The organism is Nocardioides cavernae, assembly GCF_013410035.1.
Taxonomy (GTDB): Bacteria; Actinomycetota; Actinomycetes; order Propionibacteriales; family Nocardioidaceae; genus Nocardioides; species Nocardioides cavernae_A.
Map to the genome: position 1 here is coordinate 1,125,152 of NZ_JACCBW010000001.1, position 226,969 is coordinate 1,352,120.

At 73.0% G+C, this 226,969-nt stretch carries 205 protein-coding genes, 6 tRNA genes, 1 other RNA gene and 1 pseudogene (2 of these 213 cut by a window edge); 92 read left to right on the forward strand and 121 right to left on the reverse strand.

Going from position 1 to position 226,969, the window contains the following annotated elements; all coding sequences use genetic code 11:
* Positions 1-235, forward strand: partial view of an ABC transporter permease gene (locus F4692_RS05535; RefSeq protein WP_179618590.1) — the 3' portion only. 593 nt of this gene lie to the left of the window's left edge; the window shows 235 of its 828 coding nt (coding positions 594-828); its start codon lies off the left edge, out of view; the stop codon is at positions 233-235.
* 64 nt (positions 236-299) lie between these two features.
* Here F4692_RS05535 and F4692_RS05540 read toward each other — a convergent pair whose 3' ends face one another.
* Positions 300-938, reverse strand: coding sequence for a DUF6461 domain-containing protein (locus tag F4692_RS05540; RefSeq protein ID WP_179618591.1), 639 nt, complete (start codon positions 936-938; stop codon positions 300-302).
* A 47-nt stretch (positions 939-985) separates the two neighbouring features.
* Here F4692_RS05540 and F4692_RS05545 point away from each other — a divergent pair, with 47 nt between their 5' ends.
* Positions 986-1,528 carry a cysteine hydrolase family protein gene (locus F4692_RS05545; protein WP_179618592.1) on the forward strand — a complete coding sequence of 181 codons (543 nt, stop codon included), beginning with the start codon at positions 986-988 and terminating at the stop codon, positions 1,526-1,528.
* Positions 1,525-2,466 carry a PfkB family carbohydrate kinase gene (locus tag F4692_RS05550; protein ID WP_179618593.1) on the forward strand — a complete coding sequence of 314 codons (942 nt, stop codon included), beginning with the start codon at positions 1,525-1,527 and terminating at the stop codon, positions 2,464-2,466. Before F4692_RS05545 ends, F4692_RS05550 begins: the two co-directional genes overlap by 4 nt.
* Before the next feature lie 3 nt (positions 2,467-2,469).
* Here F4692_RS05550 and F4692_RS05555 read toward each other — a convergent pair whose 3' ends face one another.
* Genes F4692_RS05555 through kdgD form a run of 5 tightly spaced genes read right to left on the reverse strand, consistent with a single transcriptional unit; the run spans position 2,470 to position 8,285 of the window.
* Entirely contained in the window at positions 2,470-3,540 is a 1,071-nt protein-coding gene (locus F4692_RS05555) for a YihY/virulence factor BrkB family protein (protein ID WP_179618594.1), read from the reverse strand.
* Between the two features lie 45 nt (positions 3,541-3,585).
* Positions 3,586-4,515 carry an alpha/beta hydrolase gene (locus F4692_RS05560; protein ID WP_308645167.1) on the reverse strand — a complete coding sequence of 310 codons (930 nt, stop codon included), beginning with the start codon at positions 4,513-4,515 and terminating at the stop codon, positions 3,586-3,588.
* The gene (locus F4692_RS05565; RefSeq protein ID WP_308645168.1) at positions 4,512-5,831 is read right to left on the reverse strand and encodes an enolase C-terminal domain-like protein; all 1,320 of its coding nucleotides are present in this window, start codon (positions 5,829-5,831) and stop codon (positions 4,512-4,514) included. Before F4692_RS05565 ends, F4692_RS05560 begins: the two co-directional genes overlap by 4 nt.
* On the reverse strand, positions 5,828-7,315 hold the full coding sequence (locus tag F4692_RS05570; RefSeq protein ID WP_179618595.1) for an aldehyde dehydrogenase (NADP(+)): 1,488 nt from the start codon (positions 7,313-7,315) through the stop codon (positions 5,828-5,830). The genes F4692_RS05565 and F4692_RS05570 overlap by 4 nt, the downstream gene beginning before the upstream one ends.
* 43 nt (positions 7,316-7,358) lie before the next feature.
* Positions 7,359-8,285, reverse strand: coding sequence for a 5-dehydro-4-deoxyglucarate dehydratase (gene kdgD, locus F4692_RS05575; protein WP_179618596.1), 927 nt, complete (start codon positions 8,283-8,285; stop codon positions 7,359-7,361).
* Positions 8,286-8,480: 195 nt separating this feature from the next.
* Here kdgD and F4692_RS05580 point away from each other — a divergent pair, with 195 nt between their 5' ends.
* From F4692_RS05580 to F4692_RS05610, 8 genes are all read left to right on the forward strand, one after another.
* Positions 8,481-9,143, forward strand: coding sequence for a hypothetical protein (locus F4692_RS05580; protein ID WP_179618597.1), 663 nt, complete (start codon positions 8,481-8,483; stop codon positions 9,141-9,143).
* A 92-nt stretch (positions 9,144-9,235) separates the two neighbouring features.
* Positions 9,236-12,463, forward strand: coding sequence for an ATP-binding protein (locus F4692_RS05585; protein WP_179618598.1), 3,228 nt, complete (start codon positions 9,236-9,238; stop codon positions 12,461-12,463).
* Between the two features lie 53 nt (positions 12,464-12,516).
* A complete protein-coding gene (locus tag F4692_RS05590) occupies positions 12,517-13,113 on the forward strand; it encodes an FAD-binding protein (RefSeq protein ID WP_179618599.1) in 597 nt (198 codons plus the stop codon).
* Positions 13,110-13,829, forward strand: a complete 720-nt coding sequence (locus F4692_RS05595) for a hemerythrin domain-containing protein (RefSeq protein ID WP_179618600.1) — start codon at positions 13,110-13,112, stop codon at positions 13,827-13,829. Before F4692_RS05590 ends, F4692_RS05595 begins: the two co-directional genes overlap by 4 nt.
* Positions 13,830-13,845: 16 nt before the next feature.
* The gene (locus tag F4692_RS05600; RefSeq protein ID WP_179618601.1) at positions 13,846-14,760 is read left to right on the forward strand and encodes a GNAT family N-acetyltransferase; all 915 of its coding nucleotides are present in this window, start codon (positions 13,846-13,848) and stop codon (positions 14,758-14,760) included.
* Between the two features lie 119 nt (positions 14,761-14,879).
* Positions 14,880-15,011: a hypothetical protein gene (locus F4692_RS21010; RefSeq protein ID WP_257029507.1), complete on the forward strand. Its 132-nt coding sequence runs from the start codon at positions 14,880-14,882 to the stop codon at positions 15,009-15,011.
* A 61-nt stretch (positions 15,012-15,072) separates the two neighbouring features.
* Positions 15,073-15,723 carry an NUDIX domain-containing protein gene (locus tag F4692_RS05605; RefSeq protein WP_179618602.1) on the forward strand — a complete coding sequence of 217 codons (651 nt, stop codon included), beginning with the start codon at positions 15,073-15,075 and terminating at the stop codon, positions 15,721-15,723.
* A gap of 18 nt (positions 15,724-15,741) precedes the next feature.
* On the forward strand, positions 15,742-16,581 hold the full coding sequence (locus F4692_RS05610) for a Rossmann-fold NAD(P)-binding domain-containing protein (RefSeq protein WP_179618603.1): 840 nt from the start codon (positions 15,742-15,744) through the stop codon (positions 16,579-16,581).
* 80 nt (positions 16,582-16,661) lie between these two features.
* Here the strand turns inward: F4692_RS05610 and F4692_RS05615 are convergent, their stop codons facing one another.
* Together F4692_RS05615 and F4692_RS05620 are read right to left on the reverse strand one after the other, a co-directional pair.
* Positions 16,662-17,579 carry an SDR family oxidoreductase gene (locus F4692_RS05615; RefSeq protein WP_179618604.1) on the reverse strand — a complete coding sequence of 306 codons (918 nt, stop codon included), beginning with the start codon at positions 17,577-17,579 and terminating at the stop codon, positions 16,662-16,664.
* 37 nt (positions 17,580-17,616) lie between these two features.
* Positions 17,617-18,987 (reverse strand): NAD(P)-binding protein, encoded by a 1,371-nt coding sequence (locus F4692_RS05620; RefSeq protein WP_179618605.1) that lies wholly within the window; start codon positions 18,985-18,987, stop codon positions 17,617-17,619.
* Between the two features lie 61 nt (positions 18,988-19,048).
* On the opposite strand from F4692_RS05620, the gene F4692_RS05625 reads away from it, so the two are divergent.
* The gene (locus tag F4692_RS05625; protein ID WP_179618606.1) at positions 19,049-19,483 is read left to right on the forward strand and encodes a hypothetical protein; all 435 of its coding nucleotides are present in this window, start codon (positions 19,049-19,051) and stop codon (positions 19,481-19,483) included.
* A 24-nt stretch (positions 19,484-19,507) separates the two neighbouring features.
* Positions 19,508-19,972, forward strand: a complete 465-nt coding sequence (locus F4692_RS05630; protein ID WP_218858157.1) for a GNAT family N-acetyltransferase — start codon at positions 19,508-19,510, stop codon at positions 19,970-19,972.
* On the opposite strand, the gene F4692_RS05635 is transcribed toward F4692_RS05630, so the two are convergent.
* Together F4692_RS05635 and F4692_RS05640 are read right to left on the reverse strand one after the other, a co-directional pair.
* Complete coding sequence (locus tag F4692_RS05635) at positions 19,959-21,746, reverse strand: sensor histidine kinase (protein ID WP_179618607.1); 1,788 nt, start codon at positions 21,744-21,746, stop codon at positions 19,959-19,961. The two genes, F4692_RS05630 and F4692_RS05635, sit on opposite strands and share 14 nt — an antisense overlap.
* A gap of 68 nt (positions 21,747-21,814) precedes the next feature.
* Positions 21,815-22,762, reverse strand: a complete 948-nt coding sequence (locus tag F4692_RS05640; RefSeq protein WP_179618608.1) for a LysR family transcriptional regulator — start codon at positions 22,760-22,762, stop codon at positions 21,815-21,817.
* 114 nt (positions 22,763-22,876) lie between these two features.
* Here F4692_RS05640 and F4692_RS05645 point away from each other — a divergent pair, with 114 nt between their 5' ends.
* The 7 genes from F4692_RS05645 to F4692_RS05675 all read left to right on the forward strand — a co-directional run bounded on the left by F4692_RS05645 (position 22,877) and on the right by F4692_RS05675 (position 28,863).
* Positions 22,877-23,878 carry a Bug family tripartite tricarboxylate transporter substrate binding protein gene (locus F4692_RS05645; protein ID WP_179618609.1) on the forward strand — a complete coding sequence of 334 codons (1,002 nt, stop codon included), beginning with the start codon at positions 22,877-22,879 and terminating at the stop codon, positions 23,876-23,878.
* A gap of 70 nt (positions 23,879-23,948) precedes the next feature.
* Positions 23,949-24,494 carry a tripartite tricarboxylate transporter TctB family protein gene (locus F4692_RS05650; protein ID WP_179618610.1) on the forward strand — a complete coding sequence of 182 codons (546 nt, stop codon included), beginning with the start codon at positions 23,949-23,951 and terminating at the stop codon, positions 24,492-24,494.
* Positions 24,495-24,512: 18 nt separating this feature from the next.
* Positions 24,513-26,057: a tripartite tricarboxylate transporter permease gene (locus F4692_RS05655; RefSeq protein WP_179618611.1), complete on the forward strand. Its 1,545-nt coding sequence runs from the start codon at positions 24,513-24,515 to the stop codon at positions 26,055-26,057.
* On the forward strand, positions 26,054-26,461 hold the full coding sequence (locus F4692_RS05660) for a universal stress protein (RefSeq protein ID WP_179618612.1): 408 nt from the start codon (positions 26,054-26,056) through the stop codon (positions 26,459-26,461). Before F4692_RS05655 ends, F4692_RS05660 begins: the two co-directional genes overlap by 4 nt.
* A 7-nt stretch (positions 26,462-26,468) precedes the next feature.
* Positions 26,469-27,734, forward strand: coding sequence for an enolase C-terminal domain-like protein (locus tag F4692_RS05665; RefSeq protein WP_179618613.1), 1,266 nt, complete (start codon positions 26,469-26,471; stop codon positions 27,732-27,734).
* 145 nt (positions 27,735-27,879) lie between these two features.
* A complete protein-coding gene (locus tag F4692_RS05670) occupies positions 27,880-28,521 on the forward strand; it encodes an SRPBCC family protein (RefSeq protein ID WP_179618614.1) in 642 nt (213 codons plus the stop codon).
* A 3-nt stretch (positions 28,522-28,524) separates the two neighbouring features.
* Positions 28,525-28,863, forward strand: a complete 339-nt coding sequence (locus F4692_RS05675; protein WP_179618615.1) for an ArsR/SmtB family transcription factor — start codon at positions 28,525-28,527, stop codon at positions 28,861-28,863.
* 203 nt (positions 28,864-29,066) lie between these two features.
* On the opposite strand, the gene F4692_RS05680 is transcribed toward F4692_RS05675, so the two are convergent.
* The 3 genes from F4692_RS05680 to F4692_RS05690 form a co-directional block, all read right to left on the reverse strand.
* Entirely contained in the window at positions 29,067-29,741 is a 675-nt protein-coding gene (locus F4692_RS05680) for a FadR/GntR family transcriptional regulator (RefSeq protein WP_179618616.1), read from the reverse strand.
* A complete protein-coding gene (locus tag F4692_RS05685; protein ID WP_179618617.1) occupies positions 29,738-30,898 on the reverse strand; it encodes an L-talarate/galactarate dehydratase in 1,161 nt (386 codons plus the stop codon). The genes F4692_RS05680 and F4692_RS05685 overlap by 4 nt, the downstream gene beginning before the upstream one ends.
* 85 nt (positions 30,899-30,983) lie before the next feature.
* The gene (locus tag F4692_RS05690; RefSeq protein ID WP_308645169.1) at positions 30,984-31,925 is read right to left on the reverse strand and encodes a 2-hydroxyacid dehydrogenase; all 942 of its coding nucleotides are present in this window, start codon (positions 31,923-31,925) and stop codon (positions 30,984-30,986) included.
* A gap of 77 nt (positions 31,926-32,002) precedes the next feature.
* On the opposite strand from F4692_RS05690, the gene F4692_RS05695 reads away from it, so the two are divergent.
* The 5 genes from F4692_RS05695 to F4692_RS05715 all read left to right on the forward strand — a co-directional run bounded on the left by F4692_RS05695 (position 32,003) and on the right by F4692_RS05715 (position 37,945).
* Positions 32,003-32,914, forward strand: a complete 912-nt coding sequence (locus tag F4692_RS05695) for an AEC family transporter (protein WP_179618618.1) — start codon at positions 32,003-32,005, stop codon at positions 32,912-32,914.
* 25 nt (positions 32,915-32,939) lie between these two features.
* Positions 32,940-34,373: an FAD-binding oxidoreductase gene (locus F4692_RS05700; protein ID WP_179618619.1), complete on the forward strand. Its 1,434-nt coding sequence runs from the start codon at positions 32,940-32,942 to the stop codon at positions 34,371-34,373.
* A 29-nt stretch (positions 34,374-34,402) separates the two neighbouring features.
* Positions 34,403-35,545 (forward strand): CDP-glycerol glycerophosphotransferase family protein, encoded by a 1,143-nt coding sequence (locus F4692_RS05705; protein ID WP_179618620.1) that lies wholly within the window; start codon positions 34,403-34,405, stop codon positions 35,543-35,545.
* A 20-nt stretch (positions 35,546-35,565) separates the two neighbouring features.
* The gene (locus F4692_RS05710) at positions 35,566-36,003 is read left to right on the forward strand and encodes a DoxX family protein (protein ID WP_179618621.1); all 438 of its coding nucleotides are present in this window, start codon (positions 35,566-35,568) and stop codon (positions 36,001-36,003) included.
* A gap of 64 nt (positions 36,004-36,067) precedes the next feature.
* Positions 36,068-37,945: a reprolysin-like metallopeptidase gene (locus F4692_RS05715; protein WP_179618622.1), complete on the forward strand. Its 1,878-nt coding sequence runs from the start codon at positions 36,068-36,070 to the stop codon at positions 37,943-37,945.
* Positions 37,946-37,979: 34 nt separating this feature from the next.
* Here F4692_RS05715 and F4692_RS05720 read toward each other — a convergent pair whose 3' ends face one another.
* Together F4692_RS05720 and clpB are read right to left on the reverse strand one after the other, a co-directional pair.
* Positions 37,980-38,810: a CPBP family intramembrane glutamic endopeptidase gene (locus tag F4692_RS05720; RefSeq protein WP_308645170.1), complete on the reverse strand. Its 831-nt coding sequence runs from the start codon at positions 38,808-38,810 to the stop codon at positions 37,980-37,982.
* 78 nt (positions 38,811-38,888) lie between these two features.
* Entirely contained in the window at positions 38,889-41,471 is a 2,583-nt protein-coding gene (clpB, locus tag F4692_RS05725; protein ID WP_179618624.1) for an ATP-dependent chaperone ClpB, read from the reverse strand.
* A gap of 211 nt (positions 41,472-41,682) precedes the next feature.
* On the opposite strand from clpB, the gene F4692_RS05730 reads away from it, so the two are divergent.
* From F4692_RS05730 to F4692_RS05750, 5 genes are all read left to right on the forward strand, one after another.
* Positions 41,683-42,360: a Crp/Fnr family transcriptional regulator gene (locus tag F4692_RS05730; RefSeq protein WP_210651214.1), complete on the forward strand. Its 678-nt coding sequence runs from the start codon at positions 41,683-41,685 to the stop codon at positions 42,358-42,360.
* An 81-nt stretch (positions 42,361-42,441) separates the two neighbouring features.
* Positions 42,442-42,933 carry a SigE family RNA polymerase sigma factor gene (locus F4692_RS05735; RefSeq protein WP_179618625.1) on the forward strand — a complete coding sequence of 164 codons (492 nt, stop codon included), beginning with the start codon at positions 42,442-42,444 and terminating at the stop codon, positions 42,931-42,933.
* Entirely contained in the window at positions 42,930-44,051 is a 1,122-nt protein-coding gene (locus F4692_RS05740; RefSeq protein WP_179618626.1) for a hypothetical protein, read from the forward strand. The genes F4692_RS05735 and F4692_RS05740 overlap by 4 nt, the downstream gene beginning before the upstream one ends.
* Before the next feature lie 73 nt (positions 44,052-44,124).
* Entirely contained in the window at positions 44,125-44,622 is a 498-nt protein-coding gene (locus tag F4692_RS05745) for a SigE family RNA polymerase sigma factor (RefSeq protein WP_179618627.1), read from the forward strand.
* The gene (locus tag F4692_RS05750) at positions 44,619-45,881 is read left to right on the forward strand and encodes a WD40 repeat domain-containing protein (RefSeq protein WP_179618628.1); all 1,263 of its coding nucleotides are present in this window, start codon (positions 44,619-44,621) and stop codon (positions 45,879-45,881) included. Before F4692_RS05745 ends, F4692_RS05750 begins: the two co-directional genes overlap by 4 nt.
* Positions 45,882-45,934: 53 nt before the next feature.
* Here the strand turns inward: F4692_RS05750 and F4692_RS05755 are convergent, their stop codons facing one another.
* Genes F4692_RS05755 through F4692_RS05770 form a run of 4 tightly spaced genes read right to left on the reverse strand, consistent with a single transcriptional unit; the run spans position 45,935 to position 48,215 of the window.
* On the reverse strand, positions 45,935-46,735 hold the full coding sequence (locus F4692_RS05755) for an MBL fold metallo-hydrolase (RefSeq protein WP_179618629.1): 801 nt from the start codon (positions 46,733-46,735) through the stop codon (positions 45,935-45,937).
* Positions 46,732-47,592, reverse strand: coding sequence for an NUDIX hydrolase (locus F4692_RS05760; RefSeq protein WP_179618630.1), 861 nt, complete (start codon positions 47,590-47,592; stop codon positions 46,732-46,734). The genes F4692_RS05755 and F4692_RS05760 overlap by 4 nt, the downstream gene beginning before the upstream one ends.
* Before the next feature lie 13 nt (positions 47,593-47,605).
* A complete protein-coding gene (locus tag F4692_RS05765; RefSeq protein ID WP_179618631.1) occupies positions 47,606-48,061 on the reverse strand; it encodes a RidA family protein in 456 nt (151 codons plus the stop codon).
* A 1-nt stretch (position 48,062) separates the two neighbouring features.
* The gene (locus tag F4692_RS05770) at positions 48,063-48,215 is read right to left on the reverse strand and encodes a Sp36 family protein (protein WP_168218378.1); all 153 of its coding nucleotides are present in this window, start codon (positions 48,213-48,215) and stop codon (positions 48,063-48,065) included.
* 82 nt (positions 48,216-48,297) lie between these two features.
* On the opposite strand from F4692_RS05770, the gene F4692_RS05775 reads away from it, so the two are divergent.
* Together F4692_RS05775 and F4692_RS05780 are read left to right on the forward strand one after the other, a co-directional pair.
* Positions 48,298-49,461, forward strand: coding sequence for a sensor histidine kinase (locus tag F4692_RS05775; protein WP_218858158.1), 1,164 nt, complete (start codon positions 48,298-48,300; stop codon positions 49,459-49,461).
* Positions 49,458-50,147 carry a response regulator gene (locus tag F4692_RS05780; RefSeq protein ID WP_308645171.1) on the forward strand — a complete coding sequence of 230 codons (690 nt, stop codon included), beginning with the start codon at positions 49,458-49,460 and terminating at the stop codon, positions 50,145-50,147. The genes F4692_RS05775 and F4692_RS05780 overlap by 4 nt, the downstream gene beginning before the upstream one ends.
* Before the next feature lie 23 nt (positions 50,148-50,170).
* On the opposite strand, the gene F4692_RS05785 is transcribed toward F4692_RS05780, so the two are convergent.
* Entirely contained in the window at positions 50,171-50,875 is a 705-nt protein-coding gene (locus tag F4692_RS05785) for a TetR/AcrR family transcriptional regulator (protein ID WP_179618632.1), read from the reverse strand.
* An 83-nt stretch (positions 50,876-50,958) separates the two neighbouring features.
* Here F4692_RS05785 and F4692_RS05790 point away from each other — a divergent pair, with 83 nt between their 5' ends.
* The 4 genes from F4692_RS05790 (at position 50,959) to F4692_RS20670 (ending at position 55,324) form a co-directional block, all read left to right on the forward strand.
* Complete coding sequence (locus F4692_RS05790) at positions 50,959-51,807, forward strand: NmrA family NAD(P)-binding protein (protein WP_179618633.1); 849 nt, start codon at positions 50,959-50,961, stop codon at positions 51,805-51,807.
* 129 nt (positions 51,808-51,936) lie between these two features.
* Positions 51,937-52,683, forward strand: a complete 747-nt coding sequence (locus F4692_RS05795; protein WP_179618634.1) for an ABC transporter ATP-binding protein — start codon at positions 51,937-51,939, stop codon at positions 52,681-52,683.
* Positions 52,683-55,097 (forward strand): ABC transporter permease, encoded by a 2,415-nt coding sequence (locus F4692_RS05800; protein ID WP_179618635.1) that lies wholly within the window; start codon positions 52,683-52,685, stop codon positions 55,095-55,097. Before F4692_RS05795 ends, F4692_RS05800 begins: the two co-directional genes overlap by 1 nt.
* A gap of 29 nt (positions 55,098-55,126) precedes the next feature.
* Entirely contained in the window at positions 55,127-55,324 is a 198-nt protein-coding gene (locus F4692_RS20670) for a response regulator transcription factor (RefSeq protein WP_218858159.1), read from the forward strand.
* Positions 55,325-55,327: 3 nt separating this feature from the next.
* Here F4692_RS20670 and F4692_RS21015 read toward each other — a convergent pair.
* Positions 55,328-55,795, reverse strand: a pseudogene (locus F4692_RS21015) (GAF domain-containing protein); the annotation flags it as partial.
* Positions 55,796-55,981: 186 nt separating this feature from the next.
* Between F4692_RS21015 and F4692_RS05810 the strand changes: the two are divergent.
* On the forward strand, positions 55,982-56,377 hold the full coding sequence (locus F4692_RS05810; protein ID WP_179618637.1) for a low affinity iron permease family protein: 396 nt from the start codon (positions 55,982-55,984) through the stop codon (positions 56,375-56,377).
* 14 nt (positions 56,378-56,391) lie between these two features.
* Here F4692_RS05810 and F4692_RS05815 read toward each other — a convergent pair whose 3' ends face one another.
* Positions 56,392-57,426, reverse strand: a complete 1,035-nt coding sequence (locus F4692_RS05815; protein ID WP_179618638.1) for an LLM class flavin-dependent oxidoreductase — start codon at positions 57,424-57,426, stop codon at positions 56,392-56,394.
* Between the two features lie 87 nt (positions 57,427-57,513).
* On the opposite strand from F4692_RS05815, the gene F4692_RS05820 reads away from it, so the two are divergent.
* Positions 57,514-58,956, forward strand: a complete 1,443-nt coding sequence (locus F4692_RS05820; RefSeq protein ID WP_179618639.1) for an MFS transporter — start codon at positions 57,514-57,516, stop codon at positions 58,954-58,956.
* A gap of 71 nt (positions 58,957-59,027) precedes the next feature.
* Here the strand turns inward: F4692_RS05820 and F4692_RS05825 are convergent, their stop codons facing one another.
* The 7 genes from F4692_RS05825 to F4692_RS05855 all read right to left on the reverse strand — a co-directional run bounded on the left by F4692_RS05825 (position 59,028) and on the right by F4692_RS05855 (position 66,494).
* Entirely contained in the window at positions 59,028-60,113 is a 1,086-nt protein-coding gene (locus tag F4692_RS05825) for an alkene reductase (protein WP_179618640.1), read from the reverse strand.
* A gap of 114 nt (positions 60,114-60,227) precedes the next feature.
* Positions 60,228-61,277 (reverse strand): aldo/keto reductase, encoded by a 1,050-nt coding sequence (locus tag F4692_RS05830; protein WP_179618641.1) that lies wholly within the window; start codon positions 61,275-61,277, stop codon positions 60,228-60,230.
* Positions 61,274-62,617: an LLM class flavin-dependent oxidoreductase gene (locus F4692_RS05835; protein ID WP_179618642.1), complete on the reverse strand. Its 1,344-nt coding sequence runs from the start codon at positions 62,615-62,617 to the stop codon at positions 61,274-61,276. The genes F4692_RS05830 and F4692_RS05835 overlap by 4 nt, the downstream gene beginning before the upstream one ends.
* The gene (locus F4692_RS05840; protein WP_179618643.1) at positions 62,614-63,432 is read right to left on the reverse strand and encodes an ABC transporter ATP-binding protein; all 819 of its coding nucleotides are present in this window, start codon (positions 63,430-63,432) and stop codon (positions 62,614-62,616) included. The genes F4692_RS05835 and F4692_RS05840 overlap by 4 nt, the downstream gene beginning before the upstream one ends.
* Positions 63,408-64,262: an ABC transporter permease gene (locus F4692_RS05845; RefSeq protein WP_179618644.1), complete on the reverse strand. Its 855-nt coding sequence runs from the start codon at positions 64,260-64,262 to the stop codon at positions 63,408-63,410. The genes F4692_RS05840 and F4692_RS05845 overlap by 25 nt, the downstream gene beginning before the upstream one ends.
* On the reverse strand, positions 64,259-65,329 hold the full coding sequence (locus F4692_RS05850; RefSeq protein WP_179618645.1) for an ABC transporter substrate-binding protein: 1,071 nt from the start codon (positions 65,327-65,329) through the stop codon (positions 64,259-64,261). The genes F4692_RS05845 and F4692_RS05850 overlap by 4 nt, the downstream gene beginning before the upstream one ends.
* Positions 65,330-65,435: 106 nt before the next feature.
* Positions 65,436-66,494, reverse strand: coding sequence for an LLM class flavin-dependent oxidoreductase (locus F4692_RS05855; RefSeq protein WP_179618646.1), 1,059 nt, complete (start codon positions 66,492-66,494; stop codon positions 65,436-65,438).
* Between the two features lie 202 nt (positions 66,495-66,696).
* Between F4692_RS05855 and F4692_RS05860 the strand changes: the two genes are divergently transcribed.
* Positions 66,697-67,098, forward strand: coding sequence for a VOC family protein (locus F4692_RS05860; protein WP_179618647.1), 402 nt, complete (start codon positions 66,697-66,699; stop codon positions 67,096-67,098).
* Positions 67,099-67,215: 117 nt separating this feature from the next.
* Positions 67,216-67,800: a collagen-like triple helix repeat-containing protein gene (locus F4692_RS05865; protein ID WP_179618648.1), complete on the forward strand. Its 585-nt coding sequence runs from the start codon at positions 67,216-67,218 to the stop codon at positions 67,798-67,800.
* A gap of 31 nt (positions 67,801-67,831) precedes the next feature.
* On the opposite strand, the gene F4692_RS05870 is transcribed toward F4692_RS05865, so the two are convergent.
* Positions 67,832-68,509 (reverse strand): 50S ribosomal protein L11 methyltransferase, encoded by a 678-nt coding sequence (locus F4692_RS05870; protein WP_179618649.1) that lies wholly within the window; start codon positions 68,507-68,509, stop codon positions 67,832-67,834.
* Between the two features lie 80 nt (positions 68,510-68,589).
* On the opposite strand from F4692_RS05870, the gene F4692_RS05875 reads away from it, so the two are divergent.
* Complete coding sequence (locus tag F4692_RS05875; protein WP_179618650.1) at positions 68,590-69,075, forward strand: Lrp/AsnC family transcriptional regulator; 486 nt, start codon at positions 68,590-68,592, stop codon at positions 69,073-69,075.
* Here the strand turns inward: F4692_RS05875 and F4692_RS05880 are convergent.
* Positions 69,018-70,220 carry a trans-sulfuration enzyme family protein gene (locus F4692_RS05880; protein WP_179618651.1) on the reverse strand — a complete coding sequence of 401 codons (1,203 nt, stop codon included), beginning with the start codon at positions 70,218-70,220 and terminating at the stop codon, positions 69,018-69,020. The genes F4692_RS05875 and F4692_RS05880 overlap by 58 nt on opposite strands.
* Positions 70,221-70,382: 162 nt before the next feature.
* Positions 70,383-71,345 carry an AraC family transcriptional regulator gene (locus F4692_RS05885; RefSeq protein ID WP_179618652.1) on the reverse strand — a complete coding sequence of 321 codons (963 nt, stop codon included), beginning with the start codon at positions 71,343-71,345 and terminating at the stop codon, positions 70,383-70,385.
* Between the two features lie 254 nt (positions 71,346-71,599).
* Between F4692_RS05885 and F4692_RS20675 the strand changes: the two genes are divergently transcribed.
* From F4692_RS20675 to F4692_RS05900, 3 genes are all read left to right on the forward strand, one after another.
* Positions 71,600-72,148 carry a collagen-like triple helix repeat-containing protein gene (locus F4692_RS20675; protein WP_218858160.1) on the forward strand — a complete coding sequence of 183 codons (549 nt, stop codon included), beginning with the start codon at positions 71,600-71,602 and terminating at the stop codon, positions 72,146-72,148.
* 162 nt (positions 72,149-72,310) lie between these two features.
* Positions 72,311-73,069, forward strand: coding sequence for a VanZ family protein (locus F4692_RS05895; RefSeq protein ID WP_218858161.1), 759 nt, complete (start codon positions 72,311-72,313; stop codon positions 73,067-73,069).
* A gap of 498 nt (positions 73,070-73,567) precedes the next feature.
* Positions 73,568-74,824 carry a sulfatase family protein gene (locus tag F4692_RS05900; RefSeq protein WP_179618653.1) on the forward strand — a complete coding sequence of 419 codons (1,257 nt, stop codon included), beginning with the start codon at positions 73,568-73,570 and terminating at the stop codon, positions 74,822-74,824.
* A gap of 36 nt (positions 74,825-74,860) precedes the next feature.
* Here F4692_RS05900 and F4692_RS05905 read toward each other — a convergent pair whose 3' ends face one another.
* The 4 genes from F4692_RS05905 to F4692_RS05920 form a co-directional block, all read right to left on the reverse strand.
* Positions 74,861-75,265 (reverse strand): hypothetical protein, encoded by a 405-nt coding sequence (locus F4692_RS05905; protein ID WP_179618654.1) that lies wholly within the window; start codon positions 75,263-75,265, stop codon positions 74,861-74,863.
* Positions 75,266-75,312: 47 nt separating this feature from the next.
* The gene (locus F4692_RS05910; RefSeq protein WP_179618655.1) at positions 75,313-75,981 is read right to left on the reverse strand and encodes a 3-oxoacid CoA-transferase subunit B; all 669 of its coding nucleotides are present in this window, start codon (positions 75,979-75,981) and stop codon (positions 75,313-75,315) included.
* 1 nt (position 75,982) lies between these two features.
* Positions 75,983-76,810: a CoA transferase subunit A gene (locus F4692_RS05915; protein WP_179618656.1), complete on the reverse strand. Its 828-nt coding sequence runs from the start codon at positions 76,808-76,810 to the stop codon at positions 75,983-75,985.
* 85 nt (positions 76,811-76,895) lie between these two features.
* Positions 76,896-83,774, reverse strand: a complete 6,879-nt coding sequence (locus F4692_RS05920) for an OmpL47-type beta-barrel domain-containing protein (protein ID WP_179618657.1) — start codon at positions 83,772-83,774, stop codon at positions 76,896-76,898.
* Between the two features lie 253 nt (positions 83,775-84,027).
* Between F4692_RS05920 and bagA the strand changes: the two genes are divergently transcribed.
* Together bagA and bagB are read left to right on the forward strand one after the other, a co-directional pair.
* Positions 84,028-85,089, forward strand: coding sequence for an ATPase BagA (gene bagA, locus F4692_RS05925; protein ID WP_374757290.1), 1,062 nt, complete (start codon positions 84,028-84,030; stop codon positions 85,087-85,089).
* Entirely contained in the window at positions 85,086-86,225 is a 1,140-nt protein-coding gene (gene bagB, locus F4692_RS05930) for an ArsA family ATPase (RefSeq protein ID WP_179618659.1), read from the forward strand. The genes bagA and bagB overlap by 4 nt, the downstream gene beginning before the upstream one ends.
* 15 nt (positions 86,226-86,240) lie before the next feature.
* Here the strand turns inward: bagB and F4692_RS05935 are convergent, their stop codons facing one another.
* Positions 86,241-86,528, reverse strand: a complete 288-nt coding sequence (locus F4692_RS05935) for a WhiB family transcriptional regulator (RefSeq protein ID WP_179618660.1) — start codon at positions 86,526-86,528, stop codon at positions 86,241-86,243.
* Positions 86,529-86,722: 194 nt separating this feature from the next.
* On the opposite strand from F4692_RS05935, the gene F4692_RS05940 reads away from it, so the two are divergent.
* Positions 86,723-89,056, forward strand: coding sequence for a penicillin-binding protein (locus F4692_RS05940; RefSeq protein WP_179618661.1), 2,334 nt, complete (start codon positions 86,723-86,725; stop codon positions 89,054-89,056).
* A gap of 5 nt (positions 89,057-89,061) precedes the next feature.
* Here F4692_RS05940 and F4692_RS05945 read toward each other — a convergent pair whose 3' ends face one another.
* Positions 89,062-89,520, reverse strand: coding sequence for a GatB/YqeY domain-containing protein (locus F4692_RS05945; protein WP_179618662.1), 459 nt, complete (start codon positions 89,518-89,520; stop codon positions 89,062-89,064).
* A 26-nt stretch (positions 89,521-89,546) separates the two neighbouring features.
* Here F4692_RS05945 and F4692_RS05950 point away from each other — a divergent pair, with 26 nt between their 5' ends.
* The 4 genes from F4692_RS05950 to F4692_RS05965 all read left to right on the forward strand — a co-directional run bounded on the left by F4692_RS05950 (position 89,547) and on the right by F4692_RS05965 (position 91,909).
* Positions 89,547-90,467: a metallophosphoesterase gene (locus F4692_RS05950; RefSeq protein WP_308645172.1), complete on the forward strand. Its 921-nt coding sequence runs from the start codon at positions 89,547-89,549 to the stop codon at positions 90,465-90,467.
* A gap of 11 nt (positions 90,468-90,478) precedes the next feature.
* Positions 90,479-91,108 (forward strand): dihydrofolate reductase family protein, encoded by a 630-nt coding sequence (locus tag F4692_RS05955; protein ID WP_179618663.1) that lies wholly within the window; start codon positions 90,479-90,481, stop codon positions 91,106-91,108.
* Between the two features lie 88 nt (positions 91,109-91,196).
* Positions 91,197-91,270: transfer RNA gene (locus F4692_RS05960), tRNA-Pro, on the forward strand.
* Positions 91,271-91,336: 66 nt separating this feature from the next.
* Positions 91,337-91,909, forward strand: a complete 573-nt coding sequence (locus F4692_RS05965) for a hypothetical protein (RefSeq protein WP_179618664.1) — start codon at positions 91,337-91,339, stop codon at positions 91,907-91,909.
* Positions 91,910-92,034: 125 nt separating this feature from the next.
* Here F4692_RS05965 and F4692_RS05970 read toward each other — a convergent pair whose 3' ends face one another.
* The 7 genes from F4692_RS05970 to ffs all read right to left on the reverse strand — a co-directional run bounded on the left by F4692_RS05970 (position 92,035) and on the right by ffs (position 98,453).
* The gene (locus F4692_RS05970) at positions 92,035-93,081 is read right to left on the reverse strand and encodes an aspartate-semialdehyde dehydrogenase (protein WP_179618665.1); all 1,047 of its coding nucleotides are present in this window, start codon (positions 93,079-93,081) and stop codon (positions 92,035-92,037) included.
* The gene (locus tag F4692_RS05975; RefSeq protein ID WP_179618666.1) at positions 93,078-94,361 is read right to left on the reverse strand and encodes an aspartate kinase; all 1,284 of its coding nucleotides are present in this window, start codon (positions 94,359-94,361) and stop codon (positions 93,078-93,080) included. The genes F4692_RS05970 and F4692_RS05975 overlap by 4 nt, the downstream gene beginning before the upstream one ends.
* An 89-nt stretch (positions 94,362-94,450) precedes the next feature.
* Positions 94,451-95,041, reverse strand: coding sequence for a DUF5063 domain-containing protein (locus F4692_RS05980; RefSeq protein WP_179618667.1), 591 nt, complete (start codon positions 95,039-95,041; stop codon positions 94,451-94,453).
* Positions 95,038-95,634, reverse strand: a complete 597-nt coding sequence (gene recR / locus F4692_RS05985) for a recombination mediator RecR (RefSeq protein ID WP_179618668.1) — start codon at positions 95,632-95,634, stop codon at positions 95,038-95,040. Before recR ends, F4692_RS05980 begins: the two co-directional genes overlap by 4 nt.
* A gap of 9 nt (positions 95,635-95,643) precedes the next feature.
* Positions 95,644-96,033 carry a YbaB/EbfC family nucleoid-associated protein gene (locus tag F4692_RS05990; protein ID WP_179618669.1) on the reverse strand — a complete coding sequence of 130 codons (390 nt, stop codon included), beginning with the start codon at positions 96,031-96,033 and terminating at the stop codon, positions 95,644-95,646.
* A 19-nt stretch (positions 96,034-96,052) separates the two neighbouring features.
* Positions 96,053-98,284 carry a DNA polymerase III subunit gamma and tau gene (locus tag F4692_RS05995; protein WP_179618670.1) on the reverse strand — a complete coding sequence of 744 codons (2,232 nt, stop codon included), beginning with the start codon at positions 98,282-98,284 and terminating at the stop codon, positions 96,053-96,055.
* A gap of 78 nt (positions 98,285-98,362) precedes the next feature.
* Positions 98,363-98,453, reverse strand: an RNA gene (gene ffs, locus F4692_RS06000) — signal recognition particle sRNA small type.
* A gap of 117 nt (positions 98,454-98,570) precedes the next feature.
* On the opposite strand from ffs, the gene F4692_RS06005 reads away from it, so the two are divergent.
* Positions 98,571-98,656, forward strand: a tRNA-Ser gene (locus F4692_RS06005).
* A gap of 71 nt (positions 98,657-98,727) precedes the next feature.
* Here the strand turns inward: F4692_RS06005 and F4692_RS06010 are convergent.
* From F4692_RS06010 to F4692_RS06055, 10 genes are all read right to left on the reverse strand, one after another.
* A complete protein-coding gene (locus F4692_RS06010; protein WP_179618671.1) occupies positions 98,728-100,029 on the reverse strand; it encodes a UDP-N-acetyl glucosamine 2-epimerase in 1,302 nt (433 codons plus the stop codon).
* A gap of 23 nt (positions 100,030-100,052) precedes the next feature.
* The gene (locus F4692_RS06015) at positions 100,053-101,120 is read right to left on the reverse strand and encodes a sugar phosphate nucleotidyltransferase (RefSeq protein WP_179618672.1); all 1,068 of its coding nucleotides are present in this window, start codon (positions 101,118-101,120) and stop codon (positions 100,053-100,055) included.
* Between the two features lie 12 nt (positions 101,121-101,132).
* Positions 101,133-102,386 (reverse strand): S8 family serine peptidase, encoded by a 1,254-nt coding sequence (locus F4692_RS06020; RefSeq protein WP_179618673.1) that lies wholly within the window; start codon positions 102,384-102,386, stop codon positions 101,133-101,135.
* The gene (locus F4692_RS06025; RefSeq protein WP_179618674.1) at positions 102,386-103,804 is read right to left on the reverse strand and encodes a type VII secretion protein EccB; all 1,419 of its coding nucleotides are present in this window, start codon (positions 103,802-103,804) and stop codon (positions 102,386-102,388) included. The genes F4692_RS06020 and F4692_RS06025 overlap by 1 nt, the downstream gene beginning before the upstream one ends.
* 4 nt (positions 103,805-103,808) lie before the next feature.
* Positions 103,809-105,191 carry a type VII secretion integral membrane protein EccD gene (gene eccD / locus F4692_RS06030; protein WP_179618675.1) on the reverse strand — a complete coding sequence of 461 codons (1,383 nt, stop codon included), beginning with the start codon at positions 105,189-105,191 and terminating at the stop codon, positions 103,809-103,811.
* Between the two features lie 108 nt (positions 105,192-105,299).
* A complete protein-coding gene (locus F4692_RS06035; protein WP_179618676.1) occupies positions 105,300-106,667 on the reverse strand; it encodes a hypothetical protein in 1,368 nt (455 codons plus the stop codon).
* A gap of 3 nt (positions 106,668-106,670) precedes the next feature.
* Positions 106,671-107,051 (reverse strand): hypothetical protein, encoded by a 381-nt coding sequence (locus F4692_RS06040; protein ID WP_179618677.1) that lies wholly within the window; start codon positions 107,049-107,051, stop codon positions 106,671-106,673.
* Positions 107,052-107,252: 201 nt separating this feature from the next.
* A complete protein-coding gene (locus F4692_RS06045) occupies positions 107,253-107,543 on the reverse strand; it encodes a WXG100 family type VII secretion target (protein ID WP_179618678.1) in 291 nt (96 codons plus the stop codon).
* Positions 107,544-107,579: 36 nt separating this feature from the next.
* On the reverse strand, positions 107,580-107,891 hold the full coding sequence (locus F4692_RS06050) for a WXG100 family type VII secretion target (protein WP_179618679.1): 312 nt from the start codon (positions 107,889-107,891) through the stop codon (positions 107,580-107,582).
* A gap of 144 nt (positions 107,892-108,035) precedes the next feature.
* Positions 108,036-109,403 (reverse strand): hypothetical protein, encoded by a 1,368-nt coding sequence (locus F4692_RS06055; protein WP_179618680.1) that lies wholly within the window; start codon positions 109,401-109,403, stop codon positions 108,036-108,038.
* A 127-nt stretch (positions 109,404-109,530) separates the two neighbouring features.
* On the opposite strand from F4692_RS06055, the gene eccCa reads away from it, so the two are divergent.
* Positions 109,531-113,532 carry a type VII secretion protein EccCa gene (gene eccCa, locus F4692_RS06060; RefSeq protein WP_308645173.1) on the forward strand — a complete coding sequence of 1,334 codons (4,002 nt, stop codon included), beginning with the start codon at positions 109,531-109,533 and terminating at the stop codon, positions 113,530-113,532.
* Between the two features lie 143 nt (positions 113,533-113,675).
* On the opposite strand, the gene F4692_RS06065 is transcribed toward eccCa, so the two are convergent.
* Entirely contained in the window at positions 113,676-115,265 is a 1,590-nt protein-coding gene (locus F4692_RS06065; protein ID WP_179618681.1) for a helicase HerA-like domain-containing protein, read from the reverse strand.
* Between the two features lie 69 nt (positions 115,266-115,334).
* On the opposite strand from F4692_RS06065, the gene F4692_RS06070 reads away from it, so the two are divergent.
* Together F4692_RS06070 and F4692_RS06075 are read left to right on the forward strand one after the other, a co-directional pair.
* Positions 115,335-115,634, forward strand: a complete 300-nt coding sequence (locus F4692_RS06070; RefSeq protein WP_179618682.1) for a type II toxin-antitoxin system VapB family antitoxin — start codon at positions 115,335-115,337, stop codon at positions 115,632-115,634.
* Positions 115,631-116,134, forward strand: a complete 504-nt coding sequence (locus tag F4692_RS06075) for a LytR C-terminal domain-containing protein (RefSeq protein ID WP_179618683.1) — start codon at positions 115,631-115,633, stop codon at positions 116,132-116,134. Before F4692_RS06070 ends, F4692_RS06075 begins: the two co-directional genes overlap by 4 nt.
* Before the next feature lie 28 nt (positions 116,135-116,162).
* Here the strand turns inward: F4692_RS06075 and F4692_RS06080 are convergent, their stop codons facing one another.
* A complete protein-coding gene (locus F4692_RS06080) occupies positions 116,163-117,680 on the reverse strand; it encodes a potassium/proton antiporter (RefSeq protein WP_179618684.1) in 1,518 nt (505 codons plus the stop codon).
* Between the two features lie 179 nt (positions 117,681-117,859).
* Here F4692_RS06080 and F4692_RS06085 point away from each other — a divergent pair, with 179 nt between their 5' ends.
* Genes F4692_RS06085 through F4692_RS06095 form a run of 3 tightly spaced genes read left to right on the forward strand, consistent with a single transcriptional unit; the run spans position 117,860 to position 120,550 of the window.
* Positions 117,860-118,282, forward strand: coding sequence for a hypothetical protein (locus tag F4692_RS06085; protein WP_179618685.1), 423 nt, complete (start codon positions 117,860-117,862; stop codon positions 118,280-118,282).
* A gap of 4 nt (positions 118,283-118,286) precedes the next feature.
* Positions 118,287-119,225: a hypothetical protein gene (locus tag F4692_RS06090; protein WP_179618686.1), complete on the forward strand. Its 939-nt coding sequence runs from the start codon at positions 118,287-118,289 to the stop codon at positions 119,223-119,225.
* Positions 119,225-120,550 (forward strand): hypothetical protein, encoded by a 1,326-nt coding sequence (locus F4692_RS06095; protein ID WP_179618687.1) that lies wholly within the window; start codon positions 119,225-119,227, stop codon positions 120,548-120,550. The genes F4692_RS06090 and F4692_RS06095 overlap by 1 nt, the downstream gene beginning before the upstream one ends.
* Here F4692_RS06095 and F4692_RS06100 read toward each other — a convergent pair.
* The 3 genes from F4692_RS06100 to F4692_RS06110 form a co-directional block, all read right to left on the reverse strand.
* Entirely contained in the window at positions 120,547-121,914 is a 1,368-nt protein-coding gene (locus F4692_RS06100; RefSeq protein ID WP_179618688.1) for a vWA domain-containing protein, read from the reverse strand. The two genes, F4692_RS06095 and F4692_RS06100, sit on opposite strands and share 4 nt — an antisense overlap.
* Positions 121,911-122,795, reverse strand: a complete 885-nt coding sequence (locus F4692_RS06105; RefSeq protein WP_179618689.1) for an AAA family ATPase — start codon at positions 122,793-122,795, stop codon at positions 121,911-121,913. Before F4692_RS06105 ends, F4692_RS06100 begins: the two co-directional genes overlap by 4 nt.
* Positions 122,796-122,896: 101 nt before the next feature.
* Positions 122,897-122,981: transfer RNA gene (locus F4692_RS06110), tRNA-Ser, on the reverse strand.
* Positions 122,982-123,082: 101 nt separating this feature from the next.
* On the opposite strand from F4692_RS06110, the gene F4692_RS06115 reads away from it, so the two are divergent.
* The 3 genes from F4692_RS06115 to F4692_RS06125 all read left to right on the forward strand — a co-directional run bounded on the left by F4692_RS06115 (position 123,083) and on the right by F4692_RS06125 (position 123,995).
* Entirely contained in the window at positions 123,083-123,544 is a 462-nt protein-coding gene (locus tag F4692_RS06115) for a hypothetical protein (protein ID WP_179618690.1), read from the forward strand.
* Positions 123,545-123,607: 63 nt separating this feature from the next.
* Positions 123,608-123,701, forward strand: a tRNA-Ser gene (locus tag F4692_RS06120).
* Between the two features lie 147 nt (positions 123,702-123,848).
* The gene (locus tag F4692_RS06125) at positions 123,849-123,995 is read left to right on the forward strand and encodes a hypothetical protein (RefSeq protein ID WP_179618691.1); all 147 of its coding nucleotides are present in this window, start codon (positions 123,849-123,851) and stop codon (positions 123,993-123,995) included.
* A 173-nt stretch (positions 123,996-124,168) separates the two neighbouring features.
* Here the strand turns inward: F4692_RS06125 and F4692_RS06130 are convergent, their stop codons facing one another.
* From F4692_RS06130 to F4692_RS06140, 3 genes are all read right to left on the reverse strand, one after another.
* Complete coding sequence (locus F4692_RS06130) at positions 124,169-125,176, reverse strand: TrmB family transcriptional regulator (protein ID WP_179618692.1); 1,008 nt, start codon at positions 125,174-125,176, stop codon at positions 124,169-124,171.
* 148 nt (positions 125,177-125,324) lie between these two features.
* Positions 125,325-127,184 (reverse strand): phosphoenolpyruvate carboxykinase (GTP), encoded by a 1,860-nt coding sequence (locus tag F4692_RS06135; protein WP_179618693.1) that lies wholly within the window; start codon positions 127,182-127,184, stop codon positions 125,325-125,327.
* A 179-nt stretch (positions 127,185-127,363) separates the two neighbouring features.
* A complete protein-coding gene (locus F4692_RS06140) occupies positions 127,364-129,202 on the reverse strand; it encodes a phosphoenolpyruvate carboxykinase (GTP) (RefSeq protein ID WP_179618694.1) in 1,839 nt (612 codons plus the stop codon).
* 153 nt (positions 129,203-129,355) lie between these two features.
* Here F4692_RS06140 and F4692_RS06145 point away from each other — a divergent pair.
* Positions 129,356-129,428 (forward strand) — tRNA-Arg (locus F4692_RS06145).
* A gap of 61 nt (positions 129,429-129,489) precedes the next feature.
* On the opposite strand, the gene F4692_RS06150 is transcribed toward F4692_RS06145, so the two are convergent.
* From F4692_RS06150 to F4692_RS06235, 18 genes are all read right to left on the reverse strand, one after another.
* On the reverse strand, positions 129,490-130,323 hold the full coding sequence (locus F4692_RS06150; RefSeq protein WP_179618695.1) for an NmrA family NAD(P)-binding protein: 834 nt from the start codon (positions 130,321-130,323) through the stop codon (positions 129,490-129,492).
* Between the two features lie 48 nt (positions 130,324-130,371).
* Complete coding sequence (locus tag F4692_RS06155) at positions 130,372-132,033, reverse strand: PucR family transcriptional regulator (protein ID WP_179618696.1); 1,662 nt, start codon at positions 132,031-132,033, stop codon at positions 130,372-130,374.
* 85 nt (positions 132,034-132,118) lie between these two features.
* Positions 132,119-133,225, reverse strand: a complete 1,107-nt coding sequence (gene menC / locus F4692_RS06160; RefSeq protein ID WP_179618697.1) for an o-succinylbenzoate synthase — start codon at positions 133,223-133,225, stop codon at positions 132,119-132,121.
* Positions 133,222-134,094, reverse strand: a complete 873-nt coding sequence (locus F4692_RS06165; protein WP_179618698.1) for a GNAT family N-acetyltransferase — start codon at positions 134,092-134,094, stop codon at positions 133,222-133,224. Before F4692_RS06165 ends, menC begins: the two co-directional genes overlap by 4 nt.
* Positions 134,095-134,126: 32 nt before the next feature.
* Positions 134,127-135,296 (reverse strand): M20 family metallopeptidase, encoded by a 1,170-nt coding sequence (locus tag F4692_RS06170; RefSeq protein ID WP_308645174.1) that lies wholly within the window; start codon positions 135,294-135,296, stop codon positions 134,127-134,129.
* Complete coding sequence (locus tag F4692_RS06175; RefSeq protein ID WP_179618699.1) at positions 135,293-138,634, reverse strand: serine hydrolase; 3,342 nt, start codon at positions 138,632-138,634, stop codon at positions 135,293-135,295. The genes F4692_RS06170 and F4692_RS06175 overlap by 4 nt, the downstream gene beginning before the upstream one ends.
* A complete protein-coding gene (locus tag F4692_RS06180) occupies positions 138,631-139,377 on the reverse strand; it encodes an ABC transporter ATP-binding protein (RefSeq protein WP_179618700.1) in 747 nt (248 codons plus the stop codon). The genes F4692_RS06175 and F4692_RS06180 overlap by 4 nt, the downstream gene beginning before the upstream one ends.
* Complete coding sequence (locus F4692_RS06185) at positions 139,374-141,329, reverse strand: dipeptide/oligopeptide/nickel ABC transporter permease/ATP-binding protein (RefSeq protein WP_179618701.1); 1,956 nt, start codon at positions 141,327-141,329, stop codon at positions 139,374-139,376. Before F4692_RS06185 ends, F4692_RS06180 begins: the two co-directional genes overlap by 4 nt.
* Before the next feature lie 3 nt (positions 141,330-141,332).
* Positions 141,333-142,346 (reverse strand): ABC transporter permease, encoded by a 1,014-nt coding sequence (locus tag F4692_RS21745; protein ID WP_308645175.1) that lies wholly within the window; start codon positions 142,344-142,346, stop codon positions 141,333-141,335.
* Positions 142,347-142,350: 4 nt separating this feature from the next.
* A complete protein-coding gene (locus F4692_RS06195; protein WP_179618702.1) occupies positions 142,351-143,970 on the reverse strand; it encodes an ABC transporter substrate-binding protein in 1,620 nt (539 codons plus the stop codon).
* A 45-nt stretch (positions 143,971-144,015) separates the two neighbouring features.
* Positions 144,016-145,404, reverse strand: a complete 1,389-nt coding sequence (locus F4692_RS06200) for a serine hydrolase domain-containing protein (RefSeq protein WP_179618703.1) — start codon at positions 145,402-145,404, stop codon at positions 144,016-144,018.
* A 108-nt stretch (positions 145,405-145,512) separates the two neighbouring features.
* Positions 145,513-146,373, reverse strand: a complete 861-nt coding sequence (locus F4692_RS06205; RefSeq protein WP_179618704.1) for an ABC transporter permease — start codon at positions 146,371-146,373, stop codon at positions 145,513-145,515.
* Positions 146,370-147,125 (reverse strand): ABC transporter ATP-binding protein, encoded by a 756-nt coding sequence (locus F4692_RS06210; protein ID WP_179618705.1) that lies wholly within the window; start codon positions 147,123-147,125, stop codon positions 146,370-146,372. The genes F4692_RS06205 and F4692_RS06210 overlap by 4 nt, the downstream gene beginning before the upstream one ends.
* Entirely contained in the window at positions 147,122-147,964 is an 843-nt protein-coding gene (locus F4692_RS06215) for an alpha/beta hydrolase (RefSeq protein ID WP_179618706.1), read from the reverse strand. The genes F4692_RS06210 and F4692_RS06215 overlap by 4 nt, the downstream gene beginning before the upstream one ends.
* An 88-nt stretch (positions 147,965-148,052) precedes the next feature.
* Entirely contained in the window at positions 148,053-148,727 is a 675-nt protein-coding gene (locus F4692_RS06220; protein WP_179618707.1) for a response regulator, read from the reverse strand.
* On the reverse strand, positions 148,724-149,941 hold the full coding sequence (locus F4692_RS06225) for a sensor histidine kinase (protein ID WP_179618708.1): 1,218 nt from the start codon (positions 149,939-149,941) through the stop codon (positions 148,724-148,726). The genes F4692_RS06220 and F4692_RS06225 overlap by 4 nt, the downstream gene beginning before the upstream one ends.
* Before the next feature lie 56 nt (positions 149,942-149,997).
* Positions 149,998-150,729: an alpha/beta fold hydrolase gene (locus F4692_RS06230; protein ID WP_179618709.1), complete on the reverse strand. Its 732-nt coding sequence runs from the start codon at positions 150,727-150,729 to the stop codon at positions 149,998-150,000.
* Positions 150,730-150,824: 95 nt separating this feature from the next.
* Entirely contained in the window at positions 150,825-151,178 is a 354-nt protein-coding gene (locus F4692_RS06235) for a nuclear transport factor 2 family protein (RefSeq protein WP_179618710.1), read from the reverse strand.
* A gap of 156 nt (positions 151,179-151,334) precedes the next feature.
* On the opposite strand from F4692_RS06235, the gene F4692_RS06240 reads away from it, so the two are divergent.
* Entirely contained in the window at positions 151,335-153,167 is a 1,833-nt protein-coding gene (locus F4692_RS06240; RefSeq protein ID WP_218858164.1) for a helix-turn-helix domain-containing protein, read from the forward strand.
* On the opposite strand, the gene F4692_RS06245 is transcribed toward F4692_RS06240, so the two are convergent.
* Positions 153,140-153,973 (reverse strand): MerR family transcriptional regulator, encoded by an 834-nt coding sequence (locus tag F4692_RS06245; RefSeq protein WP_179618712.1) that lies wholly within the window; start codon positions 153,971-153,973, stop codon positions 153,140-153,142. The genes F4692_RS06240 and F4692_RS06245 overlap by 28 nt on opposite strands.
* An 89-nt stretch (positions 153,974-154,062) precedes the next feature.
* Here F4692_RS06245 and F4692_RS06250 point away from each other — a divergent pair, with 89 nt between their 5' ends.
* Both F4692_RS06250 and F4692_RS06255 read left to right on the forward strand, forming a co-directional pair.
* A complete protein-coding gene (locus F4692_RS06250; RefSeq protein WP_179618713.1) occupies positions 154,063-154,716 on the forward strand; it encodes a GntR family transcriptional regulator in 654 nt (217 codons plus the stop codon).
* 41 nt (positions 154,717-154,757) lie between these two features.
* Positions 154,758-155,720, forward strand: coding sequence for a formylglycine-generating enzyme family protein (locus tag F4692_RS06255; protein ID WP_179618714.1), 963 nt, complete (start codon positions 154,758-154,760; stop codon positions 155,718-155,720).
* A 25-nt stretch (positions 155,721-155,745) separates the two neighbouring features.
* Here F4692_RS06255 and F4692_RS06260 read toward each other — a convergent pair whose 3' ends face one another.
* On the reverse strand, positions 155,746-156,090 hold the full coding sequence (locus F4692_RS06260; RefSeq protein ID WP_218858165.1) for a winged helix-turn-helix transcriptional regulator: 345 nt from the start codon (positions 156,088-156,090) through the stop codon (positions 155,746-155,748).
* A 64-nt stretch (positions 156,091-156,154) separates the two neighbouring features.
* Between F4692_RS06260 and F4692_RS06265 the strand changes: the two genes are divergently transcribed.
* On the forward strand, positions 156,155-158,416 hold the full coding sequence (locus F4692_RS06265) for an LLM class flavin-dependent oxidoreductase (protein WP_179618715.1): 2,262 nt from the start codon (positions 156,155-156,157) through the stop codon (positions 158,414-158,416).
* Between the two features lie 76 nt (positions 158,417-158,492).
* Here the strand turns inward: F4692_RS06265 and F4692_RS06270 are convergent, their stop codons facing one another.
* A complete protein-coding gene (locus tag F4692_RS06270; RefSeq protein WP_179618716.1) occupies positions 158,493-159,542 on the reverse strand; it encodes an NAD(P)-dependent alcohol dehydrogenase in 1,050 nt (349 codons plus the stop codon).
* 51 nt (positions 159,543-159,593) lie between these two features.
* Here F4692_RS06270 and F4692_RS06275 point away from each other — a divergent pair, with 51 nt between their 5' ends.
* On the forward strand, positions 159,594-160,181 hold the full coding sequence (locus F4692_RS06275; RefSeq protein WP_179618717.1) for a TetR/AcrR family transcriptional regulator: 588 nt from the start codon (positions 159,594-159,596) through the stop codon (positions 160,179-160,181).
* On the opposite strand, the gene speB is transcribed toward F4692_RS06275, so the two are convergent.
* Positions 160,167-161,177 carry an agmatinase gene (gene speB, locus F4692_RS06280; RefSeq protein ID WP_179618718.1) on the reverse strand — a complete coding sequence of 337 codons (1,011 nt, stop codon included), beginning with the start codon at positions 161,175-161,177 and terminating at the stop codon, positions 160,167-160,169. The two genes, F4692_RS06275 and speB, sit on opposite strands and share 15 nt — an antisense overlap.
* Before the next feature lie 110 nt (positions 161,178-161,287).
* On the opposite strand from speB, the gene F4692_RS06285 reads away from it, so the two are divergent.
* Positions 161,288-162,595, forward strand: coding sequence for an aspartate aminotransferase family protein (locus tag F4692_RS06285; protein ID WP_179618719.1), 1,308 nt, complete (start codon positions 161,288-161,290; stop codon positions 162,593-162,595).
* Between the two features lie 3 nt (positions 162,596-162,598).
* On the opposite strand, the gene F4692_RS06290 is transcribed toward F4692_RS06285, so the two are convergent.
* From F4692_RS06290 to F4692_RS06310, 5 genes are all read right to left on the reverse strand, one after another.
* A complete protein-coding gene (locus tag F4692_RS06290) occupies positions 162,599-163,732 on the reverse strand; it encodes an SGNH/GDSL hydrolase family protein (RefSeq protein ID WP_179618720.1) in 1,134 nt (377 codons plus the stop codon).
* On the reverse strand, positions 163,729-164,307 hold the full coding sequence (locus tag F4692_RS06295; RefSeq protein WP_179618721.1) for a TetR/AcrR family transcriptional regulator: 579 nt from the start codon (positions 164,305-164,307) through the stop codon (positions 163,729-163,731). Before F4692_RS06295 ends, F4692_RS06290 begins: the two co-directional genes overlap by 4 nt.
* A 63-nt stretch (positions 164,308-164,370) precedes the next feature.
* Positions 164,371-165,192, reverse strand: a complete 822-nt coding sequence (locus tag F4692_RS06300) for an alpha/beta fold hydrolase (protein ID WP_179618722.1) — start codon at positions 165,190-165,192, stop codon at positions 164,371-164,373.
* A 123-nt stretch (positions 165,193-165,315) separates the two neighbouring features.
* Entirely contained in the window at positions 165,316-166,797 is a 1,482-nt protein-coding gene (locus tag F4692_RS06305) for an MFS transporter (RefSeq protein ID WP_179618723.1), read from the reverse strand.
* Positions 166,794-167,354: a TetR/AcrR family transcriptional regulator gene (locus F4692_RS06310; RefSeq protein WP_179618724.1), complete on the reverse strand. Its 561-nt coding sequence runs from the start codon at positions 167,352-167,354 to the stop codon at positions 166,794-166,796. Before F4692_RS06310 ends, F4692_RS06305 begins: the two co-directional genes overlap by 4 nt.
* A 94-nt stretch (positions 167,355-167,448) precedes the next feature.
* Between F4692_RS06310 and F4692_RS06315 the strand changes: the two genes are divergently transcribed.
* Positions 167,449-167,886 carry an SRPBCC family protein gene (locus F4692_RS06315; protein WP_179618725.1) on the forward strand — a complete coding sequence of 146 codons (438 nt, stop codon included), beginning with the start codon at positions 167,449-167,451 and terminating at the stop codon, positions 167,884-167,886.
* Here the strand turns inward: F4692_RS06315 and F4692_RS06320 are convergent.
* Complete coding sequence (locus F4692_RS06320; protein ID WP_179618726.1) at positions 167,883-168,344, reverse strand: DUF6328 family protein; 462 nt, start codon at positions 168,342-168,344, stop codon at positions 167,883-167,885. The genes F4692_RS06315 and F4692_RS06320 overlap by 4 nt on opposite strands.
* Positions 168,345-168,429: 85 nt before the next feature.
* Here F4692_RS06320 and F4692_RS06325 point away from each other — a divergent pair, with 85 nt between their 5' ends.
* Positions 168,430-168,705, forward strand: coding sequence for a DUF7218 family protein (locus F4692_RS06325; protein WP_179618727.1), 276 nt, complete (start codon positions 168,430-168,432; stop codon positions 168,703-168,705).
* Here F4692_RS06325 and F4692_RS06330 read toward each other — a convergent pair.
* Positions 168,680-169,588, reverse strand: coding sequence for a DICT sensory domain-containing protein (locus F4692_RS06330; protein WP_179618728.1), 909 nt, complete (start codon positions 169,586-169,588; stop codon positions 168,680-168,682). The two genes, F4692_RS06325 and F4692_RS06330, sit on opposite strands and share 26 nt — an antisense overlap.
* A gap of 108 nt (positions 169,589-169,696) precedes the next feature.
* Here F4692_RS06330 and F4692_RS06335 point away from each other — a divergent pair, with 108 nt between their 5' ends.
* Both F4692_RS06335 and F4692_RS06340 read left to right on the forward strand, forming a co-directional pair.
* Entirely contained in the window at positions 169,697-169,876 is a 180-nt protein-coding gene (locus tag F4692_RS06335) for a hypothetical protein (RefSeq protein ID WP_179618729.1), read from the forward strand.
* Between the two features lie 83 nt (positions 169,877-169,959).
* Entirely contained in the window at positions 169,960-170,133 is a 174-nt protein-coding gene (locus tag F4692_RS06340) for a CsbD family protein (protein WP_179618730.1), read from the forward strand.
* Here F4692_RS06340 and F4692_RS06345 read toward each other — a convergent pair whose 3' ends face one another.
* Positions 170,134-171,312 (reverse strand): hypothetical protein, encoded by a 1,179-nt coding sequence (locus tag F4692_RS06345; protein WP_179618731.1) that lies wholly within the window; start codon positions 171,310-171,312, stop codon positions 170,134-170,136.
* A 47-nt stretch (positions 171,313-171,359) separates the two neighbouring features.
* Between F4692_RS06345 and F4692_RS21025 the strand changes: the two genes are divergently transcribed.
* The 7 genes from F4692_RS21025 to csrA all read left to right on the forward strand — a co-directional run bounded on the left by F4692_RS21025 (position 171,360) and on the right by csrA (position 181,164).
* On the forward strand, positions 171,360-171,494 hold the full coding sequence (locus F4692_RS21025) for a hypothetical protein (protein WP_257029518.1): 135 nt from the start codon (positions 171,360-171,362) through the stop codon (positions 171,492-171,494).
* A gap of 65 nt (positions 171,495-171,559) precedes the next feature.
* Positions 171,560-174,916, forward strand: a complete 3,357-nt coding sequence (gene recC, locus F4692_RS06350) for an exodeoxyribonuclease V subunit gamma (protein WP_179618732.1) — start codon at positions 171,560-171,562, stop codon at positions 174,914-174,916.
* A complete protein-coding gene (locus tag F4692_RS06355) occupies positions 174,916-178,263 on the forward strand; it encodes a UvrD-helicase domain-containing protein (RefSeq protein WP_179618733.1) in 3,348 nt (1,115 codons plus the stop codon). Before recC ends, F4692_RS06355 begins: the two co-directional genes overlap by 1 nt.
* Positions 178,260-180,038 carry an exodeoxyribonuclease V subunit alpha gene (recD, locus tag F4692_RS06360; RefSeq protein ID WP_179618734.1) on the forward strand — a complete coding sequence of 593 codons (1,779 nt, stop codon included), beginning with the start codon at positions 178,260-178,262 and terminating at the stop codon, positions 180,036-180,038. The genes F4692_RS06355 and recD overlap by 4 nt, the downstream gene beginning before the upstream one ends.
* 9 nt (positions 180,039-180,047) lie before the next feature.
* Positions 180,048-180,656 carry an ACT domain-containing protein gene (locus tag F4692_RS06365; protein ID WP_179618735.1) on the forward strand — a complete coding sequence of 203 codons (609 nt, stop codon included), beginning with the start codon at positions 180,048-180,050 and terminating at the stop codon, positions 180,654-180,656.
* A gap of 49 nt (positions 180,657-180,705) precedes the next feature.
* Positions 180,706-180,978: a hypothetical protein gene (locus F4692_RS06370; RefSeq protein ID WP_179618736.1), complete on the forward strand. Its 273-nt coding sequence runs from the start codon at positions 180,706-180,708 to the stop codon at positions 180,976-180,978.
* Between the two features lie 9 nt (positions 180,979-180,987).
* Positions 180,988-181,164 carry a carbon storage regulator CsrA gene (gene csrA, locus F4692_RS06375; RefSeq protein WP_179618737.1) on the forward strand — a complete coding sequence of 59 codons (177 nt, stop codon included), beginning with the start codon at positions 180,988-180,990 and terminating at the stop codon, positions 181,162-181,164.
* 27 nt (positions 181,165-181,191) lie between these two features.
* Here csrA and F4692_RS06380 read toward each other — a convergent pair whose 3' ends face one another.
* Positions 181,192-181,632 (reverse strand): nitroreductase family deazaflavin-dependent oxidoreductase, encoded by a 441-nt coding sequence (locus tag F4692_RS06380; protein WP_179618738.1) that lies wholly within the window; start codon positions 181,630-181,632, stop codon positions 181,192-181,194.
* Positions 181,633-181,693: 61 nt separating this feature from the next.
* Between F4692_RS06380 and F4692_RS06385 the strand changes: the two genes are divergently transcribed.
* Positions 181,694-182,638 (forward strand): 1,4-dihydroxy-2-naphthoyl-CoA synthase, encoded by a 945-nt coding sequence (locus F4692_RS06385; protein ID WP_179618739.1) that lies wholly within the window; start codon positions 181,694-181,696, stop codon positions 182,636-182,638.
* Between the two features lie 21 nt (positions 182,639-182,659).
* Here the strand turns inward: F4692_RS06385 and F4692_RS06390 are convergent, their stop codons facing one another.
* The 3 genes from F4692_RS06390 to F4692_RS06400 are packed head-to-tail and all read right to left on the reverse strand — an operon-like array spanning position 182,660 to position 185,702.
* The gene (locus tag F4692_RS06390) at positions 182,660-183,700 is read right to left on the reverse strand and encodes a glutathione synthetase (protein ID WP_179618740.1); all 1,041 of its coding nucleotides are present in this window, start codon (positions 183,698-183,700) and stop codon (positions 182,660-182,662) included.
* Positions 183,697-184,902 (reverse strand): peptidase MATCAP family protein, encoded by a 1,206-nt coding sequence (locus tag F4692_RS06395; RefSeq protein WP_179618741.1) that lies wholly within the window; start codon positions 184,900-184,902, stop codon positions 183,697-183,699. The genes F4692_RS06390 and F4692_RS06395 overlap by 4 nt, the downstream gene beginning before the upstream one ends.
* Entirely contained in the window at positions 184,899-185,702 is an 804-nt protein-coding gene (locus F4692_RS06400; protein WP_218858167.1) for an N-formylglutamate amidohydrolase, read from the reverse strand. The genes F4692_RS06395 and F4692_RS06400 overlap by 4 nt, the downstream gene beginning before the upstream one ends.
* 90 nt (positions 185,703-185,792) lie before the next feature.
* On the opposite strand from F4692_RS06400, the gene F4692_RS06405 reads away from it, so the two are divergent.
* Positions 185,793-186,470 carry an NAD-dependent deacylase gene (locus F4692_RS06405; protein WP_179618742.1) on the forward strand — a complete coding sequence of 226 codons (678 nt, stop codon included), beginning with the start codon at positions 185,793-185,795 and terminating at the stop codon, positions 186,468-186,470.
* A gap of 7 nt (positions 186,471-186,477) precedes the next feature.
* Here the strand turns inward: F4692_RS06405 and F4692_RS06410 are convergent, their stop codons facing one another.
* The 3 genes from F4692_RS06410 to F4692_RS21545 form a co-directional block, all read right to left on the reverse strand.
* Positions 186,478-188,325: a sensor histidine kinase gene (locus tag F4692_RS06410; protein WP_179618743.1), complete on the reverse strand. Its 1,848-nt coding sequence runs from the start codon at positions 188,323-188,325 to the stop codon at positions 186,478-186,480.
* Between the two features lie 127 nt (positions 188,326-188,452).
* Entirely contained in the window at positions 188,453-189,334 is an 882-nt protein-coding gene (locus tag F4692_RS06415) for a M15 family metallopeptidase (RefSeq protein ID WP_308645176.1), read from the reverse strand.
* A gap of 4 nt (positions 189,335-189,338) precedes the next feature.
* Entirely contained in the window at positions 189,339-191,114 is a 1,776-nt protein-coding gene (locus F4692_RS21545) for a sensor histidine kinase (RefSeq protein WP_179618744.1), read from the reverse strand.
* A gap of 117 nt (positions 191,115-191,231) precedes the next feature.
* Between F4692_RS21545 and F4692_RS06425 the strand changes: the two genes are divergently transcribed.
* Genes F4692_RS06425 through F4692_RS06435 form a run of 3 tightly spaced genes read left to right on the forward strand, consistent with a single transcriptional unit; the run spans position 191,232 to position 193,728 of the window.
* Complete coding sequence (locus F4692_RS06425) at positions 191,232-192,377, forward strand: acyl-CoA dehydrogenase family protein (protein WP_179618745.1); 1,146 nt, start codon at positions 191,232-191,234, stop codon at positions 192,375-192,377.
* Complete coding sequence (gene thpR, locus F4692_RS06430) at positions 192,374-192,937, forward strand: RNA 2',3'-cyclic phosphodiesterase (protein ID WP_179618746.1); 564 nt, start codon at positions 192,374-192,376, stop codon at positions 192,935-192,937. Before F4692_RS06425 ends, thpR begins: the two co-directional genes overlap by 4 nt.
* Before the next feature lie 53 nt (positions 192,938-192,990).
* On the forward strand, positions 192,991-193,728 hold the full coding sequence (locus F4692_RS06435; protein ID WP_308645177.1) for a VIT1/CCC1 transporter family protein: 738 nt from the start codon (positions 192,991-192,993) through the stop codon (positions 193,726-193,728).
* 10 nt (positions 193,729-193,738) lie between these two features.
* Here F4692_RS06435 and pntB read toward each other — a convergent pair whose 3' ends face one another.
* The 3 genes from pntB to F4692_RS06450 all read right to left on the reverse strand — a co-directional run bounded on the left by pntB (position 193,739) and on the right by F4692_RS06450 (position 200,626).
* Positions 193,739-195,154, reverse strand: a complete 1,416-nt coding sequence (gene pntB, locus F4692_RS06440) for a Re/Si-specific NAD(P)(+) transhydrogenase subunit beta (protein WP_179618747.1) — start codon at positions 195,152-195,154, stop codon at positions 193,739-193,741.
* A 17-nt stretch (positions 195,155-195,171) separates the two neighbouring features.
* Positions 195,172-196,716, reverse strand: coding sequence for a Re/Si-specific NAD(P)(+) transhydrogenase subunit alpha (locus F4692_RS06445; RefSeq protein ID WP_179618748.1), 1,545 nt, complete (start codon positions 196,714-196,716; stop codon positions 195,172-195,174).
* A 205-nt stretch (positions 196,717-196,921) separates the two neighbouring features.
* Positions 196,922-200,626 (reverse strand): glycosyl hydrolase, encoded by a 3,705-nt coding sequence (locus F4692_RS06450; protein ID WP_179618749.1) that lies wholly within the window; start codon positions 200,624-200,626, stop codon positions 196,922-196,924.
* 222 nt (positions 200,627-200,848) lie between these two features.
* Between F4692_RS06450 and F4692_RS06455 the strand changes: the two genes are divergently transcribed.
* Positions 200,849-201,931, forward strand: a complete 1,083-nt coding sequence (locus tag F4692_RS06455; protein WP_179618750.1) for a LysR family transcriptional regulator — start codon at positions 200,849-200,851, stop codon at positions 201,929-201,931.
* A 2-nt stretch (positions 201,932-201,933) separates the two neighbouring features.
* On the opposite strand, the gene F4692_RS06460 is transcribed toward F4692_RS06455, so the two are convergent.
* The 12 genes from F4692_RS06460 to F4692_RS06515 all read right to left on the reverse strand — a co-directional run bounded on the left by F4692_RS06460 (position 201,934) and on the right by F4692_RS06515 (position 215,012).
* On the reverse strand, positions 201,934-202,536 hold the full coding sequence (locus tag F4692_RS06460) for a LutC/YkgG family protein (protein WP_179618751.1): 603 nt from the start codon (positions 202,534-202,536) through the stop codon (positions 201,934-201,936).
* The gene (locus F4692_RS06465; RefSeq protein ID WP_308645178.1) at positions 202,533-204,032 is read right to left on the reverse strand and encodes a lactate utilization protein B; all 1,500 of its coding nucleotides are present in this window, start codon (positions 204,030-204,032) and stop codon (positions 202,533-202,535) included. The genes F4692_RS06460 and F4692_RS06465 overlap by 4 nt, the downstream gene beginning before the upstream one ends.
* On the reverse strand, positions 204,029-204,853 hold the full coding sequence (locus F4692_RS06470; RefSeq protein WP_257029696.1) for a (Fe-S)-binding protein: 825 nt from the start codon (positions 204,851-204,853) through the stop codon (positions 204,029-204,031). Before F4692_RS06470 ends, F4692_RS06465 begins: the two co-directional genes overlap by 4 nt.
* 6 nt (positions 204,854-204,859) lie before the next feature.
* Positions 204,860-205,060, reverse strand: coding sequence for a helix-turn-helix domain-containing protein (locus tag F4692_RS06475; RefSeq protein ID WP_218858169.1), 201 nt, complete (start codon positions 205,058-205,060; stop codon positions 204,860-204,862).
* A 15-nt stretch (positions 205,061-205,075) separates the two neighbouring features.
* Positions 205,076-206,494 carry a rhamnulokinase gene (locus F4692_RS06480; RefSeq protein WP_308645179.1) on the reverse strand — a complete coding sequence of 473 codons (1,419 nt, stop codon included), beginning with the start codon at positions 206,492-206,494 and terminating at the stop codon, positions 205,076-205,078.
* Entirely contained in the window at positions 206,494-208,536 is a 2,043-nt protein-coding gene (locus tag F4692_RS06485) for a bifunctional aldolase/short-chain dehydrogenase (RefSeq protein ID WP_179618754.1), read from the reverse strand. Before F4692_RS06485 ends, F4692_RS06480 begins: the two co-directional genes overlap by 1 nt.
* Positions 208,537-208,602: 66 nt before the next feature.
* Entirely contained in the window at positions 208,603-209,790 is a 1,188-nt protein-coding gene (rhaI, locus tag F4692_RS06490) for an L-rhamnose isomerase (protein ID WP_179618755.1), read from the reverse strand.
* Entirely contained in the window at positions 209,790-210,173 is a 384-nt protein-coding gene (locus F4692_RS06495; protein WP_179618756.1) for an L-rhamnose mutarotase, read from the reverse strand. The genes rhaI and F4692_RS06495 overlap by 1 nt, the downstream gene beginning before the upstream one ends.
* A 109-nt stretch (positions 210,174-210,282) precedes the next feature.
* Positions 210,283-211,329 (reverse strand): rhamnose ABC transporter substrate-binding protein, encoded by a 1,047-nt coding sequence (gene rhaS, locus F4692_RS06500; protein WP_179618757.1) that lies wholly within the window; start codon positions 211,327-211,329, stop codon positions 210,283-210,285.
* Positions 211,330-211,351: 22 nt separating this feature from the next.
* The gene (locus F4692_RS06505; protein WP_179618758.1) at positions 211,352-212,422 is read right to left on the reverse strand and encodes an ABC transporter permease; all 1,071 of its coding nucleotides are present in this window, start codon (positions 212,420-212,422) and stop codon (positions 211,352-211,354) included.
* Positions 212,419-213,498, reverse strand: a complete 1,080-nt coding sequence (locus tag F4692_RS06510) for an ABC transporter permease (protein WP_179618759.1) — start codon at positions 213,496-213,498, stop codon at positions 212,419-212,421. The genes F4692_RS06505 and F4692_RS06510 overlap by 4 nt, the downstream gene beginning before the upstream one ends.
* Complete coding sequence (locus F4692_RS06515) at positions 213,495-215,012, reverse strand: sugar ABC transporter ATP-binding protein (protein ID WP_179618760.1); 1,518 nt, start codon at positions 215,010-215,012, stop codon at positions 213,495-213,497. Before F4692_RS06515 ends, F4692_RS06510 begins: the two co-directional genes overlap by 4 nt.
* A gap of 159 nt (positions 215,013-215,171) precedes the next feature.
* Here F4692_RS06515 and F4692_RS06520 point away from each other — a divergent pair, with 159 nt between their 5' ends.
* Positions 215,172-216,212, forward strand: a complete 1,041-nt coding sequence (locus F4692_RS06520) for a LacI family DNA-binding transcriptional regulator (RefSeq protein ID WP_179618761.1) — start codon at positions 215,172-215,174, stop codon at positions 216,210-216,212.
* A gap of 27 nt (positions 216,213-216,239) precedes the next feature.
* Here the strand turns inward: F4692_RS06520 and upp are convergent, their stop codons facing one another.
* On the reverse strand, positions 216,240-216,881 hold the full coding sequence (gene upp, locus F4692_RS06525) for a uracil phosphoribosyltransferase (protein WP_179618762.1): 642 nt from the start codon (positions 216,879-216,881) through the stop codon (positions 216,240-216,242).
* 114 nt (positions 216,882-216,995) lie between these two features.
* Here upp and F4692_RS06530 point away from each other — a divergent pair, with 114 nt between their 5' ends.
* Genes F4692_RS06530 through F4692_RS06540 form a run of 3 tightly spaced genes read left to right on the forward strand, consistent with a single transcriptional unit; the run spans position 216,996 to position 218,451 of the window.
* Positions 216,996-217,481 (forward strand): tRNA adenosine deaminase-associated protein, encoded by a 486-nt coding sequence (locus tag F4692_RS06530; protein ID WP_179618763.1) that lies wholly within the window; start codon positions 216,996-216,998, stop codon positions 217,479-217,481.
* Between the two features lie 18 nt (positions 217,482-217,499).
* Positions 217,500-217,973, forward strand: coding sequence for a tRNA adenosine(34) deaminase TadA (tadA, locus tag F4692_RS06535; RefSeq protein ID WP_179618764.1), 474 nt, complete (start codon positions 217,500-217,502; stop codon positions 217,971-217,973).
* A gap of 13 nt (positions 217,974-217,986) precedes the next feature.
* Complete coding sequence (locus F4692_RS06540; protein WP_179618765.1) at positions 217,987-218,451, forward strand: GNAT family N-acetyltransferase; 465 nt, start codon at positions 217,987-217,989, stop codon at positions 218,449-218,451.
* Positions 218,452-218,532: 81 nt separating this feature from the next.
* On the opposite strand, the gene F4692_RS06545 is transcribed toward F4692_RS06540, so the two are convergent.
* Genes F4692_RS06545 through F4692_RS06555 form a run of 3 tightly spaced genes read right to left on the reverse strand, consistent with a single transcriptional unit; the run spans position 218,533 to position 223,267 of the window.
* Positions 218,533-219,930: a wax ester/triacylglycerol synthase domain-containing protein gene (locus tag F4692_RS06545; RefSeq protein ID WP_179618766.1), complete on the reverse strand. Its 1,398-nt coding sequence runs from the start codon at positions 219,928-219,930 to the stop codon at positions 218,533-218,535.
* Positions 219,927-221,360, reverse strand: coding sequence for an HAD-IB family hydrolase (locus tag F4692_RS06550; protein WP_179618767.1), 1,434 nt, complete (start codon positions 221,358-221,360; stop codon positions 219,927-219,929). Before F4692_RS06550 ends, F4692_RS06545 begins: the two co-directional genes overlap by 4 nt.
* On the reverse strand, positions 221,357-223,267 hold the full coding sequence (locus tag F4692_RS06555; RefSeq protein WP_179618768.1) for a lysophospholipid acyltransferase: 1,911 nt from the start codon (positions 223,265-223,267) through the stop codon (positions 221,357-221,359). The genes F4692_RS06550 and F4692_RS06555 overlap by 4 nt, the downstream gene beginning before the upstream one ends.
* Positions 223,268-223,427: 160 nt before the next feature.
* Between F4692_RS06555 and F4692_RS06560 the strand changes: the two genes are divergently transcribed.
* Positions 223,428-223,517 (forward strand) — tRNA-Ser (locus F4692_RS06560).
* Between the two features lie 49 nt (positions 223,518-223,566).
* Here the strand turns inward: F4692_RS06560 and F4692_RS06565 are convergent.
* Together F4692_RS06565 and F4692_RS06570 are read right to left on the reverse strand one after the other, a co-directional pair.
* The gene (locus F4692_RS06565) at positions 223,567-224,310 is read right to left on the reverse strand and encodes a lipoate--protein ligase family protein (protein ID WP_179618769.1); all 744 of its coding nucleotides are present in this window, start codon (positions 224,308-224,310) and stop codon (positions 223,567-223,569) included.
* Between the two features lie 2 nt (positions 224,311-224,312).
* Positions 224,313-224,783, reverse strand: coding sequence for an aminoacyl-tRNA deacylase (locus F4692_RS06570; RefSeq protein ID WP_179618770.1), 471 nt, complete (start codon positions 224,781-224,783; stop codon positions 224,313-224,315).
* A 49-nt stretch (positions 224,784-224,832) separates the two neighbouring features.
* Between F4692_RS06570 and F4692_RS06575 the strand changes: the two genes are divergently transcribed.
* The gene (locus F4692_RS06575; protein ID WP_218858170.1) at positions 224,833-225,492 is read left to right on the forward strand and encodes a TetR/AcrR family transcriptional regulator; all 660 of its coding nucleotides are present in this window, start codon (positions 224,833-224,835) and stop codon (positions 225,490-225,492) included.
* 32 nt (positions 225,493-225,524) lie between these two features.
* On the forward strand, positions 225,525-226,969 hold the 5' portion of the coding sequence (locus F4692_RS06580; protein WP_179618771.1) for an MMPL family transporter. 1,054 nt of this gene lie beyond the right edge of the window; only the first 1,445 of its 2,499 coding nucleotides appear in the window; it begins with the start codon at positions 225,525-225,527; the stop codon falls past the right edge of the window.

Below are 226,969 nucleotides of genomic sequence, written 5' to 3' on the forward strand. Positions count from 1 at the left end.
CGGCTACTTCGTCTACTCGTTCGTGCTGCCCGTCGCGCTGGGCACCCTGGCCGCGTTCCAGGAGTGGTTCCGTGACCTCCAGCCGTGGGTCGACGTGCAGTTCGCGATCACCCGCCTGTTCGACAACTCGATGACCGCCGAGTACTGGCAGCAGCTCGCGGTCACGACGCTCGTGTGGCTCTGGATCCCGCTGGCCGTCGGCCTGCGCGCGATCCTCCGCGCCGAGGTGAAGTAGGTCCCCCTGCTTCCTCGGGCGAGTCGGCGGCCACCGGTCGGGGGACCGGTGGTCGCCGACGTCGTCACGACCCGTCGGTCTCGCGACGCGCGCTGAGCTCGGTGGCGTACGCCAGCGTGCGGACCGGCAGCTCCTCGACCGTGCGGTCGTCCCAGTCGCGGAGCAGGTCGTCGGCACCGAGGTGGATCCCGGTGACGAGCTCGGCCATCGCCAGCCCCACCGCGAACGCGAGGGCGGCGCTGTCGTCGTCGTCCTCGTCGCTGTCGAGGTCCACCCGGGCCAGGTCGAGGAGCGGGCGCAGCTCGTCGGGCACCCGGGACAGGTCGTCGGCGTCGAGGAAGGTGTACTCGGGATCGTCGAAGAGGAGCACGCCGTCGCGGGCGCACCCGAACCTGTCCCAGGCCTGGATGTCGGAGCCGACGACCGCCGCGCTGCGTCCGCCCTCCGACAGCCGCGTCAGCGCCTCGACGGTCGGCCCGGCGAAGCCGCTGTGCTCCATCGCCAGCACCCCGCCGTCCACCTCGACGAACACGTAGGCCGAGCGCTCGTCGTCCTGCACCACCTCCCCGTCGGCCAGGCCGGCGTCGGCGGCGACCACGCTCCTCACGTCGGCCACCGTGGCGCCGGACACGACCAGGACGGTGAGTGACTCGGTGTCGACGTCCTCGGTGACCTGCGTGTAGTGCTCCACCCGTTCGCTCATGGACGGACCCTACGCACCCGGCCCGGGGTCTCTGACAGGCTGGCGGCATGCGCACCGACGCCTGGCTGGTCGTGATCGACCCGCAGCGGATCTTCGCCTCGCCGGACAGCGAGTGGGGCTCGCCGATGTTCCCCGGGATCGTCGATCCCGTACGCCGCCTCGCCGCCGCGGCGGGCGAGCGCACCGTGGTCACCCGCTGGGTGCCCGCAGCCGACCCGCGGGGCAGCTGGGCGGCGTACATGCGGGCCTGGCCCTTCGCCGACGTGCCGGAGGGTGACCGGCTCCTCGAGCTGGTGCCGGAGGCGGAGGGGCTCGCGAGCGCGGTGGTGTCCCTGCCGACCTTCGGCAAGTGGGGGGACGCCCTGGAGGCCGTCACGGGTCCCACGCCACACCTCGTGCTGGCGGGCGTCTCGACCGACTGCTGCGTGGTGTCGACCGCCCTCGCCGCGGCCGACGCCGGCGCGACCATCACGGTCGTCACCGACGCGTGCGCCGGCTCGACGGTCGAGAACCACGACGCGGCGATGCGGGTGATGTCGCTCTACCCGCCCCAGATCACGCTCGCGACCACCGCGGAGGTCCTCGGGTGAGCCGCGTCATCCACACCGGCCAGGCACTGGTCGACGTCGTCGTCGAGGTGCCCGACCTCCCGGTCCGCGGCCAGAACGTGATGGCCGCGTCCGCGACCGACTACGCCGGCGGCGCGGTCACCGTCCTCGTCGCGGCCGCCCGCTTCGGCGCGGAGTGCGTGCAGGCCGGGGCGATCGGGACCGGCCCCCACGGCGACATCGTCCGCCGCGCGCTGGAGACCGAGGGCATCGCGGCCTCCGCCCCACCCGTCGAGGGCCTCGACACCGGCATCTGCGTGGTGATGGTCGAGCCCAGCGCCGAGCGGACCTTCGTGACGACCCTCGGCGCCGAGCGCCGGATCTCCGTCGACTCCCTGGCGACCTCCGAACCGCGGGCGGGCGACCTGGTCTGCGTCACCGGCTTCTCGCTCGCCCTCGACAGCACCCGCGACCCGCTGCTCGCGTGGCTCCCGGCGCTTGACCCGGACGTGGTGGTCGTGCTGGACCCCGGTGCGGCGTTCGCTGACCTGCCCGAGGGCGTACGCGCCGCGATGCTCGAGGTCACCGACGTCTGGTCGAGCAACGCGGAGGAGGCCGAGGGCCTGCTGCGCGCCGTCGGTCAGGAGCCGCCGTCCGACCTCGCCGCGCTGACCATCGCGATCGCCCCGCTGCTGCGCGGCGACGCCGTCGCGATCGTCCGCGACGGACCGCAGGGGTGCGCCGTGCATGTCGACGGCGCGACGACGTACGTCCCCGGTTTCCCGCAGACACCGGTCGACACCAACGGTGCGGGTGACACCCACACCGGCGCGCTGCTGGCGGAGGTCGCCGCCGGTACGCCCTGGGTGGAGGGCTGCCGGCGGGCCAACGCCGCGGCCGCCATCAAGGTCACCCGCCGGGGACCGGAGTCGGCGCCGACGGCCGCCGAGGTCGACGACTTCCTGGCCCGCCTCGGCTGAACGTCAGGAGCGCCCGCGCGAGCGACGCAGCCGACGACCGCGCTCGACGTCCTCCTGCTCCTTCTCGGCAGCCTTGTCGGACTTCCGGGTGTCGCGCGGCGGCAGCTGGAGCTCCTCCTCGGCCGCGATCCCGGCCTGCAGCTGGCGGCCGCGCTCCACCTCGGCGTCGAGCTCGGCGCCGAAGAGGAGGGCGAGGTTGGTGATCCACAGCCACAGCAGGAACGCGATGACGCCGGCCAGCGACCCGTAGGTCTTGTCGTAGCTGGAGAAGTTCGCGACGTAGAACCCGAAGGCCGCGGACGCGACGACCCACACCACGATGGCGACGAGCGCGCCGATGCTGATCCAGCGGAACTTCGGCTGCTTCACGTTGGGGGTGAAGTAGTAGAGCAGGGCGACCATCAGCACCACGACGGCCAGCAGGACCGGCCACTTCGCGATGCTCCACACGGTGACCGCGGCGGACTCGAGGCCGATCGCGCGACCGACCGCCTCGGCGGCGGGCCCGGTCAGCACGAGCCCGACCGCGACGACGGCGGCCAGCAGCACCAGGACGAGGGTGATGAGCAGCATGACCGGGCGCAGCTTCCAGAACGGCCGGCCCTCGTCGATCTCGTAGATGCGGTTCATGCCGCGGCCGAAGGCGTTGACGTAGCCGGACGCCGACCACAGGGCCGTCGCGAGACCGATGACCAGCGCCAGCCCGGCACCCTGGCTGGACGCGAGGTCCGTCAGGGTCGGCTCGAGGGTGTCCGCCGCCGAGGTCGCGCCGACCTGTCGCAGGATGTCGAGCAGCGTGGTCACGGTCTGCTGCGGCTCGCTGACGAGCCCGACCAGCGACAGCAGCGCGATCGCGGCGGGGAACATCGCGAGGACGCCGTAGTAGGTCAGGGCGGCCGCGAGGTCGGTGCACTGGTCGTCGGAGAACTCCCGCACCGTCTTGCGGAGCGAGTACTTCCAGGTCGGCTTCGCGAGGTCGTCGGGCGAGTCGGGCTTGTGCCCGGCGTCAGGAGCAGGCGCGGTGCGCTCGCGCTCGGAGCTGTCGGACCTCGCGTCCTCGTCGTGGTGCGTCATGGAGTGCCAGTGCCCGCCCGCACCGCCGTCATGCGCGAGTCGCGTTCAGCGCACCGTTTGGAGCAGTTCGGCGAAGCGACGGTTGACGTCCGAGGTCGCGGCCGCGGCGGCCGGTGAGACGTGGCCCTGGTCCAGGAACCCGTGGATCATCCCGTCGTACCGGACCGCGTCGACGCGCACGCCCGCAGCGGCGAGACCGGCGGCGTACGCCTCCCCCTCGTCGCGCAGGAGGTCGCACTCGGCGGTCGCGACGACCGCGGGCGGCAGTCCGGCGAGGTCCCCGTGGAGCGGGGAGTGCCACGGGTCGTCGGGATCCGGGTCGGAGCCCGAGAAGTAGAGCGTGTTGATGTGGTCGGTCATCGCCCGCGACAGCAGGAAGCCGCTGGCGAACTCGTCCTTCGACGGGTGGTGGCCGAGCAGGTCCGTCGCCGGGTAGACGAGCAGCTGCGCCGCCACCGGCACGTCGCCCCGGAGCTCCTGCGTCGCGACGGCGGCCAGGTTGCCTCCCGCCGAGTCGCCGGCGACGGCGAGCACGTCCGCGCCGCCGTAGGTGTCGAGTCGGCCGGCGACCCAGCGGACCGCCGCGACCGCGTCCCGGGTCGCGGCCGGCCAGGGGTGCTCCGGCGCGAGGCGGTAGTCGATGCTGACGAGGACGGCGCCGGTGTCGCGCACCAGGCGGCGCACGACCTGGTCGTGGGTGTCCAGGTCGCCGCGGAACCACCCCCCGCCGTGGAAGTAGACGACAGTCGGCACAGGGCCGTCGGCATCGTGGGGCCGGTAGACCCGGGCCGGCAGGTCGTCGACGTGCTCGTCGGTCACCTCGCCGACGCGGACGACGTCCTCGGGCCGCACGCTGTCGACGCGGAGCGCCCGCATGCCGGCGCGCGCCTCGGCGATCGTCATCTCGGGGACGGGCCGGCCGCGCTGGGCCTCCACCACGGCGATGAACGCCGCGAGGTCGGGGTCGAGGCTCACCGCACGAGGCAGGGGCGCTTGGGGTCGAACGCCCAGTCCTCGACGAGGTACTGCATGGCGACGGCGTCGTCGCGCGCACCCAGGCCGTGCTCGAGGTAGAGCTCGTGCGCCTCGTCGAGCCGGGCGCGGTCGAGGGACACGCCGAGGCCGGGTGTCGTCGGCACCTCGATCGCGCCGTCGACGATCTCGAGCGGTGCGGTGGTCAGGCCCTGGCCGTCCTGCCAGATCCAGTGGGTGTCCAGCGCGGTGATCTCGCCCGGGGCGGCGGCACCGACCTGGGTGAACATGGCGAGGGAGACGTCGAAGTGGTTGTTGGAGTGCGAGCCCCACGTCAGCCCGAAGTCGTGGCACAGCTGGGCGACCCGGACCGAGCCCGCCATCGTCCAGAAGTGCGGGTCGGCGAGCGGGATGTCGACGGCGTTGGTCCGCACGGCGTCGGCCATCTGGCGCCAGTCGGTGGCCACCATGTTGGTCGCCGTGCGCAGGCCGGTGCGGCGCTTGAACTGGGCCATCACCTCGCGCCCGGAGTAGCCGCCCTCGGCGCCGCACGGGTCCTCGGCGTACGCCAGGACGTCGTCCTTGCCCCGCAGCAGCCGCACGGCGTCCTCGAGCAGCCAGCCGCCGTTGGGGTCGAGGGTGATCCGCGCGTCGGGGAAGCGCTCGTGCAGGGCGGTGACCGCGGCGACCTCCTCCTCGCCGGGCAGCACGCCGCCCTTGAGCTTGAAGTCGGCGAAGCCGTAGCGGGCCTGCGCGGCCTCGGCGAGGCGTACGACCGCCTCGGGGGTCATCGCCTCCTCGCGACGCACCCGCTCCCAGTCGTCCACGCCGCCCGGCTCGCGCAGGTAGGGCAGGTCCGTGCGGTCGGGGTCCCCGACGTAGAAGAGGTAGCCCAGCATCGGCACGCGGTCGCGCTGCTGGCCGTCGCCGAGGAGCTCGGCCACCGGCACGCCGAGGGCCTGGCCCGACAGGTCCAGCAGCGCCGACTCGAGCGCGGTGACCGCGTGGATGGTGGTGCGGAGGTCGAAGGTCTGCAGGCCGCGCCCGCCGGCGTCCCGGTCGGCGTACGCCGTCGCGACCCGCCGCAGCAGCGTGCGGAACGCCGCGACCGGCTGGCCGACGAGGATCTCGGCGGCGTCGGCGACGGTCCGTCGGATGGCCTCGCCGCCCGGCACCTCGCCCAGGCCCTCGCGGCCCTCGGAGTCGGTGACGATGGCGATGTTGCGGGTGAAGAAGGGCCCGTGCGCGCCGCTCAGGTTGAGCAGCATCGAGTCGTGCCCGGCGACCGGGACGACGTCGACCTTCGCGATGGTGCTCACTGCTCGAGCTCTCCGTCGACGCGGCGGCGCAGGCCCCACGGGTTGGCGTCGCTCACGGCCTCCGGCAGGAGCGCGGCAGGCACGTCCTGGTAGGCGACCGGGCGCTGGAACCGCTCGATGGCGAGGCTGCCGACGCTGGTCGTGCGGGAGTCGGACGTCGCCGGGAACGGGCCGCCGTGGACCATCGCGTGCCCGACCTCGACGCCGGTCGGCCAGCCGTTGAAGAGCACGCGGCCGGCCTTCGTCTCGAGGACCGGCAGCAGCGCGGCGGCGGCGTCGGTGTCGGCGTCGGTCGCGTGGACGGTGGCGGTCAGCTGCCCCTCGAGGCCCTCGAGCCGCGGGAGCAGGTCGGCGACGTCGTCGTAGCGGACCACGACGCCGGAGGCGCCGAAGACCTCGTCGGTGACCGGGTGCTCGAGCACCGAGGTCTCGACGACCTGGGGTGCCGGGGCGAGGTCGCCCGCGGCGCTGCCCTCCGCGACGACCCGGACCCCGCTGGCGTCGCGCAGCGCGGCCGTGCCGGTGCGGTAGGCCTCGGCGATGCCGGGGGTGAGCATCGTCTGGCCGGTCGCCCCGGTGACGGCCTCACCGGCGGCGCGCAGGAACGCGTCGCCCTCCTCGCCGGCTGGGAGGAAGAGCAGGCCGGGGTTGGTGCAGAACTGGCCCGAGCCGAGCGTGAGGCTGCCGACGTACGCCTGGGCGAAGGCCGCGGTGTCGTGGGCGGCGAGCGCACCGGGGAGCACCACGACGGGGTTGATCGACGACATCTCGGCGTAGACGGGGATCGGGACCTCGCGCTCGGCGGCGGCGCGGACGAGGGCGAGGCCCCCACTGCGGGACCCGGTGAAGCCGACGGCGGTGATGCGCGGGTCGGCGACGAGCTCCTGGCCGGTCTCGATCCCCCCGAGGACGAAGGAGAAGGTGCCGGCGGGCAGGCCGGACCGCTCGACCGCGCGGGTGATGGCGCGGGCGACGAGCGTGCCGGTGACCGGGTGGGCCGGGTGGCCCTTCACGACGACGGGGCAGCCGGCGGCGAGCGCCGAGGCGGTGTCGCCGCCCGCGGTCGAGAACGCGAGCGGGAAGTTGCTGGCGCCGAAGACGGCCACCGGGCCGAGCGGCACCATCCGCTGGCGGATGTCGGGACGCGGCAGGGGCGTACGGTCCGGCAGCGCCGGGTCGATCCGGACGCCGAGGTGGTCGCCCCGGGCCACGACGCCGGCGAACATCCGCAGCTGGCCGGTCGTGCGGCCGACCTCCCCGGTGATGCGCGCCTCGGGGAGCCCGCTCTCGCGGACGGCCTCGACGATGATCGCGTCCTTGTCGGCCTCGATCTCGGCGGCGACGGCCTCGAGGAAGGCGCTGCGCTGCTCGGGGCTGGTGGCGCGGTAGGCGGCGAACGCCTCGGCGGCGGCCGCGGTGGCGGCGGCGACGTCGGGCTGCTCGGAGTCGGTGCCTGCGATGATGCTGGTCGCCTGGTCGGTCACGGGGTTCCTCTCGTTGCGGTGCGGCGCGTGGCGGGGCGGGTGCTCAGGCGTTCGAGCCTGCCACCTTGTCCACGAGCGCCTGGAGCTCGTCGCGCTCGTGGTCGAGCAGGTCGGACAGCGGCGGGCGCACCGGACCCGCGGGGCGACCGACCGCGGCGAGGCCGGCCTTGACGATCGACACCGAGTAGCCGGACTCGCGGTCGCGGATCTTGGTGTAGGGGATGACGAAGTCGGTGAGCATCGCGTAGACCGCGTCGCGGTCCTGGCGGCGTACGGCGGCGTAGAAGTCGAGCGCGAACTGCGGGACGAAGTTGAAGATCGCCGAGCTGTAGGTGGTCACGCCGAGCTGCAGCAGCGGCAGCGCGAAGACCTCGGCGGTCGGCAGGCCGCCGACGTAGAAGAGCCGGTCACCGAGCTGGGCGTAGGTGCGGGTCATCTGCTCGATGCCGCCGACGCCGTCCTTGAAGCCGACGAGGTTGGCGTTGCGCTGGCAGGCCTGCTCCAGCGCGTCGGCGCCGATGACGGCGTTGGCGCGGGAGTAGAAGATGACGCCGAGGCTGGTGGCCTCGCACACGGCACTGATGTGCTCCACGAGACCGCGCTGGCCGGCCTCGGTCAGGTAGGGCGGCATGAGCAGGATGCCGTCGGCGCCGGCCTCCTCCGCGGCTCGGACCTGGGCCACGGCGTTGACGGTCGAGCCCGTGGCAGGCGCGAGGACGGGTACCTTGCCGGCAGCGCCCGCGATCGCCGCGCGCACCACGCGGTCGGTCTCCTCGGCGTTGAGCGAGAAGCCCTCCCCCGTGCCGCCGGCGGCGAAGAGGCCGGCGACGGGGTAGCCGCTGAGCCACTCGAGGTGCTCGCGGTAGGCCGGCTCGTCGAACTGCAGGTCCGCGTCGAAGTGGGTCACCGGGAACGACAGCAGGCCGCTGCCCAGGGTCTTCACGAGCTCGGTGGGGCTGTACGTCGTCACGGGTCTTCCTTCGGTCCGAGGCGGTGCCAGTCATGGCTGAGAGGCGGGGCGGTGTGGCGGTGCTCACCAACCTAGGAAGCACGAGCGATGCCTGTCCAAGCCCGCTTTTGGATGGGGTGATGCACCGGGAGCATCGACGGTCGACGGGAAGTCGCCTGCAACCGCCTCGCAAGCGGGGCGGCGCACGGTGGCGGCATGACCACCACCACGCTCTACCGTCTCAGCGCCGTCGCGCTCGTCCTGTCCTTCGTCGTCAGCCTCGCCGGAGGGGTGCTGCACCCCGTCGTCGACGGCCAGTCGCACTCCATCGAGGCCTTCCTGGCGCCCCGCTCGCCGTGGGCGCAGTACCTCATCTATGCCGGGGCGCTCCTGCTCATGCTCGGGCTGCCGGGCGGCTACCTCTTCTTCCGCGAGTCCGTCGGCAGGCTCGGCTTCGTCGGGTTCGCCACCTACATGCTCGGCAACGCACTCAGCGCCATGTCCCACCTCGTCGTGGAGGCGTTCGTCGGCCCGATGCTCGCCGCCGACCCGGCGGCGCGCCACCTCGTCCCCGACAGCGGCGAGATCTTCGATGCCGGATCGTTCGTCGCCCTCCAGGCCGGCGGCGGGATCGTCTTCCTCCTCGGCATGCTGCTCATCGGCATCTCCCTGGTCCGGGCGCACGATGTCCCGACCTGGGTCGGGGTCGTGCTCGTGGCCGGGGCGCTCGCGCTGTTCGTGCCCTTCCCCGAGCGGCCGGGCCTGACCGGGCTGCTCGTCGAGCTGCCGCGCGGCGTCGCGGTCGCCGCACTCGGCGTGCTCGTGCTGCGACGCGTCGGCCGCACGACCAGCGCCGAGCGGGAGCTGGTCCACGCCTGAGCCGTCGGCCGGGCGACCGGCTGCAAGTGCCCTGCAAGTGGGGCGGTCGACGATGGACCTCGTCAACCGCCCCTCCTCCCTAGGATCAGCCCATGCTCGAGGTCCGCGCCTTCGGGAGCGTCCGCGCCACCCTCGACGGCACACCCGTCGACCTGGGCGGCCCGCGCCAGCGTGCGGTGCTGGGCATGCTGGTCGCGACCGGCGGCCGCACGGTCTCCACCGACCGCTTCCTCGAGGAGCTCTGGAGCGGCGAGCCGCCGCCCAGCGCGACGGGCGCGCTCCAGGCGTACGTCTCCCGCCTGCGCTCGGCGCTGGAGCCGGCACGCGAGAGGCGACGCCCCGCCAGCGTCCTCGTCAGCAACCCGCCGGGGTACGCCCTGGCCCGCCCGGTCGAGCAGGTCGACACCTGGCGCTTCTCCGACCTCGTGCGCCGCGCCGCAGGGCTCGACGACCAGCTGGCCGTCGACCTGCTCGACGAGGCCCTCGGGCTGTGGACCGACGACCCCTTCGCCGAGTACCTCGACCAGGAATGGGCAGCGACCGAGGCCACGCGACTGCGCGAGCAGCGCGCCGAGGCCGTCGAGCTGCGCGCCACCGCCCTGCTCCGCCTCGGCCGCGGCGGGCAGGTGATCCCCGCCCTCGAGGAGCACGTCCGCGCCCACCCGCTGCGTGAGCAGCCGGTGGCCCTGCTGGCCCGCGCCTACTACCAGTCGGGACGCCAGGCCGAGGCGCTGGCCGTGCTCGCCTCGCTGCGGGAGCGGCTCGTCGACGAGCTCGGCGTGGACCCCGGGCCCGAGCTGCGGCAGCTCGAGTCCGACGTGCTCCGCCAGGCCGACCACCTCGCCGCTCCGGTCCGGCCCGAGCCGAGCCCCGCCACGCACCGGCCGCCCGCACCAACGGCACCGCGCTCGTCCTCCGAGGGGCCTCTCCTCATCGGTCGCGAGGACGAGCTCGCCCGCCTCGCGACCGCCGCGGAGCAGGTCCGGCACCGGGCCGGCGTGGTGTGGGTCGAGGGTGACGCCGGGTTCGGCAAATCCGCGGTCGTGTCCCGCTTCGCCGACCAGTCCGTCGGGTCCTGGTCGGCCGTCCGCGGCCACTGCTCGGAGGTCGCCGGTGCGCCGACCGGGCACGCCTGGCTGGAGGTCCTCGACGGCCTCGACGTCCCGCGCCCGGGCCGCAGCGACGCGTTCGCGCTCGCCGACGCGGTGCGGCTCGCGCTGCAGGAGCGTGGGGCGCGCACGCTTCTCCTCCTCGAGGACGTCCACCGCGCCGACGACGAGACGCTCCAGGTGCTGTGGCACCTGCTCGAGGCCACCGAGGCGCCCGTCCTCGTCGTCGCCACCTTCCGCAGCCACGAGGTGGGCCGCGACCTCGCCGCCGCGCTCGCACTGACCACGGAGCGCACCCACGACCGCATCGTCCTCGGCGGCCTCGACCCCCGCGCCGCCCGCGAGGTCCTCGCGCACCACGTCGACGCGGCCCTCCCCGACGCGGTGTGGCGCCGGCTCGTCGAGCGGTCGGCCGGCAACCCGCTCTTCCTGCGTCAGCTCGCGCAGCTCGTCGGCTCCGAGGGGATCGCCTCGGTCGACACCGTCCCGGTCGCCATCCGCGACCTCCTGCTGCGCCGCATCGAACGTCTCCCGCAGGCGAGCGTCGACGCGCTGTCCCGCGCGTCGGTGCTCGGGCGCGACATCGACTTCGACCTCGTCCTGGCGTTCGAGCAGGAGTGGGGAGACGCGGACGAGGACGCGCTCGCCAACCACCTCGACGCCGGGCTCGTCGCCGGCCTGCTCGACAGCCCCCGGCCCGCCGAGCTGCGGTTCACCCACGCGCTGATCCGTGACACGTTCTACGGCCGCCTCCCACCGCTGCGCCGCACGCGGCTGCACCGCGCCGCGCTCGCGGCGTACCGCAAGGAGCGGCCCGACCGGACCGAGGAGATCGCCCACCACGCCGCGGAGAGCCTCGACCGGCGCACGGCGGCCGAGGCGGTGCCCCTGCTGCTGGCCGCGGCGGAGCGCAACGGGTACGCCGGCGCCGTGCCCCACCTCCGCACGGCCCTGCGTGCCCTCGAGCTCGCGGGCGCCGATCCCCGCGACTCCTTCGGCGTGCGGCTCGAGCTCGTACGGGCGCTGGCCCGCGACGGCAACAGCACGGCCGCGGTCGCCGAGCGTCGCCTCGCCGTCGAGGAGGCCACGGCGCACGGCACGGTCCTCGACGTCGCTCGCGCCTGGCAGTGGCAGTCGCCGATGATGTGGACCCGACGCGCGAGCGACCGCGCGGACGGGTCGACGATCGCCGAGCTGCGCGGGCTCCTGACCGAGGTCGGCGACCGCGACCCGGCGCTGAGGATCGAGCTCCTCAACGCCCTCGTCATCGAGGCCGACCCGTGGAACATCGACGTCGTCGTGGACGCGGCCGCGGAGGCCACCGCCCTGGCCGCCGAGCTGGGCGACCCCGAGCTGGAGTGCCGGGCGCTCAACGCCGCGTACTTCGGCGTGCTCGCCGCCGACCACCCCGACCTCCTCGGCCGCATCGGGTCCCGGCTGCTGGAGGTGGCCGGCGCCGCCGACCTGCACGGCTACGCCGCCGTCGCCCACATGCACCTGCACTCGGCCGCGATCGCGGAGGCCGACCTCGGCACCGCGGGCGCCCACATCGAGGCGGCCGTGCGGGCCGGCACGAGCGGCCAGCTGCCCGAGCTGCTGCTGCTCTCGTCGATCTTCGAGGCGACGACCCTGCTGCTCCAGTCGGACCTGGACGGCGCCCGCGAGGGCTTCGAGCGGATCTGCGAGGTCATCACCGCCTCGGGAGACCCCAACGGCTTCTACATCTGGCTGTGGTCGAGGTTCGCCATCGACTTCGCCGGCGGGGACACTTCCGCGCTGCACGAGCACGCCGTGCGGATGACCGAGATGATGCCGTGGCACTCGCGCGACCTCGTGGTGGTCACCCTGCTCGACGCCGGCGACCGCGACGGCGCCCGTGCGGCGTGGTCACCGACACCGATGCAGCACGACGCGACGTGGTTGTTCGACGTCGCGGTGCGCGCCCACATCGTGCACGAGCTCGACGACGTCGAGCAGGCCCGCGTGGTCTACGACGCGATGCTGCCCTGGTCGGGCCAGCTCACCCGGTCGCTCAACGGGGCGCTGTCGATGGGGCCCGTCGACCACTACCTGGGGTTGCTGGCCCTCACGCTCGGCGACCGGGCGCTGGCCGACCACCACCTCGAGCGGGCCCAGCGCCTGACCGGACCGGGGCAGGCGACCACGTGGGACCGGACCTGGGTGCGTACGCCCTCCCACCTGCGTTCGTGAGGCTGCAAGTCAGCCGCCAGTGAGCGGCAAGTGACCGGGGCGACCGTGGCGGCATGACCCACCGAGCTCCCCCCGTCCCGCCGCTCGCGGTCGACGCCCTGCGCCGCACCGTGGCGGGCTCGACCGCCTACCCCGCCGACCCCGCGTACGGGCCGCTCCTCGTCGACCACGCCCGGACGTGCACCTGCGCGCCCGCGGTGGTCGTGGTCCCCTCCACGGAGGCCGCGGTCGGCGCGGCGGTGGACGTGGCGCGCGCCCACGGCCTGGTCGTCTGCGGACCGGCGCCCCACGCGGAACCGTCGATGCTGGTGCTCACGCACGCGCTCGACCGCGTCGAGGTCGACGCGCACGCCCGCGTCGCCACGGCCGGGCCCGGTGCGACGTGGGCCGCCGTCACCGCCGCCGCCGCCCTCTCCGGGCTCGTCGCCGTGCCCTCGTCCGACCCGACCGCCACGGTCGCCGAGGCGGTCGCCGCCGGCACCGCCGAGCCGCACGGTGCCCGCGTCGTCCGCGCGGACGGCTACGCGCACCTCGTCACGTCGCCGGCGTCGGCGCCCGACGACATCGGGGCGTGGGTCGTCACCGCCCTCCTGCTCCCGCTCCACCCGTCAGCCCGTCCCGCCCACCTCACCGAGAGGACCACCTCATGACCGACACGCTCGTCCCCCAGCCCCTGCTCCTGCCCGGCCAGGCCGCCGCGCCTCCCGGCCCGTGCGACATGACGGGGATGTACGTCATGCACCACGCGTTCCGCCGCGACCTGGCCCGCTTCGCCACGGCCGTGCGCCGCACGCCGCTCGACGAGCACGGCACGTGGCGCGCCCTGGCGGACCGGTGGGCACGCTTCGCCCACGAGCTCCACGAGCACCACACCAAGGAGGACGTCGGCATCTGGCCGCTCCTGCTCGAGCGCGTCGACGACGCCGACCGGTCCGTGCTCGTGGCGATGGAGGCCGAGCACGGCCTCGTCGACCCGCTGCTCGAGCGCGTCGGCGCCGGCCTGGCGCGCCTCGCGCAGGCACCCCGGGCGGACGTCACCGAGGGGGAGCGCACCGACCTCGCCGACACCGTCGCCGAGCTGCGCACCGCCCTCGACCAGCACCTGTCGCACGAGGAGCAGGACGCGATCCGCATCATCCAGGCCCACGTCACCGCGGAGGAGTGGGCCGACCTGGAGGCACGGGTCCTGCGCGGCAACCCCACCCCGCGGCAGATGCTCTTCATGCTCCCGTGGGCGACCGACGACCTCCCGCAGGAAGCGGTCGACCGGCTCCTCGGCGGCGCCCCCGCCCCGGTGCGGTGGTTCCACGCGCTCGGCCGCCGGTCGTACGCGCTCCTCGACCGTCGCGCCTTCGCCCACGCCTGAACGAGACACTGTCGACATGGAGCTCCACCTGCCTGCGGGCCTCACCCACCGTCCGCTCACCCTCGCCGACGCACCCGTCGTGCTCGGCCTCATCGCCGCCGAGGAGGTCCACGACCTCGGCGAGTCCTCCATGACGCTCGAGGACGTCGAGGCCGACTGGGCGCGCCCCAGCTATGACATCGCCTCCAGCACCGTGGGCGTGCTGGAGGGCGACCGGCTCATCGCGTACGCCGACCTCAGCACCCCGACCGTCGCCTACACCGCCGTGCTCCCCGAGGAGCAGGGCCGGGGCATCGGGACGGCGCTCGCCGCCTGGCTCCAGGCGCGGGCACGCTCGGCCGGCGCCGACCGCGTCGGCACCCAGGTCCCCCAGGACAGCGCGGCCGACCGGCTCATGCGCGACCTCGGCTACGAGCTGGTGTGGACCGCGTGGGACCTCGAGCTGCCGCCCGAGACGGAGATCGCCGCACGACCGCTTCCGGCCGGGTTCGCGCTCGCCGACGCCGGCCCGGACGACTTCGCGGACGCGTGGACGCTCCTCGAGGACGCCTTCCTCGAGTGGGCCGACCGCGACCGCCAGTCGTTCGACGACTTCGGCGCCCGCGTGTGGGAACGCCCGGGCTACGAGCCGTGGAACCTGCGCCTGGTCCGCGACGCCCGCGGCGAGCTGGTCGGGGCCACCCACGTGCACCTGTCCGGGTCCGGCGACGGGTCCGTGTCGGCGTACGTCGCCAAGGTCGCGGTGCGTCTCGACCACCGCGGTCGCGGGCTTGCGCCCGCCATGCTCGTCGACGCCTTCGGCGCCGCGCGTGCGCACGGCGCCACCCGGTCCTACCTCTCCACCGACACGCGCGCCGGCGCCCGCGGGCTCTACGAGCGGGTGGGCATGGTCGTCACCTCGACCTGGGTCAACCGCAGCAAGCGTCTCTGACGAGGGGGGCGAGGGGGACGAGGGGGACGGGGCTGGTGGGACAGCGGACTGCAAGGCAGCCGCAAGGCCCTCGGGGGAGGGTCGTCCCACCAGCCACCAGCCCGAGAGGAAGGGACCTCATGTCCAGCACCGCACCGGCCACCAGCCACCACCGCCCGTTCGACGCCCACCGCGCCGCAGCCCGACGGACCCGGCTGCGTGACGAGATCCGGCTCGAGGTCGCGCTGAGGCGGCTCGACCCGCCACGATGAGCACCTGGGTCGACCACCGATGAACCACCGCCGATGAACCACCAGCGATGAAGGAGCAGCCATGACCCGAGGCGTCGACGAACCGGACGGCCGCGGGCGCACCGGGCTCGACCGGGTGGGCCTCGACCTCGACCGCAACCCGGACGTCGTCGTGCGGGAGGTCGAGCTGCTGAGCTCCGACTGGTACGTGCTGCGCGCGACGACGTACGACATCCGCATCGCCGACGGCTCGTGGCGCACGGAGCGGCGCGAGACCTACGACCGTGGTGACGGCGCCACGATGCTGCTCTACGACACCGAGCGCCGCACGGTCCTGCTGACCCGGCAGTTCCGCTACCCCGCCTACGTCAACGACCACCCCGACGGGATGCTGCTCGAGACGCCGGCCGGGCTGATCGAGCAGGAGGACGGCGAGAGCGCGATGCGTCGCGAGACCCTCGAGGAGACCGGGGTCGACGTCGGCGAGGTCGCGCACCTCTTCACGATCTTCATGAGCCCCGGCTCGGTGACCGAGAAGCTGTGGTTCTTCGCTGCGCCCTACTCGCGCTCCGACCTGTCCGGGACCCACCACGGCGTCGCCGACGAGGGCGAGCACATCGAGACCGTCGAGCTCGGCATCGACGAGGCGGTCGCCGGCATCGGGTCGACGATCGTCGACGCGAAGACCGTGATGCTCCTGCAGTGGGCCGTCCTGACCGGGCCGTTCTCCTGACCTCGCTACGTTCTCCGCGTGAACCCTGACGTCCTCCTCGTCGGCGCCGGTGACCTCGGTGCCGCCGTCGGCCTGCGACTCGCCGACCTCGGCCACGGCGTCCTCGCCCTGCGTCGCAACGCGGACCTCGTGCCGGCCCCGTTGATCGGGCGGTCGGTCGACCTCTCGGCCGGGGCGCCGGACCTCGCCGACGTAAGCCCGCGCCTCGTGGTCGTCGCCCTCACCGCGCGGCCGCGGACCGAGGATGCCTACCGCGCGACCTACGTCGACGGGATGTCACGCGCCCTCGACGCCCTCGTCGAGGCGCCGGAGCGGGCGGTCCTGGTCTCGTCCACGGCCGTGCAACCCAGCAGCGAGCGACCCGACGTGGAGGACGAGACGACGCCGGCCTCACCGGGCGACGGACCGGGGCGGATGCTCGTGGCCGCCGAGGAGGCCTTCCACGCCCGCGTCCCCCACGGCACCGTGCTGCGCCTCTCCGGGCTGTACGGCGGCAGCAGCACGCGGCTGCTCGACAAGGTCCGCGAGGGCCGCGTCGACGACCCCCACCGCTGGACCAACCGGATCCACCGCACCGACGCCGCCGCTGCGGTCGTGCACCTGCTCACCATGGCCGGGCAGCCGGAGCACCTCTACCTCGGCACCGACGACGAGCCCGCGCAGATGGGCGACGTCGCGGCCCACCTCGCGTCACTGCTCGGCGCTCCCGCTCCCCCTGCGGCCGACCCCGCCCAGGGATTCGGCAAGCGGCTCTCGAACGCCCGGCTCCGCTCGACCGGCTGGGAGCCGACGCTGCCGACCTACCGCGAGGGCTACGCCGACGCCTCCGGGCCCACCGGCCATGTGACGCCCGGTTGATCCTTGTACCACCCCTGATGTGCGGGGGTGGGTACAAGCAGGAACCCGGCGTTACATGGCGCGTGACGCCCGGAGCGGCCTCACATGGTCACGGGGTTGCCGCCCGTGACGGCGATGACCTCACCGGTGACGTAGCTCGACTCGGGCGAGGCGAGGAAGACGAAGGCGGTGGCGACCTCGGCGGGCTGGCCGGCGCGCCCCAGGGGCGTCTGCTTGCCGAACGACGCCACCTTGTCCTCCGGCATCGTCGCGGGGATGAGGGGCGTCCAGATCGGGCCGGGCGCGACCGCGTTGACCCGGATGCCGTGCTCGGCGACCGACTGGGCGAGGCCGCGGGTGAAGTTCACGATCGCGGCCTTGGTCGTGGCGTAGTCGAGCAGCTCCGGCGACGGCGACGACGACTGCACGGAGGAGGTGTTGATGATCGTCGAGCCCGCCTTCATGTGCGGCAGGGCCATCCGGCACAGCCAGAACATCGCGTAGACGTTGGTCCGCATCACCCTGTCGAGCTGCTCGGTCGTGATGTCGGCGAGGCCGCCGGGCTGCGCCATCTGGTAGGCGGCGTTGTTGACCAGGACGTCGATGCGGCCGAGCTCCCGGACGGCCGTGTCCACCAGCGCCTGGCAGGCCGACTCCTCGACGAGGTCGGTCGGGACGAGCACGGCGCGGCGGCCGGCGTCCTCGACCAGGCGCGCGGTCTCGCGGGCGTCGTCGTCCTCGCCGTCGAGGTAGGCGATCACCACGTCGGCACCCTCGCGGGCGAAGGCCAGCGCGACCGCGCGGCCGATGCCGGAGTCACCGCCGGTGATCAGGGCCACCTGGTCGAGCAGCCGGTCGTGCCCGACGTAGGTGTCCTCGCCGTGGTCCGGCTTCTCGCCCATGCTCGCGGTGACCGAGTCCTCGTGCCCGGGCGCGGGCAGCTGCTCGCCCTCGGTGTCGGGCTGGTCGTGGACCTCGGTCGGGTCCTGGCGGGTCTGGTCGGCGTGTCCGTCGCTCATGGGGGCCCGGTACCCGCGCGGTGCGCGCCGATGCGGCTCAGCCGCGGGCGAGGCGTACGAGCTCGGCCGCGCGCGCCGTGCCCGGCCCCGCGTGCTCGGCGATCCGCTCCAGGACCCGGTCGAGCGCGGGCGAGCCGGCGCCGGGCGGGATCCGCGCCGGGTTGAGCGCCACGCCGTCCGCCCACGCCTTGACGTCGGGCTCGGCGGAGAAGGCGGCTGCGTTGCGGGTGCCGATGACGTTCATCTCCACCCAGTCGGCCGGGGTGTCGCCATAGTGGTTGGGCGGGCACAGCCGGTTCTTCTCCGCGTCGTCGGTGCGGGTGGCCTCGACGTAGCCGGTGAGCGCCGCACCGAAGCAGGGGAAGCCGGTGCGGACGGTCTGCAGCGTGATCTGGTCGGCCCCCCACTGCGGCACCATCGGCGGCGTCCGGAGCCCGTGAGCGGCGCAGTGCACGACGACCGCGTCGTCGGCGACCCGGACGTCGGTGCCGTCGGCGAAGCGCAGCCGACCACGTTCGACCGCCCGCAGGTGGCCGCGGCGCACGACGTGCTCGACCGTGCGCAGCAGGTCGAGCTCCCACTCGCCCAGGATCGGCACCCGCGCCATCGTCGGGACGACCGAGCGGTCGAACCGCAGCAGCACCCCGGCCTCCTCGACCCGCAGCAGCAGGTCGTCGACGGAGTCCGCGGCGACGGCGTTCTCCCAGAGGTCGGCGGACGCGCCGAGGAAGAGTGCCGGGTCGGGCTGGACGACCGCGCGGTTGAACATCCACGGCTCGCGCGGGCGCACCCAGCAGACGCGGTCGGGGGCGGTGCCGGTCGTGAGCAGCCGGACGATCGCGTCGGTGGCGGTCTTGCCGGAGCCGACGACGACGAACGGCCCGTCGGGGTCGAGGCCCACGACGTCGTTGACCGGCACGACCCGGACGTCGTCGCCGACCGCGAACGGCGGCGGGACCTCGGCGGGGATCGCCGGCGACAGGTAGCGGGCGTCGACGACCCGGCAGTGCGCTGGAAGCTCGAGCCGGCGACCGTCCGGCCCGGTGACGGCGCGGTCGGCGTACGCGGTGGACGTCATGACCTGCACCCGGCCGGTGCCTTCGAGGCGCGCGCGGACGTCGTCGTAGTAGGCGAGCACCTCCGCCCGCGAGGCCCGGTTGCACAGCCCCGCCTCCGGCCCGTCGCCCTGCACCGCGTCGCTCATCGGCGTCGACGCGACGCCGTAGAACGGCGAGGGCTGGTGCAGCCGGACGAAGGAGTACGCCCCGCGCCAGTGCCCGCCGACCCCGTCGCGGCGGTCGACCACCAGGACGCGGGCGTCCGCGTGGTCCACGAGCGCGTCGGTGAAGGCGAGGCCCATCGCGCCCGCGCCGACGACCAGGTAGTCCGCATCGACCTTCTTCGCCATGCGCCCACCATCCCGCAATCGGGTGATGGCGGGAACGTCCGGGCCGTCCCACACTGGGGGCATGGCCGTGATGGGCACCGAGACGCAGCCGGCGACGCAGGCGCCCGCGCGCCGGCGCCCGTGGCTCGCGCTCCTCGTCGCCGCACTCGGCACGGCGCCGTACGCCGTCGGCCTCCTGCTGCCCTACTACGCCAACGGCCTGCAGGACCGGCCCGCCGGCACGAGCCTCTACCTGTACGACCTCGCCGGGCTCTGGCCCTACGACACGGTCCTCGGCGGCGTCATCACCTTCGGCATGCTCGTCGGCATGCCGCTCGCGCCGTTCGTCTCCGCCGGCGTCGCGATGTGGTCGGGCTTCTCCCTGTGGGACGCGCGGCGGACGCTCCCGGGGACGGGAGTGGCGACGTACGTCCTCGCAGTGCTCCTCGCGATCGGCTCGATCGCGTGGCTCGCGACGCCGCTCGCGACCGAGCTGGTCGCGTGGTTCCTCGACTGACCCGGGCTGCGCCAGACTGACCGCGTGCAGATCGTCCGCGCCGACTTCGCCGACCCCCGGCTGTCCGCCTTCCTCCAGGCGCACCTCGACGACATGGAGCCCACGGCGCCGCCGGAGAGCCGCCACGCGCTCGACCTGGCCGCGCTGCAGGGGGAGGACGTACGACTGTGGGTGGCGTCCGACGACCACGGGATCGTCGGCACCGCGGCGCTGGCGCGCCTCGAGGAGCAGCACGAGGAGCTCAAGAGCATGCGCACCGAGCCGCGGGTGCGTGGAAGGGGCGTGGCGACGCGCGTGCTCGCACACGTCCTGGCCGACGCGCGCGCACGCGGCGTGCGTCGGGTCTCGCTGGAGACCGGCAGCATGGAGTTCTTCGCACCCGCGCGAGCGTTCTACGCCGCCGCGGGGTTCGCGCCGTGCCCGCCGTTCGGGTCCTACGTCGAGGACCCGAACAGCACCTTCATGACCCTGGCGCTCAGGCCCGGCTGACGCCGTCGTCCCGGTGCGCCGGCAGCGTCACGATCACCGACGTGCCGCGGTCGCGTACCGAGTCGAGCTCGATCGTCCCGGAGTGCCGGTTGACGATCCGCGCGACGATCGCGAGCCCGAGGCCGGTGCCGGGGCGCACCAGGGCGGCCGGGTTGGTGGAGCGGAAGAACTCGCGGAACAGCTGCGCCTGGTCGAGCGCCGAGATGCCGATGCCGGTGTCGTCGATGCGGGTGACCACCTCGTCGCCGCGCGGCTCGACGCGGATGGTGACCTGCCCGCCGGGATCGGTGTACTTGATCGCGTTGGACGTGAGGTTGGTCAGCATGCGGTGCAGCTCGTCGGGCTGGCCCGCGACCACGACCGGCTCGCTGGGCAGCTCCGTGCGGCACTCGACGCCGCCGGCGGTGGCAGCCGCGTGGCACTCGTCGTGGACGTCGTGCACGACCCGGCGCAGGTCGACGGGCACCGGCTCGAACTCCCGCCGCGGGTCGGACATCTGCGCCATCGTGAGCATGTCCTCGATCACCGCCCGCATCCGGGTGGCGCCGCGCGTCGCGGCGGCGACGGAGCGCCTGCTCTCCTCGTCGAGCCGGTCCACGTCGAGCAGCTCGAGGTTGGCGCTCATCGAGAACAGCGGGTTGCGCAGCTCGTGGCCGAGCGTGTTGACCACCTCGACGCGATAGCTGTCGAGCTTGCGCAGCCGGTCGACGACCGCCCGCTCCCGCTCGAGCTGGCGGGCGTTGGCCACGGCGCGGCCGAGATCGCGCCCGATGTCGCGCGCCGCGTCCCGCTCCACGTCCGTCCACTCGCGGCTGTCTGAGACCCGCGTGAGCACCAGGAAGCCGAGGCACTCGGTGCCCACCCCCATCGGCACGAACAGCACCGACCCGATCCCGATCCTGTCGAGGAAGGCGAGCAGCCGGTCGGCGTCCTGCGGCGGCAGGCCGGGCTGCTCGGCATGGGCCCGCGAGAACGGCGCGACGTACTGGTCGTCCCAGTAGCGCCTCGCCAGCCGGACCACGGTGTCGTCGATCTCGGAGAACGGCGGGTCGACGTCGCTGCCCCGGGCGTACGAGGTGGTCGTGTGGCCCGCGCCGCCCTCGCCGAACGCCGTCAGCCACATCCCGACCGCGTCGAAGCACTCGACGAGGGTCTGGCGGCACGCCGCCAGGACGAGGTCGAGCGTCGGCTCGCCGAGGGCCCGGCGCACGATCTCGCGCGCCTCGGTGGCCATCCGGACCTTCTCGTTGAGCTCCTCGCGCTCGAGCGCGACGAGCACGAGCGTCCGCGCGACCTCGGCGTAGCGGGTGAGCACCTCGAGCTTCTCGGGCGAGGGCAGCCGCCCGTCGCGCGGCGCGTCCACGCCCAGGATGCCGCGGAACTCGCCGGCGTCGTCGTAGATCGGCGCGAAGAGGGAGTCGAGCGGGTGCCACGCGTCGTCGCCCTCGAGCGGGGTCAGGTCGGGGATGTGGCTGTAGCCGAGCATCCGCTCGTCGATGCGCTCGTGCGGCACGAACCGCCACGCGCCCCACTCGTCGGCGTTCGCGATCTCGTCCAGCAGCACCTCGGTGGGCACGAGCGTGCCGACGAAGTCCGTGCTGACGCCGGCGGCGGCGATGATCTCGCACACCCCGTCGCGACGCAGGGTGACGGCGGACTGCTCGAAGCCGGCGAGCGTCGCGACCCCCTCGACCAGCACCTGCAGGTGCTGCCGGGTCTGCTCGTCGGCGAACGGCGTCACGTCGTCGCCGGAGACCTCCTGCCGGTCCTGCATCGCACCCCCTGCCGTGGGCGACCAGCCTCACATGCCGACGGCGTCAAGAGAACCGTGACGGGCCGGCTTTACCGAGCGGGCTCGGCGGTAGACGCGCCACGGGGGGCGTCCCCGGCGGCGGTCACGACGTCCAGCACCCGGCGTACGACGGGGGTGACGGCCTCGCGCGACCAGATCGCGTGCAGCTCCACGGGTCGGTCGGGGTCGGCGTCCACGCGCGTGTCACCGCCGTGGTGGGCGAGCTCCTTGAGGACCACGCCGTCCACCTTGAGCGAGGCGGCCGAGGCCGGGGCCAGCGAGACACCGCGCTCGGCCGAGACCAGCAGCATCGCGGTGAGGACCTGGTGGACCCGCTGGTCGATGCGCGGGTGGGCGTTGGCGAAGAAGCGCACCGAGAGCTCGTGGAAGTAGCGCGACTGGTCGGGGTTGTAGCCGATGACGGTCTCGCCCTCGAAGTCGTCGGAGGTGAGCGGGCGGTCGACGCCCGCGAGCGGGTGGGTCGCCGGCACGACGGCCATGAAGGGCTCGCGCAGCACCACGCGCGAGCGCAGCAGCGAGGTGTCGAACGGTGGCCGCGCGAGGCCGATGTCGAGCTCGCCGCGGCGGATGCCGTCCACCTGCGCGTTGGTGACGCGTTCGGACAGCACGACCTCGACGTCGGGCAGCTCGGCGGTGAGCCGGCGCAGCAGCGGGCCGAGGATCGAGATCGCCGAGACGGCCGTGAACCCCAGCCGTACGACGCCTGCCGCCCCCGCGTCGACGCGACGGGCGAGGTCACCGGCGCCCTCGACGAGGTTGAGCAGCCGGTGGGCCTCCTCGAGGAAGGCGACGCCCGCACCGGTCAGCTCGACGCGGCGGTTGTCGCGCTCGAGGAGTCGCGCACCGACGGACTTCTCCAGCTTCTGGATCTGCCGCGAGAGCGGCGGCTGCGTCATCTGCAGCCGTTCGGCGGCCCGCCCGAAGTGCAGCTCCTCGGCCACCGCGACGAAGGAACGGACCTGGTCGAGGGTGATCACGACGCCGAGGCTACGATGCACCAGATGGATCAGTCCATGCCCAATTGGGCTTGGACCGGCATCGTCGTCAAATCCTAGTGTCGGTGGTCACACCCCGAACAAGGAGCCACCACCATGCGCAAGCAGACCTTCAGCCTGGCGGCCGTCGCCGCGGGCGCGGCCCTCGCCCTGACCGCCTGCGGCGGCGTCCAGACGACCGCGGGCGGCGGCAGCGACAGCGGTGACTACCCCACCGGCGCGGTCAACATGCCGGTCGGCGCGTCCGCCGGTGGCTCCTCCGACCTGATCAGCCGGCAGATCTCGCGCGGCCTGTCCGACGAGCTCGGCGGCTCCTTCCCGGTGATCAACCGCGAGGGCGCCAACGGCGCGCTCGCCGCGGCCGAGGTCGCCAAGGCGCCGGCCGACGGCTCGACGATCTCGGTGCAGAACGCCTCGCTCTTCGCGATCACGCCCCTCGCCGTCCCGGAGGACCAGGTCACGAGCATCGACGACTTCGACGTCGTGCAGGGCGTCTCGCGCGACGACTACGTCCTCGTGGCCAGCAAGGGCTCCGGGTTCGACTCGATCGACTCCTTCGCCGACGCGGACGGCAAGGTCACCTACGGCACCACCGGCGTCGGGACCGGCGCCCAGCTCGCCTGCGCGCTGACCTTCAACGTCAACAAGACCCCGGCCGAGGCGATCCCCTTCGACGGTGGCGCACCGGCGCTCACGGCCCTCCTCGGTGACCAGGTCGACACCGCCTGCCTCCAGGTCGGTGAGGCGATCGAGAACATCCGGTCCGGGAAGATCGTCCCCATCGTCGTGTTCGGTCCCGAGCGCGTCGAGTTCCTCCCCGACGTCCCGACCGCCCAGGAGTCCGGCCTTGACGTCGAGGTCGCGCAGTACCGGTTCATGACCGTCCCCAAGGGCACCCCCCAGGACGTGCAGGACGCGATCGCCGGCGCCATGCAGGCGACCTTCGAGACCTCGGAGTACCAGGACTTCAACGAGCAGAACAACCTCACCCCGATGGAGATCTCGGGCGACGAGGTCGTCGCGCAGCTCGAGGAGGACAAGCAGCGCTACGCCGACCTCGTCGAGGAGTACGGCATCGACCTCGGCGACGCCAGCTGATCGCTGCACCACCCATCCCTCACCGCCACCCCTCACCGCCACCCCTCACCGCACCGAGACGGGACGCACCATGAGCGAGACGACGCCGCGGCAGCAGGACGCGCCGGAGCACGACATCCTCGCCGAGATCCAGGCCGAGGTGGCCCAGGACCTCGCCGACGAGCGACCGCCCTCGGGCGGGCCGGCGTACCAGCTCGCGTCCTCGCTCGTCGTGCTCGGCATCGGCGTCGCCGCGGCGTTCCTCGCGTACGGCTACGGGCTCGGGTCGCTGCGGCGGCCCGGCCCGGGCCTGTGGCCCTTCGTCGTCGCGATCCTCATCGTCGTGCTCGGCGCCGTCCTGCTCGTCGTCGGTCGCCACCTCGACGACACGGAGAAGTTCACCCGGGCCTCGCTCCTCGTCCTCGTCGGCGCGGCGACCTTCGTCGCGCTCGGCTACCTGCTCCCCCTCATCGGCTTCGAGATCCCGGCCGTGCTGCTGGGCATCGTCTGGCTGCGCTTCCTCGGCGGCGAGTCCTGGCGCAGCACGATCGTCATCTCGGTCCTCACCACGGCGGCGTTCTACGGACTGTTCCTCTACGCCCTCTCCGTCCCGCTGCCCCACCTGATCGCCTTCTGAGCGCGAGAGGACACCCCCATGGACTTCAGCGCCTTCCTCGACGGCTTCGGCGTCGTCACCCAGCCCGGCAACCTGGTCTACTGCCTGATCGGCGTCGTCGTCGGCATGCTGATCGGCGTCCTGCCCGGCCTCGGCCCGGCCGCGACGATGGCGATCCTGCTGCCCATCGTCTACAGCGCCCACGACCCGGTCGCCGCGATCATCATGCTCGCCGGCATCTACTACGGCGCGCAGTACGGCGGCACGATCACCTCGGTGCTGCTGCGGATCCCCGGCGAGGCGAGCTCGGTGGTCACCGTCTTCGACGGCTTCGCCCTCGCCAAGCAGGGCAAGGCCGGCACCGCCCTGGGCATCGCCGCCATCGGCTCGTTCATCGGCGCCACCATCTCGATCATCGGCCTGACGCTCCTCGGCCCGCTCGTCGCGGAGTTCGCGCTCGACTTCGGCCCGCCGGAGTACGCCGCGCTCGCACTGCTGGGCGTGCTCCTCGTCGCGACGATCGGCAACGGCAACACCGTCAAGGCGCTCGCGGCGGCGGCGATCGGCCTGCTCCTGGCGACCGTCGGCAGCGACAGCTTCACCAGTGCCGACCGCTTCACCTTCGGCAGCCTCAACCTCGAGGACGGCATCGACTTCGTCGTCGTCGCGATGGGCCTCTTCGGTGTCGGCGAGATCCTCTACAACCTCGAGGAGCGCCACGGCAAGCCGCACGTGCCCGCGGCGATCGCCAACATCTGGCCCTCGCGCAAGGAGCTCAAGGAGGCCGGTCCCGCCATCGGTCGCGGCTCGGTCATCGGCTTCGTCCTGGGCGTGCTGCCGGGCGGTGGCGCCGTGATGGCGTCGCTGGCCGCGTACGCCGCGGAGAAGCGCGTCGCCAAGGACCCGAGCCGCTTCGGCCGCGGCGCCATCGAGGGCGTCGCCTCCCCCGAGTCGGCCAACAACGCGGCCGCCACCTCGTCCTTCATCCCGCTGCTGACCATCGGCATCCCCGCCAACGCCTCCATGGCGATGCTCTACGCCGCGCTCCTCGTCGTCGGCGTGACGCCCGGCCCGCAGCTCATCGACGAGCGCCCCGACCTGTTCTGGGGCGTCGTGAACTCGATGTACATCGGCAACCTGATCCTGCTGCTGCTGAGCATCCCGCTGGTCGGCATCTTCGTCCGGATCCTGCGGGTGCGGCCCGCGATCCTCGCGCCGATCACCGCCCTCATCACCATCCTGGGCGTCTACACCATCCGGAACTCGGTCTTCGACATCTTCCTCATGATCGTCTTCGGCGTGATCGGCTACCTGATGAAGAAGACCGGCTTCGAGCCCGGCCCGATGGTGCTGGCGTTCGTGCTCGGGTCGCTGATCGAGTCCAGCTTCCGCCGCTCGATGCTGATCTTCGACGGCGACGCGACCGGCTTCGTCACCCGGCCGATCTCCGGCACGATCCTCGCCTTCGTCGTCCTGGTGATCGCCTTCCCGCTGATCAAGCGGGCGTTCCGCCGCCGCTCCACCCCTGCCACCGCCGAGGCCGCCGCCTCGGAGGACGCCCCCCGAGAGGACTCCCTGCGATGACCACCCCCTCGACGATCGTGATCGGCTACGTGCCCTCCCCCGTCGGTGAGGCCGCGCTGGAGGCCGGCCTGGCCGAGGCCGCGGTGCGCGGCGACGAGGTCGTGATCCTCAACAGCCCCCGGCGCCGCTCCACCGTCGACGGCGAGCTCATCGACGCCGCCGCCGCGGACGACCTCGTCGCCCGCGCCGCGGCGCTCGGGGTGACCGCCCGCGTCGACCACTCCGACCACGGCGACGACATCGTCGAGGCCTTCACGAAGGTCGCGGCCGCCGCGTCGGCGCGCCTCGTCGTGATCGGCATGCGACGCCGCTCGCCCGTCGGCAAGCTCGTCACCGGGAGCGACGCGCAGCGGCTGCTGCTCGACCTCGACGTGCCGATCCTCGCCGTCAAGCCCGCGAAGTGACGCGCGGGTGAGCGCCAGCCTGGTCTCGCGGGTCGTCGTCACACCGGTCGCGTTCGAGGACCCGCCGCTGCTCAACGTGGTCGGCGTGCACCAGCCGTACGCCCTGCGCGCGATCGTCGAGCTGCACACCGACTCCGGCCTGCTGGGCCTGGGCGAGACGTATGCCGACGAGACCCACCTCGGCCGGCTCGAGGCGGTCGCCGCCGCCCTCCCCGGCCACGACCCCTACGACCTGCACGGCCTGCGCCGCCTGGTGACCGACGTGCTCGGGCGCGAGACGGGCGGGGGCGGCGCGTCGTTCGGCGGCATGCTCGACGTCGACTCCGCGGTGGACACCGTCTACTCCCCGTTCGAGGTCGCGTGCCTCGACCTGCAGGGGCGCGAGGCGGGCGTACCGGTCAGCGACCTGCTCGGCGGTGCCGTGCGCGAGCGCGTGCCGTTCAGCGGCTACCTCTTCTACAAGTGGGCGGGCCACCCCGGCTTCGCCGACGACGCATGGGGCGAGGCGCTGGCTCCCGAGCAGCTCGTCGCGCAGGCCCACCGGATGGTCGACGGCTGGGGCTTCGGCTCGCTCAAGCTCAAGGGCGGCGTCCTGCCGCCCGACGAGGAGTGCGACGCCATCGAGGCGCTGCGCGACGCGTTCCCCGACCTGCCGCTGCGCCTCGACCCCAACGGCGCGTGGACCGTGGACACCTCACTCGCGGTCGCCGACCGGCTGAGGGGCGTCGTGGAGTACCTCGAGGACCCCACCCCCGGCATCGCCGGGATGGCGCAGGTCTCGGCCGGCACGGACGTCCCGCTCGCGACCAACATGTGCGTCATCGCGATGGAGCACCTCCCGCCGGCCATCGCCCAGGACGCCGTCCAGGTCGTCTTGTCGGACCACCACCTGTGGGGCGGGCTGCGGAAGTCCGCGCTGCTCGGCCAGATCACCGAGGTGTGGGGCCTCGGGCTGTCGATGCACAGCAACTCCCACCTCGGCGTCTCGCTCGCCGCGATGGTCCACCTCGCCGCAGCGACGCCGAAACTGACGTACGCCTGCGACACCCACTACCCCTGGAAGACCCAGGACGTCGTGGCCGACGGCGTGCTCGGGTTCTCCGACGGCGCGGTCGCCGTGCCGACGGGCCCGGGCCTGGGCGTCGACCTCGACCGCGACCGGCTCGGCGAGCTCCACGAGCTCTACCTGTCGTGCGGCGTACGCCGGCGCGAGGACACCGTCTACATGCGCTCGATCCAGCCGGACTTCGAGGTCAACACCTCGCGCTGGTGACGCCCCTGCAGGTGGTCGAGTAGCCCGCGAGCCAACCCGAGCAAGGTGGTCGAGTAGCCCGCGAGCCCCGGCGAGCGGGCGTATCGAGACCCCTTCCGCTCTATCGCCCTTGACTTATATAAGCGTCGGCTGACACAGTCGGGCCATGTTCGACGTAGTCAAGCATCTGGGCGCGGTCACCCGCGCCGTCGAGGACAGCACCCACGAGGGCACGCCCGTCAAGGTCGTCGTCGCCTCCCGCACCTACCCCACCGACGCCGCCGACCTCTGGTCCGCCGTCACCGACCCCGAGCGGATCCCCCGCTGGTTCGCCCCCGTGTCGGGCGACCTGCGGCTCGGCGGCCGCTACCAGGTCGAGGGCAACGCCGGGGGCGAGGTCACCGCGTGCGAGGAGCCGCGGCACTTCGCGATCACGTGGGAGCTCGGCGGCCAGACGTCCTGGGTCGACGTCCACCTCGAGGAGGTCGAGGTCGGCACGACGCTGGTGCTGCGGCACGCGGCCGACGTCTCCGGCAACGACCACTGGCCGACGTACGGCCCGGGCGCGGTCGGCGTCGGCTGGGAGCTCGGCCTGATGGGCCTGGCCGAGCACCTCGCGACGGGGGGCACCATCGCGCACGAGGAGGTCGAGGCCTGGGGCGCCTCCGCGGACGGCCGTTCCTACCTGTCCGGCTCCGCGACCGGCTGGGGCGAGGCCGACGCGGCCGTCTCGGACGATCCCGAGGCCTCGCGGTCGGCCGCGGCGCGAACCGCCGCGTTCTACACCGGCGCCGAGCCCCCGGCCTGAGCGGTGCACGCCTTCGACGTCCTCGGCGACCCCGTACGCCGCCGCATCCTCGAGCTCCTCGCCGGCGGCGAGGCGAGCGCGGGCGACGTGACGGCGACGGTGCGCGAGGAGTTCGGCATCAGCCAGCCGGCGGTCAGCCAGCACCTGCGGGTGCTGCGCGACAACGGGTTCGCCCACGTACGCGCCGAGGGCACGCGCCGGCTCTACTCCGTCGACGTGACCGGCCTGCGTGCGGCGGACGCGTGGGTGGACCAGTTCCGTGCCTTCTGGGAGCCGCGGCTCGACGCCCTCGCGACGGAGGTCGCCCGCGGGAAGCGGGCCCGCCGGTCGGGCGGTGCGTGAGCCACGTTCCGCGGCCCGAAGAGATGTCTCACTCACCGCTCCCCGGCCCACCCCAGCCCCAGCGGTGCGTGAGACACCTTCCCCAGCCCGAAAACGTGGCTCACTCACCGCTCCCGGACCAACCCCAGCCCCAGCGGTGCGTGAGACACCTTCCGCACCCCGAAAACGTGGCTCACTCACCGCTCGAGCGGCCCGACCACCGGCTACCGGGCCACGCGCCGCCGGGTGTTCCCCAGGTGCAGCCGCATCGCGGCGCGGGCGGTCTCGACGTCGCCGGCCAGCACCGCGGCGGCGACGTTGTCGTGCTCGCGCTGCACGCGCTCGACGTGGGTCGCGTCGGTCATGGAGTACGCCTCGGCGAGGCGGGTGCGCGGCAGCATGATCATCATCGGGCCGAGCGAGCCGAGCAGGTCGACGTAGAACCGGTTGCCGGTGGCCCGCGCGATCGCGAGGTGGAAGGCGAAGTCGGCCTCGACGGCCCCTTCGTGGCCGGCGCGCAGGAAGCCCGCGAGCGCCTCCTCGATCGCGGCGACATCGCCGGGCGCGTGGTGCTGCGCGGCGAGGGCGGCCGCCTCGCTCTCGACGCCGAGACGGAAGTCGAGCATCGCCATCACGTCGGCCTGCGTGCGGATCGCGGACGACTCCACGCTGAAGCTCGACGACTCCGGCACCGCGAGCACGAAGGACCCGCGGCCCTGCTGGGTCTCGACGAGGCCCTCGGCCCGGAGCCGGGTCACCGCCTCGCGCACCACCGTGCGGGAGACGGCGTACTCGTCGATGAGCTCGGCCTCGGACGGCAGCTTGGCTCCCGGTGCGAGGTCGCCGGCCAGGATCTTGTCCTTGAGGCCGGCGACCACGCGCGCGGAGAGCGTCTTCATGCCGAGAAGGTAGCCGTCTCCACGGTGAGCTCCCGCATGCGCTCGGTGAGCGTGAACCCGAGGCCCGGGCGCTGCGGCACGAAGATCCTGCCGTCGCGGATCTCGATGCGCTCCTCGAAGAGCGGGTTCAGCCACTCGAAGTGCTCCACCCACGGCTCGGTGGGGTACGTCGCGGCGAGGTGGAGGTGGATCTCCATCGCGTAGTGCGGCGCCAGGTCGAGGCGGTGGTGGGCGGCGAGGGTCGCGAACTTCAGGAACGGCGTGATGCCGCCGATGCGCGGGGCGTCGGGCTGCACGATGCCGCGGTAGCCCGCGTCGACGAGGCCCATGTGCTCCGCGACCGAGGTCAGCATCTCGCCGGTGGCGATGGGGGTGTCGAAGGTCTGCGAGAGGTCGGCGTGGCCGACGTGGTCCCACGCGTCGAGCGGCTCCTCGATCCAGACCAGGTCGAACTGCTCGAGCTCGCGGCACATGCGGCGGGCGCGGGCGCGGTCCCACTGTTGGTTGGCGTCCACCATGAACGGGCCGTCGCCGAGGTGCTCGCGCAGCGCGGCGACGCGGCGCAGGTCCTCGCGCCAGTCGGGCTGGCCGACCTTGATCTTGATGCCGCCGATGCCGGACTCGAGGGACGCGGTCGCCTTCTCCCTGATCTCCTCGACCGAGGCCTGGAGGAAGCCGCCCGAGGTGTTGTAGACGCGGCAGGAGTCGCGGTGCGCGCCGAGGAGCTTGGCGAGCGGGAGGCCGGCGCGGCGGGCCTTGAGGTCGTAGAGCGCGACGTCGAGCGCGGCGACCGCCTGGGTGGCGACGCCCGACCGGCCGACCGACGCACCGGCCCACATGAGCGACTCGTAGATCTTGGCGATGTCGCTCGGGTCCTGCCCGATCGCGACGTCCATGACCTCCTTGAGGTGGGCGTACTGCGCCTTGCCGCCCGCGCGCTTGCTGTAGCTGAACCCCATCCCCTCGAAGCCCTGCTCGGTGGTGAGCTCGACGAAGAGCATCACCGTCTCGGAGAGCGGCTTCTGCCGGCCGGTCAGCACCTTGGCGTCGCTGACGGCGTACGGCAGCGGCAGCACGACGTGCGACAGCGAGATCGTGCGGATCGCGTCGCCCGTGCCGGGCACGGTCGCGGCGGGTGGGGTCAGGGTCTCGGTCATCGGGGGTTCCTCGGGTCGTCGCGAACTTGTATGATGAGTGTGCAACTCATTACATAAGTTCGTCAACCCCGAGAGGAGCGCCGTGTCAGCCGACCGGGGTCACCAGCTCACCGCGCTCGAGGAACGCGTCGACGTTGTCCAGGACGAGGCGGCCCATCGCCTCGCGGGTCTGGACGGTGGCGCTGCCCACGTGGGGCAGGAGCACCACGTCGTCGCGCCCGAGCAGGGCCTCCGGCACGTGCGGCTCGTCGGCGAAGACGTCGAGCCCGGCACCGGCGATCCGACCCTCCTCGAGGGCCGCGACGAGCGCGTCCTCGTCGACGACCGAGCCGCGGGCGACGTTGACGAGGTGGCCGTCGGGGCCGAGCGCGTCGAGGACCGCCGCGTCGACGAGACCCTCCGTGCCGGCGCCCCCCGGGGTCAGCACGACGAGCACGTCGCTCGCCGCGGCCAGCTCGACCGGCGAGCCGTGGTAGGTCCAGACGACGTCCTTCGGGCTGCGCGAGTGGTAGTGGACCTCGGCCCCGAACGCCTCGAGCCGCTGGGCCGCCGCCGTCCCGATCCGGCCCAGGCCGAGCACGCCGACGACCGCACCGCGTACGTCGCGGGTCAGGGGCGGCTTCTCCCCGCGGGCCCACGCGCCGCTGCGCACGAACCGGTCGGCGGCGCTGATGCCGCGCAGCACGTCGACCACGAGGAAGGCGGCCAGGTCGGCGACGGCGTCGGTGAGCACGTCGGGCGTGTTGGACACGACGATCCCGCGCCGGGACGCCTCCTGCACGTCGACGTTGTCGTAGCCCACGCCGAAGTTCACGATCGCCCCCAGGTCGGGCAGCGCGTCCATCTCGGCCGCGCCCGCCGGGGCACCGCCGCCCACGACGGCCACCTCGACCCCCGCAGCCCGGTCGGGGCCGCCGAGGTCGGCGAGCTCCGGTGCGGCGTACCGCTCCGTGAGCCACTCGCGCACGAAGGGCATCAGCCCCCCGAGCTGGACGACGCGGACCGGGTGCGGGGTGTCGGCAGTCACCACGCCATCCTTGCGGGGCGCCGGTCGCCGCGTCCAAGACGACCTCGCTATCGCACGATGCCCGCGAAGGGGGCTGCATGGGCCTGCTGATCGGCTTCACGACGATCATCGCCGTCATCGCGGCCGGCGTCGCCCTCGCGCACGCCGGAGTGCTGGACGCGCGGTCCCAGCGCACCCTCGGCGAGATCGCCTTCTTCGTCGCGTCGCCCGCCCTGATGGTCATCACGATCAGTCGCGTCCACCTCGAGACGGCCACCAAGAACCTCGTCGCGAGCTCGATCTCCCTCGCGGTCTGCTTCCTGCTGTACGCCGTGCTCGCGCGGCTGCGCTGGAGGCTGACGACCGGCCCGCTGCTGATCGGCGCCCTCACCTCGTCCTACGTCAACGCGGGCAATCTCGGCCTCGCCGTCGCGGCCTACGTCGTCGGCGACATCACCGTCGTCGTCCCCGCGCTGCTGGTGCAGATGATGGTCGTCCAGCCCGCCGCCCTGGTGGTGCTCGACCGGGTCACCGGCCGTGGCGAGGGGGTCGGCAAGGCGGTGCGCCGCCTGACCACCAACCCGCTCACGATCGCGGCCGTCATCGGGGTGGTCCTCGCCCTCACCGGCTGGCGGCTCCCCGAGGTGGTCGAGGCGCCGCTGGAGCTGATGGCTGGGGCGGCGATCCCGATGATGCTGATGTCCTACGGCGCGGCCCTCCGACTGAGCCCGGCGCTCGGGAAGGCCGGGCACAACGGCGAGGTGCTGCTCGCGACGGTCCTCAAGCTCGCCGTGATGCCGGTCGTCGCCTGGGCCGTGGGCACGGCGCTCGGCCTCGACGGCACGGTCCTGCTCGGCGTCGTGGTGACGGCCGCGCTGCCGACCGCGCAGAACATCTTCCTGCACGCCACCCGCTACCGCGTCGGTGAGGACGTGGCGCGCGAGACCATCCTGATCACGACGCTCGCCTCGCTGCCGGTGGTGCTCCTCATCGCCGTCGTGCTGGGCTGAGCACCCCGTCCGCCGGAGGAACCCGATGACCGACTCGACCGACCACCTGCTCGACCCCCTCCTCGACCGACTGCGTGCCGCCGTCGGCGACGCCCACGTCCTCACCGACCCCGCCGACGTCGCCGCCTTCGTCGTCGACTGGACCGGCGTCCACGAGGGGCAGGCCCTCGCCGTGGTCCGGCCGGGCTCCACGGCCGAGGTCGCCGACGTGGTGGCGGCCTGCCACGCGACGCGTACGCCCGTGGTGCCGCAGGGCGGCAACACCGGCCTCGTCGGCGGCGGGGTCCCCGACGCCTCCGGCACCCAGGTCGTGCTGTCCCTCGGCCGGATGCGCCGGGTCCGCGACGTCGACCCCGTGGCGGGCACCATCACCGTCGACGCCGGGGTCGTGCTCGCCGACGTCCAGGCCGCGGCCGCCCACGCGGGCCGGCTCTTCCCGATGTCCCTCGGCTCCGAGGGCAGCTGCACGATCGGCGGCAACCTCGCGACGAACGCCGGGGGCACCGCCGTCCTGCGCTACGGGATGACCCGCGAGCTCGCGCTCGGGCTCGAGGTCGTGCTCCCCGACGGTCGCGTGTGGGACGGGCTGCGCGGCCTCCGCAAGGACAACACGGGCTACGACCTCACCCAGCTCTTCGTCGGCTCGGAGGGGACGCTCGGCGTGATCACCGGCGCCGTCCTCCGGCTCTTCCCGGAGACCCCGCGGCACGCCACGGCGTGGGTCGCCGTCCCCTCCGTCGCCGCCGCAGTCGCACTCCTCGGCATCGCCCAGCAGCACGCCGGTGCGCACCTCGCGACCTTCGAGATCGCCAACCGTCAGGCGCTCGACCTCGTCCTCGCGCACCTCCCCGGCGCCAGCGACCCGCTCGTCGCGCCCAGCGACTGGTACGTCCTGGTCGAGCTCGCGGGCGCCGCCACCGATCGCGGGCTCGACGACGCCCTCGAGGCGATCCTCGGCGAGGCCGTCGAGGCCGACCTCGCCTCCGACGCCGCGGTCGCCGGCAGCCCGGCGCAGCGCGACGCGCTCTGGGCACTGCGCGAGGGCATCTCCGAGGCGCAGAAGGTCGAGGGGGCGACGCTCAAGCACGACGTCACGCTGCCGATCGCGTCGCTTGCCGCGTGGGCGGAGGCGATGGGCCCGGTCCTCGAGTGCGTGCTGCCCGGCGTACGGCCGGTGACCTACGGTCACGTCGGCGACGGCAACCTCCACTACAACGTCAGTGCCCCGGTCGGCGGCGACGACGACCTCCGCGCGGCGGCCCCCGCCCTGTCCGCCGCGATCTACGACTCCGTCGCCGCCGCCGACGGGTCCATCAGCGCCGAGCACGGCCTCGGCCGGACCAAGGCCGCGGCGGGCGCGGCGTACAAGTCCGACGTGGAGGTCGACCTCATGCGCGCGCTCAAGCGGGCCCTCGACCCGCACGGGCTGATGAACCCGGGTGTGCTGCTTCCCGAGTGAGGAGCGCCCCGCGTCCGTAGGATCCGTCCGTGAACGACACCCACGTCATCGCCCACTTCGGCGAGGACCCGTCCCGTGCCTACCAGCTGGCGCAGTGGCTCGACGTGCTCGCGGTGCTCGACGCGACCCGGCCGGTCACGATCGTGCTGCGCGACCCCGACGTCGCCGCGCTGCTGGCCGGACGTACGGTCCTGCCGGTGGTGGTCGCCGAGACCTACCCCGAGCTGATGGCCACCTATGCCGACCTGGACGCCAAGGTCGTCCTCTACGTCAACAACTCGCCGACCAACTTCGCCTCGCTCGTCGACGGCCGGATGCTGCACGTCCACGTCAACCACGGCGAGAGCGACAAGCAGAGCATGGCCAGCAACAACGCCAAGGCGTACGACCGCGTGCTCGTGGCCGGCGAGGCCGCGGTGCGTCGCCACACCGACGCGCTGATGGAGCTCGACACCGCCAGGCTCGTCCGCGTCGGGCGACCGCAGCTCGACCTGCCCCGCGAGCCGGTGCTCGCGCCGTCGCAGCGCCGCACGATCCTCTACGCGCCGACGTGGGAGGGCGACGCCGACTACAACGACTACACCTCGCTCGACGTCCTCGGTGTCGAGGTCGTCACGGCCGCGCTCGCCGTCCCCGACACCCGCGTGGTCTACAAGCCGCACCCCAAGGTGGTCACGAGCCTCACCCCGGCGGTGGCCGAGGCCCACCTCGCCGTGCTCGACCTGCTGGATCGCGCGGCGGCGGCCGACCCGTCCGCCGGGCACACCGCCGTCCTGGCCGGCGACATCCTCGCGGTGATGCCCGACTGCGACCTGATGGTCTGCGACGTGTCGTCGGTGGGGCTCGACTGGCTCTACCTGCGCACCGATCGCCCCCTCGTGCTGACCGACCGGCACGACGACCCGACCCGGTTCGCCGCCGAGGTGCCGGTCAGCCGGGGCGCCGACGTGGTGACGACGGCGACCGCCGCCGGTCTCGCCGACCTCCTGGCCGCCCGGCTCGAGCAGGACGAGCACCTGCTGGCGCGCCACCAGCTGCGCCGGTTCTACTTCGACGACCTCGCCGTCGGCGAGAGCACCGTCCGCTTCGTGCGCACGATCTCCGACCTCTGCGACCGGCGCGACCTGCTGCAGGGGCTCGGCCCCGACGAGGCCCTGCCCGCCCCGTCGTGATCCGCGCCTAGGCTGGGCAGATGAAGGCACAGACCCTCGGACGCGTCCTGCTCGGCGGATTCATGGTCACCGCGGGCGTCCTGCACCTCACCACGCAGCGCGAGGAGTTCCAGGCGCAGGTGCCGGGCTGGTTCCCGCTCGACGAGGACCTCACCGTCGTCGGCTCCGGCGTCGTCGAGATCGCGCTGGGCGGCGCGTTCATCGCCCTGCCGAAGCACCGGCGTACGGTCGGCGCGCTCCTCGCTGCCTTCTTCGTGGCGATCTTCCCCGGCAACATCGCGCAGTACGTCGAGGGCACCGACGCGTTCGGCCTCGACACCGACCGGGCGCGCCTCGTGCGGCTGTTCTTCCAGCCGGTGCTCGTGCTGTGGGCGCTCTGGGCGGGCGGCCTGCTCGGGCGCCGGCGCTCGACCGCCGAGGAGGAGCAGGCCCACGAGGAGGTCGAGACGGGCGAGTAGGCCCCAGGGGGTTTGAGGTCCGCCCCCCCGGGGCACGAGAGGTCCGACACCAAGGGGGACCTCCATGACCATGCCCGACCGCAGGCGCCGCGCCCTGCTCACCAGCGTCGCCGGCCTCTGCGCCATCGCGCTCGCCGCCACCGCGGCACCCGTCACCACCGCCACCGCGTCGTCCGGCGACAAGGTCCGGACCGTCGACCTGCTCAGCGCACCCACCTCGGCGCGCACCACGGCCGTCGACGGCGAACGCTCGCGCGGCGTGCAGGTCGACGTCACGGCCCTCGACGACCTGCGGACGGGAGACCGCGTCGGCCTCGACCTGTTCGAGGGCGCGTCGGTCACGGCGATCGTCGAGGACCGCACCCGCACGGCCGAGGCGACCACCTGGAGCGGTGGGCTGCTCGGTGAGGACGGCACCTTCACCGCCGCCGAGGTCGACGGCACCGTGCACCTCAACGTCGCGTCCGTGGAGCACGGCACCTTCGAGGTGGCGAGCACGCCGGGCGGTGCGTACGCCGTCACCGAGGCCGGTGCCATGCCGCCCACCGGACCGGACGCCGTCGACCCGGCCACCCACGACCTCGCCGAGGCCGCGCACGACCACGACCACGAGGCGAAGGACGTCCACAGGCGCGCACCGTCGGCGTACGCCCGCGACCTCGGACCGGCACGCCTGCGTGACGCGCCGGGCGTCATCGACGTCGCGATCGTCTACCCGGCCGCGCTGGCCACGCAGATGACCCCGGCCGCCCGCCAGGCCCAGTTCGAGCTCGGCATCGCCCAGACCAACGAGGCCTTCCGCAACTCCGGCATCCCGACGCAGGTCCGCCTGGTCGGCACCCGGCAGAGCGCCTCGACGCAGTCGACCAACCTCTCCACCAACCTCCGCGGCCTCGCGACGCCGGGCGACGGGCTCTTCGACGAGGCGCAGGCGCTGCGCGAGGAGACCCACGCCGACCTGGTGAGCCTCTGGATGGCCGGCAGCGTGCCCGCCGGCGCCTCGTGCGGCCAGGGCTACCTGAGCGGCATCAACCCCGCCAACGACGCCGAGTGGGCCGGCTGGACGGTCGTCTACGCCGCCAGCTGCGCGACGGAGTTCCGGGTCTTCACCCACGAGCTCGGCCACAACTTCAGCGCCGACCACAACGTCGGCGCCAGCTCGCCGCCGCTCGCCGAGAGCAAGCCCTACGCCCGCGGCTACGTCGACGTCCCGGCCAAGACCATCACCGTGATGTCCTACTACGAGCAGTGCGTGAGCGCGCAGGTCAACTGCACCCGCATCGGCTACTTCTCCAGCCCCAACGTCGTCGCCGCCGGCCGGGTCCAGGGCACGGCCGCGACCAACAACGTGCAGGCCATCACCGAGCAGATCGCGTCGATCGCGTCCTACCGCCAGTCGCAGATCTACCCCGGCTCGGTGGCCATCGGCGGCAACGCGCGCTTCAAGGCGTCGGCCACCGCGGCCAGCACGGAGTGGGCGCCGGCCGTCACGCTCGGCTACCAGTGGTTCGTCGACGGCGTCCCGGTGCCGGGCGCCACGGCCAGCACCTTCAAGGCGTCGCGCCGCGACATCGGCAAGACCCTCACGCTGCGCGTGACCGGCTCCGCGCCCTACTACGCGCCCGTCTCGGTCGACACGGCCGGCGTCGTGATCGGCAAGGCGGCCTTCCGGACGAAGCGGCCCAAGCTGCGCGGCGTCGCCCGGGCCGGTCGGGTGCTGTCCGTCTCGGTCAAGGGCTGGAAGCCCGCTCCGAAGAAGAAGTCCGTGAAGGTCCGCTACCAGTGGCTGAAGAACGGCAAGAAGATCAAGGGCGCCAAGAAGGCGACCTACCGCGTCCGCGCCAAGGACCGCGGCAAGAAGATCTCGGTCCGCGTGACCGTGAAGGCCAAGGACTACGCGAAGGCCTCGCGCACGTCGAAGAAGGTCAAGATCCGGCGCTGAGCGCACCGGTCGGGTACGCCGCCCGGGCGTACGCCTAGAGGGTCGGCAGCCAGTCGACCCTCCCGGCGAGGGCGGCGTACCCGACGAACGCGCCGACGTCGAGCAGCGTGTGCGCGACGACGAACGGCATCACGCGGCCCCAGCGGCGGAAGAGCCAGCCGAAGAGCAGGCCCATCGCGAGGTTGCCGACGAACCCGCCGAGGCCCTGGTAGAGGTGGTAGCTGCCGCGCAGCAGCGCCGCCAGGCCGATGGCCGCAGTGTCGCCGAAGCCGATCTGCCGCAGCCGCACCTGCACGAAGCCGAGCACGACGAACTCCTCGAGCACGGCGTTCTGCGCCGCGGCCAGGACCAGCACCGGGACCTGCCACCACTCCCCCGGGAGCGACTGCGCGACGACCGTGAGGTTGGTGCCGAGGGCGAAGGTCGCGAGGTAGAACACGACACCCACCGAGCCGACGCCCGCCGCCAGCAGCGCGCCGCGGCCCCAGTCGCCGAGGGTGCTCCAGCCGCCGTCGCGCGCCCAGACGTCGCGGAGCCGGCTGCCGGAGCGGACGAGGAGGTAGCCCGCGAGCGCGACCGGCACGAGCGCGAAGACGATCCGCAGCAGCTGGTAGGTCAGGTCGAGCCAGGGCCGGTCGGGGGCGAGGCTGTTGTTGAGGTTGGCCGCCTGCGAGGACAGCGGACCCGGCGCGGTGAGCGCCGAGACGATGCTGACGACCGAGTAGACCGCGCTGCGCCCGAGCGAGACGAACAGGACGAGCGCGACCTCGGTCCACAGCAGGGCCTTGGCCAGGTCCGGCACGCCACCCGGGACCGGGGTGTCACGCAACCGCCACCACGGACGTACGTCGGTCTGCGTGCTCACGGGACACAGCATCCCCCAGCCGGCTGAAGGACGGCTGAGGGATGGCTGAGTCGCGCTGGAGACGACCGGCGCGGCCCGTCAGCGCAGGACCAGGCCGTCCTCGCCCACGTCGACCGTGACCCCACCGCCGTCGGTGACCTGCCCGCCGATCAGCATCCGCGCGAGCGGGTCGCCGATGGCCGACTGGATCAGCCGGCGCAGCGGCCGGGCGCCGTACGCCGGGTCGTAACCGGTCTCGGCGAGCCACGCGCGCGCCGCGTCGGTCACCGTGATGGTGATCCGCCGGACCGCGAGACGCTGCTCGAGCAGCGCGAGCTGCAGGTCGACGATGTGGGCCAGGTCGTCCTTGGACAGCGCGTCGAACATGACGATCTCGTCGAGCCGGTTGAGGAACTCGGGCTTGAAGTGCGAGCGCACCACGCCCATCACCGACTCCCGCTTGACCGTCGGCTCGATCAGCGGGTCGACCAGGAAGTTCGAGCCGAGGTTGGAGGTCAGGATGAGCAGCGTGTTGCGGAAGTCGACCGTGCGGCCCTGGCCGTCGGTCAGCCGCCCGTCGTCCAGCACCTGCAGGAGGATGTCGAAGACCTCGGGGTGAGCCTTCTCGACCTCGTCGAGCAGCACGACGCTGTACGGCCGGCGCCGCACCGCCTCGGTCAGCTGGCCGCCCTCGTCGTAGCCGACGTAGCCGGGCGGGGCGCCCACGAGCCGCGAGACCGAGTGCTTCTCGCCGTACTCGCTCATGTCGATGCGGACGATCGCCCGCTCGTCGTCGAAGAGGAAGTCCGCCAGGGATTTGGCGAGCTCGGTCTTGCCCGTGCCGGTCGGGCCGAGGAAGAGGAACGATCCCGTCGGGCGGTTCGGGTCCGAGATGCCGGCCCGCGAGCGGCGTACGGCGTCGCTGACCGCGGTCACCGCCTCGGCCTGACCGATGAGCCGCTCGCCGATGACCGACTCCATCTCCAGGAGCTTGGCGGTCTCGCCCTGCAGCATCTTGCCGGTGGGGATGCCGGTCCACGCCTCGACGACGTCGGCGATCTGCTCGGCGCCGACCTCCTCGCCGACCAGCGGCTCGATGTCGGCCAGCTCGGCCCTCTCGACCTCGGCGATCTGCTGCTCGAGCTCGGGGATGCGGCCGTACTGGATCTCCGAGGCGCCCGCGAGGTCGCCGTCACGCAGCTTCTTCTCGGCCTCGATCTTGAGCGCGTCGAGCTGGCGGCGCAGCTCGCCCTCTCCCTGGAGCTGGTCCTTCTCGCGCTCCCAGCGCGTCTCGAGCCCGCGCAGCTCCTCCTCGCGGTCGGCGAGGTCCTTGCGCAGCGCGTCGAGCCGCTCCACCGAGGCGGGGTCGCTCTCCTTCTCCAGCGCGAACTGCTCCATCTTGAGCCGGTCGACCTGGCGGCGCAGCACGTCGATCTCCTCGGGCGAGGACTCGTGCTCCATCCGCAGGCGCGACGCGGCCTCGTCGATGAGGTCGATGGCCTTGTCGGGCAGCTGCCGTCCGGTGATGTAGCGGTCGGACAGCGTGGCCGCGGCCACGAGCGCGGCGTCGGTGATGCGTACGCCGTGGTGCGCCTCGTACTTCTCCTGGATGCCGCGCAGGATCTGGATGGTGTCCTCGACGCTGGGCTCGCCGACGAAGACCTGCTGGAAGCGGCGCTCCAGCGCGGGGTCCTTCTCGATGCGCTCGCGGTACTCGTCGAGGGTGGTCGCGCCGATCATGTGCAGCTCGCCGCGGGCCAGCATCGGCTTGAGCATGTTGCCGGCGTCCATCGCGGAGTCGCCGCCGGCGCCCGCGCCGACGACCGTGTGCAGCTCGTCGATGAAGGTGATGACCTGCCCGCCGGCGTCCTTGATCTCCTCGAGGACGGCCTTGAGCCGCTCCTCGAACTCGCCGCGGTACTTCGCGCCCGCGACCATCGCCGCGAGGTCGAGGCTCAGCACCCGGCGGCCCTTGAGCGAGTCGGGGACGTCACCGGCGACGACGCGCTGCGCGAGGCCCTCGACGACGGCGGTCTTGCCGACGCCGGGCTCCCCGATGAGCACGGGGTTGTTCTTGGTGCGCCGCGAGAGCACCTGGATGACGCGGCGGATCTCGGCGTCGCGCCCGATGACCGGGTCGAGCCGGCCGTCCTCGGCCGCCTTGGTGAGGTCGACGGAGAACTTGTCGAGCGACTCGTACGACGCCTCCGCGCTCTCGCTCGTCACCCGGCGGTTGCCACGCACGGCGGTGATGGCCTCACGCAGGCCGTCGGCGGACAGGCCGGCGGCGGTGAGCACCTTCTGCGCCGGCGACTCGACGGTCGCGATGGCGACGAGCAGGTGGTCGGTGGCGACGAAGTCGTCCTTCATCGACCCGGCGAGGTCGAGCGCCTGCGCCAGGACGCGCGTCAGCGACGCCGACGCGCTCGGCTGCTGGACGGTCGAGCCGGTCGCACGGGGCAGCTGCTGCTGCACCCCCTCCGCCTGCGCGAGCAGCGTGGCCGGGTCGACGCCGGCCTTCTGCACCAGGCTGCGGCTCGTGCCGTCCTCCTGCTTGAGCAGGGCGACGAGCAGGTGGACGGGCTCGGTGTTGCTGTTGCCGCCCGTGGTGGCGGCGAGCTGGGCGGCCTCGATCACCTCGCGGCTGCGAGTCGTGAACTTCTCGGCACCGAACTGGCTCAACTCATCTCCTCCGTGACTCGGGTGCGACCCACTCTGGTCGGTACTGGGTCCAACGCGCCAGAAGTTGAGTCGATTCCCCTCAACTCCGCAGAATTTCCGGCGGCCGTCGCCACGCGACCACGGGCGATCCCCGATGTGAGGCGGACCACGGCTAGGATCGTGACGATCCCGGACCCCACCTCGTCGGGACGCACTCACTTGGAGGACTCACGTGGACAACGACGTGCTTCGGCAGGCACCGCTGTTCAGCTCGCTCGACGACGAGGCGGCCACCGCCCTCGGCGGGTCGATGGCCGAGACGACGCTGCGGCGCGGCGACGTCCTGTTCCACGAGGGCGACTCCGGCGACAAGCTCTACATCGTCACCGAGGGCAAGGTGAAGCTCGGCCGCTCGTCCTCCGACGGCCGCGAGAACCTCCTCGCGATCATGGGCCCCGGCCAGATGTTCGGCGAGCTCTCCCTCTTCGACCCGGGTCCGCGCTCGGCGACCGTGACCGCCGTGACCGACGCGTCCTTCGCCTCGCTCTCCCACGACGACCTGCTGCGCTGGCTCGAGGGTCGCCCGCAGGTGGCGCGCGGCCTGCTCTCCCAGCTCGCCTCGCGGCTGCGCAAGTCCAACGACGTCGTGGCCGACCTGGTCTTCTCCGACGTGCCCGGTCGCGTCGCCAAGGCCCTCCTCGACCTGGCCGACCGCTTCGGCCGTACCGCCGACGACGGCGTCCACGTCCACCACGACCTCACCCAGGAGGAGCTCGCCCAGCTGGTCGGCGCCTCCCGCGAGACGGTCAACAAGGCGCTTGCCGACTTCGCCTCGCGCGGCTGGCTCCGCCTCGAGCCGCGCTCCGTCGTGATCATGGACCTCGAGCGCCTCTCCCGCCGCGCCCGCTGACCAACCTCGCCGAGATAGTCCTGCCCGGCTGACCCCCGCCGCGACGCACCCATGCGTCATGAGAGGTGAAGGGGGTTCGCGATGACCGATCGATCCGGGTTCGACCAGTTCGTCCGAGCGCGTGGCCCTGCCCTCGCGCGGACGGCCTACCTGCTGACAGGTGACCACCACCTCGCCGAGGACCTCGTGCAGGCCGCACTCGCCAAGGCCGCCCAGCACTGGGAGCGCATCGAGACCTCGCCCGAGGCGTACGTCCGTCGCACGATGTACCACCAGAACATCTCGTGGTGGCGGCGACGGCGGTTCACCGAGACCGCGCTCGGGTCGTACGACGAGCCGGTCGCCGCTGCCGACCCGAGCCTCCGGCTGACCCTCGAGCAGGCCCTGCGCCGACTCACCCCGCGCCAGCGGACCGTGCTCGTGCTGCGCTACTTCGAGGACCTCACCGAGGTCCAGACGGCCGCCGAGCTGGGCATCTCCAGCGGCGCGGTCAAGTCCATGGGACGCCAGGCACTGCGCCGGCTGCGCGACCTGGCCCCGGAGCTCGCCGACCTGGTGGGAGCAGACGCATGAGCACGAAGCTGCGCGAGGAGCTCGACGCCCTCGCCGACACCCAGACCTTCTCCCCCGACCCCGCCGCCTGGGACCGCGGGCGGCGGGCGCGACGCAACGCACGGGTCGTACGCGCCGCAGCCGCCGTCGCCGTCGTGGCGCTCGTCGTCGGGGTCGGGGCGCTCGCGGTGCGGCCCGACCGCGAGGCCCCGCAGCCCGCCGGGGTGCCGGGCGGAGCGATCCCGAGCCGGATACCCGAGCCCTCGGGCGAGGTGCTCACCGACCTCGCTGTCGGCCGCGCCTCGGTGGCGTACGTCGACGAGGCGGCGCAGCCCGTCCTGGTGGACGCCGCGACCGGCGACGCCCACCGCGTGGAGCTCCCCGACTTCCCGGACGCGGACGCCTTCGAGGTGTTCGCCGACCACCTCACCGGCTCCTGGCTCGCGCTGTCCCCGGACGGGACCCGGGTGGCGTACCCGACCGCGTCCGTCTACGAGGCGAGGGGCAGGGGCTACGTCGAGACGCCGTGGTTCCGCACGGTCGACCTCGTCACCGGGGCGAGCGAGCTCGTCGAACCACCCCAGTGCGGCTCCACCCCCTGGGCGATGACGTGGACGACGGACGGACGGATCGCGATCGACGTGATGGGCCGGCCGAGCTTCGAGGAGCCGGACCCGCCCGTCGTCAGCTGCGCGGTCGACCCGTCGGGCCGGAGCGCACGCCCCCGACCCCTCGTCGGCGTGACGGCGCCGGGTGGCGACATCAGCGCGACCTTCGCCGGGGCCGACCTGCGCTACACCGACCTCGCGGACGGCGGGCCGCCGGTCGACACCGCGGTGGACGCCGTGCCGTTCGTGACGTCCTCGGGCGCCGATGCGCAGCGCGACCTGCCGAGCGAGACCTATCCCGACGGCGCCAGCGTCCGACCGATCGGTTGGGCGGACGACAGCCTGCTCGTAGCGCAGGTCGGCGACGACCTCGTCCTGCTCACCTCTCCCGACCGCCCGGAGTCGGAGTGGGTCTGGCACACGCTCGTCGAGCACGTGCCCGACAGCCTCGGCACGAGCGTCGCGGTCGACCTGGTCCCCGACCTCGACGGCGATCCGGAGCAGGAGCTCACGCACGACTTCGGGGACTGACGCGAACTCCTCCTACTCTCGTGCCACCCGGCGCCCGCCCCGCGTGCGTCGTACGTCGTGAAGGGGGTGGGGCGTGATCACGGATGACGAGGCGGGCTTCGCCGAGTTCGTGGCAGGGCGGCAGGCCGCGCTGTCGCGCACGGCGTACCTGCTGACCGGCGACCACCACCTCGCCCAGGACCTGGTGCAGGCCGCGCTGCTCCAGGCGGCGCGGCACTGGCGACGGATCCACACCTCGCCCGAGGCGTACGTGCGACGGGCGATGTACCACCAGAACATCTCCTGGTGGCGCCGGCGCCGCTTCGCCGAGACGCCGCTCGAGACGTACGACGGCGCGACGGCCACGAGCGACCACGACCTGCGGCTGACCCTCGACCAGGCGCTCGCCCGGCTGACCGCGAAGCAGCGGACCGTACTGGTGCTGCGCTTCTACGAGGACCTCACCGAGGTCGACACCGCCCGCGCCCTCGGACTGTCCACCAGCACCGTGAAGTCCACGACCCGCCAGGCGCTCGCCCGGCTGCGCACGCTCGCGCCGGAGCTCGCCGAGCTGATCGGAGCAGACGCATGACCGACCTCAGGACCTCCCTCCGTCGTGTCGCGGACGCCGTCGAGCCCCTGCCCGTCGCCGACGACCTCTGGCACCGTGCCCAGGCGGCCCGGCGCCGCGGGCAGGTGCTGGCGGCTGCCGCCGTGCTGGCGATCATCGCCTCCGTCACGTGGAGCGCCGTGCTGCTCGGCACCGACGACCGGGAGGCGCGTACGGCCTCGCAGGAGGTGCCGGGCGGGGCGATCCCGAGCCGCATCGAGGATCCGGGAGACCTCCCCGCGACCGACGACCTCGCCGTCGGCCGGGCGTCGGTCGCGTTCGTCAACCGCGACGGCGATCCGGTGGTCCTCACCGCGACCGATGGTGTGCCGCATCGGCTCGCGCTGCCGGACTGGGACCGGTCGCGCCGCGCCCTGGCGCTGACACCCGACGGCACGGCCCTGGCCTACCAGCGGACACGAGGAGAGGACACGGTCCTCGTCAGGGTGGATCTGGGATCCGGACGCGAGCGCGTCCTGTTCTCCCAGCCGGGCGACTCCCTCACCTACGACTCACTCGCGTGGTCGTCGGACGGCACGCGTCTGTCGTGGTCGGCGTCGACGTTCGGTGACGTCCCTGCCGTGGGCGTCGTCGAACCCCTGCTCTCACGCTCACGCATCGTCGCGCTGCCCTACACCCCGACGAACGCGGTGGTCGCGCCGGACGGCACCTTGGCGATCTCTGCCGCCAACGGGGCTCTGCGCCTCGACTCCCGCCAGGGCGGATCGACGCGGATCGAGACCCAGCGGTCGGCCGTCGTTGCGGGTTTCTCCCCCGACGGTCGGTACGTCGCGCTGGCCACCGGGCCCGCGTCGGCCTCGTACACCCTCGACGTGCGCCGGCGCGTCGTGGTCGAGCACCCCTTCCCGGAGGGGACCCTGGGAGAGTCCGTGGTGCGACCGGTCGGGTGGCTGGACGACCGGCTCCAGCTGCTCGTGGTGCAGGCCCTCGACGGATCGGGAGCGGAGCTGGTGGTGACCACACCCGAGGTCGACGACACCAGCACATGGCGGCGCTCCGTCGGCTCGGTCGGCGGCCCGGGGGTCGCCAACTCGCTCAGCGTCGCCGTTGACCTCGTCCCCGACCTCGACGGGACCTCGTCGCAGCAGCTCACCCACGACTTCGGCGAGCCGGTTGCGGTTGGGCAACGCGACATCTCCTGGATGATCGGCCTCGGCGTGGCGGCCGCGATCGCCCTCGGGATGGCGCTGAGGTGGCTCTGGCGCCGGCTGCTGGGGTAGTCCGCATCGAAATTCATCCCCCACACCCGATCCGGCATGACGATTGATGCGGACTACCGGGGATCGGCCCCGGCCAGGTACGCCAGCTGGGCACGCACGGACAGCTCGGCGGCACCCCAGAGCACGGGGTCGACGTCGGCGTAGACGACCTCGACGACGGCGCGGGCCGGGTCGTCGGAGGGTGGCAGCGTCGCCAGCGCGGTGCGTACCTGCTCGAGGCGCTGCTCTCGGTGCGCGAGGTAGAGCTCGAGCGCCCCCAGCGCGTCGTCGATGACCGGGCCGTGGCCCGGCCAGACGGTGGTGATGCCCTGCTCGCCGCAGAGCGCGTGCAGGCGCTGGAGGGAGGAGAGGTACGCCCCGAGCTGGCCGTCCGGGTGCGCGACGACGGTCGTGCCGCGACCGAGGACGGTGTCCCCGGTGAGCACGGCGCGGTCCTGCGGGACGACGAAGGAGAGCGAGTCGGAGGTGTGCCCCGGCGTCGCGACGACGTGCACCTCGAGGCGGCCGACGCTGACGACGTCGCCCTCGCCGAGGCCCTCGGAGCCGAGCCGGTAGGCCGGGTCGAGGGCGCGCACGCCGCAGCCGTGACGCTCGGCGTACTCCCGCGCGGCCTCGCTGTGGTCGGCGTGGTGGTGGGTCAGCAGCACCGCGGCGACGTCGCCCGCCACGTCGTCGATCGCATCGAGGTGGGCTGCCATCGAGGGGCCCGGGTCGACGACGACGGACCGCGACGAGTCGGGGTCTCGCAGCACCCAGGTGTTGGTGCCGTCGAGCGTCATGATGTCGGCGTTGGGCGCGAGCACGCAGGTGGCGGTGGCGCCGAAGGTGCCGCCGGACCAGGGCGCGTGCGTCATCGGTCCGCCATCAGGGCGGCGTACGCCGGTGGGGTGGAGAGGATGAAGTCGTCACCGTCCTCGACGACCTCGGGCATGAACATCTCGACGGTCCGGCCCTCGGCCGCGGCGAGGACCGCCGACGGGTCGGGGTGCTGGCCGACCTCGAGGCACGTGAGCCACGTCGGTGGCAGCATCAGGATCTCCTGCCGCTCGACCTGCTCGACCGCGTCCAGCGCGCCGACCCAGGTCACGGTGGACGACTCGGTCGAGACGTCGCGGGTGACCTGGCCGTCGGGCAGCCGGGCGACGAAGAACCACGTGCGGTAGCGGCGCGGCTCGAAGACCGGGGTGAGCCAGCCCGACCACGCGCCGAGCAGGTCGGTGCGAAGCACGAGCGAGCGCTTCTCGAGGAAGGCGGTCAGCGAGATCTCGCGCGACTCGAGGGCGACCCGGTCGGCCTCCCAGTCGTCGCCCGTGGTGTCCGCGACGACCTCGGACGCGCTGGCGCCGGCGAGCAGCACCGAGGACTCCTCGAAGGTCTCGCGGACTGCCGCGCAGACGAGCGCCCGCGCCTTCGGCTCGTCGACGCCGAGCCGCGTGGCCCACTCGGCGGGCGACGGACCGGACCAGAGTCCGCGGTCGACGAGCTCGTCGTCGAAGTCTCGCGGGTCGACGCCGCCGCCGGGGAAGACGCACATCCCGCCGGCGAAGGCCATCGACGTCTGCCGGCGCAGCAGGTAGACCTCGGGACCGGCGGCGCCGGGGCGCAGCAGGACCACGGTGGCGGCGTCGCGCGGCTCGGCGGGCGTCGCGTCGCCGGTGGCGTACGCCCGGGCCTGGGCGACGAGGGCGTCCGGAAGCGGCAGCCGCTCCATCGGGTCAGCCCCCTCAGACCTCGACGATGATCTCGACCTCGACCGGGACGTCGAGCGGGAGGACGCTCACGCCCACGGCGGAGCGGGCGTGCTTGCCGGCGTCGCCGAAGACCTCGCCGAGCAACTCGGAGGCGCCGTTGGCGACCTTGGGCTGGCCGGTGAAGTCGGGCGCGGAGGCGACGAAGACGACGACCTTGACCACGCGCTTCACGTCGTCGAGGGAGCCGATCTCGGCCTTAACCGCGGCGAGCGCGTTGAGGGCGCACTGGCGCGCGCACGCGTAGCCCTGCTCCTCGGTGACCTCGGCGCCGAGCTTGCCGACCGCGATCATCTCGCCGTTGCTCGCGGGGAGCTGGCCGGCGGTGAAGACGAGGTTCCCGGTGCGGGCGGTCGGCTGGTAGGCCGCGACCGGCGGGACGACGTCGGGGACGGTGATGCCCAGCTCGGCGAGGCGCGCCTCCGCACCCATGTCAGGCCTTCGGCTTCTTGAGGAAGGCCACCAGGCCACCCTGGGCGTTGGTGTGGATCGCCACCAGCTCCCAGCCGTCCTGACCGAAGTTGTTGAGCATCAGCGCTTCGTTGTGGAGCGGAATCGGCGCCACCTGGTATTCCCACTGGGTCATGGGTCGCACCCTACTCGGGCACGACGGGCGTCCTCCTGCGGGCGGACGTGCGGGCCGGCGGTCCCCGTCTATCGTCCGCACCATGGCCAACCCGACCGACCAGCAGCCGTGGCGCCTCGGCCCGCGCGCGCGGCGATGGCTGGACCGTGCGCTCGTCGGGTTCGTGCTCCTCGTCGGCGGGATGGGCCACTTCCTCGCGGGGCAGCTCCCGGCGATGGTCTTCACGGCCGCGGAGGCGTTGCCGCTGCTGTGGCGCCGGAGCCGCCCGTGGCCCGCCTTCCTCGCGGTCGCCCTCGCGTCCGCGCTCCAGGCCGCGGCGTACGACCAGCCGACGGTCGGCCAGCTCGCCTTCCCGGTCGCCGTCTACTCGGTCGCGCGGTGGTCGCCGCGCTGGCAGGGCATCGCTGCGCTGCTCGTCGGGTACGCCGGCGCGCTGGTGGCCGCCGCGCGCTGGATGTACGGCCTCGGCGCGGGGGAGGTGACCGCCGCGAACCTGGTCCCCTACACCGTCACCATCGGCGCGATCGTCACCGCCGCGTGGGCACTGGGGTTCGCCGCGCAGTCGCGGGAGAAGTACGTCGCCTCGCTGGTCGCGCGTGCCGAGCAGGCCGAGCGGATGGCCGAGCGCGAGGTGGAGCTCGCCGCGCGCGACGAGCGCTCGCGGATCGCCCGCGAGATGCACGACGTCGTCGCCCACGGCCTGTCGGTGATCGTGGTACAGGCCGACGGCGCGCGGTACGCCGCGGCCAAGGACCCGGACGTCGCCGTCGGCACGCTCGAGACGATCTCGTCCACCGGGCGCGCGGCGCTGACCGAGATGCGGCGCCTCCTCGGGCTGCTCCGCGACGGCGACACCGGGGTGGCCCCGCAACCCGGGCTGGCGGACGTACGCCACCTCGTCGACGAGGCGCGCGCCGCCGGCACCCGGGTCGAGGCGGACCTGCCGGAGCCGGCCCCGGACGTGCCGGGCGGCGTCGGGCTGGCGGCGTACCGGATCGTGCAGGAGTCGCTCACCAACGTCCGCAAGCACGCCGGACCCGAGGCGCGCGTCAGCGTCCGGGTGCGGGTAGGCCGGGAGGTCGAGGTGGAGGTGCGCGACGACGGGCGGGGCGCGGCCGCCCACTCCGACGGACGCGGCCTCGGCCTGGCCGGCATGCGCGAGCGCGCCGCCGTGCACGGCGGGGCGCTGGACGCCGGGCCCGTGACGGGCGGCGGGTTCGCGGTGTCTGCGAGGCTGCCGCTGTGAGCGCAGACCTCCCCGAGACGACGGCCGGGCCGATCCGGGTCTTCCTCGTCGACGACCAGCAGATGGTGCGCGCCGGCTTCCGGATGCTCGTCGAGAGCCAGGACGACATGGTCGTCGTGGGCGAGGCGGGCGACGGCGGGGAAGCGCTGGAGAAGCTCGGCGTCACCACGGCCGACGTGGTGCTGATGGACGTGCGCATGCCGCGCCTCGACGGCGTCGAGACGACCCGGCGGCTGCTCGCGACCGCCGACGCGCCGCGGGTCATCGTGCTGACGACCTTCGACCTCGACGAGTACGCCTTCGCCGCGATCCGCGCCGGCGCCTCGGCGTTCCTGCTCAAGGACGCCGCCCCGCCCGACCTGCTCGGCGCCATCCGGGCCGTACGCGCCGGCGACGCGGTCGTCGCGCCCAGCACCACGCGCCGACTGCTCGACCACTTCGCCGCACTGCCCGACCCGGCCGCGCCCGCCACCTCCGACGACCGGATCGCGCTCCTGACCGAGCGGGAGGTCGAGGTGCTGACCCTGATCGCGCGCGGCCTCACCAACACCGAGATCGCGGCCGAGCTGGTCGTGGCCGAGACCACCGTGAAGACCCACGTCGGGCGGATCCTCGCCAAGACCGGGTCGCGGGACCGGGTCCAGCTGGTGGTGCTCGGCTACGAGGCGGGGCTGGTCCGGGCCTGAGGTGGTGCGGGGGGGTGCACAGCTCACCCCGCGGCGACCCGGTCGAGCCACTCCGCCAGCAGCCGGCGCTCGGCGGCGCTGAGCACCTCGAGGTCGGGCGCGACCGCGCGCAGGGCGACCGCGGCGGAGACGGGGCCGGCGGGCACACCGCCCGGGTCGTCGACGAGGATCGCCGCCAGGACAGCCTCCATCATCGCCTCTGCGAGGTCGGGGTCGCGCGTCTGCTCGGGCGTCGCGAGCAGGACGTGGATCGCACCGGTGCCGGCGGCCTGGATGAGGTCGACGGCGTGCGGCTCGGGCACCCGCAGCAGCCCGGCCACGGCCAGCCGGTGGACGCGCGATGCCAGGACCTCCCGCCCCGCGCGCGCGGCCGGCGACCCGGCCGCGCGGTCGGGATCGCTGAGGAGCCGGTGCACCGCGGGGTTGGCCAGCCCGAACTCGACCTGCCGCCGCCAGCTCGACCGCAGGTCCTCGAGCGGGTCGACGTCGGCGGCTTCGGCAGCCGCCATCGCGCGGGACTTCCCGACGACGAACGACGTCATCACGTGCTCGGCCACGGCCTCCAGGAGGCCGTCCTTGTCGCCGAAGAGGCGGTAGATCGTCGGGGCCTGCACCCCGGCCCGCTCGGCCACCCGGCGTGTGGTCATCGCCGCCGGGCCACCGTCGCGGAGGAGGTGGACCGCCGCCTCCAGGATGGCCTGGCGGGTGTCTGTCCGGGGTGGCGTCACGGACCAAGGATAACGAGATCTTGATATCGCCGAGAACACCTCGCTACGGTGGCGTTATCGCTGATAACAGAAAGGACATATCAATGATCATCGTCACCGGCGCCACCGGCGCCCTCAACGGCGCGACCGTCGACCACCTCCTCGAGCACGTCGCGCCTGCGGACGTCGCCGTCGTCACGCGCGACGTCGCGAAGGCCGAGCGGTTCTCCCGACGCGGCGTGGAGGTCCGCCAGGGCGACTACGCCGACCCAGGCGGGCTCCCCGAGGCGTACGCCGGAGCCGACCAGCTGCTGCTCGTCTCCTCCAACGACCCCGCGGGCGACCACGTCGCCCTGCACCGCAACGCCATCGAGGCTGCGGTGACCGCGGGAGTCGGCCGGATCCTCTACACCAGCCACCAGGGCGCGGCGCCCGACAACCCGTTCCACCCCGGCACCACCCACTACGCGACCGAGCAGCTGCTGGCAGGCTCCGGCGTCGCGTGGACCTCGTTGCGCAACGGGTTCTACGCCCACAGCCTGCAGTGGATGGCCGGCCCATGGCGCAAGACCGGCGTGATCACGGTTCCCGGGGACGGACCCGTCTCGTGGACCGCCCGGGAGGACGCCGCAGAGGCCGTCGCCGTGATCCTGCTGTCGGACGGGGCACACGACGGTCCCACCACCCTGACCGCACCGACCGCCCCCACCTTTGCGGAGCTGGCCGTGACGGCTTCCGAGATCGCAGGACGGACGATCACGTGCGAGGTCGTGGACGAGGAGTCCTGGCGGCAGGCGCAGGCCGCGGCGGGCGCCCCGGAGGGGATGACCGCATTCCTCCTCGGCTTCTACCGGGCGGCCCGCGAGGGCTTCTTCGCCGGCACCGACCCCCTCCTCGGCGACCTGCTCGGTCGCGAGCCCCGCACGGCCCGGGACGCGCTCGCCGCCACCTGAGCAGGTCGGAGCGAGGCGTCAGGTCCTCCTGTGGTCGTACGCCCGCGCCCGGCGTACGCCCGCCGACCGACGCGCGGTCCGTGCCGCGGGCCGACGATCGGGGGTCCGCCGACGACGAACGTTGTCCCCATGACGACGACCTCCCTCCAGGCCCGCACCGCGGCGAGTGCCCGCGGCCTCACCCGCACCTACGGCAGCGGCGACAACACCGTCCACGCCCTCCGTGGCGTCGACCTCGACCTGCCGGCCGGTCGCTTCACCGCGATCATGGGCCCGAGCGGCTCGGGCAAGTCGACCCTCATGCACTGCCTGGCCGGCCTCGACGCCGCGACCGAGGGCAGCGTGAGCGTGGCGGGGCGCGACCTCGCCGGCCTCGACGACACCGCGCTGACGCTCTTCCGCCGCGAGCACATCGGCTTCGTGTTCCAGGCCTTCAACCTGCTGCCGATGCTGACCGCCGGGCAGAACATCCTCCTCCCGCTCGAGCTCGCCGGCCGCGAGGTCGACCGCGAGCGCTACGAGCAGGTGGTCGGCGTGCTCGGTCTCGCCGACCGGCTCGGCCACCTGCCCAGCCAGCTCTCCGGTGGCCAGCAGCAGCGCGTCGCGATCGCCCGCGCGCTGGTCACGCGACCCGACATCGTCTTCGCCGACGAGCCCACCGGCAACCTCGACAGCGAGGCCAGCGCCGAGGTCCTCGGACACCTGCGCCGCTCGGTGCGCGAGCTCGGCATGACGGTCGTGATGGTCACCCACGAGCTCGACGCGGCGGCGTACGCGGACGACGTCGTCGTGATCCACGACGGCGCCGTGACCGCCCACCTCGCCGACCCGTCGCAGGACGCGCTCGTCGCCGCCCTGCGGGGACGGAGGGCCTGATGCGCACCGTGCTCCTGGCCTCGATGAGGCACCACACGCGCAGGTACGTCGCCGCGTCCTTGGCGGTCGTGATCGGCGTCGCGTTCGTGGTGGTGACCGGCGTGCTCACCGGCGCGACCCGGTCCGGCCTCACGGCAGACGCCGGCGCCCCCGTCGCGGGGGTCGACCACGTCGTGACCATGCCCGGCGACCGGGAGGTGACCCGGCTGATGGAGGCCGCCGCCGAGGGCGGCTTCCCGGCGATGGCGGTCGGCTACGCGATGGAACCGGTCTTCCGCGACGGCATCCAGCTCACGCAGTCCGCCGACGTCTCGGAGGTGTCGCTCGACCCGGCCCTGCAGTGGCAGACGTTGGAGGACGGGCGCTACCCAGCCTCGGCCGACGAGGCGCTGGCCGACCTCAACCGCGCCAAGAGCAGCGGCGTCTCGATCGGCGACGTCGTCCGCATCGGCAGCGGCGACGACGCCGCCGACGTCGAGGTCGTCGGCCTGGTCGACAGCCCCTCCGTGGGAGGGGCGTCGCTCTACGTCCCGTGGCAGACGCTGCAGCGCTTCGACGGGACCCTCTGGGTCAGCGCCGTCGCGTGGGGCGGCAGCACGGCTGCGGCCGGGGAGCTCGCACCCGGCGCGAGCGTCGAGACGTCGGCGGACTGGATCGCGGCCCAGCAGGCCGAGATCTCCCGCGGCGTCGACATCATCGCGATCCTGGCGCTGCTCTTCGTTGCCATCGCCCTCTTCGTCGGCGCCCTCGTCATCGCCAACACCTTCGCCATCCTGTTCGCGCAGCGGATGCGCGACTTCGCCCTGCTGCGCTGCGTCGGCGTCACGAAGCGCCAGCTGCGGCGCGCGGTCCGTCTCGAGGCGCTGGCCCTCGGCCTGGTCGCCTCCACGCTGGGGCTGCTCGTCGGCGGTGCGCTCGGCGTCGCCCTCGTCGGCCTCGTCGGGGTGTGGTTCGACGACATGGGCGGCGCGTCGCTCAGCCCGCTGTGGGCCGGTGCCGCGTTCGCGGTCGGCGTGCTCGTCACCGTCGGCGCCGCGTGGCTGCCGACCCGCGCGGCCACGAGGGTCGCGCCCCTGGCTGCCCTGCGCCCCGACACGGGGGTGGACGTACGCACCGCCGCGGGCCGCTGGCGACTCGTGCTGGCGCTCGCCACGCTCGTCGGCGGGTCCGCCCTGCTCGCGGTGTCCGTCGCGACGACCACCGTCCCGGTGATGCTGGCCGGCGGAGCGCTGGCCTTCGTCGGCGTGCTCCTGCTCGGCCCGGTGCTCGTGCCTGCCCTCGTCCGCCTGGTCGGCGGCCTCGCCGGCCGCGGTCCGGTGCGCCGGCTCGCCACGGGCAACGCCGTGCGCAACCCCCGGCGTACCGCCACGACCGCGGCGTCGCTGCTCGTCGGCGTCACCCTCACCACGGCGGTGCTGACCGGGCTGGCGTCCTCGCGGACGGCGATCGACCGCGACATGGACGAGTCGTACCCGCTCGACGCGACCGTCACCGCGATCGACGCTCCCCTCCCCGCGGACCTCGCGGAGCGGGTCGCGGCCGTCGACGGGGTCGACGACGCCGTCGCCCTCGACGGCACCCTGGCCTCCGTCCGGGAGCAGTCCGTGCCGCTGGTGGCGCTGGGCTCGCAGCCCGGCGTGGTCCGGGGCGACAGGAGGCTGACCACGCCGGACGGAGTGGTCCGGCTGTCGTACGACCTCGTCGAGGCGCTCCCGCGTGCGGTGGCGGAGCGTGTCTGGGCGGACCGCGAGCTCACGGTCGTGACGGGTGGGCGCGAGCGCACGCTCCGGGTGCGTACGGGCAGCGGCTGGGGTCAGGCGGGCATCGTGTCGCCCGCGACGCTGGCCGCCCTCGACCCGGCGCCGCAGCCGCTCGCGGTGTGGGTGCGCGCCGCCGAGGGCACCGACGCCGAGGACCTGTCGGGCGACCTCGCCGCTCTGGCCGGAGCGGCCGGGGCGGACCTCGGCGGCGGGTACGGCAACCGCAGCTGGGTCTACCTCCAGGTCGACATCATGACCGGCGCCGTGGTCGGCCTGCTCGCCATCGCGATCGTCATCGCGCTCGTCGGGATCGCCAACACGCTCGGCCTGTCGGTGCTCGAGCGCGGCCGGGAGAACGCCCTGCTGCGCGCGATGGGCCTGACCCGCACGCAGCTGCGCCGCTCGATGGCGGCCGAGGGCCTGCTGCTGTCGACGGTCGCGACGCTGCTGGGCACGGCGATCGGGATCGTGTTCGCCTGGGTGGGCGTGCAGGTGATGGTGGGAGCGGTGGTCGACGACGTCGGGATCACCGTCCCGGTGTGGCAGGTCGCGGCGGTCGCGGTGACCGCGTCGCTCGCGGGGCTCGCGGCCTGCGTCGTGCCGGCCCGGAAGGCCGCGCGGGTCACCCCGGCCGCGGGGCTGGCGCTCGACTAGGGGCGCTGGGGACCGGCACTGGGAACGGGATGTGGCCGCTTCAGTGGGGAAATGGTCGGGCGGTCCGGTCGGCGGGGCGCAGCAACGGCCAGATCGCCCAGCAGCTCTTCCTGTCACCCAAGACGATCCGCAACAACATCACGAGCATCCTGGCCAAGCTCCAGGCCACCGACCGGGCCGACGTGATCATCCGCGCGCGGGACGCCGGGCTGGAACGCGACGGCTGAGGAGGCGTGCGCCGCCAGCACGAGGGCGTCGGCGACGTGGCGCACGTCGAAGGCGCCCGGGGTGAAGGAGTAGAGGTGCAGTGCGCCGAGGACGACCCCGTCCACCTGCAACCGCAGACCCAGGCAGGCTCGGACGTCGAGGACGGCGGCGGCGTCCCCGGTCCACGGCGTCCGGACCTCGCGCGAGACGTCCGCGACGTTCACGACGTCACCGCTGGTGCGCAGGGTGTCCGGCGCAGGGCCGACGGCCAGCCAGCCCTGGAGCTCGTCGATCAGCGGGACGGTGCGGTGGCACGCCGCGTACGACTGGCGCCCGTCCTCGTCGCTCACGCGGATCGCGGCGACGTCGCACGGCCCGACCACCTGGGTGGCCCACTGGACCAGGTGCCGCAGCGTGCGCTGCCGGTCCGCGTCGACCACGACGCGATGCTCGACCGTGGCCATCTCGCTCGTGACGTCGTTGCTGACCATGGTTCCCCCCGGACGTGCCTGCGCCTCTGCACGCCGAGTCGCGCACTGTCTCCGGCGTCGAGGACCTGATCGCCGCCGGTACTGGTCTTCGCAGCGACCAACGTGGCGGATGGGGCCAGGTCACGGCGGTCTGGACCAGCACGTGTCGCGGGCGATCGGGAGGGCCGTACGTCTAGATTCCCGATCATGGACCGCAGCGAGGCCGCCGAGAGCCGCGAGAAGAAGGACGGGCTCGACCCGTTCGAGAAGTTCGTCGAGCTCGCCACCCGGGCGATCAGCCGCCCGCCGTTCTTCGCTGTGGTCATGGCGGTCGTCGTGCTGTGGGCGGCGAGCTTCCCGCTCTGGAAGACGACGACCAAGTGGGAGCTGGCGATCCACACCTTCGGCGCGGTGCTGTCGCTGCTGCTCCTGGTGCTGCTGGAGAACGCCGGGCGCCGCAACAACGAGGCGATGCACGAGAAGCTCAACGTGATGGCCGAGGCGCTCGCGTCGCTGATGGAGTCACGCGCCGCCGACGACCCGAAGCTCATGGAGGCCGTCGACGACCTCCGCGAGGCCGTCGGGCTCGAGGAGCGCCACTAGCCGTACGGCCGGGCTCAGCCCGCGAGCAGCCGCAGCGTGGTCTCGCGGTGCGGTGAGGTGCGTACGTCCGTCCCGGACGCCGCGCCCGCCACGGGGTGCACCATCACCTCGTCGACGTCGTGCTCGGCGGCGAGCTTGTCGAGCTGCTCGCGCGCCTGGTCGGCGGAGCCCACGATCCAGCGACCGAGCATGGCGTTGCCGAAGGCCTTCTGCTCCGGCGTCATCTCGACCGCCTCGGCGTCCTCGACGAGCCGCTGCGGGTGCAACGGCGCACCGGTGCGCAGCGCGATCATCTGCTGCACGTTGGGCAGCGCCTGGCGACGTGCCTCCTCCTCGGTCTCCGCGACGACGGCGTTGACGGTGAGGAAGGTCCGCGGCTCGGGGTACTCCGGCGACGGCCGGTACGACGAGCGGTAGAGGTCCAGCGCGACGCCGGTCCCCTCGCCCGAGAAGTGGTGGGCGAAGACGTAGGGCAGGCCCTTCTCGGCCGCGAGCCGCGCGGAGTAGTCCGACGACCCGAGCAGCCACATGTCCGCGATCGAGCGGGCCGCCGGCGTGGCCCGCAGCGGCTGGCGGCGCGGGCCCACCTGGAGCTCGACGCCCTCGGTGGTCATCAGCGTGCGGATGTCCTCGACGTAGTCGGGGAACTTCGTCACGGCCTCGTCGGCCGACTCGGCGCTGCCGCCGCGCAGGACGTACCGGGTGAGCGGGTCGGTGCCGGGCGCGCGCCCGATGCCGAGGTCGATCCGTCCGGGGAAGGCGGCCTCGAGGAGGGCGAACTGCTCGGCCACGACCAGCGGCGCGTGGTTGGGCAGCATCACGCCGCCCGAGCCGACCTTGATCCGCTCGGTCGCGGCGGCGAGCATCGCGATCAGGACCGGCGGGTTGGTGGCTGCGACGGCCGGCATGTTGTGGTGCTCGGCGACCCAGTAGCGGCGGTAGCCGAGCCCGTCGGCCACCTGCGCGAGGCTGCGGGACGCAGCGATCGCGTCGCCGGTGGTCTGGTCGCTGCGGACGGGCACGAGGTCGAGCACGGAGAGGGCGGTCACTATCGGCTCAGCGTCGTCGGCGCCCCGTCTATTCCGATCGGGGCTCGGATTGACCTCAGGTGCACCTGAGGTCCTACCGTCGTGCCAGTGAGCACCAGCACCACCCCCAGCACGCCGGCGAGCGACCCGCGCGAGCGCATCCTCTCCCCGGCCTACGCCGCGACAACCGTCGGTCTGTTCTCGCTCATCGCCTTCGCCGCGTTCGAGGCGATGGCGGTGACCACCGTGATGCCGACGGTCGCGCGCAGCCTCGACGGGTTCGACTACTACGCGCTGTCCTTCGCCGCACCGTTCGCCAGCGGCGTGGTCGGCATGGTGGCGGCGGGCATGTGGTCCGACCGGCGCGGCCCGCTCGTGCCGCTGCTGGGCTCGATGGTCACCTTCTCCGTGGGACTGGCGATCTGCGGCACCGCGGTGACGATGGAGGTCCTCGTCGTCGGCCGGGTGGTGCAGGGCCTCGGCAGCGGGGCGCTGGTCGTCGCCGCCTACGTGCTCGTCGGGCTCGTCTACCCCCCGCGCCTCCAGGGCTCGATCTTCGCCGCGTTCGCCGCCGCGTGGGTGCTGCCCGCGCTCTTCGGGCCGGGCCTCGCGGCCCTCGTCGCCTCGACCCTCGGCTGGCGGTGGGTCTTCCTCGGCATCGTCGTGCTCGTCGCCGTGGCCGCCGTGCTGGTGACCCCGACCGCCCGCCGCCAACCCGCGCCCGAGAGCCCGACGGCGACCCCGCGCTCGCGTCTCGCCTGGGCGGTCCTGGCCGCGGCCGCGGTGCTCGCCCTCGAGCTCCTCGGCTCCGGGACGGGACTCACCCTGGCCGCCGCAGCGCTCGCGTTCGTGCTGGTCGTCGTGGGCGTGCGGCCGCTGCTGCCGGCCGGCACGCTGACCGGTCGCCCGGGGCTGCCGTCGGTGATCGCGACCCGCGGCCTGCTGGCGGCCTCGTTCTTCTGCGCGGAGGCCTACATCGTCTACGTCCTGCAGGAGCGGTGGGACCTCACGCCCGGCCAGGCCGGCATCGCCCTGACCTGCGTCGGCGTGGTCTGGGCGACGTCCAGCCAGGCGTCGTCCCGCCTCGGCGAGCGCGTCGCGCACGGCACCGCGTTCCGGTTCGGCACCAGCGTCGTCCTGGTCGGGGTCGCTGCGATCGCGCTGCTGGTGTGGCTGCGCTCGCGCGGCGCCGACGTGCCCGCCCTCGCGCCGATCGTGGCCTACGTCTTCGCCAGCATCGGCATGGGGTTCGCCTACCCCCGCACCGGGGTGTCCATGCTGGCCTCGGCGACCGACGAGGACCGAGGCTTCAACTCCGCGGCCCTCACCGTCGCGGACTCGCTCGGCGCGGCGCTCGCCCTGTCGGTCAGCGGGATCGTGTACGCCGCGGCCGCGCGCGGCGGCCTGGACCCGTTCCCCGTGGTCTACGCCCTCGCCGTCGCGATCGGCGTCCTCGGGGTGGTGGCCGGCGCCCGGGCCGGGACGTCAACCGGGGTATCTAGGGACGACATGGGAGCTGAGACGCCCCTCGGACAACCAGATCGTCCCTAGATACCCCGCCACACGCCGCCACGCGCCGCCACACGCCACCACGCGCCGCCATCAGAGCCGCGGCGGAGTGCTCAGGTCCGGTCGAGCGTCGGGTAGTCGGTGTAGCCCTCCGCGCCGCCGCCGTAGAACGTGTCGGGGTTCGGCTCGTTGAGCTCGGCACCGGTGCGCCAGCGCTCGGCGAGGTCGGGGTTGGCGAGGAACGGACGCCCCACGACGACGGCGTCGGCCAGACCGGTCTCGAGCAGCTGCTCGACCGTCGCGAGCGTCGTGACCTCACCGAAGCCGTCGTTGAGCAGCACCACGCCGTCGAAGCGCCCGCGCAGGTCGCGCACCAGGGACTCGAGCGGCTCCAGAGGGCTGGCCAGCAGGCTCAGGTAGGCCAGGTCGAGCGGCGCGACGGCGTCGACGACGGCGCGGTACGTCTCGGTCAGGTCGCTGGTGATCTTCTCGCCGATGCCGGCGACCTGGTGGCCCGGGCTGAGCCGCAGGCCGACCCGCTCGGCGCCGATCGCCTCGGTGACCGCGGTGACGACCTCGACGACGAAGCGTGCCCGGTTCTCCGGGGAGCCGCCGTAGACGTCGTCGCGCAGGTTGACCGTCGGGTCCAGGAACTGGTGCAGGAGGTAGCCGTTGGCTGCGTGCACCTCGACCCCGTCGAGCCCGGCGGCGATCGCGTTGCGGGCGGCGGTGACGAAGTCGGCCACCAGTCCGACCACCTCGTCGGTCTCCACGGCGCGCGGCACGTCGTGGGGCTTGGTGCCGTCGGCGGTCACCATCTCGCCGGGCGCCTGCACGGCGCTCGGGGCGACGGTCTCGGCACCGTCCTTGTTGTCAGCGTGGGCGATCCGCCCGGCGTGCATGAGCTGCGCGACGATCACGCCGTCGCGGGCGTGGACCGCCTCGGCGACCGTGCGCCAGCCGGCGACCTGCTCGTCGGTGTAGAGACCGGGGACGTCGAGGTAGCCCTGACCGACCTGGCTCGGGGCGGTCCCCTCGGTGATGATCAGCCCGGCGCCGGCGCGCTGGGCGTAGTACTCGGCGTTGAGGGCGGTCGGGGTGTGGCCCGCACCCGCGCGGTTGCGGGTCAGCGGCGCCATCACGAAGCGCTGCGGCAGCTTCCAGGGACCGACGGCGAGGGGCTCGAATGCACGGCTCATGGGGATCGGGGGCTCCATCTGGTTGAGGTCTGTACGACCGACCTCAGCCTCCGGAGCCCCCGCGATGTTCCCCGGCGAGACCCACCTCACACGCGGCCCCGCCCCTTCAGGCGTTCACCGCCGCCGGAACGACGCCTCCACGAGGGCGGGCGGGGCGTACCCCTTGTCCGCCTCGTTGAGGGTGGTGCCGGGCGGCACGATCTCGTCGATCCGGTCGAGCACGTCGGCCGGGAGGACGACCTTCTCCACGCCGAGCTGAGACTCGAGCTGCTCCAGGGTGCGCGGTCCGATGATCGCCGACGACACCGCCGGGTGGGCGAGCACGAAGCCGAGCGCGAGGTGGATCAGCGACAGGCCCGCCTCGTCGGCGAGCTCCTGGAGGGCGTGCACCGCCTCGAGCTTGACCTTGTTCTCCGGGCTGCTCGGGTCGTGCCGCGCGGGCTGGCGCTCCAAGCGGCTCGAGGTGACGGCCGGGTCCTCGCCGCGGCGGTAGCGGCCCGAGAGCCACCCCCCGGCGAGCGGGCTCCACGGCAGCACGCCGAGGCCGTACTTCTGCGCGGTCGGCAGGATGTCGCGCTCCACCTCGCGGGCGAGGATCGAGTACGGCGGCTGTTCGGTGACCGGGCGCTCGCGCTGGCGCTTCTCGGCGACCCACTGGGCCTCGACGACCTGCGATGGCAGGAAGGTCGAGGTGCCGATGTAGCGGACCTTGCCCTGGCGGACCAGGTCGGTCAGCGCGCCCAGGGTCTCGTCGATGTCGACCTCGGGCCGCGGCCGGTGGACCTGGTAGAGGTCGATGTGGTCGGTCTGCAGCCGGCGCAGCGAGTCCTCGACCTCACGGATGATCCAGCGGCGCGAGTTGCCGGCCCGGTTGGGGTCCTCGTCGTGCATGTTGCCGTGGAACTTCGTGGCGAGGATGACGTCGTCGCGGCTGCCGCTGCGGGCCTGCAGTGCCTTGCCGACGATCTCCTCGGACTCGCCGCGGGCATAGACGTCGGCGGTGTCGATGACGTTGATGCCGGCGTCGAGCGCGCGGTGGATGATGGCGATCGACGCGTCGTGGTCGGGGTTGCCCCACGCGCCGAACATCATCGCGCCGAGGGTCAGCGGGCTGACCTGGACGCCGGTGCGACCCAGCGGTCGGTAGTGCTCGAACGAGGTCATGCGGATTCCTTTGCGTGCGTCGGGGCGTACTGGCTGGCGGGGCGCTCGAGGCCGAGGTGGTCGCGCAGCGTGCGTCCTGTGTACTCCGTGCGGAACAGCCCGCGCCGGCGCAGGATCGGCACGACCTCCTCGATGAAGACCTCGATGCCGCCCGGCAGCCACGGCGGCATCACGTTGAAGCCGTCGGCGGCGCCGTGCTCGGCCCACTCCTCGATGGTGTCGGCGACCTGGTCCGGCGTGCCGGTGACGACGCGGTGCCCGCGGGCCCCGGCGAGGCGGTGGCACAGCTGGCGCAGCGTCGGGTCCTCGCGCTCGACGATGTCGAGCACGAGCTGGAAGCGGCTGCCCTCGCTGCGCTCCTCGTCGGTGTCGATGATCTCGCGCGGGAACGGACCGTCGAGGTCGTACGACGACAGGTCGACGCCGGTGAGCCGGTTGAGCTGGGCGAGGGAGTACTCCGGCTGGGTGAGCTCGTTGAAGCGGTCGTGCAGCTCCTCGGCCTCCTTCGCCGTCGAGGCGATGAACGGGCTGATGCCCGGGAGGACCTTGAGGCCGCGCGGGTCGCGACCCTGGGCCTGCGCCCGTTGCTTGATGTCGGCGTAGAACTCCTGCGCCGACCCGAGCGTCTGGTGCGCGGTGAAGATCGCCTCGGCCCAGCGGGCGGCGAACGCCCGGCCGTCCTCCGACGACCCGGCCTGCACGTAGACCGGCCGGCCCTGGGGCGAGCGCGGGGCGTTGAGCGGCCCGCGGACCTTGAAGAAGCGCCCGGAGTGGTCGACGCGGTGGATCTTGTCGACGTCGGCGAAGACCCCGGACTCCCGGTCGGCGACGACGGCGTCGTCCTCCCAGCTGTCCCAGAGCTTGGTGATGACCTCGACGTACTCCTCGGCGCGGGCGTACCGGTCGCGGTGCAGCGGGTGCGCGTCGAGGCCGAAGTTGAGCGCGGCGTTCGCCGCTCCGGTCGTCACGATGTTCCACCCCGCACGCCCCTTGCTGAGGTGGTCGAGGGAGGAGAGCTGGCGGGCGAGGTTGTACGGCTCGGTGTAGGTCGTCGACGCCGTGCCGATCACGCCGATCCGCTCGGTCGCCGCGACGATCGCCGTCATCACGGTGATCGGCTCGAGGCGGAAGCGCGCGGCGTACTGGATGTTCTCCGCCAGCGACGGCCCGTCGGCGAAGAACACAGCGTCGAACTTCGCGGCCTCGGCCCGCTGGGCGAGCTCCTGGTAGTAGGTGATGTCGAGGATCCGGTCGGTCTCGCTGTCAGGGTGCCGCCAGGCGGCCTCGTGGTGGCCGTCGGGGTAGATGAACAGGTTGAGGTGAAGCTGTTTGCCCGTCATGAGGCCGCCCGCTCGTCGAGGTGGGCGTGGTCGGTGGCGGAGTGCCGGCCCGGTACGGCGTCGTGGTCGTCCTCGACGCCCAGCTCGGACAGCAGCTCGGCGCGCAGCCGGGCGAAGGCCGGGTCGGCCTGCGAGCGACGGGTGCCGAGGTCGATTCGGGCGTCGTGGCGCACGACGCCGTCGTCGAGCACGATCACCCGGTCGGCCAGGACGATCGCCTCGTCGACGTCGTGGGTGACGAGCAGGACGGCCGGCTGGTGCACCTCGCAGAGCTTGCGCAGCAGCGTGTGCATCCGGATCCGGGTGAGGGCGTCGAGCGCGCCGAACGGCTCGTCGGCCAGCAGCAGCTGCGGGTCGCGTACGAGCGAGCGGGCCAGCGACGCGCGCTGCTGCTCACCCCCGGAGAGCTCGTGCGGCCAGGCCTTCTCTCGGCCGGCGAGGCCGACCTCGGCCAGGGTCTCCGACCCCCGGAGCGCGGCGTCGGAGGACCGGAGGCCGAGGGTGACGTTGTCGAGGAGCCGCTTCCACGGCAGCAGCCGGGAGTCCTGGAAGACCACCGACACCCGCTCGGGGACCTCGATCCGGCCGGTGCCGTCGACCCCGCGATCGAGGCCGGCGAGGGCGCGGAGCAGGGTGCTCTTGCCGGAGCCGCTGCGGCCCAGCAGGGCCACGAACTCGCCGGGCGCGATCTCGAGGTCGAGGCCGTTGAGCACGCCGCCCGCCTTGTTGAAGCTGCGGTGCAGGTCCTTGACGCGGACCGCGGCCCGCGGCTGGTGGGACGTCTGCGTGGTCAGCTGGCCAGGGTGCGTCGCCATGACAGGGCCTTCCTCTCGATGAAGCGGACGATCGCGTCGGCGGTGACGCCGAGCAGGGCGTAGACGACCAGGCCGACGACGATGATGTCGGTCTGGCCGTAGTTGGACGCGAGCGTGATCATGTGGCCGATCCCGCTCGTGGCGTTGATGACCTCGACGACGACCAGCGCGAGCAGGGACGAGGTCACCGCGAAGCGCATGCCGAGGAGGAAGCCGGGCATCGCGCCGGGCAGCACCACGTGGCGGACGAACTCGCCGCGGGTGACGCCGAGCGTCTCGGCGAGCTCGGCGTACCTGCCCTCGATCGAGCGCAGGCCGTTGTGGGTGTGGATGTAGACGGGCACGAAGACCGCCAGCGCGATGGTGATGACCTTCATCGGCTCGCCGATGCCGAGCCACAGGATCAGCAGCGGGATCAGGGCGAGCGTCGGGATCGAGCGCTTGACCTGGATCGGCCCGTCGATGAGCGCCTCACCGAGCCTGGAGAGCCCCGAGACGAGCGCCAGGACGGTGCCGACGGCGACACCGAGCCCGAGGCCGAGCGCCGCACGGATGCCCGAGGTCAGGAGGCTCTCCTGCAGGCGCCCGTTCTCGACGAGCGTGCCGGCCGTCTCGACGACGGTCCACGGCTCGGTGAGCGTGCGCGGGTCGAGGAGCCCGGTGGCCGAGCCCACGACCCACGCAGCCAGGAGCGCGGCGATGCCGATGAGCCCGCCGAAGCGGATCGGGGCGCCCGGTCCGAGCCGGCGGCGCGTGGGGCGTACGTCCTCCACCGCGTCTGCGGTGAACGAGCGCGTGGGCGCGGTGGTGCTGCTGGTCATGGTCGTCATGAGCCCTCCACCGCGGCCGCGATGGCCTTCTCGAAGCGGCGGTCGTAGAGCGTCTCGACGTCGAGCGGCTCCTGGTCCTGCTCCTTGACGAGGGTGTCGACCGTGATCTGGTGACGGGCGATGAAGTCGTCCCAGCTGGTCGGCACGGTGAACTGGCCGAGCGCGTCGACGACGTACTGCGCGTCCTCGGGCGAGAGGCCCTCGTGGTCGACGTAGTAGGCCCGCGCGAACTCGTCGGGGTGCTCGGAGATCCACTGCTGGGCCTGGGCCCAGGCGGCGACGTACTCCTTGATGGCCGCCGCCTTGTCGGCGTCCTCGAGGACGGTGGTCGGCGCGTAGAGCGTCCACGCGTCGTCGCGCACGCCGGGCGCGATGGTGCTGGCGCCGTCCTGCTCGTACTTCGCGAGGTAGGTCTTGACCAGCGTCTGGCCGAGCGGCGCGACGTCGACCTGCTTGCTCGCGAGGGCGACCGAGAAGGCGTCGTCGACGCTCTGCATCTCGACGAACTCGACGTCGTCCTGCGTCAGTCCGGCCTCGCGGAGCACGTTGAGCACCAGCGCGCCCTGGGCCTGGCCCGGGCTGTAGGCGATCTTCTTGCCCTTCAGGTCCTCGATCGACTGCACGTCGACGCCCGGCGCGATGCCGAGCTCGTAGGTCGGGTGCTCGTCGGGGTCGACGGTCTCGCGTGCGGCCACGATGCGGACGTCGGTGCCGGTCCAGTGCGCGAAGAGCGGCGGGATGTCGGCGACCGAGCCGATGTCGATCGCGTCGGCCCGGAAGGCCTCCAGCGTCTTGGGGCCGCCGGTGACGTTGGCCCACTCGACGTCGATGTCGAGGTCGTCGATGAGGCCGGAGGTCTCCAGTGCGACCTGGGTGGCGGGGTCGCCGACGCGCAGGACGGTGCCGTCGGCGGGCTTGTCGGGGAGCGCGGCGCTCAGCTCGAGCTTCGGCCCGGCCTCGCTGCCCCCGCAGGCGGACAGGCCGGCGACCAGGACGCCGACGGTGGTCAGCAGGGTGGCGCGCGCGAGCGGGCGACGGATCAGGCGGTCGAGCCCTCGTCGTGGCATGGGGGAGTCTCCGTTCTCGGGGTGAGGTTCCAAAGTACTGTAATCGAGTCGACTTTATTGAGTATGTGGTGCTGCGAGTTCCCTCCCCCCCGCCCGCACGTCCCTGTCAGCCGCGGAGCAGCGGCAGGAGCGAGTCGCCAACGCGGACGATCTCCTGCTCGTAGGGGGTGTCGCTGAGCACGAAGTGCGTCACCCCGAGGTCGGCGTACCTGCGCAGCGCCTTGGCCACGTCGCCCGGGGACCCGACGAGCCAGGTCGTGCCCGCCCCGCCGCCCCCGACTCGGCCGGGAGCGGTGTAGAGGCAGTCGTCGAGGACGTCGCCCTGCTCGGCGAGGTCGAGCAGGCGCTGCTGGCCGACCGCGACGCGCCGCCCGGGATCCGCGGTCCACTCGTGCTGGCCCTGGGCCATCGCCGCGACCTTGGCCTCGGCGTCGGCCCACGCCTCCTCGGTGGTCTCGCGCACGAGGGTGGTGATGCGCAGGCCGTACTCCAGCGGCGGGAGGTCGCGGTCGAGCTCGGCGCTGAGCCGGCGCAGGTGGTCGATGCGTGCGGCGACGCCGTCGAGCGGCTCGCCCCAGAAGAGCTGGACATCGGCCTCGGCCGCCGCGGTGCGCTGCGCGGCCTCGGACGCGCCGCCGAAGTAGAGCGTCGGGTGCGGGCGGCCCTCGCGGGCGACGGGCTTGTGCTCGAGCGTGGCGCCCTGCGCCGCGTAGTGCTCGCCCTCGAACGTGATGTCGTCCTCGGTCCAGTAGCGGCGGACGAGCCGCATGAACTCGCGCGTACGGGCGTAGCGCTGCGCCTGGTCACCCTCGTCGTCGCCGTACTGCGGCTGGTGGTCGGGGCCGCTCACGATGTTGACCTTCACCCGGCCCCCGGAGAGCTGGTCGAGCGTGGCCGCGGACGAGGCGAAGTGGGCCGGCGTCCAGTAGCCGGGCCGGATCGCGATGAGCGGGTTGAACGTCGTCGTCGCGGCGGCCAGCGCGGTCGAGACCGTGAACGTGTCCGGGCGCTTCCAGCCCGTGCCGATGAGGGCGCCGCCCCAGCCGTGGCCCTCGGTCAGCCGGGCGAGGTGGACCAGGCGCTCCAGGCTGTTGTGGCCTGCGACGGTGTCGTCGAGGCGGTGGCCCGGCGTCACCTGGTTGGGGATGTACCAGAGGAACTCCATCTCGCTTCTTTCTACTTATTGTCGAGTGGGTTACTACAGATAGCACGCCTCCGGGGTCCAGCCCCGCAAGCCGGGCCGCATGGCGGACAGCCCCACCCAAGGTGGTCGAGTAGCCGCGAGCGCCAGCGAGCGGCGTATCGAGACCCACAATCCGACCCCACAGCGGTCACCACCTGACCTGAATGCCCCCTACCGTCAGACCATGGACATGAAGCTCGAGCTGGTGATGGTGCCCGTGACAGATGTCGACCGGGCCAAGGAGTTCTACGAGAAGGTCGGCTTCGTCGCCGACCACGACCAGACCGTGAGCGACGATGTGCGCTTCGTGCAGCTGACCCCTCCGGGCTCGGCGTGCTCGATCGCCATCGGTCGCGGCCTCACCCGCATGGAGCCGGGCTCACTCGACAACATGCAGATGGTCATCGCCGACGCCGACGCGACCCACGCCGACCTCGTCGCGCGCGGCATCGAGGTGAGCGACGTCGATGAGCTGGCCTGGGGCCGCTTCGTCTTCTTCGCCGACCCCGACGGCAACGGCTGGGCGCTTCAGCAGCTGCCCGACTGGTCGCAGGGCGCGGGTGGCGAGGGGTACGACGCGGGCTAGGCATCGCAGCCGGGCCGATGTGGCGCGTCGCGCCGGAATGACCGAGTTGGGCGATGGCGTACGGGCGCCCGTGGCGGTTGGGTCGACCTACCGACCCCTCGACCACCGGAGCCCACGATGCGCCTCTCTCGGAAGACCACGACCTCCACGACGTCCGTCGTCACCGCCGCACTCCTCCTGGCGCTCGTCGCCGCCGCGACCGTGGCCGTCGGCTCCGCCACCGGCGCAGGGCGTACGCCCTCCTCCCTCACCGCGTGCGCGGCGAAGGACGGCGGGTCACTGCGCCTCGTCGCGAAGAAGAAGGCGTGCCGCCCCGACGAGCGGCCGGTGACGTGGGGCAAGCGCGGCCCCCGGGGCGCGCCCGGGACGAACGGGGTCGACGGGACCAACGGCGCCGTCGGCCCCCAGGGACCGGCTGGGGCGCCGGGGATGTCCGGCTACCAGGTCGTGGAGGAGCTCACCCCGGTGAACGGCTTCCTGTTCGGCACCTTCTACGCCACGTGTCCCGCGGGGAAGCGGGTCGTCGGTGGCGGCGCCACGGCTGTCACCGAGGAGGGAATCGAGCAGGCGACCGACACCTTCACGGTCCTGTCCCAGTCCCCCACGGCGGACGGGCGGCGGTACTACGCAGGGGTCTACAACACCGGGACCGTCGTCAAACGCTTCGTGGTCCGCGCGATCTGCGTGTCCGCGACGACCTGACGGCGGCACGGACGGCCGGCCCGTCCGCTGGTCACCCCGCCTCGCGGGCCTGGAAGTCCCAAACCGCGACGTGGCCCAACGCACCGGTGAGCGTCACCCAGGAGGCGTGCATCGGCAGCTCCTCGCGTCGGACCAGGCGGGGTTCGCTCCAGCGCTCGGAGTCTCGCCGCGCGGTGCCGACGGACAGCACGTCGGCGGCGGTGGTGCGGACCACGCGGGTGCGTGCGTGCTCCATCACCAGGCGCAGGGTGGCGAGTCCGTCCTCGCCGCCGCCCTCGTGGAGGTGGCGTTGGTCGGGTTCGACCGCCTGGAGGATCCGGGTCGGCCGCTGCGGCGGGTTGACCGCGAGCAGATCTGCGGGGACCTCGCCGAGCGAGGTGAAGTCGAGCACCTGCGTCGCGAGCCGCCGGGAGCCTTCCCGCCCCATCACGGATGCGACGTTGTCGGCGGTCGCCCGGGCGGCAGCCGGGTCGTTGTCGATGGCGATGACCTGCTCGGCCCCGGCGGCGAGTGCCGCGATCGTGATGAGGCCGGCCCCGCTCCCGGCATCGATGACGGTGAGGCCCTCGACGTCGACCATGGTCGCGGCCAGGAGCGCGGAGAACCGCGAGGGGCTGTGCACGCCGTCGAGCGCCGTGAGCTGCTGGCCGAGGGCGTACCACTCGCGCCACTCCGTGCGGGAGATCGGGACGTGGTCGGTCGACGTCATGCGTGGTCCTTCGGGTCGGCGGGGTCGTGGCTTGTGGGATCGGGTGTGACGGGCCCGGCGCGCGGGCGTACGTTCGGTGCATGTCGCCCGCGATCGAGCTCGATGCCGTGGATCGCGAGATCCTCCGTCTCCTGCAGCTCGACGCCAGGACGCAGAACAAGGATCTCGCGGAGCGCGTCGGCCTGGCTCCGTCCACCTGCCTGGCGCGGGTGCGGCGGCTCTCCCGCGCCGGCGTCATCACCGGGTTCACCGCGGTGGTCGACCCGGACGCCGTCGGCCGGGCGGTCGAGGCGCTGCTGTCCGTGCAGATGCGGCACGCGCGGTCGCTGGTGGACCCGTTCGTGGAAGCGGTACGCGACCTGCCCGAGACCCGCGCGGTGTTCCACGTGACGGGTCGCGCCGACTTCGTCGTGCACGTCGCGTGCGGCACCGTCGGCGACCTGCAGCGGCTCGTGCTCGACGAGTTCACGGCGCGTGCGGAGGTCGGTCACGTGGAGACGCACCTGGTCTACTCGCGATGGGACGGCGGGCCGCTCCCGCCGTTCCCTGCCGAGACGGGCGACTGAGGGTCGAGGGCGCGCACGAGGTCGTCCCAGAGGTCCTCGACGTCCTCCAGCCCCACCGAGACCCGGAGCAGCCGGTCGCTGATGCCGGCCGACGCACGGGCGTCGTCGTCCATGATGTGGTGGCTCAGCGTCACCGGGCTCTGGATGAGCGTGTCGACGCTGCCCAGGCTCACCGCGGGGGTGATCACCCGCACCCGCGACAGCACCGCGTGCGGGTCGCCGTCCACCTCGAACGAGACCAGGGCACCTCCCGTCCGCATCTGGTCCGCGGGGCGCTGGGCCGCGCGGCCCGGGTAGAGCACGCGGGTCACCGCGGGGTGCGACGCCAGGCGGTCGGCGAGCTCGGCCGCCGTGGTCGACGCGGCGCGCATCCGCAGCGGGAGGGTGGCGAGACCGCGGAGCAGCAGGTAGCCCGACAGCGGGTGCAGGACGCCCCCGGTGACGAAACGGATGTTGCGCAGGCTGCGGGCGACGTGCTCGTCGCACGCCACCACCCCGCCCAGGACGTCGCCGTGGCCGCCGAGGAACTTGGTGGCGCTGTGCAGCACGATGCTGGCACCGTGCCGGCGCGGCTGCTGCAGCGCCGGAGTCGCGAACGTGTTGTCGACCAGCAGGGGCACCGTGCCGCACTGGGCGGCGACGGCCGCGATGTCACGCTCGTCGAGGGTGGGGTTGGCAGGCGACTCGAGGACCACCAGCCCGGTGTCGGGTCGTAGCGCCGCGTCGATCCGCGACGGGTCCGCCCACGTCGTGCTCGTGCCGAGCAGCCCTGAGCCGAGCAGGTGGTCCGTCGTGCCGTAGAGCGGGCGTACGGCCACGACGTGCGGCCTGCCCGCGGCCGCGACCGCGAGCAGGCACGCCGACAGCGCAGCCATGCCGCTGGAGAAGGCGACGGCGGCCTCGCTCAGCTCGAGGTCCGCCAGGGCCCGCTCGAACCGTTCGACGGTCGGGTTGCCCAGGCGCGCGTAGACCGGGAGCCCGGCATCGCGCTCCCCCGTGCTCATCAGGTCGAGGCGGTCTGCCTCGCCCCGGGTGTCCCGGGACGGGTAGGTCGTCGAGAGGTCCAGCGGTACGGCGTGCAGGCCGAGGTCGGCGAGGTCCTCGCGGCCTGCGCGCACGGCTCGGGTGTCGAATGCGGCGGTCATGGGGTCAGGCTGCCGCCGACGGCGCCTTCACGGGGAAGTCACCGAACAAGAAGGCTGAGTTCGCGTGCCTCGCCGAACAGTGTTCGGTCGCGCTCCGCCAGACGCCAGCTCCGGCGCAGCCGCTTCGGTCGCCGTCGCGGACTCCCGCACGCCGGACCGGCGTCAGCGGGCCAGGGTCGTCGACGGGAGCTCCTGATACCTCGCTCGGTAGGTCTGCGCGAACCGTCCGAGGTGGAAGAAGCCCCAGCGGACCGCGACGTCGGTGACCGAGGTCTGCGTGGCGTCCGCCGCGACGAGGTCGCGCCGCGCCCGCTCCATGCGGGTGCGCCGCAGGCGCTCCAGCGGACTCATGCCGAGCTCGCGCTGGAACGCCTCCTGGAGGGTCCGCGGTGCGACGCCTGCGCGTCGCGCGAGCTCGACGACCGTCCACTCGTGCTCGGGCTGCCCCTCGATGAGGTCGACGACCGTGCGTACGACGGGTGGGCACGGGCGCGTCGGCTGCTCCACCTCGCGGGCCGAGTTGGGCTGCATCGCCAGCAGCCCGGAGATGAGGGTCTGCTCGAAGTGCACCGCCGCGAGAGCCGAGCCGAACAGGGCGCCGCCCGACTCCACGTCGTCGACCGCGAGGTGCACCAGGCGCAGCCACGAGCGTACGGACGGGGTCTGCAGGTCCATCGCCGGCTCGAACACGACGGGCGCGGAGTCGCCGTCGGCCCTGGCCATGTCCTCGACGCTCCCGCGGCGGAAGTAGATGAGCAGCTGCGCGCAACCCTCGCCCCAGACCATGTCGACCGGCTCGGTGGGTGATCCGACGGACGCACGGTTGCGGGTGGAGTGCACGACCTGGCTGCCCACCCGGACGCGAGCCGTGCCGGCGACCGGGACCTTGACGAGGTAGAAGTCGTCGAACGTCCCCGGGGTGATGCGCATGCCGCTGCCGTACGTGAGGTAGTTGAGCGTGACGGACGAGCCGATCGGTGCCGCGTTGTGGACCATGTCGAGACGGGCGTCGCGTCCCGTCGGCTCGAGCAGGTGGGGGCAGAAGTGCTCCGCCACCTCGTGGCGGGCCTCGTCCATGTCCGTCGTCGCCATCCTGCGGTGCGCGCTGAGCAAGGGCCGAGCCATCGCCATGACCTCCCTCGCGCTCCCGGACAACGGGTCACGCGATCATGGCACGTCCTGCAGCGTGTCGACACGGGATTTGCCCGCCGGGAAACTCGCCGCGTCCGGCGGATGATCCCCGCGCCTCGTGGACAGCGGGGAACCGTCGTTCGCTCCTACCGTCTCGCCGTGCGACGGCAACGACGTCGCGCACCGGACGTCCGGCACGTGCCGGGCTCGCCGGCCCTCGACCGCAGACACCTGAGAAGGAACACCACGTGAACACCCACCTGACCCGCACCCTGCCCGCCGCGGCCGTCCTCGCCGCCGTCGTCGCGGTATCGGCCTCCACCGGTGCCGTTGCCGGCGCCCTGATCACCGGCGCCGACATCAAGAACGGCACCGTGACCTCGGCCGACATCAAGAACAAGACCATCACCGCCAAGGACGTCAAGGACGGGGCCCTCAACTCGGCGCACCTGAGCCCGGCCACGCTCGCCGGCCTCCAGGGCGGTTCGGGACCGGCCGGGCCGACGGGTCCCGCCGGTCAGACCGGCCCGAAGGGCGACCCCGGCCCTGCGGGTGTCAGCGGCCTGCAGCACGTCGTGGCCACCAAGGCCATCAACGCGGGCACCGGCGGCAACGTCCAGGTCGCCTGCCCGGCCGGGAAGAAGATCCTGGGCGTCTCCGGCGACTGGACCACGAGCGTCCAGCCGGCGGCCGCCAGCATCAGCGCCACCCTGCTCACGGGTTCGGCGTACGGCTTCAACGACACCGACTCGACCATGACCCTCCGCGCGACGGCCACCTGCGCCACGGTGGACTGAGCCGGATCGACCGCACGCGAGCGGGGGCGGAGACACGCCCCCGCTCCCGCTCGCGAGGTGCCTCGGTACCTCCGGTCGATGACCCGGCACCTCAGGAGGATGAGCAACCGCCCGGCTCCGCGACACACTCCTCCTGGTCGACACGACGTCGGCCGTCGGCAGATGGGAGCGAAGCACGTGTTCGGTGAGGTCCCGGTGCTTCCGGTAGTGGTGCCGCTCGGCGGGGCGGTCCTCGTCGTCGCCCTGTGGCACCTGCACCGCCAACGGATGTTGTCGGCGTCCCGAGCCGCGGTGGCGCTCGCCCTGGGCGTGTACGCCGCGGGCATCGTCGCGAACACCGTCTTCCCGATCTACCTCGACAAGCCCTCCAGCCCGACGCGCTGGACGCAGTTCCTCAACCTCATGCCCGGGGGCGGGTACGAGCTCGCGGACGCCGCGATGAACGTCTGCGTCTTCGTGCCCCTCGGGGTGCTTCTCTCTCTGGCCGCGCCGCGGTGGCCCTGGTGGCGAGTGCTGGCCGCAGCGGCGGCAGTCAGTCTCTTCATCGAGCTGACGCAGTACGTCACCGCGAACCTCCTCGCCGGGGGGCACATCGCCGACGTCAACGACCTGGCCTCCAACGTCGTCGGGGCCGGCGCCGGGCTCCTGCTGCTTGCTGCGTTGTCGCGGGTTCCGATCGGCGCGCGCCTGCTCGCTCGGTTCAGGTGGTGCGAGCCGCAGCGGACCCACCAGTCCACCCGGTCTGGATCCCCCGCCTTGCCTTGGGTCAGTCCCGAGGCCCTCGGTTCCTCACAGGGTCGCGGTCGTACGGAATCCACGGACTGCCAATCGTGCGCTTGGTCCCGCGACTGTCGACCGAGGCATGAACGTCGACGTAGAAGCCTTCCTTGTCGGCAACGTCGTGCACGCGGACGAACTTGACGTCACCGAAGGCCATGAGGCCAGGCGCCGAATCCGCCGTTGCGTGCCGGTCAGCCAGTTGCTCCCCGAACTCGGCCTTTGCATAGCCGTCAGGCGCGGAGACGTCATGGACGTACGCCGACGTCGAACGGCAGGTCAATGCGATCCACCGATCATCGCCGGTACCAGGGCCCCACGCATGATGGAACTCGAAGTCGATCGAGCCTGACTCGAGGGAAGCGCGATACTGGAGCCAGGCGATGAACGCCGCCGAACCAGCTACGACGACCGAGCAGATGGCAATGACGGATGCCACCCAGTCCGAAATCTCCATACTCCAGCGTCTCCGGGTCCTTGAGTGTCGACCAGATTGCGCGATGCTACCCACAGCCATTTCCCCGGCTTGTACGCAAGTGGGGGCCGGCCGACGGGCAGCGGACTGGGCGCCGCCCAAGTTCAACAGCACGCCCCCACCCCAACGCAGGCCACGCCAGCGACCCGCACCCGTAGTCTCACCCCATGCCCGACAACGTCCTGTGGATCATCACGGACGACCAGCCGCGCTCGACGCTGCGGTCGATGGACCAGACCTGGCGCAGGCTGGCGCAGAAGGGTGTCCGGTTCCGGCAGGGCTACAGCGCGATGCCGCTGTGCGGGCCGGCGCGGGCGTCGATGCTGACGAGCCTCTACCCGCACAACCACGGGTGCGACACGAACATGACGCACCAGCCGTTCGTGGCGCAGGGACGCGACCGGGACACCGTTGCGACCCGGCTCCAGGCGGCGGGCTACGACACCGGCTACTTCGGCAAGTACATGAACGGCCTCGCCCAGGACCCGGCGTACGTCGCCCCGGGCTGGGACCGCTGGGTCGCGCTGCTCGACGGGATGATCGACGACCCGCGCGTCAGCGTGGACGGCACGATCCGCAAGGTCGAGGGGCAGCGCGAGTTCGACCGGTTCGCCGCGCGCCGGCTCCGGCGGTTCATCCGCCGCCACCAGGACGCGCCGTGGTTCGCCATCTACTCCCCCACCGCGCCGCACGGGCCGTACACCCCGAGCCCACAGCACGCCGACGACTTCGACGGCGTCGAGTGGGACCCGCCGGCGCTCAACGAGGCCCACATGGGCGACAAGCCGAGCTGGCTGCGTGACCTCCCGCCGCAGGACCGCCGCCGGATGCAGAGGATCTACGAGGGCAAGCTCGAGGAGCTGCAGGACGTCGACGACCAGGTCGCCAAGGTCCTCGACACGCTGCGCGACACCGGCCAGCTCAGGCGCACGTGGATCTTCTTCGTCTCCGACAACGGCTACCTGCTCGGCGAGCACCGCCTGTTCCACAAGTCGCAGCCCTACGAGGAGTCGGCCGGCATCCCCTTCCTCGTCCGCGGCCCCGGCGTCGAGCCGCTCGTCAGCGGCGCGCTGGTCTCCCAGGTCGACCTGATGCCCACCACACTCGACGTCGCCGGGCTCGACCCGGACGCCGGCCGCGACCTCGACGGCCGCTCGATGCTCGGCCCGCTGCGCTCCGGCGACTGGTCCGCGTGGCGGCGCCGGCTCGCCGTGGAGAACACCAACCTCGACTGGGTGCTGGTCCGCGAGGGATCGCGCGTCTACATCGAGCACCAGGACTCCGACGAGTGGGAGCTCTACGACCTCGCGCAGGACCCCCACCAGCTCACCAGCCTGCAGGACGCCGACGTGACCGAGTGGTCGCGCAGGGCCCGCGAGCTCTTCGGCGCGCGGGGCATCGCGATGCGCGCCCTCGAGCAGTGACGGCGAGACAACCGGCGGGACGAGCCCCGCGTCCGGTCAGCGGTCGAGCTGCTCCAGCATCTCGTTGAAGTGACGGCGCAGCCGGTCCTCGTGGTCCCACGCGACCTGCTCCAGGCGGCCCACCTCGGCCTGGGCCGCGGCGCGCTGGCGCTCGGCCTCGGCGCGTACGCCCTCCGCCTCGGCACGCGCACCCTCGACCATGCTCGTGGCCTCGCGCTGGGCCGTGCGCAGCAGCGTCTCGGCCTCCTGCCGCGCCGACGCGACGATCTCCGCGGCCTCCGCGCGGGCGTCGTCGCGCCACCGGTCGGTCTCGCGGGCGGTCATCTCGAGCAGCCGCGCCGCCGACGGCACGCGCGGCTCGGGCACCACGATGCCCGGGGCGTCGTCTCGGAGGTCGTTCCCTGCAGCGCGGACGTCCGCGTCGTGTTCCTGGCTCAGCACGTCAGGCAGCGTACGCAGTCGAGGCCGTCGGCGTCGATGGGCAGGCCTCAGACGAGCTCGGGCTGGGTCTTCTCGCGGACCTCGTCCTCGGTCACTCCCGGGGCGAGCTCGACGAGCCTGAGCGCGCGGTCGCCGAGGGTGCCGGACGGGGCGACCTCGCCGGTCGAGGGGTCGATCACGTCGATGACCGCGAGGTCGGTGATGATCCGCTGCACCACGCGCTTGCCGGTGTAGGGCAGGTCGCACTCGTCGAGGATCTTGAGCGACCCGTCCTTGGCGACGTGCTCCATCAGCACGATGACCCGCTTGGCGCCGTGGACGAGGTCCATCGCGCCGCCCATGCCCTTGACCATCTTGCCGGGGATCATCCAGTTGGCGATGTCGCCGACCGCGGAGACCTGCATCGCGCCGAGGATCGCGGCGTCGATCTTGCCGCCGCGGATCATCCCGAAGGACTGCGCGGAGTCGAAGAACGACGCACCGCGGCGCAGCGTCACCGTCTCCTTGCCCGCGTTGATGAGGTCGGGGTCCTCGTCGCCCTCGAACGGGTACGCCCCCACGCCGAGGATGCCGTTCTCGCTCTGCAGCACCAGCTCGACGTCGTCGCCGACGTAGTTGGGCACCAGCGTCGGCAGCCCGATGCCGAGGTTCACGTAGGACCCGTCGACCAGCTCCGAGGCGGCCCGTGCGGCCATCTCCTCACGACTCCATGCCATGTCAGCCTCCCAGCCCGTGCGTCGCCGCGTCGTCCACCAGCGCCTCGTCCGGCGCTCCCGGTCGCGGTCGCGTGGTCGTCTTCTCGATCCGCTTGTCGGCGGCCTGCTCCGGGGTGAGCGCGACGACACGCTGGACGTACACCCCCGGCGTGTGGATGTCGTTGGGGTCGAGCTCGCCGGGCTCGACCAGCTCCTCGACCTCCGCGATCGTCACCCGCCCGCACATCGCGGCGAGCGGGTTGAAGTTGCGCGCGGACTGGCGGTAGACGAGGTTGCCGTGCCGGTCGCCCTTCCAGGCCCGGACCAGCCCGAAGTCGGCGACGATGGCCTCCTCGAGGACGTACTCCTTCTCACCCTCCGCCGTGGCGAAGACCTTGGTCTCCTTGGGCGGGGACGACACGATCACGTTGCCCTCGGTGTCGTACTTCCACGGCAGCCCGCCCTCGGCGACCTGCGTGCCGACACCGGTCGCGGTGTAGAAGCCCGGGATGCCCGAGCCGCCGGCGCGCATCCGCTCGGCGAGCGTGCCCTGCGGGGTGAGCTCGACCTCGAGCTCGCCGGAGAGGTACTGCCGGGCGAACTCCTTGTTCTCCCCGACGTAGGACGAGATCATCCGCCGGATCCGCTTGGCGAAGAGGAGCTTGCCCAGCCCCCACTCGTCCACGCCGCAGTTGTTCGACACCGCTTCGAGGTCGCTCGTGCCGGCGTCCAGCAGAGCGTCGATGAGCACCGACGGGATGCCCGACAGGCCGAAGCCGCCGACCGCGAGGGTCGCGCCGTCCGGGATGTCGGCGACCGCGTCGGCCGCAGAGGAGACCACCTTGTCCATGCCCGCACTGTAGCGACGTGGACGACGGCACAGACGACGGCCGGGCCCGGGGAGTGGTCCCCGGGCCCGGCCGCCAGAAAGAGGGTCAGCGCTTGGCCAGCCGCTCCTTCACCTGGGCGAGGAGTGCCGCACGCAGCTCCCCGTCCAGCTTCTTGCGGACGAGCTTGCGCAGCGCCTTGAGGTGCTTGCGCGCCTCACGCACGTCGCCCTTGCGCTCCGCCTTGGCGGCGTCCTTCTCGAGCTGGAGCAGCTTGTTGGCCAGCTTCGGCCCGACCTCGCCGCTCTCGGCCAGCGCACCGACCACCTTCTTGAGCGACTTCCCGGTCGCCTGGACGGTGAAGACCACCGTCTCGGAGGCCGAGTTGCCCGCCGCGTCCGTCGCGGTGACGGTCAGCACGTGGCGGCCGGTGGACAGCATCCACATCCCCCACTCGCCGGCCTCGACGACCTCGCCGTCGAGGGTGGCCCGCACGGTGCGGACTCCGGACGTGGCGTCCGTCGCCGCCCACGCCACCGTCGCCGACTTGTGGCTCGGGTAGGTGCGGGCACGGATGCCGGAGATGCTCAGCGCCGGGTCACCGGTGTCGAGCGCGACCTCCTTGGCCTGCGCCGTCTCCACGTTGCCGGCCCGGTCGACCGAGCGCACCTCGAGGGCGTTGCGGCCCTGCGTGGTGAGGGTGAAGGGAGCGGTGTACGTCGTCCACATGCCGTTGCCGGTGCGGTACTCCGTGCGGGCCACTCCCGAGCCCTGGTCGGTCGCGGTGAGCGTGACCTTCGGTGCCGTGGTGAACCAGCCGGCGGTGCCGTCGGGCGACGCCGGGTCGGTCTTCACGGTGGTCACCGGGGCCGTGGTGTCGGCGGGCGGGCCGTCGACCGTGAGGTCGATCGACTGCTCCTCCTCCACGTTGCCCGCGACGTCGGTCGAGCGGAACCGCACGACGTGGTCACCGGCACCGGTCACGACGACCGGGGCGGTGTACGCCGTCCAGGACCCGCCGTCGACGCGGTACTCCGTCGAGGCGACACCCGACGTGGCGTCGGTCGCGTCGAGCACGACCTTCACGCCGTCGCCGGCCTTCTCCTGGGTGGCGCCCGTCGCCGGGGTCACGGTGTCGACCTTGACCTCCGACTCCTGGGAGTCCTCCACGTTGCCGGCCTCGTCGGTCGAGCGGTAGGCCACGGTGTGCTCCCCGTCGGGGACCGCCACCGCGCCGGTGTACGCCGTCCAGGCACCGCCGTTGATGCGGTACTCGGTCGTCGCGACGCCCGAGCCGTCGCCGTCCTCGGCGGCGAGGGTGAAGCTCGGACCGGTGACGTACCAGCCCTCCTCGCCGTCCGCCGTGCCCGGCACCCACGTGATGGCGGTGGTGGGCGCGTCCTCGTCGCTGGCCTCGACGACGACCTGGACGGACTTGGTCGCCTCCTCGTTGCCGGCGAGGTCGGTGGAACGGAACTCGACGGTGTGGGTGCCGGGCTCGCTGATGGTGAACGGGGCCGTGTACGGCGTCCAGTCACCCTCGTCGATCCGGTACTCGGTGGAGTCGAGGCCCGAGCCGCCCGTCTCGTCGGTCGCGGTCAGCGTGACCTGCACGCCGCCCTCGACCGCGACCTGGCTGGCCGTGGTGACCGGCGCGGTCTCGTCGACCGGCGGCTCCTCCCCGGTGTCGAGTCGGAAGTAGTCGAACTCGACCGTGGTCGGCTCCTCCTGCTCCGGACCGATCGCCATCAGGCCCAGGGAGTTGAGCGGGCCGTCGTAGGTGATGCCGTCACCGATGGGCGTCCACGAGGCACCGGCGGTGGACTTGACCGCCGCCGTGTACTTCGTGCCGACCTTGGTCACCTGCACCCACCAGTAGCCGCTCTCCGAGGTGTCGGCGATGTTGACCTGGTCGCCACCGCTGACCCCGTTGCCGCCCTTCTCCGCGGCCAGCTCGGCCCGCAGGTCGAGCGCGGAGCCCGGGGTGTTGAAGGCGACGATGTCGGCCTTGGCGTAGTTGTTGTCGTCGCCGTACATCAGCAGGCCGGCCAGCTGGTAGCGGTGCTTGAGCGGAGCCTTGAACTTCGTCTCGGCCACCCAGTCACCGTCCGGTGCGTCCTGCAGGATGAAGTTGCGCGGCGTGATCGGGTTGTTGCCGTTGATGTCGCCCGGCTCCGTCTCGATCTTGAGGTGCCCACCGGCCACCGACGCCGTGCGCGAGTTGTAGCGCACCGACTCCGCCCAACGGCAGCCGTTCAGCGAGGTGCCGTCGAACTCGTCCCCGGGCTCGAAGGTGCCCGCGGTCCCGTCCGGCGTGACGGTGAACGAGTCGACCGTCGCGGACACCGGGGTGGTGCCCAGGTCGCCCGCCGCCATCAGGCCGATGCGGGTGCCCGCACCCGTCTTGAGCGCGGTCGAGCCGGTGACGTTGGTCCACGCCGTGCCGTTGGTCGAGTACGCCGCGGTGAGCGTCCCGTTGGTGTTGGTCAGGCGCAGGTGGATCGTCGTCGGGAAGTCGGCCGCCAACCGGGGCGCGCCCGGCGTGCTGCGGTTGCCGCCCGTCTCCGACTGGAACTCGACGAGCCTGCCGCCGTCCTGGTGCCGCACGAACGCGAGCTTGTTGTACTCGTCGTCGCTCTTGTGGACGACCAGGCCGGCCCACTGCCAGTGCGAGGTGTGCGCCAGCGTCAGCTTGGTGGTCGCCACCCAGTTCCCCGCGGGGAGGTCCTGGCCGGCGAAGCTCACCGGGCCGGGGCTGGCCTCGTTGATGTCACCACCGGTGACCGGCAGGTTGAGCGACCCACCGGACTGCGTGATGGGACGGGCCGGGTCGTGACGCAGCGCCCACTTCGGCAGCAGAGCCGGAGAGGTGAAGTCGTCGCTCAGCGGACCACCCACACAGCTCAGCGGCTCGCTCGGCGTCCCCGGCTCCGGCTCCACGACCTCCGGGTCGCCGACCGAGAACTGCGAGAAGTCGGCCGTACGGACCGCGGACTCGTGGGCCATGATGAACATGCCGACGTCCTGCGTGTCGGCGATGCCGGACAGCGTCACCGCTGCACCGATCTGGGTCCACGACGTGCCGTTGTTGGACCAGTACGCCGACACCTGCTCGCCGCGGCGGCTCAGCTTGAGCCACTTGGGCGTGGTGCTGGTGCCGCCGGCCACCGACGCGTTGAGCTGGCCGTTGCCGTCGGGGTCGGTCAGGAACTCCATCCCCGACGCGCGGCGCCACGCGAGCATGGCGTAGCCGGCCGAGGAGCCGGGCTGCGTCATGTCGTTGCGGATGATGAGGCCGGCCTTGCCCGAGTTGTTCTGCAGGGTGCTGGCGTCGACCCGCACGATGGCGTCGTACTCCTCGTCACCGGCAGCCGGCTGGAAGAGGGTCGAGTACTGGTCGGTGCCCTGCCACGCGTTCGCGCCCGCACCGGAGATCCGGAACGCACCGGCGCCGAGCCGCTCGAACTCGCCACTCGCGTTGCTGAACGGGACCAGGTCGCCGAAGAGCTCGCCCACCTGCACCTGCACGAGGCGCGACGTGGTCGTCTTGCCCTCGTCGTCGGTCGCCTTCGCGGTGATCTCGTAGAGGCCCTCCTCCTCGGGAGCGGTCCACGTGGTGCTGAACGGCGCGCTCGTGTCCTCGCCGATCTTGGTCTCGCCCTGGAAGAACTCGACCTTGGCCACGGTGCCGTCGAGGTCGGACGCCTCGGCGGTCACCTCGACCTCGTCACCCGCGTCGACCCTGGTGCCGTCGACCGGCGCCGTGATCGCGACCAGGGGCTTCGCCTCCGGCGAGATGCCCTGGCCCATGGCCTCGAAGAAGTTGAGCTTGATGTCGCTCGAGCCGGTGAAGACGAGGTAGAGGTCGAACGACTCGGACCCGAGCTCGCTCACGTCCACCGCGACGTCACGGAACTGCTGGCCCGTGGCCGGGACGGTGGCGGTGCCGAGGACGTCGCCCGTCGGGCTGCCGTCACGCAGCTCGATGGTGCCGCCGGCGGCCGCTGCCTGGACGCGCAGGTTGAAGGTCTCGATCTGGTGGAAGCTCACCGGCTCGAAGTTGACCCACGCGCCGTCCTTGCCGACGACGACCTGGCCGCCGCCCGCGGCGTCCCGGCCGGGGGCGAGGGTGGCGGTCGACGACTTGCCGTCGAACCACTCCGCCTGGCGCAGCTTGGGGAAGATGACCGCGGTGTCGGAGCCGAGCAGCTTGTTGGCCCCGCCCTCACCACCGGTGTCGGTGTAGCGGGCGTCGATGGCGTAGAAGATGTTCTCGTCGGCCGCGTGCCCGCCGATGCTCGTCACCTCGCTGCCCGTGAGGCCCTTCTGGGCGACGAGCGGGTGGGCGTGGTCGTCGTGACCGAGCGCCGGCTGCACCTCGACACCCTGCGGGTCGATCGTGGTGTCCTCCGGGTCGGTGACCTTGACCTGCCAGCTGATCTCGTCGCCGAAGTCGAAGAACGCACCGTCGGGGGGCGTCTCGATCTCGACGATCGGGCGGGTGTTGCCGACCGTGATCGGCGTCGTGGTCGTGCCGGTCTTGCCGGCCGGGTCCGTCACCGTGAGGCGGGCGTCGTACTCCCCGTTCTCGGTGTAGGTGTGGGTGGCCGTGACGCCGGTGGCGTCGACCTCGCCGTCGCCGTCGAAGTCCCACTCGTAGGTGATGTCCTCACCCTCGGGGTCGCTCGAGCGGCTGGCGTCGAAGCTGACCTCCAGCGGCGCCTGACCGGAGTCCGGGGTCGCGTCGATGCGGGCCACCGGCGAGCGCGAGCCACTGATGTAGTCGATGCGGTAGAGCCCGGACGTCGGGTTGTCGCGCCCGTAGCCGCCACCCCAGTCCAGGACGTACATCGAGCCGTCGGGACCGAACTTGGAGTCGATCGGCGCGAGGAACGGGACGTTGGGCAGGAACGGGTTGACCTTCTCCACCTGGGAGCCCTGCGCGGTGGCGGGGTCCTTGAGCTGGATGTTGTACATCTTGTTGCGCGCCCAGTCGTAGAAGAACGGCTTGCCGTCGAACGACTCGGGGAACTTGGTGTCGGACTCGAGCGCCTCGTCGTAGCGGTAGATCGGGCCGCCCATCGGGGCCAGGCCGCCGCCGGCGGGGATCGCGCCGGTGGAGCTGCGCTGGTAGCCGTAGTACATGTCGGCGGCACGGGCCGGCGGCAGGTTCTTCAGGCCGGTGTTGCGCACCGAGTCGTTGACCGGGTTGGCGCAGTCGAAGTACGCCCCCACGACCGGCGGGTTGAGCGGCGTGGTGCTGCCGTAGTCGACGTCGCGGAACGGCTCACCGTTGGGGTTCTGGCCCTGGTGGTTGCCGCCCATGCACATCGGCCAGCCGTAGTTGCCGGGGCTCTTGATGAGGTTCCATTCCGCGATGCCGGCCGGTCCGCGGTTGGCGGGGTTGTCCGAGCCGTTGTCGGGCGAGTAGTCGGCCATGCTCAGCCAGCCGGTCTCGCTGTCGATGGAGAAGCGGAACGGGTTGCGGAAGCCCATCGCGTAGATCTCGGGCAGCGTCTTGCCGTCGGCGTCGTCGGCCTCGTCGAAGAGGTTGCCGTCGGGGATCGTGTAGGTCGAGCCGACTCCGGGCTGGTTGCCGGGCTCGTCGACCGGGACGATCCGCAGGATCTTGCCGCGCAGGTCGTTGGTGTTGGCCGAGGTCTCGCGGGCGTCGTGGAAGGTGCCGGCGCGCTCGGAGAGCGGCGCGTAGCCACCGGAGGGCTCGGAGTGCGGGTTGACGTCGTCGCCGACACCGATGAACAGGTTGCCGTCGTCGTCGATGTCGAGCGCGCCACCGGTGTGGCCGGGCTCGTCGGGCAGTCGGCGGGCCGGGATCCGGATGATGACCTTCTCCGTGGCCGGGTCGACCGAGCCGTTCTCGAAGGTGAACCGGGACACGGTCGACCAGAAGTTCGCCGGGTCGGAGTCGTTGGGCGACGCTGCCGAGCGGTAGAGGTAGAGGTGGCCGTTGGTCGTGAAGTCGGGGTCGAGCGCGACGCCGAGGAGGCCGTCCTCGCCACCGGAGTACACGGGCAGCGTCAAGACGGTGGTGACCGCCTGGGACTCCGGGTCGTACATCCGCAGCTGGCCGCGGACGAGCTCGGTGTAGAAGACCTTGCCGTCGTCGGCCACGTCGATGGCGTACGGGGCGGAGGTGTTCTGGTCGAGCGGGATGCGCTCGTAGCTGTCCCACACGGTGCCGCCGCAGTCGCCCTCCTCGAGACCGGCGACGTACTTCACGCCGCCGACGATCATCTCCATGAACTCGGGCTCGTCGTAGTTCTTCGGGAAGTGGCCGAGGGCGGTGCTCCAGAAGCGACCGCCGTCGTAGGGCTTGCACCAGGTGATCGGGTGGTCGTAGCCCTGGGCGTTGCCGCCCGGGTTGTAGGTCGACTCGTCCATCGTCTGGAGGACGTGGGCCTCACCGCGGACGTTGCGGTTGAAGTTGTACCACTCGTCGTTGCGCATCCACCGGCTCACCTTGTCGGTGCCGGCGAAGTGGTCGGTGGAGGGGTGCGTGACGTCCTCGTTGCGCACGACGGCCGGGATGTCGGCCGCGGAGTGACCGGGCATGAGCGCGCCGATCATGTTGTCCCACCACGGGTAGTTCCCGCGCATGTCGGTCGCGTTGTGGATCGCCGCGATGCCGCCGCCGGCCTGCATCCAGCGCTCCATCGCGCCCTTCTCGGCAGCGGTCCACGGGTCGCCGTTGATCTGGAAGGCGATCATCGCGTCGTACTGCGCGAGGTTCTCGTCGGTGAAGACCGAGGAGTCGGAGGAGACCGTGACGGCCAGCCCCTCGGCCTCGAGCGCCGCCTTGATCTTCGGCGTGCCGTAGGCGATCGCCTCGTCGTGCCACGGCCCGGCGGGGGCCTCGTTGTAGAGCAGGACGTGCCCGTGGCCCTCGTGGGCCTGGGCGGGCATCGCGGTGGCGACGCCGAGGAGCACGCTGCCGACGAGCGCGAACACGGCTGTCAGCGCGGTCACGGCAGTGGACCGGCGAGCACGTCGCCGGGTCGAGCGGGGGGGTTGGGACATCCCAGGGCCTCCAAGGTGCGGACGGGTGGCTGTCGACCGATGGGCAACGGGCATGTGACCTGCGTCACCGACGGTCTGGAACGGACGCTCGCAGACTTTTGTGTGTGGGTCAAGCAAAAGTTGGATGGAGGCATCAAGAAGATGCCTAAGTAGCATTAGAAGGCCGGATCGGGGCCCTCGGCGGGCTGGCTATCCTCGGCTCGTGACCGCCTCCGCCGACCGGACCGCCGACCGGACCGCCGATCGGGCCTCCGACCGGGCCTCCGACTGGTCGCGGGTGCGTCTGCACGTCGTGACCGGCAAGGGCGGCACCGGGAAGTCGACCGTCGCGGCCGCCCTCGCGCTGGCCCTCGCGTCGTCGGGGCGCAACGTCCTGCTGTGCGAGGTCGAGGGACGCCAGGGCATCGCGCGGATGTTCGACGTCGACCCGCTGCCCTACGAGGAGCGGCGGATCACCAAGGGCGCCCCCGACGAGCAGGGCCGCGCGGGCCAGGTGCACGCGCTGCACATCGACCCCGAGTCGGCGCTGCTCGAGTACCTCGACATGTACTACCGGCTCGGTCGCGCCGGGAAGGCCCTCGACCGCTTCGGGGTCATCGACTTCGCCACCACCATCGCCCCCGGCGTGCGTGACGTGCTGCTCACCGGGAAGGTCTACGAGGCCGTGCAGCGCCCGCGCGGGGGGCGGAAGAAGCACCAGGTGACCTACGACGCCGTGGTGCTGGACGCGCCGCCCACGGGGCGGATCGGCCAGTTCCTCGGGGTCAACTCCGAGCTGGCCGGTCTCGCGCGGGTCGGGCCGGTCAAGTCGCAGGCCGACAACATCATGGACCTGCTGCGATCCCCCCGCACGGCCGTGCACCTCGTGACGCTGCTGGAGGAGATGCCCGTGCAGGAGACCAGCGACGCGGTCGCCGAGCTGCGCGACGCCGGGCTCCCCGTGGGCGGCATCGTGGTCAACCTCGTCCGCCCGCAGGCCCTGGGCGCCGGCGCGCTCGCCCAGGTGCGCGAGGGCACCGTCGACCCGACGGCGATCACCTCCGACCTCGCCCGGGCCAAGGTCGACGTGGACGCCGACCTCGTCGCGTCACTGGTCGCCGAGGGGCGGGACCACGCCGTACGCCGTCGCCTCGAGGACGAGCAGCGCACGCTGGTCGCGGCCGAGGGCGTGCCCACCTACGAGCTGCCCCGGCTCGCCAGCGGGATCGACCGCGGCGCGCTGGTCGAGCTCGCCCAGCTCCTGCGTCGCCAGGGGATGGCATGACGACCCCCGTGCCCGTGCTGGACGTCGACGCGCTGCTCGACGACCGGACCACCGAGATCATCGTGTGCTGCGGATCCGGGGGCGTCGGCAAGACGACCACGTCGGCGGCCCTCGCGCTCCGGGCCGCGGAGCGCGGCCGCAAGGTCGTCGTGCTGACGATCGACCCGGCCCGGCGGCTCGCCCAGTCGATGGGCATCGAGCAGCTCGACAACACCCCGCGTCCGGTGGTGGACGCCGACACCGCCGCCGGCGGGTCGCTCGACGCGATGATGCTCGACATGAAGCGCACCTTCGACGAGGTGGTCGAGAGCCAGGCCAGCCCGGAGAAGGCGAAGCAGATCCTGGAGAACCCGTTCTACGTCGCCCTGTCGAGCTCGTTCGCCGGCACGCAGGAGTACATGGCGATGGAGAAGCTCGGCCAGCTGCACCGCGAGGCCGTCGCCCGGGGCACCTACGACCTCATCGTCGTCGACACGCCTCCGTCACGCTCGGCGCTCGACTTCCTCGACGCCCCCGAGCGGCTGGCGGGGTTCCTCGACGGTCGCCTGATCCGGCTGCTGCTGGCCCCGGCGCGCGGACCCGCGCGCCTGATGTCCGTCGGGCTGTCGGTCGTCACCAACGCGCTGACCAAGGTGCTGGGCGGGCAGATGCTGCGCGAGGTGCAGACCTTCGTGGCGGCGCTCGACACGTTGTTCGGGAGCTTCCGCCAGCGGGCGGAGCAGACGTTCGCGCTGCTGCAGACCGACGGGACCGCGTTCGTCGTGGTGGCGGCGCCCGAGCCCGACGCGTTGCGGGAGGCGGCGTACTTCGTGGACCGCCTCACCGACGACGACATGCCGTTGGCCGGGCTCGTCGTCAACCGTGCGAGCCCGTCGGCGCGTACGGCCCTGTCGGCCGAGGAGGCGATCACCGCCGCCGACCGGCTCCACGCCGCGGACTCGTCGTCCCTGACCGCCGGCCTGCTCCAGCTGCACGCGGACCGCGTACGCCTCATCGAGCGCGAGCAGCACCTGCGCGAGCGGTTCGCGGCCGCGCACCCGCGGGTGCCGACCGCGGTCGTGCCCGCGATGGCGGGCGACGTCCACGACCTCGAGGGCCTGCGGGCGGTCGGCGAGGCACTCGCCGACCAGGGGTGAGTCAGACCCCGTCGGTCAGACGGAGACGGAGGGGGTCTCGACCTTGGTGCGGGCGGTCTCCAGGATGGAGCGCCACGACGAGCCCGGGCGGCGGCGGAGCAGCGCACGGCGCTCACGCTCGGTCATGCCGCCCCAGACACCCCACTCGATCTGGTTGTCCAGCGCCTCGGCCAGGCACTCGGTGCGCACCGGGCAGCCGGAGCAGACCTGCTTGGCCTTGTTCTGCTCGGCGCCTCGCACGAAGAGAGCGTCCGGAGTGTCGCCCTTGCACGCGGCGCGCGATGCCCAGTCCTCGACCCACATAGTGAATACCCCACGGTTTCCGTGAGCCGGTTGGCCGCCCCCATAGCGGCCATTCCCGACTCTTGGAGAAAAGTAAACGAATCCCGGCGGCCCCCGTCAGGACCGGTTGGCCCAAATCGAGTAGTCCGATGTGACTATCTGCCTGCGCGCCTGGAATTCAAGGTGCTATGTGGATCCCACGTACCCTAGGGGCCATGTCTCCCCGCTCGAAGCGCCCCCAGGGACGCCCCGACGCCGGCCGGATCGCCTCCCACCTCGCGGTGATGGCGGCGGTCGCGGTCGTCATGGGTGTCCTCGTCGCCTGCCTCGCGATCCCGTTCGCGGGCCTGGTGGGCGTGGCGGCCAAGGACGTCAGCAAGGGGATGGTCAACCTCCCCGAGTCGCTCGAGGCCAAGGACCTGTCGCAGAAGACGCGGATCTACGACGTCAACGGCAACCTGATCGCGTCGCTCTACGACCAGAACCGCATCAACGTCCCGCTCGGCTCCATCTCGCGCCCGATGGTGAAGGCGATCGTCGCCATCGAGGACTACCGCTTCTACGACCACGGTGCGCTCGACATCCGCGGCACCATCCGCGCGTTCGTGACCAACCAGGCCAACGGCGGGGCGGTCCAGGGCGGGTCGTCGATCACCCAGCAGATGGTCAAGCAGACGCTGCTCTACCAGGCGGAGACCGAGGAGGAGCGGGCGGCGGCGACCGAGGAGACCTACGCCCGCAAGATCCGCGAGCTGCGCTACGCGGTCGCCTTCGAGAAGAACCACACCAAGGACTGGATCCTCGAGCGCTACCTCAACATCGCCTACTTCGGCGACGGCGCCTTCGGGGTGCAGTCGGCCGCGCGCCACTTCTTCTCCAAGAACGCCAAGGACCTCAACATGCTCGAGGCGGCGACGCTGGCGGGCCTGGTGAAGAACCCCGTCGGCTACGACCCGATCGACAACCCCGAGCGCGCCGAGGCCCGTCGCAACGTCGTGCTCGAGCGGATGGCCCAGCTCGGCATCCTCACCGAGAAGAAGGCCGAGCGCCTCAAGGGCCGGCCGATCGAGGAGACGCTCAAGATCGAGACCTCGCCCAACGGCTGCCAGCAGTCGCGTGCGCCGTTCTTCTGCGACTACGTCGTCAACTGGCTGCTCAAGGACCCGGTCCTCGGCGACACCCCCAAGGAGCGCCGCCGCACGCTCAACAACGGCGGCCTGACGATCAACACCACGATCGACCTCGGCATGCAGAAGGCCGCCGACGACGCGGTCGCCGACGGCGTCAACCAGACCGACCAGGCCATCGGCGGCATGGCGATGGTCGAGCCCGGCACCGGCGACGTCCGGGCGCTGGCCCAGTCGCGCCCGATGGGCAAGAACAAGAAGGCCGGCGAGACCTACCTCAACTACACGGTCCCCAAGAAGTACGGCGACGCCAACGGTTTCCAGGCCGGCTCGACGTTCAAGCTGTTCGTCCTGGCCTCCGCCATCAACCAGGGCATCCCGCTGAGCACGAGCATCAACTCGCCCCAGCAGATCCACCTCGACGACGACGAGTTCGAGACGTGCGACGGCCCCTACGCCGGCGACGGCATGGGCTGGGACGTCGCCAACTCCACGGGCGCCGGCACGTTCAACCTCTACACCGGCACCCAGGACTCGGTGAACACCTTCTTCGCCCAGCTCGAGACGCAGACCGGCATGTGCGAGCCGCTCGAGCTCGCCAAGGCCATGGGGGTCAACGTCCCGCCCGCGCAGCAGGTGCCGTCGTGGATCCTCGGCGTCTCCGACAGCAACCCGCTCGAGATGGCCCAGGCCTACGCCACGTTCGCCGCGCGCGGCCTGCACTGCGACCCCCGCCCGGTGACGCAGGTCCTCGACTCGTCGGGCCAGCCGCTCAAGGACTTCAGCTCCCAGTGCGAGCAGGTCATGCCCGGCGCGACCGCCGACGCGGTCAACGACATCCTCCGGGGCGTGATGGAGGGCGGCTTCGGCGCGCCCCTCGCCATCGACAAGCCCTCGGCGGGCAAGACCGGCACGACCAACAGCAACATGGCCGTCTGGTTCGTCGGCTACACCCCCGAGCTCGCCACCGCGTCGATGGTCGCGGGTGCCAACGAGTTCGGCGAGTGGGTCACCCTCAACGGCCAGACCGTCGGCGGCAGCTACATCAGCAGCGCCTTCGGCTCGACCGTCGCCGGGCCCATCTGGGGCCAGGCCATGGCGGCGGTGTCGCCGATGCTCGACGACACGGACTTCCAGGCTCCGCCCGGTGACGAGATCGCCGGCGTCCTGACCACGGTCCCCGACGTCACCAGCCAGACCGTCGAGGCCGCTGTCCAGCAGATCGAGGCCGCGGGCTTCGTCGCGGCGGACGGCGGGCAGGTCGACAGCGAGGTCGCTGCCGGCAGCGTCGCGTACACCTCGCCCGAGGCCGGGACCCAGCTCAGCAGCGGCGACACCGTCACCTACTACTCGTCCACCGGCACCGTGCCCAAGTCGGGCAACGGCGGCAAGGGCAAGGGGCGCGGGAAGGGCCGCGGCTAGGCCCGTCAGCCCAGCTGCTTGCGCACCTCGGCCGCGACGGCGCCCCCGTCGGCGCGGCCCTTGACCTGCGGCGTCACGACGCCCATCACCTTGCCCATGGCGCGCATGCCCTCCCCGGCCGCGCCCGTCTGGGCGATCGCGGCGGTGACGAGGTCGGCGATCTCCGACGCGCTGAGCTGGGCGGGGAGGTACTCGGCGATGACCTCGCCCTCGGCGGCCTCCTTGGCCGCCATCTCGGCGCGACCGCCCTCCTCGAAGGCGACGGCGGCCTCGCGGCGACGCTTGGCCTCGGTCGACAGCACGCCGATGATGTCGTCGTCGGAGAGCTCGCGGGCCTCCTTGCCGGCGACCTCCGCGTTGGTGATCGCGGTCAGCACCATCCGCAGCGTGGAGGAGCGCAGGTCGTCACGCGCCTTGATGGAGGTGGTCAGGTCGGCGCGGAGACGGTCCTTCAGAGCACTCATGGGGCCCATTGTGGCAGCCTTGCCGGGTGGCCCTCCTCCCCATTCTCCGGCGTACGCTTGCGCTCGGCACCGTCACCGGCGCCGGCCTGGCGTCGTACGCCGCGTGGGAGGCCCGCCAGTACACGCTGCGCCGCCTCACGGTCCCCCTGCTCCCGCCGGGCCACGCCCCGCTGCGGGTGCTGCACCTGAGCGACATCCACATGGCGCCCGACCAGCGGGCCAAGCAGGACTGGCTGCGCGGCCTCGCCGACCTGGGGCCGGACCTGGTCGTCAACACCGGTGACAACCTGTCGCACATGCACGCGGTGCCGGTCGTGACCGACGCCCTCGGCGGGCTCCTCGACGTGCCGGGCGCCTACGTGATGGGGTCCAACGACTACTACTCCCCCGGCATGCGCAACCCGTTCGCCTACCTCTTCCCCGACTCGGGCAAGCGCAACACCCACGTCCCCCAGCTGCCCTGGCCCGAGCTCAAGGACCGCTTCGACGACGCCGGCTGGCTCGACCTCACCAACGGCTTCGGGGCGCTGGAGGTCAAGGGCACGCGGATCGCCTTCGCCGGCGTCGACGACCCGCACCTGAAGTACGACGACCTCGAGCGGGTCGCGGGCCCCGCTGACGCGACGGCCGACCTGCGCCTGGCCGTCACCCACGCGCCGTACCTCCGGGTGCTCGACCAGTTCGCCGCCGACGGCTACGACGCGATCATCGCCGGGCACACCCACGGCGGGCAGGTGTGCCTGCCGGGCGGCCGGGCGCTCACCACCAACTGCGACCTCGAGCCCGCCCGCGCGCGCGGCCTGCACCGCCACCCGGCGGACTCCGAGCCTGGTGACGACGGCTCGGCCTGGCTGCACGTCTCCGCCGGGCTCGGCACCAACCCCTACGTCCGCCTCCGCGTGGCCTGCCGGCCGGAGGCGACCCTGCTGACGCTCGTACCCCGCTGAAGGAGCTCGCCGTGCCGCTCGTCCGGGTCACCAACTTCTCGATCTCGCTGGACGGCTTCGGCGCGGGCGAGCCGCAGTCCTTCGAGTCGCCCTTCGGGCACGCGGGCCACCGGCTCCACGAGTGGATGTTCGCCACGTGGGCGGACGGCGCGCCGACCGGCATCGACGCGGTGTGGGCGTCGCGGTGGGACACCGGCGTCGGTGCCGAGATCATGGGCGCCCACAAGTTCGGTCCGCCGGGCTGGCAGGACGACCCGGACTGGCGCGGGTGGTGGGGCGAGGACCCGCCCTTCCACACCCCGACCTTCGTCCTGACGCACCGCACGCGCGAGCCGCTCGAGATGGAGGGCGGCACGACCTTCCACTTCCTCAGCACCGGCCCGGAGGAGGCGCTGGCGATCGCGCAGGAGGCGGCGGGTGACCTCGACGTGCGCATCGGCGGCGGCGCGAGCACGGTGCGTGCCTTCGTCTCCGCCGGCCTCGTCGACCACCTGCACCTGGTCGTGGTGCCGATCGTGCTGGGCCACGGTACCCGCCTCTGGGACGGCCTGGAGGGGCTCGAGGAGACGTACGCCATCGAGTCCGTCGCCTCGCCGAGCGGCGTCGTCCACCTCAGCCTCGACCGCCGGCCGGGCGGCTGAGTCCACGGGCCCGGGGCGATTTCGGGAGGCCCCTGCCGCTCCGGTATGCTCGCCCGCGTTGCCCGGACGTGCTTTCCGGTCCGGGCGGCGGGCTGTGGCGCAGCTTGGTAGCGCGCCTCGTTCGGGACGAGGAGGCCGCAGGTTCAAATCCTGTCAGCCCGACAGATGACGAAGGGCCGGGCCACGAGAGTGGTCCGGCCCTTCGTCGTCGTGTGGCACGCTGCCGTCATGGCAGACACGCCGGAGGACAGGCCCTCCCTGGAGATGCCGTCGTTCTCGCTGCGTCGGCGCCGGTCCTCGGGCGCGGCACCTGAGGTCGAGGAACAGGCGCCCGAACCCGCGCCGGAGCCGGTGGCTGACGCGCCGCTCGACGTCGAGGAGCGGGGCACGGTCGGCGGGCTGCCCGCGGCGGTGCTGACGGGCGTACTGGTCGGTGGCCTCGCCCTCGCACTCGCGTGGTTGGCCGGGGTCGCCTGCGAGTCCGTACGCGGCACGTCGTCGTGCGGCGGGGCGGCCGGGCTGCCGATCCTGCTGGCCACCCTCGCCGTGATGGCGTACGCCGGCGCGGTGCTGCTGGGCCTCCTCGGGGTCCGTGAGGCCGGCTCGACGAGCCTGCTCGCCGTCGGCGTGCTGGCCGTGCTCGTGATGGTGTTCCTGCTGGGCTCGCTGGACGAGACGTGGGCGCTCGTCGCCGTCCCGGCCGCCTCGGCGCTCGCGTACGCCGGCGCCTGGTGGCTCACCGCCACCGTGACCGCCGAGGATGCCCCGTCTCCGGGCCCGGCGTCGCGCGACGTGCGCTGAGCGCGGGGGTTGTCAGGCTCTCGCTGACGTTGTCAGGCGTTGCACAGGCCGACAACATCAGCGATCCCCGGGCAGCCGGGGATCGCTGACGAACAGAAGCGCCGGGGATCAGCGGGCGCCGGGGATCAGCGGGCGGCGGCGATCAGCTCGGCGATCTGCACCGTGTTGAGCGCGGCGCCCTTGCGCAGGTTGTCGTTGCTGATGAAGAGCGCGAGCCCGCGGTCGCCCGGTACGCCCTCGTCCGTGCGGAGGCGACCGACGTAGGACGGGTCCTTGCCGGCGGCCTTCAGCGGCGTCGGGACCTCGTCGAGCTCGACGCCCGGGGCCGACGCGAGGATCTCCCGGGCCCGCGCGGGGGTCAGCGCCCGCTCGAACTCGGCGTTGACCGCGAGCGAGTGGCCGGTGAAGACCGGGACGCGCACGCAGATGCCGGACACGAGGAGGTCGGGCAGGCCGAGGATCTTGCGCGACTCGTTGCGGAGCTTCTGCTCCTCGTCGGTCTCGCCCCGGCCGTCGTCGACGACCGAGCCGGCCATCGGGAGCACGTTGTAGGCGATCGGCTCGACGTACGTCACCGGGTCGGGGAAGGTGATCGCGCTGCCGTCGTACGCCAGCTCGCGGGCCTTGTCGCCCGCCTCGGCCACGCCGTGGGCGAGCTCGTCCACGCCGGCGACGCCCGAGCCGGAGACGGCCTGGTAGGTCGAGACCACCAGGCGGGTCAGTCCGGCCTCCTCGTGGAGCGGCCTGAGCACCGGCATCGCGGCCATGGTCGTGCAGTTGGGGTTGGCGATGATGCCGCGGCCCGCCTCGATGACGCTGGCCATCGCGTCCGGGTTGACCTCGGAGACGACGAGCGGGATGTCGGGGTCCTTGCGGAACGCCGAGGAGTTGTCGACCACGATGACGCCGGCGTCGACGAACTTTTGCGCGAGCGCGCGCGAGGTCGTGGCACCGGCCGAGAAGAGCGCGACGTCGAGCCCGGTCGGGTCGGCGGTCGCGGCGTCCTCGACGGTGATCTCGCGGTCGCCGAACGGCAGCACCGTGCCGGCGGAGCGCGAGGAGGCGAAGAACCGGACCTGGTCGGCGGGGAACTCGCGCTCGAGCAGGATCTGGCGCATCGCGACGCCCACCTGCCCGGTGGCGCCGACGATGCCGATGTTGACCTTCGTCATCGGCCGGTCCCTCCGTAGACCACGGCCTCGACCTCGTCGGCGTCGAGGTCGAACGCGGTGTGGGTGGCGCGTACGGCGTCGTCGACGGCGTTCTCGTCCACGATCACCGAGATGCGGATCTCGGAGGTGGAGATCATGCCGATGTTCACCCCGGCGGACGCGAGCGCGCCGAAGAACTTCGAGGTGATGCCCGGGTGCGAGCGCATGCCGGCGCCGATCAGGGAGACCTTGCCGATCTTGTCGTCGTAGAGCAGCTTGTCGTAGCCGACCTCCGCCTGGATCCGCGCGAGCGCGGTCATGGCGTTCTGGCCGTCGGTGCGCGGGAGCGTGAACGAGATGTCGGTGAGGCTCGTCGCCGCGGCGGAGATGTTCTGCACGATCATGTCGAGGTTGATCTGGGCGTCGGCCAGCGCCTCGAAGATGCGGGCCGCCTCACCCACCTTGTCGGGCACGCCGACGACGGTGATCTTGGCCTCGCTGCGGTCGTGGGCGACGCCGGCGATGATGGGCTGTTCCATGGTCTCTTCCTCGGGTGCGCGGGAGCCGGGGTCGCTGACGACCCAGGTCCCCTCGAGCTGGCTGAACGACGAGCGGACGTGGATCGGGATGCCGTAGCGGCGGCCGTACTCCACGCAGCGCAGGTGCAGGATCTTGGCCCCGCACGCCGCGAGCTCGAGCATCTCCTCGTAGGAGACCTGGTCGAGCTTGCGGGCGCTGGGGACGATGCGCGGGTCGGCGGTGAAGACGCCGTCGACGTCGGTGTAGATCTCGCAGACGTCGGCCTCGAGGGCCGCCGCGAGGGCGACCGCGGTCGTGTCGGTGCCGCCGCGGCCCAGGGTGGTGATCTCCTTGGTGTCGGCGGAGACGCCCTGGAAGCCGGCGACGATGACGATGTGGCCCTCGCCGATCGCCTGCGTGATGCGCCCCGGCGTGACGTCGATGATCTTGGCCTTGCCGTGCACCGAGTCGGTGATGACGCCGGCCTGCGAGCCGGTGAAGGACCGGGCGGTGAAGCCCAGGTCGCTGATCGCCATGGCGACCAGTGCCATCGAGATGCGCTCGCCGGCGGTCAGCAGCATGTCCATCTCGCGCGCCGGCGGCAGCGGCGAGACACCGTTGGCCAGGTCGAGGAGGTCGTCGGTCGTGTCCCCCATGGCGGAGACGGCGACGACGACGTCGTGACCGGCCTTCTTGATGTCCACGATGCGCCGGGCGACGCGCTTGATGGCGTCGGCGTCGGCGAGCGAGGAGCCGCCGTACTTCTGCACGACAATGCCCACGGTTGGTCCTCGGGTCGGGGTGCGGCCGGATGCGGCCGCGTCAGTCTGGCGGGCCCGCTGGCGCCGTTGCCGGGGGGCCGCAGACGATTCTACGGCTGCGCCGCAGGAGCACTCCCGAGCATCTCATCCGCGACCTCGAGCACCTCGGCGTCGGCGTCGAAGTCGGTGTCGAAGCGGTCGTGGGCGACGACGGTGATCAGCGCGTTGAGGGCCGCGCCGGCGAGGTTGCCCCAGTTGTTGACGTAGGAGAACTGCCACCACCACAGCGCCTCGTCGACGTTGCCGCCGCGGAAGTGGCGCAGGCCGTTCTCGAGGTCGATCGCGATCGAGGCGAGGTCGTCGGACAGGCGGCTCTCGACGACCTCAGGGATGTAGGGGTCGAAGACGAACGTGTAGTCGTCGACGCCGCCGAGCATCTCGGCGAGGCGCAGCCGGAGGTCGTCGATGTCGGCCTCGGGACCGACGTCGGGCTGGAACTCCTCGCGCGGCGTGAAGTCGTTCTGGGCGCCGAGGCGCGCGCCGGCGAGCAGCACCTGGCTGATCTCGAGCAGCAGCAGCGACACCGCCTCCGCGCCGTTGCCCTCGCGAGCTATTGCGCGCAGCGCGAGCAGGAAGCTCTCCACGCTGTCGGCGATCTGCTCGCCGAACCCCGGGAGCCCGGACTGGTCGACGTCGGTCATTCTGCTGATCTCCTTCCGGCGAATGCTCGGCCGAGCGTGACCTCGTCGGCGTACTCGAGGTCACCGCCCACCGGCAGTCCACTCGCCAAGCGGGTGACGCGCAACCCCATCGGGAGGAGCAGTCGCGTGAGATAGGTCGCGGTGGCCTCGCCCTCGAGGTTGGGATCGGTCGCGAGGATCACCTCGGTGACGGTCCCGTCGGCGAGGCGCGGCATCAGCTCCTTGACGTGGAGCTGGTCGGGCCCGATGCCGTCGATCGGCGAGATCGCCCCGCCGAGGACGTGGTAGCGACCGCGGAACTCGCGGGTGCGCTCGATCGCGACGACGTCCTTGTACTCCTCGACGACGCACAACACCGACGGGTCGCGCCGCTCGTCGCGGCAGATCCGGCACTTCTCGTCCTCGCTGACGTTGAAGCAGACCGAGCAGAACTTCACCTTGGCCTTGACCTCGATGAGGACGTCGGCGAGCCGGCGCACGTCGGTGGGCTCGGCCTGGAGCAGGTGGAACGCGATGCGCTGGGCGCTCTTGGGACCGACGCCGGGCAACCTGCCGAGCTCGTCGATGAGGTCCTGGACGACACCTTCGTACAACGAAGCCCCTCAGCCCAGGCTGGGCGGCGGGAAGCCGAGCCCGCCACCGCCACCGGCGCCGCCACCGAGGCCGTCGGTCAGCGGGCCGAGCGAGTCGCCGGCGAGCGCCTCGGACTTGGCCCGGGCGTCGCGGTAGGCGGCGACGATCAGGTCGGAGAGGTCGGACAGGTCGTCGGGGTCGGTGCCGTCGAACTCACCGGCACGGATCGTGACGGCGACGAGCTCGCCCACGCCGTTGGCGGTGACGCTCACGGCGCCGCCGGCGACGGTGCCGTCGACGGTCTGCTCCGCGAGCGCGGCCTGGGCCTCCTCGAGCTGCTGCTGCATCTGCTGCGCCTGCTGGAGGAGGGCGTTCATGTCGAAGCCGCCACCGAGGGCGTCGAACGGGTTCTGGGTCATCGCTGGTCCTTGGTCGTCGTCAGTCGTTCTTGATCTCTTCGATCAGCTTGGCGCCGAGCGTCTGGCTGAGCAGGGACTCGGTGTCGATCGCGGCCGAGTCGGCGTCGGGGTCGTCGGGGTCGGCGTCGTCGTCGGGCGAGCGCACGGGCGCGGCCGGCTCGGTGGGACCGCCGGCGCGGGCGGCCTCGAGCGCCTCCCGGGCGGGTGCCGCCGAGACCGGGGCCGGGACCGGGGCCGACGCCGGGGCCGGAGCAGCCGGCGTCGAGGCCTCCGGGGCGGGCGGGGCGTCGCCGGTGACCCAGGCGGGCGGGCCGTCGGGGGCGTCCTGCCCGCCGGCAGGCACGACCGGCGCGGGCGCGGCGTGGGACTCGGTGGCCGGCTGACGGACCACGGGCGCCTCCGCGGCGGCACCGGACGGGTCGACGATCGACTCGATGCGCCAGTCCATCCCGACGATGTCGATCGCGGCCTGCCGCAGGATCTCGTCGCAGCCGCCGTTGACGAAGGAGTCGCGCGCCCCGGCGTTGGCGAAGCCCACCGTCAGCCGCACGCCGTCGACGTCGACGACGTGGGCGTGCTGGGACAGGACCATCCAGGCGAGCCGGCGACGGTTCTTGGTCTGCTCGAGGATGTCGGGCCACAGGCGGCGGACGTCGACCAGGCTCAGCCCACCCCGCGGCCCGGCGGGCTGCTCGGCTACCGGGGTGTCGGGACCGGCGGCGGCGGGGGGCTCCGGGGCGGGCTCCGCGACGACCGGCGGCGGCTGGTGCTGCTGCTGGTGCTGCTGCGGGGTCTGGGGCTGGGACTGCTGGGGTGACTGCGGCGACTGGTGGGTCGGCATCGGCGGGGGCGGCGGGGGGCCGTCGTCGCGGGCCGGGGCCGACGTGGGCACGGGCGGCGGCGGGCCGGGCTCGTCGGCGCGGGGGGGAGCCGCCTGCGGCGCGTGCTGGGCCACGGGCGCGGGGGTCTGGACGGGGGTCTGGACGGGGGCCGACTCGGGGGCCTGCGCCGGGGCCGGCGCAGGGGTCTGCGCCGGCGGCGCAGCCGCGGCGCGCGCCTGGGCGGCGGCGGTCGGCGCGCCGGTGAGGTCCAGGCGGCGCTCCAGCCGCTCGAGGCGGGCCATCACGCCGTCGGAGGTGTGGTCGGCGCCGGGCAGCAGCACCCGGGCGCACAGCAGCTCGAGCAGCAGCCGGGGGGCGGTGGCACCGCGCATCTCGGTGAGCCCGGCGGCCACGATGTCGGCCGCCCGGCTGAGCTCGATCGCACCGAACCGGGCGGCCTGGGCGACGAGCCGCTCGCCGGCGTCCTCGGAGACGTCGATCAGGCCGGTGGCCGGGGCGTCGGGCACCGCGGTGACGATCACGAGGTCGCGCAGCCGGCGCAGGAGGTCCTCGGTGAAGCGGCGCGGGTCCTGCCCGGTCTCCACGACCTTGTCGACCACCGAGAAGACGGCGGCGCCGTCGCGGGTGGCGAACGCCTCGACCACCTCGTCGAGGAGCGTGTCGGGCGTGAAGCCGAGGAGGTCGGTCGCGAGCTTGTGGGTGACGCCGCCGGGGCCGGCTCCGCCGAGGAGCTGGTCGAGGACGGACAGGGTGTCGCGCGCGGACCCGGCGCCCGCGCGGACGACGAGCGGCAGGGCGGCGGACTCGATCGCCACGCCCTCCTCGCCGGCGAGCTGGGAGAGGTAGTCGCTGAGCAGCCGCGGCGGGATCAGCCGGAACGGGTAGTGGTGGGTGCGCGAGCGGATGGTCGGCAGCACCTTGTCGGGCTCGGTCGTGGCGAAGATGAACCGCAGGTGGGGCGGCGGCTCCTCGACCAGCTTGAGCAGGGCGTTGAAGCCCTGCGTGGTGACCATGTGGGCCTCGTCGATGATGTAGACCTTGTAGCGGTCGCGCACCGGGGCGAAGAAGGCCTTCTCGCGGAGGTCGCGCGCGTCGTCGACGCCACCGTGCGACGCGGCGTCGATCTCGATGACGTCGATCGATCCGGGCCCGCCGCGGGCGAGGTCGCGGCAGCTGTCGCACTCCCCGCACGGGTCGGAGATCGGGGCCTGCGCGCAGTTGAGGGCGCGGGCGAGGATGCGCGCCGAGGTCGTCTTGCCGCACCCGCGCGGCCCGGAGAACAGGTAGGCGTGGTTGACCCGGTTGGCGGCGAGGGCGGCGCGGAGCGGCTCGGTCACGTGGTCCTGCCCGATGACCTCCTGGAAGGTCTCGGGCCGGTAGCGGCGATAGAGCGCGAGCGGTGACTCCACGTCGTGAACCCTAACCGGGCCCACCCACAGCGACCACCGCGGGAGACCGGCCGTCCGACCCGCCGGGCCCGGACATGAAGAGGCCCCCCACGCACCCGTCAGAGCTCACTTACCCTTGCTGCCTTCCGGCCCTGGGGGAATTGGGCGAGGTGACGCCGCGTGGGGGGTTGCCGGGGAGTCTAGGGGAGCCGGTGACGGCCGCCCAAACCCGGGGACGCGCCCGCAGCGCAGGCGTGAGCCGTACGCGATTTCACCGGCTGCCGAGCCGACCGGTACTCTCCTCCGCGGAGGTATCGCCTAGTGGCCTATGGCGCTCGCTTGGAAAGCGGGTTGGGTTAACAGCCCTCGGGGGTTCGAATCCCCCTACCTCCGCCGACACGAGGGCCCCGCACCTGCTGGTGCGGGGCCCTCGTCGTACGTGGTGGGCCCAGGCGTACGCCCGGTCAGCGCAGTTGCGCCTTGAGGCCGTAGCGCCACTCCTCGGAGATCAGCAGGCTGCCCTCGTCGAGCCGCCGCTCGACGGCGTCGACCAGCATCGCCGACGCCCGCTCGGGGTAGACGCGGTCCCAGTCGAGCTCGGCGCGGTGCTCGAAGACGTTGTGGATGACGCTCACCATCAGCGCCTTGTCGACGGGCGGGGCGAGGAAGTTGCTGCCGGCCAGGAACGTCTCGGAGCGGTCGGAGCCGAAGCGCAGCGTCACGCACGGCACCCGCAGCACGTTGGCCTCCTCGACGATGCTGCCGGAGTCGGTGACGATGACCGCGCACATCGACATCGCCGCGACGACGTCGAGGTAGCTGTCCCAGACCGGCGTCGAGATCAGCGCGTCGCCGTACCTCTCCTCGAGGTCGTGCAGCCACTCGCGACGGCCGAAGTTGTCGATGGCCGCCTCGGTGCCGAGGAGCCGGATGAACAGGACGTGGTGGCCCTGCTCGAGGAGCTCCTCCATCGCGTCCATCAGCAGGTTGAACCGGTCGCGGTTGGTGGTGTTCTCGCGGCGGTGCACGCAGAAGCGCAGGAACGAGCCGTCGCCCATCTGCGGGTACTTCTGGAGCACCTGGTTCTTGTCGCTGCCCGCGACGGCCTGCTCGAGCGCGTCGACCACGGAGTTGCCCACGACGTCGATCGCGGCGGGCGCGAAGCCCTCGTCGACGAGGAACTCGCGGTTGAGCTCGACGGGGGCGGCGTGCAGGTCGGTGCCGGCGTCGGCCACGCGGGTGTTGAACTGCTCGGGCGAGGGCTCGCGGCTGCCCTTGGACCAGCTGGCGCGGTCGATCGACTGCTCGCGGAAGGACGCCCAGTCGAGGTCGGCGCCCTGCTCGATCCAGCCCTTGAGCACCTCGGGCTTCGGCGACAGCGTCCGCAGGCCGGCCTCGACGTGGACCAGCGCCTGGCGCTCGCCGAAGGTGGCGAGCGCACCCGCCATCGCCGTGGTGGTGTCGCCGTGGACGTAGGTGATCGGGAAGCCGCCGCGCTCGGAGAAGCCCCGGAGGTAGAGGGCGAGCTTGGCGGTGATGCCGGAGACCAGGTCGTTGACGCCGCCGCGCACCTCGAGGTTGATGTCCTCGCGCACGCCGAACTCGTCGAGCATCGACTGGGAGAGGTTGTGGTCGTAGTGCTGTCCGGTGTGGCACAGCACGACGTCGTGGCCACGGTCGCGCAGCTCGTGGTAGATCGGCGCCTGCTTGATGATGTCGGGCTTGGTGCCGACGACGACGATGTGCTGGCTGTTCTCGTGGGACATGGGTTCCTTGTCTAGAACGGGGTCTACAGCAGGTCCTCGCGGGTGCTGGCCGCGAGGAGCGAGCGGAGTCGCTCGAGGGTGGGCGTGTCGAGGGCCTTCTGGCGGTCGAGGACGTAGACGGCGTCCTCGTGGGTCACGACGATGAGCCCGCGCGCGCCCAGCGTGACGACCGGGCGGCCGTCCATGCTCGCCACGAGCGTGTCCTCGGCGTCGAGCTGCAGGGCCGGGCCGATGGAGGTGACGCGCTGGTCGTGGAGCACGCGCTCGAGGCGTACCCACGTGCCGACGTCGGTCCAGCCGAGCTGGCGCGGGACGACGAGGCACTCCATGCCGGCCCACATGAGGGGGTAGATCTCGTGGCCGCCGATCGCGGCGCCGCGGTAGCCCGACTGCGAGGCGCCACCCTTGGCGAAGCGCTCGATCGAGTCGAAGATCAGCGGCAGCGCGGACCGGTAGGCGTCGCACGCCTGCCTCACGCGTACGCCGTAGCAGGCGGTGTTCCAGTAGAGGCTGCCCGACTCCTCGAGCTCCTCGACGAGCGACTCGTCGGGCTTCTCGTGGAAGGAGTCGATGACCTCGACGGCACCGTCGCCGCCCTTGGTGTGGATGTAGCCCAGGCTCGGGTCGTAGCGGGTCGGCTCGGCACCGAGGACGACCATCGACTCCGGCGTCCGCTCCAGCTGGGCGAGCATGTCGCGCGAGGCGTCGTTGAACGCCTCCTCCTCGTTGATGAGGTGGTCGGAGGGGGCGATGAGCGCGGGGGCGTTGCCGTAGAGGTGGGACAGCGTCGCGATGCTGAGCGCGAACGCGGTCGCCGGGCCCGCGGGGTCCTCCTCGAGGATCAGGTTCTCCGCCGGCACCGGACCGAGGTTGGCCCGGGCGGCGTCGGCGAAGCGGGCCCGCGTCGAGACGTGGATCCGTGACGGGTCGACGATCTCGCTGAGCCGCTCGATCGTGCCGGTGAGCAGGGGGCGGTCGCGCACGACCGGCTGGAACTGCTTCGGGGCGCGGTCCCGACTGATCGGCCACAGCCGCGACCCCTGGCCACCGGCCAGGATGACGGCGACGGGCTCGTCCGAGGTGTCAGTCATGACGCGATTCCATCACGTCCGTGGTGGGCGCGGGCGGCGGACCAGAGGACGCAGCATGACGGCGAGGGCGAGCAGCGAGCCCGCGACCAGCCCGGACCAGAGCAGCATCGCGCGGGGCGTGGTGAAGAGGTCGACCTGGCGAGGGGCCGGCGGGGCCTGCGCGTCGAGGCGCGTCTCCGGGACCGTGGCGTCCAGCCTGCCCTGCCGACCCGGCTTGATCTGGCGGGTCAGCGCGTCGTACGCCTGGACCACGCCGGCGCCGTTCCACGGGTTGCGGACGGCGTCGTCGTCCTCGCGCACGCCCATCCCCTCCGTGGTCGCCTGCAGGCGCGCGACGAGCTGCTCGGGGGTCTCGCGGGGGAACTGCTCGCGCAGCAGGGCGATGATCCCGCTGACCTCGGCGGCGGCCCACGAGGTGGCGACCTGGTCGATCTCGCACACCTGGCCGGTCGCGTTGGCGGAGATCGCGCCCAGCGTCGGCGCGGCCACGTCGGTCTGCTTGTTGGGCACCACGTAGGTGCTCGGGTTCTCGTCGCCCGGCGGGGTGGCGCTCACGCCGAGCACGCCCGGGTAGTCGGCGGGGAAGACGTCGGCGTCGTTGTCCGGGGTGCCGCCGGGGCCGACGTCGGAGCCGCCGTCGGTCTCGGCGTTGCCGGCGGCCGCGACCACCACGACCCCGTCGAGCGCGACCAGCCGGGCGACCGCCGCCTCGAGGGCCGGGTCGGGCTCCGTCACCGCGAGCGAGATGTTGACGACGTCGAAGCGCTGCTGCGGCTGCAGCGCGATGACCTGCTCGATCCCGGCGACGATGCCGGCGGACGAGAGCTTGCGCTCGCCCTGGGAGGGGTCGGCGTCCTCCGCGTCGAACACCTTGACGTCGAAGACCTCCGCGTCCGGCGCGACGCCGCGCGGACCGGCGATCAGGCTGGCCACGATCGTGCCGTGCCCGGACAGGAAGGTCTGGGTGACGCCGTCGATCGCGACCCCGCCCACGCGTCGCAGGCCGTCGACCGGCACGACGCCGCTGTCGATGACGGCGATCTTCGTGCCCTTGCCGGTGGCGAGCTCCTGGGCCTGCTCGACGTGCATCCGGTCGAAGGCGATGTTGTCCTCGGTGTGGGTGTCGGCGAGCTGCTCGGACCCCGGGACCTCGCTGGTCAGGCACGGCGCCGCGTGGTCGGCGACGGCCGGCCCGGCCCACACCGGGACCACGGCCGCGGCCAGGACGCCGGCCGCTACCGACGTGCGCAGTCGTGCGGGAGCCATCAGCCCGCGTCCGCCGTCGCGTCCTCGGGCGGCGGCGCGTCCTCCGGCAGGCGGCGCGCCGCGTTGGTGGACAGCGGCACCCCGGGCTCGAAGAACTCCATCCACGCGCTCGGCACGAGCGGCGGGTCGACGTCGGCGTAGCCGATGTAGTCGGGCACCTCGGGACCGATCAGCGCGTACGCCTCGCCCTTGGTGTCCACCACGTAGGGCATCCCCGCGTCGGCCGCCTGGCCGGACCCGACGAGGACGTACGCCCCGGCGCTGGGCGCGACGTCCACCTCGTGGCGACCGGAGCGGACCTCCGCGGGGTCGGCCGCACCGGTGGGGTTCGTGGCCAGGCTGAAGGTCGTGTCGGACTTCGCCTCGGGGTGCAGGACCCCGCACATCGCGCCGTTGGTGATCGCCTCGGGAACCGTGTTGGGCCACTCGGCCGGCGTCTTGGGGTCGCCGAAGGAGGCGGACAGGTCGCCGGGGATCTCCTGCTGCTGGGCGCCGACGACGCCGTAGACCATCGCGTCGAAGTCGCTGAGCCGCTCGGGCTTCTCGTCGCCGAGGAGGTAGTAGTCGCCGGTGCTGGCCAGGAGCAGGTCGCCGACCTTGAACTGCGTGAGGTCGGTGCCGGTGTCGCCGTAGGAGATCGCGGCGCCGGGGTCGTCCACCCCGAACGACTCGCGCGCGAGCGCGTCGCCCGGCGGGAACAGGTTGAGCCACTCCTCGTCGACCTCGGTGGGGGTCGCGCCGAAGCCGAGCCGGTTGCCGAGCGTCGAGGCCTGGGTCTCGTCGGTCGGCATCGGGAAGCGGTACGCGCTGCCCTGCTGGCTGCCGACCGGGGGCGCGGTGGCGATCAGCCACTGCTTGCCGTCGCTCTGGACGAGGAAGCCCGACAGGGTGAGGTCCTCGACCGTCGGGGTCTCCTGGACCGCGAGCTTGATGCCGACGCCTGCCCCCGTGCACGCGGTCCAGCCGTCGTCGACGAGCTCGTCGGACGTCGGGAGTCCGGCCGGGGCGGCGTCGATGCCGAGGTCCTCGCCGAGCTGCACGGTGCGGATGTACTTCTCGCGCACGGTGTAGGGCGTGAGGTCGGCCTGGCCGATCAGCAGCTGGGCGGAGACGTAGTTGGGGACGCGCTGGAGCAGCGGGTCGTCACCGCCGCGGAGGACGACGTACTGCTCGCCGGTGTCCTTGGAGATGACGAAGCTGCCCTCGTCGAGCCACTGGGCGGGCGGGCGGCCGAGCAGGAAGCCCGCGATCGCGGCACCCGCGAGGAGCAGCACGGACAGCGCCACGCCGCCGATGAGCACGCGGCCGGGTCGCACCGGCTCGACCTCGCGGCCGCCCGGGGCGCCGGAGACGAACGCGGTGACGAGGCGACGCCGGCTGAACGCGTGGGCCTCGACGAGGTCCTTCTTGGTCGCCATCGCCTCAGCCCGCCACGGCGGAGACGAAGCCGGCGGCCAGGACCATCAGCGGCAGCAGGGCCAGGAGCGTCATCGTCTCGACGACGTCGCCCATCCGGCCGCGCCGCACGGAGGCCGACGCCGGCACCAGGGTCAGGGACAGCAGCACGGCACCGATGCCCGCGAGGCCGATCGCGGCGCCCGCGCGCCAGCCGTCGTGGATGAGCAGCATGGAGACCGCGACCGAGACCAGGCCGAGGATGCCGGAGGCGAGGCCTGCGAGGACCTCGGCGCCGGTGCGGTACTGGCGGGTGCGGAACATGACGGCGAGGCAGCAGACCGCGGCGAGGACCGTGCCGTAGACGCCGCGGCCGACGGCGAAGGGCGCGAACAGGACGACGAGCGTGCCGACGGTGGCCGAGACGGCGAGCAAGATCTCGTGGCCGACCCGGGCGTCGCCGGCCACCTCGTCGGGGTCGATCTCGTCGGGGTCGGCGGTGATGTCGTGGAGCGAGTAGAGCTGGTCGACCTTGGTGCCGGTGACCCCGAGCGCGAGCCACGGGAAGATGCTGCCGGCCAGCACGACGAGGGTCAGCAGGACCGTGAAGACGGCGCTGGGCTCGAAGGACGACACCCGGATGACCACCGAGCTGGCGAGGAGGACGGCGCCGACCACGATGGCCGGGATGACCAGGGGCCGGCCGTCCTGCAGCCCGACCACGGCGACGAGGCCGGACGCGAGCACGCCGAGGCCGGCGAACAGCAGCGGGTCGACGAAGAAGGCGTCGTCGAGCGGCCACCCCCAGCCGGGCAGGTCGCCCGGGGCGAGCAGCAGGCCGGCGACCCCGGCGTAGAGCGCGGCGAGCAGGGAGACGGCGACCCCGGCCTCGGGCTCGCCCTGGGCGCGCGCGAGGACGACGCCACCGACCACGAGCAGCGCCGCGATCACCGCGGCGGCGACGCCGCCCAGCAGGCTCTCGCCCTGGAGCAGCAGGGCCAGGGCCCCGAGGCCGAGCAGGATGCTCCCGGCGCCGAGGGCCGTACGGCGCCCGGCCGCGGGCTCCCACGGCTTGAGCTCGTTCTCCACGACGTCGGCCATCGCCTCGACGACGTCGTCGTAGACGCGCGGCGCCTTGTCGTCCACACCGGCGGTCACGGTCAGCAGGCCGCCGTCCTCGATGCCCTGCATCGTCAGACCGGCGTTGTTGGCCAGGATCCGGCCCTCCTGCGTCACCAGGCGGTAGCCGCCGTAGACGGTGGAGGCGTCGAGGAGGCCGACGGAGCGCGCGAGCTCCGGCACGAGCTCGGCGACCGGGATCGAGCCCGGCAGCACCAGATCGACACGACGGGACCCCGAGGCGATGGTCACCCGGACCAGGCCTGAGGCGACCGAGGACCCCTGACTCATTGGTGTTTCCCCCTGGTTGTGCTGCACCTGCACCCCGCCCGAGGGGCCGGAGCGCTGAACGGGGAGCAGCCTAGGCGAAATCCCGTGACGGGGAGGCGAGTGGTGTCGTCAACGCAGCACGTCGGGCGCGGTGCCCTCGTCGTCGAGCCAGTGGTCGTCGGTGCCGAGCAGCCCGTCACGCTCGACCGGTCCGCCGTCCTTGCGTCGCCCGCCGCGTCCACCGCGGCCTCCCGCACCGCCCGCGCCGCGCTCGGACTTCGCCTGACGGGCCGCCTGCTGGCTGCCCTTGCCGCCGACGAGCCCGCGGCCACCGCTGCGTCCGCCGCCACGGCTCCCGCCGCGACCGCTGCTGCTGCCCGCGGCACCCTTCGCGGTGCCCTTCGCGGACTGTGCCCCGCCCCGGGCCGCGCCGGCACCGCCGGCGCGCGCGCCGGCCCCGGCACCACCGGCACCCGCGGCGCCGCGCATCGCGGCACCGGCGGCCGTGCCCGCGGCGGCACCGGCCGCGCCGCCCAGTGACGGCATCGCCATCGGTGCGCCGAGACCGCCTGCCGCTGACCCGGGCGAGAACGCCGCCGGCGCGGCTCCGCCGGGTGCGTAGGTCACGCCGCTCTGCGCGGATCCCGCCACGGTCGTCGTCGGGTGCGAGGGCGCGGACGGCTGACCGGGGTGCGACCCGCCGCCGGGCTGCGGGTGACCGGGGCCGGGCTCGGGGGCGGGCGGTACGCCCGGAGACAGGCCGGGGCCGGGACCGCCGGGCGGCAGGCCGGGACCGGGTCCAGGCCCGGGCTTCGGGCCCGGGGGCGGCTTCTCGTCGACCGGCGGCCAGGGCGGCAGCGGGGGCCACCCGGCCACCGGCGGCTGGGGCTCGGGTCCGGGCCAGTCGGGCGGCGGGTAGACCGGAGGGGGCTCCGTGGTCGGCCGCTCCTCGCGCGGGATGCCGTGCGCGCTGCGGATCTTGTCCTCGGCGGTGCCGAAGATGCGGTTGAGCGACTCCCAGGCGTCCCGCGCCTCGTCCTCGCGCTGCTGCACCTCGGCGGCGTACGCCACGCTCTGCCGTCGGTGGAGCGTCGCGAGGCGCCAGTACTCCGTCTGGTCCTCCTGCGCCGGGTCCGCGACGGGCGGCCGTCCCGGCGGGGTGGGGTCGCCGGCCCGGTCCCAGCTGCGCACGAGCGCCTTGACCTGGCCGAGGGCGCCACCCGCCGCGTCGAGGGCCTGCGCGGTCTTGCCGAGCATGAGCCGCTGGTCGGCCACGTAGTCGCGCATCTCGCGGAAGGCGCCGATGGCGGCGTCGCGGGTCTGGTCGCCGAGCTGGTCGCGGTCGCGGAGGCCGCGGATGGCCCGGGCGAGGCGGTCGTCGACGGTGTTGAGGTCGCGGATGGACGTACGCCACCCGGTCGCCATCTCGTTGAGCACGTCGGCGTCGCCGACGGTCAGCAGGGCGCGACGGACCTGGGTCTCGTAGTAGCCGGGCACGTCTCAGTCCTCGTCGAGCGCGAGCTGCGCGAGGCGGCGGAAGTGGTCGCGGTGCAGCTCGTCGGTGCCTTCGAGGTCACCGAGGCTGTCGTCGAGGGCGCGGGCGAAGCGGCGCACCTTGCGGGCCTGGGCCTGCCGGTCCTCGACGGTGCGCTGGTGCGCGACCTCGTAGACCGACCGCAGGCTCTGCCCGGCGTGGAAGGCCCCGAAGTTGCCGGCGCGCGTCTCGGCGCCGGCCAGCGTGTCGATGTCGGCGTGGCTGCGGACCTGGACGACGTCCTCGGTGCCGAACCGGTCGTAGGAGGGGCTCATGTGCGAGGCGGCGAGCCGCAGCGAGGCGGAGATGCCCCTGATCAGATCCGCATCGACCCTGATGTCACCCACGTGTTCCCCCGAACGCACGCCTGCCGCCGACCCCCGGCGCCCTCCCATTGTCGTCGCGCGACGGCGCTCGCGGGCCGAGTTGGCGAAAGTGCCTCGCATTCAGCGCGCGCGGTCCGGACATGGGTCGAGGCCGGCCGCCCCGGGAGGGACGACCGGCCTCGGAAGCCTGGTCAGGCTGTGGTGCTGCTGGCGGGTGCTCGCTCAGAAGCGGTTGGCACCGCGGGCGTCGGCGGCCTTGTACTCGGCGTTGGACGCGTCCACGCCCTGGCTCGCCTGCTGCAGCAGGAGGGTCATCTCCTGCATGGCCTGGTCCCACTTGGCCTTGGCCTGGTCGTACGCCATCTTGGCGTTACCGTTCCAGTCCGACTTGAGGGGGTTGAGCTCGTTCTCGAGCTGGTCGAGGCGGGCCTCGATGTCCTTGGCGGCCTTCATCACGTCGGCGGCACCGGCGTCGAGGGAGCCGTGCTGGACCTTGATTCCGTCGAAAGTCATGTCGATCTCCTAGATCTGAAGAGTCAGGTGTCGGCGTCAGCCGAGACGGCCCTGGAGGTTGGCGTGGTTGGCGGACTGCGACTCGTCGGTGGAGACGTTGTCGCGCTCGGTCTCCTTCATCGACGCGGAGAGCTGGTCCAGGGCCTTGAGGATGGTCTCCTGCTTCTGGTCCCACGCGATCATCAGGTTGTTGAACGCGGTCGCGCCCTGGCCGCCCCAGCCACCCATCATCGTCTGGATGTTGCCGGACAGCACGCCGCACTTGTTCTTCACGTCACCGCGGGCCTGGTCGACGAAGTCGGCGCCCTTGGAGAGGGCCTTCTCTGTCTGGCCGTACATCTCGCTCATGAAAGATCCTTCTCCCTCGGGCGGTCTGACCGACCGAGTTCTCTGTTGGTTGGTGATCCACTGGACTTGGTGATCCGGTGCCCGGGGAGACGTCCCGACCCCCCGCGCTGACGTGTCTCTACCCGACGAAATCGGGGCTAAACATCAGGAGGTCATTTCCCACAGGCGTCGGAAGACACCGGCCGCCACGACCGCCGCGGCGAAGGCGAAGCTGCCGCACAGCGACTCCGCGACCTCGGCCCGCCGCGACCACCAGACCGACCTCCAGCCGCGGCCGGTGGCGACGGCCGCGGCGAGCGCGATCACGCCGAGGGCCACGACGACGTAGAAGAACGTGTCGACGTGCCCGGCGCCGGGCCCGGCGACGAGGTGGGCCGCCAGGGCCACCAGCGCGGCGAGGCCGGCGAGGCGCAGCAGCGCCCTGGCCGCGGCGTGCCGGTAGGAGCGGGCGGCGAGCAGCAGCGAGCAGCCGGCGAAGAACACGAGGCAGCGCGCGCCGATGCGGTCGAGGTCGATGGTCGCGGTGTGCAGCAGCAGCGGGCTCGCGACCACCACCGTGACGAGGATGGCGACGGAGGCGCCCGTGACGATGCGCGAGGCGCTGCGCACCAGCCGCTCCATCGCGTCGGCCGCGACGACGATGCGCCCGCGGCGGCCCTTGCGCTGGCTGTCGCGCGCCGACCAGGCGGTGACGGCGAGCCGGTCGAGGTCGAGCAGCGCCTCGTCGGGCACGTCGATCGCCAGCGAGGGCGCGAAGCGCGCCGCCATCATCGCGAGGAAGACCAGCAGGGTCCACGCGACCCGGGCGTCCCAGCCCAGCATCGCGGGGATCGCGCAGCAGGCGAAGACCGTGAGCCCGCTGACGATCCACACGGTCGCGACCTCGTCGCCCTCCGGCGCGAGCGCACGCCCGATGCCGGCGACCACGGCGGCGGAGATCGCCGCCGCGGCGAGGATGGCGGGCAGGAGGTGCGGGCCCGGCTCGTAGATCGCGGCGAACGCGGCTGAGGCCGCGAACGCTGGGGCCGCGGCGGCACGCTGGCGGGCGTGCCGGCCCAGCGGCAGCACGCCGACGAGGGCGCACGCGAGCAGCAGGCCGACGGTGACGGTGCGGATCGTGTCCTCGCCCGCGCGTCCGGCGTACCACCCGGCGAGGGCTGCGGCGAGCGCGGCGACGGTGGCGATCACCGAGGCGAGCTCGGGGCTCTCGGGGGCGTTCTTCGCGGCCTCGAGGAGGGTGACCTTGCGCGGGCGGTGCACGCCGCTGGTGGCGACCAGCACGTCGCCGGGCTGCACGCCGGCGTCGCGGAGCGGCACCGCGGCGTTGAGCCGCTCGCCGAGCGCGGTCTGCAGGAGCGGGATGCCGGCGACGTCCGCCTGCTTGGCGTACTCCCGTGCGACGTCGACCGACGTCGCCCCGGCGGGCACGACGAGGTCGAGCACCCCGGCCTGGCCGTGGATGCTCAGCACGATGGTCGCGTCGGCAGAGCCGGGCATCGCGACGTCGGACACGACAGATCCCCCTTCACGTCGCCGCTTGAACGTGCACCCTTGGGCTGGAGAGTAGTCGCACGTGCAGCCCCCGCGGCAGCACACCTATCATCATCGCGACTTCATCAGGTGAGGCAACGGGGGACGCGTGAGCACGACACTGCGAGGCGGACAGAGGCTCGACGAGCCGGAGATGCCCGGCGGGCAGATCGTCCTGCAGCCGCCGCCGGAGCTGCAGGAGGGCGAGGGCGCCGGCGGCGTCCTGATGAACGCCATCCCGATGCTCGGCAGCCTGGGCTCGATCGTGCTGGTCGCGACGATGGGCGGCGCCAACAAGAGCCGCAGCTTCCTCGCCGCGGGCATGTTCCTCTTCGCGACCCTCGGGTTCATCATCGTGCAGATCGACCGGCAGCGTAAGCAGCGCGCGCAGCAGGTCACCGGCTCGCGGACGGAGTACCTCCGCTACCTCAGCAACATCCGCAAGGTCGCCCGCGAGGCGGCCGACCAGCAGCGCCGGGCGCTGAACTGGCACCACCCCGAGCCGTCGGCCCTCCCCTCCCTCGCCGAGGACCGCACCCGCCTGTGGGAGCACACCGGCACCGACGACAACTTCCTGCACGTGCGGTACGGCCTGTGCTCGCAGCCGCTGTCCCTCGAGCTCGTGCCGCCGGAGAGCGCGCCCGTCGACCAGGTCGACCCGGCCGCCGCGTCGGCGCTGCACCGGCTCCTCGTCGTGCACCGCCTCCAGCCCAACCTGCCGGCCTCGATCGACCTGCGCGCCTTCGACCGCATCGAGCTGTGCGGGGACGCCGAGGAGGTCCGCTCGACCGCCCGCGCGATGATCTGCTCCGCGACGGCGTTCCAGAACCCCGACCAGCTCATCGTCGCGGTCCTCAGCTCCGAGCAGAACCTCATGCACTGGGACTGGGTGAAGTGGCTCCCCCACGCCCAGAGCACGCGCGAGGTCGACGCCGTCGGCCCGATGCGCCTCGTCTCGACGTCGCTCGACGACCTCGGCAACCTGCTGCCGCCCGACCTGAGTGACCGCCCCCGCTTCGGCGCCGACGAGCGGGCCGCGACGCCGCACATCCTCCTCGTCATCGACGGCGGCCACCTGCCGCCGGGCAACCACATCGTCCCGCCGGACGGCCTGCACGGCGTCACCCTGCTCGACCTGCCGAGCCGGTGGGACGAGCTCGAGGACTCCACCCGCCTGCGCCTGGAGTTCGCCGACGCGCCCGACGAGCTCGGCAAGCACCCGGTCAGCGCGCTGCGGCTGCGCGGCGAGCCCGTCAAGGCACTGGCCGACCAGTGCGACATCGCGACCGCGGAGGCGTTCGCCCGCCGCATCGCGCCGCTGAAGACCGCGAGCGCCGAGTCCTCGTCGGCCGGCGGCGCCGTCGACATCACGTCGACCACGCCGGACCACATGGACCTGCTCGGCCTCGGCGACATCTTCGCCTACAACCCGGCGACCGCCTGGCGTCCGCGGCCCGCCCGCGACCGGCTGCGCGTGCCCATCGGCATCGGCGACTCCGGTGGGCTGATCCACCTCGACATCAAGGAGTCCGCCCAGCAGGGCATGGGCCCGCACGGCCTGGTGATCGGCGCGACCGGCTCCGGCAAGTCGGAGTTCCTCCGGACCCTCGTCCTCGGCCTGGTGATGACCCACTCGTCCGAGCAGCTCAACCTGGTCCTCGTCGACTTCAAGGGTGGTGCGACGTTCGCCGGCATGGCCGACATGCCGCACGTGTCCGCCGTCATCACCAACCTCGCCAACGAGCTCACCCTCGTCGACCGCATGCAGGACGCCCTGTCCGGCGAGATGACGCGCCGCCAGGAGCTCCTGCGCGACGCGGGCAACTACGCCTCGGTGCGCGACTACGAGAAGGCCCGCGCCAACGGCGAGCCGCTCGAGCCGATGCCCTCGCTGTTCATCGTCGTCGACGAGTTTTCCGAGATGCTGTCGGCGAAGCCCGAGTTCATCGACCTCTTCGTCGCCATCGGCCGCCTCGGGCGCTCGCTCGGCCTGCACCTGCTGCTCGCCTCGCAGCGGCTCGAGGAGGGGCGCCTGCGCGGGCTGGAGTCCCACCTGTCCTACCGCGTCGGCCTGCGCACCTTCTCGGCCGGTGAGTCGCGCGCGGTGCTGGGCGTCCCGGACGCCTACGAGCTGCCCGCCGTGCCCGGCCTCGGCTACCTCAAGCCCGACCAGTCCACGCTGCTGCGCTTCAAGGCGGCGTACGTCTCCGGCCCCCCGTCGAGCCGTACCCGCGTCACCCGCGACGAGGGCGGCGGCATCCGCGGCATCCTGCCGTTCACGATCTCCGAGGTGCAGGCGCTCGAGCCGATCGCCGACGACGTGCAGGAGGTCGCGACCCCGCAGCCGCAGCAGCAGGGCGAGCAGCCGTCGCTGCTCGACATCGCCGTGCAGCGGATGATCGGCAAGGGCCCCGAGGCGCACCAGGTGTGGCTGCCGCCGCTCGACGTGCCGGACACCCTCGACGAGCTGATGCCCGACCTCGTCGAGAGCCCCGACCTCGGCCTCACCTCGCCGCAGTGGCGCAACGTGCCCGGCCTGGTCATCCCGCTCGGCACGGTCGACCGCCCGCGCGAGCAGCGCCGCGACACGATGACGCTCAACCTCACCGGCGCCGCCGGCCACGTCGCCGTCGTCGGCGGTCCGCGCTCGGGCAAGAGCACGCTCCTGCGCAGCATCGTCACGAGCATGGCGCTCGTGACGACCCCGATGGAGTCGCAGTTCTTCGTGCTCGACTTCGGTGGCGGCACGTTCGCGCCGCTGACCCGGCTGCCGCACGTCTCCGGCGTCGCCACGCGCTCCGAGCCCGACGTCGTACGCCGCGTGATGGCGGAGGTCGAGGGCATCGTCGACCGCCGCGAGGCCTACTTCCGCGAGAACGGCATCGACTCGATCGAGACCTACCGCTCGCGCCGCACGCAGGGCCGCGCGGACGACGGCTGGGGCGACGTCTTCCTCGTCATCGACGGGTGGAGCACCCTGCGCGCCGAGTTCGACGACCTCGAGATGGAGATCCAGCAGCTGGCCGCCCGCGGCCTGACGTTCGGCCTCCACATCGTCACCGCGTCGACCCGGTGGGCCGACTACCGCGCCGCGATGCGCGACGTGTTCGGCTCCAAGCTCGAGCTGCGCCTCGGCGACCCGCTCGACTCCGAGGTGGACCGCAAGGTCGCCGCGCTGGTGCCGGTCGGTCGTCCCGGTCGCGGCCTCGTCCCGTCCAAGCTGCACTTCCTCGGCGCGCTGCCCCGCATCGACGGCGACGGCAACCCCGACACCCTCGGTGACGGCGTCGACGACCTCATCGACCGGATGGCCGCGGCGTGGAAGGGCCCCCAGGGCCCCAAGCTGCGACTGCTGCCGGAGATGGTCACGCTCGAGGCGATCCGCGAGGACGCCGTGCGTCGCAGGATGCCGGAGAAGCACGTCCTGCTCGGCATCAACGAGAAGGAGCTCGCGCCGGTCGGCCTCGACGTCGACGCCGAGCCGCACATGCTGATCTTCGGCGACGGGCAGTCGGGCAAGAGCGCCCTGCTGCGGGCGTACGTCCACGAGATCATGCGGACCCGCACGCCGAAGGAGGCCCAGATCGTCCTGGTCGACTACCGGCGCTCGATGCTGGGCGAGGTGCCGGACGAGTACCTCCTCAACTACCTCACCTCGGCCACCCAGGCGACGCCGACGCTGAAGGACATCGCGAGCTACCTCGAGGGCCGCATCCCGGGCCCCGACGTGACGCCCGACCAGCTGCGCAGCCGGTCGTGGTGGACGGGTGCGGAGGTGTTCGTCGTGGTGGACGATTACGACCTCGTGGCCACGGCCCAGTCGTCGCCGGTGTCGTCGCTCCAACCGCTGATGGCGCAGGCACGCGACGTGGGGCTGCACGTCGTCGTGGCGCGGCGTACGGGTGGTGCCTCGCGCGCGCTCTACGAGCCCGTCATCCAGTCGCTGCGTGACCTCGCGATGCCCGGCGTCATGCTGTCGGGCCCGCGCGACGAGGGCGTCCTGATCGGCAACCTGCGCCCGCAGCCCGCGCCCGAGGGCCGCGCCCGCGTCGTCACCCGCGACGGCGGTACGCAGACCACGCAGCTGGCGTGGCTCGAGCCGACGATGTGATCCGCCGCTCGGGTGGTGCGTGAGGCAGGTTCTGCGACCTCGGAACGTGCCTCACGCACCGCTCGGGCGTACGGGCGGTGCGTGGGCCACATTCCCGGGTTCCCTGCTTCCGCCGGACATCCGGTGACTCCAGGGGCACGACGTCAGCGGCGGCCGCTCTTGAACATCCCCCGCGCGATCTCGCGGGCCGCGGTGCGCATGAAGTCCTTGAAGGCGGTGGACTTCACGACGGTCTCCATCATCGAGTCCTGCTCCTTCTCGGCCCTCTGCCGCGACTTCTCGGTGACGCGCTCGTTCTTCTGCTCGCGCGCCATCTCCTTGACGCGCGCGTCCTCCGCGGCCTTGCGGGCGCCCTCCTCGAGCTTCTTGGCGAGGAGCTCGCGGGCGGACTCGCGGTCGATCGCCTCGGCGTACTTCGCGGTGAGCGGGGACGCCTTCACGGCCGCCTCCATGTCGGCCGTCGGGGCGGCGTCCATCAGCGACTCGGGTGCCCGCAGGCGGGTCCAGGCAACGGGGGTGGGCGCGCCGCGCTCGTTCATCACGGTGACGATCGCCTCGCCGATGCCGAGCGAGGTGATGACCGCCCCGAGGTCGTCGTAGGCGCTGTTGGGGTAGGTGTTCACGGTCGCCTTGAGCGCCTTGGCGTCGTTGGGCGTGTGGGCGCGCAGCTGGTGCTGCACCCGCGAGCCGAGCTGCGCGAGGACCTCGTCGGGGACGTCGGTCGGCGACTGGGTCACGAAGAAGACACCGACGCCCTTGGACCGGATCAGGCGCACGGTCTGCGCGATCTGGTCGAGGAACGCATCGGACGCGTCGTTGAAGAGCAGGTGCGCCTCGTCGAAGAAGAAGACCAGCTTGGGCTTGTCGAGGTCGCCCTCCTCCGGCAGGTCGTGGAAGAGGTCGGCGAGCAGCCACATGAGGAAGGTCGAGAAGAGGGCCGGCCGGTCCTGGAGGTTGGGCAGCTCCAGCAGGCTCACCACGCCGCGCCCGTCCTCGGTGAGGCGGAGGAACTCCTTGGTCTCGAACTCGGGCTCGCCGAAGAAGACGTCGGCGCCCTGCGCCTCGAAGGCGACGAGCTCGCGCAGGATGACGCCGGCGGTCTGGGGCGAGAGCCCTCCGATGGTCTTGAGCTCGGCCTTCCCGGCCGCGTCGCCGGTGAGGTACTGCAGGACCGCGCGCAGGTCCGACAGGTCGAGCAGCGGCAGGCCGTTCTTGTCGCAGTAGTAGAAGACGAGGCCGAGCGAGGACTCCTGGGTCTCGTTGAGCCCGAGCACCTTCGCGAGGAGGGTGGGCCCGAACGCGCTCATCGTGACGCGAACGGGTACGCCGACGCCCTCGCCGCCGATCGCGTAGAACTCCGTCGGGAAGCCGGTCGCCGTCCACTGCTGGCCGACGCTCGCCGTACGGGCGGTGAGCTTGTCGCTGGGCTCGCCGGGGACGCTGATGCCGGACAGGTCGCCCTTGATGTCGGCCGCGAAGACCGGCACGCCGTTGGCGCTGAGCTGCTCGGCCAGCAGCTGGAGGGTCTTGGTCTTGCCGGTGCCCGTGGCGCCGGCGACGAGGCCGTGGCGGTTGAGCATGCCGAGCGGGATCCGGATCCGGACGTCGCCCAGGTTGTCCGCGTCGAGCATCAGCCCGCCGAGCTCGAGGGCAGGCCCCTCGAAGGCGTAGCCCGGGGCGACGGCCTGCGAGATCGGGTCGGTCGGGGCGGTCGTGGCGGGAGGCTCGCTCATGCCCGCGAGCCTAGTCACGGCGGGAGACGAGGACGAGGGGTCACGGATGGCGTCGTTATGATCACCGGCGTGATCTTCAAGCGGGTGGGCCTCGGCCGGCCCTACCCCGACCACGGGCTGACGTCCCGCGCCTGGGCCGACCTGCCCCCGCGGCAGGTACGCCTCGACGAGCTGGTGACCACGAAGGACACGCTGCAGCTCGACACCCTCCTCGACGAGGACTCGACCTTCTACGGCGACCTGTTCGCCCACGTCGTGCAGTGGCGCGGCGACCTCTACCTCGAGGACGGCCTCCACCGCGCGCTCCGGGCCGCGCTGCAGCAGCGCAGCGTGCTGCACGCCCGCGTGCACCAGGCGGACCAGACGTGACCGCCGGCCTGAGGACGGCCCTCACCCTCGGTGGCCTGGTGGCCATCGTGCTCGTCGCGACGCTCTGGGGCTGGGCGGCCTTCACCGAGCCGTTCCCGGAGGAGGAGGCGGTCCCGATCTGCGAGGACACCGCCGTCACCGCCGGCACGGAGGTGCGACGCGACCAGGTCGTGGTGAGCGTCTTCAACGGCAGTGGGCGCAGCGGCCTCGCCGGCGCCACGGACGCCCAGCTCGAGGAGCGTGGCTTCGTCTCCGGCGGCATCGGCGACTCCCCCCAGCCCGCGGCGTCGACGCAGATCTGGTCCGACGACCCGACGAACCCGGCCGTGCAGCTGGTCCAGCAGCAGTTCAAGGGCGCCCAGGTCGTCCCGGGCGACGCGCTCGGGCCGGGTGTCGTGGTCGTGGTCGGCGAGAAGTTCCAGGCACTCCGCAAGAAGCAGGTCGAGTCGGTGGTCGCCGAGGCCGACGCCACGTTCTGCAAGGCGACCGGGGCGGAGTAACGCTTCCGATCGGGCCGGTCCGAGCCCGTCAGTCGCGCTCGCGCGTGCCGGGCTCGCCGAGCCACTGCGCGAGCCGGCCGTTCTCCGAGACCTGCCGCAGCCGGTCCTCGGTGGGCTCGCGCAGCTTTCGGGGGGTGACCACGAGCAGGTCGTCGCCGTGGCGCAGGACGGTGCGACGCTCGGGCACGAGCGCGTCGCCCGCACGGATGACGAGGGACACCGAGGCGCCCCGGGGCAGCCGCAGCTCGCCCACCTCGACGCCGTGCATCTTCGACGTCGGCGCGATCGTGACCTGCAGGAGGTCGGCCGCGACCCGGTCGAGCGGCGCCGCCTCGACGTCGAGGCCTCGCGGCTGCGACCGGCTGGCGACCCCCAGCGTGCGCGCTACCCACGGCAGGGTCGGGCCGGTGAGCAGCGTGTAGACGACGACCATGACGAAGACGATGTCGAAGACGTCGTCGGCGCCCGCGACGCCCTCGGCCAGGGGGATCGTCGCGAGCACGATGGGGACCGCGCCGCGCAGGCCGGCCCACGAGATGAAGGCGAGGTCGCGCGAGGCCATCGGCTGGACCACGCTGCTGACGAACACCGAGAGCGGCCGGGCGAGGACCGTCAGGACGAGGCCGGTGACCAGCGCCTGCACCACCGTCTGCAGGTCGATGCGCGACGGCGAGAGCAGCAGGCCCAGCATGACGAAGAGCCCGATCTGGGCGAGCCAGGCGACCCCCTCGGCGAACGACCGGGTCGCGACGCGGTGCGGGAGCTCGCTGTTGCCGAGGATCAGCGCCGCGACGTAGATCGCCGCGAACGGCGAGGCGTGCACGGCCGCCGCGACGCCGTACGCGGTGAACGCCAGGCACAGGACCGCGAGGGGGTAGAGGCCCGAGGACGGCAGCGCCGCGCGCCGCATGACCCAGGCGCCCGCGAGGCCGCAGGCCGCGCCGACCAGCGCCCCGGCGAGCAGCTCGAAGACGATGACGCCGGCGGTCTCCAGGACGCTCGAGCCGGCCAGCGCACCGGTGGAGATGATGCCGACGAGGACGACGGTCGGGGCGTCGTTGAGCCCGGACTCGGCCTCGAGCGCCCCGGTGAGCCGCCTGGGCAGCGGCAGCGCGCGCAGCACCGAGAACACCGCCGCGGCGTCGGTGGGCGAGCAGATCGCGCCCAGCAGGATCGCCAGCTCCCACGGCAGGCCCAGGAGGTAGTGGGTGCCGACGGCCACCACCGCCACCGACACCGCCACGCCCACGGTGGCGAGCGAGAGCCCGAGCCGGATGCTGGAGCGCATCTGACGCCACTCGGTGGTCAGGCCACCCTCGGCCAGGATGATCGCCAGCGCGCCGAAGCCGAGCGCGTGGGCGAGCTCCGCGTCGTCGAACGGGATCCCGAACGGCCCGCCCTCGCCCAGCAGCACGCCGATGAAGAGGTAGATCAGCAGCGAGGGGAGGCCCGCGCGCGCCGAGACGCGGACCGCGAGGATCGCGGCCAACGTCACCACCGCACCGACCAGCACGAACGCGTCGAGCTGGTGGGCGTCGAAGGTCATGCCACCTCGTGTCTGGGTGTCTGGTCGGTGGGTCAGCGGTGTGCCACGATCCTATCGGTGCGGGAGGGAGCCGGACCGGCGTCGTCCCACGCCCACGAGCCGGGGAGCACGAGAGCGTCGCAGGACGTTTGGGAGTGGTCCTGGCGGGGTAGGCGACTCCGGACGAAAGGGTGTGATCGATGTACGGCGACACCGCCGCGGGCCGCAAGCGCGTCGCCCAGTTGCGCGAGCAGAGCGGGGACATCCGTGCCCTCGCCGCCCGGCTGGTGTCGCAGTCCGAGGCGGTCCCGTGGCACGGCAAGGCCGCCGACGCGATGCGCGAGCGGATCAAGGAGCGCGCCGGCCACCTGCGCGCCGCCGCCGCCCACCACGAGACCGCGGCCGACTCGCTCGCCCGGCACCTCGCCGAGGTCGACACCCTCAAGGAGGCGATCGACGTCCGCGCGCACAAGGCCACGACCCTGGTCGAGGACGCCCGCACCCGCGCCAGCGAGGCCGGCGAGGGCGCGACGCCCGACGAGACCGACGCGGCGCTCCTGGCCTTCGACCCCCCTCCAGCCGGTCACAAGGACTGGCTGACCGTCACGCTCCCGGGACTCTGACATGGTGACGATCGACCTGACCACGCCGCCCCCGCAGCCGACGAGCTTCCTCGACGGCATGGCCCGCCGGCTCGCCCTCACCCTCCCCGAGCTCCGCCTCGTGGCCGACCTCGCGGGGGGTGCACCGCTCCCCTTCGACGTGCAGGAGAGCGGCCCCGAGGGGTCCGGGTCGCTGTCCGGCCGGCTCGGCCAGAGCCGCGGCTCGGTCGAGGACTCGGCCTACACCGACGCCATCGGCACCCTGCACGAGCCCGCCGACACGCTCCGGCGCCGCGGCCTCGTCACCGACGACGGCGCCGACCCCGGCCTGGTGGGGGCCGTCGGCCTCCTCGCCACCCCCCGGCTGGCCCTCGACATCGACGTCGCCGCCGGCTCCACGCAGGTCAAGGCCTGGCACCGCCAGGCCGGCGGCGCCGTGGCCAGCCTGTCGACCTGCGACGGCATCGTCTTCGAGCTCGCGTGGTTCCCGGTCGAGCAGTGGACCACCGAGCTCGCTCGTGTGACGTCCCCGCCCGAGGACCTCCCCCTCGGGGGGTCGCACGTGCCCGCCCACCTGGACGTGCCGTACGCCCTCGCCGACTCGGTGGGCGAGGCGCTGCGCGCCGGTCGTTCAGACCTCGTGCCCGTGCTCGTCGGCCAGTCCGACGGAGCGGTGCTCGCCGACGGCGAGGCCCTCGGCGACGCGGAGGCGGCGGCGGCCGTCTCGGCCGTCCACAGCGAGAGCCGGGGCAGGCTGCGCATCCTGGCCGCAGAGGTGTCCGAACGCGCCACGACGTCGGTCGGCGTCGTGTCGTGGGTCCTGCTCCGGGACGGGTGGCACTCCCTGACCCCGCGCCACGACGACGGCGCCCGGGTCGCGGTCCACCTCGTCGACCCCGACGACCTCGCCACCGAGCTCGCTCCCGTGCTGGCGCAGGTCACGTTCCACGAGGCGGTGGCCTGATGGGCGACCTCGAGATCCCCCGCAGCGCCGCCGCGACCCCCGAGGAGTCCTCGGCCGCGGTCGCCGCCGACAAGTACGACCAGATGCTCGCGCTGGCCGACCTCTTCGACTCCTCCGGCAACGAGATGCGCACCCGCGCACGCCTCGGCACCGAGATCCTGGGCGACGACGACGTCGTCGACTCGGGCGAGCTGTCGAAGGCCACGTGGGGCCAGGCGGAGGAGGACATCCGCGCCGCCACCACGGGCAAGCACGGGCTGCTGACGCGGTCGGTCGAGCTCGACGCCGACGCCCTCGTCGTGCGCGCGACCGTGCTGACCTACCGCTGGATCGACGAGCTCCAGCAGGCGGCCTACAAGACGCTCGGCTCCATCGCGGGCCGCGCCATCGGCTACCTCGCGCCCGAGGTCGCCCTCGGCGGCGCCATCGTCAGCGCCGGCCTCATCGAGACCGACACGCTCGACCGCGACGGCGTCACCGCCTACCTCAGCGAGCTCGCCGAGAACAACCCCGACCTCATGGACCACCTGTCCGGCGGCGGCGGCCTGCTCGACGGGCTGCACATGCGCTCGCTGCTCACCGCGGGCGTGCTCGCCTCCGACCAGGGCGCCCACGCCGCCCGCGGCGGGCTGCGCGCGATCGGCGTCGAGCCGTTCCCCACCGACGCGGTCTCGGCCTTCCGTGACTCCGCGGGCTCCTTCGTCGAGGTCGACGAGCCCGAGGCCGAGGCCGGTACGTCCAGCGCCGCCGCCCCGCGCTCCCTCGAGGAGCTGATGGCCAACCTCGTCGCCGAGGACCAGCGGATCAGCGTCCAGCGCGTGGGCGCCGGCCGCTACATCGCCTACCTCCCCGGCAACCTGGGCGGCGAGGGCGGCCGCCTGCGCCTCGTCGGCGCGGACCCGACCACCTCGGCGAGCCAGGTCGTGCGGGCGATCGAGAAGGCCGTCACCGACGACGACGCGCGCGTCATGCTGGTCGGCTCCGCGTCCGGCGGCGCGATCGCCGCCGAGATCGCGGCGACCGCGACGTCCGACCGCTTCGTCGTCGACCAGGTCGTCACGGCGGGCGCCCCGTCGGCGCTCGTGCCGCGGATCCCCGAGGCCACCCGCATGCTGTCGCTCGAGGACCGCTCCGACCCGGTCGCGCTGCTCGGCTCGTTGATCAACGCCGCGACCGCCAACCGGCTCACGGTCGTCTTCGACGGCAGCAACGCCGACGGCGCCGACTTCTACGTCGCCGGGGCCCGGGCGGCGGACACCGCCGAGCACCCCGAGCTGCGTGCGGAGATCAGCCGCATGCAGGACCTCGGCTACCTCGCCGGCTAGACGATCCCGTGCACGAACTCGCCGAGCTGGGCGAGGTTGCGGCACTCGACCATCGGCACCACCTCGCCGTAGCGGTCGGCGGCGCTGTCGCCGGTCCCCCAGTGGCGCGCGTGCTCGGGGTTGAGCCACCACGCGTGGCGCGCGCGCCCGGCCAGGTCGGCCAGCACGGGTAGGGCGAGGTCGCTGTAGTTCGAGCGGCCGTCGCCCAGCACCAGCAGGGACGACCGGGGACCGACGACGTCGCCGTGCTCCTCGGCGAACCGGGTGAGCGCCCTGCCGTAGTTGGTGCGACCCCACAGGGCGGCGTGCGAGATGCTCGCGGCGAGCTGCTCCATCACGTCGACGACGTCGGCGCCGGGCCGGAACGTGTCGGTGACCTCGACGACGTCGTCGACGAAGGTGAAGGCCCGCACGCCGCTGAACGCCTCGCGCAGCGCGTAGACCAGCAGGAGCGTGAACTGCGCGAAGCTCGCGACCGACCCGCTCACGTCGCACAGCACGACGAGGTCCGTGCGGTGGGGGCGCCTCGGGCGGTGGTGGGTGGTCAGCGGCACGCCGCCGGTGGCCATCGACGCGCGGACGGTCCGGCGTACGTCGAGCGGTCCCCGGCGCCGGGCGTGCTGCTCCTTGGTGAGCCGAGCCGCGAGCCGGCGGGCCAGGGGATAGACCTCGCGCCGCATCTCGTCCAGGTCGCTGCGGCGTGCGGCCGTGAAGTCGAGCCGGTCGATGGTCGGTCGCACGGTCACGCCGACGACGTGCTCGGGTCCCTTCTCCTCCGCGATCCGGCGCCGGGCGTCGCCCTCGACCAGCCGGGCGAAGACGCCGACCCGCCGCCCGGCGAGGCGCTGCGCCTCCTCGGCGTCGACGCCCGCGGCGAGCAGCCCCTGGACGAGCCGCTCGACGAGCTCGGAGGGCGAGACCCGCTGCAGGGAGGTGTACGCCGACCAGCTCGACAGCCCCGGCCCGCGACCGGGCATCGCGCCGAACCGGGCCACCGCCTCCACCGCGAGGTCCTGCAGCGCCTGCTGGTCGCCCGACGCGAGGGCCTCGGCCAGCGCCTCGCGGAACCGCTCGAGCTCCGGACCGGTGTCCGGCGGCCCCTCGGCACCCGGGGCCAGGCCGTCGCCGGCGACGCCGCTGCCGATCAGGCGCGGGTAGTAGATGTCGAAGATCGCGTCGAAGGTCACCCGCTGGGGCTGGCGCTTGACGAGCGTCGCTGCGTACGCCGCGCGTACGGTCTCGCGGTCGTGCCAGCGCACCTTCTCGAGCGCGCCGATGGCGTCGAGGCCCTCGGCGAGCGACACCGACAGACCCGCGGCACGCAGCGCCTCCACGAAGCCGATGTGGGTGTCGAGGAGGCTCATCGTGCCGCCAGCTTGAGCTCCTTGATCGCCCGCTGCTGGTCCGAGGCGTGCTTGAGCACGACACCCAGCGTGCGCGCGACGGTCGCCTCGTCGAGGTCACCCACCTGCAGCGCGACGAGCGTGCGCGCCCAGTCGACCGACTCGGCGATCGACGGCGCCTTCTTGAGCTCGAGCTCGCGCAGCCGGACGACCGCGTCGACGAGCTGGGCGGCGACGGCGTCCTCGAGCCCGGGGACCTGGCTGGTGACGATGGCGCGCTCGCGCTCGGCGTCGGGGTAGTCGAGGGGCAGGAACAGGCAGCGCCGCTTGACCGCCTCGGACAGCTCGCGCGACGCGTTGGAGGTGAGCACGACGAAGGGACGGCGCGTGGCGGTCACCGTGCCCAGCTCGGGGATCGTGACCTGGAAGTCGCTCAGCACCTCGAGCAGCAGGCCCTCGACCTCGATGTCGGTCTTGTCCACCTCGTCGATCAGCAGCACAGTCGGCTCGTCGCGCCGGATCGCGGTCAGCAGCGGACGGGTGAGGAGGAACTCCTCGGTGAAGATGTCGTCGTGGGTCTCGCTCCACGCCGTGTCGCTCTCCCGAGAGTTGGCCTGCGAGGCCTGGATCCGGAGCAGCTGCTTCTTGTAGTTCCACTCGTAGAGCGCGCGGGCCTCGTCGAGGCCCTCGTAGCACTGCAGCCGGACCAGGCCCGCGCCCGTCGCCCGGGCCACCGCCTTGGCGAGCTCGGTCTTGCCGACGCCCGCCGGGCCCTCGACCAGCAGCGGCTTCCCGAGCGCGCCGGCGAGGTACGCCGTGAGCGCCGTCGCGTCGTCGGTGAGGTAGCCGGCGGACTGGAGGCGGGCCGTCGCGTCGGCGGCGGAGTCGAACCAGGTCGTCACGCCCGCGAGCCTACGAGGCGTGGTGGCGCAGCGCTCGCTGCGCTCGCGCTCTCGGGTTCCAGGACGCCTCTGCTGAGGCCATCGCTGCGCGATGGCCTCAGCAGAGGGGGCGGGATTCGAACCCGCGGTAGGTCTCCCTACGACCGCTTTCAAGGCGGTTCCGATCGGCCGCTCCGGCACCCCTCCTCGTGCCACGCCGGGGCGCCGCACACTGCCGGACTCTACCCAACCGCTCCCCGTCCCACCCTCGCCCCACCGGTGCGCCCGCGGCGTGGGAAAATCGGGTGGTGACGACCAAGACCGCCACCGTCTACCGCCTCGCCCCCGCCGTCGCGGCGCGCCTGCTGGGTGCCGTGCTGTGCCTGGTCGCCGTGCTCATCCTGCTCAGCACGGTCCTCATCGCCGCCGTCGACCTGCACACCGCCTTCCTGCTCGTCCCTGCGGTGCTCACCCTGCTGCTGCTCGTCGGCGCGTGGTGGACGTGGCGGACCAGGGGGTGGGTCGCGCGGCTCACGCCGGAGGGCTACCGCGTGCAGTGGGTCCGCGGCGTCGGCGCGGCCTCCGGCCGCTGGAAGGACGTCGAGGACGCCGTCACGACGACCGTCGCCGACGCCCCCGTCGTCGTGCTCCGCCTGCGCGACGGGCGTACGACCACCATCCCGGTGGAACTGCTCGCGGTCGACCGGGAGCAGTTCGTCCGCGACGTGCAGCAGCGGCTCCAGGAGGGACACGGCCTCCGCAAGTTGTGACCTGATTCGGCGCAGGCGCGCCCGGCCTTGTAACCTTCTGTGCGCCCGGCACTGGTCGGGCATGGAGGCGTCGCCTAGTCCGGTCTATGGCGCCCGCCTGCTAAGCGGGTTTGGGGCTAAAACCCCATCGAGGGTTCAAATCCCTCCGCCTCCGCCAGTGGTCGACCCCCTCCTCCGGGAGGGGGTCGGTCCGTGGTTCCCGCATACATTTGCAGGATCCTGCAATGCACAGACCTGCAGTGACGCGGGCAGGACGCGGCTGCGGGGAGTGGGTGACAATGGAATGTGTCATCCCCTGTGACACGTGACCAACGAGGTGAAAAGCATGACCACAGTACGCCGCATCGCCGCCGCCGTCCTGGTGGCTGTCCTGGGTGTCGGTGTTGTCGGCATCGGCGCTGCGCCGGCCAATGCGATCGACACCAGCTGGGGCAAGATCAAGGCTCGCTGAGTCCACTGACCGTGCCATGATGGGCACGTAACAAGGAGCTGGGACACGGACCCCTCAACCCCCCACGAGTTCTGGTCCGGATGGCCTCCCCCACAGGCCCGTCCCGGCACGCGAGGGCAGCATCTCGACCGAGGTGCTGCCCTCGCCCCTCGTCCGGGGTCGTACGCCCGGGCTCAGGTGGCGAGCTCGTCGTCCTCGCGCCCCGAGATGCCCCGCTTGCCCATCTCGTAGCCGAGCTGGAAGCGCGTCTCGACCTCGAACTCGTTCTTGAGGTCCGCGACGTAGGCGGCGTAGGTGCGCGGGCTGACGCCGAGGCGCTTGGCGCCCGCCGGGTCCGCGCGGCCCTCGAGCAGCATCCGGATCGTCATGGCACGCTGCTCGGTCGCGATGTCGCGCATCAGCGACGTCTCGCTGCTGGTGAACGGCCGGGCCCGCTCCCAGTGGCGCTCGAACATGTCGACGAGGTAGCTCACCATCGAGCGGTCGTTGATCACCATCGCGGTGTCGGTGCCCTCGTGACCGGGGATCAGCGCGATCCGCCGGTCGACCACGATGAGGCGGTTGAAGAACTCGTCGAGCGTGCGCACCTCGGCGCCGGCGGCCGTCACCGCGGCGACGTACTTGCGGGTGTCCGCGCCGCGGCGTGCGGCGTGCTGGTAGAGCGTACGCATCTTGACGCCCCGCTTGAGGGCGGCGATGTCGCGGGTGCCGACGCCGGCGTCGAGCTGCTTGACGCCCCGCCGGTACTGCGGCTGGGCGGTCAGCAGCTCCTCCTCGGCGTCGCTGACGAGCGAGGCGAGGAAGGTGCCGATCGTCGCGACGCCCCGGATCTCGGCGAAGGGCCCCCCGACCGCGTTGGGTGAGCGCCGCCAGGCGTGCGAGAGCGTGCTGAAGGCGGTCGCCCAGTGGGCGGACTCGGCGATCAGCTCCGCACCCTGCTGGCCGAGCGGGGCCACGACCTGCGCCTGGACGGCAGCCGGGTCGACGGCACGCCAGCTCTGGCCATCCTCGCTCCTGGTGACCAGCCCGACGTCCACCAGCAGCTCGAACGCGTGGTGCAGCTCGCCGCGCTTGGCGATGCGCTTGTCGGTGGTGCTGACGCCGCCCGTGGTGACGATCTCCTCGTAGAGCGGGGTCGACTGCTCCTCGAAGACGACACGCTCCTGGGGCCCCAAGGGCATGGATCACCTCCCGCTCGAACCGACATCCCCGTGGGGAGGAGGATGCCACACGCACCCCGACGCGATCGGTGGTGCGACCACCCGTGACGCCGCCGGCCCGCCCCTCCTGGCGCGGAGGGGCGGGCCGGCGTACGACGTGCGTGACGGCTCAGGCGTCGAGGCGCGCCTTGAGCGTGTCGAGCTCGCTCCAGAGCACGGCCGGGAGGTCGTCGCCGAACTTCTCGAACCACTCCTGGATCTGCGGCAGCTCGGCCTTCCACTCCTCCGCGTCGACGGCGAGGGCCTTGGCGAGCTGCTCCTCGGTCACGTCGAGGCCGTCGATGTCGAGCGAGCCCGGAGCCGGCACGTGGCCGATCGGCGTCTCGACCGCGGCCGCCTGACCGTCGATGCGCTCGATGACCCACTTGAGGACGCGGCTGTTCTCGCCGAAGCCGGGCCAGAGGAAGCCGCCGTCGTCGTCGCGACGGAACCAGTTGACGTAGAAGATCCTCGGCAGCTTGGCGGCGTCGTTGTCCTTGCCGATGCCGATCCAGTGACCGAAGTAGTCGCCGGCGTTGTAGCCGATGAACGGCAGCATCGCCATCGGGTCACGCCGGACCACGCCGACCGCGCCGACGGCGGCCGCGGTGGTCTCGGAGGAGAGCGTCGCGCCCATGAAGGTCCCGTGGTTCCAGTCGCGGGCCTCGGTCACGAGCGGGATGGTGGTCTTGCGACGACCGCCGAAGAGGATCGCATCGATCGGCACGCCCCGCGGGTCGTCGTACTCGTCGGCGAGGATCGAGCACTGCTTGATCGGCGTGCAGTAGCGGCTGTTGGCGTGGCTCGACAGCTCGCCCGTCTCCTCGGCGATCTCGGGCGTCCAGCGCTCGCCCTTCCAGCTGGTCGCCTCGGCCGGGGGGTTCTCCAGGCCCTCCCACCAGACGTTGCCGTCGGGGGTCAGCGCGACGTTGGTGAAGACCGAGTTGCCCTTGCGGATGGTCTCCATGGCGTGCGGGTTGGTGTGCTCGTTGGTGCCGGGCGCGACGCCGAAGAAGCCGAACTCCGGGTTGACCGCCCAGAGGCGGCCGTCCTCGCCGATGCGCATCCAGGCGATGTCGTCGCCGATCGCCTCGACCTTCCAGCCGGGGATCGTCGGCTTGAGCATCGCGAGGTTGGTCTTGCCGCACGCGGACGGGAAGGCCGCGGCGACGTACTTGGTGACGCCCTGCGGGGAGGTGAGCTTGAGGATGAGCATGTGCTCGGCGAGCCAGCCCTCGTCGCGCGCCATGACGGAGGCGATGCGCAGGGCGTAGCACTTCTTGCCGAGCAGCGCGTTGCCGCCGTAGCCCGACCCGAAGCTCCAGATCATCCGCTCCTCGGGGAACTGGACGATGTACTTGGTGTCGTTGCACGGCCAGGCGACGTCGGCCTGCCCGGGCTCGAGCGGCATGCCGACCGAGTGGAGCGCCGGCACCCACTTCGGGTCCTGGCCCTGGTCCTCGAGCTCCTCGATGCGGCGCAGCACGTCGGTGCCCATCCGCGCCATGACGCGCATGGAGACGGTGACGTAGGCCGAGTCGGTGACCTCGATGCCGAACATCGGGTGATCGGCGTCGAGGTGACCCATGACGAACGGGATGACGTACATCGTGCGGCCCTTCATGCAGCCGGCGTAGAGCCCGCGCATGAGGTCCTTCATCTCGCCGGGGTCCATCCAGTTGTTGGTGGGCCCGGCGTCGCGCTCGTCGACGGAGCAGATGTAGGTGCGGTCCTCGACGCGCGCCACGTCGGTCGGGTCGGAGGCCGCGTGGAACGAGTTGGGCATCACGTCCGGGTTCAGGCGCGTGAACGTGCCCGTCGCCTCGAGGGACGCGGTGAGCTGCTCCCACTCCTCGTCGGAGCCGGTGCACCAGTGGACGGCGTCGGGCTGGGTGAGCTCGGCGACCTCGGTGACCCAGTCCAGGATGCCCTGGTGGGTGGTCGGAGCTGCATCGAGCGGGGGCGTCTGCGGGTCGATCGTTGCGGTCATGACCGTTTCCTTCAGCGTGCGGAGCGTCTGGTTCGCGCGGCCTCGTTGTCGGCGACTTGCGGGGACGCTAGCCCGTGCCGGAGGCGCCACATATTGGATCGATCACACATGTGTGACCCGCGTCTCGCTACCGCTCCGCAGGCGTACTTCGGGCAATTTTCGCCGAAAGTACGCCCCTCTCACCCCTCGGCTTCGAGGTCCGCTGCGACCCGCCGGTGGGCCTCCCAGATCTCCTCGGGCATGCGGTCGAACTGCGACAGGTGCTCCTCACGGAAGCCCATCTCCTGCCGCCAGCGCTCCGTGTCGATGGTGAGGATGCGCTCGAGGTCCTCCGGGGCGATGTCGACGCCCTCGAGGTCGAGCTCCTCCTCGGTCGGGATGATGCCGACGGCGGTCCTGCGTCCCTCGACCTCGCCGGCCTTGAGCCGGAGCAGCCACAGCAGGGGGCGGAGGTTGTCGCGGTAGCCGGGCCAGAGGAAGTGGCCGTCGTCGGGGTCGCGCTGGAACCAGTTGACGTGGGCGAAGATCGGCTGCTCCGTCGCCGCACCGACGACGTCGAGGTAGTGGCGGGCGTAGTCGCCCTCTCCGTACGCCATGAACGGCCGGTTGGACATGGGGTCGTAGCGGAGCTGGCCGTCGACCCCCTCGGCGGCGAAGGTGGCCTCGGCACCCAGGGTGAGGCCGTCGTACACGCCCTCGGCGAGGTCGGTGATGGCGCGGATCAGCGGCTCGCGGTCGCGGGTGCGGCCGCCGAAGATGATCGCGTCGATCGGCACGCCGGCGGGCTCGTCGTAGTCGGGCGCGATGTTGGGGACGTTGTCGAGGGTGGTCGTGAAGCGGCTGTTGGGGTGCGCCCAGGCGGCGGAGTCGTCGGACTTGCGGTCGGCGAGCGGCGAGCCCGTCCAGTCGAGCCAGCCGTGCACGTCCGCCGGCGGCTTCGGGGTCTTGCCCTCCCACCAGGTCTCGCCGGTGCCGGGGTTGTAGGCGACGTTGGTGAAGATCGCCCGGGTGCCCTCGTCGATGGAGGCGAGCGCGTTGGGGTTGGTGGTCTCGTTGGTGTCCTTGGCGACGCCGAAGACGCCGTACTCCGGGTTCATCCCCATCAGCCGGCCGGTGTCCTCGTCGACCCACAGCCACGCGATGTCGTCGCCGTAGAACGACACGTGGTAGCGGTCGCCGAGCGCGTCGGGCGCGGCCATCATCGCCAGGTTGGTCTTGCCGGAGGCGCTCGGGAAGCCGCCGCAGACGTGCCACGTCTGGCCGGTCTGCTTGTCGTGGATGCCGATGAGCATGTACTGCTCGGCGAGGAACTTCCTGCTCGCCCACCCGTCGTACGCCCCCTGCCGCAAGCCGTGCGCGATCTTGCCGAGCAGCGCGTTGCCGCCGTAGGAGGAGCCGTAGTGCAGGATCGTGCGCTCGTCGGCGACGGTGACGAACCAGCGCTGGTCGTCGGCGGTGCCCTGGCCGAGGTGCTCGAGGTCGCCCGTGACGTGGACGGCGCGGACGAAGGAGTCCGGGTCCTCGAGGTCGTTGACGTGCTGCACGCCGACGCGCGCCATCCGGATCATGTGCAGCACGACGGTGCGGGTGTCGGTGAGCTCGACGCCCGCCGCCCACGGCGCGAGCGCGTTGCCGGCGGGCGCCATCAGGTAGGGGATGACGTACATCGTCTTGCCCTCGGACGCCCCGCGCATCCGCTCGTGCAGCAGCGGCTTCATCTCCGAGGACGGGCGCCAGTTGTTGTAGACGCCGCGGTCCTTCTCGTCGCTCGTCGCAACGACCGTGCGCTCCTCGGAGCGCGCGGTGTCCTTGTGGTAGCTGCGCGAGTAGTAGCGCCCCTCCCCCGCCATCTGCAGCTCGCCCGCCGCGACCGCCTCCTCCAGCAGGCGCGCGTCGTCGGCCGCGCCGACGACCTCGACCCGGGCGGCGCCGGTGAGCTCGGCGTACTGCTTCACGAAGTCGCGGACCCGCGGGTTCGTCACCCCGGCCTCGTCCAGGACTGCCTCGAGATCTGCCATGGCACTGCCTCCTTCTGCGGCGGGTGCGGACCGCCGCGGGTGCGGTGCTCAGCACCCTAGGGCACCCGTCACACGCCGCGATCCGCCAATCCGGGTGATCCTGATTTCGCCGGAGCGGAGGCAGTCGGCTATTGTCGTCCAGTCCACGGACGAGCGCCTGTAGCTCAACGGATAGAGCATCTGACTACGGATCAGAAGGTTTGGGGTTCGAATCCCTACAGGCGCGCAGATCGAAGAACCCCACCGGGTCACCGGTGGGGTTCTTCGCGTTGTCGGCCGGGAGGTCCCTACCCCCGCAGCACGTCCGCGTGGTCCGCGACGAACTGCGCGAGTGACCGTGCGGGGGCGCCGGTGACCTGCTGGACGGTGTCGGTCACCTCGGCGAACTCGCCGCGGCGCACTCTCGCGTAGGTGTCCTCGGTGATCTCTCGGTCGAAGCCGTCGATGCCGGTGAGCGCGACGTCGACGTCGACGTCGTCGTGGCGGACCGGACGACCCAGGCCGGCCGAGAGCACGGCCGCCGTCTCCGCCAGGGTCAGCGACTCCGGGCCGGAGACCACGTGCGTCAGGCCCTCGTGCGCTGGGTCGAGCAGGGCGGCGACGGCGACGGCTGCGATGTCGCGCGCGTCGATCCAGGCGAGGCGCGCGTCGCCGCTCGGGAACGGCAGCCGCCCCTGCGCGAGGTCGTCGAGGAAGAAGCGCGGGTCGGTGAGGACCTGCATGAACCACCCGGGCCGGACGATCGTCCAGGGCCGTCCACTGTCGTGGACCGCCGCCTCGACCCGCGGCGCCCAGTCGTCGGGGCCGTAGCCGCCCTGCGCCGTCTCCGAGAGGAGCACCACGCGGGTGTCCGGGTGCGAGAGCTCCACGAACCGGGCGACGACGTCGGGGGCGTCGGCGCGGTCCGGACGCACGACGAACACCGCGTCGACGCCGTCCAGGGACGGCGCCCAGGTCTCCTCCTTGTCCCAGCTGAAGCGCACCGGCGTGACGCCCGGGACGCGCACGCCGCCCGGGTCGCTCGACCCGCCGCGCACGTCCGCCCCGGCGGCGGCCAGCTGTCGTACGGCCGGCGCACCCGTCTTCGCCCGAGCCCCGGTCACCAGCACCGTCGCAGTCATGTCACGCACAACCCGGCCCCGCGGACCGGAATTCCACGGCACGGTCGTTCAGCGAGGAACGGGCGACGACACCAGCACCCGCAGCTGCAGCATGAGCGCGAAGCGCTGGTCGGCGTCGTCCAGGTCGACCTCGCCGACCTCGGCGGCGCGCCGCAGGCGGTAGCGGAACGTGTTGGGGTGGACGTAGAGCGACTCGGCCGCGGCGACGACGTCGCCGAAGTGGTCGAGCCACGCGCGCAGGGTGTCGGTCAGCGCGGAGCGGTGCCGGGCGTCGTACGCCACGAGCCGGGCCAGCGGGCCGGTGGGCTCGTCGCCTCGCGCGGACGCGAGGTCCTGCAGCTCCAGCACGAGCGCCTCGCCCTGGAGGTCCTCGAGCCGGCCGATCCGTCGCTCCCCGCCGCCGCGGCGCAGCACCCGGAGCGCGCGGTCGACGCTGGTGCGGCTGCGGGCGATGCCGGAGAAGTCGGCGGCGACCGTCCCGACCGCCGCCACCGGACGCATCCGCTCCCCGATCCGGTCGATGAAGTCGCGCACCACCCGCACGGCCTGCTCCTCGGCGTGACCGGCCTCCCCCGGGGCGGCGAGCAGCCCGTAGGTCACGTCGCCGAGCGACGCCGCCGCCGAGCGCGGGTGCACCGCGGCGAGGTGCAGCGCGAAGGCGGCGCCGAGCCGTTCGCGCTCGTGGGTGAGCGAGGCGTCGTCGATGTCGGGGCCGACGGCGTGCACCTCGTCGAGCGTCATCCCGACCACCAGCAGCGGCTGGCCGGCCAGGCCCAGGCGCTCGAGGGCGTCGGGCGCACCGGACCCGCCCGTCAGGGCCGAGGCGAGCAGGTCCGCGCGTACGCCACGGCGTACGTCGGCGCCTGCGCGCACGCGCAGCAGGTGCAGCGCGACGAGCTTGGCCGAGTCGGTGAGCGCGCCGAGGCGCTCCGGGCTCAGCGGCTCGGGCACCACCGCCCAGATCGAGCCGAGCACCTCGTCGCCGGCGCGCACGGACACCGCGACCCGGGGCAGGGTCATCGTGCCGTCGACGCCCGGCAGCGGGTCGACGACGACCGGCCGGTCCGAGCGGTGGAGGTCGCTGAACACCCCGCGGTCCTGCAGCACCTTCATGTAGTGGCCGGGCACCTGGCGCCCGAGGATCGTCTCGACGCGCGGCGGGTCGGCCTCGTCCTGCCGGCCGGAGAAGGCGAGCACGCGCGAGCTGCGGTCCTCGATGGTGATCGGCGCGTCGAGCAGCGCCGACAGCGCGTTGGCCACGGCGAAGAGGTCGCCGGACGGCAGCCCGCCGAGCGAGTCGGGCTCGCCGGTGCCCGGCGAGCCGTCCCCCGCGACGAGCAGGGAGCGGAGCATCTCGCTCAGCTGGGCCCAGGACGCGCCGCGGCTCAGGCCGAGCAGGGCCACGCCGGCCTCGTCCGCAGCCGCGCGCACCTCGGGCGTGAGGGGTACGGGCGCCCGCAGCACGAGCGCCGAGGCACCCCCGGGACCGAGCACACCGAGCAGGCGCACGACCTCGGCGGCCGAGTCGACCCCGACACCGAGCACGAGCGCGCGGGGCGGCAGGGACGGCGGGTCGAGCGGGTCGTGGATCACGACCCCGCCGATGGTCGGTGCCAGCGCGGCGTCGCCGTGGGCGAGGTCGAGGAAGGTGGTGCCGAGGTCGTCGAGCAGCCGCGCGAGGGTCGCGCCCACTGCTGCCCGCTCGGTCATGGCTTCCACCGTAGGCAGCGCGCTCCGCGCCCGCCAGTGCCGCCGCACCGATTCGGGACCGCGATTGGTGCGCGCGGACAACTTCTCAGACGGCGAGCCACTCCGTGGCGGTCGTGACCTCCTCGAGCCGGTCGGGCAGGGGCGCGACCCCGAGGCCGGCACCGGTCGGGACGGTGAGGTGCCCGTCGTCCAGCACGAACGGCTCGGTGATGTCCTGCGCGTAGTAGCGCCCCGAGCCCGAGGTGTCCCCCGGGAGCGTGAAGCCGGGGAGGGCGGCGAGGGCGACGTTGGCCGCCCGGCCGAGGCCGGTCTCGAGCATCCCGCCGCACCACACGGGGACGCCGGCGGCGACGCAGACGTCGTGGATGCGCCGGGCCTCGAGGTAGCCGCCGACGCGTCCCGGCTTGACGTTGACGATGCTGCAGGCGCCGAGCCGGATGGCGGCCGCGGCGTCGCGCGCCGAGGTGATCGACTCGTCCAGGCAGACCGGCGTCGTGATCCGGCGCGCGAGGTCGGCGTGCCCGAGCACGTCCTCCTCCTCCAGCGGCTGCTCGATGAGCAGCAGGTCGAAGGCGTCGAGGCGGGCGAGGTGGGGGGCGTCGGCGAGGGTGTAGGCCGTGTTGGCGTCGACCTGCAGCAGCACCTCGTCGCCGAAGCGCTCGCGGACCGCGCGCACCGGCTCGACGTCCCAGCCGGGCTCGATCTTGAGCTTGATCCGCACGTAACCCTCGGCGAGGTAGCCGTCGACCGCGTCGAGGAGGGCGGGCACCGAGTCCATGATGCCGACCGAGACGCCGCACGGGACGCGCTCGCGCACGGCACCGAGCTCGCGGCCGAACGACCGGCCCTCGCCGCGCAGCTCGGCGTCGAGCACCGCCGTCTCGAGGGCGGCCTTGGCCATGCGGTGCCCCTTCACCGGCGCGAGGCGCTGCGCGACGTCGGGAGCCGAGCACGGTCCGTCCGCGACCAGCCGCGGCACCAGGTAGCGGCGCAGGACGTCGGCGGCGGCGTCGACGTACTCCGAGCTGTAGAGGGGCGCGGTCATCGCGACGCACTCACCCCAGCCCTCGGCGTCGTCGGACACGACCCGCACCAGCAGCACGTCGCGGGCGGTCTCGGTGCCGAACGAGGTCCGGAACGGCGCCACCAGGGGCATGGCGATGCGTCGCAGCTCGACGCCGGTGATCTTCACTGCTCTCTCCTCACGACGTACCAACCGGACCGGTCGAAGCCCTCGATGCGTCCCGCGCCGTCGGCGAGGAGCGTGGTGAGCCCCTCGCGCACCGCGGAGCGCCACTGGCGGGCGGCATCCGGGTCGGTGGCGCGCAGCGCCGCGACGTCCGGCGGGACGGCGACGAGCGAGACGCCCCCGTCGAGACGCCCCGGCGCGGGACGCCCCGCGTCGTCGCGACCCACGGCGACGACGGCCCCGCCCGCGAGGAGGTCGGCCGCGACGGCACCGACCCCGCCGCCGGCGCAGGCCAGCGCCACCGCCGGCTCGGTCAACCGCCAGCGCACCAGCAGCCGGTCGGACTCGTCGGCACCGTTGATGCCGTCGTCCATGGGGCCATAGAAGTTGGGGAGGTACTCCGTGGCGCGGGCGCCGAGCTTGACCAGGTTGAACCAGGCGTTGCGCGCGACGAGCGGGTCGAAGGTCCACACGACCTCGTGCACGCCGCGCGCGATGGCCCACGCGCGCTGGTGCAGCTTGAGCGCGAACCCCACGTTGCGCCCGGCGGCGCCGGGGGCCACACCGGCGATGTGGCTGTGCAGGCTGTCCTCCTCGGGCGCGTGGAAGAAGCCGACGCAGGCGCCCACGAGACGCCCGTCGGCGTACGCACCCCCGACGTAGTTGCCCGCCTTGGTCAGCGCGCGCAGGAGCTCGACGGTGAGCGGCGGGCTGCCGGAGCGCTTCCAGATGTCGCCGAACAGCGCCACGGCCTGCGCAAGGTCGGGCAGCTCGTCGAGCGTGCGCACCACCACCCCGGCAGCGCGGGCCGCGGCGTCGGCGCCCTGCACGGCGGCGTCGAGCTCGCTGGCGACGGCGGTCGGGGTGCTCATGGGTCCCATGCTCGTGGCCTTCCGGGGCAGCGTCATGGTCGTCCTCCACCAGCCCGGCCGGCCGGGTTGGTCGGGGCCACCAGAGGGGCGAGGGGCTCGGCGAGCAGGTCGGCCACCAACGCCCGCAGGAGCGCCGTGCGGCCGGGCAGCTCGGCGACGAGGACGTGCTCGTCCTCGGCGTGCGCACCGCCGCCGACGGCGCCGAGGCCGTCCAGGGTGGGGGTTCCGACGCCGGCGGTGAAGTTGCCGTCGGACGCCCCGCCCACGCTGGCGCTCGTGGGCGCGGGCAGGCCGAGTCGGGCTGCGACGGCCGCGGCGCGCTCGAACAGCTCCGCCGACGCCGTCTCCTCGAGCGGCGGGCGGTTGGGGCCGCCGCGGACGGTGAGCCCGGCTTCCGGCAGCACCGGGGCCAGCGCGCGTACGGCCGCGTCGACGCGCTCCTGCTCCGCCGCCGTCCGGGCGCGTACGTCGACCGCGATGGTGGCGGCGGCGGGGACGGTGTTGGTGGTGGTGCCGGCGCTGGCCCGGGTCGGCGTGACGGTGGTCCCGGCCGTGGCGTCGCCCAGCCCGGTCAGCGCGAGCACGACGTGGGCGAGCTCGACGGCGGCGTTGGTGCCCCGCTCCGGCTCGAGCCCGGCGTGTGCGGCGCGGCCGGAGACGTCGACGTCGTAGAGCGAGACCCCCTTGCGCCCGGTCTTGAGCGCGCCGCCGTCGGCCGACGCCTCCAGCACCAGGACCGCCTCGGCACGGGCGCCCTCCTCCTCGACCAGCGCGCGCGAGCTCGGCGAGCCGAGCTCCTCGTCGCCGGTGACGAGCACCGTCACGCCCTCGGTCCCGGCCGCGGCCTGGAAGGCCATGGCGAGGCCGGCGAGCATGTCGAAGCAGCCGGGGCCGCGCAGCACGCCGTCCTCGACGGCGAAGGGTCGCCTGGCCAGGGTGCCGATCGGCCAGACCGTGTCGTGGTGGCCCAGCAGCAGCACGCGCGACGGGCCGTCGCCCAGCCGCCACCGCAGGTGGGTGCGTCCCTCGAGCACGATCCGCTCGGGGGCCACGCCCAGCCACCGCTCGCCGACGGACGCGACGACGTCCGCGGACCGCGCGACCGCGGCCAGGTCGGCCGACGGCGACTCGCACTCCACCAGGGTGCGTACGTCCTCCAGCAGGGCGTCGAGGTCGACGGCGGGCGCGGTGGCCGGGGTCACGAGCGCACCCGGGGGGTGGCGCGCGCCCCCATGTGGAGGTACGGCTCACCGGTGGCGAGCTCGTAGAAGGTGACCGGCACCCAGGTCTCGGTGCCCTCGGGGCGTACGGCGAACAGGCCGGGCCCGACGGGCACGAGCGCGTGCTCCTCGACGGGGTCCGGCTCGAGCTCGGCCAAGGGCCCCGTGAGCGTGGTGCGCAGGAGCGGTCCGTGCTCGCCCTGCTCGACGTCCATCTGCACCGACGTGCGCTCGTAGCGACCGAGGAAGGGCGTCACGTCGACCTCGACCGGCTCGGCCGGCGGGGCGAAGCGCTCGGGCATCGCGACCCCCGCGAGCTCGGCGAAGACCTCGCGGTAGAGGTCCTCGTAGAGGTCGCGGGTGTGGCCGCCGTTGGTGAGCAGCACGACCGCGAGCCCGCCGTCCCCGTCCGGGTCGGGCAGCATCCGCAGGAACGCGGCCTGGCCCAGGGTGTTGCCGTCGTGGCCGACGAGGCGCCGGCCGTCCCACGTGAACCGGATCCAGCCCAGGCCCCACGAGTCGCCGAGGATGTAGGGGTCCGGCAGCTCGGCCTCGTGCGCGGCCATCGCGGCGACGGACCGCTCGGCCAGGACACGGGTGCCGTCGGCGGCGCGGCCTCCGGCCAGGTGCATCCGGGCGAAGGCCAGCACGTCGGCGGCCGAGCAGGTGACGAGCCCGGCCGGTCCGACCGAGCGCGGCAGCTGCCACGCGGGCGCGGGGACGGTCTCGCCGTCGCGCTCGTCGTGTCCCATGGCGACGGCGTGGAGCAGCGCGTCCTCGGGCAGGGTCACGGCGCGCTCGAGGCCGAGGGGCGCCGAGAGCCGCTGCCGCACCGCCTCGTCCCACGTCAGCCCGGTCACCACCTCGATGACCCGGCCGAGGAGAGAGAAGCCGGAGTTGCAGTAGGACCACGTGACCCCGAGCGGGTGGTTCTGACCTGCCTCGCCGAGCTGCTCGACGTAGCGCTCGAGGCAGTCGTCGCCGCGGCCGGTGTCGGTGAAGACGTCCCCGTCGATCCCGCTCGTGTGGGTGAGCAGGTGCCTGACGGTCACGCCCTTGGTGACCTCGGGGTCGGCCAGCCGCAGGTCCGGGAGCACCTCCACCACGGGGGTGTCGAGCTCCAGCAGGCCCTCGTCCACGAGCGACAGGACGACCGAGGCGGTCCACACCTTGGTGATCGAGCCGATCTGGAAGACCGCGTCGGGCGTGACCGGCGCCTGCGTCCCGACGTGCAGCACGCCGTGGGTGGCGACGACGACGTCGTCCCGACCGCCGCGCGTGCGGAGGATGCCGAGCTGCGCGCCCGGGACGCCGTGGCGCTCGGCCAGCACCGCGAGCCGCTGCTCCCAGTGGGCGAGGTCCGGCCGCGGTCGTCCGTCATCCGTGGTGTGCGTGACCAGCCAGTCGAGCGTGCGCCGGTTGACGTCGAGCCGGTGGGACGGCCGGCCGCGCAGGACGAAGACGTGCGAGGCGTCGGGATAGAGCACCAGCTGCGTGGGCACGTCGAGCTCGCACAGCGCGGTGTGCCACTGCTGCGCCTGGCCGAGCGGGCAGGTGCGGTCCTCGATGCCGTGGTAGACGAGCGTCGGGGTGCGGACGTCGTGCACCCGGGTGATCGGCGACATCGCGTCGTAGAGGTCGCGCTCCTCCCACGGGGCGCCGCCGAGCTCGTACGCGCTCAGGCACAGGTCGTCGCTGGTGCCGTACATGCTGGCCAGGTCGCTGACCGTGCCGCCGGCGACGGCCGCGGCGAAGCGGTCGTCGTGACCGGTGAGCCAGCAGGCCATGAAACCGCCGTAGCTGTAGCCGCCGACGGCGAGCCGCTCGGGGTCGGCCAGGCCCTCGGCCACGAGCACGTCGATCGGCTCGAGGAAGTCGGCGGCGTCGGCGACCCCCCACGCGGCGTGGACGCCGTCGTAGAACTGCTCGCCGTAGCCGTCGCTGCCCCGCGGGTTGACCAGCAGGACCGCCCAGCCGCGCTCGACGAGCTCCTGGTGGTAGAGGTGGATCTCGTCGGCGGCGGCGTTCCACGCGTTGTGCGGCCCGCCGTGCACGTCGAGCAGCAGCGGCTTGGGACCGGGCTCGTCGTCGTGGATGAGCCAGGCCTCGACCTCGGTGCCGTCGGAGATCGTGAAGGTACGCGCGCGCCGCGGGTGGTGGACCACGTCGGCGAGGGCGGCGCCGTGGTCGGTCAGCACCTGCTCGCGACCGTCGGCGAGGTCGACCAGCACGACCTCGCCGTACGACGTCGGGGTGGTGAGCACGATCGCCGCACGACCGCCCGACGCGGACAGGCCGGACACCACCCGGCCCTCGCCGGCGACGACGGGCCGGTGGTCCGTGCCGTCCGCGGAGCCGGACCACAGGTGGGTGCACCCGCGGTCGCGCAGGCAGAACCAGACCCGGCCCTCGAGCTCCACCGGGAGCCCGCCGGGGTAGGCGGTCGCGCCGGGCATCACGTTGCGGTCGAGCGGTCCGGCCAGGTCGATGACGTCGGACCCGTCGAGGGGCACCCGCACCAGCCGGGCGTGGCCGACCGGGTCGCCGGGGTGCCCGGCCACGAGCAGCGCGTCGCCGTCGGCGGACCACGTCACGGCCAGCGCGACCCCGTGCCCGAAGCCGACGGTGCGGAGGTCGGACGCGACACCGTCGACCGGCAGGACGTGGACGGGGGTGCGGAAGCGCGCGTCGGAGCCGCGCGTGAAGGCGAGGGTGCTGCCGTCGGGCGACCACGCCGGCGACCCGACGCCGTGGGGCCCGCTGGTGAGCTGGCGCAGGCCCGCGCCGTCGGCGCCGACGACGAAGAGCTGGGTGCGCACGCGGCCGTGGAGGCCGGTGCCGTCGGACTGGTAGCCCGTGCCCTCGGAGACCATCGGCGCGCCGGCGGGGCTGCCGTCACCGGTCCGGTCCGGGTCGACCGGGGCGGTGAAGGCGATCCGGGTGCCGTCCGGGCTCCAGCACGGCGAGGCGACGCCGGCGGGCACGCCGGGCAGCACCTCGACCTCGCCGCCGTCGGCCGCGAGCACCGCCAGCCGCCCGTCGCGCACGAAGGCGACCCGGGTCGCGTCGGGCGCCCACACCGGCGAGCCGTCCGCCGGCCCGTGGGTCAGCCGCCGCGGCGTGCCGCCGTCTGTCGCGACCCACCACAGCTCGTCGACGTTGCGGTCACCCGCGACGTCGAGGGTCCGCAGCGTGTACGCGACCCGGGAGCCGTCGGGCGAGAGGGCCGGCTCGGAGGGCACCGCGAGGTCGCCCAGGTCGTCGATGCGCAGCCGGCGGACGGCGTCGGTGCCGGAGGGGGTGTCGGGGATGTGGCTCATGCGGGCTTCCTTCCGGGGGCGGCCGCGAGCAGCTCGCGCGTGTAGTCGTGCCCGGGCGCACCGAGCACCTGGGCGGTGGGTCCCTCCTCGACGATCCGGCCGCCCTGCATCACGGCGACCCGTGACGCGACGTAGCGGACCACGGCGAGGTTGTGGGAGATGAAGAGCATCGAGAGGCCGAGCTCGGCCTGGAGCTCGCGGACCAGGTTGAGCACCGCACCCTGGATCGAGACGTCGAGCGCGGAGGTGATCTCGTCGGCGATGACCACGTCCGGTCGGCCGGCGAGCGCCCGGGCCAGCGCGACCCGCTGGCGCTGACCCCCGGACAGGCGGGCCGGGAGGTCCCGGGCGCGGTGCGGCTCGAGGTGGACCAGCTCCAGCAGCCGGGCGACCTCCTCGCGCCGCGCCCGCCTGCCGCGTACGCCGTCGACGTCGCGGGGTAGCGCCTCGGCGATGCTGTCGCCGATCGTCATCCGCGGGTCGAGCGAGGAGTAGGGGTCCTGGAAGACCATCTGCAGCGGCCGTCGCGCGCCGCGGTGCGGCACCGGGCTGCCGCCGAGGGTGATGGAGCCGGACTCGGGGTGGGCCAGGCCGACGGCGGCGCGGGCGAGGGTCGACTTGCCCGACCCCGACTCGCCCACGAGCCCCACGACGGTGCCGGCGGGCACGGTGAGGCTCACCCGGTCGACGGCCGTGGTGCGGCCGAAGCGGACGGTGACGTCCTCGAAGCGCAGCTCGCTCACGGTGCCTCCACGAGCTCGTCGGCGGGGCGTACCACGGGGTCGGGCAGCGGCTCACCGGCGTGCCAGCACGCCACCCGGCTGCCGTCGGCGGCCTGCTCCAGCGGCGGGTCCTCGGCGCGGCAGCGGGCGGTCGCGAGCGGGCAGCGCGCGGCGTACGCACAGCCCGCGGGCACCTCGGCCGGGTCGACGGGGCGGCCGGGGATCGTCGCGAGCGGACGGTCGAGGTCGGTGTCCATGTGGGGCACGGCGGCGACGAGCGCCCGCGTGTAGGGGTGCTGCGCCCGCGTGGCGAGGCCTGAGGCGGGCAGGTCCTCGACGATCCGCCCGGCGTACATCACGAGCACCCGGTCGCAGACCTCCGCGACGACCGTGACGTCGTGGCTGATGAGCAGCAGGGCGACGTCGTCGGCCGCGCGGACGTCGGCGAGGAGCTCGAGCACCTGCTTCTGGACGGTCACGTCGAGCGCCGTGGTGGGCTCGTCGGCGACGACCAGCGCGGGCGTGCCCATGAGACCCATGCCGATCATCGCGCGCTGACGCATCCCGCCGGAGAACTCGTGGGGGTACTGCCGGACGCGGCGCCCGGCGTCGGGGATGCGCACCGCGTCGAGGCGGTCGACCGCCCGGGCGAGGGCGTCGGCCCGGCCGAGCCCCTGGTGCTCGGTGGCCACCTCGGCGAGCTGCCGGCCGATGCGCCGGGTGGGGTTGAAGGAGGTCATCGGGTCCTGGAAGACCATGGCCAGGCTGGTGCCGAGCATCCGACGCTGCGCGGGCGAGTCCGCCGCGGCGAGGTCGTGGCCGAGGAAGCGGAGCCGCCGGGCGCGCACCGACCCGTCCTCGCCGACGAGCCGGGAGACGGCGAGCGCGGTCAGGGACTTGCCCGACCCGGACTCGCCCACCACCCCGACCGCCTCGCCGCGCCGGACGTCGAAGCTGACCTCACGCACCGGGCGCACCGTCCCGCCGGCCGTCACGAAGGCGACCTCGAGGTCGCGGACCTCGAGCACGACGTCGGCGGCGGCCTCGTCGTCGCCCCCCTCCGACGCCGACGCGACGTCCGCGGCGACCGCCGTCGACTCGCGACGCACGCGCGGCTGGGGCGTCCCGACCAGCACCGGCACGCCGAAGCCCTTGGCCACCGACTCGCCGAACAGGTTGAACGCGAGCCCCGCGAGCAGCACGGCGACACCGGGGGCGAGCGCCGCGGCGGGGTTGACGTACAGCGCCCCGATGCCGTCGTAGAGCAGGCGACCCCAGTCGTACGCCGGCGACTGCACGCCAAGGCCGAGGAACGACAGGCCGGCGAAGGCGAGGAGGGCGCTGCCGGCACCGATGGTCGCGTTGACGACCAGCGGCTCGGCGATGTTGGGCAGCACGTGCCGCAGCAGGATCCGCACGCGGCCGACCCCCGCGACCCGGGCGGCGGAGACGTAGTCGCGACCGGCGACCTGCGCGACGAGCGTCTGCGTGAGCCGGGCGAAGACCGGGGCGCCCGCGAGGCCGACCGCGAGGACGGCACCCGTCGCGCCGACGCCGAAGACGACGGCGAAGAACAGGGCGAGCAGGAGGCCCGGGAACGCCACCGCGACGTTGACCCCGGCGGCCACCAGGCGACCGGCCCGGCCGCCGAGCAGGTAGGGGGCCGCGCCGAGGAGGATGCCGGCCGAGACGGCGACGACGATCGCGCAGACGGCCAGCACCATGGAGAGCCGCGTCGCGACGAGCGTGCGCGCCAGGATGTCCCGCCCGAGGTTGTCGGTGCCGGCCCAGTGCTCGGGCGACGGGCCCGCCAGCACGTCGCCGGTGTCGACGGCGTCCGCGCTGGTGCCCCACAGGACCGGACCGAGCACGGCGAGGGCGGCGACGGCCACGAGCAGCACCGCGGCGGTCAGCCCGACCGGGGTGAGCAGCACCGCCCGCCAGCGACGGGCGCGGGTGTCGTCACGAGCCATGCGTCAGCCCTCCCGGATCATCGAGCGGGGGTCGAGCAGGGCCAGCGCCACGTCGACGGCCGTGTTCACCAGGAGCACGCCGAGGCCGTAGACCAGGACGATCGCCTGCACGACGGGGTAGTCCTTGCTGAGGATCGAGCTCACGATGGTGCTGCCGAGCCCGGGCCAGGCGAAGACGTTCTCGACCAGGACGGTGCCGGCCACCATCGAGCCCAGCAGCAGCCCGCCGAGCGTCAGCGCCGACGTCAGCGCGTTGGGGAGCGCGTGGCGCAGGTGGATGCGGCGGGCGCGCAGCCGCTTGGCGCGCGCGGTGCGAATGTAGTCGGCCTCAAGCACGCTCACCATCTCGACGCGGACGATCCGGGCGAGGATCGCGGCGGGCCCGACCGCCAGCGACAGCACGGGCAGGACGTACGCCTCGGGCGAGGCGTTGCCCGCGACCGGCAGCCAGCCGAGCTCGACGCCGAAGACGTAGACCAGCGCGACGCCGATGAGGAAGTCCGGGATCGTGGCGACCACGATGCTGCTGGTCGTGAACACCAGCTCGGTGCGACGGCCGTGGCCGCGCCGGGTGAGCACGCCGAGCAGGGTGCCGAGCGGCACCGCCACCGCGACGGAGGCCAGGAAGGCGAGCACGGCCAGCGCGAGCGTCGCGGGCAGGCGCTGCCCGACCACGTCGACCACCGGCAGCTGCGAGAGCAGCGACGTCCCGAGGTCCCCGGTGACCAGGCCCTGGAGGTAGTGCAGGTACTGCACGGGCAGCGGGTCGTCGAGCCCGAGCGCGGCGCGTCGTGCCTCGACGAGCGCGGCGGGCGCCGTGGGGCCGAGCGCGCCGCGGACCGGGTCGCCGGGGATGAGGTGGATCATCGCGAAGGACGCGGTGACCAGCACCCACACCGACACCAGCAGGCGGACCGCGCGCCGGGCGGTGAAGCGCACCCACGGCTGCTCCCACCAGCTCGGCGGGGCCGCGCTCGCCGCCGCGTCGGCGAGCACCCGGGTCGGTGTCGTGGTCACCGGTCTACTCGGCCAGCATCCGGATCGAGAGCGGCTGCAGCTGGCCCGGCACCGCGAACTCGGCGCCGGCGCCGAACGTACGCGCCTGCGTCTCGGCGAAGGGCACGATGTCGGCGTTCGCGATCAGGCTCGACTCCGCCGCGAGCCAGGTGTCGCAGCCCTCGGTGCCGTTCAGCTGCGACGCCTCCTCCACCGCGGCGACGTAGTCGTCGTTCTCGATCGCGGAGAAGTTGGTGCCGTCGGGTGCCGCCGGCCCGGAGAGGAACGGCACGAGCTGGTCGGGGCTGCTGACGTTGAGCGAGACCCAGGCGACGTCCCAGTCGCCCGCGCCGAAGATGGTGCCGGTCAGGGTCGTCTCGTTCTGCGCCTTGGCGGTGGCGTCGACGCCGATCTCCTTCCACTGCTGCACGGCCAGCTCGGCACCGGCGTCGCCGCTGCTGCCGAGGTTGTTCTGGTAGAGGAAGGTGATGGCGAGCGGCTGCCCGTCCTTGGTGCGTACGCCGTCGCTGCCCTCGGTCCAGCCCGCCTCGTCGAGCAGCGCGGCGGCCGCCTCGGGGTCGTGCTCGGGCAGCGAGCCCGAGACCGAGTCGCCCGGGCAGGCGACGGGCTCGTTGGCCGCGAGCACCGACGGCATCGCGCCCTCTCCCGAGGTGACCACGCCCTGCAGCTCGGCGAGGTCGAGCGCCTGGGTCAGCGCCATGCGCACGTCGGGGTCGCTCGTCGCGCGGCCGTCGGCGTGGTTGTACCACTGCTCGCCGGCGATGGCCGGGGAGTCGGCGCTGAACAGGCCGGACGTGTCCAGCCGCTGCGCGTCGGGGCCGCTGACCGTGGCCGCGTTGAGGCCGCGGGAGAGCAGCAGGTTGGCCGCGGTGGACTCGTTCTCTACGACCTGCACCACGACGGTGGCCGGCAGGCCCTCCTCCGCGGTGGTCGCGCCGTCGGGTCCCCACGTGTAGCCCTCGCGCAGCGTGTAGGTGTAGTGGTCGCCCGGCGCCGCCTCGGTCAGCTCGTACGGCCCCGTGCCGGCCGTGGCCTGGCGCAGCGAGGACCGGTCGTCGTTGCCGGCGGGGCACACGATCGGCAGGTTCGCGAGGCCGTTGAGCACGAACGGCGCCGGTGACTCGAGCTCGAGGGTGACGGTGCCGGCCCCGTCGTCGCCGCTCGCCTTCGCGCCCACCGGGATGAAGGTGCCGAGGAAGGGACTCTGGTTCTCCGGGTCGGTGACGAAGTTCAGGCTGTCGGCGACGGCGCTCGCCGTCAGCTCGGTGCCGTCGGCGCAGGTGATCCCCTCGCCGAGGGTCAGCGTCACCGTGGTGCCCTGCACGTCCCACTCCGTCGCCAGCTGCGACCCGATCTCGCCGGTCTCGCCGTCCACGCTCACGAGCGGGTCGTAGGCGAACTGGGTGACGGTGAACAGCGAGGTGCCCGCTCCCATCAGGGGGTCGAGGTTCCCGGGGTCGGACGACATGCCGAGGGTGAACGTCGCGCCGTCGACGTAGCCCGCGTCGCCGCCTGCCCCTCCGCCGCCCGAGCCACCCCCGCTGCCCCCGCAGGCGCTGAGGAGGACGGCGAGGGACACGGCCGCCGGCGCGGCGAGCAGGTAGGGGCGGGGGGTCTGCTTCATGGCGGTCTCGTTCCTCGGGAGGATCAACGGGGGCGGGCGAGCGGGTCAGGCGCCGGCGCGGCGCACCGCGCGGCCGAGGTGCAGGTAGAGGGCGCGGCCCTCGCCGTCGTCGCCGACGAAGGCGTGGGGCATGAACATGCCGCGGTCGGCCTCGAGCGGGATGAGCATGTCGTCGCGGTAGGCCACGAGCTCGGTGCGCTCGTGCTGCCCGCCCATCTCGATGAGCAGGCCCTTGGGCACCTGCTCGATCCAGACCCGGCCGTCGTCGTCCTGGCTGACCGTCAGGTCGTAGAGCTCGGTGGAGTACGTCCCGAGGAAGCGGGCGGCGTCCACCGGTCCCGGCTCGGACGGCGGGTGGGGCAGCTCGGGCAGGGCCATGTCCGCGAGCTCGCGCAGCACGTGGCCCACGACCTCGTGGTAGAGCGCGAAGACGTCGCCGCCGTTGGTGAGCAGCGCGACCGCGGTGCCGGTCGCGGGCACCATGCGCAGGAAGGCGCCCTGGCCGATGGTGTTGCCGTCGTGGCCGACGATCTCGCCGTCGGGGGTGTCGAAGCGCTCGAAGCCGAGCCCCCACGACGTGCCCATCAGCCCGAGCTCCGGCAGGTCGACCTGCCGTGCCTGCATGCGGGCGGGCGTGCCGGACGCGAGGACCTGGGTGCCGTCGGCGCTGCGCCCGTCCGAGAGGTGCATCCGGGCGAACTCGACGAGGTCGCGAGCCCGCATCGACAGCAGCGTGCCGGCCGGTGTGTTGGAGCGGGCCATCGACCAGAAGGGGGCCGGCTGGAGCCCCTCCTCGGGCGAGGCCTCCACGTGCCCCATCGCCACGCGGTGCATGATCGCCTCGTAGACGTCCACTGCCGTGTGCGTCAGGCCGAGCGGCTCGACGAGGTGCTCGCGCAGGGCCTGGTCGTACGTCGTGCCGCGGACGACCTCGACGAGGCGACCGAGCAGGCAGTAGCCGGCGTTGTTGTAGGAGAACTGCTCGCCGGGCGGGAACAGCTGCGGCACGTCGGCCAGCGTGGCGACGTACTTCTCGATGCAGTCGTCGCCGACACCGGTGTCGGTGAAGATGTCGCCCTCGAAGCCGGCGGTGTGGTTGAGGAGCTGCCGCACGGTGATCCGCGCCGCGGCGTCCTCGTCGGCGACGACGAAGTCGGGCACGTAGGTGCGCACCGGCTCCTCGAGGTCGACGAGCCCCTCGTCGACGAGCTGCATGACCAGGCTGCTCGTCCAGAGCTTGGTGATCGAGCCGATCTGGTAGATCGAGTCGGCGGTCGAGGTGACGCCGGTCCCGAGGTGCAGCACGCCCGCGGCGCCGTCGACCACCTCGCCCTCGTGCAGGACGGCCCACGCGGCGGAGGGCACGCCGTACGTCTCCAGGAGCTCCGGCAACCGGGACTCGATCCACTCACCGACGTGCTGCAGATCACTCATGCGGCCACGCTAGGAAGGCAGCCACCCCTCCGGGTTCGTCGATCCCGACAAGGTGGCGCGACGGTCTTGGTCGATCGCACGAGGACGAGCGGGCCGCGCGTGGCCGGCTCAGCGGACGGAGCGGCGGAACCGGAGCAGCGCGAGGGCGACGCAGAGCGAGGTGAGCAGGATCGGCAACCCCGCGGCCAGGGCCGAAGCGTGTTCGACGACCCACGAGGTGGGGGTCGCCGTGGGGTTGCCGAACAGCTCTCTCGTCGAGGTCACCGTGATGGACAGTGGGTTCCACGCCGCGATGCCGGAGAGCCACGCCGGCATCAGCGCCGTGGGGACGACCGTGTCCGCCACGAGTGCCAGCGGGAAGACCAGCGCGAAGTACTTCATGGCCGCCTCCGGTCCGCTGACGAGGAGTCCGAGGAGGATGCCCACCGACGAGAACATCAGGCGCAGCAGCAGGAGCAGCCCGACCGCGCCGGCCACGGCACCGGCGCCGCCGTGCCACTGCCAGCCGACGAGCGATCCGAGCCCCATCAGGAGGCCGAGCTCGACGACCGCGGTGAGCACGTCGGCGAGCACCCGTCCGGCCAGGACCGCGACGGGCGCCATCGGCAGGGTCTGCATGCGGTCCAGCACGCCACCGCGGACGTCGGAGGCCACCGCGATCGTGGTGGTGCCGATGCCGAACGCCATCGTCAGCGCGAAGAGTCCCGGCAGGAGGAACTCGCGGTAGTCCGCGCTGGGCACGCCCATCGCGATGCCGAGCGCGTCGCCGAAGACGAACCCGAACATGACGACCGCCATGACGGGGACCAGGAGGGTGCCGAGCAGCTCGTCGGGACGGCGTACGAGTCGCAGCAGGTGGCGTCGCGCGACGACCCAGGTGTCGGCCACCACCCACCGGGCGCGCTCGAGCGGCCGGTCGCGGTGCGGCTGGGGGGTGGTGGTCGTCGCCGTGGTGATCGCCGTGGTCATCGCAGCGCTCCTGTCAGGGTGGGTCGACCGGTGAGGTCGAGGAAGACGTCGTCGAGGTGGGTGGCGCCGGCCCGGTCCTTGAGCTCCGCGGGCGAGCCCGCGGCGGCCACGCGGCCGCCGTCCACGACCGTGATGCGGTCGCAGAGGCGGTCGGCCTCCTCGAGGTACTGCGTGGTGAGCAGCACGGTCGTGCCGGCGCGGGCGAGGTCGCGCACCGCGTCCCAGACGGCGATCCGGCTGCGCGGGTCGAGCCCGGTGGTCGGCTCGTCGAGGAACAGCACGTGCGGGCTGCGGACCATGCTGACGGCCAGGTCGAGGCGACGGCGCATCCCACCGGAGTAATGCCCCACCGAGCGGTCCGCCGCGGCCGTGAGCCCGAACAGCTCGAGCAGCTCGCTGGCGCGCTGCCGCGCGGCCCGGGCGCGCAGGTGGTGCAGGCGGGCGTACATGTCGAGGTTCTGCCGCCCGGTGAGGACGTCGTCGACCGCGGCGTACTGACCCACGACGCCGATGCGCGCACGTACGCCGGCCCGGTCCGTGGTGACGTCGCGGCCCGCCACCGTCGCGCGTCCGCCGTCGGGGCGGAGCAGGGTGGTGAGGATCCGCACCGTCGTGGTCTTGCCGGCGCCGTTGGGGCCGAGCAGCCCGTGGACGGTGCCGGCCGGTACGGCCAGGTCGAGGCCGTCGAGGACCGGGCCGCGGCCGCGGTAGTGCTTGCGGAGGCCCTCGGCGAGGATCGCGTGGCCGGTCATGCCGCCACCTCCGTCGCCACCAGCGCGCGGCGGGTGCGGAGGTCGGTGGCGACGGGCGCGCCACCGGCGGGGGTCACGGCGTCATACCGGCCGACGGCGATGCGGGCGACGTTGAGCAGGGACTCGCTGCCGGGCTCGTAGTAGGCGCAGTGTCCGGTGACGTCGCCGGTCCCGATGCGGGTGGCGCCGATCTCGGGGTGCAGCGGCGAGCGACCGAGGCCGACGGAGCCGAGCCGGACGCGCGGGAAGAAGCGGATCCAGTCCGACCCGGACTGCGCCGCCCACAGCCGGACACCGTCGCCCAGCTCCTCGCGGCGCCACACGCCCATCCCGGGGCTGCCGAGGGCGACGCAGTCGTCGGCGCGCGCGTCGGCCAGCGCCAGCCCGCAGACCGTGCTGCCGTAGGAGTGCCCGACCAGCTTGAGGTGGGCCGAGCGCGGGAGGTGGTGAGTCAGCCGCGCCAGGTCGCCGGCGCCGGCGCGGGCCGGGGCGATCCACGCCGCGGCCCCGAGGCCCTCGGGGGCGTGGTAGCCCACCCAGACGACGACCGCGCACCGCGCACCCGGGGCGAGCGCCTGCATGGTGCGCAGCAGCAGCTCGCCACGGCCGCGGGGCGCGACCGGCCCCTCGTCGGCGAAGTAGGTGCCGAGGTGGTGGCCGTTGCCGGGCACCAGCACGGCGACGTGGTCGGCGAGGGCGACGTCCCCGAGCGCCTCGACCACCCGGCGCCCGCCGGGCGGGTCGACGGCGAGCAGCTGGTGGGGACCGGACCGCTGCAGGTCGTACGCGAGCGGGTGCGTGTGCGTGTGCGTGTGCGGGAGGACGGTGGATCGGCTCATGGCGGTGACGCTAGGAACGAGCCGTCGTGCACCGCGTCACTCCCGGGAGCCAGATCCGGCCCCCTACCGGGGTAGGGGGTCGGGGCCCTCACTCACCCGGGCTCACCAGCCCGGACTCGTATGCGAACACCACCGCCTGCGCCCGGTCGCGCAGGTCGAGCTTGGTGAAGAGCCGGCTGACGTGGGTCTTGACGGTCTGCTCAGCGACGAACAGTTGCTCGGCGATCTCGGCGTTGGAGCTGCCGCGCGCGACCAGGGTCAGCACCTCGGTCTCCCGCTCGGTGAGGCCGTTGAGGCGCAGACCGGCGCGCCCGCCCCCGCCGGGTCGCTGGCGGGCGAAGTCGGCGATCAGCCGACGCGTCACCGTGGGCGCGAGCAGCGCCTCGCCGGCGGCGACGACGCGCACCCCGGCGATGAGGTCGGCCGGCGGCGAGTCCTTGAGCAGGAACCCGCTCGCCCCGGCCCGCAGCGCCTCGTAGACGTAGTCGTCGATGTCGAAGGTGGTGAGCATCAGCACCCGCGGCCGGTGCTCGACGCCGGGAGGTGGCGAGAGGAGCTGCCGGGTCGCCTCGAGGCCGTCCATCTCGGGCATCCGGACGTCCATGAGGACCACGTCGGGCCTCGTGCGGCGGCTGAGGCGTACGCCCTCCGCCCCGTCCGGCGCCTCGCCGACCACCTCGATGTCGTCCTGCGCGGCCAGGAGCGCGGCGAACCCGGCCCGCACCATGGACTGGTCGTCGACGACGAGCACGCGGATGCTCACGGCGCCTCGCCCTCGTCCGGGCGCACGGGCAGGGACGCGGCGACGCGGAAGCCGCCGTCGGGCCGTGGGCCGACGTCGAGGGTGCCTCCCACGAGGCGGACCCGCTCGCGCATGCCGACGAGACCGTGGCCGGTGCCCGTCGTCTCGATCGGGGCCTCGTCGCCTCGCGGCGACGGCCCGTTGCCGACGACCACCCGGACCGCGTCGTCCTCGCGGGTCACGGTGACCTCGGCGCTCGCGCCGGGCGCGTGGCGCACGACGTTGGCGAGCGCCTCCTGCACGATGCGGTAGGCCGACAGGCCGACGGACGCCGGCAGGTCCGCCTGCTCGAGGGACAGCGAGACCGGTACGCCGGCGCGGGTGGTCGCCTCGACGAGCCGGCCGACATCGGCGAGGCCCGGCTGCGGCACCAGCTCGCCCGAGGTCTCCTCGCTGCGCAGGACCCCGAGCAGGCGCCGCATCTCCCCGAGGGAGGAGCGCGCGGTCGCGGCGATCGACTCGAACTCCTCGCGGGCCTCCGGGGTGACCCCGTCGAGGCGGTAGGCCGCGGTGTCGGCCTGGACGGTGATCACGGACATGTGGTGGGCGACCACGTCGTGGAGCTCGCGTGCGATGCGGGCGCGCTCCTCCAGGAGGGTGCGACGGCTGCGCTCGGCCGCGCTGATGGACTCCTGCTCGGTCAGCAGCCGCTGGGTCACCGACCGCTCGCGCACCGCGGCCCCGAGCACCAGCGCGGCGCCGCCGAGGACGGTGAGCAGGACCGAGCTGTTGCCGGCCTGCTCGGGGAGGAGGGAGGCGAGCCCGAGCTCCGCGACGGCGGTGGTCGCCCACACGGTGAGCAGCGTGCGTCGCGGCTCGCGGAGGCCCAGGGCCAGGCAGATGCCGACGTAGCCGACGATGACGGTCGCGGGGAACGGCCAGGTCCTGGTCCCGACGTCCTGGGTGAGGAGGACCAGCGCGCCGAGCACGTCGGCGCCGAGGATGACCACCCACGCCGGGAGCGGACGTACGGGCGCCAGCAGCAGCGGCACGGTCTGTGCGAGCGCGAGGGCGCCCACGCTCGCGCTGCTCAGGCCGTAGTCGCCGAGCACGCTGATGCTGGTCGGCAGCAGGACGACGAACAGCACTGCCGCCACCAGCCACGGGATGCGGCGCGCCCAGTCCCGCGTGAGCACGCGCGCCAGTGCCCGTACCCGGCCGGCGCGCGCTCCCATGGCGTCCTGCCTAGGGGCGGCGGGGAGCGCGGTCGCCCACCCGCCGCCCGCGGTCCTCAGCGTTCGGCGGAGGCCTTCTCGGCGGCGGTGGTGATGACGTCGGCCACGGTCCCGGCCTGGGTGAGGTAGACGGCGTGGCTGCCCTCGACGGTGGTGACCGCAGCCCCGGCCCGCTCGGCCATGTGCTGGAGCATGGCCTGGTCGAACGCCTTGTCCTCGGTGCCGTAGACGGCCCAGCTCGGCCGGCTGCGCCAGGCGGCCTCGGTGACCGGCTGGGCGAAGACGGCCATGTTGACGGGGACCTGGGTGTCGCGCATGAAGGCGGCCTCGCTGTCGGCGACGTCCGCTGCAAAGCCCCTCTGGAACGCGTCGCGATCGAGGTAGCCGAAGCCGTCCTCGCCGATGTCGATGACGAAGTCCGGCGTGGCGGCGAAGCCCTCGTACTGCTCCCCGGACGTCTGGCCGCTGTCGGGGATCAGGGCGGCGACGTAGACCAGCCCGGCGACGCGGTCGTGGGTGCCGGCCTCGGTGATGACGGTGCCGCCCCACGAGTGCCCGACCAGGATCGCCGGGCCGTCCTGCTGGTCCAGGACGCGGCGGGTCGCGGCGACGTCGTCGTCGAACGAGGTGAGCGGGTTCTGGACCACGCTGACGCGGTAGCCGCGGGCGGTGAGGACGTCGTACACCCCCCGCCAGCCGGAGCCGTCGGCGAACGCACCGTGGACGAGCACGACGTTGCGGATGGCGGTGTCGGTGGGGCTGGCGCCGGTGGTGTCGGTGGTGGTCATCTGATCTCCTCGGGTAGTCGGTATGCGATATATTGGCGAGGCCGTCCACGCTGCGCGATGTGCACCCTGCACACACTTCGGCGGGCGGCTCGCCCTCAGCGGATCCGCACCGCCGCGATCAGGTCGCCCGCAAGGTCGAACGTGTAGTCGAGGTCGGCCACGCCGCCGGGGAAGTCGCCCTCGAGGTGGAGGACGGCGACCCAGTGGCCGGCGTCGGTGCGGCGCGCCGCGACGAGCTCGGTGGTGTAGGTGAACTCGGTGCCTGCGCCGCGCAGGAAGCCGCGCACCTGCTCGGCGCCGGCGAAGGTCTCGTCCTGGTCGACGACCAGGGGCTCGGCGACGAGCAGGCGCATGGCGGCGTCCACCTCGCGGGCGATGTGTGCGGCCACGAACGCGCGGATCGTGGCGGGGAGCTGGGACGGGTCGAGGTCGTTCTCCTGGGTGGTCATGCCACGAGCGTGCGGCCTGCCGCCGACGGAGGGTCAAGGACGGATGTCTCCCGCGGGGGGAGGGTCCGGACCCCAGACGGGGGCATGACGCGGGCGTGGACGCGGGCGTGGACGCGGGCATGGACGCGGGCCCCGGGGTCACGGGAGGCTGGACCGGTGACCGGGACCACCTCCGAGCGCCGGCTCGACCTCGAGCGCGAGGTGCTGCGCGGCGTCGCCGACGCGGTCGGGTCCGATCCGGACCTGCGGGTGGTCTGCTCGCGGGTCGCCGAGGCGGTGCGGTGCGGGCGGACGACCAGGGACGTCTACGTCTACCTCTACGAGGACGCCAGCGACGACCTGCTCCTGGTCGGCGCGACCGAGAGCCCGGCCGCGCGCGAGGTGGGGACGCTGCGCGTGCCGTACGGCGACGGCGTGACCGGGTGGGTGGCGGCCTCGCGGGAGAGCTACGTGGTGGCCGGGGAGCCGTCCAGCGACCCCCACTTCCTGCCCTACCCGGGCATCGGGGAGGAGCGCTACGGCGCCATCTTCTCCGTCCCGGTCGTCTCGTCGGCGGACGAGCTGGTCGGGTGCATCACCGTGTGGGCGACCCCCGGGGACGGGTTCGCGGCGCACGAGGTCCCGCTGGTGGAGCACGTGGCGTCGCTGGTCGCCACCTGCCTCGAGCGCGAGCGGCTGCGCGAGCAGGTCCGTGTCCTCGGCCGGACCGAGGAGGGGCTGCGCGAGCTCGGCGAGCTGGTCGCCTCACGCGCGCCGGTCGGCAGGGTCGTCGACCGGGCGGCCGCCCTCGCGCTGGCCGGTCTCGGCGCCGATCTGGTGGTGGCGCTCGTCGCCGACCCGTCGGGCGCGGACCGGATGGTGGTGGCCCTCGCGTCCGGCAGCGACCCGGAGCGACGCGCACCGGCAGCGGCCGTACGACGTGGGCTGCTCGAGGTCGACCACGACCTGCGCCGGGCGCGCATCACCTGGCAGGTCGCCGCCGAACGCGTCACCCGCGCGCTCGAGGGCCGCTCCCAGCCGCTGGCGACGGCCGCCGTGCGGAGCGGGCCGGACGAGCTGGGCCGGATCGAGGCCCACGTCCTCGGACCGGGACGGCGTCCGACGGCCCCCGCCGGGCTGCTGCCAGCCATCGCGGGCCAGGTCGGCGTCGCGACCCGGCTCGGCATCGCGCTGGAGGAGCTCGCCGACCGCAACGGGCTGACCTGGTTCCTCCGGGCCGTCACCTCCGGCCGGCTCGCCGGGGACGACCTGAGGCGACGGGCGGAGGCCCTCGGTCTCGACCGGGCCGCCGCCCACGTCTTCGTGGTGGCCTGCACCTCCGGTCGCACCGCCTCGTCGGCCCAGCTGGACACCGTGCTGCAGCGAGCGTCTCTGCCGGCCGGCACGCTCACCGGGGCGACGCCCCACCAGGCGGTCGCCGTCGTGCCGTGGCCGTCGGCGAGCACGTCGGTGGACGCGCTCCGCCGGCCGCTGCTGCGCGCGTGCGACCACGTGCGGTCGGCCGGCGCCGCACTGACCGTGGGGGTCTCCCGGCCGGCGCCGTCGGTGGACGGCTTCGCCGACGCGCTCGCCGAGGCACGCGAGGCGATGAGCGTCGCCAGCTCGCTCCCCGAACCTGCCGGGGTCTTCACCCTCGACGACGTCGGCCACCACCTGCTGCTGAGCCGTGTGTCCGGGGTGGCGGGCGTGCGCGACCGGTACGCCGTGGCGGTCGAGAGCATCGCGGAGTACGACCGCGTCCGCGGCACCGAGCTGCTGGGCACCGTCGCGACCTACCTCCACCTCCGGAGCCGGAGCGCCGCGGCGCGAGACCTGGTGGTCCACCGCAACACGCTCGCGCAGCGGCTGACGCGCGCGTCGCAGCTCAGCGGATTCGACGTCAGCGCCCCCGACGCGTGGTTCCCCCTCCAGCTCGCGCTCCAGGTCCACCTCGCCCGCAGCGGGGTGCCCGGCGGCGGGTCTCAGGACGTGCGGCCGCTGGACGACTGACCCGCGACGGGGGCGACCGAGAACACCGGCCACCCGATCTCGGTGCGCCACGCCGCCGCGTCGTCGGTGTCGCGCGGGCCGACGAGGTAGGTCTCGCGCACCGGCCCGGCCACCTGCAGGGCGTTGGCGACGACCCACGAGCCGACCTCGCCGTAGGTCACCTCGATGTCGTCGTGGTCGCCGACGTGGGTGGCCACGGCGAGCTCGACCGCGGGCAGCTCCACCGGGTGCACCCGGCCGGTGCGCGGCGCGTCGTCGACGGGACGGTGCACCAGCACGTGCCCGCGCCCGACCTCGAACAGCGCGTTGTCGTACACGCCGCCGGGCGGCCCGGGCAGCGCCGGCAGGGCGGCGTCGAGCTCGGCCATCGCCCCGGCGTACCAGCTCAGCACGTCGTCGGTCCCCAGGTCGGCCTCGACCGCGGCAACCCTCGTCGCCGGGACCGACCGCACCTCGACGGCGACCGGCGCGGGCTCGGGGGCCAGCAGCCGGCGCAGCGACCGCACGGCCGCCCGCGTGCGGTCCAGCTCGGCCTCGAGGTGGTGCAGGTGCTGGGCGACCAGGTCCCCGCGGGACCCGGGGTCCGGCGCGTCCAGGATGCGCCGCACCGCGGCGAGCGGCACGTCGAGCTCGCGCAGGCGGTGGATGACCTGCGCGGTGGGGATCTGGTCCCCCGCGTAGTAGCGGTAGCCCGTGGCCGGGTCGACCGTCGCGGGCACCAGCAGCCCGGCCTCGTGGTAGCGGCGCAGGGTGCGGACGCTGAGGTGGGTCATCCGGGAGAACTCGCCGATGCTGAGGGGCTGCACCCCCGGGAGTCTGCACCCTCCCCCGGGGAGAGGGTCCACATCCGGGGACGCCTTTGACGGGGCCGGGCGCCCGATGTGCAATACGTTGCATGCCGATCCCGCCGTCCCCGCCCGCCGTCGCTCGCCAGCTGCTGCGCGACGGCGTCTACGGCCAGCTGCGCGACGCGATCATCGACGGGACCTTCGAGCCGGGCGAGCAGCTGCGCGACGCGGACCTCGCCACCTGGCTCGGCGTGAGCCGTACGCCCGTGCGCGAGGCGCTGCTCCGCCTCGCGCAGACGGGCCTCGTGGTCGCCCGGCCCGGACGGTCGACCACCGTCAGCGCCATCAGCGCGACCGCGGTGCGCGAGGCGCGCGACGTCGTGGCGGCGATGCACGAGCTCGCCGTCCGCGACGCGGTCCCGCGGCTCACCGCCGACGACGTCGCCCGCATGCGAGCGGCCAACGAGCGGTTCGAGCAGGCCGTCGAGGCGGGTGACGTCGAGGCCGCGCTGCGCGCCGACGACGAGCTCCACGACGTGCCGGTCGAGGTCAGCGGCAACCGCGCGCTGGCCACCGTGCTCGACCAGTTCGTCCCGGTGCTGCGCCGGGCCGAACGGCTCCGCTTCGCCTCCGCGAGCGCACGCGAGTCGGTCGCACGGCACCAGGAGCTGATCCGGCTGTGCGCCGACGGCGACGCGGAGGCGGCGTCCTCGGTCGTCTTCACGACCTTCCGCGCCCTCGCCGCCGTCGACGACGACTGACCGGCGACGCCCCGACCCGCCGGGTGGGTAACGTCGACCCCGTGCCGTCCTCCTGCTGCGCGCCCAGCGCGTCGCGCGCCGACGCCCCCGCCTCCCCCGCCCGCCCGCGCGGGGAGCGCAGCACCCGCGGCCAGGTCCGCGTGCCGGCGGGGGACTTCTGGATGGGCGACAGCCACGGCGACGGCTACGCCACGGACGGCGAGACGCCGGTGCACCGGGTGCGGCTGTCGTCCTACGCCATCGACGCCACGGCGGTCACCAACGCGGAGTTCGCCACCTTCGTCGAGGCGACCGGGCACGTCACCGAGGCCGAGCGCGACGGTGTCTCGGCCGTCTTCCACCTCGCCGTGCGCGCCGCCCCGGCCGACGTGCTCCAGCGGGCGGCGGGGACGCCGTGGTGGCTCGCCGTCCGCGGCGCCGACTGGCGGCACCCGGGCGGCCCGCGGTCGGACGTCGGCGACCTCGCCGACCACCCCGTCGTGCACGTGTCGTGGCGCGACGCGCAGGCGTACGCGAGCTGGGCGGGCAAGCGGCTGCCGACCGAGGCGGAGTGGGAGCACGCCGCGCGTGGCGGCCTCGACCGGGCCCGCTACCCCTGGGGCGACGAGCTGCTCGACGGCTCTGCGTGGCGGTGCAACATCTGGCAGGGCGACTTCCCGCGCCGCAACACCCTGGACGACGGCCACCTGACGACGGCGCCGGCCACGGCGTTCGAGCCCAACGCGTACGGCCTGCACAACACGGTCGGCAACGTGTGGGAGTGGTGTCAGGACGCGTTCCGCCCGACGGAGTACGCCGAGCGCGCCCGCCCGGACGCGGTCGTCGACCCCCGCGCGGCCGAGCCGCCGGGCACCGACGAGGCGCTCGTCGAGCGGGTGATGCGCGGGGGGTCGTACCTGTGCCACGACAGCTACTGCAACCGCTACCGGGTCGCCGCCCGGTCCTCCAACACGGCCGAGTCCTCGTCGGGCAACATCGGCTTCCGCTGCGCCAACGACGGGTGAGCGCGGGCCGGTCGGGCCGGTCGGGTCAGCTCCCCCACCGCAGCTGCCAGGCCATGAGCGGCTGCATCGCCGCCAGCAGGTCGCGCCCCCGCTCGGAGAGCCGGTAGCGCACCTGCACCGGTGTCGTCGGGACGACCTCGCGCTCGACGAGGCCGTGCGCATCGAGCTCGCGGAGCCGGGCGGTCAGCATCCGGGCGGACAGGCCGTCCACCGCGGCCTCGACCTCGCCGAACCGGGTCGCCCCGCGTCCGAGCGCGAGCATGATCGCGCCGGTCCAGCGCCTGCCGACGAACTCCAGGATCGGCGTCGCCTCCCGGCACGACGCGTCGTCGATGAGGTGGCGGGGGGAGCGCGTCCGGGTCGTGGTCACTTACTCATCGTAACCCGCTTACCCTGACTTGTCCGGCCCGTCCGGTGCGGCGGATCCTTGACGCATGCCCGACTACGGCCACCCCCTGCGCTTCGGATCGTTCCTCACGCCCACGGCCGCCTCACCGCAGCGTCCCGTCGACCTGACCCTCCTCAGCGAGGACCTGGGCTACGACCTCGCGACCTTCCAGGACCACCCCTACCAGCCGGCCTTCCTCGACACCTGGACCCTGATGTCCTGGGCCGCCGCACGCACCGAGCGGATCCACCTGTCGGGCAACGTCCTCAACCTGCCGCTGCGGCAGCCCGCCGTGCTGGCGAAGTCCGTGGCCAGCCTCGACCTGCTCTCCGGCGGCCGTGTCGCGCTCGGGCTGGGTGCCGGCGGCTTCTGGGACGCGATCGAGGCCTACGGCGGCACCCGGCTGACGCCCGGGCAGGCCGTGGACGCGCTGGGTGAGGCCATCGAGGTCATCCGCGGGATCTGGGACGCCGAGGACCGCTCGGTGCTCGCGGTGTCGGGCCGGCACCACCGGGTCGGCGGCGCGAAGCGAGGACCGGCGCCGTCGCGCCCCGTGCCGATCTGGCTGGGGGCGCTCAAGCCGCGGATGCTCCGCCTCGTCGGGCGCGCGGCCGACGGCTGGCTGCCCTCGCTCCCCTACCTCGAGCCCGGCGACCTCCAGCGCGGCATGCAGACCATCGACGAGGCGGCCCGCGCGGCCGGCCGCGACCCGGCGGAGGTCACCCGCCTGCTCAACGTCGGCGCCGAGGCCGGCGCGGACGACCTGGTCCGCCTCGCGCTCGAGGACGGCGTGAGCACCTTCATCGTGATGGGCGACGACGAGGGCGGCCTGCGCCGCTTCGCCGGTCTCTTCGACGAGGTGCGCGAGCGGGTCGCCGAGGCGCGCGACGCCGGTGGCACGGCGGAGCGCCGGACGGTGCGCAGCCCGTCGGCCCTGGCCAGGCGGCGTCCCGGGATCGCGTACGACGACCTCCCGCCGGCGCTGGCCGAGCGGGCCGTCGAGCCCGGCGACAGGGCGTACGCCCGCTACCGCTCGGGCTACCTGCGCGGGGGCGCACCGGGGCTCGTGCTCCGCCCCCGCGACGTCGCGGAGGTGCAGGAGGCGGTGGCCGTGGCGCGCGAGCACCGCGAGCTCCCGCTCGGGATCCTCAGCGCGGGCCACGGCATCTCGGGTCGGTCCCTCAACCGCGGCGGGCTGGTGATCGACGTCGGCGCCCTCGACACCGTCGAGGTGCTCGACCCGGACGCCGGCACCGTGCGGATCGGCCCGGGGGCGACCTGGGCCGAGGTCGCGCGCGTGCTCGCGCCGCACGGCCTGGCGATCAGCAGCGGCGACTACGGCGGGGTCGGCGTCGGCGGGCTGGCGACCGCGGGAGGCGTGGGCTGGTTCGCCCGCGAGCACGGGCTGACGATCGACCACCTCACCGCGGTCGAGCTGGTGACCGCCGACGGTCGCGCCGTCCGGGCCAGCGCCGAGGACGAGCCCGACCTGTTCTGGGCGGTCCGCGGCGCCGGGCCCAACTTCGGCATCGCCACCTCCTTCGACTTCACCGCCGCGCGGGTGGGCACGATCGCCTTCGCCCAGCTCGCCTTCGACGCCAGCGACACGGCGACCTTCCTCGAGCGGTGGGGACGGGCGATCGAGGACGCCGACCGCAGCGTCACCGGGCAGGTGATCCTCGGCCAGCGGCGCGGTACCCAGCGGGTCGCGCAGGCGATGCTCGTCGTCGACCACGACGACCCGGAGACGGTGGTGTCCCGGCTGCAGCCGATCGCCGAGGTCGCACCCCTGCTCGACCAGAACGTCGCGCTCGCGACCTACGACCAGGTGATGTCGCTCTTCAGCAGCGACGTGCCGCAGCAGGGCCAGGGCGAGCCGCACACCCACTCGGGCCTGGCCGACCACCTCTCCCCGGACCTGTCGCGCGAGGTCGCCGACCTGCTCGACGCCGGCACGTCCTACTTCTTCTCGATCCGTGCCGTGGGCGGTGCGGTCGCCGACGTGCCGAGCGAGGCGACGGCGTACGCCGGGCGCAGCGCGGGCTTCTCCCTCTCGGCCTTCGGCGCGAGCAGCGGGTTCGACGACGCGTGGGAGCGCCTGGTGCCGCACCTGTCGGGCAGCTACCTCAGCTTCGAGACCGGCACCGGCCCGGTGTGGCTCGAGCGGGCCTTCCCGCCCGCGCACCTCGAGCGGCTGCGCCGGCTCAAGCGGGAGTGGGACCCCACCGGGCTCTTCCGGGACAACTTCTTCATCGACCCGGTCGACGACGCGGCCGCGCCGATCGAGGCCCCGATGCCGGAGGCGTAGACGCGCGGACGGAGGTCCGGTCGCACGACGGGCCCCGGCGGGCGCGCGCCCGCATCGACGAGCAACGTCCGTCCGTCTACGGCGTCGAGGCCTCGAGCGCCTCCAGGTCGAGGACGAAGCGGTAGCGCACGTCGCCGCGACCGAGCCGCTCGAGCGCGGTGCCGACCTCGGTCGCAGGCAGCACCTCGACGTCGGCGGTGATGCCGTGCTCCCCGCAGAAGTCGAGCATCTCCTGGGTCGAGGCCCGCCCGCCGCTGCCGCTCCCGGTGACGCGCTTGCGACCCTGCAGCAGCGGCATCATGTCCACCGAGGTGGTGCCCAGGTAGCCCACGACGCACAGCGTGCCGTCGGCGCGCAGCATGCCGAGGTAGGGCGCGAGGTCGTGGTCGACCGGGACGCAGTCGATGATGACGTCGAGCGTCCCGCGTGCCCCGGCCACGTCGTCGGCGTCGGTGGTGACGACGACGCCGCTCGCGCCGAGGGTCGCCGCCTCGTCCGCCTTGCCGGCCGTCGTGGTGAGGACGGTGACCTCCGCCCCGAGGGCCGCCGCGAGCTTGACCGCCAGGTGGCCCAGGCCGCCGACCCCGGCGACGCCGACGCGGGTGCCCGCACCGACGCCGAGGGCCCGCAGCGGCTCCCACACGGTGACGCCGGCGCACATCAGCGGCGCCACGGCTGCCGCGTCGAGTCCCGCGGGCCGGCGGTAGACGAACGTCTCGCGCACGACGTACTCCGTGGACCAGCCGCCCAGCGTGGTGGTGCCGTCGACGCGGTCCCGGCCGGCGTAGGTGAGCGTCGGGAACTCGCGGCACCAGTTCTGCTGGTCGGCCAGGCACGCCTCGCAGGTGCCGCAGGAGTCGACGATGTTGCCGACCGCGACCGGGTCGCCGACGGCGAGGCCAGTGACCTCGGGGCCGACGGCGGTGACGGTCCCGACGAGCTCGTGCCCCGGCACGAGCGGGTAGGGCCCGCCGGACCCGCGGACGGCGTGCAGGTCGGTGTGGCAGACGCCGCAGAAGGTCACCGCGACGGCGACGTCGTCGGGGCGCAGGTCGCGGCGGTCGATGGGGGTGGGCTCGGGCCGGGCGCCGGCGCGAGCCACGAGGAGGGCGGTGGAGGAACGCATGCAGTTAGACTAACCGGTTGGTTGGAAACGCACGACGCGTACGCTGCGCCCGTGCCCCGCGACGCCTCCGACACCGTCCGCCGCATCCTCGACGCGGCGGTGCAGGAGTTCGCCCAGCACGGCATCGCCGGCTCCCGGGTCGACCGGATCGCCGCCGCCGCACGCATCAACAAGGCCCAGCTCTACGCCCACGTCGGCAACAAGGACGCCCTGTTCGACGCGGCCTTCGCCCACCACGTCGACGCGCTGCTGGACGCGGTGCCCCTCACGGCCGAGGACCTGCCGGGCTATGCCGGCCGCCTCTACGACGCCTACGTCGACGACCCGGCGCTGATGCGGCTGGTCACCTGGGCGCGGCTGGAGCGGACGCCCGAGGGCGACCTGTTCACCGACGCGGACCACGACGAGTCCAAGCTCGACGCGATCAGCGCCGCCCAGGCCGCCGGGGTGCTCGACCGCGGCTACGAGCCGGCCGACCTGTGGGCGCTGCTGGTCTCGATGGCCGCGACGTGGGCGCAGGCCGCGGTGATGACGACCGCGACCCGCGACGAGGCCGCGGACGTGCACCAGCGACGGCGAGCGGCCCTGGCCCGGGCGGTCGACCGGGCGTTCTCGGCCTCCCGCTCACCTGTCGAGTAGCGGCCGCGAGGGGTCCCAGGTCGTGCCGTCGCGCTCGTCCTGCCGCCTGCGGGCGATCGCCGAGAGGGCCTCGAGCACGACCCGGTTGGCGAGCGCCGCGGTGATGTCGGCGTGGTCGTAGGGAGGGCTGACCTCCACGACGTCGACCCCGACGACGGGGAGCTCGAGGCAGATCCGACGCACGGAGTCGAGCAGCTGGCGGGCGCTGAGCCCGCCGGGCTCGGGCGTACCCGTCCCGGGGGCGTGGCCGGGGTCGCAGACGTCGATGTCGACCGACAGGAACACTCCCTCGCACGCGTCGGTCGCGATCGCGAACGCCTCGGTGAGGCACTCCTCCAGGCCCCGGTGGACGATCTCGGTCATCTCGTAGGAGCGCATGTTCTCCGCGGCCATCCAGTCGAGCGTCTCCGGCCCGGGCCAGTAGCCGCGGAGGCCCACCTGGAGGAACCTGTCGCCGCGCAGGGCGCCCGACTCGATGAGTCGCCGCATGGGCTGCCCGTGCCCCCACAGCGACCCGAACTCGATGTCGCCGGTGTCGGCGTGCGCGTCGAAGTGGATCATCGACACCCGCCCGTGGCCGAGCACGTTGGCGACGCCCTTGGCGTCGGGGTAGGCGATCGAGTGGTCGCCGCCGAGCACGACCGGGATCGCACCGGCCCGCGCCACCTTCTCGACCGCGGCCTCGAGGCGGCCCAGCGTCGTCTCGATGTCACCCGGCGGCAGCTCGACGTCGCCCGCGTCGACGACGGTGAGGTCCTGCAGGCCGTCGGTGCGCAGCGCGAGCGAGGGTCGCGACCCGTCGTGGGGCAGGTAGTCGGTCATCCTGATCGCCTGCGGGCCGAAGCGGGTGCCCGGCCGGTGCGAGGTCCCACCGTCGAAGGGCGCCCCGACGATCACGACGTCCGCGTCGGCGTACGTCGACTCGTCGTCGAGGTCGCAGGCGGGCACGCCCAGGAAGGTGATGTCGGGACCGAACTGAGCGCCGTAGCGAGCCATGGGTGGACTCTAGGCTGTCGCGGACCGACCCCACAGGGCTGGACGACGGTGGTGGTCGCGGCCGTCGCGGCCTGCGAGGGTGTGGGCACACGACGAGCGCGGGAGGCGGCATGGCGGACGGCGGAGACACCTTCTGGCAGGACGCCGAGCGGCACCTGATCCGGTACGGCGGCGGCTTCACGCCGCGCGTGATCGCGAGGGCCGCCGGGGCGTACGTCCACGACGAGCAGGGCCGGGCGATCCTCGACTTCACGTCGGGCCAGATGAGCGCCGTGCTCGGGCACTCGCACCCCGAGGTGGTGCGGACAGTCACCGAGTCGATCTCGACCCTCGACCACCTCTACTCCGGGATGCTGAGCCGGCCCGTGGTGGAGCTCGCCCGGCGCCTCGCCGACAGCCTCCCCGGCCCGCTCGAGCGGATGCAGCTGCTCAGCACCGGCGGCGAGGCCAACGAGGCCGCGATCAAGATGGCCAAGCTGTCGACCGGCCGCTACGAGGTCGTCGCGCTGGACCGCTCGTGGCACGGGATGACCACGGGCGCGGCGGGGGCGACGTTCTCCGCCGGCCGCCACGGCTACGGCCCGCCGCCCGTCGGGAACCTGACGCTGCCCGCGCCCGACGCGTACCGCTCCCCCTTCCGCCACGCCGACGGCAGCCACGACTGGGAGACCGAGCTGGACTACGGCTTCGCGACGCTCGACCGGCAGTCGTCGGGCAGCCTCGCCGCCTGCCTGGTCGAGCCGATCCTGTCCTCCGGCGGGATCCTCGAGCTGCCGCCGGGCTACCTCACGCGGCTGCACGAGCGGTGCCGCGAGCGCGGGATGCTGCTGGTCGTCGACGAGGCCCAGACCGGGCTGGGCCGCACGGGCACGATGTACGCCGTCGAGCGCGACGGCGTGGTGCCCGACATCATCACCCTGTCCAAGACCCTCGGCGCGGGCCTGCCGGTCGCCGTGGTGGTGACCACCGCCGAGATCGAGGAACGCTGCCACGACCGCGGGCACCTGTTCTTCACCACGCACTCCTCCGACCCGCTCGCCGCCGCCGTCGCCCTGACCGTGCTCGACGTGGTCGAGCGCGACGGGCTGGCGCACCGCGCGAGGATGCTCGGCAAGGCGCTGGGCGACCGGTTGCTCGACCTGCGCGAGCGCTACGAGGTGGTCGGCGACGTCCGCGGTCGCGGGCTGCTGCAGGGCGTCGAGCTGGTGACCGACAAGGAGTCGCGGACCCCGGCCGACGCGCTGGGCCGGGCCGTCACGAGCGCCGCCCTCGACCTCGGACTGCACATCAACATCGTGCAGCTCCCCGGGCTCGGCGGCGTGATCCGGATGGCCCCGCCGCTGACCATCGAGGAGTCCGAGCTGCACGAGGGCGTCGACCTGCTGGAGCAGGCGATCGCGGGGGCGATGCAGGGCTGAGGCCTACCAGTCCCCCAGCCCCGCGAACCGCTCGCCGATGAGCCGGTGGGTCTCGCTGTCGGGGTGCAGGTTGTCGGGCAGGGGCAGCCGCGCCTCGTCGTCGGCGCCGTACAGCGCGAGCCCGTCGACGTACGCCAGGTGCGGGTCGCCGCGCCGCTCGACCACCTCGGCCAGGACCTCGCGGACGACCTCGAGGGTCAGGGCACCGCGCGCCACCTCGGCGGGGTCGCCGCCGGCGAGGAACGCGACCCTGCCCTCGGCCATCGCCTCCAGGTCGGGCGCGGTCTGGCCGGGCGTCTGCTCGTGGATCGCGCAGTGGAGGGGCGACACGAGGCGGATCGGCGCCTCGGGGTGGCCGTCGCGGACCGTGTCGAGCCAGCCGTGGACGGCGGGCCCCAGCGCGCGCCGGCGCATCAGGTCGGCGTTCACGAGGTTGATCCCGACCTTGAGGCTGATGAGGTCGGCGGGGAGGTCGCGGACGGTGCGCGCGACGAACGGGTCGAGCAGCGCGCTGCCGCCGAACCCGAGGTTCACCAGGTCGAGACCGGCCAGCCGCGCGGCGACGACGGGCCACGGCTCCGTGGGGTGCGTCGCGATCGACCCGTGGCTGATCGAGCTGCCGTGGTGGACCCACCTGCGCCGGGCCTCGACGAGGGGGGCGACCGGCGCGTCCGCGCGCAGGCCGACGAGCTCGGTCTGCTCGTCGTGCGGGAGCCAGACCTCGACGTCCTTCTCCCCCGCGGGCAGCGCGAGGTCCAGCGTCGTCGGCGAGCCGGCCGTGAAGGTGCTCGCGCCGGTCATCATGTCGACGTCCAGCGTGTTGCCGCCGGGGGCCTGGTGCCGCTCGGCCAGCCGGCCGTCGACCACCACGTCGTACCAGCCGTCGGGCCGCTGGGGAGCGCCGACGTAGCGCCGCTTCGTGGGCAGCACGTCGAGCTCGAGGCGCGTCGCGGTGGTGCGGAGCGCGAGGCGTACGCCCGCCGGCTGCGCCTCCACGAGGTGGAGCTGCGGGTCGTCGGTCTGCGCGCGCGCCCATGCGGGCAGCCGGTGCGGGAGCAGGCCGCGATCGGTGTGCCCGAGCTCCACGGCCCCGCGGACGAGCGGGTCGAGGGACTGCGGGACGAGGGGCTCGGTCATCGGGTCTCCCAGGAAGTCAAGGTGGCGTGCAGGCCGTCGAGGACGCGCTCGAACGACGCGTCGGAGCTGGGGGCGTCGGGCGGCCCGTGGCCGAAGGCGCCGGCCGCGTCGAGGGCGGCGTAGCCGTGGAAGGTCGCCCCCAGCAGGCGCACGGCGTGGGTCGCGTCGACCTCGCCCAGCCGGTAGCCCCGGACGGCGGCGCGGGACAGCTCGGCGTGGCGAGGACCGGCGCTCGACGCGGCGGTCGCGGCGTCGAGGGGCAGCCGCGTGGCGGCGTACCGCCCCGGGTGCGCGACGGCGTACGCCCGCCAGACCCCGCCGACGGCGGCGAGCGCGTCGCGACCGCTGACCCCCGCCAGCGCGGCGGCGACGAGGTCGGCGGTCTCCTCGAGCGCGAGGAGCGCGACCCGGACCCGTGCGTCGGCCTGGCTGCGGACGTGGGTGTAGAGGCTGGGCGTCGCGACGCCGAAGCGCTGGGCGAGGGCGGCGAGGGTCACGTGCTCGAGGCCGACCTCGTCGGCGAGCACGGCAGCCGCCTCGGCGACCCGGGCGGTGGTCAGGCCGACACGCGGCACGGCGACTCCTTCCTACGGTCCATAGGTTTCAGCATACGACCGTGAGGAAGGAGCCGCCACTCGTCAGCGCGCGAGGAACTCCAGCAGTGCGGAGTTGAACTCCTCCTGGTGGCTCACGTTGAAGCCGTGGGACGCCTTCGGCACCACCACGAGCGTGCTGTCGGCGATGGCCTCCGCCGAGCGCTTGCCGGAGACCTCGAAGGGCACCACCGCGTCCGAGTCGCCGTGGATGACGAGCGTGGGCACGTCGATCTTCGCGAGGTCGTCGCGGAAGTCGGTCCGCCCGAACGCGCCGATGCACCCGACGACCGCCTCGTCACGGGCCGGCGACTGCATGGCCAGCGCCTCCTGCCGCTGCTCCTCGCTCACCTCGAGCTCGCCGTCGACGCTGAAGAAGTTCGTCGTGAAGCCGTCGAGGAAGTTCTCCCGGTCGGTGCGCGCGCCCTCCTCCATCCCGGCGACGTCCTCCTCCTCGAGCCCGCCGTCGGGGTTGTCGTCCGTCTTGAGCAGGTACGGCGGGACCGCGCCCGCGAGCACGGCCGACCGGACCCGCCCCGAGCCGTGGGTGCCGAGGTAGCGGGCGACCTCGCCGCCGCCCATCGAGAAGCCGACCAGGGTGACGTCGTCGAGGTCGAGGCCGTCGAGCAGCCCGGCCAGGTCGGCGGCGAACGTGTCGTAGTCGTAGCCGTCGGCGGGCTTGTCGCTGTCGCCGAACCCGCGACGGTCGTAGGTGATCACGCGGTGGCCGGCATCGGTGAGCGCGGGGACCTGGCCCGACCACGACGCGCCGCTCAGCGGCCAGCCGTGGATGAGCACGACGGGCCGGCCGGCGCCGCCGCTGTCGGTGTAGCTCAGGGTGATGTCGTTCGCGGCGATCGTGGGCATGTGCGTCTCCTCGAGGGTGTCGACCAGATGTCTTGTCCACAAGACAAGTTGCCACCGCGGTCCCGGCGGATCAAGGGCGCCGGGGCCGGGGTCACCCGCAGGGGGGCGCGCGACGGGACGACGTCAGTGGTGCGCGTCGTCGAGCGTCAGGTCACCGGGCACCAGCCGCCAGACCGCGACGGCGGCGAGCGCGCACAGCACGGCCCCGACGGCGCCGACGGCGGCGAACGCGGTCACGAAGGCGTCCGCCGCCTCGGCGAACCACGGCCCGCCCACCGCTCCCGCGACCGACTCGCGCACGGCACCGTCGGCCGAGCCGGGCAGGCCCGCGCGGTAGACCGCACCGACCAGGCTGCCGAGGAAGGTGATGCCGAGGACCGCACCGAGCTCGTACGTGATCTCCTCCGTCGCGGCCGCCGAGCCGGCCTGGTCGTCCGTCGCGGCCCCCATGATCAGCGCCGACCCGAGCCCGAGGGCGGAGGTGCCGAGGCCGACGACGGTGAAGGCCACCGCGATCCAGGGATACGTGGCAGGCACCACCGCGATCAGCGCCAGGCCGAGCGACAGCACCACCAGTCCGCCGGCGAGGACCGCGCGCGGGCTGGTCCGCTCGGCCAGGGCCGGCGCGAACGGTGAGGCGACCATCGCGCCGAGGGCGAGCGGCAGCAGCGCCACCCCGGCGCCCAGCGGGCTCCACCCCTCGACGAGCTGGAGCCACTGGCTGCCCACGTAGAGCACGGACACCATCGCGGCGCTGCTGGCGAGCGCCGCCACGACACCGGCGCGCAGCACCGGCGAGGCGAAGATCCGCACGTCGAGCATGGGCCGGCTCGAGGCGAGCGCCCTCCGCGCGAAGACGGTCAGCATCGCCGCCCCGAGCGCGAGGAGGGCGAGGGTGCCGAGATCGGGGCCGTGCTTGCCGAGCTGCTTGGCGGCGTACACGAACGCGGTCATGCCGCCGGCGGAGAGGACGACGCCGACGGGGTCGATGCGACCGGGGCGCGACGACCGGTTCTCGCGCAGCAGCCACGCCGCCGCGGCGATCGCGACGACCATCAGCGGCACGTTGACCAGGAAGGCCGAGTGCCAGCTGAACGACTCGAGCAGGGCACCGCCCACGACCGGGCCCACCGCCGCGCCGAGGGCCGCGGTCGCACCCCAGACGCTCAGCGCGAGCGTGCGCTCGCGGGCGTCGGCGAACACCGAGCGGATGAGCGACAGCGTCGACGGCATGACCATCGCGCCGCCCACGCCGAGCAGGGCGCGGATCGCGATGACGGTCGCGGCGTCGTCGGCCCACAGGATCGCGACGGACCCGAGCGCGAACGCGGCGTAGCCGGTCACGAGCATCCGCTTGCGGCCCCACCGGTCGCCGAGGGCGGTGACCGGGATGAGCAGCCCGGCGAGGGCGAGGGCGTACGCGTCCACGACCCAGAGCTGCGACATCGCGCCCAGGCGCAGCTCGGCGGCCATCTCCGGCAGGGCGACGGTGAGGATGGTCATGTCCATGACCACCACGAGCAGGCTGGCGGCCAGCACGGCGAGCGCCCACCAGCGGCGGGGGTCGGCGGCGGTCGGCGGAGCGGGGCGGTGCAGTGCGGTCATGGCGTGGCGATCCCGGTGAGGAGCGAGGAGAGGACGAGGCGGCCGAGGTCGCGACGGGCGACGTCGCCGAGGCGGACGGCGTCGCGACCGGAGACGAGCAGGCCGTAGATCGCGTGCCCGAACCAGCGGGCGGGGAGGTCGGTGCGCAGCACCCCGACCGACTGGGCGGCGGCGAACAGGACCGCCTCGCGGTCCGCCAGGACCTGCGTGCGCGCCTCGAGCGCGGCGTTCGCGAGGATCACCTGGTCGGTGAGGGCGAAGCCGAAGACGTCGGAGTCGTCGACGTAGCCCAGGACCAGCTCCTCGAGCGCCGCGCGGATCCGGTCCGCGTCGTCGGACGCGGCGAGCGCCTCGACGTCGACGTCGTCGAGGCGCTGCTCCCACTGGTCGAGGGAGCGGGTGCCGAGCTCGACCAGCAGGGCCTCCCGGGAGTCGACGTGGCGGTGCAGCGTGGCCCGGCTGATCCCCGCGGCCTCGGCCACCGCGGTCATCGACGCGGCAGGGTCGGCGTTGAGCGCCCGCTGGGCAGCGGTCAGCACGTCGTCGCGGTCCACCATCGGTCCTCCTCGGTCACGAGACATCACTGTCTCACATGCGACAAGGATGTCTCAATAGGACGATCGCGGCCGCCCGCGTCGCTACCGTCGTGGCATGCCGTCGATCACCCGCACCTTCACCACCACCGCGTCGCCCGAGGCCGCGTACGCCTACCTCGCCGACTTCCGCAACGCCGAGGCCTGGGACCCGGGCACGAGGACCTGCGAGCGCACAGCCGGTGACGGCGGGCCGGGCACGACGTACCGCAACGTCTCGTCCTTCCTCGGTCGCGAGGTCGAGCTGACCTACACCGCCGCCGAGCTCGTCGCCCCGGCGCGCGTGCGCCTGCACGGCACCAACGCCGGCTTCGAGGGCGACGACGTCTTCGACGTGCGTACGTCCGGCGCGGGGGCCGAGGTCACCTACACCGCCCACATGTCGTTCTCCGGCCTGTCGCGGCTGGCCTCGCCGCTCGTGCAGGCCCACCTCCCGGTCCTCGCCCGGAAGACGGTCGACCAGCTGCGTGACTGCCTGGACCGGCAGCCGGGCTAGTCGCGGATGACCCACCGCGGCAGCAGGCCGAGGAGACCGACCAGGACGACGACGGAGCCGACCGCGCTGCCCGCCGCTGCCGTCCGGTCGTAGAGCACGTCGACGATCAGGAACAGGATCCCGCCCAGCAGCAGTCCGATCAGCCCCAGCGCCACGGACATCAGCAGGTGCGCCGCACGCACGAGCTGCGGCTTCACGTCGCGCTGGAAGACGTGGCGATGGATCGCCACCGGCGCGAGCAGCACGCTCACCGTCGCGAAGGCGAGGCTGAGCAGTGCCACGTACCACCCGTGCTGGAACCCGTCGAGGTCCTCGAAGCGCTCCTGGAACGGCAGCGTGGCGAGGAACCCCGCCAGCACCTGCACGCCCGTCTGGCTCACCCGGAGCTCCTGCAGCAGGTCGTTCCAGTTGCGGTCGGCGCGCTCCTGCGGCGTCTCGTCGGGTCGTCCCTCGGCCATCTCCCGGACGCTACTCACGGCGTCGGTGACGCCAACCTCCCGACGGGTGAGCCGGCTGGACCGGGCCGGTGGCACCGTGGACGACATGCCTGCGAAGAAGAGGGATCCGGGACCGTCGGTCAAGGACGCCGAGGTCTACGAGGCGCTGCGCGACGACGGCGCGAGCAAGGAGAAGGCCGCGCGGATCGCCAACGCGGCCGCCGCCCAGGGGCGGTCGAAGGTCGGCAGGCGGGGCGGCGGCGCCGAGGACTACGAGGACCGCACGGTCGACGAGCTGCGCAAGCGCGCGGCCGAGCTCGACATCGAGGGCCGCTCCACGATGACCAAGAGCGAGCTCATCGACGCCCTGCGGAACCACTGACCCCGAGGTCCGCGTCCGGCACGTCGAGGCGCGTCAGGGCCCGCCACCAGAGGCGGTCGGCGTCGGTGGCCGGCGTCGGCACCCCGGGAGCGTCGAGCAGCGCCGCCGCCTCGGCCGGCAGCGTGGCCCCCGCGTCGGTGGCCACGTCGGTCAGCACCCGCGCGGCGGCCACGACGGCCGGGCGGTGCGTGCTGACCACGGACTCGAAGACGGGCCGGCCACCCGTCGGCGCAGGGACCTCCCACGCCGACACCACCGCGGCGTGGTCGTGACCGAGGGCGACCACTGTCCACTCGCGGCGCAGCTCGGAGTCCTCCGGGAGCTGGCAGCGAGCCGGGCGTGCCGCGACGTCCGCGTCGTCGCCGAAGTCGGCCACCACCGCGGCCCACGAGGCGGTACGCGCCAGCTCGTCCCACCGCGGACGGGAGTGGGCGTAGCGGTGGCCCTCCTGGAAGGCACCGAGGACGAGGGGACGGTCCGCGCGGGCGAGCGCCTCGTCCTCGACCGCGTGCGACAGCGCCACCAGCGACCGGCGGCTCATCCGGTGCGGCCGGAGCTCGGGGAAGCGGGCCCCGAGGACGGCGTGCACCGACGAGCGACCGCGGCGCGACGTACGGCTCAGCACGGAGTCGATCGCGGCCTGGAGCGACACGCCGGCCTCGCGCGCCGCCACGACCTGGCGCACCCGCTCCACGTCGTCGTCGTCGAAGCGCCGGTGCCCGGTGGCCGTGCGCTGGCCGGCCGGGAAGCCGAACCGGTTCTCCCAGGTGCGCAGCACCGCCGGAGTGAGGCCCGTGCGTGCCGCCAGGACACCGATGCTCACTCCCTCGCCCGACGTGCCGGTCGACGAGCCGGTCGACGAGCTGGTGGATGTGCCGGTCATGGACCCTCCCTCGGATGCATCTGTCCAACCCTTGTGCAATGCGCTGAAGTAACTTATACATGAGTGTAGAGGTTTTGACATCCGTCCTCCCACACACCTGGAGCAGTCATGGGCAGCGTGATCCTCATCAGCACCGTCGCGATCCTCGTCGCCGTCGTGGGGTGCTTCTTCATCTGGCGCGCCGACGCGGCTCGCGCGGAGGAGGTCGAGCACCAGGCGCCCCCGCCGGAGCGCGCCCGTCTCGGCAGCGGCGAGTCCTCGACCCCGCCCCGGTCGTTGCGTTCCTGACCCCACCCGCACGGGTGTGGTGGGTCACCACCGCCGTGGCAGGTTCGAAGCAGACCGATCGACGCGACACGAGAGGAACAGACATGGGACTCGACGACAAGTTCGACAACAAGGCCGATGAGCTCAAGGGCAAGGCCAAGGAGGCCACCGGCAAGGCCACCGACGACGAGAAGCTCGAGGCCGAGGGGAAGTCCGACCAGGCCGGCGCCAACCTCAAGCAGGCCGGCGAGAAGATCAAGGACGTCTTCAAGGGCTGATCAGCCCGCGACGGGTTCGCCCGTCCACACGTGGCCGCCGTCCCCGGCGTCGGCCACCGCCAGCAGCTCGTCGCCGCCGGCGACCACCAGCGTGTGGTCGCCGGCGGTCTGCGGTTCGAGGGGGACGTCGACGCGTCGCCACGCGCGCGCGTCGTCGCTCTGCCAGAGCTCGTAGTGGTCCCCGGTGCTGAGCGTGGCGAGCACGCCGGCCGGGGTGAGGGCCAGGGACGCGACGTACGGCGCCCCGCGCCACTCCTCCGCGATCCGGCCGAAGTTCACGGGCTCGGCCCAGCCGTCGTCGTCGCGCACCCACGCGGCGAACGCACCGCGGTCGCGACCGACCGCGACCAGCCGTCCGTCCTCCGACGAGACGACGCGGTGCACGTCCTGCGCGCCGTCGGCGCCGGGCATCTCCTCCCGCGTCCAGCGGAGGCCGTCGGGCGAGGTCCACGCCAGGGGGTCCGGGTTGACGTGCTCCCCGGTGCGGGCGCCGGCGCCCACCACCACCCACTCGTCGCCGGCCCACCCGGCGCCCTGCGCGAGGGCCTCGAGGTCACCGTCGTCGGTCAGCCCGGGCTCGCCCTCGACGCGGGTGAACTCGCGCGGGTCGTCGGTGACCCACACGCCCGGGCCGGAGATGCGGTTGCCGGTGATGAGCCAGCCCTCCGGCCCGCCGGCGATGGGCCCGACGTTGGTCGCGGTGACCCCGCCGTACTGCACGAACGTGGCGCGGACGTCGACGAGCGTGCCGTGGTCGATGCGGAACGTCGTCACCCGCGGGTTGCCGTGCGCCCCGCCGGAGCGCGCCCCGACGACCGCGATGCGCCCGCGCGAGCAGGCGATCGAGCCGAGGATCGCACGCCGCCCCCAGTAGGTCCGTGCGTCGACCGGCACCGACTCCCACGTGGTCCGGTCCGCGGAGAACCACAGCGCCGGGCGGGTGTCGCGGGTCTCCGTCGGCCGGTCGAGGAACACGGCGCCGGCGACCCACCAGCCGTCGCCGCACTGTGTCGCGTCGCGGACGACCGAGCGGCCGGGAGCCCCGGGAGGCGCGGGCAGGGACCGCTCGACCCAGGTCACGCGCACCGGGTCGGGGTCGGGCTCGGGCGCCGCGGCGTCGCACCCGGCGAGCACGAGGAGACCCGCTGCTGCGGCGAGGAGGTGGCGGCGGCGGGGCACGGAGCGATCCTCGCGCATGACGGCCTCCCACGGGGGTACGTCCCTGCATGACCTCCGGACACGATCCCGACAAGGTCGACCCCACGAACCAGAGCGGCCGACCGTTGCTGGTCACCGGCGCGGTCGTCGGGCTGCTGCTCGCCCTGACGGCCCTGCTGGTGGTCTACCTGCTGTCGCGCTGACGACTTCTCCCCGTCCCGCGCGCCGCGCGGCCACGGGTGTCGGTCGCCGCTCATAGGGTGAGCGCGTGACCCTCCACCTCCACACCGCCGAGCGCACCGACGCGCTCGCCGACGGCCTGGCGGACCTGCTGGTCACCCCCCTTCCCGACCCCTTCGCCCGCGAGGTCGTGGTCGTGCCCGCGCGCGGCGTCGAGCGCTGGCTGACCCAGCGGCTCTCCCACCGGCTCGGCGTCGGCGCCCGGGGTGGCGACGGCGTGTGCGCAGGCGTCGACTTCGTCACGCCGCACTCGCTCGTCTCGATGCTCCTCGACCGCGACGCGGAGGACCCGTGGAGTCCCGACCGCCTGGCGTGGCCGCTGCTCCGGGTCGTCGACGAGGTCATGGGAGCGCCCGGCTTCGAGGACCTGACCGACCACCTCGGCGGGGGCGATCCCGCCGACGAGCGGAGCGCCCGTCGCTACGCCGTCGCGCGACGGCTGGCGGGGCTGTTCGCCTCCTACGCCGTGCAGCGTCCCGCGCTGCTGACCGACTGGCGCGAGGGACGCGACACCGACGGCGCGGGCGGCGCGCTCGACGACGACCTCGCGTGGCAGGCCGCGCTGTGGCGCCGGCTGCTGGACTCGGTGGGCCACCCGCCCCCCGACGTGCGGCACGCGACGACGCTCGAGCGGCTGCGCACCGGCGGCACCGGGCTGGGCGGCCTCGACCTGCCGTCGCGGCTCTCCCTCTTCGGCCACACCCGCCTGCCCGAGACCGAGGTCTCGCTGCTCACCGCGCTCGCCGAGCTGCGCGACGTCCACCTCTGGCTCCCGCAGGCCTCGACCGCCCTGTGGGAGGCGCTCGCACCGTACGCCGGGGAGGGGCAGGTGCCCCGCGCGGCGGACCGCTCGGCCCACGTCGTCGGCCACCAGCTCCTCGGCTCCCTCGGTCGCGACGCCCGCGAGCTGCGACGCACGCTCGGTGACGTGCCGACCGAGCCCGCCGGGTCCGGGCCGACCGCCCCCGACACGCTGCTGGGCTGGCTGCAGGCCGACCTGCGTGCCAACCGCGCGCCCGACGCCGCCGGACGCTCCGCCCGCGCCCGCCTCGACGACTCGGTCCAGGTGCACGCCTGCCACGGCGCGGCGCGCCAGGTCGACGTCCTGCGCGAGGTGCTGGTCGGCCTGCTCGAGGACGACCCCACGCTCGAGCCGCGCGACATCCTCGTGATGGTCCCCGACATCGAGGCCTACGCCCCCCTCATCTCCGCCGCCTTCGGCATGGCCGACGTCGCGGGCGAGGGGGCCGGGCACCCCGGCCACCAGCTGCGCGTGCGCCTCGCCGACCGGTCGCTCGCCGCCACCAACCCGCTGCTCGCGCTCGCTGCCCAGCTCGTCGAGCTGGTCCGGGGCCGGATGACGGCGAGCCAGGTGCTCGACATCGCCGGCGCCGACCCGGTGCGGGCGCGGTTCGGGTTCGGCGACGACGAGCTCGAGCGCATCTCCCACTGGGTGCAGGAGAGCGGCATCCGCTGGGGCTACGACGCCGAGCACCGCGGCACCTTCGGGCTCGACGGGCTGGAGGCCAACACGTGGGTCACCGGGCTGCGGCGGGTCCTGCTCGGGGCGGCGATGTCGGGCCTGGACCACCGCCAGGTCTCGGGCACGGTCCCGGTCGACGACGTCAGCGACGGCGACCTCGACCTCGTGGGCCGCTTCGCCGAGATGGTCGAGCGGGTCCACTCCTTCGTCGACAGCGCCGAGCGGGCGCGCACCGTCGCCGACTGGACGACCGCGGTGTCGCTGGCGGTGCACCGGTTGACCTCCACGCCGCTGACCGAGGTGTGGCAGGTCGCGCAGTTCGACCGCGAGGTGTCACGGATCGCAGCCGGCGCCGCCGACACCGGCACGGTGCTGCGCCAGGCCGACGTGCGGGCGCTGCTGCAGCAGCGGCTGCGCGGGCGGCCGACGCGCTCCAACTTCCGCACCGGCACCCTCACCGTCTGCACCATGGTCCCGATGCGCTCGGTGCCGCACCGCGTCGTGTGCCTGGTCGGGCTCGACGACGGCGTCTTCCCCCGCGTCTCCACCGTCGACGGTGACGACGTGCTGGCCCGCCGGCCCCGCACCGGCGAGCGCGACGTCCGCGCCGAGGACCGTCAGCTCTTCCTCGACGCGATCGTCGCCGCCACCGACAAGCTCGTCATCACCTACACCGGCCGCGGCGAGCACACCGGCGCCGAGCGGCCGCCCGCGGTCCCGCTGGGTGAGCTGCTCGACGCGCTCGACCGCACCGCTGCGAGCCCCGTGCGCGACCACGTCCTCACCCAGCACCCCCTCCAGCCGTTCGACGAGGCCAACTTCGTGGCCGGTCGCCTGCGCGACGGCGGGCCGTTCACCTTCGACCGCTTCGCCCTCGCCGGCGCCAGCGCGGCGCGCTCGGAGCGGGCACCCGTCCGCGTCCTGGTGCCGGACCCCCTCCCCGCACCCGACCCCGTCCCGGGCGACGTGTCGCTGGCCGACCTGCACGACTTCCTCGCCCACCCGGTCCGCGGCTTCTTCCGGCGCCTGCGGATCGCGCGGCCCTACGACGCCGACGAGGTCAAGGACGCCATCCCGATCACGCTCGACGCCCTGGAGAAGTGGGCCGTCGGCGACCGCATCGTGAGCAACGTGATGTCCGGGGCCGACCCCCAGGCGGCGATGGTGGCCGAGCAGCTCGCCGGCACCCTCCCGCCCGGCAGGCTCGGCGTCGGCGTGCTCACCGACGTCGTCACCCACGCCCGCCCCCTCGTCGAGGCCGCGCAAGGCCTGCGTCGCGGCCCGCACCGCACGCTCGACGTCGACATCGACCTGGGCGGCGGCCGGCGCCTCTCAGGGACGGTGAGCGACGTCTGGGGCAACAACGCGGTGTCGGTGTCGTTCTCCAACCTCGGCGCCAAGCACCGGCTCGCCTCCTGGCTCGACGCGCTCGCCCTCGGGGCCGGGCTGCCCGACGAGAACTGGACGGTCCACACCATCGGCAAGCACCGCTCGGGCGGACAGGTCCAGCAGGTCGCCCCGCTCGCGCAGCACGAGGCGCAGGACTGGCTGCGCGACCTCGTCGCCCTCTACGACCTCGGGCAGCGCGAGCCGCTGCCGCTGCCCGTGCGGACCTCCCTGGCATGGGCCGAGGAGCTGCGCCGGGTGCGGGCCGGCAGCGACGGCGACCCCGACGCCAAGGCCCGCGCCGAGTGGGAGACGCCCCGCTTCAACGACGCGGGGTTCCCCAAGGAGGACGCCGACGTCTGGCACGTGCGCGCGTTCGGCGAGCACGCCGACCTCGACGTGCTCACCGCGCCCACCCGCCCCGGCGAGGAGGGCCCGCACCGGCTGGGCCACTTCGCGTGGCGGCTGTGGGGGCCGCTGATCGACGGCGGCCACGAGCAGGTCAGGGGGCTGTGATGGACGTCTTCGACATCGCCGCCGACCTGGCGCCCGGCACCACCCTGCTCGAGGCGAGCGCCGGCACCGGCAAGACCTGGACGATCGCCGCGCTGGTGACCAAGCAGGTCGCACTGGGCTCGCCGCTCGACGAGATGCTGGTGGTCACCTTCACCCGCGCCGCGAGCCAGGAGCTGCGCGAGCGCGTGCGCCGCCAGCTCGACGAGGCCGGCCAGGTGCTCGCGGGCACGTTCCCCCGCGACCCCGCCAACCGCCTGCACGACTGGCTCCTCGACACCGACGACGCAGGACGCGCGCTGCGCCGCGAGCGACTCACCACCGCGCTCGTGTCCTTCGACGCCGCGACGATCGCGACCATCCACCAGTTCTGCCAGCTCGTGCTGCGCAGCCTCGGGGTGGCGGGCGACACCGACGCCTCGGCCACCCTCGTCGAGGACCTCGAGCAGCTGACCGCCGAGACCGTGGACGACCTCTACCTCGCGACCTTCGCCCAGGAGGAGTCGCCTCCGTGGTCGCGCGCCGCCGCCCTCGAGCTCGCGCGGTCCGTGGTCGGCGACCCGCGGGCGGTGGTCGAGCCTTCAGACGTGCTCACCGACGCGCCGGACTCGACGGCGGCGATGCGTGTGCGCTTCGCCAGCCAGGTGCTCGACGAGGTCGACCGTCGCAAGCGCCGCCTCGGGATCCTCAGCTACGACGACCTGCTGAGCCAGCTCGCCGACGCGCTGGAGGAGACCACCGCGGCCGCACGCCGCCGCATGCAGCACCGCTGGAAGCTCGTCCTCATCGACGAGTTCCAGGACACCGACCCGGTCCAGTGGCAGGTGTTCCAGCGCGCGTTCTCCGCCACGACCACCATGGTGCTCATCGGCGACCCCAAGCAGGCGATCTACGCCTTCCGCGGGGGCGACGTCGTCACCTACCTCCAGGCCGCCGAGACCGCGTCCACCACCCAGACGCTCGGGGTCAACTGGCGCTCGGACCGTCCGCTCCTGCGGTCGGTCCACGCGGTGCTCGAGGGTGCCCAGCTCGGCGACGAGCGCATCGTCGTCCACCCGGTCGACGCCCACCTCGCCGACTCGCGGCTGGTGGGCGCCGGGGCGCCGTTCCGCCTCCGCGTGGTGCGGCGCACCGAGCTCGGCAAGGGGCCCCGGTCGAAGCCCCCGGTCGCGGTGTGGCGCGACCACGTCATCACCGACACCGCCCACGACATCAAGCGCCTGATCGAGTCGGCGCCGACGTTCGACGGCCGACCCCTGCAGCCGGGTGACGTCGCCGTGCTCGCCGCCCGGCGCAACGAGCTCGAGGCGGTGCAGCACGCGCTCGCCGAGGTCGGGGTGCCCTCGGTCGTCAACGCCGGCGGCTCGGTCTTCCACACCCCGGCGGCCGGCGAGTGGGTCACCCTGCTGGAGGCGCTCGAGCAGCCGCACCGCGCCGACCGGGTCCGCGCGGCCGCGCTGACGTCGTTCTTCGGCCACAGCGCCGCCTCCCTCGACGCCGGCGGCGACGCGCTGACCGACGACCTGGCCGCCCGCGTCCGCACCCTGGCCGACGTGTTCACCCAGCGAGGGGTCGCCGCCGTGGTCGAGTCGGCGGCCGTCGACGGGCTCACCGCGCGGGTGCTCGCCCGGGTCGGCGGGGAGCGCACCCTCACCGACCTGCGCCACGTCGGGGAGTCGTTGCTCCGGGTCGCCACCGAGGAGCGGCTCGGCCTCGTCGGGCTGCTCGCGTGGCTGCGCGAGCAGGTCGCCGACGACAAGCTCGAGGTCGCCTCCGAGCGCACCCGCCGCCTCGACTCCGACGCCGAGGCCGTCCAGCTCGTCACCATCCACGGCAGCAAGGGCCTGCAGTGGCCGGTGGTCTACCTCCCCACCCTGTGGAACCGCTACACCGGCCGCGACCCCGTCGTGCCGCTCTTCCACGACGACCGGGGACGACGCTGCCGCGACGTCGGCGGGCCGAGCCCGCACCACCGCGAGGCGCTGCGCCGTCACTGGCGCGAGGACGCCGGCGAGTCGCTGCGGCTGCTCTACGTCGCGATGACGCGGGCGCAGTCGCAGGTCGTCGCGTGGTACGCCGCGGCCGACCGCAACACCCCCGACTCGCCCCTCCACCGGATGCTCTTCGGACGCCGGCCGGGGATGGCCCCCGTCCCGGACGCGCAGGCGCTCGTCGACGAGGACCGGCTGATGACGATCCTCGCCGCGTGGCAGGACGCCGGAGGCCCAAGCGTCGAGCCGGCCGTCCTCACCCCTCCCGACCCGACGCCGCTCGAGCGCTCGACCGCCCGCCTCGGCGTCCGGTCGTTCACGCGCGCGGTCGACACGACGTGGCGTCGCACCTCCTACTCCTCGCTGTCGGCGTCGAGCGCGGCCCACGCCGCCGCCGCGCTGTCCGAGCCCGAGGTGGTGCCCGACCAGGACTCCGCCGTCGCCGCCGACGACCTGCTCCTCGTCGCCGACGAGGGCGACGGCGGTGTGGCGGCCTCGGCCGCGTCCGTGCCGTCGCCCATGGCCGACCTCCCCGTCGGCGCCACCTTCGGCTCGCTGGTCCACGCCGTGCTCGAGCACGCCGACCCGGCGGCCGACGACTTCCGCGCCGAGCTGCTGCGGCTCGTCGAGGAGCAGCTCGTGTGGTGGCCGGTCGACCTCGACCCGGGCGAGCTCGCGGACGCGCTCGTCGCCGTGTGCAGCAGCCCGCTCGGCCCGCTCGCGGCAGACCGCACCCTGCTGTCCCTGGGGCTGCCCGACCGGCTCCGCGAGCTCGACTTCGAGGTGCCGCTGGCGGGTGGCGACACCGGCGTCGGTGCCGACGACGTACGCCTCGGCGACCTGGCGCCGCTGCTGCGGCGCCACCTGCCGGAGGGCGACGCGGTCCGCGTCTACGCCGACGCCCTCGACGACGACCCCGACCTCGCCGCCCAGTCCCTCCGCGGCTACCTCACCGGCTCGATCGACGTCGTGCTCCGGCTCGACGTGGACGGCGCCGAGCGCTTCCTGACCGTCGACTACAAGACCAACTGGCTGGGCCCGGTCGACCAGCCGCTGACCGCCCACGACTACCGGCCCGAGATGCTCGACGAGGCGATGGCGCACTCCGACTACCCGCTCCAGGCCCTCCTCTACACCGTCGTGCTGCACCGCTTCCTGCGGTGGCGGCTGCCCGGCTACGACCCCGCCACGCACCTCGGCGGCGTGCTCTACCTCTACCTCCGCGGCATGTGCGGCCCGGAGACCCCCGTCGTCGACGGCGGGCCGTGCGGGGTGTTCTCCTGGCGTCCGCCGGTGGCGCTGGTGGAGGAGCTGTCCGACCTGCTCGACGGCGTACGTCCGGGGGTGGGCGCGCGATGAACGACACCTTCGAGCCCGTGGACGCCCACGACCGCGACCTCGCCCTCTCGGCGACCGGCCTGCTCGGCACCTTCAACGCCGCCGGCGTCCTGACCGCCGCCGACGTCCACGTCGCGACGACCCTGGGCGGCCTCGCCGGTGAGCGGGACGAGTCGGTGCTCCTGGCGATCGCGCTGTCCGTGCGGGCCGTGCGGCACGGGTCGGTCTGCCTCGACCTGGCCGCCGTGCCCGGCTCCCTCCCCGACGTCGATGTGCCGTGGCCCGCGCCTGCCGACTGGGCCCGCGCGGTGACCGGGAGCCCCGCGGTGGGCGCCGGCCTCGTGCACGTCGAGCACGGGCTGCTCTACCTCGACCGCTACCACGAGCAGGAGACCCAGGTGCTGGGCGACCTCCACGAGCGCGCGGCCGTGACCCACCTCGTCGACGCCGCGCTGCTCGACTCCGCCCTCGACCGGGTCTTCCCCGACGCGGCCTCCGCGGAGCAGCGCGCCGCGTGCCGCCGCGCGGCCACCCGGGCGACGACCGTCATCACCGGCGGTCCCGGCACCGGCAAGACCACCGCCGTCGCCGGCCTCCTCGCCGTCCTCGTCGAGCAGGCCGAGGCGCAGGGCCGCGGCCTGCGGATCGCGCTTGCGGCCCCCACCGGCAAGGCGGCGGCGCGGCTCGAGCAGTCCGTGCGCGACTCCGCGACCCGGTTCGCTCCGGGCGACCGGTCCCGCCTCGAGGGCGTGACCGCGATGACCCTGCACCGGCTGCTGCGCCAGCACCCCGGCAACAGCACGCGGTTCCGCCACCACCGCGGCAACCGCCTGCCCCACGACCTCGTCGTCGTCGACGAGGCCTCGATGGTCTCGCTCACGATGATGGCGCGGCTGCTCGAGGCCGTGCGCCCCGAGGCGCGCCTGGTCCTCGTGGGCGACCCCGACCAGCTCACCTCGGTCGACGCGGGCGCCGTGCTCACCGACCTCGTCCGCGGCTACGAGCACCGCGACGACACCCCGGTCGCGGCCCTGCGGACCGCCCACCGCTACGGCGAGGACATCGGCCGGCTCGCCGAGGCGCTCCGGCTCGGCGACGGCGACGCCGCGATCGCCGCCCTGCGCACCGGCGGCGACGCGGTCGAGTGGGTGTCCGAGGGCGACCCCGCCGGGACCATCAGGTCCGCCGTCCTGCCCCACGCGCTCGCGGTCCACGACGCCGCGGCCGCCGGCGACCCCACCCGCGCGCTCGCCGCGCTCGACCGGCACCGACTGCTCTGCGCCCACCGCGACGGGCCGTTCGGCGTACGCCACTGGAACCGCCGCATCGAGCAGTGGTTCACCGCGGAGACCGGGGTCTCGGTGCTCGACGCCGCCTACCTCGGGCGCCCGCTCCTGGTGCAGTCCAACGACTACTCGCTGGGCATCTACAACGGCGACACCGGCGTGGTCGTCTCCGGCGCGGCGGGCCCGCGGGCCGCGATCGCGACGGGCGTCGGGTTCCAGGAGTTCGCGCCGTCCCGGCTCGGGGACGTCGAGACGATGCACGCGATGACGATCCACAAGTCGCAGGGCAGCCAGGCCGACGAGGTGACCGTCCTGCTCCCCGACGAGGACTCCCGCCTGCTGACCCGCGAGCTCTTCTACACCGCCGTCACGCGCGCCCAGCGCAAGGTGCGGGTGATCGGGTCGGAGTCGGCGGTCCGGTCCGCGATCGCCCGCCAGGCCCTGCGGGCGAGCGGGCTGCGTGCCCGGCTGTCGGATGCTCGAAACGTGACCGACACAGATCCCGGCTAGCCTCGCCCCATGCCCTACCTCATGCGCGTCGAGCTCCCGGACGTCCCCGGGTCGCTGGGTCGCGTCGCGAGCGCGATCGGTGAGGCCGGCGGTGACATCGACGCGATCGAGATCGTCGAGAAGCGCGACGGGTACGCCGTCGACGACGTGCTGCTGGAGATGTCCCCCGGCACGATGCCCGACTCCGTCGTCTCGGCATGCAGCGTGCTCGACGGGGTCAGCGTGCTGTGGATCAACCGCTACGCCGCAGGCGGCAACCTCTTCCTCGACCTCGAGGTCGTCGAGTCCCTCACCGAGGACCCGGGGACCGCGCTGGACCGGCTCGTCGACCTCCTCCCGATCTCCTTCCGCGTCGACTGGGCGGCGCGGGTGCGCGCCGGCGCCGACGGCCGCGCCGGGGTGGTCCACGCGACCGACGCCTCCCCGGAGGACTTCACCGTCACCTCGGTGCCCGCGCCGACCCGGCTGCCGGGCGACGAGGTCTACGTCGAGTGCGCCGCGCCGTTCGGCGACGACGTCCTGCTGATGGGCCGCCGGGGCGGCCCGGAGTTCCTCGACTCCGAGCTGGCCCGCCTCGAGCACCTCGTGGGCCTCGCGATCACCATCAGCCGCAGCTGAGGCCCGTCACGCGGTTCCGGCCCGGCGCGCGGCGGCGCACACTGGACCGATGGACGACGACCTCGACGCGATGAGCCGCGACCAGCTGGTCGCGGAGGTGCTCCGTCTCCGCACCGCCGTGCGCGCGCACCGCGACACCTCGGGCCACGACCTCTGCTGGCACCACCCCGACCTGTGGGCCACGCTCCCGGAGCGCGTCGAGCCCGACATCGCCGTGCCGCCGTGGCCGAGGTTCATGCGCGGCTGCGTCGCCCACCGCCAGTCCCTCGACGAGCAGGCGCCCGATGCCGCGGTCCATGACGCGGAGCACGACGCCCGGTAGCGTGTCGCCATGCTGGTCGTGAGCCGTCGGCAGGGTGAGAGCGTGGTCATCGGGGACGACATCACCGTCTCGGTGCTCGAGGTGCGAGGAGACGTCGTCCGCATCGGCATCGATGCCCCACGGTCGATCTCCGTGCACCGCGACGAGCTCGTCGACCGCCCGGAGCCGGCCGAGCCGGACGCCTGAGACGCCCCGGCCCGCGGCCGGCCGGGCTCAGGCGCGCTCGAGCAGGAAGATCGGGATCTCGCGGTCGGTCTTCTCCTGGTACTCCGCGTAGGTGCCCCAGGTCGCGACGGCGTGCTGCCACCAGTCCGCGCGCTCCTCGCCCTCGAGGACGCGGGCGGTGTAGGTGTGGGCCTCGGCCCCGTCCTGCAGCTCGACCTCGGGGTGGGCGACGAAGTTGTAGTACCACTCGGGGTTCTCCGGTGCGCCTCCCTTCGAGGCGACCGCGAGGTAGGCGCCGTCGCGCTCGACCCGCATGACCGGGTTCTTGCGGAGGTTGCCGGACTTCGCACCCACCGACGTGATCACGACGATGGGGTAGCTCGTGCCGGGCAGCGTGTTGGCCCGCGCGCCGTTGCTGGCCTCGTACTCCGCCACCTGGTTGCGGACCCACTCGGACTTGCTCGGGACGTACTCGCCTGTCAGTGCCATGCCCCCACAACACCACGGGCAGCGGCGATCTTCCAGCGCCCGCTCGGTAGCCTCCCGGTTCATGAGCGCGATCGACGGAGTCAGCGAGATCTTCGACAGCGAGGCCTGGGACGTCGTGCCCGGCTTCGAGGACCTGACCGACCTCACCTACCACCGCGCGCGCGAGCACGGCACCGTCCGGATCGCCTTCGACCGCCCCGACGTGCTCAACGCCTTCCGCCCCCACACCGTCGACGAGCTGCTGCGGACGCTCGACCACGCGCGTACGTCCGCCGACGTGGGCTGCGTGATCCTGACCGGCAACGGCCCCAGCCCCAAGAACGGGAAGTGGTCCTTCTGCTCCGGCGGCGACCAGCGCATCCGCGGGCGGGCCGGCTACCAGTACGAGGACGTGGCGGCCGGCGCGGGCGACACCGGCGGCGAGGAGCCCAGCCCGATCGACCGGGCCAAGCTGGCGCGGCTGCACATCCTGGAGTGCCAGCGGCTCATCCGCTTCATGCCCAAGGTCGTCATCTGCGTCGTCCCCGGCTGGGCGGCCGGCGGCGGGCACAGCCTGCACGTCGTCGCCGACCTGACCCTCGCCAGCCGTGAGCACGCCCGGTTCAAGCAGACCGACGCCGACGTCGGCTCGTTCGACGGCGGCTACGGCTCGGCCTACCTCGCGCGCCAGGTCGGGCAGAAGTTCGCCCGCGAGATCTTCTTCCTCGCCGACGAGTACGACGCCGAGGAGATGCACCGCATGGGCGCGGTCAACCGGGTCGTCGACCACGCCGACCTCGAGAAGGTCGCCCTCGACTGGGGCCGGAAGATCAACGGCAAGTCCCCGACCGCGCAGCGGATGCTCAAGTACTCCTTCAACCTCCTCGACGACGGGCTCGTCGGGCAACAGCTCTTCGCCGGTGAGGCGACGCGGCTGGCGTACATGACCGACGAGGCCCAGGAGGGCCGCGACCAGTTCCTCGAGAAGCGCGACCCGGACTGGTCGCCCTTCCCCTGGTACTACTGAGACCGCCGCCGAGGGCGACCCTCAGCCCGTCGCGAGCGTGTGGTTGTCGATCTCCGGGTAGTGCTTGCGGATGTTCACCTTGCGCTCGAGCTCGGCGATGATCGCGGGCGCGAAGTTCACCTCGTAGAGCGCCTGGGCGCTGCCGAGGCCGCCGGGACTGAAGACGTTGATCTCCATGAGCTTGTCGCCGACGATGTCGAGGCCGACGAGGAACATGCCGTCGCTGACGAGCTTGGGGCACACGATCTCGACCATCTCGAGCATCGCGTCGGTGACCTGGACCTTGGTCGCCCTGCCGCCGGCGGACATGTTGGAGCGGATGTCCTTGGTGGTGTTGGTGCGGCGGAAGGCGGCGTACTTCCCGTCGACCTGCAGCGGCCGGCCGTTCATCACGAACATCCGGACGTCGCCCTTGGCCGCCTCGGGGAGGTACTCCTGCGCGACGACGTAGCCGTCGCGGGAGATCGCCTCGATGATCTGCTTGAGGTTGGGCGCCTCCTTGCGGTCGACGAGGAAGACGCCGGCGCCGCCCGAGCCCTGCAGCGGCTTGAGCACGGCCTTGCCGCCGAGGTCGGAGATGAACGCCTCGATCATCGACTCGTCGCGGGAGATGAGGGTGCGCGGACGGACGATCTCGGGGAAGTGCTGGAAGTACGCCTTCGACAGCGCGTTGGCGAGGCTGGTCGGGTCGTTCACGACGAGCACGCCGGAGGAGGCGATGAGCTGGCCGAACGCGACGCCGGCGTTGTTGCGCCAGGGGTCGGACTCGGCGTCGTCGGCCGGGTCGTTGCGCAGCATCACCACGTCGAACTCCGACATCGGGATCAGCTGCTCGACGTCGGGCTTCTTCACGTCGGCGAGGTGCCGCTCGAGGGACCGGTACGTCTTGGCCTGGCCGGCGCGCGCCCGGGTGCTCAGCGACCCGTCGGGCTCGTAGGCGAAGTCGCCGATGCCCATGTACCAGGCCTCGTGGCCCATCTCCTTCGCGGCCATCGCGAGCCGGTTGGTGGTGTACTCCGCCTTCTCGGTGGCGATGTCGTTGACGACGAATCCGATCTTCATGCGTGTCCCTCCAGGAGTGTGCTGAGATCCTCGGTCCCGGCCGCGCGGGCCAGGTTGTCGTGGGCGCCCGGCTCGCGCAGGTAGCGCGGCAGGACGCGTGGCGGCCGGAGCAGGCCCCGTTCGTCGAGGTCGCCGATGAGCGGCAGGTCGCGCAGCGAGAACTTCCCCAGCCAGAGGAGGTCGAGGGAGCCGTCGGAGGCGAGGTGCTCGAGCAGCTCGACGAGGCCGCGGAGGTAGATCGCGTCCTTCGTCATCCCGCCGGAGCGGTAGACGCGCATCACCGTCGTCCACGCGCTGGCGCCGGGGAAGTCGTCGGCGACGAGTGCCTCGTGGGCCTCGGCGAAGCTCGCGCCGGCGATCATCCGGTGCACCGTCACCACGCGGCTCGCGAGCTGGCGGAGCCGGAACGCCGTCAGCCCACCGCAGGCGATCTCGGCCAGCACGGCCAGCCCCTCCTGCGTCTCGTCGTAGCCGGCGAGGCCGACGCCCAGCACCTTCACGGGCTGGTGGCTGCCGTTGGCCTGGGTGACGAGGTGGGTGCCGACCTCGTGGTGGAGCAGCGCGCGGGCGCGGGCGCGCTGCACCTTGGTCTCGGGCCCGATGAGGAGCGCGTCACCGGACACCATGACCCCGTTGACGTCCGGGCGGACCTCCGCGTGCATGTCGAGGTCGGGGTCCTCCTCGCGGTAGCGGGCGATCTCCTCCTCGGCGAGCGCGAGGAACTCCCCGGCGTCGAGGGCCTCGTCCGTCGGCTCGGTGCGGGTGATGCGTTCGAGAAGCTGTTCGGCCTGGGTGCGCAGCGTCGGCGACACCCCGCCGTAGAGCTCCACGCTCAGGGGCAGGAAGTCCTCGGTGTCGCGTGCCTGCAGCATGTCGAGCTGCAGCTCCATCTCCCGGTGCTTGGCCCGCAGCAGCTGCCCGAGCACCGGGTCCTCGACGGCACCGGGGTCGATGTCGTCGAGCTGCGCGCGCACCACCTCGGGGTCGACCTCGAGCTCGCGGTAGGTGAACGGCGGCTCGGGCTGGCGTCCCTCGAGGAAGTCGTCACGCAGGTCGTCGGCGTCGACCGGCGTGACGTCGAGGAGGAAGCGGAAGGTCTGCGCGAGCTGCGCGAGACGGTGGTCGACCGCGAGGTCCGCGGCGTTCAGCTGCGCGCGGTCGTCGGCCGCGGCCGGATGGTCGGGATCGGGGCCGCCGCTCATCGCAGCCGCGCCAGCTCGTCGTGCAGCCCCGGCAGGGCGGCGGCCAGGCCCTGCTGGGCGCGGCGGAAGCGGTCGTCGTGGAGCTCGCCGGTCCACTCGTCCATGAAGGTCTTCTTGAACTCCAGGGCCAGGACGCAGCCGACGCGCGGGTAGCGGTCGTGCACCCACCAGGCGAGGTTGCGGCCCTCGAAGGCGACGTTCTCCCGGGCGTCCATCGGTCCGCAGCCCAGCGACGCGTCGCGCAGGTCGCCCATGAAGCGCTCGACCAGCGGCCCGAACAGGTCGTGGTCGAGGCTGCCCGTGCCGACGTTGACCTCGGGGTTCTCCGACACCGGCGCCGGCGGCTCGTCGGCCCCGTCGCGCCGGTGGTTGTAGGAGTGGACGTCCAGCAGCACGAACGGACCGCGCTCGGCCAGCCGGTCGAGGCGGGGGGCGAGGGCGTCGTAGAACGCGTCGTACGTCGCGAGGCTCCCCTCGAAGAGCTCGTCGGAGAGGTCCCCGTCGCGCCACACGTCGAGGCCCCAGCAGTCGTCGGGGGTGCGGTAGACCGCCTCGCGGCGCGGGCGGTTGAGGTCGGCCTCGAAGCGCGAGCGCGTGGTGACGACGCGGTCGGGCACGACGGCGGCGAGCCGGTCGGTGAACGGGTCCTCCTCGCGGAACCGCTCGGCCTCGTCGAGCACCATCGCCTCCGCGATCGCCGGGCGCAGCTCGTGCCCGGCGTGCACCGCGGTGGCGACCACCGGCCCGTGCCACTCGCCCACGAACGCGACAGCGTCCGACGTCCCTCCCAAGTCCGTCATGGCCGCCTGTCTACCGAAGGGCCGACGCGAGGCCAACCCGCCGCGTACCCCTGCGGGTGAAGGCCCACGCTCCTGCGGTAGGACTGGAGCATGAAGGTCGTCGTGCTCACCGGTGCCGGTATCTCCGCGGAGAGCGGGCTGACGACGTTCCGTGACTCGGGCGGCCTGTGGGAGGGCCACGACCCGATGCAGGTCGCCACGCCGGAGGCGTACGCCGACGACCCGGGCCTGGTGCAGCGCTTCTACGACGCGCGGCGCGCGGCGCTCGACACCGTCGAGCCCAACGCGGCTCACCACGCTCTCGCCCGGCTCGAGCAGGCGCTCGGTGACGACCTGCTGCTGGTCACGCAGAACGTCGACGACCTCCACGAGCGTGCGGGCTCCCGGCGCGTGCACCACGTCCACGGCAGCCTCCGGTCCGCGTGGTGCACCGCGTGCGACGCCCGGCGGGAGTGGAGCGGACCGCTCGCCGAGGGACCTCCCTGCCCGGGCTGCGGGTCCACCAGCCTGCGCCCGGACATCGTGTGGTTCGGCGAGATCCCCTACGGCATGGACGTCGTCGAGGACGCACTCGAGTCGTGCGACCTGTTCGTGTCCATCGGCACCTCCGGCCTGGTCTACCCCGCGGCCGCCTTCGTGCACTGGGCACGCGGCGACACGCTCGAGCTCAACCTGGAGCCGAGCGCCGGTGCCACCGACTTCGCCGAGTCCCGGCAGGGGCCGGCGACCGTGCTGGTGCCCGCCTGGGTCGAGGAGGTCCTCGCCTGAGGCGACGTCAGGCGCCCCGCTCCGTGGCCTCCCACGCAGCAGACCCGTCGGCGGCCACGTCGCGCACGTCGTCGCGCTCCAGCGGCCGGAAGTGCAGGCGTACCGACGTGCCGCGACCGAGCACGGACTCGACCTCCACGGTGCCGCCGTGGCGGTGCATGATCTCGCGGACGATGCCCAGCCCGAGGCCGGTGCCCGGCCGCAGCAGGGCCTCCTCGTTGGTCGAGCGGAACAGCGGGGAGAACAGCTCGGACTGGTCGGAGTCGGAGATGCCGATGCCCTCGTCGCGGCAGCCGAAGGTGAGCCCGCCGTCGGCGCGGCGCTCGACGCCGAGCCAGATCTCGTCGCCGGGGTCGGAGTACTTCACCGCGTTGTCCACCAGGTTGGTGACCGCGCTGGCGATCTCCTTGGGGTCGGCGAAGACGATCGACTCCGAGGTCTCGCCGACCAGGTGGAGGGTGATGCCGGCCCGTTCGGCCACGGCGGACATCGAGGTGAGGGTCTCCTCGACGATCGGGAGGAGGTCGACGTGCTGCATCGTCGGCGGGTGCTGCGGGTCGCTCACCCGGGAGAGCATCGCCAGGCCCTGGAGCAGGTCGCCGAGCCGCTCGCTGCCGCGCAGGATCGCCTGGGCGCGCCGCAGGTCCTTGTCGTCGATGCTCTCGCTCGTCGCGAGGAACTCCGCGTTGGCGGCGATGACGGTCATCGGGTTGTTGATCTCGTGGGTCAGCTCGCGCAGGAACCGGTGCCGTGACTCCTCGAGGTCGCGGAGCTCGCGGAGCAGCCGGCGCTCGCGCTGGGTGGCGTGGGCGTTGGCGATCGCCCGGCCGAGGTCGTGGCCGAGCTCGAGGGCGGCCACGCCCTCGCCGTCGGTCCAGCGGCGCGACCCGGTGCGCCGGGCGCACATCAGCATCCCGAGCACCTCGTCGTCGACGCCGACCGGCGCCAGGACGATCGCCTCGAAGCCGGCCGAGCGCAGGGCGTCGGTGAACCAGCCCCGGTACGCCGCCAGCTCCGCGTCGCCCCACACGTGACCCGGCTCGATGATCAGCACGCGCTGCGCCGCCCAGGCGCGGGCGGCCGCCTCGTCGAGCGTGCGCCGCACCTCCGGGGCCATCCCGAGGCCGAGGCTGTCGGGGCTGTCGGAGTCCTGGTCCAGGAACAGCCGGATCTCGAGCTCGTCGACCGACAGCGCCCCGAGCAGGGTCGTCCTGGCCTCGCGCAGGAGCGCCTTCACGTCGTGGCGCGCGGTGTTGGACCGGGCGAGGCGTCGCGTGGCGCGGATGACGCGCATGTGGTCGGCGAACTCCTCGCGCTCCACGAGGGTCACCACCGACCGCAACGTCATCGCCAGCTCGTCGCTGATCTCGAGCAGCCGCTCCCTGTCCGGTCGCCTGAGGTCGGTGGGGACGTCGAGGTAGAGCAGCGCGCGGAGGTCGCCGCGCTCGTCGGCGATCTGGGCGGCGAGCATGTCCATCGGGTGCCAGGCGTCGGGGTCGTCGGTGGCGGGGATGTCCGGGATGACGACGACGCCGTCGATGAGGTCGCGGGTCGAGTCCGAGAAGCTCTCGTCCGGGATCCAGATGAAGTGGCCGTGGGCCTCGCCGTCGGCGAAGACGACCTGCATGTCGGAGAGCCGCGACGCGGTGCCGAGGCGTTCCTCGGCGGCCGTCATGTCGCCGTAGATCGCGACGAACTCCAGCAGCCCCTTGGGGCGTACGACCTCGATCGCGCAGACGCGGAAGCCCGCCCGCGTGGCGGCGTCGCGCGCGAGGGCGTGCATCAGCGCACGGGCACGCACATCACCCCAGCTCAGGTCGCGCGTCCGGCGCTCCCCTGTCCGCAGCTGCTCCATCGAGACACTTACCCTCCCCACCTGCCACTGGGATCGTAGGGGGGCCGCAGGACCTCCGGGAGTTTTTTCCGCACGACTGGACCTTGTCGGTGGTCCGCAGAGGGCCGGGCATGCCCCGAACGGGCCATCACCGACCGTTCTGGCTGAAGTGCATGTAGTCCTTCGAGTAGCGCCACGACCCGCCCCACTCCCAGCCGATGCGCGCGAACGCCCGCACGACCGGGCCGTCCTCGGTGACCATCCCGGACCGGACGCGTCCACGGGCGAGGTAGGACGACGCGAGCTCCGGAAGCACGACGGCGCCCTTGACGTAGGGGTTCTGGAAGGAGTTGAGGTCGATCGCGAGCCCGTAGGCGTGCTGGGAGAAGTAGGTCGCGCCCGTCGAGGGCCGGCAGACGAACGCACCGGTCCCGTTGCCGTCGCCGGTGCTCGGCGCATCGGGGTCGTAGGTCCGCGTGATGGCGACCTGCTCCTGGGGGAAGCGGACGCGGTAGAGCGTGCGGAAGACCTGCACGACGTCGTCGGCGACGGTGCGGTGGACGAGCAGCTCGCCGGTGTGGCGCTGGCCGTCGAAGCCCCAGAACGCCAGCCGCAGCCACGCCAGGTCGCCCGCCGCGACGGGGCAGCCCGGCTCCCACGTCGAGCGGCGGACCACCCGCTGCGGCGCCGGGGACACGACCCTGCTCGCGAAACCGGTGCCGGGCAGCGGGCGTACGCCGTCGGGCAGCGTCCAGCGGCGGTGCCGCATGACCGGCGGCGTCGGGCGTACCTCCCCGTGGCCGGTGGCCGGGTCCTCCGGGAGCACGCGGGTGCCGAGCCACCGCGGCGCGACGCTGCCGGGCCCTGTCGCCGGGAGCGGCTGGGTGCCGTCGACGCTGGGCTCGGCGCGGACCAGCGTGACCGCCTGGTCGGGAACGGCGACCGGCACGCCCGTGACGGTCAGGACCGCCTGCGCCAGGGCGCTGACGAGCAGGTCGACGACCGCGTGTGGGACGACCGGCGGGAGCACCAGGTCAACGTACGTCGTCGGGGCCGGCCATGGGCAGCCAAACGGTGAAGGTCGTGCCCTCCCCGAGCGTCGAGTCGACGCGGACGGACCCGCGGTGGCGGGTCACGACCCGCTCGATGATCGCCAGCCCCAGGCCGGTGCCCGGCCGCGCGCGCGCCTCGGCGTGGCGCGAGCGGTAGAAGGGCTCGAAGATCCGCTGGACCTCCTCGGGGTCGATGCCGATGCCGGAGTCGGAGCAGACGATGCGCACCCCGTCGTGGCCGTCCTCCACCCAGCGCGACACCGACACCGAGACGCGGCCGCCGGACGGGGTGTACTTCACGGCGTTGGAGAGCAGGTTGGTCACCATCCGCTGCAGGCCGTCCCCGTCGGCGGGGAGCACCAGGCCCTCCTCCACGTCGAGGCTGACCTCGACGTGGGACGCGGCGGCCGTCGGTGCGAGGAACTCGGTGCTCTCACGCACGAGCTCGGAGACGTCGACCTCGTCGACGAGCAGGTCGTGGTCGGTGTCGCTGACCGAGGCGAGGGCCATGAGGTCCTCGACCATGTCCTCGATCCGACGGGTGGCCCGCCCGAGGGCCGCGAGCGAGTCGCGGGCGTCCTCGATCCGGTCCTCCATGGCGACGAGCTCGAGGTGGGTGAAGAGCACGCTGACCGGGTTGCGCAGCTCGTGGGCGAGGGTCTGCATCATGTCGCGGCGGTGGTCGTTGAGGCCGCGCAGCTCGGCGTTGAGCGCGCGCTCTCGATCGATCAGTCGGGCGTCGACGACGACGCCGGCGAGGTCGGACGCGACGGCGGCGGCGGCGTTGATCTCCGAGTCGATCCACCGGGGTCCGTCGGCGGACCGGCCGAGGCCCATCGTGCCGAGGTACTCCTCGCCGAGACCGATCGGGACGAGCAGCCAGGACGCGATGCCCCGCTGCTCCATCAGGTCTCGCATGATCGGCGGTGTCGGCACGGCGGTGTCGGTGACGCCCCAGCTCAGGTCCGGCTCGAGGACGAGGTGGCCGCGCCGGAGCCAGACCTGCCGCATGTGCTCCTCGAGGACCGGTTGCTGACCCTCGAGCGGGGGCGCGCTGTCGCCTGCGAGCAGCACGTCGACGGTGTCGACGGCCATGGCCTCGACCATCGCGTCGCGCGTCCGGCTCAGGAAGTCGGGGAGCCCGAGCCCGGGCGGCACGCTGCGGATCGCCGTGCGCGCCTGGGTCACCATCCGGACCTGCTCGCCGTAGAGCTCGCGCTCGACGATGCCGACGATCGCGTCGTACATCGCGCCGACCTCGGCGTTGATCCCTGCGATCCCCTCAGGTGTCGGTCGCCGCCCGGAGTGGGGCTCGTCGAGCCAGAGCACCGCCCGCAGGTCGCCGTCCCCGTTGGTGAGCAACCGGAACAGGAGGTCCTCGGGGTGCCACCCGTCCGGCCCGTCACCCTCGGGCACGTCGGGGGTGTGGCCGTACTGGTCGACGAAGGTGCGTGTCTCGCTGTCGATGCGGTCGACCGGCAGGTGCACCCACCCGTCGACGTGCGTGCCGACGGCGACCATGTGGTCGATCATCTGCAGCGGTGTCGCCTCGCCCATCAGGTGCTCGTGCCCGTCCGGGCTCCCCGCGATCGCGACGAACTCGAAGTTGCCGTCGGACCTCAGCGCCTCCACGACCGCGACCCGGTGCCCCGACCGGCGGGCGATGTCCTCCGCCAGGGCGTGCAGGACCGCGCGTTGGGCCTCGTTGCCCCACGCCTGTCCTCGCGGGCGCTTCCACGCCCCGTCTGTGTCCCTCACGCTTGCTCCCGCCGCGACAACGAGCCCCGGACCGAGACGTTACGCGCCGCGACCACGCCGTGTGGCCGACTTCACAATCCTGGGCGCCCGAAGTGACTCGCGGGTAACATAGCGGCCATGAAGCGCGACATCTACGACGAGGACCACGAGGCCTTCCGGGACTCGGTCAAGCAGTTCCTGGACCGCGAGGTCACCCCGCACCTCGAGTCCTACGCCGACAACCACGGCCTGGACCGCGCCTTCTGGCTCGCGGCCGGCAAGCAGGGGTTCCTCGGCCTCGAGATCCCGGAGGAGCACGGCGGCTCCGAGGCCGGCGACTACCGCTTCAACGCCGTCCTCACCGAGGAGCTCGCGAAGGTCAACATGACCCTCCCGAGCTGCGTCGGCATCCACGCGGACATCACGGTCCCCTACCTCGTGCACCTCACCGACGACGCGCAGAGGGCGCGCTGGCTCCCCGGCGCGGCGAGCGGCGAGATCGTCACCGCGATCGGCATGACCGAGCCGGGCGGCGGCTCCGACCTCGCCAACCTGAGGACCACCGCCGTCCGCGACGGAGACGACTGGCTGATCACCGGCTCCAAGACCTTCATCACCAACGGCGGCTCGGCCGACCTCGTGCTCGTCGCGGCACGCACCAGCCCGGAGAAGAAGGCCAAGGGCATCTCGCTCTTCGCCGTCGACACCACCCTCGACGGCTTCACCGTCGGCCGGGTGCTCGACAAGGTCGGGCAGGACGAGTCCGACACCGCCGAGCTCGCCTTCGACAACGTCCGCGTGAGCAACGACGACCTCGTGGGCCCGCTCGACACCGGATTCATCTCGATGATGCAGTTCCTGCCCCAGGAGCGCCTCGGCTCGGCCATCACCAACCTCGCCCACGCGCGGCAGATCCTCGAGGAGACCATCCAGTACGCCAAGGACCGCCAGGCGTTCGGCCAGCCGATCGGCGGCTTCCAGAACACCCAGTTCCTCCTCGCCGACCTCGTCACCCGCGTCGACGTCACCCAGGCGTACGTCGACCAGTGCGTCGTCGCGCACACCCGCAAGGAGCTCACCCCGGTCGACGCGGCCAAGGCCAAGTGGTGGACCTCGCAGGTCCAGAACGACGTCCTCGACCACTGCGTGCAGGTCCACGGCGGCTACGGCTACATGAACGAGTACCGCGTCGCCCGCGCCTGGCGCGACGCCCGCGTCACGAAGATCTGGGCGGGGTCGAACGAGATCATGAAGATGCTGATCGGGCGCGACCTGGGACTGTGAGGGCATTCGTCGCCGTCGTGCCGCCCGCCGAGGTCGTGGAGCACCTCGACGAGTTCCTGTCCGTGCGCCGCGAGGCGGCCGCCTTCCGCTGGTCGGCGCCCGAGCAGTGGCACGTCACCCTGGCCTTCGCCGAGGCCGTCCCCGACCGCAGCCTCGACGAACTCGACGAGCGGCTCGCCCGGGTGGCGCAGCGCCAGCAGCCCTTCGACCTGGCGGTCGCGGGCGGGGGCGCGTTCCCCGATCCCGACCACGCGCGGGTCCTCCTCGCCCGGCTCACCGGCTCCGACGACGCGACGGCGGCGCTCGACCGTCTCGCCACCTCTTGCCGCGCGGCCATGTCGTCCGCGGGTGCCCGCGTCGACGGCCAGCGCTTCCGACCGCACCTCACCCTGGGCCGGCTCGGGCGCCCAGACAACGTCACGCCGTGGGTGCGTCTCCTCGACGCCTACGACGGTCCCCGCTGGCAGGTGGACGAGGTCGCGCTGGTCGCCTCCCACCTCGGCGAGGGACCGCGCCGGCGGCCACGGCACGAGGTCGTCGCGGCGTACGCACTCGGCTGAGCGGAGGCTGACCTTCGTTGCACCACGCACCCACCGGGGGAAGGATCGCCGACGTGAGCGAGCGAACCATCGGGACCGACGAGGACCCGCAGCACTTCCACGCCGACCTCGGCGGCGACGTCAGCGGGCGGCTCAACTGGCTGCGGGCGGCCGTGCTGGGCGCCAACGACGGCATCGTCTCCACGGCCGGCGTCGTGATGGGCGTCGCCGGGGCCACCGACGACAGCGGCGCGATCCTCATCGCGGGCATCGCGGCCCTCACGGCCGGAGCGCTGAGCATGGGCGCGGGCGAGTACGTCTCGGTCAGCACGCAGCGCGACTCCGAGAGGTCCCTGCTCCACCTCGAGGCGATCGAGCTCCAGCAGATGCCCCGCACCGAGGAGGGCGAGCTCGCGAGGATGTACGAGGAGAAGGGCCTGTCCCCCGCGACCGCGAAGCAGGTGGCCCGCGAGCTGACCGAGCACGACGCCCTGCGCGCGCACGCGGACGTCGAGTTCGGCATCGACCCCGACAACCTCACCAACCCGTGGCACGCCGCGTGGGCGTCGATGGTCGCCTTCACGGTCGGCGCGCTGTTGCCGCTGCTGGTCGTGGCCTTCGTGCCCGACGGCGTACGCGTCCTCGTCACGGTGCTGAGCGTCGCCGCCGCCCTGGCGCTCACCGGCTTCACCAGCGCCCGGATCGGCCTCAGCCCACGCGTCCCGGCCATGGTCCGCAACGTCGGCGGGGGCCTGCTGGCGATGGGCGTGACCTACCTCATCGGCATGCTGGCGGGCACGACCCTGGGGTGAGCCACCGGCGTCAGCCCAGGGCGGCCACGATCTCGTTGACCTTGTCCTTGGCGTCGCCGAAGAGCATCTGGGTGTTGTCCTTGAAGAACAGCGGGTTCTGCACGCCGGCGTAGCCGGTGGCCATCGAGCGCTTGAAGACGATCACGTCCCGGGCGTTCCACACCTCGAGCACCGGCATGCCTGCGATCGGCGAGCCCGGCTCCTCGAGCGCGGCCGGGTTGACGGTGTCGTTGGCGCCGATGACCAGGACGACGTCGGTGTCGGGGAGGTCGTCGTTGATCTCGTCCATCTCGAGCACGATGTCGTAGGGCACCTTGGCCTCCGCGAGCAGGACGTTCATGTGCCCAGGAAGGCGGCCGGCGACGGGGTGGATCCCGAAGCGGACGTCGACCCCCTTCTCGCGCAGCCGCTTGGTCATCTCCGCCACGGGGTACTGCGCCTGGGCGACCGCCATGCCGTAGCCCGGGGTGATGACGACCGACGACGCACCCGCGAGCAGCTCGGCCACCTCTGCCGCCTGGATCTCGCGGTGCTCGCCGTAGTCACGCGCCTCGCCGGAGACGGTGCCGTCGGAGCCGAAGCCGCCGGCGATGACGCTCACGAAGGAGCGGTTCATCGCCCGGCACATGATGTAGCTGAGGATCGCACCGGAGGAGCCGACGAGCGCGCCGGTGATGATGAGCAGGTCGTTGCCGAGCATGAAGCCGGCGGCGGCCGCCGCCCAGCCGGAGTAGCTGTTGAGCATCGACACGACGACCGGCATGTCGCCGCCGCCGATCGCGGCGACGAGGTGGAAGCCGAGGACCAGCGCGAGCACGGTCATGATCGCCAGCGGAGCGAGGGCGACCCACCCGTCGACGTTGGCGAACCACACCAGGAGCACCACCGACCCGATGAGGATCGCGAGGTTGAGCAGGTGCCGGCCCGGCAGCGTCAGCGGGGCGGACTTCATCTTCGCGCTGAGCTTGAGGTTGGCCACGACCGAGCCGGTGAACGTGACGGCGCCGATGAAGACGCCGATGAAGACCTCCGCGTCGTGGACCGCGTCACCGCCGTGGCCGAGGCGGGCCGTCTCGATCCAGGTGTTGTAGCCGACGAGGACCGCGGCGAGGCCGACGAAGCTGTGCATCATCGCGATCAGCTCGGGCATGCCGGTCATCTCGACCCCGCGGGCCAGCCGGATGCCGATGACCGCTCCCACGGTGCCTGCGACGAGGATGATCCCCACGCCCACCCAGCCGGCGGTGCTGTCGTACTCGGTGACGCGGTCCAGCACCAGCAGGAGCGTCGCGACGAGCGCGAGGCCCATGCCGGCCATGCCGAACTGGTTGCCCCGCCGAGCCGTCTCGTGCTTGCTGAGCCCGGCCAGCGCGAGGATGAAGAGGAGCGCCGCGAGGATGTAGGCGCCCGTGACGAACGAAACCATGCTCGAGTCCACCCGGCTCAGCCCTTCTGGAACATGTTGAGCATCCGCCGGGTGACCATGAAGCCACCGAAGACGTTGATGCTGGCGAGCAGGACGGCGATCCCGGCGAGGACCTGGATGGCGGGCTGGTCGATCGGCGCCTGCAGGATCGCGCCGACCACGATGATCCCGCTGATGGCGTTGGTGACGCTCATGAGCGGGGTGTGCAGCGCGTGGTGCACGTTGCCGATGACGTAGAAGCCGATGACGACCGCGAGCACGAAGACCGTCAGGCTCGGCAGGAAGTACGCCGGCGCGGCCGTGGCGAGCGCGAGGAAGACCACCGCGGCCAGCCCGGCGGCGTACAGCCGGCGGCGGGGGTCCGGCGGCGCCTTCTCGACGGCGGCCGGCGCGGGTGCGGCGGCGGGGGACGCCCCCGATGAGGCGGAGACCTGCACGGGCGGCGGCGGCCACATCGTCTCGGCGCCCGTGTCGTTGGCCAGCGTGACCGTGATGCCGCGCTGGACCACGTCGTCGAGGTCGAGCGTGAGGACGCCGTTCTTGTGCGGGGTGAGGAGCTTGAGCAGGTTGACGACGTTGGTGCCGTAGAGCTGGCTGGTCTGGGCGGCCAGGCGTCCGGCGAGGTCGGTGTAGCCGAGGACCGTGACGCCGTTGGCGGTGACGACGCGCTCGTCCTTCACCGTCGCGGCGACGTTGCCGCCGTTGGCCGCGGCCATGTCGACGACGACCGAGCCGGGGCGCATCGCGGCGACCGTCTCGGCGCTCACGAGCTGCGGCGCGGGCCGGCCGGGGATCAGCGCGGTGGTGATGACGATGTCGGCGGCGCGCGCCTCCTCGTCGTACATCGCGGCGGTCGCGGCCTCCTGCTCGGCTGTCATCTCCTTGGCGTAGCCGTCGGAGGAGACCTCCTGCTCCATCTCGACCGTGACGAACTGCGCGCCCATGGACTCGACCTGCTCGGCCACCTCGGGGCGTACGTCGAAGGCGCGCACGACCGCACCGAGCGAGCCGGCCGCACCGATGGCGGCCAGGCCGGCGACACCCGCACCCACGACGAACACGCGGGCGGGCGGCACCTTGCCGGCCGCGGTGACCTGGCCGGTGAAGAGCCGGCCGAACTCGTGGGCGGCCTCGATCACGGCGCGGTAGCCGGCGACGTTGGCCATCGACGACAGCACGTCCATCGACTGGGCTCGCGAGATTCGCGGCACGGCGTCCATCGCCAGACCGGTGACGCCCTGCGCCGCCAGTCGCTCGACCAGCTCGGGGCTCCGCGCCGGCGCCATCAGGCTGATCACCGTCGCGCCCGGACGCAGCCGGGCGACCTCCGCATCGGTGGGCGCGTTGACCTTCACCACCACGTCGCTCGCCCAGACCTCGTCGGCGCCCACCACCGTGATCCCGGCGCCGGTGAAGGCGACGTCGGGCTGGTCGGCAGCCTCGCCCGCGCCCTGCTCGACGACCACGTCGTAGCCCAGCGCAGCGAGCTGGCCGGCCGTCTTCGCCGTGGCCGCGACGAGCGTCTCGCCGGGCCTGGACTCGCGGGGGATGCCGATGCGCACTGCTGCCTCCTGGTGGGGGCTCGGGTAGGTGGACTGACCTGAGTGGCGTGCGGGCCGGGGTCAACGTACCGAACCCGGGACCCCTCCCACCGCCGTCCCATGTGGCGTGGACCACACGGCTGTACGCCGCTCCGTACGCCACAGGGGGCCACGCCGTCCGGCGTGACCCCCTGCTCTCAGCGGCTGACCGCTCTCGCGGTGACGATCAGGCCGCCTTCCTCTTCACCACCCGCACGGTGGTCTGGAAGAGGACGTCGCCCGTGCGATCGAGGACCCGCAGGACCTTGCGGCCCTTCAGGTTCTTCGGCACGACCTTGTTCACGACGGCCTTGCCGTCGGTGACCTTCACCACGGCCAGCTTCTTGCCGCCCAGGGTGACCGTGACCTTGGTGGCCGTCAGGTCGCGGATCCGGATCTTCATCCGCTTGCCCGCCACGACCTTCTTCCTGACCGTCACCTTCGGCGCCACGTCCGGGGTGGGCGTGGGGGTGGGTGTCGGGGTCGGGGTCGGGGTCGGGGTCGGGGTGGTGGTGGGGGTGGGCGTGGTGGTCGGCGTGGGCGCCGGCACCTTGGTCGAGTACTCGACGTCGACGAAGGGAACGATCTTCGCCTGCTGCGGACCGAACGACAGGTACTTCACGTCGTTCATCCACCACGGGTTGCCGCGAGGGATCCGCGGGAACGCCTCGGTCACGATGCCGCGGTCCAGCTGGACGTTGGCGAGTGCGGACGAGTACTCGATCGTGATGGTGTTCTCGCCGTCGACCAGGTAGTCGCTGATGTCGGCGACGGGCGTCGACCAGTTCACGCCGCCGGTCCAGAGGTCCTCGCCCACGAGCGGCACCTGGTTGCCCCGGCCGTCGTCGATCGTCGGCTTGCCGACACCGCCCACGTCCTTGCGGACCTTGGTCGGGTTCGTCGAGACCTCGCCGCCGACCTTCTCCCCGTTGATCCACACGACCATGGAGTCCTCGAGGTGGTCGCCGAAGTCGACGTAGGCACCGCTGGCGGAGTCACCGTCCCAGTCGAAGGTCGCCTCGTAGTGACCCTTGCCGGAGACCGCCTTCCCGACCTCCGGGATCTTGTCCCAGGTGGTGAGGGTGTCGAGCTCGACGTCGATGTCGGTCACGACCGTGGACGTCTTGCGGTTGGTGGTGGTGAGCCCGTCGATGGTCTCGGTGCGCGTCAGGTCGCCCTGGGTCGCGCTGGGACGCCACGACTCGACCGTCAGGTCCCAGTCGGTGATGTCGTAGGAGCCCGGCACCTCGACGGCCTGGCTGACCTTCGTGCCGTCGCTGAGCTCCGCGGTGACCGTGCCCGTCTCGGAGGTGCGCATGGCCACCCCGTCCTCGGTGGCGTAGGCAGAGTCGGCGTTGGTGTCGAGGATGTGCAGCTGGGCGTCGTCGACCTTCTCGAAGGCGAGGAGGGCGATGTTGTCGTAGTCGAGGTCGATCGGGACGACGGTCTTGCCGTCCTCCCAGCGGTAGTCGGCGAGCTGGGTGGTCTCACCGGTCCACGAGTCGATCTCGTAGGGCACGAACAGGCCGTCCTGCACGATGTCGGTCGTGATGTTCTGACCGTGCGTGGCGTTGCGGACGCTGGCCTTGTTGCTCTTGTCGAGGTAGTTGGCCGGGTCGTAGTTGTAGACGTAGAGGTACTGGTTGCCCTTGTCGTCCTCGCGCGTCTGGGTCAGGAGCTGCAGGTTGGGCTCGGGGAAGCCGCTGTAGGGATCGACACCGAGCTCCTGCAGCTTCTCCAGGACGTTGTCGTCGTAGCCACCCGGCTGGGCGCTGAAGTAGTCGATGTCGTCGTAGACAGTCGCCTGACGCACGGTGGGCAGCGTCTTGAGCTCGTCCATGACCTTCTCGAGCGCCCTGTCCTTGCCGTCGTTGAACGGCGTCCGGTTGCCGGCGTCCTCCAGGATGACGACCTTCAGGCCCTGCTTGGCCCACTTGAGGAGCCGGTTGGCCGCCTCCAGCTCGAGCCAGTCCTGGTAGAGGACGACAGCCTTGTAGCCGGCCTTCTCGATGCGCTTCGTCTTGGGGTCGAAGTGCACGTCGTCGTCGAAGAGGAACCGGGGGCTGAAGTAGTCATAGGTGTAGCCGTTGTCCTGCAGCTCGGTCGAGCGGTAGTAGACGCCCTGGTGGGCGTACTGCCAGTTCATGTTGCCGTTGTCGCTGCCGATGCCGGCGTTGTAGGCCACGCCGTGGATCCACTTCTGGTTGATGAACCCCACGTCCGTGCGGCTCTTGCCCGTCTGGAGGAGCTGCTGGACACGACCCATGTGGGCGTTGAACTCGTTGTAGTCGGAGTAGCCCGGGTTGCGGGTGCCGAGCTGGCGGAACCCGGTGGCGTTGTGGCCCGGCCACGCGAAGCTGCCGTAGCTGTAGCCGGCGCCCCACACGTGCCACACGATCCGTTGGAAGCCGGCCGCGAACTGGGCGTACGCGTCGTGCATGTCCATCTGACGGGTGCCGCTGTAGGGGCCGAGCTGGGCGCCGGTCTCGGTCGAGAGGACCTTGTTCTCGAGCTTGGCGCCGCCGGTCCAGAGCCGCAGGATGTCGACGTTGTTGTACTGGTTGAAGTTCTCGGCCTCGGGGTAGTCGACGTCCATCGCCGGCTCCGACATCTCGATCGGGCGGCCGTAGGAGATCTGCGCCCGGGTCTCGATGCCCACCGAGTTCAGCCACTTCTTCAGGGGCTGGAGCATGCGCTCGCGGTAGAGGCTGGTCAGGACGTCCTGGTAGTCGTTGATGATGCCCTGGCGCTTGACCTCGGCGCCGTCGAGCTTGTACGTGCCCGTGTTGCGGACCTCGTGGTACGGCGTGAAGGGGCTTGCGTTGACGCCCTGGAACAGGAAGAGGTAGGGCGTGATGTCGTAGCCCTTGCGCCTCTTGAACTCGGCGGCCATGTCCTCGGCCCACCAGGTCGCGCCACCGGTGCCGAAGTTGATCTCGAGGGAGTCCATGAAGAGCTGGACGTCACCCTCGGCGATCTTGGCCCGCAGCGCGGGGTCGGCGAGGTAGTGCTCCTCCCAGTAGCTGCGGAGGGCCTGGACGCCGCGGGTGTCGAAGTAGTTGGTGGCGTACGCGGGCTGCGCGGACGGGCTCGAGGAGTGGTAGGTGCCCTGGGTCCACACGCCGAAGACGCGGTAGGTGCCGTCGTTGGGGGCGGTCCAGCTGAGGTTCTGGGTCCAGGCGTCCGCGCCCTGGGTGACGTTGGCCTTGAGGTCGATGTAGCTGTCCGGGTCGACGTTGTCGCCCGAGGTCACCTTGTAGGCGTACGCCGTCACGAACTTCGCCCCGGCGCGACGGGCGTTGGCCGCGGCAGGGGCGGGGACCGTCGCCACGGCCTGCCCGGCCTCCACGGTGCCGGTGCCGAGGGTGATGTTCTGCATCGCCTGCTGGCTGGCCGGGTCGAGCCCGGGGACGTTGGAGGTCGCCCAGTTGGTGCCGGAGGTGAGGTAGACCGCCATGCCCAGGTCGAGCATCTTGTTCAACATGAGGTTCCACTTGTGGGTCCACATGTCGGAGCCGTAGGCGTACTGCGCGTCGGGAGCAGCGTTGTCGCTCTGCATGCACAGCTCGACGCCGCGGTAGCCGGCGTCGTAGAGGGCCTGGATCTCCTCGAGCAGCGACTCGTCGGTGTTGGCCGCCTCGCCCAGCCACCAGCGCACGTCGGTGCTGTAGACGCGGTCGGGGTCGACGTACTTGCCCTCGAGCTCCTTGGCGAAGGCCGAGGACTTCTTGACGGCGGGGGACTTCACCACCGGCGCGGCGGCCGCCGACGCGCCGTCGTTCGCGTAGGAGATCGCAGTGGTCGCGAGGACTGTGGCCGGCGAAGCCAGTCCCAGCGCGAGGGCTGCGGTGAACAAGCAGGTCGCGGACCTGCTTGTCAGAGTGGATCTCATGTGGTGCTCCTTTGGCTGAGGCAGGGGGTTCGAGCGCGGCATCGCGACGCGATGACGTGCCCGATCCGATCGTGTGCGCCAGTGAGTCTGAATCGATTCAGTGGCCCGCCCCTTCACTGTGTCCGTCGTCACAGGCGGGGAGCAATGGGTACGGCCGGATCCGGACAGCACGAGAACGGATAGTCGGTATCAGCGGCGCCGATGCGGGTGGTTTCACTAGCCGTGGCCGCAGTCGCGCGAATAGTGGCTATCGACGTATCGCATGTGGGCGACGTGTTCCATCGGCGGACAGGCATTGATACGTTCCGCAACCACCGCCGATCCCCCGTCGGCTGCTCGGCGCGAGGTCGCGGAAGCGACACAGTCGACCCAGGAGGACTCGTGATCGACCATGCCCGGCTGCGGCGACTTGACCTGAACCTCGTGCACTCGCTCGACAGCTTGTTGCGTGAGAGGAACGTGTCGAGGGCTGCGGCGTCCGTTGGCGTCAGTCAACCAGTGATGAGTGCAGCGCTGGCACGGCTGCGCCGTCACTTCGACGACGAGCTCCTGGTCCGGCGCAACAACACCTACGAGCTGACCTCCTTGGCCAGACAGCTGCAACCCGCCGTCATCGACGCGCTGCGTGCCGTCGATCGCGTGATCGCTGCCAAGACGACCTTCGACCCTGACGTGGAGCACGAGTTCACGGTGGTGTGCGGTGAGGTGCTCGCCGCCATGCTCCTTCCACGACTGTGCCTCGCGATCCAGGAGGCAGCACCCGCGAGCAGGATGCGCGTCGTCGAGCCCGCCCAGCTGCGCAACGTCGACATCGCCGACCATCTGGCCGCGGGTGTCGACGGCGTGTTCCTTCCCCACGGCTGGCTGTCGGGGCTCGAGAGCGTCGACGTCCTCGAGGACCAGTGGGTGTTCGTCGTCGCCGCCGACGACCCGGCGGAGAGGCTCGATGTCGAGGACCTCAACGCCCGCCCATGGGTCGTGGCCCAGGTGGGCGAGCGCGACGTCGCACGAGGGATGCAGCAGATCCTGTCAGCCGGCGTCCGACCCCGCACGGAGGTGATCGTGAGTGGGTCGATGAGCATGCCGTTCTTCTTGCGTGAGAGTCCCCGTGTGGCGGTCATGGGGCGGCGCCTCATCACCGAGATGGGACACCTCTACGGCATCAGGGAGATCCCGGGGCCGTGGGAGCTCGACACCCTGCGCACCGCGTTCTGGTGGCACCCGAGCAGACGAGACGACCCCACCCACGTCTGGTTGCGTCAGATGGTGAGCGGGCTGCTCGACACCGGCCTCGACGGCGGCTGACGTCAGCCGACGAGCACCACGTGCAGGGTCCGTGGTCCGTGGACGCCCTCGACCCGGTCGAGCTCGATGTCGCTCGTCGCCGACGGCCCGCTGATCCAGGTGAGGGGGCGCGCCGGGTCGAGAAGGGCGATCGCGTCCGGCACGTCGGCGACCACCTGGGAGGCGTCGACGATGCAGACGTGGAGGTCGGGCACGAGGCTGATGGCGCGTCGGCCCTGGTCGGGCCGGTGGTCCAGGACGATGGTGCCGGTCTCGGCGATGCCGACCGCGGCGCGCGTGACCACGGCGTCGATGGCGTCGAGCTCGGCGGCGGAGTGGCCGCCTGTGGAGGGGTCGTCGACGACGGCGCCGGCCACGTCGAGCCCGAGGCCGGGAGGCACGACGGCTCGGGCCCCGTCCAGGGCGGCGGCCACGGTCGCCGCGAGGTCGTCGCTCGAGCAGCGGGTCACCACCGCGCGGTAGTCGGCGACCCGCTCGTCGAAGAGGTCGACCAGGTCGGCGTGGTCGCGGGGGCGTACGCGAGGGGCCGTTGGCACCTCGACGGCGGGCGACACGCCGTCCAGGGCGGAGCGGACACGCCGCAGGATGTCGTCGCGGGCGTTCATGATCGGCCCTCCTCTCCGTCAGCGCGGCCACCGTCGGTGCGGTCCCACCACTCGCGGAACGACTCCTCGGGCGGGGCGGGCAGGTCGCGTGCGCCGGTCCAGCCCGCGGCGGGCCCGGGCAGGCGACCGGCGGCCGCACGTCCACCGGGCAACGTGGTGCGGGAGAACCGTCCCAGGACGCGACCGGCCAGGCCGGACGCGCGCTCGGCGAGCCGCAGCCGACGCGAGTCGGAGAAGGTCCAGGCTGCGGCCCTCATCGCGACGGCCTCGGCCTTGGGCACCCGGTCGCTGCGGTGGGAGTCGACGACGGCCGCCCGCTGCTCGACCAGCACCGACGGGATGTCGATGCGGACCGGGCACACCTCGAAGCACGCGCCGCACAGGGAGGAGGCGTACGGCAGGGACGCGGTCTGCTCGTCCTCGACCCCGCGCAGCAGGGGGTTGAGGATCGCCCCGATCGGGCCCGGGTAGACCGAGCCGTAGGCGTGGCCGCCGACGCGCTCGTAGACCGGGCAGACGTTGAGGCAGGCCGAGCAACGGATGCAGCGCAGGGCCTGGCGGCCGACCTCGTCGGCCAGCGCCCGGGTGCGGCCGTTGTCGAGGAGCACGACGTGCACCTCCTGCGGGCCGTCGCCGGGCGTGACGCCGCTCCAGGTCGAGGTGTAGGGGTTCATCCGCTCGCCGGTGGACGAGCGCGGCAGCAGCCGCAGCAGCGGGTCGAGCTCGGACCAGGTGGCCACGACCTTCTCGATGCCGACCACGCTCACCAGCACGTCGGGCAGGGTCAGGCACATCCGGCCGTTGCCCTCGGACTCGACCACCACCAGGGTCCCGGTGTCGGCGACGGCGAAGTTGGCGCCGCTCACGGCCACCTTGGCGCGCAGGAACTTCTCCCGCATGTGCTCGCGCGCCGCCCCCGCCAGCGCGGCCGGGTCGTCGCTGAGGTCGTCCGGGGCGGGGCGGCCGACCGCTGCCATCCGGCGACGGAAGATCTCGCGGATCTCGGCGCGGTTGCGGTGGATGGCGGGCACTAGGATGTGCGAGGGCAGGTCGTCGCCGAGCTGGACGATGAGCTCGGCGAGGTCGGTCTCCCAGGCCGCGATGCCCTCGCGCTCGAGGTGGTCGTTGAGCCCGATCTCGAGGGTCGCCATCGACTTCACCTTCACGACCTCGTCGACGTCGTGGGACTTCGCGACCCGCGCCACGATCGCGCACGCCTCCTCGGCGTCGCGCGCCCAGTGCACGGTCGCACCGGCACGCGTCAGCGACTCCTCGAGGGTCTCGAGGTGGGTGGCGAGGTCGCGCAGCGCGGCCTCCTTGACCCCCGCCCCGGCGAGCCGGAGCTCCTCCCACTCCTCCACCTCGCCGACGACCTGCGCGCGCTTGTCGCGGATCGTGCGGGTGGCGTGGGCGAGGTTGCGGCGCAGCTGCGTGTCGCCCAGCGCCTCGCGCGCCGCGGACGGGAAGGCCGGCATGCCGACGAAGGTGCCGCTCACGAGATGTCTCCTGCCCGCTCGCCGACGACGGGGCCGTCGGACTCGCCCTCGGTCTCATCGGTGCTGGCGAGGATCTCGGCCAGGTGCATGACGCGGACGCCCGCCCGCTGGCGCGAGAGGACTCCGCCGATGTGCATGAGGCACGAGTTGTCCCCGGCAACGAGCACCTCGGCGCCGGTGTCGCGCACGTGGCGGGCCTTGTCGGCGCCCATCGCGATGGACGTGTCGGCGTTCTTGAGGGCGAAGGTGCCGCCGAAGCCGCAGCACTCCTCGGCCTGCGGGAGGTCGACGAGCTGGATGCCGCGGACCTCCTCGAGCAGCCGTCGCGGGCGGTCGCCGACGCCGAGCATCCGCAGGCTGTGGCAGGTCGGGTGGTAGGTGACCCGGTGCGGGAAGTACGCCCCCACGTCGGTCACGCCGAGCACGTCGACGATGAGCTCGGTGAACTCGTACGTCCGGGGCGCGGTCCGCGCGACCGCGTCGGCGAGCGCCGGGTCGCCCGAGCGCTCGGCGACCAGCGCGTGCTGGTGCCGCACCGAGCCGGCGCACGAGCCCGACGGCGTCACGATGGCGTCGTATCCGGCGAACGCGTCGACGAAGTTGCGCACCACCGGCACCGCCTCGTCGAGGTAGCCCGTGTTGACCATCGGCTGCGCACAGCACGTCTGCGCCCGGGGGAAGTCGACCTCGACGCCGAGTCGGCGCAGCAGGCGCACCACCGCCTTCCCCGTGTCGGGGAACATCGCGTCGTTGACGCACGTGACCTGCAGGGCGACCCTCACGCCGTTGCCCCTTCCTCGTAGCTCTCGGTGTCGTGCCAGTGTGTGTCAGAGGTGACCGTTGCGCACCGCCCAGACGATCGCCTCGATCGTGGTCTCGCAACCCAACGTGTCACAGGCGCTGCGCGTCTTGCGACGCACGGTGCGCTCGGAGATGCCCAGCTTGCGCGCGACCAGGTCGATCGTGTCGCCGTCGGCCATCAGGCGCAGGACGGCGAGCTCGTCCGGGGACAGGACGGGCTCGTGCACGGCGTTCATCTGCGGTCACCGCGTGGGCTCGTGCCGACGGAGGTCGTGGGTGTCGCGGACGAGCGCCCGCAGCGCGCCGAGCCCGCCGGTGACGGCACCTGCGCTGCGTCCCTGGACCAGCACGTTGCCGAGCGCGGTCGCCTCCACCGGACCCGCGACGACCGGCAGTCCCGTGCGGTCGGCGACGAGCTGGCACAGGAGCGTGTTCTGGCTGCCGCCCCCGACCACGTGGACGACCTCGACCAGCCGGCCCGACAGCCGGGTCGCGGTGGCCAGCGCGCGGGCGTACGCCGCCGCGAGCGACTCCAGGATGCAGCGCACCGTCGACGCAGGGTCGGTGGGCGCGGGGACGTCGTGCTCCTCGCACCACGCGGCGATCCGCGCGGGCATGTCGCCGGGCGGGACGAACCGGGGGTCCTGCACGTCGACCACCGGGACGGACCCCGCGGGCACGTCGGCGGCCGCGGCGAGCAGGGCCGTGAGGTCGTCGCGACCCCAGGTGCGCAGCGTCTCGCTGAGCAGCCAGGTGCCCATCACGTTCGTGAGGTACCGGACGGTGCCGTCGACGCCGCCCTCGTTGGTGAAGTTGGCCAGCCGGCTCTCCTCGGTGAGGACCGGCGCGTCGAGCTCCAGCCCGACGAGGCCCCACGTGCCGAGCGAGACGTACGCCGACTCGGCGCGCTCGAACGGCACCCCGACGACGGCCGAGGCGGTGTCGTGCGAGCCGACGGCCACCACCGGGAGGCCCGGGGCACCGACCGCCTCGCCGACCCCGGGCAGCACCGCACCCAACGGGTCCCCGGGGTCGACGAGGTCGGTGAACAGGGAGCGCGCGAACCCGAGGCGGTCGATGAGGTCGCCGTCCCAGGATCCCGTGCGCACGTCGAGGAGGCCGGTGGTCGAGGCGTTGGTGCGCTCCGTGCGCGCCTCACCGGTGAGCCAGTACGCCAGCAGGTCCGGCACGAGGAGCAGCCGGTCCGCGTCGCGGTGCCAGTCGTCCGCGGCGAGCTGGAACACCGTGTTGAACGGCAGGAACTGCAGGCCGTTGCGGGCGTAGAGGTCGGCGGCCGGGACCGCCGCGTGCACGGCCGCGGGCCCGGCCCCGCCGCGGCGCTCGTCGCGGTAGTGGAAGGGCTGCCCGAGCAGCCGGCCGTCGCGCAGGAGGCCGTAGTCGACGGCCCAGCTGTCGATGCCGACGCTGGCGAGCCGGCCGGCGGGGGTGTCCGCGGCGAGACGTACGGCGGCCGCGAGGCCGGCGATCGCCTGGCGGTAGAGCTCGAGCAGGTTCCAGTGCAGCCCGTCGGGGGTGCGGACCGGCTCGTTGCCGAACCGTGCCGCAGCGGTCAGCCGCAGCACGCCGCTCCCGACCTCGCCGAGCATCACCCGACCGCTCGACGCCCCGAGGTCGACCGCGGCGACGCTGACGGCGGCCACTAGCGCAGGAACGCCGCGGCCACGCCGGCGTCGACGGGGATGTGCAGGCCCGTCGTGTGGCTCAGCTCGGCGGAGCAGAGGACGTAGACGGCGTTGGCGATGTTGTCCGGCAGCACCTCGCGCTTGAGGATCGTGCGCTGGGCGTAGAACTTGCCGAGGTCCTGCTCCTCCACGCCGTAGACCGCCGCGCGGTTGGCGCCCCAGCCCGAGGCGAAGATGCCGGAGCCCTGCACGACACCGTCGGGGTTGACGCCGTTGACCTTGATGCCGTGCTCGCCGAGCTCGGCGGCGAGCAGCCGCACCTGGTGGGCCTGGTCGGCCTTGGCCGCGCCGTAGGCGACGTTGTTGGGGCCGGCGAAGATCGAGTTCTTCGAGGAGATGTAGACGATGTCGCCGCCCATCCCCTGCGCGATCATGGCCCTGGCGGCGGCCTGCGCGACGAGGAACGAGCCCTTCGCCATCACGTCGTGCTGGAGGTCCCAGTCCTTCTCGGTGGTCTCGAGCAGCGAGCGCGACAGGGAGAGCCCGGCGTTGTTGACGACGAGGTCCACGCCGCCGAACGCGAGCACGGTCGCGTCCACCGCCGCCTGGACGGCCGCAGCGTCGGACACGTCGACCTGTACGCCGACCGCGACGTCGGTCGAGCCGATCTCGGCCGCTGCCGCCTGGGCCTTCTCGAGCGACAGGTCGGCGATCACGACGGCGGCACCCTCGGCCGCGAGCTTGCGCGCAGTGGCGAGGCCGATGCCGGAGGCGGCGCCGGTGACGAGGGCGACGCGGGTGGCGAGCGGCTTCGGCTTCGGCATCCGCTGGAGCTTGGCCTCCTCGAGCGCCCAGTACTCGATGCGGAACTTCTCCGCCTCGTCGATCGGCGCGTACGACGACAGGCCCTCCGCGCCGCGCATCACGTTGATGGCGTTGACGTAGAACTCCCCCGCGACGCGCGCGGTCTGCTTGTCCTTGCCGAAGCTGAACATCCCGACGCCGGGGACGAGGACGATCAGCGGGTCCTTGCCGCGGATCGCGGGGCTGTCGGGGGTCGCGTTGCGGTCGTAGTAGGCCTGGTAGTCCTCGCGGTAGGAGACCGCGAGCTCCTGGAGCCGGGCGATGCTGTCCTCGACCGAGGCGTCGGACGGCAGGTCGAGGACCAGCGGCTTGACCTTGGTGCGCAGGAAGTGGTCGGGGCACGACGTGCCGAGCGCGCCGAGGCGGGGGTGCTCGGCGTGCGCCAGGAAGTCGAGGACCTCCTCGGTGTCGGTGAAGTGGCCCACCATCGGACGGTCCGCGGAGGCGATGCCCCGGACCGTCGGGGCCAGCGCGGCGGCCTTGGCACGACGCTCGGCCTCCGGCAGGGGGGCGTACCCCTCGAGGGCGGGACCGAACGGCTCGGCCTTCGAGTGCTCCTCGATGTAGGACGCGGCGGTCTCGATGATCCACAGGCTGTTGGCCTCGGCCTCCGCGGACGTGTCGCCCCACGCGGTGATGCCGTGCCCGCCGAGGACGCACCCGCGGGCCTGCGGGTTCTTCTCCTTGATCTCCGCGATGTCGAGGCCGAGCTGGAAGCCCGGACGGCGCCACGGCACCCACACGACCTGGTCGCCGAAGATCGTCGCGGTGAGCTCCTCGCCGTCGGCCGCGGTCGCGATCGCGATGCCGGAGTCGGGGTGGAGGTGGTCGACGTGCTTGGCGTCCACCAGGCCGTGCATGGCGGTGTCGATCGACGGCGCGGCGCCGCCCTTGCCGTGCAGGCAGTAGTCGAACGCCGCGACCATCTCGTCCTCGCGCTCGATGCCCGGGTAGACGTCGACGAGGGCGCGCATGCGGTCCAGGCGCAGCACGGCGAGGCCGGCCGGGGCCAGCGTGCCGAGGTCGCCGCCGGAGCCCTTGACCCACACCAGCTCGACGTCCTCGCCGGTGACCGGGTCGGTCTCGGTGCCCTTGGCGGAGGTGTTGCCGCCGGCGTAGTTGGTGTTCTTCGGGTCGGCGCCCAGCCGGTTCGAGCGCTCGACGAGCTCGGCGACGGTGGGGTTGAGGTCACTCACGGTGCGGGGTCCTAACGGGTGAGGGTCGAGGTGAGGTCGAGGTGAGGGGTCTGTTGGTGGGGTCGGTCAGGTCCAGCTGAGCTGGGCGCCACCGACGCGGTCGGCCTCGATCTGCTCCTGGTAGCCGGACGCGAGGTAGGCCTGCATCGGGTCGGCGGGCAGGCCGCGCTCCTCGCGCCACGCGGCGAGGTCGCCGCGCACGTCGCTGTAGAAGGCGTCCATGAAGATCGCGTTGGCCTGCAGCACGTCGCCGTCCGAGCGCGCCTGGTCGAGGGCCTCGGTGTCGAGCAGGAGCGCGCGGGCGGTCATCTCCTGCACGTTGAGCACCGAGCGGATCTGGCCGGGGATCTTGGCCTCGATGTTGTGGCACTGGTCGAGCATCAGCGCGACCTCGTTGGGCGAGCCGTCCGCCTGGCGACCGAAGCCGCCCCCGCGGATCACCTCGACCATGATCCGGAAGAGCTGGAACGGGTCCGCCGCCCCGACGATGAGGTCGTCGTCGGCGTAGAAGCGGCTGTTGAAGTCGAAGGAGCCGAGCTTCCCGAGCCGCAGCAGCTGGGCGACGATGAACTCGATGTTGGTGCCCGGGGCGTGGTGCCCGGTGTCCAGGCAGACCATCGCGCGGTCGCCGAGGGCGGCCACGTGGGCGTACGACGTGCCCCAGTCCGGGACGTCGGTGTGGTAGAACGCCGGCTCGAAGAACTTGTACTCCAGCACCAGCCGCTGGTCCTCGGAGAGCTGGTCGTAGATCGTGCGCAGGCCCTCGGCCAGGCGGTCCTGGCGGGCGCGCATGTCGCCCTGGCCGGGGTAGTTGGTGCCCTCGGCGAGCCAGATCTTCAGGTCGCGCGAGCCGGTGTGGTTCATCACCTCGATGCACTCGAGGTGGTGGTCGATCGCCTTCTGCCGGACCCGGGGGTCGGTGTGGGTGAGGGCGCCGAGCTTGTAGTCGTCGTCCTGGAAGGTGTTGGAGTTGATCGTCCCGAGCGCGACGCCCTGCTCCTTGGCGTACGCCGTCAGGGCCGCGTAGTCGTCCACCTGGTCCCACGGGATGTGGAGCGCCACGCTCGGCGCGAGGCCGGTGAAGCGGTGCACGGCGGCTGCGTCGGCGATCTTCTCCTCGACCGAGCGCGGGGTGCCGGCCGACCCGAACACCTTGAAGCGGGTGCCGGAGTTGCCGTACGCCCAGGACGGCACCTCGATGGCGAGGTCGCCGAGCCGGTCGCTGATGTCGGGGAAGCCGGAAGAGCTGGTCATCACTGGTCCTGAGCTGTGGGTGTCGGGTCGTGCCGGAGGTCTGCGGTGGTGCTGGTGGGCAGCTGGTCCTCGAGGTGGAACACCTCGCCCAGCTGCCAGAAGCCCTGGTCGGGCGGGAGGTCGAGGTCCTCGAAGAACTCGGCCATCTCGGCCTGCCAGCGGGCGTTCACGTCGGTGCGGGCCATGCCCTCCTGCGCGGCGACGAGGTCCGGGGTCTGGAGGTAGCCCACGAGCAGGCCGTCGTCGCGCAGGAAGAGGGAGTAGTTGTGCCAGCCGGTGTCGTGGAGGGCCTGCACCATCTCGGGCCACACGGCCGCGTGGCGCTGGGCGTACTCCTGCATCCGGTCGCGCTTGACCTGGAGGGTGAAGCAGACGCGCTGCATCAGGGGGCTCCTTGCTGGCGGTTGGGGTGGGTCTCGATACGCCCACGGCTCTCAGGTGGTCGAGTGCCCGTGAGGCACGAGCGGGCGTATCGAGACCCGGCTCGACGACTCAGAAGTCGAAGTCGGCGATGTTGTCCTTGTCGAAGGTGAACGGCTCACCGAGGAGCACGACGCCGTCGGCGCCGACCTCGAAGGAGCCCAGGTCGCCGGCGTCGAAGGAGTCGCCCTCCTCGCCGGAGATGTCGCCGTTGACCAGCGCGGCCGCGGCGTAGGTCGCCAGGTAGCCCAGGTCGCCCGGGTTCCACAGCGCGAACGCGGTCACGGTGCCGTTGTCGACGTACTCACGCATCTGGTTCGGCGTGCCCAGGCCGGTCAGCGCGACCTTGCCCTTGTACTCGCTGTCCGAGAGGTAGCGCGCCGCAGCGGCGATGCCGACCGTGGTCGGGCTGATGATGCCCTTGAGGTCGGGGTGGTTCTGCAGCAGCGCCTCGGTCTGGTCGAAGGACTTCTGGTCCTCGTCGTCGCCGTAGACGGTGTCGACGAGCTCGATGCCGGCGTAGTCCGGGTTGTCGGCGAGCTCGGTCTCCATCATCTCGATCCACGCGTTCTGGTTGGTCGCGTTGGCCGAGGCCGACAGGATCGCGATCTCGCCCTCGCCGCCGATCTGCTCCGAGATCAGCTCGAGCTGCTTGGCGGCGATGCCCTCGGCGGTGGCCTGGTTGATGAACAGGTCGCGGCAGTCGGGGTTGGTGTCGGCGTCGAAGGTCACGACCTTGACGTCGGCGCTGCGCGCCTCGTCGATCGCGTCGCACAGGGCGTCGGGGTCGTTGGCCGAGAGGATCAGCGCGTCCTTGCCCTGCTGGGCGACGGTGTTGATGTAGGACACCTGGGCGTCGGGGCTCGCGGTGTCCGGGCCGACCTCCTCGAACTCGGCGCTGAGCTCGTCCGCGGCACGCTCGGCGCCGTCGGTGCTGGTGTCGAAGTAGGCGTTGCCCAGGTTCTTCGGAAGCATCGTGATGCTGAGGTCACCACCGCCGCTGCCGCCGTCGGCCGAGCCGCCGTCGCCGCCGTCGTCGCTGCCGCAGCCGGCGAAGGCGAAGGTCGCGGTGAGGAGCAGCGCGGCCAGTGCGGTCGGCCGCCTCTTCTGGATCTTCATGGGTGTCTACCTTTCGGGGTGCTCAGACGCCGGCGGTCGCCGTGTCCTTGTCGGGGCGCGGTCCCGAGGGATCCGCTGATGCCTTGCGGGGCAGCTGCGAGCCGGCCCACCCAAGGACGCTGGGGAGGATCACCGAGGCCACCAGGAGGAGGCCGACGATGATGTTGGTGACGTTGACCGTCACGGACTCCAGGCGCAGGGCGCTGGAGATGACGCCGATGAGGACGACGCCGGCGAGGACGCCGTGCAGCCGGCCGCGGCCGCCGAAGATCGACACGCCGCCGAGGAGCACGGCCGCGATGACCTGCAGCTCGTAGCCGGTGGCGTTGTCCCCGCGGGCCGAGCCGTAGCGCAGCGTGAAGTAGATGCCGGCCAGCGCCGAGACGACGCCGGAGAGCAGGAAGAGCACCATCTTGGTGCGTGCGACGTCGACGCCGGTGAAGCGGGCTGCCTCGTCGTTGAGCCCGATCTCGTAGATGCCGCGGCCGAAGGTCGAGAAGTGCAGCAGCACGACGAACCCGACGGCGAGCACGGCGAACGGGATCATCACGAGCGGGATGCGGGACTCGCCGATGGTGCCGGTCGCGAGGTCGCTCCACGAGTCGGGGAAGTCGGTGATCGCGGTGGTGCCGAGCAGCCCCACCGCGATCCCGCGGAAGAGCGCCAGGGTGCCGATGGTGACGGCCAGCGACGGCAGGCCGACGTACGCGATCAGGAAGCCGTTCAGCGCGCCGCACGCCAGGCCGGCGAGCAGCGCCAGGAGCGCAGCGGTGGGGATCGACATGCCCGCGTCGTGCAGCACGCCGAGGAGCACGCTGCTGAGCCCCATGATGCTGGCGACCGAGAGGTCGATCTCGCCGGTGATGATGATGAGCGTCATCGGCAGCGCGATCAGCAGGATCGGCGCGATGTCCTGCAGCAGGAACTTCAGCGTCAGCGGGCCGTCGAAGTTGGGCACGTTGGCCAGCGAGTAGAGGATCACCGCCGCGGTCAGGACGATGACGGCCGTCTCGCGCGACACCAGCAGGCGGCGCCAGAGCGGGGCGGAGTACGCCGCGTACGTCCGGGTCGGGGTCGCAGTGGGGGTGCTCATGCGTGGTCCCTCGATTCTGCGAGCTTGCGGGCTTGTCGACGGGCGAGGACACGGTCGAGGACGATGGCGCCGAGGATCAGCACGCCCACGACGGCGCGCTGCCAGAAGTCCTCGATGCCGAGGCTGGGCAGGGCGCGGTTGATGGTCACGAGGAGGAAGGCGCCGATCGCGGCGCCCCAGACCGTGCCGCTGCCGCCGAAGATCGCGATGCCGCCGATGACCGCCGCGGCGACGGCCTGCAGCTCGATGCCCGAGCCGACGCTGGAGCTGACCGTGCCGTAGCGGGCGGTGTAGAGCACCCCGGCGAGGCCGGCCAGGGCACCGCTGAGGACGAACGCGGCGAGCAGGCGGCGGCGTACGGGAAGCCCGTAGAGGACTGCGGCGTCGGGGTCGGAGCCGATGGCGTAGAGCTCGCGACCGCCCCGCGCCGTGTGGAGGTAGTAGCCGACGAGGGCGAGCACCACGAGCGCGACGATGGTGAGGACCGGGACACCGAGCACCGTCTGCGTGCCGAGGCTGAGGAAGTCGCGCGGCATGTCGCCCGCGTTGATGCGGTCGCTGCCGGCCCAGGTCAGCATGATCCCGCGGTAGACGTAGAGCGTGCCGAGGGTGATGACGAGGGCGGGCACGTTGCCGTACGCCACGAGCACGCCGTTGACCAGGCCGAGGACCGCGCCCAGCGCGAGGCAGGCGAGGATCACCACGATGATCGGCAGGTTGGGCTGGTCGACGAAGAGTCGGCCGGTCAGGTAGGCCGTCAGCGCCATCGTCGATCCGACGGACAGGTCCACGTTGCGGGTGATGATGACGACGGCCTGGCCCACGGCGAGGAGCAGCAGGATCGACGGGTTGAGCAGGAAGTTGCGCCAGCCGTCGGAGCTGAAGAGGAAGCCGTTGTTCTTCGTCGTCGCGAGGACGACGACCGCGACGAGCACGAGGAAGATCGAGAGCTCGCGGCTGCGCAGGACCGTGGTGACGGCGCGGCGCGTCGGCGAGAGGCGGCTCGGCTCGACGAGGAGGGCCTCGCCGGTGGAGACCTCCGTCTCCGGCTCGCGCTCGATGTCGGTGCGGCTCATCGCGCGTCCTCCAGGTGGTGGGTGGCCGCGTGCATGACGGCCTCGGGGGTGGCCTCGGCACGGTCGAGCTCGGTGGTGACGCGGCCCTCGCAGAGCACGAGGACACGGTCCGCCATGCCGAGGACCTCGGGGAGCTCGGAGGAGATCATCAGGATCGCGAGGCCCTGGCCGGCCAGCTCGGACAGGAGGCGGTGGACCTCCGACTTGGTGCCGACGTCGATGCCGCGGGTGGGCTCGTCGATGATCAGCAGCCTGGGGTTGGTCGCCAGCCACTTGGCGATGACGACCTTCTGCTGGTTGCCGCCGCTCATGGTGGCGGCGTTCATGTCGAGCGCGCTCGTCTTGACCTCGAGGCGACCTGCCCACGGGCCCGCGGCCCTGTTCTCCATCGCGCCGGTGATGAGGCCGGCCCTGGCGATGCTGCGGCGGATGACCGCGGCGACGTTGCGCGTCACCGAGGCGTCGATCACCAGCCCCTGCTTGCGGCGGTCCTCGGGGATGAAGGCCATGCCGGCCCTGATCGCCGCGCGCGGGTCGCGCGGCCTGACCTTGCGTCCGGACATCGTGACGGTGCCGGAGTCGTAGGCGTCGACGCCGAAGACGGCCCGGGCCACCTCGCTGCGGCCGGCGCCGACGAGCCCGGCCAGGCCGACGATCTCACCGGCCCGCACGACGAGGTCGACGTCGTGGAAGACCCCGGCCCGGTTGAGGCCGCGGACCTCGAGGACCGGCTCGCCGATCTCGGCGGCGACCTTGGGGAAGAGCTCGTCGACGTCGCGCCCCACCATCAGTGAGACGAGGTCGGACGGCGTCGTGTCCGCGACGCGGCGGGTGTCGACGTACGAGCCGTCGCGCATGACCGTCACGGTGTCGCAGAGGTCGAAGACCTCGTCGAAGCGGTGGGAGATGAAGACGAGGGCGCGGCCCTCGTCGCGCAGGCTGCGGGCGACCGCGAAGAGGCGGTCCACCTCGACGCCGCTCAGCGCCGCGGTCGGCTCGTCCATGACGAGGAGCCGCGCGTCGAGGGAGATGGCCTTGGCGATCTCGATGATCTGCTGGTCGGCGATGGAGAGGCCCTCGGCGGGGCGGCGCGGGTCGATCTTGACGCCGAGGCGGGAGAACAGGCGCTCGGCCTCGGCGTGCATCGCCGGCCGGTCGATGCGGCGACCGCGGGCCAGGGGCTGGCGGCCCATGAAGATGTTCTCAGTGACGGAGAGGTCCGGGAAGAGCGTCGGCTCCTGGTAGATGACGGCGACACCCGCGGCCTTGGACTCCGCGGTCGAGCCGAAGTCGACCGGGCGGCCGTCGAGCTCGAAGGTCCCGGCGTCGCGCCGGTGGACCCCGGCGACGACCTTGACGAGGGTGGACTTGCCGGCGCCGTTCTCCCCGACGAGGGCGTGGATGGAGCCCTCCTCGACCGAGATGCTGCCCGATCGCAGGGCGACCACGGGCCCGAACGACTTGGAGACGTCGTGCAGCACGAGCACCGGTGCGGCGGTGTTGCTGGCGGCCATGATCCTCTTCCCGCTAGACTGTTGAAAGGTTTCAGGACGTGGGAAAACGTAAGTGGCGGTCGTCACAGCCGTCAAGCCCTCGGGCCAGCTTTCTTGTGACGTTTCATTCGACCTCCGCGTGGTCTAGTCTCCGATGGTCCGACCGACCCGAGGAGACCGATGTCGAAGAGCAGCCCGGCCCTGCGCCAGGGCCGGCGGCCGTCGGTCAAGGACGTCGCCGAGCGCGCGCAGGTGTCCCTCGGCACGGTCAGCAACGTGCTCAACCGGCCGGACCGGGTCAGCGCCGGCACCCGCGAGCGGGTCGAGAGGGCGATGGCCGACCTCGGCTTCGTGCTCAACGAGTCGGCCCGCCAGCTGCGGATGGGACGCAGCAACACCTTCGCCTACGTCATGCTCGATGCCACCAACCCGTTCTTCACCGACGTCGCCCGTGGCATCGAGCTCGCTGCCGAGAAGGCCGACCTGTCGCTCTTCCTGTGCAACAGCGACGCGCGGGACGCCCGCGAGGGCGCCCACCTCGCCCACCTGCAGCAGCAGCGCGTCGACGGCATCCTCATCACGCCCGTCGACCCCGAGGCGCCGGCGCTCTCGCGCATCACCGCGCAGGGCACGCCCCTGGTGATCGTCGACCGCACCAACGCGACCGGCGCGTTCTGCTCGGTGACCGTCGACGACCGTCTCGGCGGCCGGGTCGCGGTCGAGCACCTCGTCGACCGCGGGCACACGCGCGTGGCCTACGTCGGCGGACCGTCGTCGCTCGGCCAGGTGCGGGAGCGCTACGAGGGTGCGCGCGCCGCGTGGGACGAGGCCGGGCTGGCCGAGTCGGACCTCCTGCGCGTCGAGACCGAGGCCCTGTCCTTCGAGGAGGGCCGCCTCGCCGGCGAGCGCCTCGCCGGGCTGCCGCGCAGGAGCCGCCCGAGCGCCGTCTTCTGCGCCAACGACCTCATCGCTCTCGGCCTGCTCCAGCAGGTCGTCTCGACCGGGCAGCGGGTGCCGGAGGACCTCGCGATCGTCGGCTACGACGACATCGCCTTCGCGGCCGGAGCCGCCGTGCCGCTCACGTCCGTGCGCCAGCCGCGTCAGGCCCTCGGCGCCGCGGCCGCCGAGCTCCTCATCGACGAGGTCAACAACCCCGAGCACCAGCACCAGCAGGTCGAGTTCACCCCGGAGCTGATCGCCCGGGTGTCCACCCTCGGCTGACTGAGACGTTCGCGCAGCCGTACGCCCTCAGTGCGCGACGCCGTACAACCGGTCGCCCGCGTCGCCGAGGCCGGGGACGATGTAGCCCTTCTCGTTGAGCTTCTGGTCGAGCGCCGCCGTGACGACGGTGACCGGGACGTCGAGGCCCTCGAGGCCCTTCTCCAGGTTGTCCACGCCCTCGGGGGCGGCGAGCAGGCAGATCGCGGTGATGTCGTCGGCGCCGCGGTCGGTCAGGAACTTCACCGCCGCTGCAAGGGTGCCGCCGGTCGCCAGCATCGGGTCGAGGACGTAGCACTGGCGCCCGGAGAGGTCCTCGGGGAGCCGCTCGGCGTAGGTCGACGCCTCGAGGGTCTCCTCGTTGCGGACCATCCCGAGGAAGCCCACCTCGGCCGTCGGGAGCAGCCGCATCATGCCGTCGAGCATGCCCAGCCCGGCGCGGAGGATCGGCACGACCATCGGCTTGGGCTGCGCGAGGTAGACGCCGGTGGTGGGGCCGACCGGCGTGGTGATCGGCTTGGGGTCGACGCGCACCTCGCGGGTCGCCTCGTAGGCCAGGAGGGTGACCAGCTCGTCGGTCAGCCGCCGGAAGGTCGGCGAGTCGGTGTGCTCGTCCCGGAGGACGGTGAGCTTGTGGGAGACGAGGGGGTGGTTCACCACGTGCAGGCGCATGGGGCTCACCCTAGTGGTCTGCCCGACGAGGGTTCGACACCAAAGAGGGTCGACGCACCCCCGGGGATCTGCGACATTGGACGGGTCCGCAGGCGCACGGGGAGGTCGCTGCCGATGACCGAGCACGATGGTGAGGTCGACTTCGCGCTGGCCGCCTTCCGCGAGGACGGCGTGTGGCAGGTGCAGGAGATCGTCGCGCCGGCCTTCGAGTCCATCGACGCGCTCAGCCAAGCGCTGCGACACGTCTCCGGAGACGGTGGCGCGGTCGGGATGGTCGCGGTCGACGAGGACTTCTTCGTGCTCGTCCGCGTCGCCGGCACGCACACCGGCGTCCTGCTCTCCGACGTGACGGCCGCCGACGAGTGGGAGCTCGCCCAGTCGGCGATCGACTTCCTCGGCCTCCCGCCGCCCGAGGACGACGACGTCGAGGTCCCGGCCGGCGACCTCGGCCTGCTCGGCGACCTCGGCCTGCCCGCCATCGACCTGGGCGCACTGCTCGACGACGTCGGGCTCTACCCTGACGAGATGCTCTCCGAGATCGCGCGCCGCCTCGGCTTCGGCGAGCTCTTCGACGACGCGGTCGGGCTCACCTCGGCATGACCACCGCATGACCGCCTCATGACGTGGGAGGCACCGATGCGCCTGGCCCTCGCCGAGGCGCGGACCGCACTCGCCGCCGACGACGTGCCCGTCGGCGCGGTCGTCCTCGACGAGGCCGGCACCGTCATCGCCACCGGGCACAACACCCGTGAGTCCGAGGGCGACCCGACCGGTCACGCCGAGGTCGTCGCGCTGCGCGCCGCCGCGTCCGCGCGGGGCGAGTGGCGGCTCGCGGGCTGCACCCTCGTCGTGACGCTCGAGCCCTGCACGATGTGCGCCGGCGCGCTGGTCCTCGCCCGGGTCGACCGGCTCGTCTTCGGGGCGTACGACGACAAGCTGGGCGCCGTGGGCTCGCTGTGGGACGTCGTGCGCGACCGGCGGCTCAACCACCGACCGGAGGTCCTGGCCGGCGTGCTGGCCACCGAGGCGACCGCCCTCCTCGACGACTTCTTCGCCCGCCACCGCGCCACCGCCCCGCCCGCGGGTACCTGAGGGTGACCGCCCCATGACCGACGCCCGCCGCGCGTACGCCGACGACGCAGACGTGCTCGCACGGCTGCTGTGGGACTTCGACACCGAGTTCGAGACCGAGGTGGACGACGTCGACGTCCTGGCGGACCGCTTCCGCCGGCTGCTGGCGCTCGACGAGGTCGTGGCGGTGCTCGCCGAGGACGACGGTGCCGCCGTGGGGTTCGCGCTCGTGGTGCTGCGGCCGGCCATCTGGTTCGACGGCCCCGTCGCGCACCTCGACGAGCTGTACGTCGTCCCCGCGCTCCGCGACCGGGGCATCGGCACGCAGGTCCTCGACCTGTGCCGCCGGCTCGCCGCCGAGGCGGGGTCGCCGGAGATGCACATCAACGTCGACGAGGTCGATGCCGACACCCGCCGCTTCTACGAGCGCCACGGGTTCGTGAACGTCGAGGAGGGCACCGACTACCGGATGCTCTGCTACGTCGGCCCGACCGCCTGAGCCTCCACACGTGTCCGGGAAGTGGCCCTCGATCGGCGTCATCAGGGGCAACATCGCGGACACGTGTACGGCCGCGACCGACTACCCGTCGAACGCCGCGACCTCCTCGGCCAGGCACTCCCGCAGCCCGGCCACGTCGGCGATCGCGCTGGCGTCGACGTTGACCCCGATGCACGCGGTGTCGGCACAGGTCACCAGGCACACCGTCAGCGCGGCACCCGGCAGCGGGCCGAGGACGTACATGCCCTGCACCGCGGCGCCGGCCATGAAGCGCCTGCGCGGCGGGCCGGGGAGGGTCGTCACGAACGCGTCGGGGGCGACCGCCGCGCGGAGGACGGACGCGCCGACGAAGGCCGGCAGCCGGTTCACCACCGGCGCCGTCGCGTCGAGCACCTCGAGCGCGCGCTCGGTGTGCAGCGACAGGACCTCGCCGCGGACGGCGGCGACGCGGTCGACGGGGTCCTCGATGGTCAGCGGCCCGGAGATGGTCGCCCCGGTGAAGCGGTTGCCGAGGTCGTCGGCGCGGTCGAGCGAGACGCGTACGCCGACCGGCACCTCGGCGACCGCGCTGTCGCGTCGCCGGTGGTAGCGGCGCAGCCCGCCGAGGACCAGCGCGACCGCGGCGTCGTCGAGGGTGCCGCCGCCCTGCCGGGCGACGGTGCGCAGCTGGTCGAGCGGGGCGTCGAGCGTGAGGAACGTCCACTGCTTGCCGGTGCGCGGCGAGAGCTCGGGCGAGGGCGGCGCGACCTGCGTGAGCAGCCGGCGCAGGGACGCGCCGTAGCGCAGGCCGGACGCGACGACCGTCGACGGGCGGGTGGCGAGCAGCGACCGCGCCGTGCCGACCGCGGACGAGGCGAGCGTCGCTGCGTCGGTGCGCAGCCCCGCCACGGCGAGCTCGACCGGGTCGACGGACGCGGGCGCGGCCGCGTCCTCGCCGAGGGGCTTGCGCGCGGTGTGCGCGCGCCTGCCGGACTGCAGCATCGAGAGCAGCTGCACCGTGCCGAGCGGGTCGGCGAGCGCGTGGTGGATCTTGAGGACGTAGCCCGCTCCGGAGTCACCCACCTCGAACAGCACTCCCTCCCACAGCGGGCGCGAGCGGTCGAACGGGCGCAGCGCGACCTGCGCGGCGGCTGCGAGCATCTCGTCGCGGGAGGCGACGCGCTCGCGACGCAGGTGGTAGCCGAGGTCGAACGTCGGGTCGTCCGCCCACGTCGGCGGCGCGGTCGGCACCACCGGGTCGACGACCCGCTGCCGCAGCCGGCGTACGAGCCCGGTGCCCCACTCGGTCGCGGCGACGAACCGCTTCCAGTCGGGCACCCGGTCGAGGTCGATGACCACCGTGGACGTGGACGACTGGACGGGGTGCCGCTCGGAGCGCCACAGCAGGGTCTGGACCGGCGTCAGCTCGGCACCGGCGGACCAGGTCGCCGCGGTGCCCCAGCGCTCGACGTCGTCGGAGGACGTGGTGGACGAGGTCATGCCGGCCACCTCGCGAGCGTCTCCTCGAACTTCGCCCGCAGCGCGGCGATCCGCTCGCTCATGTCGTCGGTGCTCCAGTCGGTCTCGGGCTCGAGGACGCACACGTCCACGACGCCCGGGTTGAGGACGAGCGAGCTGCGCCCCATCAGCTCACCGGTGTTGCGCAGGACGACCGGCACGACCGGCACGCCCGCCTGCGCCGCCAGGTGGAACGCGCCCTTGCGGAACGGCCCGAGCACAGGCGTGGGCGACCGGGTGCCCTCGGGGAAGATCATCAGCGACGTGCCGGCCCGGATGCGCTCGACGACCCCGTCGAGCGTCTCCCGCGCCGACGCCGAGTCGGACCGGTCGATCCAGGCGGGGTCGATCACGACCGAGCCCACGACGGCGCGCGGGTCCCAGCGCGCCTCCTTCTTGGCGACGATCGTGAAGTCGCGCTCGAGCAGCCGGCCGAGGACGGGGATGTCGAGGGAGCTCTGGTGGTTGGCGACGAAGATCGCCGGGCGGTGGGTCCACAGCCGCTCCTGGTGCAGGACGTCCATCGAGACGCCGGCCACCGCCATCGGCAGCGCCGTCGCCAGCTTGACCGCCAGGTTGCGCCCCTCGCGACGGTTGCCGCGCGCGAGCCCGTAGGCCACGCCGGCGGTGACGCCGGCGTTCATGCTGGCGAGCGCGGCGACCGTACGCCCTGCCGCGACGAGCGACCCGCCGACGGGGTCGCTGAGATCGAGGACGGGCCAGCCGAGCCGGGCCGCCGCCGCGCGCAGGTCGCGGTGCGGGTTGAGCGCCGTGGGGTGGCCGACGGAGGACAGGAAGGCCACGTCCTCGTAGCCGTTGCCGTAGGCGTAGGAGTCCGCGAGCTCGATGCCGTGCTCCTTGGCGAAGGCGCGCACCCCGCTCGCCTTGTGCCGTCCCCAGAGCATCGGGCCGTCCGTCTCGCCGGTGAACTGGCCGTCCTCGACCACCAGTCGCGTGCAGACGAGGTGCTCGACGCCGAGGTCGCGGGCGACGGGGGCGACCTGGTAGCTCGTGGCCGCGGACGCGACCGCGACGGTGTGCCCCGCGCGCTGGTGGGCGGCGACGAGGGCGCGCGACTCGCGACGGATCGTCCCCGCGATCTTGGAGCGGAACAGCCGCTCGCCGAGGTCGGCGAAGGCCTCCTCGGACTCGCCGCGCAGCGCCGAGAAGGCCACGTGGGCGATCCGGGTCGGGTCGCCGCCGAGCTCGCCGTCGACCGCGGTCACCACGGTGCGGAGGAACTCCGCGGGCGAGACCTCGCGGCCCTTGAGCCGGTCGCCGTAGAAGGTCGCGGCGGTGTAGCCCGCGACGAGGGTGCCGTCGAGGTCGAAGAACGCCCCGACGCCCGGACCCTGCGGGCCGGCCTCGATCGCCCCGATCGCCTCCTGCGCCGCCGCGAACAACCCGCTCACAGGTGGTCCTGGGACTGGCGGACGGGCGGCGGGACGACCTGCACCGGCTCCCCCGCGATCTCGCCGATGATGCCGACCCGGCGCACGGAGTCGCGCAGCTCGGCGGCGAACGCCTCGCGCGCGGACCCGACGCCGTCACCCGCCTCGAGCAGGCCCTTGTGCCGGGCGAGCGCGAGGGCGGTGCGGAAGAGCTCGAGCGAGACCGACTCCGCGCTCGCGACGCGACGCTGGAGGGCCCACTGCTGGCCGACGGCCAGCGAGTCGGCGAGCAGGTCGTCCTCGTCGACGGGACCGTCTCCGCGGTCCGCGAGCCGGTCGGCGACGACGAGGTAGGCGTCGAGGAACGGGCGCAGCACCAGGTGCGCGAGGTGCGGGCGGGCGTTGACGAGCAGCTCGCGCGCCCGGACCGGGGTCATCTCGGTGACCTCGTCGCCCGCCATCAGCCGCAGCTCGGTGCGCAGGTCGTCCTCGAACTCCGCCCGGGAGGGGAAGAAGAACTCGAACTTCAGCAGGTCGCGCATCCGCTTCGCCTCCTCCCAGCCCACCTGGAGCTCGCCGCCTGGCGGCAGCTCCGCACCCGGCTCGAGCTCGCTGACCGTGAGCAGCGCGAGCTCGCCGATGGCGCGCTCGACGAGGATGTGGATCACGGTGTTGCGGTAGAACGCGGCGACGAGGTGCTGGTCGTCGCCGATCTTCCAGACCGGCTCGGTGCCCCCGTCGTACGCCGTGAGCACCCCGCTGCGGGTCAGCTCGGACAGCGCACGGCGGATGGTCGAGCGGTCGCGCAGGTCCGCGGCGCCGGCGACCGGCCACCGGCGGGCGTCGATGTAGGCGGCCAGCGGCTCGACGGTGTCGAGCACCTCGTCGACGGTCAGCGCGCGGTCGGCGCCGAGCAGGGCGAGGCTGACGATCGCCGTCGTGGTGACGGGCGTGGCCCGGTTGAGCCTGTGGGAGATGTCGAGCGCGACCCGCTCGACCGCCTGGTGCCCGGTGACGCCCTCGGCGGCGAGCTCGTCCATCCGCTCGCGCAGCGAGAACGGCTCGCCGACGGTGAGGTACGCCCGCCCGAGCCGGTTGCGCTGCAGCCGCGCGAAGCGCACCAGCCATCGCCAGTCCTCGGGCGTCTTGCTGGCCCCGCGCGCCTCCTCGGTCATCAGCGAGACCTCGTGCAGCTGGTCGTACACCACCGAGACGGGCACGACCTGCACGTCGGGGGCCTCGTCGCCGTCCCCGCGGCTTTCGACGGTGTCGGTGAGGTACTTCAGGATCCCGTGCACGGGCGGTCGGAGCTTGCCGGTGCGCGTGCGCCCACCCTCGATCGACCACGCCATGTTGCGCTTGTTGGTCACCATCTGGCGGATGTAGGAGCGCAGGGCGAGCCGATAGACCGGGATCTCCTGCGTCGCACGCCGGATGAAGATGAGGCCGGTGCGGCTCGCGACCGAGCCGATGAGGGGCAGGTTGAGGTTGGCGCCGCCGAAGGTGTAGGTCGGGGAGAACCGGCGCGCCATGAGGGCGTTGGGGATGACCATGCCGTCGAGGTAGGACCGGTGGCTGAACGCCAGCGCGAGGCTGTGCGAGCGGTCGAGCTTGCGCAGCTGCTGCATGTCGTCCTCGTCGACCAGGACGTCGTAGGCCCGCAGGAACCAGTCGCCCATCCGCGCCCAGCCCTGCGCGGTGCGGTCGTCGTGCGCGGCGGACATCTCGTGGAGGTAGCCCTCGACCTCCGACCACACCTCCGCCTCGTCGCGCCCCTGCTCGGCGGCGGCGTCCGCGACGGCACGCTGGAAGCGCTCGTCGCCGAGCAGCTCGCCCACCTCCTGCGGCGGCGCGGCGGGGAGCCGCTCGCCCACCGCCCGGGGCAGCGTCGTCCGGGCGAGCTCACGGATGCGTCGGACAGCAGCCACGGCCCCTCCTTCCCGCTGGCGCCGGGGCGCGAGCACAGGCGTGCGGCGAAACGTACCGTCGTCGTCGCCGCGTCGCCATGCTTCGGCCGAGTTCGTGGACCCGATCGGTCGTGCGCCCTCGGTTTCATCCTCGGCCGTGGGCTCCGGTAACGTTCCCCGCGGTGACGTGTCCGAGCGGCCTAAGGAGAACGCCTCGAAAGCGTTTGTGGGCGCAAGTCCACCGAGGGTTCAAATCCCTCCGTCACCGCCAGCCGATCGGGCCGGTCCCCACGGGGCCGGCCCGATCGTCATCCCGCTCGTCATCCCGGCGTCCGGTGGTCCGCCGCCAGGCCCCCAGCCCGCGCCAGTGTCTCCGCACCCACGTCGACGGCGTCCGTGAGGCGTACGCCCCACGCCCCCGCGACGGCACCGACGACGTCGTCGGTGCCGACGCCCGAGACCTCGGACGACAGCGTCCCGACGGACGCGGGGTCGAACGGCAGGTCGAGGTGGCCGTAGACCTCCCGCAGCACCTCGCGCACCCGCTCCCGGTCGCCGACGTTGACCAGCGAGCTGAAGAGCCACGAGCGCGGCAGCACCCGCTGGGCGGTGCCGACGAGCTTGACCTCGTCGCGGGCGTTGACGCTGTGGGCGCCGGGGCAGTACTCCCCCGGCACGGGCCCGACGCGGGCGTCGATGCCCAGCCCGGCGAACACGTCGACGAAGCGGCGGCCGTAGTCCACGAAGCGCCGGTCCATCCCCTGCGCCGTCTGCGGCTCGGCACGCACGTGGTCGACCACGACGGCCTGCTCGGTGTATGCCACGGCGCGCCCGCCGACCGCGCGCACGGCGGTGTCGAAACCCGCCGCGTGCGCGGCGCCGATCGCCGCGCCGAAGCCGGGCAGGCGGGTGTCGCGCCGGCCGAAGACCACTGCCGGGCGGGCGGGGGCGTAGACGCGCAGCGCCTCCTCGAGCTCCCCGTCGCCGGCGCGGCGCAGGAGGGCGTGCGCGACGGCCAGCTCGCTCGCCTCGTCACCGCCGAGCGGGCCCAGGTGGAGGATCACCGCTACGCCGGCTCGGTCACGTCCGCGACGGTCGCGGCGAAGAACGCGATGACGTCGTCCCCCGCCAGGGTCGCGGCGACGCCGTGGGCACCGGCACCGATCGAGATCGTGGTCGCGACGATCCGCTCGTCCGCGACGACGGGCAGCGCACCCGCGGCGCCGAACGGCGTGATCGTGCCGCGCTCGTAGCCGGTCACCTCGCGCGCCGCGTCGGCGTCCGGCATCGAGATCCGGTTGACCCCGAGCAGCGCGCGCAGCCTGGGCCACGCGATCTGCCGGTCACCGGGGACGAGCACCAGCAGGTGGTCGCCCTCGCCGCGGCGCACGACCATCGTCTTGACGATCGCCGACGGCTCCACGCCGCGCACGGCCGCCGCCTCCTCGAGCGAGCCGACCCGGCCGTGCCGGGTGACGTCGTACGCGAGCCCGGAGGCGGCGAGGGCGCGCAGGGCCGGGTTCTGGTCGTCGTCCACGCCCCGACCGTACCCGTCGCAGTTTGCACTGAGTGCAACAATCTCGTTCGTGATCTGCACCCCTTCCGGAGACGGCCGCCGGGCCTCGCGCGACGAGCGGCACCGCGCCCTCGTCGACGCCGCCCGGGCGCTGGCGTCCGAGCACGGGGCGCACGGCTTCACCGTGGACCGGGTCGCCGCGGCGGCAGGGGTCTCCCGGCGCACCGTCTTCAACCACTTCGCCGGCCTCGACCAGCTCCTCGTCGCGGTCTGCGAGCAGGTCCTCGCCGAGGTGACGACCGACCTGCTGGCCGGCGTCGACCGGCTCACCGCCGAGCTCCCCCCGGGCGAGGCGGGCAGCCGTGCGGCGGTCGACGCCGTCGGCGAGGCCTGCCGGGGCGTGGACCTCCCCACCGCCATCGTCACGATCCACCACCTGCTGGGCGGGCCCCGGGAGCTCGACGAGCGGGCCGCGGGCATCTCGCGCACGGCCTTCGAGCACGTCGGGGGCCGCCTGCGGAGCCGCCTGCTCGAGCGCGCCCCCGGCCTCGACCCGCTCGACCTCGAGCTCGCCCTCGCCCTGCTCACCAACGGCCTCGCGCTCATCGCGGGGCACTGGCTCGAGCAGCACCCCGACCTGACCACCGACGTCCCGCCGGCAGCCCGCGCCGACTGGGACCGCCTCCTCGACCGCCTGCTGCACCGGCTCCGCGTCGGCCACGCCGGCTGACCCACCCCTGACGAAAGGCACGCCACCCCGCCATGGCTGAGCTCCTCTACCGCATCGGACGCTTCGCGGCGCGCCGCCACTGGACCGTCGTCGGCGCCTGGCTCGCGCTCCTGGCGCTCACCGCGGTGACGTACGTGTCGTTCGCGGGCGCGCTGTCCTCCTCGATCTCGCTGCCCGACACGCCCACCACCCGGGTCTCCCAGCAGCTGGAGCGCGACTTCGAGGGGACGGGCGGCGGCAACGGGTCGATCGTCGTCGAGACGACCGACGGTGAGCCGTTCACCGACCAGCAGCGCAGCGCCGTCGTCGACCTCCTCGACGAGCTCCGGGCGGTCGACGGCGTCTCCGACGTCACCGACCCGTTCCAGACGCAGGACGACGTCGACGCCTCCGCCGAGCAGGTCGCCGACGGCCGGCGCCAGCTCGCCGACGGCGAGCAGAAGCTGCGCGACGCCCAGGCGCAGATCAACCTCGGCCGTGCCGCGCTGCGCGACCAGCGGCAGCAGGCCCGGGAGGCAGGCACCCTCGCAGCCGTGCGCGAGCAGCTCGCCGCGGCGCAGCGCCAGCTCGACGAGGGCCAGGCCGAGCTCGATGACCAGCGCGAGAAGGTGGAGGCGGAGGCACCGCGGCTCGAGCAGGGCGCGATCCTGTCCGGCCTCGCCTCGGGCTTCCGGACGGTCTCGGAGGACGGCTCGGCCGCCGTCGTCAACGTGGTCTTCTCCGCACCGATCAACGAGGTCACCGTCGAGACGAAGGAGGAGATCGAGACCCTCGCGACCGACGCCGGCATCGACGGGGTCGAGCTCCACCCGTCGCAGGAGATCGCGCAGACCGTGCCCTCGATCCTCGGCCCGGGCGAGATCGCCGGCGTCGTGATCGCGGCGATCGTGCTCACCGTCATGCTCGGCACCGCGCTCGGCGCGGCCCTGCCGCTCGTCACGGCGCTGCTCGGCGTCGGCGTCGCGTCTCTCGCGTCGCTGTCGTTCTCCGGCCTGGTGGAGTTCGTCAGCGTGACGCCGGTCCTCGGCGTCATGCTCGGGCTCGCCGTCGGCATCGACTACTCGCTCTTCATCATCAACCGCCACCGTCGCCAGCTGATGCGCGGCGCCGACGTGCACGAGTCGATCGGGATCGCCAACGGCACCTCCGGCAACGCCGTCGTCTTCGCCGGGGTGACGGTGATCGTGGCCCTGCTCGCGCTGAACGTCACCGGCGTGGGCTTCCTCGGCCTGATGGGCACCGTCGGCGCCGTCGCGGTGCTGGTCGCCATCCTGATGGCCGTCACCCTGACCCCGGCCGTGCTGTCCCTGGTCGGCACCCGCATCCTGCGGCGTGGCGAGCGCAGGCGCCTCGGGGCCGGTCACGTGGCCCACGACGACGAGATCACCGACCGGGACCAGCCGATGAGCAGCACGCGCGCCTGGACGGTCCTGGCCGTCGGCGTCGTGGCGCTCCTCGCGATCGCCGCGCCGGCGAC

What these genes read in the sequence shown, in the direction of transcription:
- F4692_RS05580 (WP_179618597.1), top strand. Translation starts at nt 8,481, where the DNA reads ATGACCACCACCACGCTCTACCGTCTCAGCGCCGTCGCGCTCGTCCTG.
- F4692_RS05865 (WP_179618648.1), top strand. Translation starts at nt 67,216, where the DNA reads ATGCGCCTCTCTCGGAAGACCACGACCTCCACGACGTCCGTCGTCACC.
- F4692_RS06155 (WP_179618696.1), bottom strand. Translation starts at nt 132,033, where the DNA reads ATGACCGAGCGGGCAGCAGTGGGCGCGACCCTCGCGCGGCTGCTCGAC.
- F4692_RS05760 (WP_179618630.1), bottom strand. Translation starts at nt 47,592, where the DNA reads ATGGAGCGGCTGCCGCTTCCGGACGCCCTCGTCGCCCAGGCCCGGGCG.
- F4692_RS05915 (WP_179618656.1), bottom strand. Translation starts at nt 76,810, where the DNA reads ATGGACAAGGTGGTCTCCTCTGCGGCCGACGCGGTCGCCGACATCCCG.
- F4692_RS06250 (WP_179618713.1), top strand. Translation starts at nt 154,063, where the DNA reads ATGCCGATCCCGCCGTCCCCGCCCGCCGTCGCTCGCCAGCTGCTGCGC.
- F4692_RS06225 (WP_179618708.1), bottom strand. Translation starts at nt 149,941, where the DNA reads ATGGGAGCGCGCGCCGGCCGGGTACGGGCACTGGCGCGCGTGCTCACG.
- rhaS (WP_179618757.1), bottom strand. Translation starts at nt 211,329, where the DNA reads ATGAAGATCCAGAAGAGGCGGCCGACCGCACTGGCCGCGCTGCTCCTC.
- F4692_RS06530 (WP_179618763.1), top strand. Translation starts at nt 216,996, where the DNA reads ATGACCGAGCACGATGGTGAGGTCGACTTCGCGCTGGCCGCCTTCCGC.
- F4692_RS06165 (WP_179618698.1), bottom strand. Translation starts at nt 134,094, where the DNA reads ATGAGCACCCCGACCGCCGTCGCCAGCGAGCTCGACGCCGCCGTGCAG.
- F4692_RS06510 (WP_179618759.1), bottom strand. Translation starts at nt 213,498, where the DNA reads ATGAGCCGCACCGACATCGAGCGCGAGCCGGAGACGGAGGTCTCCACC.
- F4692_RS06130 (WP_179618692.1), bottom strand. Translation starts at nt 125,176, where the DNA reads ATGCCCTTGGGGCCCCAGGAGCGTGTCGTCTTCGAGGAGCAGTCGACC.
- F4692_RS06515 (WP_179618760.1), bottom strand. Translation starts at nt 215,012, where the DNA reads ATGGCCGCCAGCAACACCGCCGCACCGGTGCTCGTGCTGCACGACGTC.
- F4692_RS06505 (WP_179618758.1), bottom strand. Translation starts at nt 212,422, where the DNA reads ATGAGCACCCCCACTGCGACCCCGACCCGGACGTACGCGGCGTACTCC.
- F4692_RS05605 (WP_179618602.1), top strand. Translation starts at nt 15,073, where the DNA reads ATGACCCGAGGCGTCGACGAACCGGACGGCCGCGGGCGCACCGGGCTC.
- F4692_RS06065 (WP_179618681.1), bottom strand. Translation starts at nt 115,265, where the DNA reads ATGAGCGAGCCTCCCGCCACGACCGCCCCGACCGACCCGATCTCGCAG.
- F4692_RS06265 (WP_179618715.1), top strand. Translation starts at nt 156,155, where the DNA reads ATGCCCGACTACGGCCACCCCCTGCGCTTCGGATCGTTCCTCACGCCC.
- F4692_RS06300 (WP_179618722.1), bottom strand. Translation starts at nt 165,192, where the DNA reads ATGCCCACGATCGCCGCGAACGACATCACCCTGAGCTACACCGACAGC.
- F4692_RS05625 (WP_179618606.1), top strand. Translation starts at nt 19,049, where the DNA reads ATGGCCGTGATGGGCACCGAGACGCAGCCGGCGACGCAGGCGCCCGCG.
- F4692_RS05655 (WP_179618611.1), top strand. Translation starts at nt 24,513, where the DNA reads ATGGACTTCAGCGCCTTCCTCGACGGCTTCGGCGTCGTCACCCAGCCC.
- F4692_RS06025 (WP_179618674.1), bottom strand. Translation starts at nt 103,804, where the DNA reads ATGGCGACCAAGAAGGACCTCGTCGAGGCCCACGCGTTCAGCCGGCGT.
- F4692_RS05585 (WP_179618598.1), top strand. Translation starts at nt 9,236, where the DNA reads ATGCTCGAGGTCCGCGCCTTCGGGAGCGTCCGCGCCACCCTCGACGGC.
- F4692_RS06545 (WP_179618766.1), bottom strand. Translation starts at nt 219,930, where the DNA reads ATGACCTCGTCCACCACGTCCTCCGACGACGTCGAGCGCTGGGGCACC.
- eccD (WP_179618675.1), bottom strand. Translation starts at nt 105,191, where the DNA reads ATGAGTCAGGGGTCCTCGGTCGCCTCAGGCCTGGTCCGGGTGACCATC.
- F4692_RS05910 (WP_179618655.1), bottom strand. Translation starts at nt 75,981, where the DNA reads ATGGCATGGAGTCGTGAGGAGATGGCCGCACGGGCCGCCTCGGAGCTG.
- F4692_RS06270 (WP_179618716.1), bottom strand. Translation starts at nt 159,542, where the DNA reads ATGCGTTCCTCCACCGCCCTCCTCGTGGCTCGCGCCGGCGCCCGGCCC.
- F4692_RS05935 (WP_179618660.1), bottom strand. Translation starts at nt 86,528, where the DNA reads ATGTGGGTCGAGGACTGGGCATCGCGCGCCGCGTGCAAGGGCGACACT.
- F4692_RS06185 (WP_179618701.1), bottom strand. Translation starts at nt 141,329, where the DNA reads ATGGCTCGTGACGACACCCGCGCCCGTCGCTGGCGGGCGGTGCTGCTC.
- rhaI (WP_179618755.1), bottom strand. Translation starts at nt 209,790, where the DNA reads ATGACCAGCTCTTCCGGCTTCCCCGACATCAGCGACCGGCTCGGCGAC.
- F4692_RS06460 (WP_179618751.1), bottom strand. Translation starts at nt 202,536, where the DNA reads ATGAACGCCCGCGACGACATCCTGCGGCGTGTCCGCTCCGCCCTGGAC.
- F4692_RS05895 (WP_218858161.1), top strand. Translation starts at nt 72,311, where the DNA reads ATGGGAGCGAAGCACGTGTTCGGTGAGGTCCCGGTGCTTCCGGTAGTG.
- F4692_RS06395 (WP_179618741.1), bottom strand. Translation starts at nt 184,902, where the DNA reads ATGAGCGGCGGCCCCGATCCCGACCATCCGGCCGCGGCCGACGACCGC.
- F4692_RS05850 (WP_179618645.1), bottom strand. Translation starts at nt 65,329, where the DNA reads ATGCCACGACGAGGGCTCGACCGCCTGATCCGTCGCCCGCTCGCGCGC.
- F4692_RS05590 (WP_179618599.1), top strand. Translation starts at nt 12,517, where the DNA reads ATGACCCACCGAGCTCCCCCCGTCCCGCCGCTCGCGGTCGACGCCCTG.
- F4692_RS05970 (WP_179618665.1), bottom strand. Translation starts at nt 93,081, where the DNA reads ATGACGAAGGTCAACATCGGCATCGTCGGCGCCACCGGGCAGGTGGGC.
- F4692_RS06100 (WP_179618688.1), bottom strand. Translation starts at nt 121,914, where the DNA reads ATGAGCCTCCTCGACACCCACATCGGCTTCGTGGAGGCGCTGCGTGCC.
- F4692_RS06215 (WP_179618706.1), bottom strand. Translation starts at nt 147,964, where the DNA reads ATGAGCCGATCCACCGTCCTCCCGCACACGCACACGCACACGCACCCG.
- F4692_RS05770 (WP_168218378.1), bottom strand. Translation starts at nt 48,215, where the DNA reads ATGACCCAGTGGGAATACCAGGTGGCGCCGATTCCGCTCCACAACGAA.
- F4692_RS06080 (WP_179618684.1), bottom strand. Translation starts at nt 117,680, where the DNA reads ATGACCTTCGACGCCCACCAGCTCGACGCGTTCGTGCTGGTCGGTGCG.
- F4692_RS05875 (WP_179618650.1), top strand. Translation starts at nt 68,590, where the DNA reads ATGTCGCCCGCGATCGAGCTCGATGCCGTGGATCGCGAGATCCTCCGT.
- F4692_RS05860 (WP_179618647.1), top strand. Translation starts at nt 66,697, where the DNA reads ATGGACATGAAGCTCGAGCTGGTGATGGTGCCCGTGACAGATGTCGAC.
- F4692_RS05790 (WP_179618633.1), top strand. Translation starts at nt 50,959, where the DNA reads ATGATCATCGTCACCGGCGCCACCGGCGCCCTCAACGGCGCGACCGTC.
- F4692_RS06330 (WP_179618728.1), bottom strand. Translation starts at nt 169,588, where the DNA reads ATGACCGGCACATCCACCAGCTCGTCGACCGGCTCGTCGACCGGCACG.
- F4692_RS21025 (WP_257029518.1), top strand. Translation starts at nt 171,360, where the DNA reads ATGACCTCCGGACACGATCCCGACAAGGTCGACCCCACGAACCAGAGC.
- F4692_RS05800 (WP_179618635.1), top strand. Translation starts at nt 52,683, where the DNA reads ATGCGCACCGTGCTCCTGGCCTCGATGAGGCACCACACGCGCAGGTAC.
- F4692_RS06195 (WP_179618702.1), bottom strand. Translation starts at nt 143,970, where the DNA reads ATGAAGCAGACCCCCCGCCCCTACCTGCTCGCCGCGCCGGCGGCCGTG.
- F4692_RS06175 (WP_179618699.1), bottom strand. Translation starts at nt 138,634, where the DNA reads ATGAGCCACATCCCCGACACCCCCTCCGGCACCGACGCCGTCCGCCGG.
- F4692_RS06325 (WP_179618727.1), top strand. Translation starts at nt 168,430, where the DNA reads ATGCCTGCGAAGAAGAGGGATCCGGGACCGTCGGTCAAGGACGCCGAG.
- F4692_RS06085 (WP_179618685.1), top strand. Translation starts at nt 117,860, where the DNA reads ATGTACGGCGACACCGCCGCGGGCCGCAAGCGCGTCGCCCAGTTGCGC.
- F4692_RS05980 (WP_179618667.1), bottom strand. Translation starts at nt 95,041, where the DNA reads ATGACCGACGTCGACCAGTCCGGGCTCCCGGGGTTCGGCGAGCAGATC.
- F4692_RS06205 (WP_179618704.1), bottom strand. Translation starts at nt 146,373, where the DNA reads ATGACCACGGCGATCACCACGGCGACGACCACCACCCCCCAGCCGCAC.
- F4692_RS06390 (WP_179618740.1), bottom strand. Translation starts at nt 183,700, where the DNA reads ATGAAGATCGGATTCGTCGTCAACGACATCGCCACCGAGAAGGCGGAG.
- F4692_RS06540 (WP_179618765.1), top strand. Translation starts at nt 217,987, where the DNA reads ATGACCGACGCCCGCCGCGCGTACGCCGACGACGCAGACGTGCTCGCA.
- tadA (WP_179618764.1), top strand. Translation starts at nt 217,500, where the DNA reads ATGACGTGGGAGGCACCGATGCGCCTGGCCCTCGCCGAGGCGCGGACC.
- F4692_RS06315 (WP_179618725.1), top strand. Translation starts at nt 167,449, where the DNA reads ATGCCGTCGATCACCCGCACCTTCACCACCACCGCGTCGCCCGAGGCC.
- F4692_RS06495 (WP_179618756.1), bottom strand. Translation starts at nt 210,173, where the DNA reads ATGCAGCGCGTCTGCTTCACCCTCCAGGTCAAGCGCGACCGGATGCAG.
- F4692_RS05775 (WP_218858158.1), top strand. Translation starts at nt 48,298, where the DNA reads ATGGCCAACCCGACCGACCAGCAGCCGTGGCGCCTCGGCCCGCGCGCG.
- F4692_RS06050 (WP_179618679.1), bottom strand. Translation starts at nt 107,891, where the DNA reads ATGAGCGAGATGTACGGCCAGACAGAGAAGGCCCTCTCCAAGGGCGCC.
- F4692_RS05840 (WP_179618643.1), bottom strand. Translation starts at nt 63,432, where the DNA reads ATGGCGACGCACCCTGGCCAGCTGACCACGCAGACGTCCCACCAGCCG.
- F4692_RS06010 (WP_179618671.1), bottom strand. Translation starts at nt 100,029, where the DNA reads ATGTCCCACGAGAACAGCCAGCACATCGTCGTCGTCGGCACCAAGCCC.
- F4692_RS06305 (WP_179618723.1), bottom strand. Translation starts at nt 166,797, where the DNA reads ATGACCGCACTGCACCGCCCCGCTCCGCCGACCGCCGCCGACCCCCGC.
- F4692_RS06310 (WP_179618724.1), bottom strand. Translation starts at nt 167,354, where the DNA reads ATGGTGGACCGCGACGACGTGCTGACCGCTGCCCAGCGGGCGCTCAAC.
- F4692_RS05885 (WP_179618652.1), bottom strand. Translation starts at nt 71,345, where the DNA reads ATGGCTCGGCCCTTGCTCAGCGCGCACCGCAGGATGGCGACGACGGAC.
- F4692_RS05965 (WP_179618664.1), top strand. Translation starts at nt 91,337, where the DNA reads ATGGCAGACACGCCGGAGGACAGGCCCTCCCTGGAGATGCCGTCGTTC.
- speB (WP_179618718.1), bottom strand. Translation starts at nt 161,177, where the DNA reads ATGGCTCGCTACGGCGCTCAGTTCGGTCCCGACATCACCTTCCTGGGC.
- F4692_RS06200 (WP_179618703.1), bottom strand. Translation starts at nt 145,404, where the DNA reads ATGAGTGATCTGCAGCACGTCGGTGAGTGGATCGAGTCCCGGTTGCCG.
- F4692_RS06450 (WP_179618749.1), bottom strand. Translation starts at nt 200,626, where the DNA reads ATGAGATCCACTCTGACAAGCAGGTCCGCGACCTGCTTGTTCACCGCA.
- F4692_RS05870 (WP_179618649.1), bottom strand. Translation starts at nt 68,509, where the DNA reads ATGACGTCGACCGACCACGTCCCGATCTCCCGCACGGAGTGGCGCGAG.
- F4692_RS05945 (WP_179618662.1), bottom strand. Translation starts at nt 89,520, where the DNA reads ATGAGTGCTCTGAAGGACCGTCTCCGCGCCGACCTGACCACCTCCATC.
- pntB (WP_179618747.1), bottom strand. Translation starts at nt 195,154, where the DNA reads ATGGTTTCGTTCGTCACGGGCGCCTACATCCTCGCGGCGCTCCTCTTC.
- F4692_RS05595 (WP_179618600.1), top strand. Translation starts at nt 13,110, where the DNA reads ATGACCGACACGCTCGTCCCCCAGCCCCTGCTCCTGCCCGGCCAGGCC.
- F4692_RS05855 (WP_179618646.1), bottom strand. Translation starts at nt 66,494, where the DNA reads ATGGAGTTCCTCTGGTACATCCCCAACCAGGTGACGCCGGGCCACCGC.
- F4692_RS05900 (WP_179618653.1), top strand. Translation starts at nt 73,568, where the DNA reads ATGCCCGACAACGTCCTGTGGATCATCACGGACGACCAGCCGCGCTCG.
- upp (WP_179618762.1), bottom strand. Translation starts at nt 216,881, where the DNA reads ATGCGCCTGCACGTGGTGAACCACCCCCTCGTCTCCCACAAGCTCACC.
- F4692_RS06045 (WP_179618678.1), bottom strand. Translation starts at nt 107,543, where the DNA reads ATGACTTTCGACGGAATCAAGGTCCAGCACGGCTCCCTCGACGCCGGT.
- recD (WP_179618734.1), top strand. Translation starts at nt 178,260, where the DNA reads ATGAACGACACCTTCGAGCCCGTGGACGCCCACGACCGCGACCTCGCC.
- F4692_RS05695 (WP_179618618.1), top strand. Translation starts at nt 32,003, where the DNA reads ATGGGCCTGCTGATCGGCTTCACGACGATCATCGCCGTCATCGCGGCC.
- F4692_RS05755 (WP_179618629.1), bottom strand. Translation starts at nt 46,735, where the DNA reads ATGACGCACGCGCCCTGGTCCGGCGGCACCTTCGGCGCCACCGCCACC.
- F4692_RS06210 (WP_179618705.1), bottom strand. Translation starts at nt 147,125, where the DNA reads ATGACCGGCCACGCGATCCTCGCCGAGGGCCTCCGCAAGCACTACCGC.
- F4692_RS05620 (WP_179618605.1), bottom strand. Translation starts at nt 18,987, where the DNA reads ATGGCGAAGAAGGTCGATGCGGACTACCTGGTCGTCGGCGCGGGCGCG.
- F4692_RS05635 (WP_179618607.1), bottom strand. Translation starts at nt 21,746, where the DNA reads ATGCAGGACCGGCAGGAGGTCTCCGGCGACGACGTGACGCCGTTCGCC.
- F4692_RS06140 (WP_179618694.1), bottom strand. Translation starts at nt 129,202, where the DNA reads ATGGCAGATCTCGAGGCAGTCCTGGACGAGGCCGGGGTGACGAACCCG.
- csrA (WP_179618737.1), top strand. Translation starts at nt 180,988, where the DNA reads ATGCTGGTCGTGAGCCGTCGGCAGGGTGAGAGCGTGGTCATCGGGGAC.
- F4692_RS06235 (WP_179618710.1), bottom strand. Translation starts at nt 151,178, where the DNA reads ATGACCACCCAGGAGAACGACCTCGACCCGTCCCAGCTCCCCGCCACG.
- F4692_RS06320 (WP_179618726.1), bottom strand. Translation starts at nt 168,344, where the DNA reads ATGGCCGAGGGACGACCCGACGAGACGCCGCAGGAGCGCGCCGACCGC.
- F4692_RS05765 (WP_179618631.1), bottom strand. Translation starts at nt 48,061, where the DNA reads ATGGGTGCGGAGGCGCGCCTCGCCGAGCTGGGCATCACCGTCCCCGAC.
- F4692_RS05685 (WP_179618617.1), bottom strand. Translation starts at nt 30,898, where the DNA reads ATGACCGAGACCCTGACCCCACCCGCCGCGACCGTGCCCGGCACGGGC.
- F4692_RS06425 (WP_179618745.1), top strand. Translation starts at nt 191,232, where the DNA reads ATGAAGCGCGACATCTACGACGAGGACCACGAGGCCTTCCGGGACTCG.
- F4692_RS05990 (WP_179618669.1), bottom strand. Translation starts at nt 96,033, where the DNA reads ATGACCCAGAACCCGTTCGACGCCCTCGGTGGCGGCTTCGACATGAAC.
- F4692_RS05880 (WP_179618651.1), bottom strand. Translation starts at nt 70,220, where the DNA reads ATGACCGCCGCATTCGACACCCGAGCCGTGCGCGCAGGCCGCGAGGAC.
- F4692_RS05845 (WP_179618644.1), bottom strand. Translation starts at nt 64,262, where the DNA reads ATGACGACCATGACCAGCAGCACCACCGCGCCCACGCGCTCGTTCACC.
- F4692_RS05825 (WP_179618640.1), bottom strand. Translation starts at nt 60,113, where the DNA reads ATGAGCCGTGCATTCGAGCCCCTCGCCGTCGGTCCCTGGAAGCTGCCG.
- F4692_RS05680 (WP_179618616.1), bottom strand. Translation starts at nt 29,741, where the DNA reads ATGAAGACGCTCTCCGCGCGCGTGGTCGCCGGCCTCAAGGACAAGATC.
- F4692_RS06290 (WP_179618720.1), bottom strand. Translation starts at nt 163,732, where the DNA reads ATGACCGAGCCCCTCGTCCCGCAGTCCCTCGACCCGCTCGTCCGCGGG.
- F4692_RS05715 (WP_179618622.1), top strand. Translation starts at nt 36,068, where the DNA reads ATGACCATGCCCGACCGCAGGCGCCGCGCCCTGCTCACCAGCGTCGCC.
- F4692_RS06410 (WP_179618743.1), bottom strand. Translation starts at nt 188,325, where the DNA reads ATGGAGCAGCTGCGGACAGGGGAGCGCCGGACGCGCGACCTGAGCTGG.
- F4692_RS06355 (WP_179618733.1), top strand. Translation starts at nt 174,916, where the DNA reads ATGGACGTCTTCGACATCGCCGCCGACCTGGCGCCCGGCACCACCCTG.
- F4692_RS06230 (WP_179618709.1), bottom strand. Translation starts at nt 150,729, where the DNA reads ATGACCACCACCGACACCACCGGCGCCAGCCCCACCGACACCGCCATC.
- F4692_RS05795 (WP_179618634.1), top strand. Translation starts at nt 51,937, where the DNA reads ATGACGACGACCTCCCTCCAGGCCCGCACCGCGGCGAGTGCCCGCGGC.
- F4692_RS05940 (WP_179618661.1), top strand. Translation starts at nt 86,723, where the DNA reads ATGTCTCCCCGCTCGAAGCGCCCCCAGGGACGCCCCGACGCCGGCCGG.
- F4692_RS05555 (WP_179618594.1), bottom strand. Translation starts at nt 3,540, where the DNA reads ATGACGCACCACGACGAGGACGCGAGGTCCGACAGCTCCGAGCGCGAG.
- F4692_RS05660 (WP_179618612.1), top strand. Translation starts at nt 26,054, where the DNA reads ATGACCACCCCCTCGACGATCGTGATCGGCTACGTGCCCTCCCCCGTC.
- F4692_RS06015 (WP_179618672.1), bottom strand. Translation starts at nt 101,120, where the DNA reads ATGACTGACACCTCGGACGAGCCCGTCGCCGTCATCCTGGCCGGTGGC.
- F4692_RS06340 (WP_179618730.1), top strand. Translation starts at nt 169,960, where the DNA reads ATGGGACTCGACGACAAGTTCGACAACAAGGCCGATGAGCTCAAGGGC.
- F4692_RS06020 (WP_179618673.1), bottom strand. Translation starts at nt 102,386, where the DNA reads ATGGCTCCCGCACGACTGCGCACGTCGGTAGCGGCCGGCGTCCTGGCC.
- F4692_RS05670 (WP_179618614.1), top strand. Translation starts at nt 27,880, where the DNA reads ATGTTCGACGTAGTCAAGCATCTGGGCGCGGTCACCCGCGCCGTCGAG.
- F4692_RS05740 (WP_179618626.1), top strand. Translation starts at nt 42,930, where the DNA reads ATGAGCACGAAGCTGCGCGAGGAGCTCGACGCCCTCGCCGACACCCAG.
- F4692_RS06335 (WP_179618729.1), top strand. Translation starts at nt 169,697, where the DNA reads ATGGGCAGCGTGATCCTCATCAGCACCGTCGCGATCCTCGTCGCCGTC.
- F4692_RS05540 (WP_179618591.1), bottom strand. Translation starts at nt 938, where the DNA reads ATGAGCGAACGGGTGGAGCACTACACGCAGGTCACCGAGGACGTCGAC.
- F4692_RS06405 (WP_179618742.1), top strand. Translation starts at nt 185,793, where the DNA reads ATGAAGGTCGTCGTGCTCACCGGTGCCGGTATCTCCGCGGAGAGCGGG.
- F4692_RS05830 (WP_179618641.1), bottom strand. Translation starts at nt 61,277, where the DNA reads ATGACCTCGTTCGAGCACTACCGACCGCTGGGTCGCACCGGCGTCCAG.
- F4692_RS05710 (WP_179618621.1), top strand. Translation starts at nt 35,566, where the DNA reads ATGAAGGCACAGACCCTCGGACGCGTCCTGCTCGGCGGATTCATGGTC.
- F4692_RS06370 (WP_179618736.1), top strand. Translation starts at nt 180,706, where the DNA reads ATGGACGACGACCTCGACGCGATGAGCCGCGACCAGCTGGTCGCGGAG.
- F4692_RS06150 (WP_179618695.1), bottom strand. Translation starts at nt 130,323, where the DNA reads ATGACTGCGACGGTGCTGGTGACCGGGGCTCGGGCGAAGACGGGTGCG.
- F4692_RS05810 (WP_179618637.1), top strand. Translation starts at nt 55,982, where the DNA reads ATGGACCGCAGCGAGGCCGCCGAGAGCCGCGAGAAGAAGGACGGGCTC.
- F4692_RS06285 (WP_179618719.1), top strand. Translation starts at nt 161,288, where the DNA reads ATGGCGGACGGCGGAGACACCTTCTGGCAGGACGCCGAGCGGCACCTG.
- F4692_RS05650 (WP_179618610.1), top strand. Translation starts at nt 23,949, where the DNA reads ATGAGCGAGACGACGCCGCGGCAGCAGGACGCGCCGGAGCACGACATC.
- F4692_RS06520 (WP_179618761.1), top strand. Translation starts at nt 215,172, where the DNA reads ATGTCGAAGAGCAGCCCGGCCCTGCGCCAGGGCCGGCGGCCGTCGGTC.
- F4692_RS06135 (WP_179618693.1), bottom strand. Translation starts at nt 127,184, where the DNA reads ATGACCGCAACGATCGACCCGCAGACGCCCCCGCTCGATGCAGCTCCG.
- F4692_RS06400 (WP_218858167.1), bottom strand. Translation starts at nt 185,702, where the DNA reads ATGACGGACTTGGGAGGGACGTCGGACGCTGTCGCGTTCGTGGGCGAG.
- F4692_RS06095 (WP_179618687.1), top strand. Translation starts at nt 119,225, where the DNA reads ATGGGCGACCTCGAGATCCCCCGCAGCGCCGCCGCGACCCCCGAGGAG.
- F4692_RS06380 (WP_179618738.1), bottom strand. Translation starts at nt 181,632, where the DNA reads ATGGCACTGACAGGCGAGTACGTCCCGAGCAAGTCCGAGTGGGTCCGC.
- F4692_RS20670 (WP_218858159.1), top strand. Translation starts at nt 55,127, where the DNA reads ATGTGGCCGCTTCAGTGGGGAAATGGTCGGGCGGTCCGGTCGGCGGGG.
- F4692_RS05700 (WP_179618619.1), top strand. Translation starts at nt 32,940, where the DNA reads ATGACCGACTCGACCGACCACCTGCTCGACCCCCTCCTCGACCGACTG.
- F4692_RS05835 (WP_179618642.1), bottom strand. Translation starts at nt 62,617, where the DNA reads ATGACGGGCAAACAGCTTCACCTCAACCTGTTCATCTACCCCGACGGC.
- F4692_RS06385 (WP_179618739.1), top strand. Translation starts at nt 181,694, where the DNA reads ATGAGCGCGATCGACGGAGTCAGCGAGATCTTCGACAGCGAGGCCTGG.
- F4692_RS05750 (WP_179618628.1), top strand. Translation starts at nt 44,619, where the DNA reads ATGACCGACCTCAGGACCTCCCTCCGTCGTGTCGCGGACGCCGTCGAG.
- bagB (WP_179618659.1), top strand. Translation starts at nt 85,086, where the DNA reads ATGACGACCCCCGTGCCCGTGCTGGACGTCGACGCGCTGCTCGACGAC.
- F4692_RS05545 (WP_179618592.1), top strand. Translation starts at nt 986, where the DNA reads ATGCGCACCGACGCCTGGCTGGTCGTGATCGACCCGCAGCGGATCTTC.
- F4692_RS21010 (WP_257029507.1), top strand. Translation starts at nt 14,880, where the DNA reads ATGTCCAGCACCGCACCGGCCACCAGCCACCACCGCCCGTTCGACGCC.
- F4692_RS05615 (WP_179618604.1), bottom strand. Translation starts at nt 17,579, where the DNA reads ATGAGCGACGGACACGCCGACCAGACCCGCCAGGACCCGACCGAGGTC.
- F4692_RS05600 (WP_179618601.1), top strand. Translation starts at nt 13,846, where the DNA reads ATGGAGCTCCACCTGCCTGCGGGCCTCACCCACCGTCCGCTCACCCTC.
- F4692_RS05735 (WP_179618625.1), top strand. Translation starts at nt 42,442, where the DNA reads ATGACCGATCGATCCGGGTTCGACCAGTTCGTCCGAGCGCGTGGCCCT.
- F4692_RS05645 (WP_179618609.1), top strand. Translation starts at nt 22,877, where the DNA reads ATGCGCAAGCAGACCTTCAGCCTGGCGGCCGTCGCCGCGGGCGCGGCC.
- F4692_RS06365 (WP_179618735.1), top strand. Translation starts at nt 180,048, where the DNA reads ATGCCCTACCTCATGCGCGTCGAGCTCCCGGACGTCCCCGGGTCGCTG.